This window comes from Streptomyces sp. V4I2 (genome assembly GCF_030817655.1).
Lineage (GTDB): Bacteria > Actinomycetota > Actinomycetes > Streptomycetales > Streptomycetaceae > Streptomyces > Streptomyces plumbiresistens.
Genome location: NZ_JAUSZM010000003.1, coordinates 3,489,041 through 3,719,726, shown reverse-complemented (window position 1 = coordinate 3,719,726; position 230,686 = coordinate 3,489,041). Strand labels below are relative to the sequence as shown.

At 70.2% G+C, this 230,686-nt stretch carries 188 protein-coding genes, 4 tRNA genes and 8 pseudogenes (2 of these 200 cut by a window edge); 97 read left to right on the top strand and 103 right to left on the bottom strand.

Annotated features, from left to right (window positions below; all coding sequences use genetic code 11):
- The 5 genes from QFZ76_RS17720 to QFZ76_RS17700 all read left to right on the top strand — a co-directional run.
- A protein-coding gene (locus tag QFZ76_RS17720; protein ID WP_307680045.1) for a sirohydrochlorin chelatase crosses the window boundary here: on the top strand, window positions 1-347 show its end. The gene continues 460 nt to the left of window position 1, outside the view; the window shows 347 of its 807 coding nt (coding positions 461-807); its start codon lies beyond the left edge, outside the window; the stop codon is at window positions 345-347.
- Between the two features lie 167 nt (window positions 348-514).
- Complete coding sequence (locus QFZ76_RS17715; RefSeq protein WP_307674653.1) at window positions 515-1,810, top strand: deoxyguanosinetriphosphate triphosphohydrolase; 1,296 nt, start codon at window positions 515-517, stop codon at window positions 1,808-1,810.
- Between the two features lie 135 nt (window positions 1,811-1,945).
- A complete protein-coding gene (locus QFZ76_RS17710; RefSeq protein WP_307674652.1) occupies window positions 1,946-3,211 on the top strand; it encodes an NAD(P)/FAD-dependent oxidoreductase in 1,266 nt (421 codons plus the stop codon).
- 152 nt (window positions 3,212-3,363) lie between these two features.
- Window positions 3,364-5,265 (top strand): DNA primase, encoded by a 1,902-nt coding sequence (gene dnaG / locus QFZ76_RS17705; protein ID WP_307674651.1) that lies wholly within the window; start codon window positions 3,364-3,366, stop codon window positions 5,263-5,265.
- Window positions 5,266-5,371: 106 nt separating this feature from the next.
- On the top strand, window positions 5,372-6,661 hold the full coding sequence (locus QFZ76_RS17700; RefSeq protein ID WP_307674650.1) for an RNA polymerase sigma factor: 1,290 nt from the start codon (window positions 5,372-5,374) through the stop codon (window positions 6,659-6,661).
- A 45-nt stretch (window positions 6,662-6,706) separates the two neighbouring features.
- Here the strand turns inward: QFZ76_RS17700 and QFZ76_RS17695 are convergent, their stop codons facing one another.
- The 4 genes from QFZ76_RS17695 to QFZ76_RS17680 all read right to left on the bottom strand — a co-directional run bounded on the left by QFZ76_RS17695 (window position 6,707) and on the right by QFZ76_RS17680 (window position 12,446).
- Window positions 6,707-8,635 carry an ABC transporter ATP-binding protein gene (locus tag QFZ76_RS17695; protein ID WP_307674649.1) on the bottom strand — a complete coding sequence of 643 codons (1,929 nt, stop codon included), beginning with the start codon at window positions 8,633-8,635 and terminating at the stop codon, window positions 6,707-6,709.
- Entirely contained in the window at window positions 8,635-10,368 is a 1,734-nt protein-coding gene (locus QFZ76_RS17690) for an ABC transporter ATP-binding protein (RefSeq protein WP_307674648.1), read from the bottom strand. The genes QFZ76_RS17695 and QFZ76_RS17690 overlap by 1 nt, the downstream gene beginning before the upstream one ends.
- 200 nt (window positions 10,369-10,568) lie before the next feature.
- Complete coding sequence (locus tag QFZ76_RS17685; RefSeq protein WP_266439866.1) at window positions 10,569-12,023, bottom strand: FGGY family carbohydrate kinase; 1,455 nt, start codon at window positions 12,021-12,023, stop codon at window positions 10,569-10,571.
- A 117-nt stretch (window positions 12,024-12,140) separates the two neighbouring features.
- Window positions 12,141-12,446, bottom strand: coding sequence for a YtxH domain-containing protein (locus tag QFZ76_RS17680; RefSeq protein ID WP_266439867.1), 306 nt, complete (start codon window positions 12,444-12,446; stop codon window positions 12,141-12,143).
- Between the two features lie 159 nt (window positions 12,447-12,605).
- Here QFZ76_RS17680 and QFZ76_RS17675 point away from each other — a divergent pair.
- From QFZ76_RS17675 to QFZ76_RS17660, 4 genes are all read left to right on the top strand, one after another.
- Window positions 12,606-12,678: transfer RNA gene (locus QFZ76_RS17675), tRNA-Asn, on the top strand.
- Window positions 12,679-12,684: 6 nt separating this feature from the next.
- Window positions 12,685-12,757 (top strand) — tRNA-Asn (locus QFZ76_RS17670).
- A gap of 178 nt (window positions 12,758-12,935) precedes the next feature.
- Window positions 12,936-13,009: transfer RNA gene (locus QFZ76_RS17665), tRNA-Ile, on the top strand.
- 755 nt (window positions 13,010-13,764) lie between these two features.
- Window positions 13,765-14,133, top strand: coding sequence for a hypothetical protein (locus QFZ76_RS17660; protein ID WP_307680044.1), 369 nt, complete (start codon window positions 13,765-13,767; stop codon window positions 14,131-14,133).
- A gap of 291 nt (window positions 14,134-14,424) precedes the next feature.
- Here the strand turns inward: QFZ76_RS17660 and QFZ76_RS17650 are convergent, their stop codons facing one another.
- Window positions 14,425-15,264 carry an alpha/beta fold hydrolase gene (locus QFZ76_RS17650; RefSeq protein ID WP_307674647.1) on the bottom strand — a complete coding sequence of 280 codons (840 nt, stop codon included), beginning with the start codon at window positions 15,262-15,264 and terminating at the stop codon, window positions 14,425-14,427.
- A gap of 137 nt (window positions 15,265-15,401) precedes the next feature.
- Here QFZ76_RS17650 and QFZ76_RS17645 point away from each other — a divergent pair, with 137 nt between their 5' ends.
- Together QFZ76_RS17645 and QFZ76_RS17640 are read left to right on the top strand one after the other, a co-directional pair.
- Window positions 15,402-15,773, top strand: coding sequence for a TetR family transcriptional regulator (locus QFZ76_RS17645; protein WP_307674646.1), 372 nt, complete (start codon window positions 15,402-15,404; stop codon window positions 15,771-15,773).
- 71 nt (window positions 15,774-15,844) lie between these two features.
- Window positions 15,845-16,003: a hypothetical protein gene (locus QFZ76_RS17640; protein WP_307674645.1), complete on the top strand. Its 159-nt coding sequence runs from the start codon at window positions 15,845-15,847 to the stop codon at window positions 16,001-16,003.
- A 1,255-nt stretch (window positions 16,004-17,258) separates the two neighbouring features.
- Here the strand turns inward: QFZ76_RS17640 and QFZ76_RS17635 are convergent.
- The 3 genes and pseudogenes from QFZ76_RS17635 to QFZ76_RS51760 all read right to left on the bottom strand — a co-directional run.
- Window positions 17,259-17,399, bottom strand: coding sequence for a hypothetical protein (locus tag QFZ76_RS17635; RefSeq protein ID WP_307674644.1), 141 nt, complete (start codon window positions 17,397-17,399; stop codon window positions 17,259-17,261).
- 18 nt (window positions 17,400-17,417) lie between these two features.
- On the bottom strand, window positions 17,418-20,129 hold the full coding sequence (locus tag QFZ76_RS51765) for an AAA family ATPase (RefSeq protein WP_373464521.1): 2,712 nt from the start codon (window positions 20,127-20,129) through the stop codon (window positions 17,418-17,420).
- 111 nt (window positions 20,130-20,240) lie between these two features.
- Window positions 20,241-20,984, bottom strand: a pseudogene (locus QFZ76_RS51760) (BTAD domain-containing putative transcriptional regulator); the annotation flags it as partial.
- Between QFZ76_RS51760 and QFZ76_RS51755 the strand changes: the two are divergent.
- The 9 genes from QFZ76_RS51755 to QFZ76_RS17585 all read left to right on the top strand — a co-directional run bounded on the left by QFZ76_RS51755 (window position 20,983) and on the right by QFZ76_RS17585 (window position 31,893).
- The gene (locus QFZ76_RS51755; protein WP_373464310.1) at window positions 20,983-21,873 is read left to right on the top strand and encodes a DUF2690 domain-containing protein; all 891 of its coding nucleotides are present in this window, start codon (window positions 20,983-20,985) and stop codon (window positions 21,871-21,873) included. The pseudogene QFZ76_RS51760 and the gene QFZ76_RS51755 overlap by 2 nt on opposite strands.
- A gap of 365 nt (window positions 21,874-22,238) precedes the next feature.
- Window positions 22,239-24,512 carry a glycoside hydrolase domain-containing protein gene (locus tag QFZ76_RS17620; RefSeq protein WP_307674643.1) on the top strand — a complete coding sequence of 758 codons (2,274 nt, stop codon included), beginning with the start codon at window positions 22,239-22,241 and terminating at the stop codon, window positions 24,510-24,512.
- 73 nt (window positions 24,513-24,585) lie between these two features.
- Window positions 24,586-25,296 carry a M15 family metallopeptidase gene (locus QFZ76_RS17615; protein ID WP_307674642.1) on the top strand — a complete coding sequence of 237 codons (711 nt, stop codon included), beginning with the start codon at window positions 24,586-24,588 and terminating at the stop codon, window positions 25,294-25,296.
- A 127-nt stretch (window positions 25,297-25,423) separates the two neighbouring features.
- On the top strand, window positions 25,424-25,645 hold the full coding sequence (locus tag QFZ76_RS17610; RefSeq protein ID WP_307674641.1) for a hypothetical protein: 222 nt from the start codon (window positions 25,424-25,426) through the stop codon (window positions 25,643-25,645).
- A 1,441-nt stretch (window positions 25,646-27,086) separates the two neighbouring features.
- Complete coding sequence (locus tag QFZ76_RS17605; RefSeq protein ID WP_175263413.1) at window positions 27,087-27,320, top strand: type II toxin-antitoxin system VapB family antitoxin; 234 nt, start codon at window positions 27,087-27,089, stop codon at window positions 27,318-27,320.
- Complete coding sequence (locus QFZ76_RS17600) at window positions 27,317-27,724, top strand: PIN domain nuclease (protein WP_307674640.1); 408 nt, start codon at window positions 27,317-27,319, stop codon at window positions 27,722-27,724. Before QFZ76_RS17605 ends, QFZ76_RS17600 begins: the two co-directional genes overlap by 4 nt.
- 691 nt (window positions 27,725-28,415) lie before the next feature.
- Window positions 28,416-30,560 carry a molybdopterin-dependent oxidoreductase gene (locus tag QFZ76_RS17595; RefSeq protein ID WP_307674639.1) on the top strand — a complete coding sequence of 715 codons (2,145 nt, stop codon included), beginning with the start codon at window positions 28,416-28,418 and terminating at the stop codon, window positions 30,558-30,560.
- A gap of 3 nt (window positions 30,561-30,563) precedes the next feature.
- A complete protein-coding gene (gene fdxA / locus QFZ76_RS17590) occupies window positions 30,564-30,890 on the top strand; it encodes a ferredoxin (protein ID WP_307674638.1) in 327 nt (108 codons plus the stop codon).
- The gene (locus tag QFZ76_RS17585; protein ID WP_307674637.1) at window positions 30,880-31,893 is read left to right on the top strand and encodes an NAD(P)/FAD-dependent oxidoreductase; all 1,014 of its coding nucleotides are present in this window, start codon (window positions 30,880-30,882) and stop codon (window positions 31,891-31,893) included. Before fdxA ends, QFZ76_RS17585 begins: the two co-directional genes overlap by 11 nt.
- Before the next feature lie 6 nt (window positions 31,894-31,899).
- On the opposite strand, the gene QFZ76_RS17580 is transcribed toward QFZ76_RS17585, so the two are convergent.
- Window positions 31,900-32,859 (bottom strand): helix-turn-helix domain-containing protein, encoded by a 960-nt coding sequence (locus QFZ76_RS17580; RefSeq protein WP_307674636.1) that lies wholly within the window; start codon window positions 32,857-32,859, stop codon window positions 31,900-31,902.
- Between the two features lie 306 nt (window positions 32,860-33,165).
- On the opposite strand from QFZ76_RS17580, the gene QFZ76_RS17575 reads away from it, so the two are divergent.
- From QFZ76_RS17575 to QFZ76_RS17545, 7 genes are all read left to right on the top strand, one after another.
- Window positions 33,166-33,660: a molybdenum cofactor biosynthesis protein MoaE gene (locus QFZ76_RS17575; protein ID WP_307674635.1), complete on the top strand. Its 495-nt coding sequence runs from the start codon at window positions 33,166-33,168 to the stop codon at window positions 33,658-33,660.
- Window positions 33,660-34,673: a GTP 3',8-cyclase MoaA gene (gene moaA, locus QFZ76_RS17570; RefSeq protein ID WP_307680042.1), complete on the top strand. Its 1,014-nt coding sequence runs from the start codon at window positions 33,660-33,662 to the stop codon at window positions 34,671-34,673. Before QFZ76_RS17575 ends, moaA begins: the two co-directional genes overlap by 1 nt.
- Window positions 34,674-34,696: 23 nt before the next feature.
- A complete protein-coding gene (locus tag QFZ76_RS17565; protein ID WP_307674634.1) occupies window positions 34,697-34,942 on the top strand; it encodes a MoaD/ThiS family protein in 246 nt (81 codons plus the stop codon).
- 301 nt (window positions 34,943-35,243) lie between these two features.
- A complete protein-coding gene (locus tag QFZ76_RS17560) occupies window positions 35,244-35,729 on the top strand; it encodes a hypothetical protein (RefSeq protein ID WP_307674633.1) in 486 nt (161 codons plus the stop codon).
- 1,152 nt (window positions 35,730-36,881) lie between these two features.
- Window positions 36,882-37,283 (top strand): hypothetical protein, encoded by a 402-nt coding sequence (locus QFZ76_RS17555; protein WP_307674632.1) that lies wholly within the window; start codon window positions 36,882-36,884, stop codon window positions 37,281-37,283.
- A 41-nt stretch (window positions 37,284-37,324) separates the two neighbouring features.
- Window positions 37,325-38,173 carry a hypothetical protein gene (locus QFZ76_RS17550; RefSeq protein WP_307674631.1) on the top strand — a complete coding sequence of 283 codons (849 nt, stop codon included), beginning with the start codon at window positions 37,325-37,327 and terminating at the stop codon, window positions 38,171-38,173.
- 110 nt (window positions 38,174-38,283) lie between these two features.
- Window positions 38,284-39,141 carry a hypothetical protein gene (locus QFZ76_RS17545; RefSeq protein ID WP_307674630.1) on the top strand — a complete coding sequence of 286 codons (858 nt, stop codon included), beginning with the start codon at window positions 38,284-38,286 and terminating at the stop codon, window positions 39,139-39,141.
- A 557-nt stretch (window positions 39,142-39,698) separates the two neighbouring features.
- On the opposite strand, the gene QFZ76_RS17540 is transcribed toward QFZ76_RS17545, so the two are convergent.
- Window positions 39,699-40,889: an MFS transporter gene (locus QFZ76_RS17540; protein WP_307674629.1), complete on the bottom strand. Its 1,191-nt coding sequence runs from the start codon at window positions 40,887-40,889 to the stop codon at window positions 39,699-39,701.
- 399 nt (window positions 40,890-41,288) lie between these two features.
- On the opposite strand from QFZ76_RS17540, the gene QFZ76_RS17535 reads away from it, so the two are divergent.
- The 3 genes from QFZ76_RS17535 to QFZ76_RS17525 all read left to right on the top strand — a co-directional run bounded on the left by QFZ76_RS17535 (window position 41,289) and on the right by QFZ76_RS17525 (window position 48,596).
- Complete coding sequence (locus QFZ76_RS17535) at window positions 41,289-44,468, top strand: bifunctional diguanylate cyclase/phosphodiesterase (protein WP_307674628.1); 3,180 nt, start codon at window positions 41,289-41,291, stop codon at window positions 44,466-44,468.
- 70 nt (window positions 44,469-44,538) lie between these two features.
- On the top strand, window positions 44,539-47,811 hold the full coding sequence (locus tag QFZ76_RS17530) for an amino acid adenylation domain-containing protein (RefSeq protein WP_307674627.1): 3,273 nt from the start codon (window positions 44,539-44,541) through the stop codon (window positions 47,809-47,811).
- Window positions 47,808-48,596: a leucyl/phenylalanyl-tRNA--protein transferase gene (locus QFZ76_RS17525; RefSeq protein WP_307674626.1), complete on the top strand. Its 789-nt coding sequence runs from the start codon at window positions 47,808-47,810 to the stop codon at window positions 48,594-48,596. The genes QFZ76_RS17530 and QFZ76_RS17525 overlap by 4 nt, the downstream gene beginning before the upstream one ends.
- A gap of 598 nt (window positions 48,597-49,194) precedes the next feature.
- On the opposite strand, the gene QFZ76_RS17520 is transcribed toward QFZ76_RS17525, so the two are convergent.
- The 6 genes and pseudogenes from QFZ76_RS17520 to QFZ76_RS17495 form a co-directional block, all read right to left on the bottom strand.
- Complete coding sequence (locus QFZ76_RS17520) at window positions 49,195-49,836, bottom strand: CoA transferase subunit B (protein ID WP_307674625.1); 642 nt, start codon at window positions 49,834-49,836, stop codon at window positions 49,195-49,197.
- Window positions 49,836-50,021: pseudogene (locus QFZ76_RS17515) on the bottom strand (CoA-transferase); the annotation flags it as partial. The pseudogene QFZ76_RS17515 and the gene QFZ76_RS17520, both read right to left, overlap by 1 nt.
- Before the next feature lie 39 nt (window positions 50,022-50,060).
- Window positions 50,061-50,762 (bottom strand): CoA-transferase, encoded by a 702-nt coding sequence (locus tag QFZ76_RS17510; RefSeq protein WP_307674624.1) that lies wholly within the window; start codon window positions 50,760-50,762, stop codon window positions 50,061-50,063.
- The gene (locus QFZ76_RS17505; protein ID WP_307674623.1) at window positions 50,759-51,703 is read right to left on the bottom strand and encodes a fumarylacetoacetate hydrolase family protein; all 945 of its coding nucleotides are present in this window, start codon (window positions 51,701-51,703) and stop codon (window positions 50,759-50,761) included. The genes QFZ76_RS17510 and QFZ76_RS17505 overlap by 4 nt, the downstream gene beginning before the upstream one ends.
- A gap of 103 nt (window positions 51,704-51,806) precedes the next feature.
- Entirely contained in the window at window positions 51,807-53,294 is a 1,488-nt protein-coding gene (locus QFZ76_RS17500) for an MFS transporter (RefSeq protein WP_307674622.1), read from the bottom strand.
- Between the two features lie 128 nt (window positions 53,295-53,422).
- The gene (locus tag QFZ76_RS17495; protein ID WP_307674621.1) at window positions 53,423-54,352 is read right to left on the bottom strand and encodes an MBL fold metallo-hydrolase; all 930 of its coding nucleotides are present in this window, start codon (window positions 54,350-54,352) and stop codon (window positions 53,423-53,425) included.
- A 145-nt stretch (window positions 54,353-54,497) separates the two neighbouring features.
- Between QFZ76_RS17495 and QFZ76_RS17490 the strand changes: the two genes are divergently transcribed.
- Window positions 54,498-55,136, top strand: a complete 639-nt coding sequence (locus QFZ76_RS17490; RefSeq protein WP_307674620.1) for a TetR/AcrR family transcriptional regulator — start codon at window positions 54,498-54,500, stop codon at window positions 55,134-55,136.
- Between the two features lie 1,035 nt (window positions 55,137-56,171).
- Here the strand turns inward: QFZ76_RS17490 and QFZ76_RS17485 are convergent.
- The 6 genes and pseudogenes from QFZ76_RS17485 to QFZ76_RS17460 form a co-directional block, all read right to left on the bottom strand.
- Window positions 56,172-56,585 carry a PIN domain nuclease gene (locus tag QFZ76_RS17485; RefSeq protein ID WP_307674619.1) on the bottom strand — a complete coding sequence of 138 codons (414 nt, stop codon included), beginning with the start codon at window positions 56,583-56,585 and terminating at the stop codon, window positions 56,172-56,174.
- Entirely contained in the window at window positions 56,582-56,845 is a 264-nt protein-coding gene (locus tag QFZ76_RS17480; protein WP_307674618.1) for a type II toxin-antitoxin system VapB family antitoxin, read from the bottom strand. The genes QFZ76_RS17485 and QFZ76_RS17480 overlap by 4 nt, the downstream gene beginning before the upstream one ends.
- A 292-nt stretch (window positions 56,846-57,137) precedes the next feature.
- Window positions 57,138-57,592, bottom strand: a pseudogene (locus QFZ76_RS17475) (winged helix-turn-helix domain-containing protein); the annotation flags it as partial.
- A 415-nt stretch (window positions 57,593-58,007) separates the two neighbouring features.
- A complete protein-coding gene (locus QFZ76_RS17470) occupies window positions 58,008-59,423 on the bottom strand; it encodes an NAD(P)/FAD-dependent oxidoreductase (RefSeq protein ID WP_307674617.1) in 1,416 nt (471 codons plus the stop codon).
- A gap of 46 nt (window positions 59,424-59,469) precedes the next feature.
- A complete protein-coding gene (locus tag QFZ76_RS17465) occupies window positions 59,470-61,281 on the bottom strand; it encodes a DUF3556 domain-containing protein (RefSeq protein WP_307674616.1) in 1,812 nt (603 codons plus the stop codon).
- A gap of 81 nt (window positions 61,282-61,362) precedes the next feature.
- A complete protein-coding gene (locus tag QFZ76_RS17460; RefSeq protein WP_307674615.1) occupies window positions 61,363-62,826 on the bottom strand; it encodes a class I adenylate-forming enzyme family protein in 1,464 nt (487 codons plus the stop codon).
- Window positions 62,827-63,033: 207 nt separating this feature from the next.
- On the opposite strand from QFZ76_RS17460, the gene QFZ76_RS17455 reads away from it, so the two are divergent.
- A complete protein-coding gene (locus QFZ76_RS17455; protein WP_307674614.1) occupies window positions 63,034-64,263 on the top strand; it encodes a helix-turn-helix domain-containing protein in 1,230 nt (409 codons plus the stop codon).
- 1,251 nt (window positions 64,264-65,514) lie between these two features.
- Window positions 65,515-66,111 (top strand): annotated as a pseudogene (locus QFZ76_RS17450) (VanW family protein); the annotation flags it as partial.
- Between the two features lie 323 nt (window positions 66,112-66,434).
- Here QFZ76_RS17450 and QFZ76_RS17445 read toward each other — a convergent pair.
- On the bottom strand, window positions 66,435-69,458 hold the full coding sequence (locus QFZ76_RS17445; protein ID WP_307674613.1) for an RICIN domain-containing protein: 3,024 nt from the start codon (window positions 69,456-69,458) through the stop codon (window positions 66,435-66,437).
- A gap of 415 nt (window positions 69,459-69,873) precedes the next feature.
- Here QFZ76_RS17445 and QFZ76_RS17440 point away from each other — a divergent pair.
- Window positions 69,874-70,041: pseudogene (locus QFZ76_RS17440) on the top strand (TetR family transcriptional regulator); the annotation flags it as partial.
- 91 nt (window positions 70,042-70,132) lie between these two features.
- Here the strand turns inward: QFZ76_RS17440 and QFZ76_RS17435 are convergent.
- Both QFZ76_RS17435 and QFZ76_RS17430 read right to left on the bottom strand, forming a co-directional pair.
- Window positions 70,133-70,828 (bottom strand): DUF4232 domain-containing protein, encoded by a 696-nt coding sequence (locus tag QFZ76_RS17435; protein WP_307674612.1) that lies wholly within the window; start codon window positions 70,826-70,828, stop codon window positions 70,133-70,135.
- 266 nt (window positions 70,829-71,094) lie between these two features.
- The gene (locus tag QFZ76_RS17430; RefSeq protein ID WP_307674611.1) at window positions 71,095-71,646 is read right to left on the bottom strand and encodes a peptidoglycan-binding protein; all 552 of its coding nucleotides are present in this window, start codon (window positions 71,644-71,646) and stop codon (window positions 71,095-71,097) included.
- Here QFZ76_RS17430 and QFZ76_RS17425 point away from each other — a divergent pair.
- Window positions 71,645-72,535: pseudogene (locus QFZ76_RS17425) on the top strand (BTAD domain-containing putative transcriptional regulator); the annotation flags it as partial. The gene QFZ76_RS17430 and the pseudogene QFZ76_RS17425 overlap by 2 nt on opposite strands.
- 165 nt (window positions 72,536-72,700) lie before the next feature.
- On the top strand, window positions 72,701-75,451 hold the full coding sequence (locus QFZ76_RS17420) for an AAA family ATPase (protein WP_307680041.1): 2,751 nt from the start codon (window positions 72,701-72,703) through the stop codon (window positions 75,449-75,451).
- A 142-nt stretch (window positions 75,452-75,593) separates the two neighbouring features.
- Here the strand turns inward: QFZ76_RS17420 and QFZ76_RS17415 are convergent, their stop codons facing one another.
- Entirely contained in the window at window positions 75,594-77,975 is a 2,382-nt protein-coding gene (locus QFZ76_RS17415) for a GMC oxidoreductase (RefSeq protein WP_307674610.1), read from the bottom strand.
- Window position 77,976: 1 nt separating this feature from the next.
- The gene (locus tag QFZ76_RS17410; protein WP_307674609.1) at window positions 77,977-79,089 is read right to left on the bottom strand and encodes an alpha/beta fold hydrolase; all 1,113 of its coding nucleotides are present in this window, start codon (window positions 79,087-79,089) and stop codon (window positions 77,977-77,979) included.
- Between the two features lie 358 nt (window positions 79,090-79,447).
- Between QFZ76_RS17410 and QFZ76_RS17405 the strand changes: the two genes are divergently transcribed.
- From QFZ76_RS17405 to QFZ76_RS17385, 5 genes are all read left to right on the top strand, one after another.
- Window positions 79,448-80,224 (top strand): aminoglycoside phosphotransferase family protein, encoded by a 777-nt coding sequence (locus tag QFZ76_RS17405; protein ID WP_307674608.1) that lies wholly within the window; start codon window positions 79,448-79,450, stop codon window positions 80,222-80,224.
- Between the two features lie 55 nt (window positions 80,225-80,279).
- Window positions 80,280-80,636, top strand: coding sequence for a hypothetical protein (locus QFZ76_RS17400; RefSeq protein WP_307674607.1), 357 nt, complete (start codon window positions 80,280-80,282; stop codon window positions 80,634-80,636).
- A 402-nt stretch (window positions 80,637-81,038) separates the two neighbouring features.
- Window positions 81,039-81,914, top strand: coding sequence for an enoyl-CoA hydratase/isomerase family protein (locus QFZ76_RS17395; protein WP_307674606.1), 876 nt, complete (start codon window positions 81,039-81,041; stop codon window positions 81,912-81,914).
- A gap of 331 nt (window positions 81,915-82,245) precedes the next feature.
- Window positions 82,246-83,064, top strand: coding sequence for an oxidoreductase (locus QFZ76_RS17390; protein ID WP_307674605.1), 819 nt, complete (start codon window positions 82,246-82,248; stop codon window positions 83,062-83,064).
- A gap of 850 nt (window positions 83,065-83,914) precedes the next feature.
- Window positions 83,915-85,399, top strand: coding sequence for a ricin-type beta-trefoil lectin domain protein (locus tag QFZ76_RS17385; protein WP_307674604.1), 1,485 nt, complete (start codon window positions 83,915-83,917; stop codon window positions 85,397-85,399).
- Window positions 85,400-85,534: 135 nt separating this feature from the next.
- Here the strand turns inward: QFZ76_RS17385 and QFZ76_RS17380 are convergent, their stop codons facing one another.
- Window positions 85,535-86,116, bottom strand: a complete 582-nt coding sequence (locus tag QFZ76_RS17380) for a hypothetical protein (RefSeq protein ID WP_307674603.1) — start codon at window positions 86,114-86,116, stop codon at window positions 85,535-85,537.
- 301 nt (window positions 86,117-86,417) lie between these two features.
- A complete protein-coding gene (locus tag QFZ76_RS17375; RefSeq protein WP_307674602.1) occupies window positions 86,418-86,804 on the bottom strand; it encodes a metalloregulator ArsR/SmtB family transcription factor in 387 nt (128 codons plus the stop codon).
- A 132-nt stretch (window positions 86,805-86,936) separates the two neighbouring features.
- Here QFZ76_RS17375 and QFZ76_RS17370 point away from each other — a divergent pair, with 132 nt between their 5' ends.
- Complete coding sequence (locus QFZ76_RS17370; RefSeq protein ID WP_307674601.1) at window positions 86,937-88,916, top strand: heavy metal translocating P-type ATPase; 1,980 nt, start codon at window positions 86,937-86,939, stop codon at window positions 88,914-88,916.
- A gap of 34 nt (window positions 88,917-88,950) precedes the next feature.
- On the opposite strand, the gene QFZ76_RS51750 is transcribed toward QFZ76_RS17370, so the two are convergent.
- Entirely contained in the window at window positions 88,951-89,337 is a 387-nt protein-coding gene (locus QFZ76_RS51750; RefSeq protein WP_373464309.1) for a hypothetical protein, read from the bottom strand.
- Window positions 89,338-89,483: 146 nt separating this feature from the next.
- On the opposite strand from QFZ76_RS51750, the gene QFZ76_RS17360 reads away from it, so the two are divergent.
- The 3 genes from QFZ76_RS17360 (at window position 89,484) to QFZ76_RS17350 (ending at window position 92,266) form a co-directional block, all read left to right on the top strand.
- A complete protein-coding gene (locus QFZ76_RS17360) occupies window positions 89,484-90,044 on the top strand; it encodes a hypothetical protein (protein WP_373464308.1) in 561 nt (186 codons plus the stop codon).
- A 160-nt stretch (window positions 90,045-90,204) separates the two neighbouring features.
- Entirely contained in the window at window positions 90,205-91,068 is an 864-nt protein-coding gene (locus QFZ76_RS17355; protein ID WP_307674600.1) for a DUF6424 family protein, read from the top strand.
- A gap of 13 nt (window positions 91,069-91,081) precedes the next feature.
- On the top strand, window positions 91,082-92,266 hold the full coding sequence (locus QFZ76_RS17350) for a DUF2235 domain-containing protein (RefSeq protein WP_307674599.1): 1,185 nt from the start codon (window positions 91,082-91,084) through the stop codon (window positions 92,264-92,266).
- Here QFZ76_RS17350 and QFZ76_RS17345 read toward each other — a convergent pair.
- Together QFZ76_RS17345 and QFZ76_RS17340 are read right to left on the bottom strand one after the other, a co-directional pair.
- A complete protein-coding gene (locus QFZ76_RS17345) occupies window positions 92,235-93,107 on the bottom strand; it encodes an LLM class flavin-dependent oxidoreductase (RefSeq protein ID WP_307674598.1) in 873 nt (290 codons plus the stop codon). The genes QFZ76_RS17350 and QFZ76_RS17345 overlap by 32 nt on opposite strands.
- Window positions 93,108-93,177: 70 nt before the next feature.
- Window positions 93,178-93,897 (bottom strand): ANTAR domain-containing protein, encoded by a 720-nt coding sequence (locus tag QFZ76_RS17340; protein WP_307674597.1) that lies wholly within the window; start codon window positions 93,895-93,897, stop codon window positions 93,178-93,180.
- Window positions 93,898-94,101: 204 nt separating this feature from the next.
- Here QFZ76_RS17340 and QFZ76_RS17335 point away from each other — a divergent pair, with 204 nt between their 5' ends.
- Window positions 94,102-94,449: an STAS domain-containing protein gene (locus QFZ76_RS17335; protein WP_373464520.1), complete on the top strand. Its 348-nt coding sequence runs from the start codon at window positions 94,102-94,104 to the stop codon at window positions 94,447-94,449.
- Entirely contained in the window at window positions 94,446-95,387 is a 942-nt protein-coding gene (locus QFZ76_RS17330; protein WP_307674595.1) for a sensor histidine kinase, read from the top strand. Before QFZ76_RS17335 ends, QFZ76_RS17330 begins: the two co-directional genes overlap by 4 nt.
- 115 nt (window positions 95,388-95,502) lie before the next feature.
- Here QFZ76_RS17330 and QFZ76_RS17325 read toward each other — a convergent pair whose 3' ends face one another.
- The 8 genes from QFZ76_RS17325 to QFZ76_RS17290 all read right to left on the bottom strand — a co-directional run bounded on the left by QFZ76_RS17325 (window position 95,503) and on the right by QFZ76_RS17290 (window position 108,558).
- Window positions 95,503-96,540 (bottom strand): rod shape-determining protein, encoded by a 1,038-nt coding sequence (locus QFZ76_RS17325; RefSeq protein ID WP_307674594.1) that lies wholly within the window; start codon window positions 96,538-96,540, stop codon window positions 95,503-95,505.
- A gap of 126 nt (window positions 96,541-96,666) precedes the next feature.
- A complete protein-coding gene (locus QFZ76_RS17320; protein WP_307674593.1) occupies window positions 96,667-101,091 on the bottom strand; it encodes an SAV_2336 N-terminal domain-related protein in 4,425 nt (1,474 codons plus the stop codon).
- Complete coding sequence (locus QFZ76_RS17315; protein ID WP_307674592.1) at window positions 101,081-102,103, bottom strand: MoxR family ATPase; 1,023 nt, start codon at window positions 102,101-102,103, stop codon at window positions 101,081-101,083. The genes QFZ76_RS17320 and QFZ76_RS17315 overlap by 11 nt, the downstream gene beginning before the upstream one ends.
- A gap of 49 nt (window positions 102,104-102,152) precedes the next feature.
- Entirely contained in the window at window positions 102,153-103,874 is a 1,722-nt protein-coding gene (locus QFZ76_RS17310; RefSeq protein ID WP_307674591.1) for a trypsin-like peptidase domain-containing protein, read from the bottom strand.
- Window positions 103,871-104,245 (bottom strand): CU044_2847 family protein, encoded by a 375-nt coding sequence (locus QFZ76_RS17305; RefSeq protein WP_307674590.1) that lies wholly within the window; start codon window positions 104,243-104,245, stop codon window positions 103,871-103,873. The genes QFZ76_RS17310 and QFZ76_RS17305 overlap by 4 nt, the downstream gene beginning before the upstream one ends.
- Window positions 104,246-104,329: 84 nt before the next feature.
- Complete coding sequence (locus QFZ76_RS17300; RefSeq protein WP_307674589.1) at window positions 104,330-105,682, bottom strand: carboxyl transferase domain-containing protein; 1,353 nt, start codon at window positions 105,680-105,682, stop codon at window positions 104,330-104,332.
- Window positions 105,675-107,132 (bottom strand): acyl-CoA synthetase, encoded by a 1,458-nt coding sequence (locus tag QFZ76_RS17295; protein ID WP_307674588.1) that lies wholly within the window; start codon window positions 107,130-107,132, stop codon window positions 105,675-105,677. Before QFZ76_RS17295 ends, QFZ76_RS17300 begins: the two co-directional genes overlap by 8 nt.
- A gap of 52 nt (window positions 107,133-107,184) precedes the next feature.
- On the bottom strand, window positions 107,185-108,558 hold the full coding sequence (locus QFZ76_RS17290; RefSeq protein WP_307674587.1) for an SLC13 family permease: 1,374 nt from the start codon (window positions 108,556-108,558) through the stop codon (window positions 107,185-107,187).
- A gap of 219 nt (window positions 108,559-108,777) precedes the next feature.
- Between QFZ76_RS17290 and QFZ76_RS17285 the strand changes: the two genes are divergently transcribed.
- A complete protein-coding gene (locus QFZ76_RS17285) occupies window positions 108,778-109,485 on the top strand; it encodes a FadR/GntR family transcriptional regulator (RefSeq protein ID WP_307680039.1) in 708 nt (235 codons plus the stop codon).
- Window positions 109,486-109,497: 12 nt separating this feature from the next.
- Here QFZ76_RS17285 and QFZ76_RS17280 read toward each other — a convergent pair whose 3' ends face one another.
- From QFZ76_RS17280 to QFZ76_RS17270, 3 genes are read right to left on the bottom strand one after another with little or no spacing between them, the layout of a single operon-like run.
- The gene (locus QFZ76_RS17280; RefSeq protein WP_307674586.1) at window positions 109,498-110,580 is read right to left on the bottom strand and encodes a serine hydrolase; all 1,083 of its coding nucleotides are present in this window, start codon (window positions 110,578-110,580) and stop codon (window positions 109,498-109,500) included.
- Window positions 110,581-110,583: 3 nt separating this feature from the next.
- The gene (locus QFZ76_RS17275; protein ID WP_307674585.1) at window positions 110,584-111,099 is read right to left on the bottom strand and encodes a helix-turn-helix transcriptional regulator; all 516 of its coding nucleotides are present in this window, start codon (window positions 111,097-111,099) and stop codon (window positions 110,584-110,586) included.
- A gap of 40 nt (window positions 111,100-111,139) precedes the next feature.
- Entirely contained in the window at window positions 111,140-112,219 is a 1,080-nt protein-coding gene (locus QFZ76_RS17270) for a MerR family transcriptional regulator (RefSeq protein ID WP_307680038.1), read from the bottom strand.
- Between the two features lie 150 nt (window positions 112,220-112,369).
- Between QFZ76_RS17270 and QFZ76_RS17265 the strand changes: the two genes are divergently transcribed.
- Window positions 112,370-113,248 carry a RimK family alpha-L-glutamate ligase gene (locus QFZ76_RS17265; RefSeq protein WP_307674584.1) on the top strand — a complete coding sequence of 293 codons (879 nt, stop codon included), beginning with the start codon at window positions 112,370-112,372 and terminating at the stop codon, window positions 113,246-113,248.
- Here QFZ76_RS17265 and QFZ76_RS17260 read toward each other — a convergent pair whose 3' ends face one another.
- The 5 genes from QFZ76_RS17260 to QFZ76_RS17240 all read right to left on the bottom strand — a co-directional run bounded on the left by QFZ76_RS17260 (window position 113,249) and on the right by QFZ76_RS17240 (window position 117,215).
- Window positions 113,249-114,154, bottom strand: coding sequence for a sugar kinase (locus QFZ76_RS17260; protein ID WP_307674583.1), 906 nt, complete (start codon window positions 114,152-114,154; stop codon window positions 113,249-113,251).
- A complete protein-coding gene (locus QFZ76_RS17255) occupies window positions 114,151-114,918 on the bottom strand; it encodes an amino acid ABC transporter ATP-binding protein (protein WP_307674582.1) in 768 nt (255 codons plus the stop codon). The genes QFZ76_RS17260 and QFZ76_RS17255 overlap by 4 nt, the downstream gene beginning before the upstream one ends.
- Window positions 114,915-115,565, bottom strand: a complete 651-nt coding sequence (locus tag QFZ76_RS17250; RefSeq protein ID WP_307674581.1) for an amino acid ABC transporter permease — start codon at window positions 115,563-115,565, stop codon at window positions 114,915-114,917. The genes QFZ76_RS17255 and QFZ76_RS17250 overlap by 4 nt, the downstream gene beginning before the upstream one ends.
- A complete protein-coding gene (locus tag QFZ76_RS17245) occupies window positions 115,565-116,311 on the bottom strand; it encodes an amino acid ABC transporter permease (RefSeq protein WP_307674580.1) in 747 nt (248 codons plus the stop codon). The genes QFZ76_RS17250 and QFZ76_RS17245 overlap by 1 nt, the downstream gene beginning before the upstream one ends.
- Window positions 116,312-116,378: 67 nt before the next feature.
- Window positions 116,379-117,215: a transporter substrate-binding domain-containing protein gene (locus tag QFZ76_RS17240; RefSeq protein ID WP_307674579.1), complete on the bottom strand. Its 837-nt coding sequence runs from the start codon at window positions 117,213-117,215 to the stop codon at window positions 116,379-116,381.
- Window positions 117,216-117,368: 153 nt separating this feature from the next.
- Here QFZ76_RS17240 and QFZ76_RS17235 point away from each other — a divergent pair, with 153 nt between their 5' ends.
- Window positions 117,369-118,187, top strand: a complete 819-nt coding sequence (locus tag QFZ76_RS17235; protein ID WP_307674578.1) for an IclR family transcriptional regulator — start codon at window positions 117,369-117,371, stop codon at window positions 118,185-118,187.
- Here QFZ76_RS17235 and QFZ76_RS17230 read toward each other — a convergent pair.
- The 10 genes and pseudogenes from QFZ76_RS17230 to QFZ76_RS17185 form a co-directional block, all read right to left on the bottom strand.
- Window positions 118,184-118,801 carry a hypothetical protein gene (locus QFZ76_RS17230; RefSeq protein WP_307674577.1) on the bottom strand — a complete coding sequence of 206 codons (618 nt, stop codon included), beginning with the start codon at window positions 118,799-118,801 and terminating at the stop codon, window positions 118,184-118,186. The two genes, QFZ76_RS17235 and QFZ76_RS17230, sit on opposite strands and share 4 nt — an antisense overlap.
- Window positions 118,767-119,619: pseudogene (locus tag QFZ76_RS17225) on the bottom strand (FkbM family methyltransferase). The gene QFZ76_RS17230 and the pseudogene QFZ76_RS17225 overlap by 35 nt, the downstream one beginning before the upstream one ends.
- A gap of 11 nt (window positions 119,620-119,630) precedes the next feature.
- Window positions 119,631-119,885, bottom strand: a complete 255-nt coding sequence (locus QFZ76_RS17220) for a Trm112 family protein (RefSeq protein ID WP_307674576.1) — start codon at window positions 119,883-119,885, stop codon at window positions 119,631-119,633.
- Window positions 119,882-120,787: a hypothetical protein gene (locus tag QFZ76_RS17215; RefSeq protein WP_307680037.1), complete on the bottom strand. Its 906-nt coding sequence runs from the start codon at window positions 120,785-120,787 to the stop codon at window positions 119,882-119,884. Before QFZ76_RS17215 ends, QFZ76_RS17220 begins: the two co-directional genes overlap by 4 nt.
- A gap of 15 nt (window positions 120,788-120,802) precedes the next feature.
- Window positions 120,803-121,531, bottom strand: coding sequence for a class I SAM-dependent methyltransferase (locus tag QFZ76_RS17210; protein ID WP_266439960.1), 729 nt, complete (start codon window positions 121,529-121,531; stop codon window positions 120,803-120,805).
- The gene (locus QFZ76_RS17205; RefSeq protein WP_307674575.1) at window positions 121,528-123,117 is read right to left on the bottom strand and encodes a condensation protein; all 1,590 of its coding nucleotides are present in this window, start codon (window positions 123,115-123,117) and stop codon (window positions 121,528-121,530) included. The genes QFZ76_RS17210 and QFZ76_RS17205 overlap by 4 nt, the downstream gene beginning before the upstream one ends.
- Window positions 123,114-127,322, bottom strand: coding sequence for a DUF3367 domain-containing protein (locus tag QFZ76_RS17200; protein WP_307680036.1), 4,209 nt, complete (start codon window positions 127,320-127,322; stop codon window positions 123,114-123,116). The genes QFZ76_RS17205 and QFZ76_RS17200 overlap by 4 nt, the downstream gene beginning before the upstream one ends.
- Window positions 127,319-128,044 carry a bifunctional 2-polyprenyl-6-hydroxyphenol methylase/3-demethylubiquinol 3-O-methyltransferase UbiG gene (locus tag QFZ76_RS17195; RefSeq protein ID WP_307674574.1) on the bottom strand — a complete coding sequence of 242 codons (726 nt, stop codon included), beginning with the start codon at window positions 128,042-128,044 and terminating at the stop codon, window positions 127,319-127,321. Before QFZ76_RS17195 ends, QFZ76_RS17200 begins: the two co-directional genes overlap by 4 nt.
- Window positions 128,045-128,172: 128 nt before the next feature.
- Window positions 128,173-129,324 carry a glycosyltransferase family 4 protein gene (locus QFZ76_RS17190; RefSeq protein ID WP_307674573.1) on the bottom strand — a complete coding sequence of 384 codons (1,152 nt, stop codon included), beginning with the start codon at window positions 129,322-129,324 and terminating at the stop codon, window positions 128,173-128,175.
- A gap of 200 nt (window positions 129,325-129,524) precedes the next feature.
- Window positions 129,525-130,511 (bottom strand): DUF3068 domain-containing protein, encoded by a 987-nt coding sequence (locus tag QFZ76_RS17185; protein ID WP_307674572.1) that lies wholly within the window; start codon window positions 130,509-130,511, stop codon window positions 129,525-129,527.
- Window positions 130,512-130,853: 342 nt separating this feature from the next.
- On the opposite strand from QFZ76_RS17185, the gene QFZ76_RS17180 reads away from it, so the two are divergent.
- The 4 genes from QFZ76_RS17180 to QFZ76_RS17165 all read left to right on the top strand — a co-directional run bounded on the left by QFZ76_RS17180 (window position 130,854) and on the right by QFZ76_RS17165 (window position 134,031).
- On the top strand, window positions 130,854-131,006 hold the full coding sequence (locus tag QFZ76_RS17180) for a hypothetical protein (protein ID WP_266439968.1): 153 nt from the start codon (window positions 130,854-130,856) through the stop codon (window positions 131,004-131,006).
- A 3-nt stretch (window positions 131,007-131,009) separates the two neighbouring features.
- A complete protein-coding gene (locus tag QFZ76_RS17175; protein ID WP_307674571.1) occupies window positions 131,010-132,260 on the top strand; it encodes a CdaR family transcriptional regulator in 1,251 nt (416 codons plus the stop codon).
- A gap of 146 nt (window positions 132,261-132,406) precedes the next feature.
- A complete protein-coding gene (locus QFZ76_RS17170; RefSeq protein WP_307674570.1) occupies window positions 132,407-133,180 on the top strand; it encodes an IclR family transcriptional regulator in 774 nt (257 codons plus the stop codon).
- Window positions 133,177-134,031, top strand: a complete 855-nt coding sequence (locus QFZ76_RS17165) for an SMP-30/gluconolactonase/LRE family protein (protein ID WP_307674569.1) — start codon at window positions 133,177-133,179, stop codon at window positions 134,029-134,031. Before QFZ76_RS17170 ends, QFZ76_RS17165 begins: the two co-directional genes overlap by 4 nt.
- A gap of 342 nt (window positions 134,032-134,373) precedes the next feature.
- On the opposite strand, the gene QFZ76_RS17160 is transcribed toward QFZ76_RS17165, so the two are convergent.
- The 3 genes from QFZ76_RS17160 to QFZ76_RS17150 are packed head-to-tail and all read right to left on the bottom strand — an operon-like array spanning window position 134,374 to window position 137,661.
- Window positions 134,374-135,777, bottom strand: a complete 1,404-nt coding sequence (locus QFZ76_RS17160; protein WP_307674568.1) for an NAD(P)/FAD-dependent oxidoreductase — start codon at window positions 135,775-135,777, stop codon at window positions 134,374-134,376.
- Complete coding sequence (locus tag QFZ76_RS17155; protein ID WP_307680035.1) at window positions 135,770-137,020, bottom strand: MAB_1171c family putative transporter; 1,251 nt, start codon at window positions 137,018-137,020, stop codon at window positions 135,770-135,772. The genes QFZ76_RS17160 and QFZ76_RS17155 overlap by 8 nt, the downstream gene beginning before the upstream one ends.
- Window positions 137,021-137,058: 38 nt before the next feature.
- Window positions 137,059-137,661: a toxin-antitoxin system, toxin component family protein gene (locus tag QFZ76_RS17150; protein ID WP_307674567.1), complete on the bottom strand. Its 603-nt coding sequence runs from the start codon at window positions 137,659-137,661 to the stop codon at window positions 137,059-137,061.
- Window positions 137,662-137,909: 248 nt separating this feature from the next.
- Between QFZ76_RS17150 and QFZ76_RS17145 the strand changes: the two genes are divergently transcribed.
- The 5 genes from QFZ76_RS17145 (at window position 137,910) to QFZ76_RS17125 (ending at window position 143,637) form a co-directional block, all read left to right on the top strand.
- Window positions 137,910-139,259, top strand: a complete 1,350-nt coding sequence (locus QFZ76_RS17145; RefSeq protein ID WP_307674566.1) for an extracellular solute-binding protein — start codon at window positions 137,910-137,912, stop codon at window positions 139,257-139,259.
- Window positions 139,256-140,194 carry a carbohydrate ABC transporter permease gene (locus QFZ76_RS17140; RefSeq protein WP_307674565.1) on the top strand — a complete coding sequence of 313 codons (939 nt, stop codon included), beginning with the start codon at window positions 139,256-139,258 and terminating at the stop codon, window positions 140,192-140,194. The genes QFZ76_RS17145 and QFZ76_RS17140 overlap by 4 nt, the downstream gene beginning before the upstream one ends.
- Window positions 140,191-141,051: a carbohydrate ABC transporter permease gene (locus tag QFZ76_RS17135; RefSeq protein WP_307674564.1), complete on the top strand. Its 861-nt coding sequence runs from the start codon at window positions 140,191-140,193 to the stop codon at window positions 141,049-141,051. The genes QFZ76_RS17140 and QFZ76_RS17135 overlap by 4 nt, the downstream gene beginning before the upstream one ends.
- A gap of 22 nt (window positions 141,052-141,073) precedes the next feature.
- Window positions 141,074-142,042, top strand: coding sequence for an arabinan endo-1,5-alpha-L-arabinosidase (locus QFZ76_RS17130; RefSeq protein ID WP_307674563.1), 969 nt, complete (start codon window positions 141,074-141,076; stop codon window positions 142,040-142,042).
- 80 nt (window positions 142,043-142,122) lie between these two features.
- Complete coding sequence (locus QFZ76_RS17125; protein ID WP_307674562.1) at window positions 142,123-143,637, top strand: alpha-N-arabinofuranosidase; 1,515 nt, start codon at window positions 142,123-142,125, stop codon at window positions 143,635-143,637.
- Between the two features lie 32 nt (window positions 143,638-143,669).
- On the opposite strand, the gene QFZ76_RS17120 is transcribed toward QFZ76_RS17125, so the two are convergent.
- On the bottom strand, window positions 143,670-146,669 hold the full coding sequence (locus QFZ76_RS17120; RefSeq protein ID WP_307674561.1) for a beta-galactosidase: 3,000 nt from the start codon (window positions 146,667-146,669) through the stop codon (window positions 143,670-143,672).
- An 83-nt stretch (window positions 146,670-146,752) separates the two neighbouring features.
- Here QFZ76_RS17120 and QFZ76_RS17115 point away from each other — a divergent pair, with 83 nt between their 5' ends.
- Window positions 146,753-147,211, top strand: coding sequence for an Rrf2 family transcriptional regulator (locus QFZ76_RS17115; protein ID WP_307674560.1), 459 nt, complete (start codon window positions 146,753-146,755; stop codon window positions 147,209-147,211).
- A 96-nt stretch (window positions 147,212-147,307) separates the two neighbouring features.
- Here QFZ76_RS17115 and QFZ76_RS17110 read toward each other — a convergent pair whose 3' ends face one another.
- A complete protein-coding gene (locus QFZ76_RS17110) occupies window positions 147,308-147,550 on the bottom strand; it encodes a DUF397 domain-containing protein (RefSeq protein ID WP_307674559.1) in 243 nt (80 codons plus the stop codon).
- On the bottom strand, window positions 147,547-148,386 hold the full coding sequence (locus QFZ76_RS17105; protein ID WP_307680034.1) for a helix-turn-helix transcriptional regulator: 840 nt from the start codon (window positions 148,384-148,386) through the stop codon (window positions 147,547-147,549). The genes QFZ76_RS17110 and QFZ76_RS17105 overlap by 4 nt, the downstream gene beginning before the upstream one ends.
- A gap of 130 nt (window positions 148,387-148,516) precedes the next feature.
- Between QFZ76_RS17105 and QFZ76_RS17100 the strand changes: the two genes are divergently transcribed.
- From QFZ76_RS17100 to QFZ76_RS17075, 6 genes are all read left to right on the top strand, one after another.
- Window positions 148,517-149,005, top strand: coding sequence for an ATP-binding protein (locus QFZ76_RS17100; RefSeq protein WP_307674558.1), 489 nt, complete (start codon window positions 148,517-148,519; stop codon window positions 149,003-149,005).
- 106 nt (window positions 149,006-149,111) lie between these two features.
- Complete coding sequence (locus QFZ76_RS17095) at window positions 149,112-149,486, top strand: VOC family protein (protein WP_307674557.1); 375 nt, start codon at window positions 149,112-149,114, stop codon at window positions 149,484-149,486.
- A gap of 176 nt (window positions 149,487-149,662) precedes the next feature.
- Window positions 149,663-150,205 carry a GNAT family N-acetyltransferase gene (locus QFZ76_RS17090; protein WP_307674556.1) on the top strand — a complete coding sequence of 181 codons (543 nt, stop codon included), beginning with the start codon at window positions 149,663-149,665 and terminating at the stop codon, window positions 150,203-150,205.
- Window positions 150,206-150,480: 275 nt separating this feature from the next.
- Window positions 150,481-150,777 carry a hypothetical protein gene (locus tag QFZ76_RS17085; RefSeq protein WP_307674555.1) on the top strand — a complete coding sequence of 99 codons (297 nt, stop codon included), beginning with the start codon at window positions 150,481-150,483 and terminating at the stop codon, window positions 150,775-150,777.
- 458 nt (window positions 150,778-151,235) lie between these two features.
- On the top strand, window positions 151,236-152,153 hold the full coding sequence (locus QFZ76_RS17080; protein ID WP_307680033.1) for an arabinan endo-1,5-alpha-L-arabinosidase: 918 nt from the start codon (window positions 151,236-151,238) through the stop codon (window positions 152,151-152,153).
- Window positions 152,135-153,571 (top strand): family 43 glycosylhydrolase, encoded by a 1,437-nt coding sequence (locus tag QFZ76_RS17075; RefSeq protein ID WP_307674554.1) that lies wholly within the window; start codon window positions 152,135-152,137, stop codon window positions 153,569-153,571. Before QFZ76_RS17080 ends, QFZ76_RS17075 begins: the two co-directional genes overlap by 19 nt.
- Window positions 153,572-153,803: 232 nt before the next feature.
- Here QFZ76_RS17075 and QFZ76_RS17070 read toward each other — a convergent pair whose 3' ends face one another.
- The 8 genes from QFZ76_RS17070 to QFZ76_RS17035 form a co-directional block, all read right to left on the bottom strand.
- Window positions 153,804-155,465, bottom strand: a complete 1,662-nt coding sequence (locus tag QFZ76_RS17070) for a histidinol-phosphate transaminase (protein WP_307674553.1) — start codon at window positions 155,463-155,465, stop codon at window positions 153,804-153,806.
- A 161-nt stretch (window positions 155,466-155,626) separates the two neighbouring features.
- Complete coding sequence (locus QFZ76_RS17065) at window positions 155,627-156,673, bottom strand: aldose epimerase family protein (protein WP_307674552.1); 1,047 nt, start codon at window positions 156,671-156,673, stop codon at window positions 155,627-155,629.
- A gap of 73 nt (window positions 156,674-156,746) precedes the next feature.
- Window positions 156,747-157,991, bottom strand: coding sequence for a multiple monosaccharide ABC transporter permease (gene mmsB / locus QFZ76_RS17060; RefSeq protein ID WP_307674551.1), 1,245 nt, complete (start codon window positions 157,989-157,991; stop codon window positions 156,747-156,749).
- Window positions 157,988-159,538: a multiple monosaccharide ABC transporter ATP-binding protein gene (gene mmsA, locus QFZ76_RS17055; protein WP_307674550.1), complete on the bottom strand. Its 1,551-nt coding sequence runs from the start codon at window positions 159,536-159,538 to the stop codon at window positions 157,988-157,990. The genes mmsB and mmsA overlap by 4 nt, the downstream gene beginning before the upstream one ends.
- 33 nt (window positions 159,539-159,571) lie before the next feature.
- Window positions 159,572-160,684 (bottom strand): multiple monosaccharide ABC transporter substrate-binding protein, encoded by a 1,113-nt coding sequence (chvE, locus tag QFZ76_RS17050; RefSeq protein ID WP_373464307.1) that lies wholly within the window; start codon window positions 160,682-160,684, stop codon window positions 159,572-159,574.
- A gap of 145 nt (window positions 160,685-160,829) precedes the next feature.
- The gene (locus QFZ76_RS17045) at window positions 160,830-161,798 is read right to left on the bottom strand and encodes a hypothetical protein (protein WP_307674548.1); all 969 of its coding nucleotides are present in this window, start codon (window positions 161,796-161,798) and stop codon (window positions 160,830-160,832) included.
- A 108-nt stretch (window positions 161,799-161,906) separates the two neighbouring features.
- Window positions 161,907-162,911, bottom strand: a complete 1,005-nt coding sequence (locus tag QFZ76_RS17040) for a zinc-binding dehydrogenase (RefSeq protein WP_307674547.1) — start codon at window positions 162,909-162,911, stop codon at window positions 161,907-161,909.
- Complete coding sequence (locus QFZ76_RS17035; RefSeq protein ID WP_307674546.1) at window positions 162,908-164,065, bottom strand: mandelate racemase/muconate lactonizing enzyme family protein; 1,158 nt, start codon at window positions 164,063-164,065, stop codon at window positions 162,908-162,910. The genes QFZ76_RS17040 and QFZ76_RS17035 overlap by 4 nt, the downstream gene beginning before the upstream one ends.
- Window positions 164,066-164,541: 476 nt before the next feature.
- Here QFZ76_RS17035 and QFZ76_RS17030 point away from each other — a divergent pair, with 476 nt between their 5' ends.
- The 6 genes from QFZ76_RS17030 (at window position 164,542) to QFZ76_RS17005 (ending at window position 171,885) form a co-directional block, all read left to right on the top strand.
- Window positions 164,542-165,588 (top strand): LacI family DNA-binding transcriptional regulator, encoded by a 1,047-nt coding sequence (locus QFZ76_RS17030; RefSeq protein WP_307674545.1) that lies wholly within the window; start codon window positions 164,542-164,544, stop codon window positions 165,586-165,588.
- 155 nt (window positions 165,589-165,743) lie between these two features.
- Window positions 165,744-166,748 carry an ABC transporter substrate-binding protein gene (locus QFZ76_RS17025; protein WP_307674544.1) on the top strand — a complete coding sequence of 335 codons (1,005 nt, stop codon included), beginning with the start codon at window positions 165,744-165,746 and terminating at the stop codon, window positions 166,746-166,748.
- Between the two features lie 170 nt (window positions 166,749-166,918).
- Window positions 166,919-168,457 (top strand): sugar ABC transporter ATP-binding protein, encoded by a 1,539-nt coding sequence (locus QFZ76_RS17020; protein ID WP_307674543.1) that lies wholly within the window; start codon window positions 166,919-166,921, stop codon window positions 168,455-168,457.
- Window positions 168,454-169,563 carry an ABC transporter permease gene (locus QFZ76_RS17015; protein WP_307674542.1) on the top strand — a complete coding sequence of 370 codons (1,110 nt, stop codon included), beginning with the start codon at window positions 168,454-168,456 and terminating at the stop codon, window positions 169,561-169,563. The genes QFZ76_RS17020 and QFZ76_RS17015 overlap by 4 nt, the downstream gene beginning before the upstream one ends.
- Window positions 169,563-170,591, top strand: coding sequence for a galactofuranose ABC transporter, permease protein YjfF (gene yjfF / locus QFZ76_RS17010; RefSeq protein WP_307674541.1), 1,029 nt, complete (start codon window positions 169,563-169,565; stop codon window positions 170,589-170,591). The genes QFZ76_RS17015 and yjfF overlap by 1 nt, the downstream gene beginning before the upstream one ends.
- Before the next feature lie 229 nt (window positions 170,592-170,820).
- Window positions 170,821-171,885, top strand: a complete 1,065-nt coding sequence (locus tag QFZ76_RS17005) for a hypothetical protein (protein WP_307674540.1) — start codon at window positions 170,821-170,823, stop codon at window positions 171,883-171,885.
- 76 nt (window positions 171,886-171,961) lie between these two features.
- Here QFZ76_RS17005 and QFZ76_RS17000 read toward each other — a convergent pair whose 3' ends face one another.
- A complete protein-coding gene (locus tag QFZ76_RS17000; protein ID WP_307674539.1) occupies window positions 171,962-172,405 on the bottom strand; it encodes a MarR family winged helix-turn-helix transcriptional regulator in 444 nt (147 codons plus the stop codon).
- A gap of 91 nt (window positions 172,406-172,496) precedes the next feature.
- On the opposite strand from QFZ76_RS17000, the gene QFZ76_RS16995 reads away from it, so the two are divergent.
- Window positions 172,497-173,519: an NADP-dependent oxidoreductase gene (locus tag QFZ76_RS16995; protein ID WP_307674538.1), complete on the top strand. Its 1,023-nt coding sequence runs from the start codon at window positions 172,497-172,499 to the stop codon at window positions 173,517-173,519.
- Window positions 173,520-173,599: 80 nt separating this feature from the next.
- Here QFZ76_RS16995 and QFZ76_RS16990 read toward each other — a convergent pair whose 3' ends face one another.
- Window positions 173,600-174,751: a serine hydrolase domain-containing protein gene (locus QFZ76_RS16990; protein ID WP_307674537.1), complete on the bottom strand. Its 1,152-nt coding sequence runs from the start codon at window positions 174,749-174,751 to the stop codon at window positions 173,600-173,602.
- Window positions 174,748-177,315 (bottom strand): M14 family zinc carboxypeptidase, encoded by a 2,568-nt coding sequence (locus tag QFZ76_RS16985; protein WP_307674536.1) that lies wholly within the window; start codon window positions 177,313-177,315, stop codon window positions 174,748-174,750. Before QFZ76_RS16985 ends, QFZ76_RS16990 begins: the two co-directional genes overlap by 4 nt.
- A 213-nt stretch (window positions 177,316-177,528) precedes the next feature.
- Between QFZ76_RS16985 and QFZ76_RS16980 the strand changes: the two genes are divergently transcribed.
- Window positions 177,529-178,392, top strand: a complete 864-nt coding sequence (locus QFZ76_RS16980; RefSeq protein WP_307674535.1) for a hypothetical protein — start codon at window positions 177,529-177,531, stop codon at window positions 178,390-178,392.
- Window positions 178,393-178,462: 70 nt separating this feature from the next.
- Window positions 178,463-179,257, top strand: a complete 795-nt coding sequence (locus QFZ76_RS16975; RefSeq protein WP_307674534.1) for an EI24 domain-containing protein — start codon at window positions 178,463-178,465, stop codon at window positions 179,255-179,257.
- Window positions 179,258-179,370: 113 nt separating this feature from the next.
- On the opposite strand, the gene QFZ76_RS16970 is transcribed toward QFZ76_RS16975, so the two are convergent.
- Window positions 179,371-180,624: a pyroglutamyl peptidase gene (locus QFZ76_RS16970; RefSeq protein WP_307674533.1), complete on the bottom strand. Its 1,254-nt coding sequence runs from the start codon at window positions 180,622-180,624 to the stop codon at window positions 179,371-179,373.
- Between the two features lie 321 nt (window positions 180,625-180,945).
- On the opposite strand from QFZ76_RS16970, the gene QFZ76_RS16965 reads away from it, so the two are divergent.
- Both QFZ76_RS16965 and QFZ76_RS16960 read left to right on the top strand, forming a co-directional pair.
- Entirely contained in the window at window positions 180,946-182,568 is a 1,623-nt protein-coding gene (locus QFZ76_RS16965; RefSeq protein ID WP_307674532.1) for a transposase, read from the top strand.
- 225 nt (window positions 182,569-182,793) lie between these two features.
- Window positions 182,794-183,861: an IS110 family transposase gene (locus QFZ76_RS16960; protein ID WP_307672140.1), complete on the top strand. Its 1,068-nt coding sequence runs from the start codon at window positions 182,794-182,796 to the stop codon at window positions 183,859-183,861.
- A gap of 206 nt (window positions 183,862-184,067) precedes the next feature.
- On the opposite strand, the gene QFZ76_RS16955 is transcribed toward QFZ76_RS16960, so the two are convergent.
- Entirely contained in the window at window positions 184,068-185,039 is a 972-nt protein-coding gene (locus QFZ76_RS16955) for an aldose epimerase family protein (RefSeq protein ID WP_307674531.1), read from the bottom strand.
- A gap of 29 nt (window positions 185,040-185,068) precedes the next feature.
- On the bottom strand, window positions 185,069-185,968 hold the full coding sequence (locus QFZ76_RS16950; RefSeq protein WP_307674530.1) for an SGNH/GDSL hydrolase family protein: 900 nt from the start codon (window positions 185,966-185,968) through the stop codon (window positions 185,069-185,071).
- A 254-nt stretch (window positions 185,969-186,222) separates the two neighbouring features.
- Here QFZ76_RS16950 and QFZ76_RS16945 point away from each other — a divergent pair, with 254 nt between their 5' ends.
- Window positions 186,223-186,717: a DUF3145 domain-containing protein gene (locus QFZ76_RS16945; protein ID WP_307674529.1), complete on the top strand. Its 495-nt coding sequence runs from the start codon at window positions 186,223-186,225 to the stop codon at window positions 186,715-186,717.
- A 155-nt stretch (window positions 186,718-186,872) separates the two neighbouring features.
- Here the strand turns inward: QFZ76_RS16945 and fabF are convergent, their stop codons facing one another.
- The 5 genes from fabF to QFZ76_RS16920 all read right to left on the bottom strand — a co-directional run bounded on the left by fabF (window position 186,873) and on the right by QFZ76_RS16920 (window position 191,855).
- Window positions 186,873-188,144, bottom strand: coding sequence for a beta-ketoacyl-ACP synthase II (fabF, locus tag QFZ76_RS16940; RefSeq protein WP_307674528.1), 1,272 nt, complete (start codon window positions 188,142-188,144; stop codon window positions 186,873-186,875).
- Window positions 188,145-188,221: 77 nt separating this feature from the next.
- A complete protein-coding gene (locus tag QFZ76_RS16935; protein ID WP_030796760.1) occupies window positions 188,222-188,470 on the bottom strand; it encodes an acyl carrier protein in 249 nt (82 codons plus the stop codon).
- 102 nt (window positions 188,471-188,572) lie between these two features.
- On the bottom strand, window positions 188,573-189,571 hold the full coding sequence (locus QFZ76_RS16930; protein WP_307674527.1) for a ketoacyl-ACP synthase III: 999 nt from the start codon (window positions 189,569-189,571) through the stop codon (window positions 188,573-188,575).
- 17 nt (window positions 189,572-189,588) lie between these two features.
- Window positions 189,589-190,560 (bottom strand): ACP S-malonyltransferase, encoded by a 972-nt coding sequence (locus QFZ76_RS16925; RefSeq protein WP_307674526.1) that lies wholly within the window; start codon window positions 190,558-190,560, stop codon window positions 189,589-189,591.
- An 89-nt stretch (window positions 190,561-190,649) separates the two neighbouring features.
- Complete coding sequence (locus QFZ76_RS16920) at window positions 190,650-191,855, bottom strand: CdaR family transcriptional regulator (RefSeq protein WP_307674525.1); 1,206 nt, start codon at window positions 191,853-191,855, stop codon at window positions 190,650-190,652.
- A gap of 72 nt (window positions 191,856-191,927) precedes the next feature.
- On the opposite strand from QFZ76_RS16920, the gene QFZ76_RS16915 reads away from it, so the two are divergent.
- Window positions 191,928-192,602 carry a pirin family protein gene (locus QFZ76_RS16915; protein ID WP_307680032.1) on the top strand — a complete coding sequence of 225 codons (675 nt, stop codon included), beginning with the start codon at window positions 191,928-191,930 and terminating at the stop codon, window positions 192,600-192,602.
- Between the two features lie 106 nt (window positions 192,603-192,708).
- Here the strand turns inward: QFZ76_RS16915 and QFZ76_RS16910 are convergent, their stop codons facing one another.
- Window positions 192,709-193,530: a serine hydrolase gene (locus QFZ76_RS16910; protein ID WP_307674524.1), complete on the bottom strand. Its 822-nt coding sequence runs from the start codon at window positions 193,528-193,530 to the stop codon at window positions 192,709-192,711.
- A gap of 19 nt (window positions 193,531-193,549) precedes the next feature.
- A complete protein-coding gene (locus QFZ76_RS16905; protein WP_307674523.1) occupies window positions 193,550-194,023 on the bottom strand; it encodes a GNAT family N-acetyltransferase in 474 nt (157 codons plus the stop codon).
- A 97-nt stretch (window positions 194,024-194,120) separates the two neighbouring features.
- Here QFZ76_RS16905 and QFZ76_RS16900 point away from each other — a divergent pair, with 97 nt between their 5' ends.
- Together QFZ76_RS16900 and QFZ76_RS16895 are read left to right on the top strand one after the other, a co-directional pair.
- Window positions 194,121-194,585, top strand: a complete 465-nt coding sequence (locus QFZ76_RS16900; protein ID WP_307674522.1) for a MerR family transcriptional regulator — start codon at window positions 194,121-194,123, stop codon at window positions 194,583-194,585.
- Complete coding sequence (locus tag QFZ76_RS16895; RefSeq protein ID WP_307674521.1) at window positions 194,585-195,601, top strand: aldo/keto reductase; 1,017 nt, start codon at window positions 194,585-194,587, stop codon at window positions 195,599-195,601. The genes QFZ76_RS16900 and QFZ76_RS16895 overlap by 1 nt, the downstream gene beginning before the upstream one ends.
- An 89-nt stretch (window positions 195,602-195,690) precedes the next feature.
- Here QFZ76_RS16895 and QFZ76_RS16890 read toward each other — a convergent pair whose 3' ends face one another.
- The 3 genes from QFZ76_RS16890 to QFZ76_RS16880 all read right to left on the bottom strand — a co-directional run bounded on the left by QFZ76_RS16890 (window position 195,691) and on the right by QFZ76_RS16880 (window position 198,571).
- Window positions 195,691-196,551: a DUF4429 domain-containing protein gene (locus QFZ76_RS16890; RefSeq protein WP_307680031.1), complete on the bottom strand. Its 861-nt coding sequence runs from the start codon at window positions 196,549-196,551 to the stop codon at window positions 195,691-195,693.
- 57 nt (window positions 196,552-196,608) lie between these two features.
- A complete protein-coding gene (locus tag QFZ76_RS16885) occupies window positions 196,609-197,829 on the bottom strand; it encodes an alpha/beta hydrolase (protein ID WP_307674520.1) in 1,221 nt (406 codons plus the stop codon).
- Window positions 197,830-197,929: 100 nt separating this feature from the next.
- Complete coding sequence (locus QFZ76_RS16880; RefSeq protein ID WP_307674519.1) at window positions 197,930-198,571, bottom strand: TetR family transcriptional regulator; 642 nt, start codon at window positions 198,569-198,571, stop codon at window positions 197,930-197,932.
- Window positions 198,572-198,667: 96 nt separating this feature from the next.
- Between QFZ76_RS16880 and QFZ76_RS16875 the strand changes: the two genes are divergently transcribed.
- Both QFZ76_RS16875 and QFZ76_RS16870 read left to right on the top strand, forming a co-directional pair.
- Window positions 198,668-200,287: an MFS transporter gene (locus QFZ76_RS16875; RefSeq protein ID WP_307674518.1), complete on the top strand. Its 1,620-nt coding sequence runs from the start codon at window positions 198,668-198,670 to the stop codon at window positions 200,285-200,287.
- Window positions 200,288-200,593: 306 nt separating this feature from the next.
- Window positions 200,594-200,902, top strand: a complete 309-nt coding sequence (locus QFZ76_RS16870; protein ID WP_307674517.1) for a small hydrophobic protein — start codon at window positions 200,594-200,596, stop codon at window positions 200,900-200,902.
- Between the two features lie 93 nt (window positions 200,903-200,995).
- On the opposite strand, the gene QFZ76_RS16865 is transcribed toward QFZ76_RS16870, so the two are convergent.
- Together QFZ76_RS16865 and aceE are read right to left on the bottom strand one after the other, a co-directional pair.
- Complete coding sequence (locus QFZ76_RS16865; RefSeq protein ID WP_307674516.1) at window positions 200,996-201,733, bottom strand: potassium channel family protein; 738 nt, start codon at window positions 201,731-201,733, stop codon at window positions 200,996-200,998.
- Between the two features lie 86 nt (window positions 201,734-201,819).
- Complete coding sequence (gene aceE / locus QFZ76_RS16860; protein ID WP_307674515.1) at window positions 201,820-204,552, bottom strand: pyruvate dehydrogenase (acetyl-transferring), homodimeric type; 2,733 nt, start codon at window positions 204,550-204,552, stop codon at window positions 201,820-201,822.
- 373 nt (window positions 204,553-204,925) lie between these two features.
- Between aceE and QFZ76_RS16855 the strand changes: the two genes are divergently transcribed.
- The 6 genes from QFZ76_RS16855 (at window position 204,926) to QFZ76_RS16830 (ending at window position 209,343) form a co-directional block, all read left to right on the top strand.
- Window positions 204,926-205,363, top strand: a complete 438-nt coding sequence (locus QFZ76_RS16855; protein ID WP_217240558.1) for a DUF3052 domain-containing protein — start codon at window positions 204,926-204,928, stop codon at window positions 205,361-205,363.
- A gap of 128 nt (window positions 205,364-205,491) precedes the next feature.
- Entirely contained in the window at window positions 205,492-205,950 is a 459-nt protein-coding gene (locus tag QFZ76_RS16850) for a peroxiredoxin (protein WP_307674514.1), read from the top strand.
- Between the two features lie 114 nt (window positions 205,951-206,064).
- Complete coding sequence (locus tag QFZ76_RS16845; protein WP_307674513.1) at window positions 206,065-206,640, top strand: TerD family protein; 576 nt, start codon at window positions 206,065-206,067, stop codon at window positions 206,638-206,640.
- Window positions 206,641-206,740: 100 nt separating this feature from the next.
- Entirely contained in the window at window positions 206,741-207,316 is a 576-nt protein-coding gene (locus QFZ76_RS16840) for a TerD family protein (protein WP_266440081.1), read from the top strand.
- A 49-nt stretch (window positions 207,317-207,365) separates the two neighbouring features.
- Entirely contained in the window at window positions 207,366-208,511 is a 1,146-nt protein-coding gene (locus QFZ76_RS16835) for a DUF475 domain-containing protein (RefSeq protein ID WP_307674512.1), read from the top strand.
- Between the two features lie 94 nt (window positions 208,512-208,605).
- A complete protein-coding gene (locus QFZ76_RS16830) occupies window positions 208,606-209,343 on the top strand; it encodes a Tellurium resistance (RefSeq protein WP_307674511.1) in 738 nt (245 codons plus the stop codon).
- Window positions 209,344-209,374: 31 nt separating this feature from the next.
- Here the strand turns inward: QFZ76_RS16830 and QFZ76_RS16825 are convergent, their stop codons facing one another.
- Complete coding sequence (locus tag QFZ76_RS16825) at window positions 209,375-210,196, bottom strand: TerD family protein (protein WP_307674510.1); 822 nt, start codon at window positions 210,194-210,196, stop codon at window positions 209,375-209,377.
- Between the two features lie 198 nt (window positions 210,197-210,394).
- Between QFZ76_RS16825 and QFZ76_RS16820 the strand changes: the two genes are divergently transcribed.
- Genes QFZ76_RS16820 through QFZ76_RS16810 form a run of 3 tightly spaced genes read left to right on the top strand, consistent with a single transcriptional unit; the run spans window position 210,395 to window position 214,886 of the window.
- On the top strand, window positions 210,395-211,561 hold the full coding sequence (locus tag QFZ76_RS16820; protein WP_307674509.1) for an HpcH/HpaI aldolase/citrate lyase family protein: 1,167 nt from the start codon (window positions 210,395-210,397) through the stop codon (window positions 211,559-211,561).
- 23 nt (window positions 211,562-211,584) lie between these two features.
- Window positions 211,585-214,077: a phosphoribosyltransferase gene (locus QFZ76_RS16815; RefSeq protein WP_307674508.1), complete on the top strand. Its 2,493-nt coding sequence runs from the start codon at window positions 211,585-211,587 to the stop codon at window positions 214,075-214,077.
- On the top strand, window positions 214,077-214,886 hold the full coding sequence (locus tag QFZ76_RS16810; protein ID WP_307674507.1) for an HAD family hydrolase: 810 nt from the start codon (window positions 214,077-214,079) through the stop codon (window positions 214,884-214,886). The genes QFZ76_RS16815 and QFZ76_RS16810 overlap by 1 nt, the downstream gene beginning before the upstream one ends.
- Window positions 214,887-214,890: 4 nt before the next feature.
- On the opposite strand, the gene QFZ76_RS16805 is transcribed toward QFZ76_RS16810, so the two are convergent.
- The 3 genes from QFZ76_RS16805 to QFZ76_RS16795 form a co-directional block, all read right to left on the bottom strand.
- Window positions 214,891-215,115, bottom strand: a complete 225-nt coding sequence (locus tag QFZ76_RS16805; protein ID WP_266440093.1) for a zinc ribbon domain-containing protein — start codon at window positions 215,113-215,115, stop codon at window positions 214,891-214,893.
- A gap of 43 nt (window positions 215,116-215,158) precedes the next feature.
- Window positions 215,159-216,550 (bottom strand): hypothetical protein, encoded by a 1,392-nt coding sequence (locus QFZ76_RS16800; RefSeq protein ID WP_307674506.1) that lies wholly within the window; start codon window positions 216,548-216,550, stop codon window positions 215,159-215,161.
- A 75-nt stretch (window positions 216,551-216,625) separates the two neighbouring features.
- A complete protein-coding gene (locus tag QFZ76_RS16795) occupies window positions 216,626-217,396 on the bottom strand; it encodes a DUF4097 family beta strand repeat-containing protein (RefSeq protein ID WP_307674505.1) in 771 nt (256 codons plus the stop codon).
- Window positions 217,397-217,630: 234 nt separating this feature from the next.
- On the opposite strand from QFZ76_RS16795, the gene QFZ76_RS16790 reads away from it, so the two are divergent.
- Window positions 217,631-217,702 (top strand) — tRNA-Val (locus tag QFZ76_RS16790).
- A gap of 181 nt (window positions 217,703-217,883) precedes the next feature.
- On the opposite strand, the gene QFZ76_RS16785 is transcribed toward QFZ76_RS16790, so the two are convergent.
- The 4 genes from QFZ76_RS16785 to QFZ76_RS16770 form a co-directional block, all read right to left on the bottom strand.
- Window positions 217,884-218,339 (bottom strand): hypothetical protein, encoded by a 456-nt coding sequence (locus QFZ76_RS16785; protein ID WP_307674504.1) that lies wholly within the window; start codon window positions 218,337-218,339, stop codon window positions 217,884-217,886.
- Window positions 218,340-218,429: 90 nt separating this feature from the next.
- Entirely contained in the window at window positions 218,430-218,783 is a 354-nt protein-coding gene (locus tag QFZ76_RS16780; RefSeq protein ID WP_307674503.1) for a hypothetical protein, read from the bottom strand.
- A 121-nt stretch (window positions 218,784-218,904) separates the two neighbouring features.
- Window positions 218,905-219,900, bottom strand: coding sequence for an alpha/beta fold hydrolase (locus QFZ76_RS16775; protein ID WP_307674502.1), 996 nt, complete (start codon window positions 219,898-219,900; stop codon window positions 218,905-218,907).
- Window positions 219,901-220,124: 224 nt separating this feature from the next.
- A complete protein-coding gene (locus QFZ76_RS16770) occupies window positions 220,125-221,027 on the bottom strand; it encodes a ketopantoate reductase family protein (RefSeq protein ID WP_307674501.1) in 903 nt (300 codons plus the stop codon).
- 143 nt (window positions 221,028-221,170) lie between these two features.
- On the opposite strand from QFZ76_RS16770, the gene QFZ76_RS16765 reads away from it, so the two are divergent.
- On the top strand, window positions 221,171-221,401 hold the full coding sequence (locus tag QFZ76_RS16765) for a DUF2277 domain-containing protein (protein ID WP_266440102.1): 231 nt from the start codon (window positions 221,171-221,173) through the stop codon (window positions 221,399-221,401).
- A gap of 257 nt (window positions 221,402-221,658) precedes the next feature.
- Here the strand turns inward: QFZ76_RS16765 and QFZ76_RS16760 are convergent, their stop codons facing one another.
- The 5 genes from QFZ76_RS16760 to QFZ76_RS16740 form a co-directional block, all read right to left on the bottom strand.
- The gene (locus QFZ76_RS16760; protein WP_307680030.1) at window positions 221,659-222,276 is read right to left on the bottom strand and encodes a DedA family protein; all 618 of its coding nucleotides are present in this window, start codon (window positions 222,274-222,276) and stop codon (window positions 221,659-221,661) included.
- 201 nt (window positions 222,277-222,477) lie between these two features.
- Complete coding sequence (locus QFZ76_RS16755) at window positions 222,478-222,930, bottom strand: DoxX family protein (protein ID WP_307674500.1); 453 nt, start codon at window positions 222,928-222,930, stop codon at window positions 222,478-222,480.
- An 88-nt stretch (window positions 222,931-223,018) separates the two neighbouring features.
- The gene (locus tag QFZ76_RS16750) at window positions 223,019-224,953 is read right to left on the bottom strand and encodes an FAD/NAD(P)-binding domain-containing protein (protein ID WP_307674499.1); all 1,935 of its coding nucleotides are present in this window, start codon (window positions 224,951-224,953) and stop codon (window positions 223,019-223,021) included.
- 187 nt (window positions 224,954-225,140) lie between these two features.
- Window positions 225,141-226,778, bottom strand: coding sequence for an alkaline phosphatase D family protein (locus tag QFZ76_RS16745; RefSeq protein WP_307674498.1), 1,638 nt, complete (start codon window positions 226,776-226,778; stop codon window positions 225,141-225,143).
- Between the two features lie 121 nt (window positions 226,779-226,899).
- Complete coding sequence (locus QFZ76_RS16740) at window positions 226,900-227,544, bottom strand: HNH endonuclease family protein (RefSeq protein ID WP_307674497.1); 645 nt, start codon at window positions 227,542-227,544, stop codon at window positions 226,900-226,902.
- 432 nt (window positions 227,545-227,976) lie between these two features.
- On the opposite strand from QFZ76_RS16740, the pseudogene QFZ76_RS16735 reads away from it, so the two are divergent.
- The 3 genes and pseudogenes from QFZ76_RS16735 to QFZ76_RS16725 form a co-directional block, all read left to right on the top strand.
- Window positions 227,977-229,196 (top strand): annotated as a pseudogene (locus QFZ76_RS16735) (RNA-guided endonuclease InsQ/TnpB family protein).
- Window positions 229,197-229,471: 275 nt separating this feature from the next.
- Window positions 229,472-230,059, top strand: coding sequence for a TMEM165/GDT1 family protein (locus QFZ76_RS16730; protein WP_307674496.1), 588 nt, complete (start codon window positions 229,472-229,474; stop codon window positions 230,057-230,059).
- 184 nt (window positions 230,060-230,243) lie between these two features.
- Window positions 230,244-230,686 carry the 5' portion of an HAD family hydrolase gene (locus QFZ76_RS16725; protein ID WP_307674495.1) on the top strand. 217 nt of this gene lie beyond the right edge of the window, so only the first 443 of its 660 coding nucleotides appear in the window; it begins with the start codon at window positions 230,244-230,246; the stop codon falls past the right edge of the window.

Sequence of the window (230,686 nt, the reverse complement as noted above, 5' to 3'; positions counted from 1 at the left end):
CCGCGGCCGGCTCCCGCGACCCGGAGGCGGCGATCGACACGGGCCGCACGGCCCACCTCCTCGCGAAGCGCCTGGGCGTACCGGTGCTCCCGGCCTACGCCTCCGCCGCCACCCCGACGGTCGACACGGCGATCCGCGCCCTCGCAGCCCGAGGCCGCGACCGAGTGGCGGTGGCCTCCTACTTCACGGCCCCGGGCCTCTTCGCCACCCAGTGCGCGGAAGCGGCCCCCTGGATAGCCGCAGCTCCCCTCGGTACTCACCCCGCGATGGCCCGTCTCGTCCTCCACCGCTACGACCAGTCCCTGGCAACGGCGATGACAACGGAACCGGCACTGGCCTCGGCTTAGGAACGCCGGCGAGGGCTGACGCCCCTAGGGGCGCGGGGCTGTGTCGATGTGCGGCTCCGCCGCGTGGGCGCGACCAGCCCAAGACAACCCGCACCCGCGACACAACAGACCCCGGCAGACGCACAGGCGCAGCCCCAATTGTCACCACCTGCCCTTACTGTCGAGACATGGAAGGCACCGACCCCGCACACAAGAACCACATCCCACCCCCCGGCTACGACCCGACGTCAGTCGACCGCTGGGCCACCGAACCGGACAAACGCCCAGGTCGCACCGCCTTCCAACGCGACCGAGCCCGCGTACTCCACTCCTCCGCGCTCAGAAGACTCGCCGGCAAGACCCAAGTGGTAACGCCCGGCACACGCAGCCAGGTCTGGGACGCCAGCCCTCGCACCCGCCTCACCCACTCCCTGGAGTGCGCCCAGGTGGGCCGCGAACTCGGCGCAGCCCTCGGGTGCGACCCCGACCTGGTGGAGGCCGCCTGCCTCTCCCACGACCTCGGCCACCCCCCGTTCGGCCACAACGGCGAAGTGGCACTGAACGAGTTCGCCGACGACTGCGGCGGCTTCGAGGGCAACGCCCAGTCGCTGAGGCTCCTGACCCGCATCGAGCCCAAGCGCTTCACCGCCGAAGGCTCCGTCGGCCTCAACCTCACCCGGGCCACGTTGGACGCCGCCACCAAGTACCCCTGGCCCCGAGGCGCCCACCCCGCCGACCCGAAGTCCCCGAAGTTCGGCGTCTACGATGACGACCGCCCCGTCTTCGACTGGGTCCGCAAGGGTGCCCCCGGCACCCGCACCACCTTCGAGGCCCAGGTCATGGACTGGTCCGACGACGTCGCGTACTCCGTGCACGACGTCGAGGACGGCCTGCACGCCGGCCACATCGACCCCAACTGCCTGCACGCCGAACCGGAACGCCGGGCGGTCTTCGCGGTCGCCATCGGCCGGTACGTCCCCGAGGACACCGACCCCGCCGAACTCGCCGAGGCCCTCGACCGCCTCCAGGACCAGGAGTGGTGGCCGCACGGCTACGACGGCTCGGCCGTCGCCCAGGCCCGCCTCAAGGACGCCACCAGCCAGCTCATCGGCCGCTTCTGCCTCGCCGCCGAGGCCGCCACACGGGCGGCGTACGGCACCGGGCGGCTCACCCGCTACACCGCCGAACTGGTCGTGCCCCACGAGATCCGCCTCGAGTGCGCGGTCCTCAAGGCGGTCGCCGACCGGTACGTCATGCAGCGCGCCGAGCAGGAGAGGCTCCGCGCCGACCAGCGGATCGTGGTCGCCGAGCTGGCCGAGGCGCTCACCGTCCGCGCGCCGGACGGCCTGGACCCCCAGTTCCGCGCCCTGTTCGACCGGGCGTCCGACGACCGCGCGCGCAAGCGGGTGATCGTCGACCAGATCGCGTCCCTGACCGACGCCTCGGCCCGTTCGCTTCACGCACACCTGACGGGGCACCTTTGAGACTGCCGAGGTAGGAGTGATGTGAAACAAGCCCGAACGTGACCCTCCGTGGCCTGAACGGGGCACTCCCTCTTCCCGCATCACGCTGCGTGCGGGACGCTCGCATGTGGCGGCACCCTTACGAGGAGGCATCAAGTGGTCGACGCGGATCAGACATTCGTCATCGTCGGTGGCGGTCTCGCCGGCGCGAAGGCGGCCGAGACGCTCCGAGCGGAGGGCTTCACCGGCCGCGTGATACTGATCTGCGACGAACGCGACCACCCGTACGAGCGCCCGCCCCTGTCCAAGGGCTACCTCCTCGGCAAAGAGGAGCGCGACAGCGTCTTCGTGCACGAACCGGCCTGGTACGCGCGCAACGACATCGAGCTGCACCTCGGCCAGACGGTGGACGCCGTCGACCGCACCGCGAAGACGGTCCGCTTCGGCGAGGACGGCACCGTCGTCCGCTACGACAAGCTGCTTCTGGCCACCGGCGCCGAGCCGCGCCGCCTGGACATCCCGGGTACCGGCCTCGCGGGCGTCCACCATCTGCGGCGCCTCGCCCACGCCGAGCGCCTCAAGGGCGTGCTGGCCGCCCTCGGCCGGGACAACGGCCACATCGTGATCGCCGGCGCCGGGTGGATCGGCCTGGAGGTCGCGGCGGCGGCCCGCGAGTACGGCGCCGAGGTCACCGTCGTCGAGCACAACCAGACTCCGCTGCACGCGGCCCTCGGCCCCGAGCTCGGCAACCTCTTCGCCGAGCTGCACCGCGAGCACGGCGTCCGCTTCCACTTCGGCGCCCGGCTGACCGAGATCGTCGGCCAGGACGGCGTGGTCCTCGCGGCCCGCACCGACGACGGCGAGGAGCACCCCGCGCACGACGTCCTCGCGGCGGTCGGAGCGGCCCCCCGCGTCGGTCTCGCGGAGGCGGCGGGCCTGCGGATCGCCGAGCGCGCGCACGGCGGCGGCGTGGTGGTCGACGAACAGCTGCGCACCTCCGACCCCGACATCTACGCGGCCGGCGACGTGGCCTCCTTCCACCACGCCCTCTACGGCGCCCGGCTGCGCGTCGAGCACTGGGCCAACGCCCTGAACGGCGGTCCGGCGGCGGCCCGCGCGATGCTCGGCCGCGAGCTCACCTACGACCGGGTGCCCTACTTCTTCTCCGACCAGTACGACATGGGGATGGAGTACAGCGGCTGGGCGCCCCCGGGGTCCTACGACGAAGTGGTGATCCGGGGAGACGCGGGAAAGCGTGAGTTCATCGCCTTCTGGGTGAAGGAGAACCGGGTGCTGGCCGGGATGAACGTGAACGTGTGGGACGTCACAGAGCCCATCCAGCAGCTGATTCGTACCAAGGCTCAGGTGGACACCGAGGCGCTCGCGGACCCGCACGTTCCGCTGGACAGCCTGGCCTCATGACCTGACGAGTGCGATCGACTGTCACACCGCACCCGTGCTGCAATTCCCGGGGGACGCTGTATCCCATAGCCGCTGCACGGCGGGCCGGACCCCCGGCCGGGGGTCGGTCACCGCGCCCCATGAGTGTCAGTTCTGCCCCGTAGACTCACCTCGTGGCAGGACGGATCAACGACGAGGACGTGAAGGCGGTACGGGACGCGGTCCCGATCGACGCCGTGGTGTCCGAGTACCTCCAGCTGCGGAACGCGGGCGGCGGCAACCTCAAAGGGCTGTGCCCCTTCCACGACGAGAAGTCGCCGTCCTTCCAGGTCAGCCCGAGCAAGGGGCTCTTCCACTGCTTCGGCTGCCAGGAGGGCGGCGACACCATCACGTTCGTGATGAAGGTCGACCACCTCTCCTTCTCCGAGGCGGTCGAGCGCCTCGCCGCCCAGGCCGGCATCACGCTGCGCTACGAGGAGGGCGGGTACAACCCCTCCCACCAGCGCGGCGAACGCATCCGCCTGGTCGAGGCCCACAAGGTCGCCGCCCAGTGGTACGTGGAGCAGCTGGCCACCAGCCCCGAGGCCGAGACCGGCCGCAAGTTCCTCGCCGAGCGCGGCTTCGACCAGTCCGCCGCCGAGCACTTCTCCGTCGGCTACAGCCCCCAGGGCTGGGACCACCTCACCCGCTACCTCCGCGGCAAGGGTTTCACCGACAAGGAGCTCCTCCTCTCCGGCCTCTCCCAGGAGGGCCGCCGCGGCCCCATCGACCGCTTCCGCGGCCGCCTGATGTGGCCCATCCGCGACATCGGCGGGGAAGTGGTCGGCTTCGGCGCCCGCAAGCTCTACGAGACGGACAACGGCCCCAAGTACCTCAACACCCCCGACACGGCGATCTACCGGAAGTCCCAGGTCCTCTACGGCATCGACCTGGCGAAGAAGGACATCGCCAAGTCGAGCCGCGCGGTCGTGGTCGAGGGCTACACGGACGTCATGGCCTGCCACCTGGCAGGAGTGACGACGGCGATCGCGACCTGCGGTACGGCCTTCGGCAGCGACCACATCAAGATCCTCCGCCGTCTGCTGATGGACAACGGCTCGGCCCGCGTGATCTTCACCTTCGACGGCGACGCGGCCGGCCAGAAGGCCGCCCTGCGCGCCTTCGAGGACGACCAGAAGTTCGCCGCCGAGACGTACATCGCGATCGCCCCCGACAACATGGACCCCTGCGACCTGCGCCTGGCCAAGGGCGACGAGGCGGTCGCCGACCTGGTCGAACCCCGCACCCCGCTCTTCGAGTTCGCGCTGCGCCAGATCGTCGTCCGCTACGACCTGGACACCCCGGCGGGCCGCGCGGCGGCGCTGGACGAGGCCGCCCCCATCGTCGCCCGCATCAAGAACACCGGCGCCCAGCACGAGGTCGCCGTGCAGCTCGCCGGCATGCTCGGCATCCTCGACACCCAGTTCGTCGTCAAGCGGGTCGCCCAGCTGGCCCGTTGGGCCCGCGACCGCGGCGGCCAGGGCCCGGCACCGCAGCGGGTCCGCGGGCAGCAGTACGACGCCCCGTCCCGGCCCGCCGTGTCAGGACCGGCCCTCAACCTCCGCAACCCCGTCTACGCCACCGAGCGCGAGCTCCTCAAGCTCGCCCTCCAGCGCCCCGAGCTGGTCTCCCCGGCCTTCGACGCGTACGGCATCGACGAGTTCACCGCCCCGCCCTACGCGGCCGTACGCCAGGCGATCATGGACGCGGGCGGCGCCGAGTACGGCGTCCAGGACTCGCAGGAGTACCTGGTCCGGGTCCGTGACGCGGCCCCGGACGACGCCGTGCGCGCGATGGTCACGGAACTCGCGGTCGAGGCGATCATGCGCAAGACGGTCGACGAGAACTACGCGGGCGAACAGCTGGTGACCGTGCGCCGCAGGGCGGTGGCCCGCCGTATCCCGGATCTCCAGAGCGCCCTGACCCGGCTCGGCCACAACGCGGACCCGGCCCAGGTCGCCGCCATCCAGAACGAGATGATGATCCTCACGCGGTACGACAGGGCACTCCAGGAACAGGGCCCCGCGGCACTCTGAGGCCGGGCGGCGATCGTCACGGTAACCACCCGGTCACGGACCGGACTCAAAAAGTCCCCGCACGCCCCTCGTGGCGGCGATGTGTCGTACTCCACACTGGGTTCCGGTGCCTGAGTCCTCGGAGCGCGGCCGATCCGTCCCCAACGGATCCCACACCCCCGCGGTTCCGCTCATCGCGTACGGGACGGACAGCGGCGAGGCCGTCGACTCCGCTCCCGAAGCAGCGCTGCCGCACACCTCAGCAGCGATCATCCTGGAGGTCGCCCCCGTGCAGACCCAGACCCTCGCCCAGACCGACACGCGTACCGACGGCACGGAACCGGACACGGAGACCGACACGCTCGTCGCGGTCCCGCCGCAGAACCGTGCCGTGCACCACCCCGAGGCGGAGCCCGAGGCCCCGCCGGCCGACGCGCTGGACAGCGCCGAGGCCCCCGAATCCGTCGAGGTTCCCGAGCCGCCCCGCGGCCGCGCCGACAACGGCGCCCCCTCCTCGGACCTGTTCCGCCAGTACCTGCGGGAGATCGGCCGCATCCCGCTGCTCACCGCGGCCGAGGAGGTCGAACTGGCCCGCCGGGTCGAGGCCGGCCTGTTCGCCGAGGAGAAGCTGAGCAACACCCCCGACGTCGAAAGCCAGTTGGCCCTCGACCTGGACAAGCTGATCGTGATGGGCCGCATGGCCAAGCGCCGCCTGATCGAGGCGAACCTGCGGCTGGTCGTGTCCGTCGCCAAGCGGTACGTGGGCCGCGGACTGACCATGCTCGACCTCGTCCAGGAGGGCAACCTGGGCCTGATCAGGGCCGTCGAGAAGTTCGACTACGCCCGCGGCTACAAGTTCTCCACCTACGCCACCTGGTGGATCCGCCAGGCCATGTCCCGCGCCCTCGCCGACCAGGCCCGCACCATCCGCGTCCCGGTCCACGTCGTCGAGCTGATCAACCGGGTCGTCCGCGTCCAGCGCCGCATGCTCCAGGAACGGGGCTACGAACCGACGCCGGAAGAGGTCGCCGCCCACCTGGACCTGGCCCCGGAGCGGGTCAGCGAGGTCCTGCGCCTGGCCCAGGAACCCGTCTCCCTGCACGCCCCCGTGGGCGAGGAGGACGACGTGGCCCTCGGCGACCTCATAGAGGACGGCGACGCCGCATCACCCGTCGAGTCCGCTGCGTTCCTGCTGCTCAGGGAGCACCTGGAAGCGGTGCTGTCGACCCTCGGGGAGCGGGAGCGGAAGGTCGTACAACTCCGCTACGGCCTCGCCGACGGCCGCCCGCGCACCCTGGAGGAGATAGGCCGCATCTTCGGCGTGACCCGGGAGAGGATCCGCCAGATCGAGTCGAAGACCCTGAACAAACTCCGTGACCACGCCTTCGCGGACCAGCTGAGGGGTTACCTGGACTGAGCGCGGGGTGCCGCCGCAGCGGCACCCCGACACCGGGCGACCCGCTCAGTCCACCTCGGCCACCGCCTGCGCGAACTGCGCCTTGTACAGCCGCGCGTACGCCCCGTCGGCCGCCAGCAGATCCGCGTGCGCGCCCTGCTCCACGATCGACCCGTTCTCCATCACCAGAATCGTGTCCGCGTCCCGGATCGTCGACAGCCGGTGCGCGATGACGAACGACGTACGCCCGTGCGCGAGCTTGGCCATCGCCTTCTGGATCAGCACCTCGGTCCGGGTGTCCACCGAACTCGTCGCCTCGTCGAGGACAAGGATCACCGGGTCGGACAGGAACGCCCGCGCGATGGTGATCAGCTGCTTCTCACCGGCGCTGACCCCGCTGCCCTCGTCGTCGATCACGGTGTCGTAGCCGTCGGGCAGCGTCCGCACGAACCGGTCCGCGTGGGCCGCGCGCGCCGCCTCCTCGATCTCCCCGCGCGTGACCTCGCGCGAGGCGCCGTACGCGATGTTCTCGGCGATCGTGCCGCCGAACAGCCAGGTGTCCTGGAGCACCATGCCGATCCCGGAGCGCAGTTCGTCCCGGGACATCTTCGCGATGTCGACGCCGTCGAGGCTGATCCGGCCGCCGGACACCTCGTAGAACCGCATGAGCAGGTTCACCAGGGTCGTCTTGCCGGCTCCCGTCGGCCCGACGATCGCGACCGTGTGGCCCGGCTCGACCTTCAGCGACAGATCCTCGATGAGCGGCTTGTCGGGGTCGTACCGGAACGACACGTGCTCCAGCGCCACCCGCCCGCGCAGCTCCTCGGGCTTCGCGCCCGGCATCGGGTCCGTGCCCTGCTCCTCCGCGTCCAGGATCTCGAAGACCCGCTCGGCCGAGGCGACCCCCGACTGCACCAGGTTCGCCATCGACGCGACCTGCGTCAGCGGCATCGAGAACTGCCGCGAGTACTGGATGAAGGCCTGCACATCGCCGATGGACAGCGCACCGGCCGCCACCCGCAGCCCGCCGATGACCGCGACCAGGACGTACGTCAGGTTCGACACGAACATCATCAGCGGCTGCATGATCCCGCTGTTGAACTGCGCCTTGAAGCCGGCCTCGTACAGCGCCTCGTTCTGCTCGGCGAACTGCTGCGCCGACTCCTCCTGACGGCCGAACACCTTCACCAGGGCGTGCCCGGTGTACATCTCCTCGACGTGCGCGTTGAGCTTGCCGGTGGTGCGCCACTGCTGCACGAAGTGCGGCTGCGACCGCTTGCCGACGCGGGTGGCGACGGCGTACGACAGCGGCACGGTGACGAGCGCGACCAGCGCCAGCAGCCAGGACACCCAGAACATCATCACGAGCACACCGATGATGGTGAGCAGGGAGTTGATGAGCTGGCCCATCGACTGCTGCAGGGTCTGCCCGATGTTGTCGATGTCGTTGGTGGCCCGGGACAGCACCTCACCGCGCTGCCGCTTGTCGAAGTACGACAGTGGCAGCCGCGACAGCTTGGTCTGCACGTCCTCGCGCATCCGGTACATCGTCCGGTTGACCGCCCGGTTCACCAGCCGGGTGGCCGCCAGCATCAGCACACCGGCCACCACGAACACGGCGAGCGCGAGCAGCAGCACCTGGCCGACGGCATCGAAGTCGATGCCCTTGCCCGGGGTGAAGTCGGTGCTGCGGAGCATGTCGGCGACGGAGCCCTCGCCCCGCTCGCGCATCGAGTCGAGCACTTCCTGCTTGCTCGACCCGGCGGGCATCTGCCGGCCGATGATTCCCGCGAAGACCAGGTCGGTGGCCCTGCCGAGGATCTTCGGCCCGACGACCGACAGAGCGACGCTCACCGTCACGCAGATCAGCAGCGCGTAGATGGTCAGCCGCTCGGGCTTGAACTGGGCCATGAGGCGTTTGCCCGACCCCTTGAAGTCCATCGAATGGTGGTCGGGGCCGGTCCCGGCCATCATCCGTCCTGCAGGCCCCGCCATCAGGCAGCCTCCGCTTCCGTCAGCTGGGAGAGCACGATCTCCCGATAGGTCTCGTTGTCCGCCATCAGCTCCTGGTGGCGTCCGGTACCGACGACCCGGCCCTCGTCGAGGACGACGATCCGGTCGGCGTCCCGGATGGTCGACACCCGCTGGGCGACGATCACGACGGTCGCCTCGGCGGTCTCCTGGGCCAGTGCCGCACGCAGGGCCGCGTCGGTCGCGTAGTCGAGGGCGGAGAAGGAGTCGTCGAAGAGGTAGATCTCCGGCCGCTGCACCAGGGTGCGGGCGATGGCGAGCCGCTGCCGCTGCCCGCCCGACACGTTCGTCCCGCCCTGTGCGATCGGCGCGTCGAGCCCTCCCTCCAGCCGCTCGACGAAGTCCTTGGCCTGCGCCACCTCCAGCGCGTGCCACAGTTCCTCGTCGGTCGCGTCCGGATTGCCGTAGCGCAGGTTGGTGGCGACCGTGCCCGCGAACAGGTAGGGCCGCTGCGGCACCATGCTGACGGTCTTCGCCAGCAGCACCGGGTCGATGGTCGCCACGTCCACGCCGTCGACGAGCACCTCGCCGTCGGTCGCGTCGAACAGCCGCGGCACCAGCCCCAGCAGCGTCGACTTGCCGCTGCCGGTCGACCCGATCACGGCGGTCGTCTCGCCCGGCCGGGCCACCAGGTCGATCGACTTCAGCACCGGCTCCTCGGCCCCCGGGTAGCGGAAGCCCGCCCCGCGGAGCTCCAGATGCCCGTGCCGGCGCAGCTCCAGCACCGGCGCCTTCGGCGGCACCACACTCGACGAGGTGCCGAGGACCTCCTCGATGCGCTCGGCGCAGACCTCCGCGCGCGGCACCATCATGAACATGAAGGTGGCCATCATCACGGACATCACGATCTGCATCAGATAGGCCAGGAACGCGGTCAGGTCGCCGATCTGCATCTCCCCGCCGTCGATGCGGTGCGCGCCGAACCACACCACCGCGATCGACGACAGGTTGACCACCGTCATGACCATCGGGAACATCAGCGCGAGCAGATTGCCGGAGGCCAGTGCGGTGTCGGTCAGATCGGCGTTGGCCTTGCGGAAGCGCTGCTGCTCGTACTCGTCCCGCACGAAGGCGCGGATGACGCGGTTGCCGGTGATCTGCTCGCGCAGCACCCGGTTCACCGTGTCCAGCTTCACCTGCATGGACCGGAACAGCGGCCGCAGAGCGCGCACGATGAGCGTCAAGCAGATACCCATCACCGGCACCACCGCGACGAGCACCCCGGACAGCGGCACGTCCAGTCCGAGCGCCAGCACGATGCCGCCCACGCACATGATCGGCGCCGACACCATCAGCGTGAACGTCATCAGGGCCAGCATCTGGATCTGCTGGACGTCATTGGTCGTCCGCGTGATCAGCGAGGGCGCGCCGAACTGGCCGACCTCGCGCGCCGAGAAGGACTGCACCTGGTCGAAGATGTCGGCCCGCAGGTCCCGGCCGATCGCCGAGGCGGTCTTCGCGCCGTAGTACACGGCACCGACGTTGCACACGACCTGCACCAGCGAGATGCCGATCATCACGGCGCCGAACGAGAGGATGTAGCCGGTGTCGCCCTGCACGACGCCGCTGTCGATGATGTCCGCGTTCAGCGTGGGCAGGTAGAGAGTGGCGCAGGTCTGCAGGAACTGCAGCAGCACCAGCAGGGTGATGGGTTTCTTGTAGGGCCTGAGATAGGTCCGCAGAAGTCGTATGAGCACGCTCGGTCTCTCGGAGTCGGCGGTGGGGGCGGGGTGGGTTGGTTGCCCCTGGCCCCTATCGTCGGACACTCCACCCGTGTTACCTCAACCGATTAAGCCGACAGCAGTGCTTCGTACGGCCTTCCGGGCCCGGCTCATACCGGAGTCTTACGTTCCTACGACGTCCCTACGACGTCCCTACGACCGACCTACGACCGTTCCTACGACCGGAACGCCCCCGGATGCGTCTGCTCCCGCACCGACACGAACTGCTGCCGCACGGCCTGCCCCACCGCCAGCTCGTCACCGGGATCCAGGACCTGCGCCGCCGCCCCCTGCCAGGCCGGCGGGGTACGAGGGTCCAGGGTCCCCTGCGACACCCCCAGCGCCCAGGCGGCCTGCCGGGCCGCGCCGATCGCCGCGTAGTCCGCCGGCTGCGGTACGACGACCTGCGCGCCGAACAGCGCGGGCGCCGAGGCCTGCACGGCGGACAGCTCGGCCGCCGCCCCCAGCAGGAAGACCCGCCGCACCTCCACACCCCGGCCGCGCATCACGTCGAGCGCGTCCGCGAGCCCGCACAGCATGCCCTCGAACGCGGCCCGCGCCAGATGCTCCGGCTTCATCGACTCGCGCCGCAGACCCGCCAGCGTCCCGGCGGTGTGCGGCAGATTCGGCGTCCGCTCACCCTCCAGATACGGCAGCAGCACCAGCCCGTGCGCCCCCGGCGTCGACTTCATCGCCAGGTCGGACAGGCTCTCCAGATCGGCGAGCCCCAGCATCTCGGCGGCCCCGCGCAGCGTCCGTACGGCGTTCAGCGTGGTGACGACCGGCAGGTGCATGCCGGTGGCGTCCGCCAACGACGTGATCATCCCGCTCTGGTCGACCAGCGCCTCGGGGTGCACGGCCATCACGGACCCGGAGGCCCCGAGCGACACCACCGCATCCCCCAGACCGAGCCCAAGACCGAAGGCGGCGGCCATCGTCTCGCCGGTCCCGGCGGAGATCAGCAGCCCCTCCGGAGTCGTACCGGCCGCGTCGGAGGGCCCGATCACCTCGGGCAGCATGACCTGGTGACCGAGCGCCAGCTCGACGAGATCGGGCCGGTAGGCGCCGGTGGCGGCCGACCAGTACCCGGTCCCGGAAGCCCCACCACGATCGGTGGTCCGTCTCACCGGGCGCCCGAGCAGCTGCCACACCAGCCAGTCGTGGGCCTGCAGCAGGACGGCGGTGCGCTGGGCGGCCTCGGGTTCGGTCCTGGCGAGCCAGCGCAGCTTGGCCACCGGCTGCGCGGCCTGCGGCACACTGCCGACCGCCTGCGCCCACGCCTCGCGCCCGCCGAGCGCGTCGACCAGATCGGCCGCCGCGACCTGCGCCCGCTTGTCCGCGCCGGCCATCGCCGGCCGCACCGTGTTGCCCTGGGAGTCCAGCGGCACCACCGCGTTCTGCTGCGCGGACACGCCGATGGCCTGCACGCCCTCCAGCAGCCCGCCGCCGGCGGCTTCACCGAGGGACAGCAGCCAGGCCTGCGGATCGACATCGGAAGGCCGCGAACCGCCGTCGGCGTTCTCCAACGGATGCGGTGCGTAGCCCTGCCTGAGCACGGCACCCGTGTCAGAGTCACAGACGACGATACGAGTGAAATCGGGCGAACTGTCCAACCCGGCGACTATCCCCATGGCCAAAATTCTGCCGTACCGCCGCACCTGCTGGGGCCATGGGCGCCGCAGGGTGCGTGCGGATGGTCGGGCGAGGGCGCGTTGTGGCTGGTCGCGCGCCCCCACACACTGGTGCGGTCAGGTGTTGCTCGTGCCCCAGTCGTCCTCTGCTGTGCCGTTGGTGTTGCGTTCGCGCAGGGAGCGGACCCGCTGGGCCACCGAGTCCGGGACCCGGTCGCCGACCCTCTCGCTCACCACGTGGTACGCCTTGCCCGCGTACTGACGGCCCTGCTGCGCCGCCGTCTCCGCGGTATTGCGGACGGCGGGGTTCTGCGCGACCTGGCGTGCGGACTTCTTCAGCTGCTCGTAGCGCTCGCGTCCGGCCTTCGTGCCCAGCACGTAACCCAGAGCGAGTCCGACGACGAACGTGAGCCGGTAGCGCATGACGGCCACCCTTCCCTCGTGTAGGTCTCCGGTGCGGCATCGGTGCCAGGGGGGAACCGATTGGCGGAGCACCCCCCTGCTTGCGCTAATGTATGTGTCGCAGCGACCGCCCGCTCCCTGGCGAATACCCAGGGAGGTACGTTCGATGCAACGAGGCAATCCTCCGTAGCTCAATTGGCAGAGCAGCCGGCTGTTAACCGGCAGGTTACTGGTTCGAGTCCAGTCGGGGGAGCTTCGATCTTCCGTAGCTCAATTGGCAGAGCAGCCGGCTGTTAACCGGCAGGTTACTGGTTCGAGTCCAGTCGGGAGAGCATGTTGAAAGAGGACCCCGTAGGGGTCCTTTTTCATGTCCCGGGGAACCGGGCATGGCGAGGCCGCAGTCCTCAAGCCCGTGGACGCCGTGCGAAGCCGACCATGCGAGGCAGGAGATCGTATGAGCGGCTATGCTGCGGCAGACGGCGCGCACACATGTACGCGACACGCCGCGATGGGGCGGTAGCTCAGCCGGTTAGAGCAGCGGACTCATAATCCGTCGGCCGTGGGTTCGAGTCCCACCCGCCCCACCTGCACAAGCCTCTGACCTGCGGAAACGTTCATTTTGTCCTGTCGGATCGTCAACTTTGCCTGAACGGACGGAATCCGCTGCTCGTAGGTTTGAGGTCCGGCAGCGTTCCGGGGAGATCCAACCCCTCTGACCTGCGGCGGAGTAGTTGTCTAAGGTTGCCGCTCTCGGTCCGTGCGACTGCGCTGCGGGTCGTCCCCAAGACCCAGGGGCCATACAGGGGCCGGGAGGGCGCGGCCGGGGTCAGGCCGAGAGTGTTTCCGGGCCGATTTCGTGGTCCCGTTTGCTGGTTCGGCGGCATGGAGCTGCCGTCCACCGTGCGGACGGTCGAGTGCCGGGCCGGCACTGGAGGCGGCGCGGATGCCGGTGCGTCTGGCAGACAGGCCCGAGGTCAGGGAAACGGCCCGAAGAGGAAACGGTCCCATGGACGGCGCACCGCGTTCATCAAGGCTGAGCCATGTGCGGTCAGCGCACCATCTGGCGCCGGTGAGGAAGATCGCGGCCGAGCTGGAGCGCAGCCCCTCGACGCCGTCGCCGCCGAACTCAACGGCCGACCACGCAAGACGCTCGGCTGGGAAACCCAGCCGAGCGCCTGCATACACTCCTCACGACCGCCTCACACTGACCACGTGTTGTGCCGGCCTCGACGGCGCCGCCAGCCGTGTCTCGAACCTGCTCGTCCTTGCCCGTGGTGCGGTCGCACTCCGAGGGCGTGGTTGCCTTGGCGGCCGTGGCGAGAAGGCATACCGCTTCGACATGGGTACGCATGGCGCCCGCTTCGACCGGGCCGGCGATGGCCCTCCTGCCGGCGTGGTCGGCCTCGACCAGGATGCCTTCGCCGGGGATGCCCTGGTCATGGGAGGTGGGCCGAGTCTGGATCGGAGCCGCGCGGCGCGACCTCGCGGTCATCGCCGGTACACCGGTGCCCGACTGGGTCGTACGTACGCCGAAGCGCCCGAGGAAGGCGACCTGGTCGCCGTGCACAGCCACTACATCGACACGCCGGGCGAGCGTGGCCGGTCGGTCATCGACCTCTTCCGGGTCCTCGATGCCAGGATCGTCGAGCACTGGAGTTCCGAACAGGCCGTGCCCGAGACCGCCGCCAACGACAACACGATGTTCTGACAGCCGCCGGGGGCGGGGCGAATCGTGTCCAGCCCCCACAAGAGCGACCGGCATTGGGCCATCAGCGCGGCGATCCCCGAACCGTCGATCCCGTCGCTCTTGAACCGACGCCCAGCCGTCTCGATGATCCGCCGCCGCGTCTCCTGCTTGCGCTCTCGCCCGTATCGGGCCCCGCGCCCTCCTTCACTCGTCCAGCCGGCCGCTGGCCGCCACCCCGGGCCCCACTCAAGTGGTTCTTCGGGGGTGGGGGACACGCCCAGGACGTGCCGTTCGCCTTTCGCGCGCGGCTGGTTACTCGTCGAGGAACTGAAGCGCGTGCTTCAGGAACCGCTCGGGGTACTGGAACTGCGCTCCATGCCCGGCATCGGGGTAGATCAGCAGTTGAGCGTTGGGGATGTTCTGGGCGAGGTGCCAGGAGTTGATCGAGGCGATCATCACGTCGTTCTCGCCGTTGAGGACCAGTGTCGGCTGGGTGATCGCGTTCAGGAAGGCGTAGGGGTTCTCGCCGGGCAGCGGTTCCGCATAGGCGATCACCGCTTCGACCTGCGCCTGCGCGACTGCGGGCGAGCTCGGCGGGTCCTGGTCGGCCCGCTGGTGACGCCGCTCCCAGAAGGCCCGGCCGGCTTCGATCGCGGCTTCCGAGCGGCCGAAGAACAGGAAGAGGAAGTTCTCCAGGACGTGGACCGGATTCAGCGCGTGGTCAGGCACCTGGGGGTCACTCGTCGGGTCCCCGCCTCGGAGGCCGGTGCCGAGCAGAAGGAGCTTGCGCACCAACTGCGGGTGGCGCAGCGCGACCTCCTGCACCTGCAAACCGCCGATGGAGAAGCCGAGCAGATCGACCTGCTCCAGCCCCAGCGCCCGGATGACCACGGCGATGTCGTCGGCCATGTCCTCCATCCGGTTGCGCGGGGTGCCGGATGAGGAGGCGATGCCGCGCCCGTTGAAAAGGATGACCTCTCGGCCTTCGGCCAGGCCGTCGGTGAGCAGGGGGTCCCAGTGGTCCATTCCCCCGCGGAAGTGCTGGACCAGGAAGATCGGGACGCCGGAGGGCTTGCCCCAGCGGCGGTAGGCGAACCGGTCGCCGTCGACCTCGATGTACTGAGTCGGTGCGGTGGCATGCGTATCGCTCATGGCCTGAGCCTTTCTGGTGGGGATGAGCAATACGATGACGTTCGTAATCTAAAAAGTCAAGCCTTTAGATGTCGATCGGCATCTATGTATGCTTGACCGTCGAGTATCGATCGTGGAAGGGGAGGCCGGCCATGCGAGTGACCAAGGCGCAGGCGGAGCAGAACCGTGCGCACATCGTCGCGACAGCCGCCAGGCTGTTCCGCGAGCGCGGCTATGACGGTGTCGGCGTGGCGGAACTCATGGCAGCCGCCGGGTTCACCCATGGCGGGTTCTACAAGCACTTCCGTTCCAAGGCCGACCTGATGGCCGAAGCGTCCGCGAGCAGGCTCTCGCAGATCGCGGCACGGGCAGAAGGCGTGGACCCGGCCGAGTTCGTCGAGAGCTACGTCTCCCGGGAGCATCGCGACGGGCGCGGCGGCGGGTGCACCATCGCGGCTCTCAGCGGCGATGCCGCACGTCAGCCGGCGGACATCAAAGCGGAGTTCGCCGCGGGATCGAGCAGTTGCTGACGGTCCTTCAGGCCCCAGGCGACACGCCGGCGGATGCGGACCAGTGTGGGGACCGCACCACTCTGATCGACATGCTCGCTCATTCGGTCGGCGCGGTCATGTTGTCGCGGGCATGCCCAGATGATTCTCCGCTGGCGGACGAAATCCTCGATGTCTGCCGCCAGGGGATTCTCGCCTCGCTGGCGCACGGCAGCAGCGATCAGCCGGCGGCACGGCGTCCGGAAGCCTGACCGCAGTCGACCGACACAGGGCCGACCACCCGAGGGTCAGACGTCCGCCCGATCCCGTCAGCTCGCTCTGGGAGAAGGCGACTGAGCTGGATAGGGTGACGAGGAAGCGTTTGGCCTGCGGAAATGGCCGCAGAGGCTCCGCCCGGAGTAGAGGGTCGGGGCCTCTGCGCGTTGGAAGGGAAATCCGCTGTGCGAAGGTTCTATCCCCTTGGTTGAACTGTGCGGACATGGCTGCTTCCGTGACGACCGTCGAACGCATCGACCTCCAGGGGCCGTTGAGGGGCCACAAGGACAGGAACAGACCGACAAGCACTGCAAAGGGCTGACACGGATCAGCACGTCTGACCTGCAAGAACGGTGTGAATCGGCATTGATCGGCAAGGACCGCCAAGATCCCCAATGGACTCATAATCCGTCGGCCGTGGGTTCGAGTCCCACCCGCCCCACTTGAAACGTGTCCTGACCTGCGGAAACGTTGCTCTTGAGGTGTTGGAGCGTCAACTTCGGTTTGGCGGATCGAAATCCGCTGCTCGCGAGTTTGGCGCAGTGCGGTCTGCATCGGCTGATGTGTACCTGACCTGCGCGGATGCGCCAGACATATCGGCTCGCGAAAGCTGCGCCGAGCGACCGCGCGGCGACAGAGCCGTCCGTTGAGGCCAACGTGAGGCCATCGGTCCCGGAAGATGTCCGCGAGGGGGCTGGCTCCGGCCTGCCGTCTGCATGTGGGTTGAGGAGTTCGACGTCGCGATCGTCTGGAATTGTGGCTGTAGGTGACCGCTGAGAGTGCGTCCTGGCGATGGCCGGTAGGCGCCATGGAAACCGCTCGTAGTGAAGACGGTCCTGAGGGGGACTCGGACCTCTCGTGAAGGGCCCTGCTCGTTGCTCAGGCGGTCGGGGCGGTCGCTGGAGGTCCCGTATCGTGGGCTGGCTGCGACCCCATCGCCGTTCGCGCGACCTGATGATCCATCCGACCATTGACCCCGACGTCATCACGGTCGGTGGGCCCGCCCGAGACGGGCGCACTGTTTCAGCGAGCGCGCAGCGAGACGGGCTACGGGGTCACCCAGGTCAGATCTACCTCCGCTGGCTCGGAGAGAGCCAGAGGATGCCCTGGGAATGAAGTCCGGCTGCGACCCACCTCCGCTGGCGTGTAGAGAGAACCACGGCATGGCGGCCGTTGTAGGGGTCGTGTCTCGCTGGGCGGCGTCCTCCGGCGGCGAGGGCAGGCGCACCAGCGACTTCGTCTTTGTCCCAGTCAAATCGGTCCTGCGGCCTCGAAGGATTGCAGGCCCGCAAGAGTGGTCTCCCGCGGAACGGCGACGGCACTCCCGACATCGCCGAGGCGGCCGCCGCGGTCGTCTAGGATGTCGTCTTCGGCGGCGAAGCCGTCATCCATGCAGGTGACCCGGCTCGACTAGGGTACGGGCGAGTCGGCGATGCGGCGGTACTCCGCTTCGGCCAACGCCGACAGTCCGTGAGCACCGCGCGTCCCGGACAGGGCTTGCGACTGTTCGAGCTGGGCCAGGGCATCGGTCCTGCGCTCAGGCGACGCGGCCAGCGCGACGCCAGCCTTGATGCGCGCGATTGCTTCGTAGAGCGGCATACGGCAGGCGCTGAAAACCTCAGCGGCCTCCTGTGCGAACCGCGCCGCGACAACCGCGGTGTCCTGCCGGGCGAGGTGAAGCTCGGCGCGGGAGAGCGCGATGAAGGCCCGCTGGTGGTGTGGTCCGTCAGGACTGACCGAGGCCGCCGCCCGGTCTGCCCACGAGCCGGCGGCGACGAGGTCACCCCTGGCCAGCTCCGCGCTGGTCAGCAGTCCGAACCACAGAGTGCGCGTTGAAGCTTCGAACCTGAGCAGGTCGGGGCCGCCGCCTGCGCGGGTGACCATGCGGACGCAGCCGTCCGGGTCACCGTTGAAGAGCATGGACTGACCGAGAATCCCGAGCGCGACCGACCTGACCTGTAGGGGCCCGGAATCATCGGCCGTGTGCAGGGAGGCCACCAGCTTCTCGAAGATGGAATTGGCCGTGGCGTAATCCCCTTGCCACAGGCGAGTCGCGGCGAGCACGGCGGAGGCGAACAAGGATGCCTCTTCGCTGCCGACGAACGATGCGGCTTCCAGCGCCTCCTCCGCGCATCTGCTCGCGTCGTCTAGGCGTCCGAGGAGCAGGTGGGCGTGCGCGGAGGCGGCGAACAGGTCACTGAGCAACAGGCTGTTGCCAGTACGGCGGGACAACTCGAGTCCCTGGTCGAGGTGTTGCAAGGCCGAGTCGTAGCGGCCCTGCAGCAGTTCCGTCCAGCCGATCACAGAAAGGGCGTCGATGTACTCCGGCTGCTCACTCTGCGCTGCGCCGAGCGTCTCGAGCAATTGGCTGAGGTGGGAGCGGGAGCGGGCGTGTTCGCCGACCGAAGCGTACGCAAGCGCCAGCAGCCCTCGGGCCAGGGCGAGCCGTGTCGGGTCGCCCGCTCTCTCTGCCGAAACAAGTGCCTGTTCGCTCCAGCGGACCGCTGTGGAGAACTCATCCGTGCGCTGTGAGATGGCGGCGAGCGCCATCTCCAGCTCCGCGATGTTGTGCTCCGACCGGCCGTCCCGATCCTCCAACTCCCGGAGCAGCAAGCGCATTGCCTGTTGGTACCCGCCGAGCATCCACTCCATCGTGGCCTGGGCGACAGCGACTCGGACCCGCATGTCCCCCGCCTGAGCAGGCAGCAGCGAGGCCGTGGCACGCAGCAGGTCACGACTTTCTCGCAGCCGTCCGGCCGCGCCGAGCGCGCTTGCCCTCTGGAACCACAGTTCCGGCCTCAGGCGGCCGTCGTCACCCAGCAGCCGGAGGGCTTCCCCTGTCCAATGCGCGGCAGTGGCCGGAGCGATGGTCAGTACGTCGCGGCCGGCCCGCGCCAGCAGATCCGCGGCCTTCTCGTCGCCCGGATGCGCCGATCGCTGTACGTGCGAGGCCCGGGCGGCCGACGAGGCCCCGCGCGCCGCCAGGCATTCCGCGGCGCGGCCGTGCGCGCTGATCAGCCAGCCGGCGCCCGCTCCTTCGTACACGGCGGCACGTACGAGCGGATGGCGGAACCTGAACTGGCCCGGGGCTCCCACGGGCCGTACCACGTCATGTGCGGTGAGTTCGTCGAGGGCTGCCAGAGTGCGCGCTTGATCGGACCCCGCGACGGCCGCGACCATCGTGGCCGCGAAGGAGTCGCCGAGCACCGCAGCCACACGAGCGGAGAGCCGCGCCGGATCCGACAGAGTCTGTAGCTCCGCCAGGAGCGAGTCCCGCACAGGTCGGGGCACGTCTCTCACGGAGGCTGACGGATCCAATGGAATGGCCGCCGCGAGCTGCTCGGAGGGCATCCGGGTCAGCGCCTCCAGGTAGAACGGATTGCCGCCGCTGACCTCGTACAGCTGCCGCCAGCGCCCTGGGCCCATGTCGCCTGCGAACAGTCGTGCTGCGTCCGTGGACGACAGGGGACCCAGCCCCACCTGGGACATCCGGCTGTCCGCCCTGGCCCGGGCCAAGGCTGCCGACAGACGAGGCGGAATCTGCCGAGGACGGTGGGCAAGCGCGAGCAGCACCGGTGCCTTCGGCGGATGCCGTATCAGGTGGTCGATCAACTCGGCGGTCGCGTCGTCCGCCCAGTGCAGATCGTCCAGGCTGAGTACGAGCCCCTGGCCCCCACCGCCCATGACTTCCAGTAACGACCGCACCGCCCGGTGGAGCCAGTACCGCTCAGCCCGCACAGGCCCCGCCGCCAGGCGGTCATCCCACAGCGCGGGGAAAACGGCACCGAGTTGGCGCAGGGCCGCCTTCGGCAATGCGTCCACAGGGTTGCCGCCCGGGACCATCGCGGAAGCGAGGTGGTCGTCCAGCGCGTCCACGAAGGCACCGTACGGAGCCTGGTCGAACTGCACGCTGCGCCCGGCCAACACGAGCAGCCCACGCTGCCGCGCCCGCTCGCCCAGCTCGGCGAGCAGGCGCGTCTTGCCGATACCCGGTTCACCGGCGAGTTCCACCACGTGCGCCCGGGTGCCGGGCTCACTGGTGGCCACATCCTTGAGGGCGCGGTCGAACATCGCCACCTCTTCGGCACGTCCCACCAGCAGGCCGCTCAGACGGCTACGCATCTCGGGAAGCGTCCCAACGGTGGCGGGCACCGCTGGGCGGCGGGTGCCGCCCGAGCCCTCGCCGCGGTCGGCCCGGCCGGGAGCGGTGTCCTCGCCGCGGAGGATCGCCTGATGCAGCCGCCGCACCTCGGGTCCCGGGTCGGTACCGAGTTCCTCGGCCAGCCGCTCCCGTAAGGCAGCGAAACAGGCAAGGGCTTCCGGACCGCGTCCGCCGATGTGCAGCGCCCTCATCAACGCTGCGGCGAGCGGCTCGACCAGCGGGTGCTCCGCGACCAGATCGGGCAGCCGACCGACCACCGCCGCATGGTTGCCCACTTCCAGCTCGCAGTCGGCCCAGGCGACCAGCGCGGCGATGTACTCCTGCTTTCAGCTTTCCCTGGCCCGGGCCACCCAGGGCCCAGGCAGCCCGCCCAAGGGTTCTCCCCGCCACAACGCACACGCCTGACGCAGCACAAGCGCGCGTTCCCCCTGCGTGCGGGCAGATCCGCGGGCCCGCTCGACCAGACGCCGGAACCGGTGCAAGTCCACTTGGTCCGGGGCCACGTCGAGCAGGTATCCGTCAGCGCGGCGCAGGACACGCGGTGGCGTGGTGAGGTCGCTGTACTCGGGAACCGGGGTGCCCGGCTTCGCCTCCAGGAGCCTACGGATCCGGGCGATGTGCGAATAGAGCGAGGCGCGGGCCTCGGCGGGCGGGCGCTCGCCCCACAGCCGGTCGATCAGCGTATCGACGGGGACCGGCCGGCCGGCCTCTGCCAGCAGGAAGGCAAGCACGGCCCGTCGCTGCGGCGGGCCGGGCTCCACGGCTCGGCCGGCCACCCGCAGCTCCAACGGGCCCAGCAGTCGAAAATCCGTCATGCCAACCCGTCTGATCCGTCCACTCCACCACCTTGGGTGCGGGTCCATAACAGCAGGCGCATGCGGGGTGGACAAGGTTTCGACAAGGTCGTCACCAGGTCGGGACGCCACCATCGACGCATACACCGCCGAGCGGCCGAGCAGGCCGGCACCCACGGGCACAGTCCAGAACGAGTCAAGGGTGTCGACGAAGGGGGCGAGGTCGTTCGGCGGTGGAAGACCGTCGGCGATCGGACACTCGCGCGGCGGTGCGACCGAGGCAGACAAGCACCGTGAGCCGCAGGGCGACCGATGTGCCGGCAGGAGTCGACCCCTACATCGACAGTCAGACCGAAGGAGAATACGCATGAGACGGAATTCACTGTCAGGTGACCAGAGGGCAGGAGGGGGCTTCCTGGCTGGATTTGTGATGCGTCTGGTTCTCGTGGTCCTGATGTGCGCGAGTGCCGGAGTGATCACGACGGTCCAAGCCACACCTGCGGCCGCGGCGGAGTGCTCGGGATCGAGTTGCAACGGCCAGGACCCGCAGGCGAAGGGATGTTCCAGCGGTGCATCCAGCGTGCAGGGAGCGGCTTTCTGGGAAGCCAGTTTCAGTGTCGAACTGCGTCACTCGCCGACCTGCAGCGCGCGCTGGACAAGACTGACGGTCGATGACTATTTGCCCACCTGCTGTTACGCGATTCGGATCAGCATAGACCGGGACCTTCGAACTACTTACGGATGGTACAGATTCGCCACGTATCAGAAGAAGGTCGCGTCAGGTCTGGAGGGAGCTTTCTGGACGCCGATGGTGCAGAACAGCTCGGACGACAGACATCGCTCGTGTTACCGCTTGGAGGCAATGGACGGCTCCTGGACGGGTTCTTGGAGGTGCACGGGCTGGTACTAGCCAGTTCCGTATCAGGCGGCGTTTGCCCTGTCGTGATGTGACGTGGCGGCCGACTTAAGGTCGGTCGCCGAACTGCCACAGCAGTCGCCGCGGCACCGCCAAGGACTCGAAGCTGCTGCTACGCCGTTCCGGCGGATTTGGTTACAACGGCAGCGGAACCCGCCGGCGCAGTTCGGTGTTTCAACCACGGCGGCGTGGTCACCGCCACCCCGGTCTGGATCGCGATGCTTCACGACTACAGGGGCCTTGATGTACAAGGCGTGGTCCGACCGGGTGGTGACCGGTCCCCCGAGTGTGGGCCTGCACCTCAAAGTATTGACTTCGGTCGCCCCGGCCTAATTGGTGCCTGAAGAGAAGTGGGTCAGATGGCTGACGACATGGTTCTGAAGTCCCAGCAATTCATCAACACGTATTACGGCGGCATCACCGGGATTCCCGTGGTCGCCGAGGACGGAAACACCGGCTGGGCAACGATGTACGCCCTGATCCGGTGCCTGCAGCACGAGCTGGGCATCACGTCGCTGTCGGACAACTTCGGGCCGACGACGCTGTCGCTGCTCACCGCGCAGTACCCGTCGATCGACCAGTCGACGTCACCCAATGGCCCACTGATGGTGATCAGGATCATGCAGGCAGCCATGTACTGCAAGGGTTACGACGGCGGTGAGTGGCAGAGCAACGCCCTGCCGTCGGGGGCGTTCAGCGATCGAGTCATCGCGGGCGTGCAGAAACTGAAATCGGACGCCGGCTTGAGCGGCGTCTATCCGGGCGCGGCCATGGTCCCGAAATTGTTCAAGGCGCTGCTGACGATGGACGCCTACGTGGTTGTCAGCGGCGGCAACTCAACCGTGCGATCCATCCAGCAATGGATGAACGCGAGTTACATTCAGCGCACGAACTTCTTCGTCATCCCGTGCGACGGCGTCTTCTCGCGGGACGTCCAGAAGGCGCTCATGCTGGCGATCCAGTTCCAGATCGGCATGAGTGACACTTCGGCGAACGGGGTCTTCGGGCCGGCCACCCAGGCCGGTCTGAAGGCAAATGAGCTCTCCGTCGGCTCCTCCGGCCGTTGGGTTCAGTTGTTCTCCGCAGCGATGGTTTTCAACCAGCGAAGTGGGGCCACCTTCACCGACACCTTCACCTCCGCCTTGTCCGATCTGGTCAGTACCTTCCAGTCGTTCGTCAAACTCCCGGTCAATGGCAAGGGGGACTTTCAGACCTGGGCCTCGCTGCTGGTCTCCACCGGTGATCCGACCCGGCGCGGGCAGGCGCTGGACTGCGTTACCGAGATCACCGCCGCCCGGGCCAAGACGCTGACCGCGGCCGGTTACCAGGTGGTTGGCCGCTATCTGTCCAACGTCGCGAACACGTCGCTGAACAAGAAGATCCAGTTCGGCGAACTGGCCACGATCGCCGAGAACGGCCTGCGGTGTTTTCCGATCTATCAGACCTACGGTGAGGACGCCGACTACTTCCGCTCTGACCAAGGTTACAGCGACGCTCTGAGTGCGATCGACCATGCCCGGTTCCACGGCTTCAAGACAGGTACCCGAATCTACTTCGCCGTCGACTTCGATGCCCTCGACGAGGAGGTGACGAACCGCATCATCCCTCATTTCCGAGGGATCAAAGAGGCGATGGACGAGCGCGGCAATCCTTATCGGATCGGAATTTATGGTCCACGCAACATTTGCTCGCGAGTGGGTTACGGCGGAGTGACAACCGCCAGCTTCGTCTCGGACATGTCCACCGGCTACTCCGGAAACCTCGGGTTTCCGTTGCCTCCGGACTGGGCGTTCGACCAGATCGCCACCATCACCCTCGGTTCCGGTGATGGCAAGATCGAGATCGACAACAACATCTTGTCCGGGCGCGACAACGGCCAGAACACCTTTGATCCGGGGGAGTACACCGAAAATCTGGACGTCGACTTCGACTCGTCCCTCAAGCCCGCCCTGCTGGCGGACCTACAGCAGTACCTGCAATCGCAAGGAATTCCCGAGCGTGGCGGAAACCCTATCGAGGATGCCGCCCAGATCCACTCCACGACCGAGGCCTTCAACGCCATGATGTCGTACGACCCGCTGATAACCGGGCTGGCCCGAGCGCTCAAGATGCGCAAGGCGCTGATCGCGGTGCCGATTTTCTGGGAGGTTCGAAAATACGCGGTGGACGACCCCTCCGCCGATGAAGGGGTCATGCTGTACTACGCCGGGCACCGAGACCCGCTTGACAAGTGGATCAAGCGGGACTCCAGCACCGGCCTGGGGCAGATCTTCAGCGTGACCGCGATCAAGGCGCGCAACTACGCGATCGGCCAGGGAATCATCTCCGGCGCGATCAAGGACCCGGACGTGGACAACGACGTGTGGGGGATCTGGCAAAAGCTGCACTACGACAATGCCTACAACATCAGCTCGGCCGCGTACGTGTTGATTCACTGCGCGACCGACATCCGGCGCAACGAAGCTGATGCCCCGATCACCATTCCGCAGCCCTCGCTGGATTACAGCGACGAGTACACCCGGCTGGTCCTGCGGCGGTATCAGGGTTGGGGTGACGGTCCGGAATCCGACAGTTATATCAAGCTCGGCGTCTACCGGGTGCTGGAGAAGTACTTCGGTCCGTTGCGCAACTGACCTTCCGGCCAGCTTTTTCGCGTCCATCATTCGATGACATCCGGGCTGATCCGGAGAGGAAGAGGCACTGAGCATGGTCACATCGCGACGTACCCTACTGCGGGCGGTAACGGGCACCACCGCCGTCATCGCCATCCAGACCGGACTGGCGCTGCCCGCCTGGTCCGCCGTGAGGGCGAAGCCGATACCCCGGCGGGCGAAGCCGGTCACGAATCGGATCTTTTCCGGGAGGAATTCACCGAACGGTTGGCCGATCAATACCAAGGCCGACGCGGGCGGCAGCGTGTGGGCACGACCGGTCGCCGGTGCGGGCACCACCGTGGAGGTGTCGATCGGGGACGTGGAGGTGATCCTGGTCCACGTCGTCCGGCGGTTCCACTACGAGATCGACACCCTCCGCCCGGGCGAAGTGATCGGCTTCCGGAAAGCGGCTGGGGTAAAGGGATATCAGCTGAACCACGCCTCCGGGACCGCAGTCGACATCCGTCCCGGGTCTTACCCGGTGGGGGTTGGCGGCGGTTTCTTCCCGGCTCAGCTGGAGGTGATTCGGGACATCCTGGCCGACTGCGAGGGGCTGGTGTCCTGGGGTGGCGACTTCACCACTCCGGACGAGGCGCATTTTCAGCTTGCCGTCCCCCCGAGCGATGCGCGGGTGGCCGCGCTCGCGGTCAAGCTGCGGGAGTGGACGGCGACGCCCGGCCTCGGTGCCGGCGTCATTCAGAACCCGCTGGCCCCGCATCGCCGCGATGCCGCCCTCCGCGTCCAGCGCCGCCAGCACCGCTGACCGGCCGTCAGGTGGGCCCGGCCGCTCCCCACAGCCCGACCAACGCGGCCATCTGAGATGTCGGACGGCCCGCAGGGAGTGTGCGGGACAGGCGTTGGCGCCGGCGTGAAGACGGTGCGCAAGTGGCGTGGAAAGTTCGCCGCTGAGCGACTGGCGGGGCGGGATCGAGGGCGTGTACGGCGACGTGCGGACGCTGCGTACCTCGGCGAACCGGCCGTCCGCCGTGCCGGCGGACGGCCTGGACGAGATCAGGGAAACCCGGCCGCCACCACGGCGGATGAGTTTGTCCGTGACGGATGAACCTGCGCCGCAGACGCAGCACTGGCCGGCACAGGAGGAGGCGAGGTGAAAGCCCTGAGGTCGCCCTAGAGTTCCCCGACCTGTCGGCTCCCGCCTCCGGCGAAGGGACCGTCTAGTGTCTTGAGCCGAAGATTCTTGGCAGTAAGCGGCGACCTTGTCGAAGATCTCCTCGGGGGTCTTCGTCCAGACGAACGGTCGTGAGTGGTCGCTGCAGTCGGCGAGCCAGGCCCCGGTGTCGCGTTCGAAGGCTTGAACGGAGCGAGACCGGCCGCCCCGCGTCACCACCGCCAGACCGAATACTCGCTCGGTCTGACGGCGGGCACCTTCCGGAAATGGGCCCGCCGTGGGTGAGCCCCGCCGCCCACCAGCAATTGCGGCGCCGAGTGCGGTTTGTGGTGGCGGACATCACTCACGCTGCACACTGCAAGACCGAGGAACGGCCTGGAGGTTCGGCCTGTCACCGGGTAAGGAGCCTCTGCGCGCGGGAAGGGCAATCCGCTGCGAGGCGGTTCGAGCCCCGTTCGCGAGCTGGCGCGATCGTCCCCCCGGCCTTCAGTCCGCCCTGAAGGGCCTCATTGAGGCCGCGTTGGGGCCACAAGAACAGGAACAGACCGACAAGGGCCGAGAAAGACTAACAGGGCTCACCCCATTTGACCTGCAAAAACGCCGTGGGTCGGCGTAGATTGACAAGGACCGCCAAGATCCTCAAAGGACTCATAATCCGTCGGCCGTGGGTTCGAGTCCCACCCGCCCCACCACTGAGTGGTGACGAAGAATCGTTCTGACCAGCAACTTCGCTGGCGGGTCAGGTGAGTTGAGGGGGCCTGGCGCCTCTGTCCGATCGTGATTCTTGACGTTGAGGCCGAAATTGAGGCCGACGGATTCCCTAAAACGGGCATGTCATGCTATTGACGCATTCATCCCGGACGGCACGTGTGCGCCGCGCATCAGCTTCGCGGCAGCGGCACGAGTTCTGCCGTCTGCCCAGCGTGATCCGCGTGCAGTGCTTCGGTGGTGGTCCTCTGTTGGTCGTCGAGTGGTCCGGTAGCTGCTACTGCACCGGGTGTCGCGCGCGTCCGTCGCGGCGGTGCCGGGCTTGCTCTGTATCGGGGCCGATGCGCCTCGCTCTGGTTGGTGGGGCAGCCGCGTTCTCCAAGAACGCAGCTGCTGCCATGGCACCGTCGTGTGCCGGCCTGAGGCCGGGTGACTGGTCCGGTGTCCGGCCTTGACGGCGCGCACGGGCTGCTGGGCGTTCTGCGGTGCTTCGGCAGGTTCTGTTCATGGTCTTGTCGTTGCCTAACCGGTCGAGATCATGTTCGAGGTGCTGCTGGCCGGAGAGTCGGTACGCGGTGGTCGGCTGTCGTGAGTGCTGGGCCGGAACGACCCGTACGGGGAACTGCCCAGACCTCGCCCCACTGCCCTGAGCGGTGGCCGTGCCAATGTTGGCGATGTACCTTGATGGCATACATCATGGATGCTGGAGGTGCTCGATGTCCGTCACGCAGATTGATCTCGATGACGAGGCACTCGCCGAGGCCATGCGGCTGATGGGTGCCACGACGAAGAAGGAGACGGTCAACGCGGCCCTGCGGGACTACGTGGCACGGATCAAGCGGCTCGATGCCGCCGAGAAGCTGGCCGCGCGCGGTGCGCGTGGCGAGTTCGAGCAGGCCGCGGCGGCGCATGACGCAGGCAAGCGTGCCCGACGCGAGGCCTTCGAGTGATCACGTACCTGCTCGACACCTCCGCCCTGTGGCACGTGTTTCGCACCCCCGGAGCACTAGCGCCCTGGGAGGGGCACATTGCCGCCGGGGTGTTTCACCTCTGCGAGCCGACACGCGCCGAATTTCTCTACTCGGCAACCAGCCCGTCCCACCGGGACGAGCTCGCGGAGGAGTTGGACGCACTCTGCCTGCTCTCTCCCGTTCCGAAGAATGCCTGGCGTTGGGTCGACACCGCCCAGTACAAACTGACCCAGCGGGGCCAGCATCGCGCGGCAGGAGCGATCGACCTGTTGGTGTGTGCGACCGCGGTCCACCACGGGCACACCGTCCTCCACGTGGACAACGACTTCGTGACGGTGGCTGGAGTACTCAAGGACGTTCAGCAGCGAGACGTACGAGCCTGATCTCCTGGGGCCGGTCCTCTGAGGGCAGCCGTCGAACCGTCCAGATCTGTGAGCCTTGTGGCAAGGGTGGCCTCAGCGAGCCGAGTTGGCAGTGCGGCGCTGAGCTTGAGGCCGTTCGGCGCACGCGCGTCCACTGCCGGGAAGGCACCGTTGATCGTCCGCCTCCGAAACGGCCTTCCTTCATTCCGTGGCCCGCCGCCAGGAGCATGTCCACCGGGACGATGATCTTGGGGCCGATCCGCGGGAGCAGGACGCTCGTGGAGGCGGTAGCACCGACCATGATTGACGGCGACCATCGGGATGAAGGCCAGACCGGTCTCGATCGCGGAGCAGCCGAGGCCGATGCAGGTCGTAGGTGAGGAAGAGGCGCACGCGGCTTCTGCCGTGCCGAAGCCGACCAGCCTGCGCACCGGACTCGAAACCGAGCTGATCGGCGCGGAAGAGGGTGCTGCGATCGGGCCTTTGCGGCGCGACGACGGCGACAAGGGCGGTCTCGGTCTCGGCAGGCCGGTAACTGGACACGTCGTGAACAGTGGCCGAGGTGTGGCGACGCTGCCCGCAGACAGACCATCAGTGCACACACACGTGACCCGGGTCTGTCGCGCTTGGTCAAAAGCCTGTCGCCTGGTGTCCATCCGCCGACCGCCGGATCTTCGACGATCGAGGCAGGAACGATCCGAGGAGAAGACCGATGAGCGCAACAGCGGCGACCGGTACTGTCCAGGTGCGGGGTGCGTGTCCGCACGACTGCCCCGATACCTGCGCGATGAGGATCACCGTCACGGACGGCAAGGCTGTGAGCGTGGCCGGTGACCGGGAGCATCCGTACACCAGCGGTGGCTTGTGTGTGAAGGTCGACAACTACCTGGACCGGGTGTACAGCCCGGACCGTGTGTTGTACCCGATGCGGCGGACGGGGCCCAAGGGCAGCGGACGGTTCGAGCGGATCACCTGGGACCAGGCGCTGGACGAGATCGCGGACCGGTTCCGGGCGATCTCCGCGGAGTTCGGGCCCGAGGCCATCATGCCGTGCAGCTACCTGGGCACCCAGGGAATCCTGAACGGGCTCAACGTCGGCGATCCGTTCTTCGCCAGGCTCGGCGCCACTGTCGCCGAACGCACCTACTGCGACTCCGGTGCGTGCACGGCCTACACGATGACGATCGGCGACTGCGCCGGAGTGGACCCGGAGAGCCTGGTCCACTCGAAGTTCATCCTGATCTGGGCCTGCAACGTGATGAGCACCAACCTGCACCTGTGGCCGTTCATCGCCGAAGCCCGCAAGCGGGGTGCCACCGTGGTCGTCGTGGACCCGGTGAAGACCCGTACCGCGAAGGCCGCCGACTGGCACATCCCGATCCGGCCGGGCACCGACGGCGCGCTGGCACTGGCGATGATGCACGTGATCATCAACGAGGGCCTCACCGATGACGACTACGTCGCCCGCTACACGGTCGGGTACGAGGAACTCGTCGACCGGGTGCAGCGGTACACCCCCGAATGGGCGGCGGAGGAGACCGGTGTCCCCGCCGAGGACATCCGGCGGCTCGCCCGCGGCTATGCCTCCGCGCAGCCGTCGGTCATCCGCATCGGGGTGGCGGTGGAGCGGCATGCAGGCGGTGGCCAGACCGTCCGGGCGCTGGCCTCCCTGCCCGCGCTGGTCGGCGCATGGCGCAACCCCGGCGGCGGGATTCTGCAGCTGCCGCTGTGGGCGTTCCCGGTCAACTGGGGCGCGATGATGCATCCGGAGATGCTTCAGCCCGGCAAACGGGTCGTGAATCAGTACCTCTTGGGGCAGGCCCTCACCGGCGGCCTCGGCCTCGACCCGCCCCTCAAGGCACTGATGGTCTACAACTCCAACCCCGTGGTCGTCTGCCCCGATCAGGACAAGCTGATCGAGGGCCTGAAGCGTGAGGACCTGTTCACCGTCGTCAGTGAGCAGTTCATGACCGACACCGCCCAGTTCGCCGACATCGTGCTGCCCGCCACCACCCAGCTGGAGCAGGACGACATCATGTTCTCCTGGGGCCACCTCTACGTCACCTACAACCACCGCTCGATCGCGCCGCTGGGCGAAGCCGTACCCAACACGGAGCTGTTCCGGCGGCTGGCGGCACGGATGGGCTTCACCGAGGCGGTGTTCCGGCGTACGGACGACGAGATGATCGCGGAGGCCTTCGACTGGTCGGCGCCCGCAATGCAGGGCATCACCGTCGAGTCGTTGAAGGAAAAGGGCTGGCAGCGGCTGACCGTGCCGCCCGCGGACCAGTACGCCCCGTACGCGGAGGGCGACTTCCCCACCCCGTCCGGCAAGGTGGAGTTCAAGTCCTCCATCGCGGAGACTGTCGGGAACTTCGTGGTGCCGCTGTTCCGGCAGGGCTCCAACGACCATCAGCCGGGCACCCCGGTCGATCCGCTGCCGCACTACATTTCGCCTCGCGAGTCGACGCGCACGAATCCCGAGCTGGCCGCGCGGCACCCGCTCAGCCTGATCACCCCGAAGTCGCACGCCTACCTGAACTCCAGCAGCGCCAACCTGCCGTTGCACCGGCGCGTGCAGGGGGACCCCACCGTCCTCATCCATCCCGACGACGCCGCCGACCGCTCCATCGCCACCGGCGACGACGTACGGGTGTTCAACGAGCGCGGCTCGTTCGTGGTGAAGGCGAAGGTGGACAAGTCCGTCCTGGCGGGCGTCGCCGTCTCGGCGTACGGCGGCTGGCGCATGCATACGACGTCGCTGTCCACGATGGCGTCCCTGAATCCCACCGTCTTCGCCGACCTGGGCAACGCACCCACGTTCTCCGACACACTCGTCCAGATAGAGAAGGCCTGACCCATGGCGTACGTCGTGACCGACGCCTGCGTGGACATCCTCGACCAGTCCTGCGTCGAGGAATGCCCGGTGGACTGCATCTACCAGGGCGACCGGATGATGTACATCCACCCCGACGAATGCGTCGACTGCGGGAAGTGCATGACCGTCTGCCCGAGCGACGCGATCCACTGGGAACACAAGATCCCCGTGGAGCTCGCCCCGTTCACCACAGCCGCCGTCGAGTTCTTCGAAGAGCACGAGGACGCTGCCGGCGGTGCGTCCTCGCGTGGACCGGTCGGCGTCGACCATCCCCTGCTGCGGGAAAGGCGTGGCACCGGTGAGGACTGAGCACGAGACCGGGTCCGGTTCCGGCGGCGACGCGTACGACAGCGACCTGCTGATCGTCGGCGCCGGGCCGGTCGGTCTCTACGCGGCCTACTATGCCGGGTTCCGGGGAATGTCGGTCACCGTGATCGACGCTCTCGACGAGCCCGGCGGCCAGATGGCGGCGCTGTATCCCGAGAAGAAGGTCTACGACATCGCCGGAATCCCCGCCGTGAAGGCGCAGGACGTCGTCAACGCCCTCGTCGAGCAGGCGTCGCAGGCGAAGCCCCGGTATCTGCTCGGCCACACCGCGCAGACACTGGAACACACGGCGGACGGCATCGCCGTCACCACCCACCAGGGCACGGTGGTCACGGCGAAAGCCGCACTGGTCACCGGCGGGATCGGCAGCTTCACGCCACGCCCGCTGCCTACGGGCTCCGAGTACGAGAACCGCGGGCTTCGCTACTTCGTGCCGAAGCCGGCCGAACTCACCGGCGCCGACGTGGTGGTCGTCGGCGGCGGGGACTCCGCGGTGGACTGGGCGCTCGCGCTCGAACCGCTCGCCCGCACGGTCTCGCTCGTCCACCGCCGGCCCCGGTTCCGGGCACACGAGCACAGCGTCCGGCAGCTGCGCGCGTCGTCCGTGCGGCTGTACACCCCGCACGAGGTGCACCGGATCAGCGGCGAGAACTGCGTCGAACAGGTGGAGTTGATGAGTCTCGAGACCGGGGCGACCGAGAACCTGCGGGCCGACGCGGTGGTCGCCGCCCTCGGCTTCGTCGCGAACCTCGGCCCGCTCGCGACGTGGGGGTTCGAGATGCGGGGCCGGCACATCGCGGTCGACCGGACCATGCGCACGAGCCGGCCGCGCGTGTACGCCGCGGGCGACATCGCCGACTACGACGGCAAGGTCGCGCTGATCTCGGTCGGTTTCGGCGAGGCCGCACTCGCGGTGAACAACCTCGCCCCGTTGGTCGATCCCGCGCTCGGCACAGTGCCAGGACACTCCAGCGACGGGCAGTGACGGCCCCTATGCCCGGGCCCGAGTGCGGTAGGCGGTGGGGGAGGTGCCGTAGGCCTCGCGGAACGCCCGGCTGAACACGGCGAGATCGGTGAACCCCCAGCGGACGCAGATCTCGGTGAGCGTGGCGTCGCCTCCCCGGCGGGTCAGCAGGTCACGTCGGCACCGCTCCAGCCGCTGACGCCGGATCACTTGGGACACCGTCTGTCCCCGGCGCGCGAACATCCGCTGGAGCTGGCGCGTCGAAACGAAGTGCGCCTGCGCGACGCGTTCCGGGGACAGGTCCGGATCACCGAGATGCTCTTCGATGTAGGCGTCGATCCGCCGCAGCAGGCTCGCGTGGCGGTCGGTGCCCTCGCCGAGCCCATGCGCCTCCGTCGCGATGGTCGCCACCAGGTCGCCGATCTCATCGGCGATCCGGAGGGCGCCGGCCTCGCTGACGGTCGGCTTCGCGACGAGTACGTCGGTCAGCATCCTGCTCAGCACCCCGGTGATGCCGCTGCCGCCGTCCAGCGTCCGGCAGGTGAGCGAGACGGACTCGCTGTCGCTGAGCTGGATGGTGTCGCGAGGCCAGGTGAAGACAGCGAGGTCCCAGTAGGGGGAGGCGGCACCCGAACGAAGCGCCCAGTGAAAGGGTCGTTCTGTCTCGTAGATGACGAAGTCGCCGGGGTGAAGGGTCGCTTCGTGCCCGTCCTGCGCGGCATGCGCCTCACCTCGGCGGACCAGGCAGACCTGGAAGTATCGCTCGCCATCGCGCCGCAGCAGTTCCTGCGTGCGGACGACGTCCTGGTCCACCGAGCGGACTCCCGACACCCGGAGGTGGCCGAGGAAGTCGCTGCGCACGGCGCCGTCGAACGTGCCACAGTCCCGTTCGACGTCCACGTCGAGGCTGACGAAATGGTCCCGAAGGAGGTCCCGCCAGACCTCCCGCCGACTGGTATTCGTCTCGTTCGACCCCGCTGCTGTCATGGCTCCACCTCGCTCGTATCCGGTGCCCACCCGGCGCTGGACGAGTGCTGGTGGGGGAGATTCTCGGCCATTTCCATAGGCGGATCGTTGTTGCAATGTAAAAAGCCGGAAAATCCCCGCTCAGTGACGCTTTCCGGTCGCCGCTGGTCAAAAGCCTGTCGCACGGAGTCCTGTGCGGGCGGCCTCGGCCGGTGAAGATGAACGCCAGTGCCGATCAAGAACCCGAGGGAACGCATCGTGATAGCCGTCGTGAATGATCAGATCCGCTGTCCGGAAGAACGGGAAGAATCGATCGAGGACATCCGAGTGGGTCTGACTCGGAACCGCGTCCCGGTCGCCGAGGCGATCGAGTGGGCGACCCTGCCGCGCTGTGGCGCGGTCGTCAAATTCACTGGCACGGTACGCGACAACAACGACGACTTGGCAGGGCACCATACCGGGATCGTCGCGATCGACTACGAGGCGTTCGACCGGCACGTCGAGCCGCGACTTCGCCAGATCGCCCTCGCCGCCCGAGACCGGTGGCCCGTCCTCGGGCGCGTGGCGTTGTTCCACCGCATCGGGCCGGTGCCGGTCACCGAGGCGAGCGTCCTGGTCGTGGTGTCCGCACCCCACCGCAGCGAGGCGTTCACCGCGGCCCGCTTCTGCATCGACGTCCTCAAGGAGTCCGTTCCGGTGTGGAAACGCGAACACAGCGGGGACGGCACGAGCGGCTGGGTGGCGACCGGGAATCAGATCGACAACGTGACCGCCTCAGCGCGCCGCTGGTGCCTCGCCCGTAACCCGGAGCCGGCGGCGTGATGATCCCGTCTGTCACCGACCGCCGGTCCCGTCCGCTTCGCGACCTGCGGATTTCTCTTACCGACCGGTGCAACCTCCGGTGCCGGTACTGCATGCCGCGCGAGCATTTCGGCCCGGGGCACCCTTACCTCGAGCCCGCCGACCAACTGACCTTCGACGAGATCACGCGCCTGGCTCGGGTGTTCGCCTCCCTCGGCGTGCGCAAGATCCGCCTCACCGGGGGCGAGCCGCTGCTGCGTCGGGGCGTCGCGGACCTCGTGGCGCTGCTCGCCGCGGTACCCGGGCTCGATCTCGCGATGACGACCAACGGGCTGTTGCTGCCGGCGATGGCGGAACGTCTGGCGAAAGCCGGGCTGCGCCGGGTGACGGTGAGCCTGGACTCGCTCGACGACACCGTGTTCCGGGCGCTCGCCGACACCCCGGTTCCGGTGCGCCGGGTCCTCGACGGCATCGACGCCGCCGCACGGGCCGGCCTCATCCCCGTCAAGGTGAACATGGTGGTGAAGCGGGGGGTCAACGACGGGTGCGTACTGCCGATGGTGGAGCGGTTCCGGGGCAGCGGCCACATCCTCCGTTTCATCGAGTACATGGACGTGGGGGCCACGAATGAGTGGCAACTCGGCGAGGTGCTGCCCGCCGCCGAGATCGTACGCCTGATCGACGACCGTTACCCGCTCGAACCGCTCGGCGCGACCGCCCCCGGTGAGGTGGCCACCCGCTACCGCTTCAGGGACGGCGCTGGGGAGATCGGTGTCATCGGCTCGGTGACGCGGCCGTTCTGCGGGGACTGCACGCGAGCCCGGTTGTCCGCCGACGGAAAGGTGCACACGTGCCTGTTCTCCTCCGGCGGGACCGACCTGCGGGCATTGCTGCGAGCGGGCGCCTCCGACAAGGAACTGCGAACGACCGTCGGCGCACTCTGGAGCGCCCGGGAGGACCGCTATTCGGAGTTGCGCGGGCGCCGCACACGAGCGCGCGGCGATCGGGTCGAGATGTCCTACATCGGCGGGTGACCTGAAGAAAGGTGGATCGCCTCATGCCCACAATGCTGCTGTTCGCGGCCGCGCGGGAGGCGGCAGGCCGAGCCTGCGACGTGATTCCCGGCAGCACGCTCGGCGAGGTTCTCGACGAGGCACGCCGGCGCTACGGCGGAGAGTTCGCCCAAGTGCTGGCGAACTCCCGGGTGTGGCTCAATGGAGAGACGCCGTACGACGACATGCGCGGCGCCCCATGCGAGGACTGCGACGAGATCGCCGTGCTGCCACCGATCAGCGGTGGATGACCGCACATGGTCCTGCTCTCCGCCGACGGTTACCGCGCCGCGCTGTCGGCGCTACCCGGCGGGCGACCCCCGGGTCGCCCGGCCGCCGGACCCGGTCCGTGGGACGTGGTCATGACCGAGGACGTGTCCGACGGGTTTGCAGCTGTCCGCGGTGGCTCCGTTCAACGTCCTGGCCGCTTCGACCAGTTCGTGCCCGCGCCCACACCGTTGCCGCAGGCGGGTCTACTGCTCCGAAGTCGCCGATTCTCCTCAATCAAGGCCCGTGAGGTGAGGAATCCAAAATGAAAGAAAGGTACCCGTAATGAGCAGTGTCCCGGGCAGATCCATGAGCAGTGAAGCCGCTGTACGGAATCGCGTTGCAGATGTAATGGTCACCTGTCCCAAGACCCTGGGACCGCTCTCCAGGGTGGACGACCTCCGAGCTCTTTTCAGCGACGACCACCTCCACATGGCCCTGGTCGTCGACCTGGACGGACGGCTCATAACGACGATCGAGCGACCGGATATCCCCGAAACCGCTTCGAATTCCGCGGCCGTCACGGGGTTCGGGACTCTTGTCGGCAGAACGGTGCAGGCGTCGTACCCACTTGAGGCTGCTACAACAGTGATGATATTCGAGGCGCGACGTCGGTTGGCGGTGGTCGACGATTCCGGTCGACTGCTCGGGCTGCTCTGTCTGAAGCGAGACGGAAGCGGCTACTGTTCGGATGAAGGGATCCGCGCCCGCGCTGACGAAAGGGAACGAGCGCACTCTCCGTCTCCCATGCCTGAGCAGTCTCAGCCGTAGGGTGGCATGGTTCGGGCGCTGTGTCTGGATTAATGCGGCTTCGGGGCAGGGGTGAGGCTCATACGGGGTGTAAGACCTGCCTGTCCAGGTCGCCACCACCAGCTCGCCTTTGTCCTGGCCCGGCACTGGCCGGGGCGAAGTCCGTGGCCGCAATCGCGGAATGGGCTGCTGACGCACCGCCCGCAAGGGCAACCACCCCACCCTGCGTCGGTGCTCAAGGCCGATGCAGACGTCTTGGCCGGCGACACCGGCCGCGAGGCTCTGCCCCGGTACTCGGGGACGCAGCCTCTGCGCGTTGGAAGGACATTCCGCTGCGGGTGAGTTCGAATCCCGTCTTTGAGCTGGCGCGAACGTCCTCTATGTCTTCAGCGCGATCCTGTCGGGACTCATTGAGGCCGAGTTGAGGCCGCAAGGATAGGAACGGACTGACAAGGACTGACTGGCGCCAACACGGATAACCTCATCTGACCTGCGAAAACGTCAAGGATGAGCGTAGATCGGCAAGGGCCGCCAAGATCCTCAAAGGACTCATAATCCGTCGGCCGTGGGTTCGAGTCCCACCCGCCCCACCTGTGCAGGCTTCTGACCTGCGGAAACGTTCTTTTTTGGGTGCCGGAGCGTCAGCTTTGCCTGGACGGACTGAATCCGCTGCTCGCGGGTTGGCGGTGCGGCGGTGCGGCGGTGCTCGGGGGCGATCCAACCCGTCTGACCCGCGGCTGAGTAGATGATCGAGGCTGTCGCTCGGGGTCCGGGCGGCTGCCCTGAGGTCGATGAAAAAACCAGGGGCCGTACAGGGGCCGGGACGGCGTAGCCGTGGCCAAGGCGACGGTGTCTCCAGGCTGGTTCGTGTTGTTCCAGCGGCAGGTTGCACCGCAAGGGCTGCTGTCCCCGACGCGGCAGTCGAGTACCGGGCGGGCATGCCGGCGCCTGGCCGCGTCCAGGGCGCGTCGACCGTGCGGTCGGCGGGGTTGGCCCGGCGCTCGCATCCTGGTCTCGCCAGTGGACCTCGTCGCCGAGAGCAGACAGAGTGTTTCCGCGCGCTGAAGCGAGGGCGGTCGAGATCGCGGCGGCCAGGCGGCGATGGCACATACGTACATGTAATACGTACTCCTACCGACGTGTGCCTGACACGTGTGCCGTTTTCTTGTGTTCATGACGACACTGAGCGTGAAAGCGCAGATGCCGAAGAGTGTCAGGCTGGCGTTGGTGGGGGTTTGGGTCCAGGCCGTGCTGAACCTGGCGGCGGGATTCCTGTTGCTGGCCTTGGTCAACGACGCGGCGGACCACGGTCAGGACGAAGGGGCCGGGCTGCTCCGGTTCCTGGCGGTGCTGTCGCTGCTGATCGCCGGGGCGCTTCTGCTATGCGGCGTTTTCGCGGGCAAGCGGTCGAACTGGATACGTGTCACGGTCATCGTCATCGAGGCGCTGAGCCTGCTGAGCGGTGTGGTGGGCCTGCTCCAGGGCGGCGTCTCGGTTCTCCTGGGCATCGCCTTCGCCCTCGTCGTCCTGCGGGGCTTCAGCACCATGGAAGCCAGGAACTGGTTCGACCGATGAGGTGCGTACCGAGGCGTATACCCGGGCGGAAAGACTCCGTCGTGCCTGCCGTCGCGGCCCTCGCCGTGGCCGTCCTGTTCACCGGGGGTTGTTCGAGCGCCCACGGCACCTCCCGTTCCGGGGATCCGTCCGAGAGCGCGACGGGGGTGTCCGAGTCGCCGAGCCCTTCGCCGACCCCGTCTCTCACTCCCCCGTATCCGACCGGGGCGTCCGGTTGCCACGACAACAAGGGGTGGACGGTCGAGGAATCAAGGGACTGGGTTCGGCTCGTCGTCAACACGCCCAAGGAGAACTACGGGGGCGACGAGGTGAAGGTTGTCAGCCTGCCGGGGTACAACGGACCGCTGTGCCGGAAGATCACCGTGCAGGTCGAGTTCTGGAAGCTGGTGTACGGAGTCGCGAACGGCGCCGACGGGGAGCGCCTCTCGGACGGGACACGACCCGCCTATTACTTCGACATCCGCCGGGTGAAACGCGTCGAACTCCATGCGGACGCGAGCGTCGAGCGGAAGATCGCCCTGCCTACGTCCCTCTACGCGACGGACCGCAGTCCCTGCGAGGGCGCCCTCCTCTCGATCACCCTGGGCAAGCCGCTGACGAGCAAGGAACTGCCCGAGGAGGTCGAGGTCGGCGGCGGCGGCGAGGCCGCCTGGGATCGCGCCCCGGTGGACTTCCGGTCGCAGCGGGTCGCCGACTACGAACTGTCCGAGCCCTCGGCACCGCAGGTGTGCAGCCCGGACGGCAAGCCCACCGCCGACCCGGCCGATGTACCCACACCGGGCTCCCAGCCGACGGACCTCTACCCGACAGACCTGTACCCGACGGACCTCTACCCGACGCCCGACAAAAGCTACGACATCGACGACGTCCTGCGCTCTCCCACGCCCTGAACCTCTTCCGCGGGGAGCCGGGCGCGCACCGGCCTCTTCACCACCACATCAACAGGCCCTGCCACGAGGACAGTTCGGCAGGGCCACCCGACCTCACCTTGGGGAATCACATGCGCATACGCGCTGCTGCCACCGTCCTTTCCGGCGCCGTCGTACTCTCGGCGCTCGTTGTTCCGGGTGTCGCCCAGGCGGCGGAGCATCCCGGGGCGGCGACGGATCTCCTGGGCTTCGCCTCGCAGAGCGTCCGGCCGAAGGACGCGCTGGGTGGCACCACCTTCACGGACGGGGTCGTCAACGCCGGCAAGGACATCGTTCTCGGCGTCACCGGCAAGAAGGCTGTTCCCGTCACGTTCACCGCCTTCGACGTGGAAGGCGTAGCCATCACCCAGGCGTTCCTGTGGCAGGGCACCGACAGTTCGAGCACGGACACCATCACCGGCGGCCTGGAGTCGGACGAATACCCCACCTGCACGGAGACGCCGGTCCAGAACGGCTACAGCTACAGCTGCAAGACGGTCTTCACCATCGACCCCGCGGTCGCCTTCAAGGACGGCAACGGCACCGCGGGGACCTGGAAACTCTTCCTGGGCGCCTACGACCTCTACGCGAACGCCAGTTACGACGACGACGTCACCAGAACCAAGATCAAGCGCGCAGCCAAGCTGACCGCCAACGCCTCCCCGGAGCCGGTGAAGAAGGGCAAGACCATCACGGTCACCGGCAAGCTGAGCCGCGCGAACTGGACCACGGGCAAGTACGCGGGATACGCGACCCAGCCGGTGCAGTTGCAGTTCCGCAAGAAGGGCAGCAGCACCTACACCACCCTCAAGACGGTCAAGACCAGCAGCACCGGCACCCTGAGCACCACCACCAAGGCCGGCTCCGACGGCTACTACCGCTTCGTCTTCGCCGGCACCACCACGACCGGCACCGCGAAGGCGACCGGCGACTTCGTCGACGTCAAGTAGGCCGCTTCCCGGCCGAGACCGCGGTGGCCGGTTCGCAGAGGCTCACCGATCACCGCCGAGGGGGCGCCCGGGCCAGGCTCAGTCCTGCTCCGCGCGGGCGTCCCCCAAACGGCTCCCGGTGCGGCGGGCGGGCCATCAGCGCGGCCAGGGCGGTACGCGAGGAGACCCCGGTCCTGCGGAAGGCGCGGGAGACATGGGTCTCGACGGTACGCCGGCTGGTTCGGTAGGCGGTAGTTGGCTCTTAAGCTGACCTGGGCGGCTGATTCGATCGACGTCTCGTGCCAGCGGCCCGCCCGACGGGCGAGCTCGGAATTCGGGACGCCGGCAGGACGCAAAGGGGCCTGCGCAGGTTCCGGCGCTCTGTCTGGGAGGGTGGGGCACGGGCGTGTGGAGGGGGCATGCCACCGGCGGCGCCGCACCCCCGGCGCTGTCGGCCTCTGAGGCGTGATCGTCGCCGCACGAGCAGGCACGGCCGGCCGATGCGTGCGTTGCGCTGGAAACTGCCCGTACTGAAAACGGTCCGGATGGAGCGCCGGCACGGCGGGGCCTGGCCGCGCTCACTGCGCGCCGGCGCGGATCAACCGTGGCAGGGCGAGGGAGACCGTCGAGGCGGCGAGCAGAGCCGTCGCGCACGACACCCGGTAGCCTGCCGCGGCCCCGGCCGCGTCGACCACCCACCCGGACATGGCATAGCCCAGCGCCACCCCGACGGAGAGACCTGAGACGATCCAGGTGATGCTCTCGGTGAGTTGAGAGGCCGACGCCAGGCAGCCCACCAGCCCCATCGTGGTGATCAGGATCGGCGCGATGGCCATGCCCGCCACAAAGAGCATCCCCGCCAGTGCCGCGAGACTCGGCGCGAACAACAGAGGTGCCATCGCCATCGCCATCGCCCAGACGCTGACCAGCAACCGCCGCGTGATCGCCCCCCGCGGCCTGATCGCGCCGAAGACCGCTCCCGCCAGGCCCGAGCCGAGCGCGTACACGCCCAGCAGCAGGCCGGAGAGCGCCTTGTGGTGGTGTGCGTCGGCGAACGCCACCGTCACGACCTCCACCGAACCGTAGGACGCGCCCACTGACGTCGCCGTCAGCGCCAACAGGCCGAGCCCCGGGACATGTAGCGCGCTGCCCCCGGCGTGTTGCGGCCCGGGACGCACCGGCGGTTCCGTACGCCGCTGGGCCGCGAACAGCGGGACGCCGACGGCGAGCAGGACCGCGGCCGTCAGCGGTCCGGTCTCGGCGCTGACCCTGGTCGACAGCGTGATCGCCAGGATCGGGCCGATGATGTAGACCACCTCGTCGAGCACCGACTCCAGCGAGTACGCGGTGTGCAGCAGCTGCGGTGACTCCCGGTGGATCTCCGCCCAGCGGGACCTGACGAGCGCGCCCATACTGGGCATGCAGCCCGCTGCCGCCGCCGCGACGTACAGCGTCCAGTCTGGGGCGGCGTACCGGGCACACAGCAGCAGCGCACAGATGGCGGCGACCGTCACGGCTGTCGCCGGGAGGACGACCCGGCGCTGGCCATGACGGTCGACCAGCTGGGAGATCTGCGGTCCGATCACCGCGGTGGCGAGCGCCTGCGTGGCGGAGACCGAGCCGGCGAGCCAGTACGCACCGCCGAGCTGCGACAGCATGATGACGATGCCGACGCCGATCATCGACTGCGGAAGGCGTGAAACGAAGCCCGCGGTGGAGAAGAGCAGACTGCCTGCAGGAGAGAAGATCCGGCGGTAATCGGAGAGCATGGACTCCACGCTCCGTCGGGAGCCGATCGTCGCTGGGCGGATCCGGTCCGGTTACTGCGTCCTCCTTGTGCCCATTTTCACGCATGGCGCGGTATGTCGCGACGCGACGCGCTATCTCGCCCTGCACATGCAGGAAACGGTGGGCCGAGTTAGCTTGATGAAGACACGTCGATGTCTCGGCGAGAAGGAGCCCGCATACCGGCCACCGTGTATACCGGCGACCGCGTATCGACCGCGACCGCGTATGGCGGCGATCGTGTTCACAGGTTACCGGGACCGAGTCTCGGGCCCCGGAGAATTCTCCTTTGTCAGCCCGATCCTACGGGTTTCTCCGCCGCTCGGTGCCGTTCGCCCAGCTCGCTCCACCCGACAAGTGGCCCTCCCAGGAGGTTAGTTGGGATGAACGCGCAATTGCGAAGCCAGGCCGCGATGGCTGCTGTCAGCGCATGCATCGTCGTGCTGACCGCGTTCTACTACATATTCCCGGAACAGCGGCTGATCTTCGTCGCCATTGGAGTGACCGGCGTCAGCGGTATTGTTCTGGGTATCCTTCTCAACCGCCCCGCTCATCGACTCCCCTGGCTGTTGCTCGCCGCGGGAAACTTCGCCTTCGCCGCGGGCCAGGCCACCCAGATCATCCTCATCGAGTTGCTCGAGGAGGAGATCCCGTTCCCATCGATCGCCGACGGCTTCTATCTCGCGGCATATCCGCTCTATGCGGCAGGGCTGCTGGGATTCATGCACTGGCGCACGAGTTGGCGCGACCGCGCGAGCCTCGTCGACGCGCTGACGCTGACAGTCGGCCTGGCGCTGCTGTCGTGGCTCTTCCTCATCGATCCGTACGCCCGCCTCGAGGGTCTCGCCTGGGTGCAGAAGGCGTTCGCCATCGCCTATCCGCTCGGCGACATACTCGTCCTGGCGATGCTGCTGCGCCTGCTCGTCGGCCGTGGCGGCAAGAGCCGCTCGCTCATGCTGCTCACCGCGGGCACCCTCGGCCTGCTCACCGCCGACGTGCTTTACGGCCTGATCCAGCTGAACGGGACGTGGCGCACGGGTAGCGCGGTCGAACTCGGCTGGGCCGTCCTGTACGGCGCCTGGGCGGCCGCCGCGCTCGATCCGTCCATGCGGTCGCTGACCCAGCCGTTGGTATGGCGCGCCGAGACCGGCACGGGCCGGCTGAGCCTGCTCACCCTGGCGTCGCTGATCGCGCCGGCCATCCTTCTGACTGAGGCGGTGCGCGGCGTTGAGTCCAACGGCGGCGTCATCGGGGTGTTCTCCGCGGTGCTCTTCCTCCTTGTGCTCTACCGCCTGGCGGGTGTGGTGGCGACCCACCAGCGGGCGGTCGGCCGGGAGAAGGTGCTGCGCAACGCGGTGTCGTCGCTGGGCGGAGCGGGCGATCTGCGGGATGTGGCCGCAGCCGTCCACTCCGCGGTGACGGAGCTGGTGTCGCACGGCCCGCCGCGTTGCGCGCTGCTCACCGTGCCGGACAACACGCTCTGGGTGAACGGGGCGCACGGCGGCGTACGCGGGCCGCTGTCCGCGCCGGCGACCGCAGCCGTAAGGGAACTGATCGCGTCCGGCGAGAACTGCCTGGTGGCCCTCGACGGTACGGCGCCCGATCTCGCCGCCCGCCTCACGGGCCCGGACGAGGAGCCGACCCGCGCCGGCCACGCGCTGGTCTGCCCGCTCACCTCGCAGGATCACCCCTCTGGCGATCCGCTGATCGGGGCACTGATCGTGGCCGGGGACGAGCACGACCTGCTCGTGTTCCGCGACACGCTGGCGACTCTCGCCGCGCAGACGGCACTTGCCGTGGCGAGGGTCGACCTCGCGGAGGAAGTCAACCAGCGCAACAGCGAGATGTACTTCCGCACGCTGGTGCAGAACGCCTCCGACGTCATCCTGATCCTCGACGACGACGACCGGGTCCGTTACGCCAGCCCCTCCGCCGACCAGGTGCTCGGCGTTCCGGACCTGGAGGGCACCCTGCTCGTCGATCTGGTGCCACCGCAGGACAGCCGCGCGGTGGTCGAGACGCTGGGCCGGATACGGAACCGCGAGTATCAGACCAGGCGCGAGCACTGGCGCATGGTCCGCACCGACCGGGCGACCATCGAGGTCGAGGTGAGGTGGAGCGACCTGCGCGAGGAGGCCACCGTCGGTGGGGTGGTGCTCACCCTGCGGGACGTGACCGAGCAGCGCAAGCTCGAACGCGAACTCACCCACCAGGCGTTCCATGACTCGCTCACCGGCCTGGCCAACCGCGTGCTCTTCCAGGAGCGGATCAACCACGCCCTGGTGCAGGCACAGCGCGAGGGCACGGTGGTCGGCGTGCTCTTCGTCGACGTGGACGACTTCAAGGTCATCAACGACATACACGGCCACGGTGTGGGCGACGAACTCCTGGTCGCGCTGTCACTCCGGCTGCAGACCACCGTCCGTGCCTCCGACACGGCCGCGCGCGTCGGCGGCGACGAGTTCGCACTGCTGGTGGAGGGCTCCGTCACGCCGGCGGGCGTGGAAAGGTTCACCGAACACGTGATGACCGTGTTCGCCGAGCCGTTCCGGCTCAGTGTGGGGCCGGTGAGCACGTACGCCAGTGTCGGCGTCGCGACGACGGAGGACAGCATCGACTCGGTCGAACTGATGTCACACGCCGATCTCGCGCTGTACGCGGCGAAGACGGCGGGCAAGCGCCAGTGGCGCCGCTACCACCCGGAGCTGCAGAGCGGCATGGCCGAGCGTGCCAAGTTGCAGGCGGGCCTGGACAGTTCGCCGATCGAGACGTCCTTCATGGTGCTTTACCAGCCCATCGTGGAGCTGACGAGTGGGCGGATCGCCGGCTTCGAGGCGCTCGTTCGCTGGCCCCACTCCACGCGCGGCATGGTGATGCCGGAGCAGTTCATCAGGCTGGCCGAGGAGAGCGGGCAGATCGTCCCGCTCGGCGCCTGGGTGCTTGATCAGGCCGCGGCCGAGGCTGTCCGGTGGGAGGACTCCGTGCTGCGCCACGGGTCGGCCGACCTCGACGCACCTTACGTCAGCGTGAACGTGTCGCCACGTCAGTTCCGGGACGACGAGTTCCACAACGTGGTCCGGCGCGCACTGCAACTCTCCGGCATCGAACCGTCGTCTCTCGTACTGGAACTGACCGAGAGTGTGCTGATGTACAACGACGAGCGCATCCTGGCCGAGATGAGTTCGCTCACCGACCTCGGGATCCGCTTCGCGATTGACGACTTCGGCACGGGCTACTCGTCGCTGAGCTATTTGCGCGAGTTCCCGATCTCCATACTCAAGATCGACAAGTCGTTCATCGACCAACTCGGGCACTCCACTGAGCAGTACGCCCTGGTCGAGGGCATCACGCATCTTGCCGACACACTCGGCCTCACGGTGATCGCCGAAGGAGTGGAGGACGTGAGGCAGCAGGAGTTGCTGATCTCCATGGGCTGCCGACTCGGCCAGGGATATCTCTTCGCCAAGCCGGTCAACGCCGAGGAGGCGGAGCGTCTCGTCCTCGCGCCGCCTCTCGGCCGCCTGGCCGGATTGCCCGGCGCGCCAGCGGAAAGGAAACGGTGAGGGGGCGGCCCTCTCCCGCGGGAGCGCAGGTCGTGTTCCGCGGGACGTCGCGCGAGGCAGGAGGCCCCAGATGACGGAACGTCATCACCCGCCGACGGAGTCGGCTGCGCGCGTCGTACTGCGCAATGACGAGGAGCAGTACGCCATCTGGCCCGCCGGTCGCCGGATTCCGGCCGGATGGCGTCGGATCGGCGGACCGGCGCCCGCCGCGTGGTGCGGACGCTTTGTCGACAGCACGTGGACCGACATGCGGCCCGCAAGCGCCCGCACCGGGCGGCGGCCCCCGGGTTCCGGGCCGAGCACCGTGCCCGAGCTGGTCCGGGAGCAGGCGCGGCGTGAGCCGTCCGCTCTCGCGGTGCTCTCGGACGAGGGCCGGCTCAGCTACGCCGAGCTGACCGGCCGCGCCGACCGGCTCGCCGACGAGCTGCGGGCGTCGGGCGTCGACGCGGAGTCCGTCGTCAGCGTGTGCCTTGACCGCGTGCCCGAGCTGGTCGTCGCGCTGCTGGCGGTGCTGAGCTCCGGCGGCGCGTTCCTGCCCCTCGACCCGGCGACTCCGCGGCAGCGGATGGTCGCACTGGTCGGGGAGACCGATTCACGCCTCATCGTCTCGAGCCGCGAGCACGCCCCGATGTTCGCCGGATGCGAGGCGCGGACCGTCTACGCCGGGGAACCGGCGATCCAGACGCCGCCTGCGGGGCCGCGGCCGGCCCGCGGCCCCCGGCCGGACGACCTCGCCTACGTGATCTACACCTCTGGATCCACCGGACCTCCCAAGGGTGTGATGATCACCCACCGGTCGCTGGCACACTCCCTCACCGCGGCGGCCCGGGCATACGAACTGAGGCCCGGCGACCGGGTGCTGCACGCCGCGGCGCTCGGCTTCGACACCTCACTGGAGCAGATCTTCGCCACGCTGATCAGCGGCGCAACACTCGTCCTCGCGGGAACACACACGTGGGCGCCCACCGACCTGCTGCACCGCCTACCGGAGCACGGGATCACCGTCGCCGACCTGACCCCCGCCTACTGGCAGCGGATCGTCTCCGTCCCGCATCGCGACGAGAGCCTCGCGTCACTGAGGCTAGTCATCGTCGGCGGCGAGATCGTCACCGCTAAGGACTGCCGCGCCATGCTGCGCCGGATCCCCGGCGCACGGCTCGTCAACGCCTACGGGCTCACCGAGACCACCATCACCTCCACGCTCTGCGACCTGAACGAGGAAGTGCTCGCCGCGCCGGACACCGCTGTCGCCTCGATCGGCAGGCCCCTGGAGGGGAATAACGTCCACGTGCTCGACGCCGAACTGCGCCCGGTGCCGCCGGGCGAGCGCGGCGAGATCTACATCGGCGGTCCGGGGCTGGCGCGCGGTATCTGGCGGCAACCTGCCCTGACCGCACAGCAGTTTCTGCCCGACCCGCACGGCTTGGCGCCGGGGGAGCGGATGTACCGCACCGGGGATCTGGGCCGTCGGCGCTCGGACGGCAACCTGGAAGTCCTGGGCCGGGTCGACGACCAGATGAAGATCCGCGGGTTCCGGGTCGACCCGGCCGAGGTCGAGGCCGCGCTCGTCTCCCACCCGGAGATCGGCCAGGCGATGGTGGTGGCCCGGACGCACGCCGGCGGCGACCGGGACCTCATCGCGTACTTCACGCCGACCTCGCCGCCGGGCGGCGGCGAGGCGGTGCTGCGCGCGCGGCTGCGGTCGGCACTCGCCGAGGTCCTGCCGGGCCACATGATCCCGGCAGCCTTCCACGCGGTGGAGCGGCTGCCCGTCACGCCCGGCGGAAAGCTCGACCGCATGGCCGTGCCGGAACCCGTGACCGCGGCGTCGACGGCAGGCGACGACGATCGTCCGGTGCCGCAGGGGATGGCCCAGTTGTGGGGCCAGATCCTGGATGTGGACTACGTCCGTCCGCACGACGACTTCTTCGAGCTGGGCGGCAACTCGCTGCTGGCCATGGAGATGCTCGCCCGGACCCGCGTCGTATTCGGCATCGGCATCACACAGATCCGCGACCTGACCCGTTCACTGCTGCGGTATCCGACGCTCGCCGCGTTCGCCGAGTCCGTACGCCAGGCACGGGCCGGCACACTGGCCCACCCGGACGGCGGGAGCGTCGACTTCGCCGCCGAGACCGACCGGCGCGTTCCGGCAGTGGGCCATGGCCTGCCGGCTCCGGATCCCCGGCGCCCCGGCGACGTCCTCCTCACCGGGGCGACGGGGTTCTGCGGCGCGTACATGATCGACGAGCTGCTGCGCAGGACGACGGGACGGATCCTCTGCCTGGTCAGGGCCTCCGGCGACGAGCACGGCATGGAGCGGATCCGCGCGAGCCACCAGCGGTACGTCCTCAGCGATCTGTCCAGCGAGCGTGTCCAGCCGGTCGTCGGCGACCTGGGCAAGCCCGGACTGGGGCTGTCCCCAAGCCGGTTCGAGGAACTGGGATCGACCATCGACGCCGTCTACCACTTCGGCGGCCAGGTCAACTTCATCTATCCGTACCACGAGTTGCGCGCGGCCAACGTCGACGGAACATACGAGATCATCCGCCTCGCCGCCGGCCGGGCCGTCCCCGTCCACTTCACCTCCAGCATGGCGGTGCTCGCCGGATTCGGGCCGGCCGGGGTGCGCGAGGTGACGGAGAGCACGCCGCTGCGCTTCCCGGAGTATCTGTCGGTGGGATACGTGGAGACCAAATGGGTCGGCGAGGCACTGCTGAAGAAGGCGTCCGACGCGGGCCTGCCGGTCGCCGTGTACCGCCTGATGGACGTCACGGGCCGCAACGGAACCGGCGTGATGAACACCAGCAGTGAGCTGGCCGCCCTCTTCGACTTCATCGCGCGGACCGGACTGTGCCCCGACGTCCGGCTGCCGCTGGACTTCCTGCCTGCCGACCACCTCGTCCGCGCCATCGGACACATCTCCACCCGCCATCCCGCTCGCGGGGAGGTCTACCACCTCACCAACCCCCGTCCCACGCTGCTGAATTCGCTCGCCGAGCGCCTGCGCCGGCGGGGTTACCCGGTCCAGGAGATCCCGTACTCCGAGTGGGTCGCCGCTCTGGTGAAGTACGCGGCCGGGCACCCCACCGACCCGATCACCCCGTTCGTCCCGCTCTTCGTCGACCGGTGCGCGCGCGCCGACATCACCGTGAGCGAGATGTACTTCCAGGGCGTTTTCACGGAGTTCACCCGCGGCAACGCGGAACGGGCGCTGGTGGACGCCGGGATCGCCATTCCGCCGGTGGACGCGGAGATGATGGACCGCTACATCGGATTCCTCCAACAAGCCGACGCCGTCCGGCCGGTGAAGAGCCAAGGGCAGGGAGCGGCACGGTGGTGAGCCGATGTCCTGGCTGGGAGGCGCTGGACGTGCTGGAAGCGGCGTCCGACGGTCCGGTGGCCTTCGGCGCCGACCTCAGTCCCGCCGGCCTCCTGGCGGCGTACCGCGCCGGGGCCTATCCGTTCCCGGCATCCGACGAGTACACCCGCGCCCTCAACGAGGTGGTCTTCGCCGATCAGGTCCAGGAGGGCCGCATCCGGCTCGTGGGGGAGGAATCGGCCGATCCCTACGCCGTCTCCTGGTGGTCGCCCGACCCCAGGCCGGTGCTGCCCGTCTCGGCCACGCGCCTCAGTCGGAGCCTCGCCCGGCGGCTACGCAACCGGCTGCCGTGGTCGACCAGCCTGGACCGGCGGTTCGAGCGGGTCGTCCGCGAATGCCGCGCCGGCCGCGTCCCGCTGTGGCTCACCGACGAACTGATCGCAAGCCTGGTCCGCCTGCACGATCTGGGTCATGCCCACAGCGTCGAGGTGTGGGAGGACGGCCATCTGGTCGGCGGCGTCTTCGGCCTCCAGGTCGGATCGGTGTTCAGTATGGACTCGATGTTCTTCCACCGTCCCGGTGCCTCGAAGGTCGCGGTGACCGACCTCGCGGAGCGCTTCGCGCAGGCCGGCGGCGAGTTGCTCGACGCGCAGCGGGACAGCCCGCACGTCCGCAGCCTGGGCGGCATTCTCGTACCGCGAGAGCAGTACGTGCGACACCTGCGCCGTACCGTGCGCGACAGCCTCCCGATGCCCACCGCCATCTTGCCCGCCAGCCGCATTGCCCAGCCGACGGGATCGCGCTGACCGCGTTCGTCGCGCTGCGTGCTCCCGTACTGTGCCGAGGTACGTGAACCGTCACCAAGACCGGTAGCGACCTGAGGTTCCGCACCGGCTCTCTGCTCGCAGACGCCCTGCCTGCGACAACGGACAGAGAGACTCCGCCCCCGAATGCGGGAGGAGCCTTTGCGCGTTGGAAGGTAGATCGGCTGCGGGCGGATTCAGACCCTTTCCCGAGCTGGCGGGTTTGGCCACGCGCCCTTGAGGCCGACCGTCCTGGGCCCGTTCAGGACGCGTTCGGGACACAAGAACAGGAACAGGCTGACAAGGGCTGAGGAGCCCAGACGCGACTCGCCCTGGAAGTGGCTGCCTTGGGCCGTCCTGTCGGCGCTGCGGATGTGCTTTCTGGTGCAGGCGGTGCGGTGTGACAGCAGGCGGCCAGGGCGTTGCCCGACCTCGGGTCTCGGGGCTGCCCCTGCGGCTGTGGACGCGCGGAACGATCCCCACGGCAGCCTCCTTTTCGACCTGCGGCTTCCGGTGCCGTAGGGGGAGGCGCCCACAGCTGCCTGGGGAGCCGACCCCTGACGGGGCGGCGGGCCGGCCACCGCTTACGCGGTCGAGGGGCTCAGGCCCAGGCAGGCACCAGCATCGGTGGCCCCGTACGCTCGCGGACGTCCGAGAGGGCCACTCCGGGGGCGAGTTCCACCAGCGACAGGCCGTCGGCCGTGATGTCGAGGACGGCCAGGTCGGTGATGATGCGGTGGACGCATGCCTGCCCGGTCAGCGGGAGGGTGCACCTGTCGACGATCTTCGGTGAGCCGTCCTTGGCGGTGTGCTCCATGAGGACGACGACCTTGCGGGCGCCGTGCACCAGGTCCATGGCACCTCCCATACCCTTGATCATCTTGCCGGGTACGGTCCAGTTGGCAAGGTCACCGGCCGCGGAAACCTGCATGCCGCCCAGCACGGCGACGTCGATGCGGCCGCCGCGGATCATCCCGAAGGACCGTGCGGAGTCGAAGAACGCGGCGCCGGGCAGGACGGTGACGGTCTCCTTGCCCGCGTTGATCAGGTCGGGGTCGATCTCGTCGTCGTACGGGTAGGGGCCGGTGCCCAGGATGCCGTTCTCCGAGTGCAGCACCACGTGCACGCCGGGCGGGAGGTGGCCCGGGATGAGGGTGGGCAGGCCGATGCCCAGGTTGGCGTAGGAGCCGTCGGGCAGTTCGCGTGCGGCGCGGGCGGCCATCTGGCCGCGGGTCCAGGCCATCAGTGCCGCTCCTCACGCGTGCGGACGGTGCGCTTCTCGATGCCCTTGTCGTCGGCTGGGACGGGGCCCACGACCCGGTCGACGTAGATGCCGGGCAGGTGAACGGCGTCGGGGTCGATGGTGCCGGGTTCGACGAGCTCCTCGACCTCGGCGATCGTGATCCGGCCCGCCATGGCCGCCAGGGGGTCGGTAGCTGCTCGCAGGCGGCGGTGTGGGAGGTCGAGTTAGCTCGATCGTGTGATGGTCGACTTCCGGCCCGCGAGGCCCTGGGCCGATCGGGTCAACGTGATCGTGCGATCTGGGACGCCGGGTACGGTGCCAGTGTGCGGGGCCCCCGCTCCACCGGAGAGATGGTTCGGGGCCTCCCCGTCGCCTCTGGCCGTACCCACATGGCCAGGTCGCGCAGGGAGCTGGCCTCCCGGGATCGGACCATGCACAGGATGCGTGTCGCCGCCCTGGGGTCGAGTACGCCGGGGACCAGTGCGCCCAAGACCGTTCGGGGCGTGCGGCTGATCAGACTCACTCCTGCTCAGTCTCCAGGAACGGTTGAAGTTGGCGGCGCTGCGGTGGAAGACGAGGTTGCCGTGTCGGTCGCCGCGGGCGGCCCGTACGAGGGAGAAGTCGGTGGTGACGGCTTCTTCCAGGAGGTACGTCCGGCTGCGGAACTCCCGCGTCTCCTTCGGCGGGGAGGCCACGGAGACGCTGCCGTCGGGGCCGTAGCGCCAGGGCAGTCCGCCGTCGGCGAACTGGGTGCCGACCCCGGCCGGGGTGTAGAAGGCGGGCTGTGCGGCATCCCCACCGTGCTCATCGGCGCCCTGCTCGTGCAGGGCGCCGACGGCCTGCGCGTGGTCTCCATGTTCAGAGGCGGAGGCTTCGGGCTGGGGAGAGCCGTAGCTCCGGCCCGATTCCAGTCGGTACGGGGTCACAGCCTGCGGCGGGCGGATGGCAGAGGCACCGGGGCAACGCCTTCAATGACGGTGTTGCTGATGGTGCCGATGCCCTCGACCGTCATGGTGACGATGTCGCCGGGGACAAGCGGCGGGGGTTCGAAGTTGCCGCCGCGGCCCCAGAGTTCGGCCAGGCAGCCGCCGTTGCCGCAGGTGCCGGAGCCCAGGACGTCGCCGGGGTGGATCCAGGTGCCGCGGGAGGCGTACGCCGCCATCTCCTCGAATGTCCAGGCCATATTGGTCAGCCGATCCTGACCGACGTCCTCGCCGTTGACCTGAACGGTCAGGGCGAGGTCGAGGAAGCCTTCCGGGTTGCGGTGGGGTTCCAGTTCGTCGGCGGTGACGAGCCAGGGGCCGAGGGTGGTTGAGGTGTCCTTGCCCTTGGCCGGGCCGAGTTTCACCTTCATCTCGCGGCCCTGCAGGTCGCGGGCGGACCAGTCGTTGAGGATCGTGTAGCCGAGGATGTGCTCGCGTGCCTGCTCGGGGGTCAGGTCCCGGCCGGCCTTGCCGATGACGGCAGCCACCTCGAGTTCGAAGTCGAAGCGGAGACAGCCCGGCGGCAGGGGCACGTCGTCGTGGGCGCCGATCATCGCGTACGGGTTGGTGAAGTAGAACGCGGGCGCGGCGTACCACTCTTCGGGGACGGTGTCGCCGTATCCCTGAGCAACGCCCGCCACATGGCTTTCGAAGGTCATGTAGTCGCGTACGGTCGGCGGTTGCAACGGTGGCAGCAGCCGTACGTCGGCCAGGGGCAGCGGCAGGGAGCCGGACAGGGCGCGTTCGCCCGCCCCGCGCAGGGACTGCTCGCCCTCCACGATCAGATCAAGCAGTTCGACCGGGTACTCGAACGGGTGGACCTGGTCGTCGGCGACGGCTCCCGGCTGCCGTTTCCCGTCGTGGACGAAGGTCGCGAACCTCATGCCGCGCTCCGCTCCGACTCGGCCGGCCGCGTGCCGCTGGGCCCGAAGCCGACGAAGACGGCGGCGATCACAGCGGCGGCCATGCAGGCGACGGCGGTGAGGATCAGCCCGTTGTTGTAGCCGTGGGCCAGGGCGTCCGTGGTGTAGGGGCGAGCTTGGCGCTGAGCGGACCGAGGTCCGCGCTGTGCAGGGCCAGCGGGCCGCCCTCGTGCAGGACGGCGGAGGCGATGCCGTGCTCCTTGGGAGTCAGGCCTGCGTCGGCGAGGCTGCCGGTGAGCTGACGCGCGGCCATGCCGAGGGCGACGGCGCCGACGACCGCCGGGCCGAGGGTCTGACCGAGGTCGCGGACCAGGCTGGTGGTGGCGCCCGCCATGCCGGTCAGGGTGGTCGGTACGACGTTGACGGCAGCGGCGGTGATGGCGGCGACGACCAGACCGAAGCCGACACCGTTGAGCACCAGCGGCCCGAGCAGGGGGATCAGGCCGCTTTCGTGGATCGGCACCGCCCGCAGCCACAGTTGGGCGCCGGCCAGCGAGACGAACCCGGTGATGAGCATGGGGCCGGGGCCCACGCGGTGCAGCAGCCGGACCAGCAGCGGCCAGATGAGCGGGGTGACGCCCTGGATGATCAGGAAGGGCACCGCGGCCCGGAAGGGGCTTTGGTGCTGGATGACGCCGAGGCGGATGCTCAGGTCGTACGCGCCGCCGAGGAAGCCGAACATGCCGATCACCGCCATCGCGGCCGACGCCGCGAAGGCCGGGATGCGGAACAGCTCCAGGCGCAGCATCGGGGCCGCGCTCCGGCTCTCCACCGTCACGAACGCGACGATGAACACGGCGAAGGCGACGAAGGACGCGACGACGGGTGTCGAGCTCCAGCCGTCGGAGGGGCCCTGGATGATGCCGTACAGCAGGGCGAGCATGGCCACGGCGATGGCGATCTGCCCCGGCCAGTCGAGCGAGCGGCCCTCGGGGGCGCTGGACTCGGCGGCCAGCAGCCAGGCACCCACCGCGGTGATCACGGCGAGCACGCCGGTCACGCCGAACGCCCACTGGAAGGAGGCGTGTTCGACGATCCCGCCGGACATCAGCGGGGCGAGGAAGGCGCCGAGCGACAGGGCCGTGGTCCAGGAGGCCAGCCCCTTGGCTCGCGAAGCCGGGGTGGTCGTGATCGCGGTGATCATGGACAAGGAGGCGGGGAAGAGCGCGGCGGCTCCGATGCCGGAGATCGCCTGGCCGGTGATCAGCTGGGCTGCCGAGTGGGAGGTGGCGGACACCAGGTAGCCGACGGCGGACAGCAGCGCCGCGCCCACCACCAGTTTCTTACGGCCGTACAGGTCGCCCAGGACGCCGAAGGTCAGCGCGAGGACGGCGGCGGGCACCAGGAAGGCGTCACTGATCCAGGTCAGTTCTCCGCCGGACGCATGGAGGGTGCGCTGCATGACGCCGTTGATCGCGGCGGGCAGGACCAGTCCGATCTGGGCCAGGCAGACGGCCAGACAGCCGGCGATGATCGTGCTGGTGTGGCGTGCCGTAGCGGCCGGTGCGGCATCGGACGACCGGGCGGCGGGTGGGGCGGGGGTGGAGACCATGTCTCCTCCTTGCTGGATTTGGCGGGACGTACGGCCCGAGGGGACGGCGGGGAGCCGGGTGCACCGGAAGGGGCGGTGCACCCGTCGGCGGAGGGCGGGGCCTCGTCAGGGCAAGCGGGGGAGTGTGGTCAGACGCGGGGGCAGAGCTCGGCCATGCAGCCGAACAGCCCGGGGCCGTCGAGAGGGGGCAGGGCGGGGTCGAGCTCCCGGTAGACGGTGTGCACGTTGACGGCGAGGCGTTCGTTCTCGTGCAGGTCTGCGAAGCGGCCGAGGCGGATGTCGCGGGCCGCGTCCATGGCCGGCATGCCGGCGGTGAACCGGGCGGTGGCCTGCTCATGGACGTATTCGAGGTAGTCGCGGATCTCGCGGATGGCCTGTTTGGTGGTGACAGGGCCGTGGCCGGGTACGACGATGTCCGCGTCGAGGCCGAGCAGCAGGTCGCAGGCGGCGAGCCAGCGGGTGAAGGGGCCGTGCCAGACGACCGGCGCCGCCCCGGCGAAGACGATGTCGCCGGTGTAGACGGTCCGGGCCTGCGGCACGTGCACGATCGTGTCCCCGGCGCTGTGCGCGGGGCCCACGTCGATGAGGCGGACCTCGGTGCCGCCGATGTCCAGGACGGTCTCGCCGTCGAAGATCCGGTTCGGGAAGGCGGGTTCGATGCCGGCGTAGTCGAAGCGGCCGAAGATCCGTCGCGCGAAGTGCCCGGCGGGGCTGTCCATGCCGGTCAGCGCCAGCATCTCGGCCGGACCCACCTGGCGCATGTCCGCCACGGACCCGCGGGCCGCGATGATCTCGGCGTGGGCCAGGAGCTGGTTGCCGAACCAGTGGTCGCCGTTGCCATGGGTGTTGACCACGGTGGCGATCGGCGCGGTGGCGGTCAGCGGCGTCAGCGCGTCGAGCATGATCTTGGTCAACCGCAGGTCGTAGAGGGTGTCGACGAGCAGGGACTCGCCCCGGCCGGTGATCAGCCCGGCGTTGCTCATGCCCCATCCGGCCTCGCCCGCGATCCAGGCGTGACAGCCGTGCCCGAGCTCGACACGGCCTGTCCGGGATGCCACGGAAGCCACGTTGCCTCCTGTCTCGTCCCGCACAGATAGCGAGACCTAAGTGCATGTCTGGACTGGAGTCCATCAATGGCCGACAATCTAAGAAGATGGTGTGGCGGCGTCAATACCCGTGCAGCCCTGTGCTGTACTGGAGGCCATGAAGATCCCGGAGGCAGGAGTCGACGTCGTGCCCGCAGTGCCGCCCGCCGGACGCCGGGAACGCAAGCGACAGCAGGTGCGCGATCTGCTCTACGCCGCGGCGCTGCACTTGTTCGTCGCTCAGGGGTACGAGGCGACGACCATGGACCAGATCGCCGAAACCGCCGACGTCGCTCGGGCCACCGTCTTCAACCACTTCTCACAGAAGGTCGGATTCCTCGAGGAATGGGGAGCCCGCCGCCGCGCCCGCGTCAACGAGATCCTCGGTTCCCAGCACGCCGAGGACCTGCCGGTCGGCGACCGGCTGCGCCGTTACCTGAAGGAGATGGCCGACCTCAACATCGCCTCCCGCGCAGAGACCGCCGTCCTGATGGACGCCTCCGCGCGGTACGGCCGCCTCCTCCAGGACCCGTCTCTGGAGACCGAACTTGCCAGGATCGTCGAACAGGGTCAGCAGGCCAGGGAGATCAGGGCGGACGTCGACTGCGACCAGGCCGGACAACTGCTTGCCGCCTGCTACTTCACGACAGTCCTGCGCTGGATCCGAGAGGAACCAGCCCCCTTCGACCTCCACCAGCGACTCGTCCGCGCGCTCGACATCATCCTGCTGGGCCTCCTCGTCCGCGAAGCGGCCTGACGCGGCACAGCACCCTCGCACCGCCGCACGCGCAGAGGCGAACCAACCTTTCGGTCGACCTGCGCCCTGGGCTTTCCGGTGGGCCGCTGGGGCACCGCCTTCTTCGCCCTGGCCGCCATCGTGCTCGCGGTGACCGGAGCTAGGCGCTCTACGTCGACGGTGGGCGCTTGGGCCGCCGGGTGATCACCCGCGCCTGGCTGCTCCTCGTCTTCCTCGCGTGCATCTTCGGCTTTCCATACCTCTAGTCGCCCGCCGGGGAGGCGCCGTTGCCTTCATGGCGCTGTGCGTCGGAAGGAGAATCCGCTGCGGGTGGGTCCGAGACCCATTTCGGGCGGGCGCGAACGGACCCACGTTGCTTGAGCCCGTCCATCTTGGACGCGTTCGGGACGCGTTCGGGACACAAGGACAGGAACAGAAAGGCTGAGCCAGAGAAGGACCGACCCGGCTCATGGCGTCTGGCCTGCTGAAACGTCATGGATGAGCGTAGATCGACAAGGGTCGCCAAGATCCTCAAAGGACTCGTAATCCGTCGGCCGTGGGTTCGAGTCCCACCCGCCCCACCATGCAGGCCTTTGACCTGCGGAAACGTCTCATCGGGCGTGCGGATTCAGGACTTTGGGCCAACGGACGGAATCCGCTGCTCGTGACTTCAACCCTGTTGCTTTCGGCGCTAGTTCGAACCGCTCCGACCTGCGCAGATGTGATGCTTCGGCGTTGGGGTAGGTCTCTGCGGGGTGTGTACGAGGCCTTGGACGCCTAATTCGGGACGCTGGCAGGACGCAAGGAAGTCAGAAGTGCTGTCTGGGGACCTTCGAGTGGGCGGCTCTTCCAGGACTGGAGCGTGGGCGCGGGGGGCCGCCTGAGTGGGCCGGGATCCGAGCCGGGTGCCGGGAAGCGGCCCGTAGTGGAAACGGCCCATCCGTGGGGCAGGTGCGCACGCATGGAATGAGGGCCGCTCGTCGGGGGCGTCGCCGCGACACCATCTTCAGGCGAGTGGTCGACGAGCGGCTTGGCGCCCGTTCGTGCGAGCGGGCTCTACTGTCTGACGTCGATCGTGCGGACCGGCTGCCCTGTCGTACGGGCGATGGTCTCGAAGTCGCGGTCGTAGTGGAGCAGGGTGAGTCCCGCTTCTTCCGCGGCGGCGGCCACCAGGAGATCGACGGGGCCTGCGCTGCGATGCTCCCCCTTGGCGGTCAGTTGCTCCTGGACGGTGCGGGAGCGGCGGTAGACGCCGTCCGGCATGGGGCACCATGTGTAGTGGGCGTCGAGTGCCGCCTTCAAGCGGGTGCGGTCTGCGGTCGAACGGGTCGAGTAGAGGACTTCCAGTTCGGTGAGGTCGCAGATCGCGACGAGGCCGGCGCCGATCCTGTCATCCCATTCGGCCGTGTTCTGGCGGAGTAGGACGCGGGCGAGGGCGGAGGTGTCGATGAGGTAGTCGGCGACGGTCACTCGTCCGCTCCGGTGCCGCGGTCGTCGGTTGCCGAGCCCGTGCTCATGGGGCGGTACGCGCGCTTGTCCAGCAGCAGATTCATGTCGAGAGCGCCGTCGGCCGCCAGTTCACGGGCTTCCTCGAGCGCGCGCAGACGCCGGTAGCGGGCCGTGACTTCTCGCAGTGCGGTGTTGATGGTGTCGCGCTTGGTGGCGGTGCCGAGTTCCTTGGCTGCTTCCTCCAGCGCTTCGTCGTCGAGATCGATGACCGTCCGACTCATGATGACCTCCTCCACAGGGCCGGGATGTATCAATTGGAGTGTATCAATATACAAGATCCTTTGTATATCTCCGGCCACACCCTGACCGTCCCGGAAACCTTCGATGCCAAGGCCCTGGCCGCGGCCGCCGTCCTCGCCCGGGATGGTGACCGGTTGCTGGCCAACGCCCTCAGCCGCGTCAGTGACGGCGGGCGGGTGGCCCAGGATCTGGCTGGCGCGCCCGAACTCCTCAACCGCTACGAGCGCGCCACCTCGGCCGTCAGAGCACTCCTGGAAGTGGCGATGGACGCGCGCCGCCTGGGCGTCGGTTCGCAGCACGGATCGCCGGCCAGGTCTCCTCCCGCCAGACGCGCACCGCCTCCGCGTTCTGCTCGACGGCCCGCTTGTCCGGGCGCTGGAACGACAGGCCCCAGCGGCGCAGGTACTTGCCCACGCCCTGCTCGGTCAGCCGCACCCGGTACAGCTTCACGATCAGGTCCCCTACTCCGGCGCGCGTCCACAGCTGCCCAGCCAGCCCCAGGTCACAGGGCCGGTGATCCAGCACGGCCTGCCAAACCGCCCGCTGCTCGACCGCATCGAGAACCTGGTGTTCCCGACCCGGCGCCCACGCGGCTGGGCCACGAGCGCCTCGCGCCCGCCGACCAGCCACTTCGCCCACCAGTTGTCCACGGCTTTGAGCGAGACCTGGAACACCGCCGCGACCTCCTCGCGAGTCCGGCCCGCCACCAACGCGGCCACCGCCCGCAGCCGAAGGGCCTCCTGCGCCGACGGCGACAACTGCCGCGCATCCCCTACCAGTTCACTCACGCAGGGATCAACGACCCAGAACGCCTACCGTTTCGGATCAATAGCAGCGGAAAAGCCGCCGCACGTGGCGTGTGCGAGTGGCTTGCTACTGAATTCGGGACGCTCGCAGGACGCAGGGAATCGGAAGTGGCCCTCGGGCCATCTTGTCGATGCTGCTCGAGTGCTGAGAGATGGCGTCGAAGCGGTGTGGCGGCAGGTGACCAGGCCGCGGCGCGACCTCTGGATCACGGGGCCGCCTCTGTAACTGGTCCCGGAGCGGTGGGAACGGCCCGTACCGGGAACGGCCCGTACCGGGAACGGCCCGTACCGGGAACGGGCCAGAGCTGTACTTCAGCTCGTGCGGCCTTCGGCGAGTTCACTCGCGCAGGTGGCGCAGGGCTCGTGCGGCGGCATGGGCACCGCACATTCCGTGAGCGCCGGGGCCGGGCGGCGTGGCCGCGGAGCACAGGTAGTGGCCGGGCCGCCCGGTGTCGTAGGGCTGCAGAGTCAGGCGCGGACCGGCGATCAGCTGGGGTATGTCCTTGGCGCCGGTCATGATGTTGCCGCCGACGTAGTTCGGGTTGTGCGCGGCGAATCCGGGCGTGGTACGCACGGCGGTACCGATGATCCGGTCCCGGAATCCCGGGGCGAACCGCTCGATCTGGGCGGTGATCGCCTCGGTGGCGTCGCCGGAGTAGCCGTTCGGCACGTGGGCGTACGTCCACACGGGGTGGACGGTGCCGACCGACCGCGACGGGTCGGCCAAATACTGCTGCCCGACCAGGACGAACGGCCGCTCGGGCATCCGTCCGGCATGGATCTCACGCTCGGTGGAGGCGATCTCGGCGAACGTGCCGCCGATGTGCACCGTGCCGGCCCGCCGCGCCGCGTCGGCGGTCCAGGGGACTCCGCCGTCGACCGCGAAGTCGACCTTGAACGCCCCCGGTCCGTAACGGAACCGCCGGTAGGCCCGCGCGACCCGCGGCGGCAGCAGGTCCCCCAGGATGTCCGCACAGGCCGTGGGCGTCACGTCCCAAATGGTCACGTCCGTGGGCGGCAGGTCCGACACCGTCCGGACCCGGACGCCGGTTTCGATCTTTCCGCCGAGGTCGAGCAGCAGCGCCGCCATGGCGTCGGTGATGCGGCGCGATCCTCCTTCCGCGACGGCCCAGCCGTGCCGATGCCCGGCGGTGAGGATGCCGAGCCCGATGCTGGCGCTGAGCGGACGGTGCAGGGGGTGGAAGGCGTGCGCGGCGACGCCGCCCCACAGGGCCCTGGCCTCCTCGGTCGCGAAGGTTTTCGCCAGCAGGGACGCGGGGGCCAGCGCGGGGACGCCGAAGCGGGTGAGGTGTACGGGATGCCGCGGGATGCGCAGCAGCGGCCCGAGAATGTCCTCACTCAGGAAGTCGTACGACGATGACGGGCCCTCGAACAGGCGCTGCCAGCGCCGGCCGTCGGCACCGAGACCCGCGGCGGTCTCGGTGACCGAGCGGTGCAACACCCCGGCAGTGCCACCGTCGAGCGGATGGACGCAGTCGATCTCCGGCAGCGTCCACTTCAGCCCGTAGCGGTCCAGACCGAGGCTCTGCAGGAACGGCGACCCGACGGCCATCGGGTGGATGGCCGAGCAGTGGTCGTGCAGCAGCCCGGGAAGGATCGCCTCACCCGAGCGCGTGCCGCCGCCGATCTCGTCGGCCGCCTCCAGCACCGTGACCTGTACGTCCGCCCGGGCCAGGGTGATGGCGGCGGCGAGGCCGTTGGGGCCGGCCCCAACCACGGTCGCTGTGCTCATGTCGTCCTGCTTTCCTGGGGAATCGGCCGCGGTTCCCGCGGTTGACCTACGGCGCCAGCTGTTCCTTCACGTCGGTCCGCACCGGCGACGCCGGGGCCGACTGCTCGCGGGTCCAGGTCACGTCGAGCGGGATCGGGCCGTTCGGCAGCCACGGCTGCTCCTTGACCGCGTCGGCGACCTTCCACGTGCCCCGCTCGATCACTCCGAGCGACGCGTCGATCACCTGGTAGTGCTGCGTTCCGCGGTGGATGGGCTGCGACTCCACCCATACGACGATCCACTCTCCGGGGGCGAATCCGACCTGCGCCTGCACGGCGTTGATCAGGTCGATGTTGTGCAGGTGGCCGTCGCCGAAGTTGAACCCGATCAGCGAGTTGCAGCCGAACTCCGCTTCCCGCACAGTGCGTCGGTCGAGGTCGGGAAGGTTCTTCAGCAGCACCGAGAACAGGCCGCGGCCCTGGCTGTGCATCGATCTCCAGGCGATCGTCTGCTGCATAGTGATCTCAGCGACCGCCGGCGGGTAGCCCATCGCCTGGAGCTGGTCGACCTGGTTCTTCGTCGGACGGTGCGGCAGTGAGTTCAGCTTCTCCTCCGCGCCCGGCGCGAAGACCCACAGCGCGGAGGCCCAGTTGCCCGCGTACTGCCGCATCGAGGGCAGGAACGACACCAGGTCCGGGCGCAGGTTTCCGAGGACCGGGAAGAACGCCAGTCCGGCGGCGACCCCGACGGTCAGCCACGGCGAGGACATGTCACCGATGCCATACCCGTCCCAGGCGGGGAAGCCGAGGAACAGGAAGACCGCGATGTAGGCGAACAGGAGGTTCCACTCCAGGGGCACGGCCAGCGGGAACGTGGAGGTGATGAACAGGTGGAAGACAACCATCAGCACCGCACCGGCGAGCGCGAGCCAGCGGTTCGTGGAGAACAGCAGCACCAGCGGGGTGACGATCTCGACGGTCGAGCCGCCGACGTGCGCGATGAAGGTCGCGACCTTCGACGGGCGGATGTCGCGGGGGAAGTCACGGTAGTGCAGCCGCTTGATCCGCCTGGACGGGACGCACGGGCTGTTGGAGATCATCGGAGGGACGACGCTGGTGAAGTGCAGCCCGAACTTCGACACCCCCGCGCCTATCCACACCATGCAGATCAGCAGCTTCGCCGCGAGGATCATGTCGGTGAACGGCAGGACGGCGAAGAACACCAACGCGGGCAGGTACTGCTCGCCACGGGCGGCCAGGAAGACCGTCTTGTCCCGCAGGCCGTTCAGCACGTAGAGGACGATCGGTGCAACCAGCAGGGCCGGGCGCACCAGCCCGGAGGTGTTGTCCGGCAGCGCCTCGGTGAGCGACGCGGTCGGCACACCGGGCAGGAGGACCGCCAGGAGCAGGGACACCAGGAAGGCCAGGTAGAGCAGTACGTCACCGGCCGTGCGGCGGTCCCCACCCGTGAACGGCACCCGCTTCCACGGCCGCAGCCGGATGGTGCCCGGCCGGGCCCAGAACAGGATCCCGCCGGTCATCGGCTTGAACTTGCCGGCGATCGGGCCCCACGACCCCGCCACCCCGAGCGTTTCCAGGAAGACCGTCCACAGCACCAGCTTCTGGTAGACGACCGGCTCGTTCCACCAGTTCATGACGTTCCAGAACGGGCCGACATCCGAGGTCCAGGTCGTCAGGGCCGCCCCTGCGAGCAAGTAGAGGAAGAGAACCTTGACCACGTAGGTCGTCGGAATCACCTTCGGTGTACCGAAGCCGTATTCCACCCAGTGCAGGGCCAGTACTCTCAGTCGTTCCTGAAGTGGCTTCTCCAGGAATTCCTCCTGCTCGACGGGTGGAAAGTTGCCTGTTTTGAACCCCATTGTTCTGGCCTTTCTTCTACTGTTTTTTGGCATGGCGGCCCGCACCCGAAAATCTCTGGGTCAATACCGAGAGTGAATCCTCTACGGGTTCACCGTGATCGAACGAAGAATCCGTTTATCGATCTTCCCCACCGGATTCCTCGGCAGGGAATCCGTAACAAATACCGTTACCGGTACCTTGGCCCGGGCCAGCGAGCCACGGCAGTGCTCGATGAGTTCACCGGCGGTGACCGCCACACCCGGCAGCGGCACGACGTGCGCGACCGGGAGCTCGCCGAGCACCGGATCGGGGGCGCCGACCACCGCCGCTTCCAGTACCGCCGGGTGGGTGTGCAGAACGTTCTCGATCTCCTTGGGGTAGATGTTCTCCCCGCCTCGGATGATCATGTCCTTGATCCTGTCGACCAGGACGAGATAGCCGTCGGCGTCGAAGCGCCCGACGTCGCCGGTGTGCAGCCAGCCGTCGATGACGGTGCTGGCCGTCTCGTCCGGCAGTCCGAGGTAGCCGCGCATGATGTTCGGACCCCGGACCACCACCTCGCCCGCCGACCCGTCGTCGAGCAGGTTGCCCTCGTCGTCCATCACGGCGACGGTCTGACCGGGCAGCGGGAGCCCGACCGTGCCGGGCTTGCGCGGCCCGGCGGGCGGGTTCAGCGTCGAGGCGCAGGTGCCCTCGGACAGGCCGTAGCCCTCGACGACCGGCACGCCGAACCGGTTCTCGAACCGGGCGATCAGCTCGGCGGGCATCGGTGCGGCCCCGCAGATCACCCGGCGCAGCGAAGAGGTGTCCGGCCGCACCTCGTCGGGCAGCGACATCAGCATCGCGTAGATCGCCGGCACCCCCGAGAAGTACGTCGGCCGGGCGCTTTCGACCGCGGTGAAGAACGTCGACGTGCTGAACCGGCCCCCGATCGTCGCCCGCGCTCCCGCCAGCAGCGGCGACAGCACGCTCACCACGATTCCGTTGACGTGGAACAACGGCAGGATCAACAAGCTGTGGTCGGTCTCGTCCAGACCGATGCCGTCGATGATCATCCGGCACATCGCGGCGACGTTGGCGTGGTCGAGCATCACGCCCTTCGGACGCCCCGTGGTGCCGCTCGTGTAGATGATCAGGGCGAGGGAGTCGGATGCACAGGCAATGGCGTAGGGGGCTGGGCCGTCATCCGCGAGCGGGGCGTCCGTCACGGCGGCCACGTCGAGCGTCCCGAAGGCGCGGGAACTGTCGTCGGCGATCACCACCTTTGCCGCGGAGTCCTCGATCTGATGCCGCGCCTCCGCATCGGCGAGCCCGGGATTCACGGGTGTGACCGCGGCGCCCAGCCGCCATGCCGCGAACATGATGACGACGAGTTCCAAGCGATTCGGCAGAATCACCGCGACCACGTCCCCAGCACCTATTCCGTGTGTGCGCAGGGCGGCCGCCGTGTTTCTGACACGCGCCAGGAAATCCCGGTTGTCCAGCTGCTCGTGGTCGTCCTCAATGCAGGGGCCCGTGGGGTTCCGGGCGGCCCGGACATCAGGCAATTCAGAGATGTGCAGCACGTTTCCTCATCATTGAGTCGTACCGTGACGAAGGTAGTGAGGAAAAGATAGGTTGGGCGCACGCGGCCGACTATGGGCTTGCATCCCAGTGCAGGGCCGGTGTTTTGTGTCGCCGACACAAAGCGAGAACAGAACGGTCGAACATGTGGGCGAGTTCGCCGCGCCGCCGGGTGCCTCCGTGCGGGAATTGTTGGGTATCGTCCCCGTGTGAGCACCCATGTCGACGTGGTCGTGCGGGATGTCGCCAGGAGCATCCAGGCCGATCTCGAGAACCTGACCGCGGGGATGACCTCGATGTTCGTCGACGTCATCCCCGAGTTCCGCCACGACGACGCCGTACGAAAACTGATGATCGCCAGCACCTCGTCGAACCTGACGGCCATCGTCGACATGCTGGCCTTGAACATCTCCCTCGACGACATCACCGTGCCGCCGGCCGCGGCCGAGTACGCCCGCCGTTTCGCCCAGCACGATCTGTCCCTGGAGGGGCTGCTGCGGGCCTACCGCCTCGGCGAGCACATGTTCGGGCAGTGGGCGATGGCCGCCCTTCGGCACCTCGACCTGTCCACAGACGAGGCGCTGACGGCAACGAGCAGAATCACGCTCCTGACGAACAGCTACATCGACCAGGTCGTCGAGGGTGTCATCGACATCTACGAGGACGAACGCAGACGTTGGGACGCACGCTCCGACGCGACTCGCGCCGCCCAGGTCCGCGCCGTGCTCGACACCGAGGGACTCGACCTCGCCTCGGCCGAGAAGATGCTGTCGACGTCTCTGCGCGGATGGCACCTCGCCGCGATCATCTGGACCGGGCCCGGATCGGCCGGCCATGTCTCGGCCCAGCTCCGCGCGGGCGCGGCGATGCTGGCCGCGGCCATCGGCAAGGTGCCACTGACGATCTCCGCCGACGAGGAGACCTGCTGGGCGTGGATCTCCTCCGTCGGCAAGCCGATCCTCGACGTTCATCGACTCGAAGGCGAGCTCCGCGAGTACCCCGCACTCCGTATCGCCGTCGGTGACGTGTCTTCGGGACTCGACGGATTCCGGCAGACGTTCCGGGACGCACAACGCACCCGCAGCGTAGCCGCCACCGGAGCGGTCCCCGACCGCGTACTCGTCCTCCACTCCCAGGTCGCACTGGCCGGCCTCCTCGTCGGCCACCTCGCCGATGTCAGAGCTTGGGCCGAACGCGTCCTCGGCGACCTCATGCGCGACGATGAGGCCACGGTCCGCCTGCGCCAGACCGTGCAAGTCTTCCTCGAGGCGCGAGGCAGCTTTACCGACGCCGCCGCACGCCTGCACGTCCACAAGAACACCGTCCACTACCGCGTACGCAAGGCCGAGGACATACTCGGCCACCCGCTCACCGAGAACAGACTGGACACCGAGGTGGCCCTGCTGGCCTGCGTGCAGCTAGGACTCAGGTGTTTGTAAGTGATTCTTCGGGCTTCAGTGCACGGACTCGAAGTGGCTCCGCGGGGTACGAATGGCTGCGACGTTGTTCAACGGTCCCAGCAGCGGCCCCAGCAGGACGCTTCCAGTGGCCCCTGAAGATCCCGTGTCTTCGGGACGTCTTCACATGGCGCCGGGGATTGGTCTGCGCCGGGACCACTTGAACGTCCATAGAGCCTCTGCCCCCGATGATCAGGGTGGAGCTTCTGTGCAGTGGAAGGAAAATCCGCTGCGCGCGAGTTCGAGAGCTCTTTCTGGGCTGGGGCAACGACTTGGTGCGGCCGGATCTCGTTGGCCAAGCGAGGGATTCGGGACGCGTTCAGGACGCAAGGATAGGAACAGACCGACAAAGACAAAGGAGCGCCGACCAGGCTCACCCCGTTTGAACTGCAAGAACGTCATGGATCGGCACGGATCGGCAAGAACCGCCAAGATCCTCAAAGGACTCATAATCCGTCGGCCGTGGGTTCGAGTCCCACCCGCCCCACCTGTGTAGGCTTCTGACCTGCGGAAACGTTCCTCGTTAGGTGTCGGAGCGTCAACTACCGCTCAACGGACTGAATCCGCTGCTCGCGACTTCGGAGCGGGGCGAGACCCTTGCTGCCCCGGCGAGCAGGCATTGCGTTGACCTGCGGTAATGCTGATGATCAGGGTTCGGGCCGACAAGTCGGCAGCATCTCCTCGGCTTTGTTTCGTGGTCCTGAGGACGCGCTGGGGACGCAAGGTTTCGGTGAGGTCCGCTGACCACCTTCCGCAGGATCTCTGTCCGGCCGCCCGAGAGGCTTCCGTGCGGGGACTGCTGACCGGGTTCAGCCTCACCTTTGAGGAGCCCGATCGCGTCGGCATCGGGGCGTGAGGGCTGGTGCGCGTCGGGCGGAAACTGCCCGAACTGAAAACGGCCCGGTTGTACCAACGAGTCGCTCGACTGCCGTGCCGCGTACACACCTGCGACCGGGAGCAGGGTGGTGACCGCAGCCTCCAGGGCGTGCGGCGCTGGGAGAAGGTTCTCTGCCCCTGCCGAACGGTTGCGTCATCGGGCATGCGCGTACCGAAGGTGCCACAGATCAGGTCTGTCGCCGCCCTGCCTGACACCAAGGAGGGCTGGCGTCAGCGCCTGCGGGGGCTGCACGCTTCCGGAGTCCGATACCCACGATCCCTGGTGCCTCTGCGTTACCCGGCGGTGGGAAACGACCAAGCTGTTTGCATAGCAGGTCCAGCGGCCGAAGCTGGCTTGCAGCGGATCTCATCAACGGCTCCGTCGTCATGCCCGACGAGACCTGGAGCTTCAACCGGACCGTGGGCGAGCGCACCGAGGCCAATGGCTTTGTCGAGGGCATCATGATCCTCGACGACCAGTTCACCAAGGCGCCCGGCGGTGGTGCCTCCGCCGTGGCCACGACCATGTTCAATGCGATGTTCTTCGCCGGGGTCAAGCCCGTGGAGTACGGCGCCCACTCCGTCTACATCGAGCGTTACCCGGAGGGCCGTGAGGCGACGGTCGCCTGGGGCAGCCTCGATCTCAGGTTCACCAACGACTCCGGCAACGCCATCTACATCCAGGCCGAGTCCACCGACACCTCGGTGACCGTCACCTTCCTCGGCACCAGGAATTACGACGAGATCAAGTCGGTCAAGGGACCACGGACCCATGTGAAACAGCCGGAGCAGAGGGTGAGTGCGGACAAGAAATGTGTGCCGCAGACCCCGCTCGAGGGCTTCGACGTCACCGTCGAGCGGGTCTTCTACAACGACGGCAACGAAGTGAAGCGGGAGCCGTTCCGCACGCATTACACCCCGCGTGACGAGATCATCTGCGAAGACCCCCACTGATCCGACAGGGCCGGCCTGGCCTGCGAGCCGGACGGCCGCGAGGGATCACTCGGACGTTCTGCTGCGGACCTGGCGAGGTCGACATCGACGGGCACTCGGGTCCCGGATGGCGGTCTCGGTGACCACGCGTCGCACCGAAACCGCTGAACATCCAGGGACGAACCTGTTTGCAGGCGAGGCCGTCCCGGCGCGTTCGGGACGTAAGGACAGCAGCGGACTCGGCACCGACCCGAAGTCACGGGGTATGCCCCCGCTGCGACAGCGCCGGCCGGGATCCGGAATTCCGGACCCCGGACGACGGCAGTACCGCGGCGGACGGTCGGTCAGGAGTTGAACGGTGTGGATCCGTCGGCCGTGGTGATGCGCCACAGGTGGTCGGCGGTGCCGTTGTCGTCCCACTGCAAGGCCTGGGCCCCGGCTGTGGTGGACATGTCCTGGATGCCCAGGGCCATGTCGCTGTTCTTGTTGATGATCTTGCAGTAGCCGCCGCCCGCGTCCACCACGGACCAGAGGTGGTCGGCGGTGAGCGTGTCACCCCACTGCAGTGCGGTGGCGCCGGGCGTCTTGGAGGCGTCCTTGATGCCGAGCACCTGGCCGCTGTTGGAGTTGAAGATCTTGTAGTAGCCGTTCTCGGCGGGAACGATCCTCCACTGGTGGTTGGCCGTGGCGTCGGCCGTCTGCTGCTGGGCGGCGCCTCCCGCGGCGATCGAGGAGCCGGAGATGCCGAGCTCCAGGTTGCTGTTCTTGTTGACGATCTTCACGGCCGGCGTCTCCGGGTACCAGGACTCCAGCTCGGTGACGCCGACGAACTTGCCGGCCTGCGGGGTGAAGACGACCCGGAACTGGGAGGTCGTGATCGTCGGGAAGGTCACCTCGTTGGCGTTGTTGGCGACCGGGGTGGCAGGGCTCCTGGTCTGGTTCGGGACGTTCACCCACGAGCCGTTGCTGAGGTACTGGACGGTGTAGCTCCCCGGGGCGCGGATGTTCGCGCCGTCGTCATAGGTGTAGAACTTCACCTCGTTGATCTTCCGGGGGGCGCCGAAGTCGACGCCGAGGTGGTCGGTGGCGTTCGGCGAGCCGGAGTTGGTCCACCGGTCGTCGGGAATCTTGTCGTAGCGGATCCAGCCGTCGGTGGCCCGCAGCGGGGCGTCGAAGGTGGTGGGCTTGCAGGTCTGCCCGCTGTGGCAGTGCGGACCGTTGGAGACGGTGTTGGTGTAGGAGGCGAAGGCCTTCGGGTAGGGCTGGGTGATGGTCCGGCCGAGCCAGTCCTGCTCGGCGGTCAGCGGGTTGGCGGCCACGTTCATCAGCCGCGTGGTCGGCGCCGGGGTGACGGGGGCGGCCACGTTCACGGTGGTGTTGCCGACCGTCGAGGACTGGTGGATGCGTACGCCGTCCTGGAAGACCTGCAGGCCGGTGCCCTTGCCGTAGTGCGTGCCGTCACGGTCCCAGCGGATCGAGAGGGTGTGCCCGTGGTAGGGCACGTTCTCCGCCGCGAAGTAGTCCCAGCCGGACGGGATCAGCGGCTTCAGTACCAGCGTGTTGCCCGCCTGGGGCTTGATGCCCAGCAGACCGGAGAGCACGAGGTCGTTGAAGCTGGAGTGGTTGTAGTTCTCGCTGAAGTTGAAGCCGTCGTAGATCCACGCGCCGGTGTCGCCGTCGGCGGCCTCGGCGATGTAGGGCTTGCCGTCCTTGTGCTGGAGGTCGGCGAACTGCGCCAGCATCGTCTGGTAGTCCGCCTTGGTGACGTAGCTCTGTGCCGGGTAGTCCTGCAGCAGGTTCGCCATGCCCGTCAGGACCTGGCTCGTCTGGTACGGCCAGCTCGGGCCGTTCCAGTGGCAGCAGTTGGCGTCGTCGCGCTTCTGTTCGGCGGGGATCGCCTCGTAGTTGAAGTACGGGTTCGCCGTGATCCGGTCGAGTTCGGCGTAGCTGGTGCCCTTGGCGAACTTCAGCGTGTTGGCGCCGGCCTTCATGGGGACCTGCACGGTGACGGCCTGCGACTCCGAGAACTTCTGCCAGGCCCCGGTGGGCGCGTAGCTGACCGTGATCGGGTTGGCGGTGTCGTCGTTCACGATGAGCTTGTGGGTCGACGTGCCGCTGGTGCCGTTGGCGTAGTGCACGGTCACCGGGTACGTCCCGGCGCCGGGCGCGTCCACGGTGAAGGTGACGTAGCTGTCGTCGAAGTCGATCTGCCCGACGTACTGCCCGTTGGAGGCGGTCGACGAGCTGAAGAGGTTGGCGTGGTTGCGGGTGGCCTGCTCGGCCTCGAAGTCGTGCGTCCGCTCCAGGGTGGTGGGCCCGAACGGCGCCTTGAACTTCTTGGCGTCGGTCAGGTACTTCCACGCCGACGAGTACTGCGCGTCGGGCAGGTTGAACGCCCAGGGGGCGTAGCCCATCAGCTCCCGCCAGGTCGTCCTGGTCTGCTTCAGGGTGCCGTTGGTGGTGTCCGTGTTGTAGACCTGCATGAAGAAGTTGCGCTGCGGGTCCCACAGCGAGTTCTGCACGGCCGACTTGAGCTGCGCGGCCTTGGCGTCGTAATCGTTCGCGGTCGCCGTGTCGCCGTTCAGCGTGGCGATCTTGCTGATGGCCTGGGCGGCGCTGAACATGTACGCGTTGATCGTGGGCCGGTAGCCGCGGCCGCCGCTGAACCAGTTGCTGCTGTGCATCGACGTCTCGGTGTACTCCGTGGCGTCGGACAGCGGGCTCTGGTGGTACAGGTCGCTGGTGGACTGCGTGCCGTTCACCGTGACGTCGGTGTTGAAGTTGGAGTCCCACCGCTTGTACAGCGCGATGAGGTGGGGGAGCGCGGACTTGATCTGAGCGGCGTCCCCGGTGACGAGATAACGCTGGTACGCGGCGCTCGTGATCCACTCGCTGAAGTTGCGGGCGCCCGAGTTGCCCGCCCCGCGCAGCCAGAAGTCCAGGTAGTCACCGGTGTAGTCCCGGTTGCGCAGCCAGCGCCCGTCCAGCAGGTGGTAACCGGTGGCGTCCGGGAGCGCGGTGTACGGGTTCCCGGCATAGCCGATCGGCACGTCGTACTCGGTCGACACGTAACCCGTGCCCGGCACGGTGTAGCGGAGCGCACGCTTGTAGGTGCTCCACCGGTAGTAGTAGACATCGTCGATGTCGTTGTCGGGGGTGTCCAGGAAAGGGATGTTGTCCTTGTACCACTGCCGCTCGTCCAGCTGGTTGGCGGCGAGGATCGCGTCCTTGTCGAGCGCGACCGCGTTCGGGTCGTCGGCCGCCTGGGCGGGGGTCGCCCCCGGACCCCCGGTCAACAGGGCCATGGACAGCGTCGAGCCGCACAGGGCGGCCACCAGGCGGGTGCTGGGTCTGAGGCGGTGACGCATAGAGGTGTCCTCCATTGGGCACTCATGCGAGACATGGCTGCTGTTCGAGATAACGAACATCGTTCGAAATTCTGCGAGACGGTAGTGACGGACGGGAGGACAAGTCAATAGATCCGGCAAAGCGAGTTGACAGCTCGGACAACTCGGGGACAACGCCGCATAGGTGCCAGTAGGTTCCGGGTGCCTGCCGTGTCGGCGCGGGTGCGTCGATACTGGCCAGTCGCCGTACGGGCCGGCGCTTCCAACGGCTCCGCGAGGGAAGGTGAGTTCGGCGAAGTCTCCCTCCGTGCCCAGTTGCCGGTAGCGGTCCGCTCGGCGAGCTGCGGACCGATGCTCCGTGCGAGCCAGGCGGCAGTCCGTGGCTGCCGCAGCTCGCCGGTCACCACCGCGCGCCTGCCGCAGCAGGGAGACAGGCATGGGCCGAGCGCTGCGGGCAGATGCCGAGCGCAGTGTGCGCGCGATTCTGGAGGCGGCCGAGCGCGTCCTCGCCCAGGATGCCGGCGCTTCCATGGAGCAGATCGCCGAGGCGGCGGGGCTGACAAGGATCACGGTGCACCGCCGGTTCGCGAACCGGCAGGCGCTGTCGTCTTCATGCCGGTTGAGGGGCCCCGGAATCTACGAGGCCCCTCGAGTGCGGTGGCAGACCGCGGGACAGCCGGCGTCCGGCGGCCCCGTCAGTGGGCGAACAGCGGCGACACGGCGGCCTCTGAACTGCTGTTCCAATACGTCACGCGGGCCTTGTCGTCCACGCGCACGCCGCCCTTCGGCATCTCCAGGAGTACACCCTCGCCCGTGTTGGTGTCGGGGCTCTGACCGTGCGGCGCGAGCGCCATATTCTTCACGAGGGTGCTGACGTCCTTGTTGCTCTGGCGCAAGAGCAGACCGGCGTACGCCTCCTTGCCGGGTGCGAGAGTCACCTCCGTCTGCGGCTTGGAGTTCTCGAAGACCGCGACGAGCCGGCCGTCGCCGTCATCCAGCCGGAGGACCGGATAGGTCCGCAGCTTGCACGGCTTGGTGCTGGTGTTGGTGACGGTCAGCAGGAGCTTCGAGTCGTCCTTCGTGGGTGGCACGGCCCACTCCACCTTGACGTCGGTGTAGTCGTCGGGGCAGTTGCCGTCGATGCCCGTGGGGTCGTCCGCGGCCTCGCCCGGACGGCCCGGCGTGGAAGTCTCGGCAGAGGACGGCGCGGAAGTCGAGGGGACAGCCGGCGCGGACGCGGAGACGGAAGGGGAGGTGGTGGATTTCGGCGGCGGGGTGACGCCGGCCTTGTCGTCGCTCGGCTCGCAGGCCGTGGCGGTCAGCAGTGCGGCGGCGGTGAGGCCAAGGGCGCCAAGCGTCCTGGCGCGGGTGGTCTTGCGGAAAGTGCGCATCGTGAGCCCCCGTGGCTGCTGACGTACTGGGATTGGTCTTGACAGGATGCTCACCCTGGCTTCGGATTCACGCCTCCCGCAAGGACTGTTACGGCTCTCGCACATGAGGGTGACGGTTCCGTCGTGCGGGACCCTCCGGAAAGCTGCGATATCGGCCTCGTCCAAGGGTGTGACGGCTCCTGGCATCATGTCGGTCGCGCCTACACCGGGTGTGCCCGTCCTCCCCGCAGGACGGGCACGTGCGCTCAGCCCTCAGGGTGCGGGGTTCAGCTGCAGGTCCGGTAGTTGTAGCCGGCGAGACGGGCGTTGCCGTCGCCGTCGTAGAAGTTGTACCGGCCCTCGCTGTCGCGGGTGACGTTGATGTCGTACCTGTCGCCGTGGTAGGTCTCAACGGCGCCGTCGCCGGTGTAGTCCCTCAGCCCCAACACCCCCGAATTTCCGAAGGTGTCCTTCCCGACGACCCCGTCACTCGGCAGGCCGTATTTGGCCTGATACCACTTGGTTGCGGTCTTGGTGTTCGCGCCGAAGACGCCGTCAATGTCCGCGGCGTCGAAGAGCGTGCCGTCCGATTCGATGGCGCCTTCCGCCCACAAGATCTTCTGCCACAGGCAGGTGGCGTTCGAAGACGTGTTGACGCTGGTCGACAGATCGCCCTCGTTGCTCCAGTCGTCGACGTAGGTACCGGCGCCGTAGACGTAGGCGAGACCGCTGTAGGTCCCGTTCGCGGAGGCTGGTGAGGCGCTCAGGGCGAGGGTGGCGGCGGTCAGCAGGCCGACCGCGCATGCGGCCGACCTGGTCCGCTTCCCAAGTGAGTTCATGGGTGTCCCCTTTGCGGTGGGTGTGGATGACGTGGGTGTGCGGTCGCGGCGGGATTCCAGAGGGCGTCGACTGCCGAGCTGCGTCTCCGAGTTGTGTGTCGCACCGTTCCTGTCCTGGACCAAGGTGCGCGGCCTACCGTCGGTGAAGCTTGGACAAACGTTGAATGGGCTGGTCGAAGGTGCTATGCCAGGGTGGGAACTGAGACTCGGGGGGCGTGCTGTGACGGTTGAGTTCGCTTTGCTCGGCAGCGTCGAGGCGCGTGTGGGCGGACGGATCGTCGATCTGGGTCACGCCCGGCAGCGGTGTGTGCTCGCAGTGCTGCTGGTGGACGCCAACCAGGTGGTTTCGGTGGACCAGCTTGTCGACCGCGTCTGGGCCGACCGTCATCCGCAGCGGGTCAGGAACACGCTCTACGGCTACCTCTCCCGTCTGCGGCAAGCTTTGGCCGTCGCCGAGGGGGCGGGTATCGTCCGGCGATCCGGTGGTTATGTCCTCGACGTCGAGGCGACGGCAGTGGATCTGCATCGTTTCCGTGACGTTGCCGCACGGGCCCGGGCGGCCGTGCGGAACGAGCAGGACGAGCAAGCGGCAACCCTGTTCGGGCAGGCACTCGGCCTCTGGCGGGGAAACGCTTTCGCGGGTCTGGACACCCCTTGGATCAACGCCCTCCGCGACGCGGTCGACCAAGAACGGATCGCGGCCGAACTGGACCACACCGACGTTCGGCTCCGCCGCGGTCACCACACCGGACTGTTGGCCGAATTGTCCGCCCGGGTGGAGATACACCCACTGGACGAACGGATGGCCGGTCAGTTCATCCTCGCCCTGTACCGCTGCGGCCGCCCGGCCGATGCCCTCAACCATTACCAGCAGATCCGGCTGCTGTTGGCCGAAGAACTCGGCTGTGACCCCAGCCTCCGGCTTCGGCAACTGCACCAGCAGATCCTCACCACCGACCCCGCACTGAACGTCCCAGCCGCCGTCCCAGCCGCCGGGCGTGGTCCGGGGTCCGCACCCGCTCTCGTGCCGCGCCCGTTACCCGTGCCCCCGCCGGTGCGCACCCCACGGGGCGGCGCCGACCTCCCCGGCCCGCCGACACCGCGGCGTCCCCGGACGGGGAGCCACCTGGTCGGGCGGGCAGCGGAGTTGACGGTCCTCGACGGCGCGATCGAGGATGCCCTGGCCGGTGCGCCAGGGGTGCTCGAGGTGGTCGGGGAACCGGGTATCGGAAAGACACGGCTGCTCGGGGAATTGGGCGAGCGCGCGAGCCAGCGCGGCTTCGTGTCCTTGGCCGGCCGCAGCGTGGAGTTCGACCGGGCTCCCTACGGTGCGTTCGTGGACGCCTTGGACGACCACCTCGGCCATGAGGACTTCCTCCGGCTCCGGCACGACGGGTTACCGCCCGGCGCGTTCGCCCTGCTGAGTACGGTCTTCCCCGCGCTCTGTGACCGGTTCCCGACCGGTCCGGAGCCGGTGAAGGTCGAACGGTACTGGTTCCACCGGGCGGTGCGAACGCTGCTGGAGACGCTGAGTGCCGACGGCGGGCTCGTGCTCAGCCTGGACGACCTGCAGTGGACGGATGACGGTACAGCCGAGCTGATCGACCATCTGGTACGGCATCCGCCGAGGACACCGCTGCTGCTCGCCCTCGCCTACCGTCCCCGGCAGGCCCCGTCGCGACTGGCCGCAGCGCTGGCCCGGGCAGGCACGGAGGGAAGAGTGGCCAGAGTCGAGTTGGGTCCGCTGTCTCCGGCCGAGGGAGCGGAGCTGTGCGGGGCCAGGACGGATCACTGGCGTTTCCAACGGCTGTACGAGGCCAGCGGCGGCAACCCGTTCTATCTGGAGGCGCTGGCCCGAAGCGCCGGGAACGAAAGCCCGCCGGCGGTGCCGGCCGCCTCGGCACCTGTCGTCGGCGATCTGCCGCAGTCGGTGCGGGCCGCGCTGCTGGAGGAGCTGGGAGGTCTGTCGGCCACTGCGAGGGTCTGTACACAGGCGGCCGCGGTGCTCGGCGACTCTTTTGAAGCCGGCATGGTGGCAGTCGTGGCCCGGACCGGTGAGGCACAGGCCCTTGCCGCCCTGGACGAGGTCGCGGAGCGGGACCTCGTACGCCAGGTCGGCTCCACGCGCCAGTTCCGGTTCCGCCATCCGCTGGTGCGGGCAGCGGTGTACCAGGGGGCGAGCGCCGGCTGGCGGATCGAGGCGCACACCCGGGCCGCGGACGGCCTGGCCCTGCACGGCGCACCGCTGACCGCCCAGGCGTCGCACGTTCAGCGTTCGGCGCGCGTAGGAGACGAACACGCCGTCGACGTACTGGTACGGGCCGCCCGTCAGGTGATGACGATCGCGCCGGCCACCGCCGCGCACTGGACACAGGAAGCCCTGCGGTTGCTCGGCGAGCAGAGTCGACTGCGGCCCGAACTGTGGCTCCAGCAGGCCGAAGCGCTGGGTATGGCCGGACGACTGCTGGAAAGCCGCGCCGTCCTGCGCAAGGCCGCCACCCTCCTGCCCGCGCGGGCCCGGGGCCGACGGGCCCAGGTGACTGCCCTACGAGCCACCATGGAGTGGGCGCTCGGCCGGTACGAAGAGGCCACGGCTCTGCTGCTGGGGGAGTTGGCGGACCACGAGGGCCAACTGCAGCCTGAGACCGCCACTTTGGAGTTGGGCGTCGCGGTGGTGGCCCTTCGTAAGAACGACTTCTCCACGGCGATCGACTGGGGCGAACGCGCGTTGCGGTCGGCGGAACGTATCGGCGACCCGCCGCAGACCACCGCGGTCCGCGCTCTCCTGGCCCTGGCGCATACCTTCGCGGGCGACGCCCGGGCGGCCGACTACCTCGGCCCCGTGGTGGAAGTGCTCGACGACACCGACGACCAGGAACTGGCCGGGCAGATGGACACGCTCGTCATGACGGGCTGGACGGAGATGCTCCACGGACGCTACGACCCCGCACTGCGCCATCTCCGTCGAGGCCTGGAAATGTCCCGCCGCACCGGCCAGAGCCTCGTGCTCGCCGATCTCTTCGCCGCCTCCGCCTACGCCTACCTGTGGCTCGGACGCCTGGACGAGGCGGCGGCCTACGCCGACGACGCCCTGGAGGCGGCGTCACTCGTCGGCAGCGGCGAGCCGCGCTCGTTGGCCGAGGTGGTGAGCGCGGCTGTCCTGATGTGGCGGGGAGACTTCGTCGGAGCACTGAAGATCTGTGAGGAGTCACTCTCTTCGGCCGGCCCCGCACCGGGCGCGCACCGGTCGGCGATGGTCGGGATGCTCGGCCAGACGCTGCTGCTCAACGGCGATCCGGAGGGCTGTGTCAGCAAGGTGCTCGAAGCGGGCGGCGGCCCGCACCTGCTCGGGTTCGAAGCCCCGGTCCGCCCGATGTGGTTCCGGCTGCTGGCTGTCGCGGAACTGGCCCTGGGTGACGTGACGGCTGCCGAGACGTGGGCCGACCGAGCAGCCGCTGCCGCGGGGCTCGACCTGTCGCCCGGCTGGCGCGGTTTCGCGTTGCTGGCCCGCGCCGAGGTACAACTCGCCCGGCAGAACCCGGCGGCGGGTTTCACCGCGTGCCAGGCCGCTGCCGAGTTCCGTGCGGCCCGGATGCCCCTCAACGAGGCCGTGGCCCGGCTGACCGCCGGTACCGCACTGTCCGCCTCCGGCCGCCAGGCCGAAGCACTCGCCGAGTTGGAACAGGTGAAAGCCCTGGCGGATACCTGCGGGACCCTCGCCCTGTCCGAATTGGCTGATCACGAACACCACCGAATCGCCGTCCGGCCCTCGCCTCCGACAGCTGGTACGACACCCGGCACATGAGGTTCCCGACAGCACAAGCTCTGCTGGAGTGAGTGCTCCGAGGGGCACGCTCGGGCTTTGTCCCGCTCAGCGTCGGGAGTTCAGCCGCTGGTCGACGGAGTCGGCCCGGAGGGCGGCGGCGACGTTGTGGGTTTCGAGCTTCTCAGGGGCGCCGCAGGGCGTAGGTGTTCCAGAGTTCGCCGGCGAAGAAGCGGCCGAAGCGAGTGAGTGCCGCGGTGCCGTGCGGGCCCGTTGTGCGGAACGTGGTGAGCAGGCGGGCGAGATCGGTGGCGCCGAGATTCACCGTCCCCGTGCCCAGTAGCTCGGCGTCGGTCCCGCCCGGTTCGTGGACGTGTCCGTTCAGGACGCGGAAGGCCAGCCTGGTCGTGTCGGTCCACAGGCGGGTCGGGGCGCCGGGCGCCAGGTCCTTGCGGCCGGCGAAGGTGCGGGGGTGACCGTCGGCGTCGGTGAAGTGGAGCAGGTAGCACATCGTGCCGCGGCCGTCCGTGAACAGGCGGACGCTGCCGTGCAGGACGGGGCGGCGCCCTCCGAAGGAGGGGCTGTCGATCCAGCCGTCCGCGCGCGCCTCGTGGTCCGGTTCCTCCAGGAAGGCGTCCACGTCGTCGGCCGTGACGGTGAGCCGGAACGCGAACGGTTCGGTACGGGACCCGTCCGCACCGTGTGCGTAGCGTCCGCGCAGTTCCTCCGTGAACTGGAGCGAGGTGCGGCGGGGGTACGTGCGGTGCGCGACCGCCTGTGGAGTGGCGGGCCGGTGCTCCAGCAGGCGGGTGCACATACGGTCGGCGAGGGCCGCGATGGTGAGGGCCGGGTTGGGGCCCACCGGGCCGGGCATCGCCGCCCCGTCCGCCACGTACAGGCCCGGGTGGCCGAAGACCTCGCCGTACGGATCGCAGACCCCGATGCCGGGGTGCCGGCCGATGGGGGCGCCGCCCAGCGGGTGCACCGTGAGGACGCGGTCCCGGTGCCAGAGTGGATGGTCGGCGTAACCGCCGCCGAGCGCGCCGGCGATCTGCCGCATGAGTGTGCGCGTCCGCTCGAACTGGGCCGCGCTGCCGCCCCGTACCGTCCAGCTGCTGTCCAACCGGCCGCCGCGCATGCGCAGTTCGCCGTCCGGCACATCTCGGCCCATCGCGAGCAGCGGCAGGGACGTACCGGTGAACGCGCCGTCGCCGAGGAGCTCGGCGAACGCGCCCGAGAGGCTGGGGTCCGGGGCGCGGGAGATCCGGTCGAGCAGCCTTCCGGCCAGGAAGCGGGCCGCCCGGGAGACTCCCTGCGGTGCGTGAGCGCCTTCGACGAGCCACTCCACGAAACCCGGGTATCCCGCGTCCTGGATGTACCCTCCGCGCCCCGCGCCCGGTACGCCGTCCAGTTCGTCGGGCAGCCGGATGGAGCTGGTGATGACCGGACCGCGGCTGGGACGCATCGGCCGGGGCTCGTCGCCCCGCCTGGCCCGGAGCACGAACGCGAGGTGGTCGCCGTTCGTCGAGAACCGGCTGCCGATCGCCGGGCTCAGACCGGGCAGGTTCCGGCGGGAACGCAGCAGCAGCGAGACCGTGTTGTAGGTGCCGGCGGCGAGGATCAGACGGTCGCAGCTGATGGTGCGGAGCGTTCGGGAGGTACGGGGTGATCCGGAGGTGTGGGGTGATCCGGACGCGACTCCTCCGTCCCCGCGGCGGCCGTCCGGATCACCCCTTTCCCCTCCCCCTTCGCCATCTGGTCCGTGTCTTCCGTGTCTGACGTAATCCACCGCGTAACCGCCTCGCGCGAGTGCCCGCACCGCGCGCACCTCGTGTCCGGTGCGCAGGTCGGCACCGTGGCGCCGGGCCGCCGACAGGTAGGTGTGGTCGAGGCTGTTCTTGGCGCCGTCGTTGCAGCCGAGGTTGCACTCACCGCACAGCCGGCAGGTACGGCGACCGACTCCGTGCAGGTTGCCGTGGTCGGTGTCGGCCATCGGCAGTCCGGGCTCGGGGTCGGCGCCCGGTTTCGGGGCGAAGCTGATCGCGAGCGGCGGCCGTTCCGCCGTCAGGCCCAGCCGTTCGGCCGCTTCACGCATCGCGTGCGCCCGGGGTGTGTCCGTGTAGCCGGGGCGGTCGAGCGGGTACGGGACCGGGCGGAGCATCCGCTCGACCTCGTCGTAGTGCGGGTCGAGTTCGGCGCGGCCGACGGGCCAGGCCTCGTAGCCGCCGCCGGGCAGCGGCTGTTCGTCGACGAACCAGCGTTCGTCCTTGCGCAGCAGCACGCTCGCGTAGATGAGCGATCCGCCGCCCAGTCCGCTGGCGACGACGGAGTCGAAGGCGCGGAAGCTCCACACGTCGAACAGGCCGTGCAGGCCTGCCCGCGGGTCCCAGAACGCACGGCCGAGTTCGGCCGGGGAACGGGCGAAGCTGCCGGGCGGGTAGGCGCGTCCGCGTTCCAGCAGGACCACCTGCTGTCCGGCCGCGGCCAGCCGGTACGCGGCCACGGAGCCGCCGAATCCCGAGCCGACGACGACGGTTTCGACGTGTTCGGCGTGCGACTCCGTCATCTCATACAGCCCTTCGGTGGAGGAAGTCGAGGAGGTGCGGGAACACGTCCCGGTGCGCGTCCCGGCCGATGATCGTGTCCACGTAGCCGTAGCCGGGGGCGACGAACAGTTCGTAGCGGTCGGGGTCAGCGGTATCCCGACACATCGCCTCGTGTTCCTGGACGACGGAGTCCCCGAAGACGCGGTTGTGCTCGCCGGTCAGGAACAGCACCGGTGGGCCGCCCTTGGCCGCCGCCGCGAGGTAGTCGTCCGGGAGGCGCGCGTGGCGCGGTTCGGCGGCGTCGTACTTCATGGCACGACCCGCTCGTACGATCCTGCCGATGTGCCGGTGGTAGCCCAGCCCGACAGGGCCGAGCAGGTCCGCGACGCGGTCGTGAGTGACGGGGTCGAGTTTGTCGTGGCTGTAGAGCGCGGGCCAGCCGGTGCCCCACATGAAGCTCACCATGTGGCAGGCCGGGTTGTCGCACTCCGGGTGCGCCAGTGACACCAGACGGGCAAACAACCCGCTCCGGCTGAACCAGGCCGCGTCGCCGCTCCGCGGGTCGAGCTGGGACAGTCCGAGCGCGCCCTCGACGAGCGCGGGGCCGTACGCCAGCTTCCAGCGAGACCAGGCCGGTACGCGCATCAGCAGGCCGACCGCGCTGGTGACGACGCTGGTGACGTCCCGTACGGCGCCGGCGTACAGGCTCATGAGGAAGGTCATCGACCCGAGACAGTGCGCCACGACGTGCACCCGCCGTTCGCCGACATGCCGGCGCAGTTCGGCGAGCGCGGCCGGGTAGTCGTACAGGGCGATGTCGTCGAGGGTGTGTGCGTGCGGTTCCGTGTTGTACGGGAAGCGGTTGCTCATCCGCATGTCGAGCGTCCATACGTCCGCGAAACCGTTGTCGAGGAGGCAGGTCGCCAGATTCCGGTGCTCGGGCATGATGAACAGGTCGCTGGACGCGGTCAGTCCATGTACGAGAAGTACGACGTCGTCGCACTCCGCCCGGCGGAAACGGGTCAGTTGGAGGCCGAGTCCGTCGTCCGTGGTGACGGGGTGGACGGTGACCTGGGCGTCGGGAACGCCGGTTGTGGTGTGACGGGGGACGGCGGCGCCCTTGTGGATCGGCATGATTGTCCCCCCTCAGTCGGTCGTCCGCCCCACGATGGCGTCGGCGGCCAGGCAGAGGTCATCGTGGCGCTCCCGGCTTCGGTGTACCTGCGGAAAACCTGAAATCGGCAGGTCACGGCGCTCGATTTCCTTGTTGTGTCGGCATGGGGCTGCCATCCACGGCGTGGCCAGTCGAGTACCGGGCCGGCAGCAGAGGCGGCGCAGATGCCGGAACCTCGCGCGCGCAGGCCGGGGTAGGGCGAGACATGGCTGCTGCCTGGGCTGTGGAGAGACTGTCGCGGGGAAGTGTCTGGCCGCTGATCGTTGCTCGCAGTTACCCATGTGCTGCGCCGTTCGCGACGTGGGTAGCGTCATGCGGGTGGCGAGCGAAGACGTTGTGCAAGATCACCCTCATCGGCAGATCGTGCGTATCGGTGACACGATCCGCAGGCCCGTTCAGCCATGGACTGCGACGGTTCATTCACTGCTGCGACATCTGGAAGCGGTGGGCTTTCCGTACGCGCCCCGAGCCCTGGGGTTCGACGAGCAGGGCCGCGAGGTCCTGAGTTATCTCGAAGGGGAGTCCGGGTCGGCGGGCTGGGCCAACGTGGTGAACGAGCAAGGTCTGTCTGCGTTTGCCCGGCTGCTGCGTGAATACCACGACGCGACCGTGGGCTTCTCCCCGCCGGAGGGAGCGGCCTGGGCCGTCGGCACGGGTGGCGGGCAGGTCGAAGGCGAGGCGATCTGCCACGGAGACTTCGGTCCGTGGAACGTCGTGTGGCAGGGCCACCGGCCCGTGGGGATCATCGACTGGGACTTTGCGCGCCCGGCTCCGCGATTGCACGATGTGGCCTACGCGCTCGAGTACGTTGCCCCCTTCCGCAGCGACGCCGAGTGCCTGAGGTGGCTGGGCTTCTCGGAACCGCCCGCCCGCCGCAGACGCCTGGAACTGTTCTGCACTGCCTACGGCCTTCCCGCGGCGTCCGGCATGGTTGATGCCGTCATCGCCAGGCAGCAGGAGAACCTCGAACTCGTCCGCCGTTTGGCGGGGCAAGGCCACGAACCCCAGGCGACCTGGGTCGCTGAGGGCTTGCTCCAGGAACTCGACGGCAGGGTGGTCTGGAGCCAGTCGAACCGAAGCCTGTTCGAGAACTGACCGTTCGGTGCGGGCGCCGCTGGTAGGCCTGCAGGTCGGCGACCACGCGCGGGGCGTGGCCCTCCAGCAGGTCGCGGGCTGTGGCCTGGACGAAGGCGGCGAGGGCGGGCTGGGCGGGGTGCAGGTCCTCGGCGGCCTTCCACAGGTGTTCGAGCACGTGCACGAAGTCGAAACGATGATGTCGATGTCCACGCCGCGTCCGGCGGCTTCTCTTTCCAGACACTCCAGCTGGTGGTTGGCGCCGTCGCCCAGCACGATCCAGCGGCGGCCGTGCGTCGGGTCGCGCTTTTCGGGCCTGGTCGAACAGCTTGGTGACCATGGCGGCTGTGGAGTGCTCCAGGGAGGCGTCGATCCAGAGGCCCGCGGCGCGCGGCCTGCTCCTGGCGCCCTCCGTAAAGGTCCCTTTGCTTGAAAGCTTCATGGCTGCTGTCGCCGGAGCGCTCGTGCTGCCTGCGTTCCGAACCTCGCCATCCCCGTGACCGATACGACGACAGATTCGCTTGCAGCTCGCTGTCCATAGAGTCGGGCCTGGTCAGCGCACTCGCGCGCACCGCGGGAGACGACATGGCGACCGCGATCATCGAAACCGGAAGCAAGGACAGGATCGCCGGGCCGGCACGCCCCCTGCGCACAGAATGCGTCGCCGTCTCAGGAGGAGCGTGACCCGCGCGAGCGCCGGAAACCGTCGACCACAGCCAATTCACCGGAGGACCGCATGGACACGTCGCGAAGTAGCTCGCAGCCCGCAGGACACATTGACGTCGAGGGCCACGCAGGGGTGCTTGTCGCTCGTCTCGACGGAGGCCCGCATGCGGTGTTCGATCCCGAGATGTCCAAGCAGCTGAAAGAGTTGGTCGATCGTGCAGACCGCGATCCGGACATCCGCGCGGTCGTCTTCACCGGTACGCATCCTGACCGCTTCTTGAGTCATTCTGATGTGCGCTGGCTACAAAAAGGTGGCACTGGATTCCCGCCGATCAACACGCGCGTGGCCAAGCTCGCAACGCGCACGGCGCGACTCATCAACCGAGTGCCGGTCGTCAGAACGCTCGCGGGGATGACCCGGCTCAAGACACTTCTGCAGCTCGACGGCTTCCATGCCACCTTCCTGAAGATGAATGCAAGCGGCACCATCTTCGTCGCGGCGCTCAACGGGTCGGCACTTGCCGTCGGCGCGGAACTGGCATTTGCCTGTGATCTGCGCATCATGGCAGACGGGGAGCATGCCATCGGCCTGACAGAAGTCCTGCTCGCACTGACACCGGGTGGCGGCGGCTCTCAGCGACTGCCTCGTCTGATCGGTACTCAGCAGGCGTTGCTCTCCATTCTCGAAGGCAGGCCGTTCACGCCTGCAGAGGCTCTCTCGCTCGGTGTGGTCGACGAAGTGGTGCCACAGGAAAAGGTCCTCGCACGGTCGATCGAGCGCGCAAAGTATCTGAGCCTGCGCTCGAAGAAGTCCCTCGGAGCCATCAAACGATCCATCTACTTCGGCAGCACCCTGTCGCTCGAGGACGGCTTGCAGTTCGAGCACGCCGAGTTCCTGGTCAGAGATCAATCGAAGGAAGCTCAGGGGCGGATGCTTGCATACATCGCCACCACGGACGCCACTGGCGAGCTCCCTCTGTTGAATCGTGAGACGTACACGCGAGCACTCGCCGCCGGGCGACTCGGAGGTAGCCCAAGCGAGTAGATCGGGTCGATTGTCGGGACGCATGCGGAACGGTGCGACGGGCCGAATGACTGACGGGTGTTTTGAGGCGGCGATGACAGCGAAGCCGTACGAAACGTGGAGCGCCGCCGCCGTTGACAGCAGGTTGTCTCCAGTGGAGGTGACGGTGGAGATGTCGACGGTTGTCAGTCCCGGCAGCTGTAGTTCTTGATGGTCCGCCCTGCACATCACGGTTGACCGAGCTGGGGCGCCTCCGGATCCCTTCACCGTCTGCGGTCCCAAGAGCACTTGCCAACCACTCGCTCTCCCGCTTAGTATTATGGTCATAATTCAATTGGCTCTGGAGGCCACAATGGCTACAGCAACCCGACCGGTGGCACTCGTGACAGGCGCGTCCACCGGTATCGGAAAGGCGGCCGCCCTCGCGCTCGTCGCAGCGGGTTTCGAGACGGTGGGAACGAGCCGGAAGACGTCGGGGGCCGACCGTCGTGACGGCGTGACGTTCCTCGCCCTCGACGTGGGCAGCGACGATTCGGTCGCTGCCGCGGTCGAGCAGGTGATCGAGCGGTTCGGGCGGATCGACGTCCTGGTCAACAACGCGGGCATCGGCTCCTCGGGCGCCGCCGAGGAGAACTCTCTCGCGCAGGCCCAGCGCCTCTTCAACATCAACGTCTTCGGTGTGATGCGCATGGCCAAGGCCGTTCTCCCGCACATGCGCGCCCAGGGAAGCGGGCGCATCATCAACATCTCGTCCGTCCTCGGGTTCCTCCCCGCGCCCTACATGGCCACCTACTCGGCGTCCAAGCATGCGCTCGAGGGGTACACCGAGTCCCTGGACCACGAGATACGCGAACACGGGGTCCGGGCCCTCATCGTCCAGCCGGGCGGTACCAAATCCTCGTTCGAGGCGAACACCGTCGAGCCCGACATGCCCATGGACATCTATGCGGAGCAGCGGCGCATCGCCGATCAGGTGGCGTTGGCGGTCAACGAGGAAGGCGACGATCCCGCCATCGTCGCGAAGGCGATCGTCGCGGCCGCCACCGGCTCCAAGCCGAAGGTGCGCTACACCGCCGGCCGGAGCGCCCGGCTCCTCAGCGCGGCGCACCGTATCCTTCCCGCCGGGGTCTTCGACGGACAGATCCGCAAGAGCAACAAGCTCGCCGGCTGAGATCCGCAGCCTGAAATGGCGGGGTGCGGAGTTCGTACTCCGCCGGGCCGAGCATGCCCGGCGCGGAGTGTCTGCGCCGGCGGTTGTGGAAGATTTCCAGGTACTCGAAGAGCGTGGTGGACAGCCCCAGCCGGGTCCGCCACGCAGTTCCGATCGAGCCCATCGAGGGCAGCAGCCCGGAGGCCCTCGCGCGCTGGGTGAATGCCCAGGACCCGAACTGCACTCCGTGGACACTCACTGTCGGAGTGGATGATGGTGCCGCCCGGCCGCGGGGAGCGGTTGCCGATGGCCATGGCCATGGCCATGGCCAGGGCGTTGGTGGTCAGTGCCGCGGTGGGCGAGGAGCGTGGTTACTGCCGAGAAGCGGGCTGCGGCAATGTGCCCCTCTGCGGTCGTGGGCTGCCGATGCCGAACTGCCCTCGCGTGCCTGAGTGAGTGCGGTCCTGGCGTGACCGGCGGATCGGGGACCAGTCGATGTACGCCTTGACACATCAGCGGTCGGTACGACTTGCGCGCCCATGACTACGACGGCTGCAGCGACCGCTGCACCGCCGTGGACCCGCTGCCGTCCTCGGATGGGCAGACTGCACCGATCCCCACGACTCCGCCCTCAACCGCCCCACCGTCCGCCCCACCGTCCTCAGTGGACCCAGACGCCCCGTCGTATTCGGAACCGTCACGGGTCTTGTCACCAGTGCAGGCGTCGTGCCAGTGTCCGGGCAATGGTTACGTAACCATTGCCGATTTACGCGGGTCCGAGTGTCTGTATCCGGACCCTGGTTCATCACTGCCTCGGCTCAGGTGGCGAACCCGCACTCCGCCCTCCGCGATTCCCGTCACTGGAGACGACATGACCAAGACCCCGACGCGGTCGAGAAGACTGGCCAGTGTGCTCATGGCCGGCTTCGGCGCGACACTCCTGTTCCTGACCACCCCCGCCCCCGCCCTCGCCCAGTCGGCAGCCGAGACGGCGGACGGCTCGTACGCGGCGGTGAAGACCGCGCCGAAGGGCGATACCAGTGACTTCCGCGGGGTGAACTGGGCAGACCCGCGAGACAATTACGCCAGTGACGCCGTGGTGCCCAGCGGGCTGTCGGTGACCGACGACTACCGCACCGTGTACCGCACCACGGGTCACATGGTGCGCGGCTTCAAGAAGAACCTGGGCGCCAACACGCTGCGACTACCGATCAACCCGGCCAGCGTGGGCACCACTTGGTGGAAGTCGTACCGGGCGACGATCGACGCGGCCACGGCCTACGGTGACAAGGTCATCGTCAGCTACTGGGAGGCCAACACCAGCAAGGACGGCCTGGTCGACGACACGGCCGCCTGGAAAACGATGTGGAACACCGTGGTGCGGGAGTACAAGAACAACCCGCGGGTCTACTTCGAGCCCATGAACGAACCGCACGGCTACACCCTGGACCAGTGGGTGTCCGTCACCAGTGGCTGGCTCGCCCAGCACAAGGACGTCCCGCGCGGCCGGGTCGTGATCAGCGGTACCGGCTACAACGACAACGTCACCGGTGTCGGCGCGGCACCCGAACTGCGGGGAACGCTGCTGTCGCTGCACTTCTACGGCTTCTGGGCCAGCTACACCCAGCAGGCGGACTGGACCGCCGACCTCGAAGCCCGCATCGGCAAGTACGCCGGCCGGACCATCATCGACGAGGCCGGCTCCCCGATGACCACCGGTCTGAACTACGGCGCGTGGAACGGCAACGTCTACACCTCGTATCTCGCGGCCGTGGCCAACACCGCCCGCAGCAAGGGGATGGGACTGGTCTACTGGCCGGGGCTGAGGTTCGACGACGCCTACTCGATCGAGTCGCTGGACGCCGAGGGCAACCTGGTGGACAACAGCGCCACCGGAGTCGCCCTGCTGCGCTGGGGCTACGGCTTCGGCACGACCCCGCCCGTCAACGACCTGCCGCCCGCGCCTCCCGGCGAGGTCCTGCGCGGAGTGGGCTCCAACCGCTGCGTCGACGTGCCCGGCTTCAGCACGACCAACGGCACCCAACTCGACCTCTGGGACTGCAACGACGGCGGCAACCAGTCCTGGAACTGGGACGCGGACAAACAACTCACCGTCTACGGCAACAAGTGCATGACGGTGGGAGGCACCGGAGCCACGGCGGGAGACCCCGTGGTCATCTCCGACTGCACCGGCGCGGCGGCACAACAGTGGAATCTGAACGCGGACCTCACCGTGACCAGCGTCGCGAACCCGGAGCTCTGCCTGGACGCGGCCGGAGCGGGCACCGGCAACGGCACGGCGGTCGATGTCTGGTACTGCAACGGAAGCAGTAACCAGCAGTGGACCAGAAGCTGATGCCGGTGTCTGTTCCCCTCGACCACTGATCCGAACCGCACGGGCCCGGCGAGTACCCTCGCCGGGCCCGTGCGGTTCCCGCGCGGACCACCAGCCGCTACGGCGTGGTGTACGTCGGCGGACAAGCGTGGTCGATCACTCGCAGCTCGGCGCCTGCGGAGCGTCCTTCGCGTGCCGTGTCAGATCGCAGACCGTTTGCAGCGCCACCTTCCAGGTGTCGTCCTGGAAGACGGCCGCTCCCGGGCCGCCGGTGTCCAGCCGACGGCCCTCGCGCGTGAGGGTGTAGCGGACGTCGGCACTGAGGGACGAGGTGTACGACACCGAGGTCACGTCGGCGCGGAGGCGACTGCCGAGCGGGTCCGCGAAGAGGTTCTCGGTCATCAGCGCGTTCTCGTAGCCGTCCTCGATGACGTCGCTTCGCTCGTCGACTGATGACTCCGGGGCGAAGAGGATCCGCCAGGCTTCCCTGATCTCCTTCTCGGCCTCCACCGGGTCCTCCGGTGCCGTGCCGGTCGGCGTGGGGGATCGGGACGCCGGCGGTGACGTGGCGGCCGTTGTCGGGTCGGGCGGGGCGGTGGCGGGCGTACGCGTCGAGGGGGCTGTGTCGTCGCCGTCGCCACCGCTGTCGCAGGCGCTGGTGAGGGCGAGGGCGAGGGCGAGGACAAGGGTGACGGCGGAAGCCGTCGCCCAGGCCCCGCGCCGTGTCGTGGCGGTCATGGGACTGCACCTCCGGGGTCGCCTGTGGCAGGACTACCCGAGGTGGGTGGAATCATCCGGACGGTTCCGAGAGCATGGCCGCCGAGAACTTCTGAGAAGGCGACGCGCCACGCCGGCTTCCGGCGGGTGCTATGGAGACGCGGCCGGACAACTGGTCCGGGCGGGCGGGCAGGCGGTGCGGGGTGGGCGGCGTCGGCCGGCGCCGGGCCGCTGTGTGCCGGGTCGGTGGCCTGGTTGCGCCGTGCCGGCAGCTGACGCCGAAGCCGGTGCCTGTACCCGGGTGAGCTGACCCGCTCGCGGTTCAGCGTGTCTCGGCCACGACCGCCGGGGCCGGGGCGGCGTCCCGCAGGCCCATGCGCAGGTGCTCGACGTGGTAAAGGGCCTGCTCCAGGAGTTCGGCGACGTGGTTGTCGTACAGGGCGTAGATGATCGAGCGGCCCCGGCGCTCGCCGGTCACCAGACCGAGGTTGCGCAGCAGACGCAACTGGTGCGAACAGGCGGACTGTTCCATGCCGACGGCGTCGGCGAGTTCGGTCGCCGCGCACGGACCCTCCTGGAGGCGCGCCAGGATCCGGAGCCGGGACGGGGTGGCGAGGGCCTGGAGCGTGGCGGCCACGTCGGCGGCGCCCACGGTCTCCAGGCGTTCGCGTGCGGTGGCGGTGGTCTTGGCGTCAGCTCCGTGGCCCATGCCCTCATCCTACGGAGAGACGCCCATGAACGTATGAATGGGTCTTCATGTGGTCCTGTACGGTGGAGTGAGCGGCGCCGGGTTTCCGGCTGCCGTTACTCCGTCATGCCGTCGTGAAGGACTTCCGCTCCGATGACCTCCACCCTCACCCCGCCCACGGCCGACCGGGCCGCGCCCTCGCGCGCAAGTGACGCGGTCCGGCGTCGTACCCGGGTCCTCGCCCTCCCCGAGGCGCGCTGGGCGACTGCCGCCACCGCCTTCTTCCTGCTGGCGCTGCCTCTCCAGCTGACCGGCGCTCCGGCCTGGGCGTGGGGCCCGCTGTACGCGCTGTCGTACGCGACCGGCGGCTGGGAGCCGGGCTGGGCCGGCCTTCAGGCGCTGAAGGAGAAGACCCTCGACGTCGACCTCCTGATGATCGTCGCCGCGCTGGGCGCGGCCTCGATCGGGCAGGTCATGGACGGCGCCCTGCTGATCGTGATCTTCGCGACCTCGGGCGCCCTGGAGGCGCTGGCCACCGCCCGCACCGCCGACTCGGTGCGCGGACTGCTCGACCTGGCACCCGAGACCGCCACCCGCGTCGCGGACGAGGGCAGCGAGGCGACCGTCGCCGTCGAGGACCTGTGCGTCGGCGACACGATCCTCGTACGCCCCGGTGAACGCATCGGCGCCGACGGCCGCGTGCTCGACGGGGCGAGCGACGTCGACCAGGCGACCATCACCGGTGAACCCCTTCCCGTGACGAAGGAGAAGGGCGACGAGGTCTTCGCCGGCACCCTCAATGGCACCGGCGCGCTTCGGGTACGGGTCGAGCGGGACGCCTCCGACACGGTGATCGCACGGATCGTGCGGATGGTGGAGGAGGCGTCCGAGACCAAGGCGCCGACCCAGTTGTTCATCGAGAAGGTCGAACAGCGTTACTCGCTGGGCATGGTGGCCGCGACCCTCGCCGTGTTCCTCGTGCCGCTCGCCTTCGGAGCGAACCTCACGGACTCGCTGCTGCGGGCGATGACCTTCATGATCGTGGCGTCGCCCTGCGCGGTCGTGCTGGCGACGATGCCGCCGCTGCTGTCGGCCATCGCCAACGCCGGCCGCCACGGTGTACTGGTCAAGTCGGCCGTGGTGATGGAGCGGCTCGGGCAGGTCGACGCGGTGGCGCTGGACAAGACGGGCACGCTCACCGAGGGCACCCCGCGGGTCACCGACATCCGGCCGTTCCCCGGATCCGGCCTGGACGAGGGCGAGTTGCTGGCCCTCGCGGCGGCGGCGGAGAACCCGAGCGAGCACCCCCTGGCCAGGGCGGTCGTCGCCGCGGCGCGCGAACGCGGGCTCGCGCTCGCCCCGGCGGAGGGCTTCGACTCGACGCCGGGCGTCGCGGTGACGGCCACCGTCGACGGGCGCGCGGTCATGGTCGGCGCCCCGGCCCGGCTGCTGAACGAGGCCACCGACGCCGCCTCCGCCCGCGCGGTGGTGCTCGCCGGTGAGCTGGAGGAGGGTGGCACGACCGCCGTGCTGATCACCCTGGACGGTGCTCCGGCCGGCGTGCTCGGCATCGCCGACCGGCTCCGACCGGACGCGCGGGAGACCGTGGCCTCGCTCGCCTCCCTCACCGGGACCGCACCCCTGCTCCTGACCGGCGACAATCCTCGCGCCGCCGCCCGCCTCGCCGCCGAGGTCGGCATCGAGGAGGTACGGGCCGGGCTGCTGCCGGAGCACAAGGTGCGGGCGGTCCGGGAGCTGGAGGACGGCGGCCGCAGGGTGATGGTCGTCGGCGACGGCGTCAACGACGCCCCGGCGCTCGCCGCCGCGCACACCGGTGTCGCCATGGGCCGGGCCGGCTCCGACCTGGCCCTGGAGACCGCCGACGCGGTGATCGTCCGCGACGAACTCGCCACCGTGCCCGCCGTGATCGCCCTGTCCCGCCGGGCCCGCAAGCTCGTCGTGCAGAACCTCGTCATCGCCGGGGTCTTCATCGCCGTCCTGGTCGTCTGGGACCTGGCCGGCCACCTGCCACTGCCGCTCGGCGTCGCCGGCCACGAGGGCTCCACCGTCATCGTCGGCCTCAACGGACTGCGGCTGCTGCGCGAGTCGGCCTGGCGGCGGGCCGCCGGGTGAGCCGCTGCAGGGCTCCCGCCCAGGCGGCGCACGGTCACCGTATGCCGGGCCGCCACTGCGGGACGCCGAGGGTCCCCGGCGTCGACCACGCCGCCCGGCTGCCCGGCTGAAGGCGGAGTCGGGATCCGCCGCCCAGGTCCGGGCGGTGAACTGCCCGGACGCGTGCGAGCAGGGTCGGCGTCATCGTCGTCAAGGCATGGCCCTTGCCCCCGAGGCGACTCGGAGTACAGGGGCCCGTGCGGCGAACGCCCGGCAACTGCCGGGTACTCGCGCTGGGCGTGCAGGAGCCGCACTGGAAGGAGTCCTGGTCGATGAACGCCTGCTGCAGGGCGCCCGGTTCATCGCCGTCGGCCAGGTCCAGCAGCGAGGTGCGATTGTCCACCGTCACCGTCCGCCGGGTCGCCAAGAAGGTGTCCGGCATCGTCGGCGGCACCCGTGGCAGGGAGATTTTCCGCCCCCGACGCCCCGCTCCCCCCAGGGCGTGAACAGCCCCCGGCGGTCACCCGTACCCCTTGTCGAACGCCCGGCCGCTGGTGCGGGCAGGGACAGCCGGATACGGAGAGGCACGTGTCACACGAGCTGGAGCAGGCAGAGCAGCCAGAGCAGCCAGCGCACGCAGCGCACGCAGCGCAGGCACAGCGAGGACGCACCGGACGTACGCCACCCGCTGCCCGTCTCGTACGCGGCGCCGCGCTGGCCGCGAGTCTGGCGTTTCTTCCCCTGGTCACGGCCTGCACCGGTGGGGATGCGGACGGCGCAACGGCGAGCGACAAGCCGTCGGAGATATCCGCGGCCCCCGCGGCCGGTGTCGTGGCCCCGGCGAAGGTCGAGGTGATCGCCAACCTGACCGGCTGCAAGCCCGAGATCCGCATCGACGCGGCCGAACTGCGCCAGGGCCTCTGCCACACGAAGGAGGTCGACTACCTCATCACCACCTTCCCCGAGGAGAAGTACAAACAGACCTGGCTGGATTCCGCCGCCGTCTACGGAGGCAAGTACCTGGTCGGCACGCGGTGGATCGTCAGTGCGAAGGAGCCGGAGATGCTGGAGCGGTTCCGTACCAAGCTCGGCGGGACCATTCAGCAACTGCGGGGCATCGGGCCGACTCCGGCGCCGAGCGCGTCGTAGTCGTAGCGGCTGTCATCCCGTCAAGTCGCGGTGACGGGCGTAGTTTCTGTGCGACGGAACGCCCACAAGTCGACGCCGTCGCCTGGGCGCTGCACGATGGAGGGAGCGGCGCTCGGGCGCGGTCATGGCGTGCGGGGCCGCCGACCGAAGGAGGCCGGCCATGGCTGACGCCGGTTCCGTGGCAGTACCGGGGGGTGCGGCGCCGGGGGCGGGTGCTCTCCTCGAGGTGGACCACACCCATGGGGAAACCCGCCCCTGGAAGATACGCATCGTCAGGCATCCGGAGCGCTCCGTGTCCGGCCACTTCCGCGCCGCCAAGAAGGTGGTCAAGAAGATCCTCGAGGAGCTGAGCGCCGCCGGGGCCGACGCGCCGTACGGGCCGGGGCCCCACGAGATGCACCACGGCGGCAGCCTCTGGGTCATGACGGGAAGCGGCTGGCGGATGTACCGGGCCCGGGTCGGCATCGAATGGAGCATGCAGTTCTGCGCCGACCCGGCGAAGATCGACCGGCTCCGCCAGGAGGCCGCCGACCTCGTGGCCGCCTTCCCGTTCACGCTTCCGGCGCTGGACGCCCTCGGCTACAAGCGCGCACGTGACCTCCTGAGCAGGCCCGTCACCGATGCCGACAGCGTCGAGGCCTGGACGGACTCGCTGTTCAACGCGTGCGTGCCGATGAGCAACCCGCACCACTCGGGGGTTCTGCCCAAGGCGGCCGGCGAACACCACTACCCCTGGCCGACCAAGTCCGCGGACTTCTTCAAGTTCGACGACTTCCAGCTGTGGGTCACGCTGCCCGACGGCACCCACGCCGGCGTCGCTCCGGTGGACCGCCGGGGTTCCGGTGACGGCCATGTGCGCATCGTCCACGCCCGGCACGGCACCCCGGCCGGGGACGTCCTGGCGGAGGCTCAGCGGCGCCGCATGATGGCGGTCGCCGCGCCGGACAGCCCGGTGGCCCTGGCGGCGTTCGAGCAGCAGATACCGCTCGGGGCGGACACCGCGTCCACCCCGCCCGTCGGTTAGGCGAGGAGCGATCATGCCGCGCAACATCGTCATCTGCCTCGACGGAACGGGCAACCAGGTCGGCGCCCGCAACCCCACCAACGTGGTCAAGCTGTACGAGATGCTCAGCACCGACGACCCCTCGCACCAGCTCCTCTACTACGACCCCGGCGTCGGCACCATGTCGTCGGCCGGCGCGCGCGGGCCGCTCGGCCACCGGCTCTCCCGGCTCAGCGGCCTCGCCTTCGGGACCGGGCTCAGGGCCAACCTCGCCGAGGCCTACACCTATCTGATGCGGCACTGGGAGCCGGGCGACCGCGTGTACGTCTTCGGATTCAGCCGCGGCGCCTACACGGCCCGCGCACTCGTCGGGATGCTCAACAAGCCGGGGCTCATGCGCCCCGGAGCCGAGAACCTCGTCCCGTACGCCGTGGCGAAGTACGCCTTCAACCACGACATCGACCGCAGCCAGCAGGAGGTCGCGCGGTTCTCGCGGGCCTTCTGCCGGCACACCCACACGGACCCGCTGTGGGAGACGGTCAAGCGCAACGACTCCAAGCAGGTCTCGCGCTACGCCGTGCCGGTCGCCTACCTGGGGCTCTGGGACACCGTGAAGGCGGCCGGCATCCTCCGCCTGGGCAATCTGCAGTGGCCCTACACCCGCTCCCTGCCCAACGCCGCCCGCATCCGGCACGCCGTGTCCCTCGACGAGCGGCGCCGTCCCTACCGCGAGTACCTCGTCAAACCCCGGCCGCAGCTGACCCGGGACACCCTCGAGGAGGTCTGGTTCGCCGGGGTGCACTCCGATGTCGGCGGCACCTTCGACCACGCGAAGGGCGACCCCCTGCTCTCCACCGTCACCCTCAAGTGGATCGTCGACGGCGTCCACGAGGACCTGCTCTTCCGGGCCGGTGCCTACGCCGAGGCGACGGCGCTGACCAAGGAGTTCGCCGGCGCCCCCGTCCACCGCAACGGCCCGCTCTGGTTCCTCGCAGGCAGGCGGTCGCGTGCCGTGCCCGAGGACGCGGTGTTCCACGCGAGCGTCCGGGTCCGGCAGCAGCAGGACCGGGGATACCGCCGCGGCCTCCCCGACCCGGACGACCTGGCCCGCTGGGCGGACCCGGGGTGGACGCAACCGGTGATCGGGCCGGGGGTGACGGAGGCGCTCAGCCGGGGTGACGCGGCGTTCAGCGTCCCAGTGCCCCCAGTACGGCCTTGAGCTGGTCCAGCGGCTCGGGGCCGATGACCCGGAGTACGACCGTGTCCGCCCCCGCCGCTGCCAGGTCCTGGACGTGGGCGGCGGCCTGGGCCGGTCGGCCGGAGACGGTGAACACCTCGTCCTGCGGGCGGCCGAGCCAGGCGCCCTGGCCCTCGGTGACCGGGTGTAAGGTCCGGGCCACCTGGTCGGGGTCCTCGCCGACGCAGCAGAAGGACAGCACGGTCAGCGTGTGGTCGGCGGCGGCTCCGCCCTTGGCGGTCAGCGCCCGGGTGTTCTCCAGGTCGCGCGGGCCGTGCCCCTCGGCGATCAGCGTGCCGTCCGCGACCCGGCCGGACAGCTCCAGCGAGCGGGAACGGACCACGCCCGCGACCACCGGCGGTACTTCGGCGGGCGGGTGCACCAGCTGGATGCCGTCCAGGCGCACCTCCCGGCCCGCCAGTTCGACGCGCTCCCCGCGCAGCAGCGCGCGCACGGAGGTGATCGTCTCCTCCAGCAGGGCCAGCGGTGAACCCGGCGCGACGCCCACCGAGACCATCCACCCCCGTACCCCGTGCCCGATCCCGGCCACCAGCCGTCCCGGGAACACCCGGGCCAGTGTCGCCAGCTCCATGGCCAGCAGGGCCGGGCTGCGCAACGGGGCGGGTGTGATGCCGATACCGACCCGGAGGCGCTCCGTCGCGCCCAGCGCCACGGCCGCCGCCGACACCCCGCCGTTCCAGCCGAGGTCCTCGACCACCCACAGGTCGTCCACACCGAGCGCCTCGGCCTGCCGTGCGAACCCGGGCAGCCCCTCCGGGGCCCAGTCGCGGTCGTACATCACACCGATCCGAAGGTTCGTCATGCGTCGGAACCTATGCCCCGGCCGAGGAACGGATCAACGCCGTATTCGTACGAGAGGATCAACGCCCGGATCAGGGCCGCCCCGAGCTGTCACCGGCCGCGCCGTGCCACCGCCGTGCCACCGCCGTGCGCAGGGCCGTGCGGAGCTCCTCCGGGGGTGGCGGGCCGTCGGTGCCGGTGCTGGCGGTGACCGCCGCGGCGACCGTGCGGAGCTTGGTGTTGGAGAGCTGGGAGGCCTCGCGGAGGATGGTCCAGGCCTCGTCGGACGTACAGGCATGGGTGGCCATGAGGATGCCGCGCGCCTGGTCGATCACCGGACGGGAGGCGATCGCCTGGCGGAGCTGGTCGACCTCCTGCTGGAGGTGCCGCAGTTGTTCCGCGCGTTCCACGGCCACCGCCGAGGAGGCGGGCGGGTGCGGTGGCTCGGGGGCGGATCCGCCGTCCGCGGGCCGCACCGGGTCCGCGGTGTCCAGGCCGACCAGCTCCAGGATCCGGCGCGGCTGGCCGTCCCAGTTCGCGGTCATGACCGGGATCCCGTGCCGGTGGCCGTAGTCGCCGAGGGTCTCCAGGAACTCCAGTCCCGCCGTGTCCATGAAGCGCACCTCGGTCATGTCCAGCTCCAGCCGGCCGATGCCGTCCGGCAGCTCGGCCAGTGCCTTCGCCAGGACGTCCGCCGATCCGTGGATGAGCTCCCCGCGCGGAACGAGCACCGCTCGGCCCGCGTCCACGCGGCTCTCGATCACCAGGGCCTTCATCCGCCCCGCGAGAGATGTGTGTGCCGCTGAGGTCATGTCCCCGCCTTGTAGATCACCGACAGCCTTCATGACGTTGCCTGCCCCCGTGCCCCCGTCCGCCCGGCCGGCCAGGTGGTGCCAGGCGGTGCTGACTGAGCGCCTGCCCGCCGTACGGCGTAGTACACACCGGCCGTGGGAATGGCCGGTCCGGTCCGGGGTATGTGCGATCGAGTCCGGGAAAAGTGGGGAGGCGGTGTGGGCATCCGATACCTGACCGTCTCCGGGACCGCGGGCGCGGTCCCGGAGCTGACGGTGTCCCCCCTGGTCGAGCGCAGCGGGCTGCGCGTGGCGGGGGAGGTCGGTCTGACGACGCACTCGGTGTGGGAACGCGCGCTGGAAAGGGCCGTGCGTGAGGACCAAGACGTCTACTACCTGGAGCTGTCGTCCGTGACCTTCGTCGACGTCGCCGGCGCCGGAGCGCTCGCCGCCGCAGCCCAGCAACTGGGCGACGGGCGGCGGATCGTGCTGGACCGGCCCCCGGACACCCTGCAACGGGTGCTGGAGATGTTCTGGCCCGACCTCTCGGCGATCGAGGTGTCGATGTCATGAGTGCCGCGGCCGAACTCTTCGATCCCTTCGTCCACCCCGCCCTCTTCTACGGCGACGAGCAGGAGTACCTCGCGGGCACGGTGTCCTTCGTGCGCGCCGGCCTCGCCGCCGGCGACCCCGTGGCGGTCGCCGTCCCCGGCGAGAACCTCCGGCTCATCCGGGACGGGCTCGGTGCCGACGCCGACGCCGTACGGCTCCTGGACATGCGGGAGGCCGGGCGCAACCCCGGCCGGATCATCCCCGGCGTGCTGCGCGCCTTCGCCGACGCCCAGCCGCCCGGCAAGCGGGTGCGGATCATCGGCGAGCCCATCTGGGCGGGCCGCTCGGAGACCGAGTACCCCGCCTGCGTCCAGCACGAGGCGCTGATCAACGCGGCCTTCCAGGGTCGCACGGTGAGCATCCTGTGTCCGTACGACGTCCGGCGCCTCGCACCGGAGGTCGTCGCCGACGCGTACGCCACCCACCCGACCGTCATCCAGGCGGGCGCGGGGCAGGAGCGGGACAGCGGGGCGTACGACCCCGACGACGTCGTGGACCGCTACAACGAGCCGCTGCCGCCCGTCGACGGCGTGCCGGCCTTCGCCTTCGACACGGAGTCCCTCTCGCAGGCCCGGCACGTCGCCACCGACGTGGCCGCGCGGCTCGGTCTGGCCGGCACCCGGCTGCAGGACCTGGCCCTCGTCACCGCCGAGCTGACCACCAACAGCGTGGTGCACGGCGGCGGTTCGGGCACCCTGCGGGTGTGGGCCGAGGACGAGCGCGTGGTCTGCGAGGTCCACGACAAGGGCCGCCTGGCGGACCCCCTGGCCGGCCGCCGGCCCGCCCCCCGCGATCAGCGCGGCGGACGGGGCCTGCTCATGGTCAACCTGCTCGCCGATCTGGTGCGGGTGCACACGGGGGTCGACGGGACGACCGTGCGGTGCTGGTTCGCGCGCTGACGTCAGCGGGGGTCGTATCTGCTCGGGCGGTGTCGCAGGTGTGCTCGAACGCGGCCGGCCGAGGCGGCCCGGCGGCGCGGTTCTCGGACCACTCCTGGTCGGTCAGCCGGTGGCCTCAGGTGGCCAGCGGGTCCAGGACCAGCGGCTCGATCTTGCCCTCCAGCATGTAGCCCAGGCCCTGGGCGGCGCACACGTCCGGCCGTTCGGCGATGTGCACCGGCATGCCGGTCGCGTGCCGCAGCATCTGGTCGAAGCCGGGCAGCAGCGCGCTGCCGCCGACCATCATGATCCCGCGGTCGGCGAGGTCGGCCACCAGGTCGGGCGGGCAGTTGCGCAGCACCCGGCCGATGCCGTCCAGTACGGCGGTCAGCGGGGTCTCGATCGCGTCCCGTACGGCGGCGGTGTCGACCTGGACGGACCGGGCGAGGCCGGTGGCCACGTCCCGCCCGTGGATCTCGGTGGAGGCCGGGCCCTGCGGGGTGAGGCCGTTGCCGGAGAGGGCGAGCTGCAGCGGCCGTACCGACTGGCTGGGCAGCATCAGCTCGTGCTCGTGACGCAGGTGCTGCACGATCGCGTGGTCCACGGCCTCGCCGCCCACCGGGATCCGCTCGGCGGTCACGATCGACCCGAGGGAGAGCACGGCCACCTGGGTCGCCGCCGCCCCGCACACCATGATCATGGTCGCCTCGGGCCGCTCGACGGGCAGCCCGCACCCCACGGCCGCGGCGATGAGCGTGTCGACGAGCTCCACGCGGCGCGCCCCGAGCCCGACGAGCGTCTCGATCGCGGCACGCTGGGCCAGCGGGTCGGCGTCGTGCGGGATGCAGGCGGCGGCCCGCAGCCGGGGCTTGCGGCGCAGGGCGCGGCGGACCTTGTCGCCGAGCAGGTGGCGCAGCATGCGCTGCGCCATCTCGATGTCGACGACCGTGCCGCCGGACACGGGCCTGACGACGCGGATGTAGTCGGGCGTACGGCCCGTCATCCTCTCCGCGAACTCGCCGACCGCGATCAGCGCGCCGGTACGGGTGTTCACGGCGGCGGCGGACGGCTGGTCGACGACGAGCCCGGCCCCCTTCACGTACACCCGCGTCCTCGCCGCACCCAGGTCTACGGCGAAGTGGCAGCGGCGCAGCTGCTCCAGGCTGGCGGTCATGGCAGGTCCTCCCGAGAGCACAGACCGTGAGCCGCCGGGTGGCGGCCTCATAGGCATCGTGCGGGGGCGGGGCAGGGGGCGCGTCTTGTGGTGGGCCGGGTGGGGTGCCGCTGAACGGGCGATGTGTCACAGGGAGCGGGCGGCCTCCAGTACCGGCGCGAGGGACGGGACGGTGATCTCGCAGCCGGCCTCGCGCAGACTCTGGTCGACGGTCGGGTTGCGGGCCAGGCCGATGAAGCGCAGTCCGACCTGCTGGGCGGCGGTGAGTTCGGCGACCGTGGAGCCGATCAGCACGCCCGTGGGAGCGGGTACGTCGGGGGAGCGCAGGGCGCGCAGCAGACAGTCGGGGTGCGGCATCAGCAGGCTGAGATCGTCGCTGCGGCCGTGGACGCCGGCCAGGGGGAGACGGTACGGCTCCAGGTAGCGGTGCACGGCCTGTTCGCAGACGTCCGTGACCACCAGGACCCGACGGTCGGCGGTGTGCAGTGCTCGCACCAGGGCGACGGAGTTGTGGGTCGTGGGCGCGTCCGGGACGGCCCGCAGTTCGATCTCGTCGAGGCGCCGGCGCAGGGTCGGTCCGAGGCGGTCGTGCGCGAAGGCGCGCAGCACGTCCAGGGGATGGACGAAGACCTCCCGTCCGGGGCCGTCGGCGGTGGGCAAGGGGTGCCGTCCCGCCAGTGCGTCCTCGGGGTCGCGGTGCTCGGCGACGACGGAGAGCAGGTCGAGCGCGGCCTCGCGGGCGGTCTGCGCCGAGTACAGACGGGTCACGGGACCGTCGAAACCGAGCAGCACGGTCTCGGCCTCGCCGAGGACGTCGGACAACGGGCGCCGCGCGGGCACCGCCCGCCCCGGCACGGGCAACGGCGCCCCCTCCGGCACCAGGTGCACCGAGAACGACACCGACAGCCCCGGCACCGGCCACGACGACGTGCGCAGCCCCGAGTTCACCGACCGCTGGGCCGCGCCCGCCCGGCGCAGTGGGTGACGCCGGGTGATCCGGCCGGCCGCGGTGAGCAGGTGCTCGAGCAGTACCTCGGAGACCCGCGGAACCTCGCCGTGCACGAACGCGACCGGGTCCTCCACCCGCCAGAACAGCTCCACGGCCGCGTGAAAGGCGCCCTTGCCGGAGCTGGGCAGGGACACCTGGTGGAAGGCCTGCTGGGTGGTGAGGTCGACCTCGTAGTACGTCGTCGCCCGCGGCGGCCCGGAGCCGTGCGGACGGGCCGGGTTGAGGAGCGTGAGCGGCCCCTCGGGCTGGGTGTGGACGATGGCGGTGCGGCCGGGGGCGGGGATGCCGAGGCTGTGCAGGTCGTGGGTGATCAGTGGGCCGTGCACCAGGTCGCGGTCGTCGGTCCGGGGCTGTGACGGGGCGAGCGGGCAGTACCAGGCGAGGGGCGGGGTGTCCGGTGCGGTGCTGCCGTACAGCGGCTGGAAGCGCTGGGTGCCGAGCGCGGCGGAGCTGGCCGCGAACTCCTCGTACAGGGCGGGCGGGACGACGACCTGGAGGTCGGAGGGGGTGCGGTCCTGGAGACTCTCCAACTCGGGCGGCAGGCCGGGCCGGTCCCAGAACGTCACCTGGAGACGCGGCGGGTCGGCCAGCCTCGCGAAGGCCTCGGGGAGCCCGCGCAGGACGGCCACGAGGAGGGGGAGCAGGTAGGCGTCGGGGTCGGCGAGCACGGCATAGCCGTTGTCGCGGACGCGCACCTCGTGCTGATGGGGGGCGAGGGTGCCGCGGGACAGGAACTCGTGCACCGCGTACTCGAGGGAGATACGGGCCTCGGGGAGGCCGCTCAGGTCGTCGGCCTCGAAGAGGATCGCGGAGCGCCGGGTGACCGTGGTCCTGTCCTCCAACTCCGCGAGTTCACGGGTGAGTTCGTCGCGGAGGGCGCGGAGGCGGGTGCGGGCGGCCCGGGCGGCGGGGCCGGGGACGCCGTCGAGGGGGTCGCCGTAGAAGAGGTCCAGGGCCTGGCGGAGTTGGGTGCGTCGGAGGTCGGGGGACTGGTCGGGGTCGCGGTGGCTGAGCTTTTCCAAGAGGTCCACGTCGATGTGGTGGTCCGCCGCGTGCAGCGCGTAGCCGCCGGAGAGGATGACGAGCGTGCAGGGGTCGACGAGCCGCCATACCTGCGCGGCCAGGTCGTCGATGATGCGCGCCGCCTCACCCGGCGCGGGCGGATCGTCCCACATGCCCTGGGCCAGCTCGGCGTAGGTCAGGCGCCGGCCGTGCCTGAGGAGCAGCATGCAGAGCAGGGTCTGGACATCGGGTGAGGGCGAGGCCACGGGGGAGTCCTGGTGGCTGATCCGCAGCTCGCCCAGCAGGGTGAACCGGCCCGACTCGGTGGGTTCGACGTTCGCGAATTCCTCGACCGCGATGCGGGTGGGTTCGCTCAGGTCGCCGCCGGCGATCCGGTCCAGCAGCCCCCGGTGCTCCGGTGGCGCCTTCGGTACCCGCCGGGCCAGGTCCTGGAGCATCCGGTCGAATTCTCGGTAGTCCGCGTCCGGGTTCTTGTCCAGGGATTCCTCGCCGAGAGCGAACCGGCAGATCAGGACGGCGCCCTCCGGCCGCAGCAGCAGCCCCAGCAGGCCGCGCTGCCCGCGCACCAGGCCACGTGCGTGCAGGGCCGCCAGCCCCGCCCCTCCCTGACGGGCCAGGCGCGCGAACATCGTGAAGGACAGCGGGTGACCGCCCTCCTCGGTCACCTCGCGCACGGTCACTCCATCCACGAACTCCGCGACCAGGTAAGGCTTTTCTCCGTCCACCCCGAAGTCGAGCACCCGCACCACGTACGGACTGTCGACCTCGGCCAGCGCGGCAGCCTCCCTGAGGAACCGTTCCCGATACCGCTCCGCCTGCTCCGGATACAGGTGTACGACCACCCGCTCCTCGGTCCGCACATCCACGGCCTCCCACATCCGCTGACCCGGGCCGCGCTCCCCGACGATCCGGTAACGCCCTCCGACCAGCCGCTCCGCCCCACCCCCGCCCAGCCGCCGTACCGTCTCCTCGCTCACCGTCGCGAACACCGACCCCGCGCCGCCGGACGCCCCGCCCGTCTCCGCCCGGAACTCGCCCGCCGCCAGCCCCGCCCGCTCGTCGATCAGCCCGCCCACCTGCGCCAGGAACTCGCGCGTCCGCCCCCGGGCGGTCCGCGGCAGCGACCGCAGGAGCAAGTCCCGTACACCCGGACGGAATTCATACCTCCCCGCCGGTCCGGGGACGGCCTGGAGCATGCCGCTGAGGATCACCTCGGCCAGGTGCTGCGGGCGTGGATCGCGGTCCACGGTGCGCTGGACGAGGCGCATCACCGGCACGGAGGGGACCGCCAGTGCGAGGTGGCCGGCGAGGCGGAAGGCCTCCGGGGAGGCGGTGGCGCGGAAGCGCAGCACCAAATCCTCCGGGCCCAACTCGGCTATGTCGGGGGCCTGTTCGGCAGGTGGCCGCGGAACGACCGGCAGCCAGGCCGCCGCTCCCGGCATCCGGCTGCCGCCCGGGTCGGCCAACAGCGCGGCCCAGTTGGCGAGCCAGGGCGCGCCGGGCTCCAGTACGGGGAGGGGGACGGCCGTGGCGGGTGGCGGTGGGGTCTCCGGGTCGTACGGCAGGAAGGTGAGCGCGGCGGACGGGGCCGCCGCGGCCGGAGGTGTCAGCAGGCCCGGTTCGGCGGGCAGTGCGGTGCCGGCCCACAGGTGTTCGGGGAGCGGCTGGACCACGGCCACCGGCATGCGGGCCGCCCAGTGACGCAGCGTGCCGTACCAGCGCGCGCCCGTCTCGCCCGGGCGCCACTGCGGGCCCATGCAGTCGCTGACGACCAGGGTGACCGTGCGGCCGTCGTCGAGGGCCGGGACCTGGCGGGCCCGGCCGTCGGGGCCGGCCGGGTGCAGGGTGACCGTGCGGAAGATGCCGGACTGGGCGAGGACGGTGTGCAGTTCGCGGACCAGGGGGCGCCACACGGGCATCGTGGGACCGGTGTCGTGCACGAGGTTGAGGCGCAGCCAGCGGTCGGGGGCGGGACGCAGTACGGGCACCCACACCGCGGGGTGTGCGCCCAGCCGGGCGATCCGGTCGGCCGTCGCCCGCTCGTCCAGGACGCGGGCGCGCGGTGACGGCACCTTGCGCTTGAGGGGACGCAGGGCCCGCTGCAACGCGAGGGGGCGGTGCAGCATCGGGGGTGCGGGGGCGAGGAAGCGGGTGCCGCCGCCGCTGTTCGGGCCGGGGACGCGGGGTGCCGGGGTGGGCAGGAGCAGGGGGACCCGGGCGTCGTGGTGCGGGGCGGGTGCCTGGTCCGGCGGGCGTGGGCGGTCGGCCTCGGGGCGGGGCGGTACCGCGACGGGGGCGTCCGGCGCGGGGGACGCGGTCCGGGGCTCCCGGCCCGCGGACGCCGCCGCCCCCTCCTCCGTACGCTCCAACTGCCCGGCCAGCCACAGCAGTTCCGCCAGCTCGCGCGGAGTCGGCCCGTCGGCCTCCGCCGCGGCCGCCAGGACCGCGGAGAGCCGGGCGACGGGCGAGGCGGAAGCGTCATCGGATCCCGTGCTCGAACCCGCCCGCTCAGATGCCATCGCCGTCCGCCGCCGCGCTCAGGTACGGCATCAGCTGCTCGGCCAGCTCGTCGCGGGAGGCGGCGTCGAGGCCGGCGACGCCGGTGAGGTAGATCGCGTTCAGGAGCTGGTCGGTGGCCAGCTCGCCGCTGCCCGCGCGCTCCAGGAAACGGGTGATCAGGGGCTCGGCCTCGCCGTCCGGGCTGCCGAGATGGGCGCGGACGATGTCGGTGAGGCGGCCCCGGTCGGGGCGGCGCAGCTTGAGACGGACGCAGCGGCGCAGGAAGGCGGGCGGGAACTCGCGCTCGCCGTTGCTGGTCAGGACGACGAAGGGGAAGGCGCGGCAGCGGACCAGGCCGCGGGTGATCGCCACCGGACCGTCCGTGCCGTCGGCGAGGACCTCGGCGCGGCCGTCGTCGGCCAAGTGGCGGGCCGCGCGGACGAGTTCGGGGATCTCGTACTGGCCCTCCTCGAGGACGTTGAGCAGGTCGTTCGGCAGGTCGAGGTCGCTCTTGTCGATCTCGTCGACGAGCAGGGCGCGCGGGCGCCCGTAGGGGAGCAGGGCGGTGCCGAGGGGGCCGAGGCGCAGGTGGTCCTCCACGCCGCCCCGGCCACCGCGGTCGCCTCCCGGGCCGGGCCGGGAGGCGTACAGCCGGGACAGCGGGTCGTACTGGTAGAGGCCGTCGGCGAGGGTGCTGCGGCTGGTGATGTTCCAGCGCAGGACCGGTCCGAGACGCAGTTCGCGGGCGACCGCGTACGCCAGGGAGGACTTGCCGGTGCCGGGCGGCCCGGTGACCAGCAGCGGGCGGCGCAGACAGAGCGCGGCGTTGACGAGCTGGACGGTCTCCGGCGAGGCGACGTACGTCTTCGCGCGGTGCATGCGGTCCGGGGAGACGGCGGCCTCGTCCTCCTCCTCGGCGGGCGGTGGCAGCGCGGGACCGCCGTCGAAGGCCCGCCACGGGGGCGGGGCGGGCAGCTCGTCGATGCCGTCGTGCGGCTCGCTCTTGCCGGTGTAGACGGACCAGTGCGCCATGAGGTGGTCTCCGGGCTCCTTCTTGCTGGGGTTCGTGCCGGGGGTGGGGTCACGCCACGGGTGAGCGGACGTGCGCGGTGGTGTCGTGCGGGTCGGTGAAGCAGCGCGGGTCGTCCCACAGCAGCTGGATGTCGCGGGCCCAGTGGCCCTCCTCCGCGTCGGCCTCCTCGCGCAGGGCCAGGATGTGCCGGGGGAGTTCGGCGGGCGGTACGTGGGCGACGTGGGCGTCGAGTTCGTCGAGGAAGGACTTGCCGGTGCAGGGGGCGGTCGTGTCTCCGCAGTCCGTTTCCTGGTCGGCCCGGCCGGCGCCGCAGCCGCTGCGCGACCAGACGATCACCGGGGCCGGAGCGGTGAGCGAGGTGTCGAAGTGCGGGCGGGTGCGGGCCGCGGCCGGCGCGGTGGCGAAGCCGGCCAGACAGGCGTCGGGCTTGCGCAGCCGCAACCGGAGCCGGCCGGGCTCCTCGGGGCCGGAGCACTCGACGCGGTGCACCCGCGCGCCCGGGGAGGAGTCGAGGCGGTTCCAGGCGCGGGTCAGGACGTGCCGGGTGCTGGTCTTGCGGCGGGCGTGGTCGGTGACGACGAGCGGGTAGAGGCAGCCGAGCGGAGTGGCGTCGTCGGGGGCGCTCTCCCAGCGGTCCACCGGCCAGTCCAGCCAGTCCCGGGGCAGCGCGAACGCGATCAACTCGTCGGCGCCCGGCGTGAGATGGCGGAACGCCGCCTCGATCCGGTCCTGCACGAAGGCGCGCAGCCGGTTCTGCGGAACCGTTCCCGAGTCGACCGGGTGGCGGTGCCCTCCGCTGTACGCGGACACCTCCACGCGCACCAGGTCGTCACCGGCGCCGCTGTGCGCCAGCTCGACGAGGATCGGCGACCAGTCGGGCGCCGCTTCCGGCTCGGCGGGCGCGGGCGCCCGGAACAGGGCGTGCAGCCGCGCCTCCAGGTGGTCGGCGAACCGGGTGACCGTGCCGGCGGCGCCGGGCCCGTCGAGTTCGCACAGCACGAACAGCGCCGCCGACCACAGCGAGGCGAAGCCCTCCTCGGGCGGCGGCGGGTCGAACCGGTCGGCGGCCGCGGTGTAGAGCCGTACCGGATCGCACTCCAGGCCTGTGCGGACCGCCCGCTCCACCAGCGCGCGCAGCCGCGCCCGGTCGGCGCTCGCATGGTCCGAGGTGGGCACCAGGCCCTCCAGGTCGGGCCAGTACCGGACCATGACCTCGGTGGGCATCATCCGCCCGTTGCGCACATCCGGGGCGCCCTCCGCCGTGACCATGCCGACGACCTCGCCGGTGTCGACGAGCGTGACCGCCGAGCCGCTGAACCCGGGGGCGAGCGGCTGGCCGCCCTGCTGCCAGGCCTCCAGCTGGATCCACTCCCGGTTGATCAACTGCGGTGCGGTGATGCGGTATTCGGCGAGGGTGCCCTCGTCGAAGCCGACCGGGAACCCGTACACGACCAGCTTGCGGGGCGCCGTCACGCCGTGTGCCGTGTCGACGGGCGCCAGCGCGGCCGGCACGATCGGCATGTCCCGCTCCAGCTCCAGGACCGCGAGGTCCCCCGGGTCGGTGTCACCGCCCGCCCAGCCGCCGTGGGCGACGACACGGGCCGGGACGGCGGGGGAGCCGGGACGTTCCGTGAACGTCACGGCCAGCCCCGCGTCCGCCCGCTTCACCACATGGGCGCAGGTCAGCACCTTGTTCGGGGACACGAGGAAGCCTGCTCCGGCCACCTCGCCCCCGCACTCGATCCGGGCGTGCCATTCGGCGCTGTTCATGACGGCGTGCTGGGCTCCGGGACGGACGCGGACGGGGGTACGTCGGCCTCTGTGGCCGCCCCCGGTGACCAGGTCAGCTTCACCACCAGGTGGCCCTCCGCCGTCCCCTTCGCGATGATCGCGCCGGTCTCCGCGGACAGCTTCACCCCGAACTCGATCTCGATCCCGTCGGGCCGCAGCGAGCCGTCACGGAAGACGCGGAGCGCCGAGGAGGCGGCGGCACGCACTCCTTCCAGGGCGCCCTCGAAGGTGCGGGCCGCCTGGACGGTGCCGTCCCCGCGGGACACCAGCCGGGAGCCGGACCGCTCCTCGAAGGCCTCGACCGACACCACGGCCCCGTCGGCGGTCTCGAACTCCACTAAGCGTTCCATGGTGCCCCCGTCGTCCCGTCAAGCGTTCTCGCACGCTCCAGCACTGCTCTCACACCGCTCTCGCAGCACTGAGCATCTCTATTGTTACGGACGGTACTTGAGGTTGTCGCGTGGGGCATGCCGGACCAGTCCCAGTTCGGCCAAGTCCTGCGGCCGGATCCGCAGGTGGTCCGCCGTCGCCTCGACCTCCTCGGCCGACCGCTTCAGGATCGCCGCCGCCTGCTCGGGTGCGATCACCGAGAAGTAACTGTCCGGCGTGGCCCAGGTGTTGCCGGGTGCCGCCAGGGCCAGCGCGCCGCCCGAGCCGCCCTCGCCGATCAGCAGCGTGGTGACGGGGGTGCGGGCGGCGGCCACGGTGAGGAACAGGTCCGCGATCGCGGCGCCCGCGCCCTGGCGTTCGGCCTCGGCGTCGTTGGCCGCGCCGGGGGTGTCCACCAGGGAGAGGACCGGGATGCCGAGGCGGTCCGCGAGGCGGATCAGACGGGCGGCGGTGCGGTAGCCGGCGGGGCGGGTCGCCGTGCCGGTCTGGGCGGCGTACGCGACCGTACGGCCCTCGTGCTCGCCGAAGCCGCACAGCATGCCGTCGGGGTCGGTGCCGCCGCAGCGGTCGCCGTTGATGGGGAGACGGTGCGTGAAGTAGGCGTCCAAGTAGCGTTCGGCGCGCGGACGTCGGGGAGAACGGGCACGCCGCACCGCGTCCCCTCCCGTGGCCGGCAGGTCGGTGGCGCCGAGAGGCGGCGGCACCGGCGCCTGCTGTGCCGGCGACGTCAGCAGCCGCAGCCACCGGCCCAGCGTCCCGCGCAGTTCCTCCGGTGGTACGACCGCGTCGGCCGCGCCCGCCGCCACCTGCGCCTCGGCCGTGTACGCCGCCGGGTCCGCGTCCGGCGGCCGGACCCGGGAACCCGCGAAGCCGACCTGAGCGCCGGGCAGGGCGAGGATCACGTCGGCGCCCGCGCCCAGCGTGGCCCAGCCGCCGCCGGTGGTCGGGTCCCGCAGGACCGCGACCTGCGGCAGCCCCGCCTCCCGCGTGAGTGCCGACTGCCGGGCCACGCGCTGGAGTTGGGTCAGCGCGAGCATGCCCTCCTGCATGCGGCTGCCGCCGGTGGCGATCAGCGGCACGACCGGGAGCCGGTGTTCGCGGGCATGGGTGTACGCCGCCTCCAGCCGGTCCCCGGTGCGCTCGCCGAGCGAACCGCCCAGGAAGCCGAACTCGAACGCGATCAGCACCGCCCGCGTGCCCTCCACCCGCGCGGTGCCGCAGACCACGGACTCCTGCTCGCCGGTGCGTTCGGCGGCGCGGGCGCGCGAGGCGTCGTAGCCCTGCCAGCCGATCGGGCCGTCCGGCTTGGATTCCCTTGCCGGGTACGGGAGTTCGGTGAAGGTGGAATCGTCGGTGACCGCGGCGACGGTCTCGCGTGCGGTCGGGCGGTCAGTCACGGGTCAGCGCCCGCTTCATGATCTTCCCCATGTCGTTGCGGGGGAGGGAGGCCAGGTGGTGGACCACCCGGGGACGCTTGTGCGGGGCGAGACGGTTCGCCACGTGATCCGCCAACTCCGCCACGGTGGGCGGAGATTCGGGATCGGCCGGGACGATCCACGCCACGATCCGCTCGCCCAGGTCGGCATCCGGCTCGCCGGTGACAGCGGCCTCCCGCACCCCCGGGTGTTCGAGGAGCGCGTTCTCGATCTCGCCCGCCCCGATCTTGTAACCCCCGCTCTTAATCAGGTCGGTGGCCTTGCGGCCGACGATGCGCACATAGCCGTCCGGGTCGCGCACCGCCATGTCCCCGGTGCGGAACCAGCCGTCGGCGGTGAAGGCGGCTGTGGCGTCCGGCCGGTTGAGGTACTCGGTGAACAGGTTGGGCCCGCGCACCTGGATCTCGCCCACGGTCTCGCTGTCGTACGACGTGATCGGCGACCCGTCCTCCTCCACGAGCCGCAGCTCGACTCCCGGCAGCGGCACGCCGACCGTGCCCGCGCGCGGCTCGCCGTCCGCCCGCACGCTCGTGTTCATCAGCGTCTCGGTCATGCCGTACCGCTCGATCACGCGGCGGCCGGTCGCGGCCGCGATGCGCTCGTGGTCGTGCACCGGCAGGGCGGCCGAACCGGAGACGAGCAGCCGGGCGCGGCCCAGCGCCTTCGCCAGCTCCGGGTCGTCGGGCAGGGTCTGGGCGATCCGGTGGTACATCGTCGGCACGCCGAACAGCATGGTCGCGCCGGCGTTCAGCTCGCGGGCCACGCCCTCCGTGGTGAACCGGCCCAGGTGGCGGACCGATCCGCCGCGCCGCAGCGGGCCCAGGATGCCCAGGACCAGGCCGTGGACGTGGAACAGGGGCAGCCCGTGCACGAGCACGTCGTCGCCGGTCCACTGCCAGGCGTCGGCGAGGGCGTCCAGGGTGGCGGCGACGGCCCGGCGGGGGATGACGGCGCCCTTGGGCGGGCCGGTGGTGCCGGAGGTGTAGACGACGAGGGCGGGGGCGTCGTCCACGGAGGCCTCGCCGTGGGGGACGGGTCCGGTGGCCCGCACGTCGACGTCGATGCGGGCCAGATCCCGCAGGGGAGGCGGGAGTTCGTCGCCGGGTGCGGCGAGGACCAGGGTGGGTGCGCTGTCGGCCAGGATGTGCCCGAGCTCCTTCTCCCCGGACTTCGGGTTGAGCGGCACGGCGGCGATCGAGGCCTCCAGCGCCGCCACCACCGCCACGGCCGTCTCAAGTGCCGGGGTCGCCCAGACGGCCACCCGGCCCGCCCCGCCGATCCGCGCCGCGAGGGCACCGGAGGCGGCGCCGAGCTCGCCGTACGTGAGGGACCGGTCGCCGAACCGGAGAGCGGGCCGGTCGGTGCGGCCGTCGGTCCGGCCCTCGGTCAGGGCCGGGAAGAGAGAGGACACGCGTCGTACTCCTTAACTGTTCACTGTCACTGCCTGCTGCCGTCTGTCCGTCCTACCCCCAGCCCGGCACGACCAGCACCAGCCACGCCACCGCGGGGACCACCGCCACCACGATCCCTCCGTAGATCATCAACTGCCGGAAGAAACGCTCGCGGTCGACGTCCGGCGCCGCGGCCAGCACCAGCGCGCCGTTCGTCGAGAACGGACTCACGTCCACCACCGTCGCCGACACCGCCAGCGCCGCCACCATGCCGATCGCCCCGATCTCGCCCTGCGCGAGGAACGGCACGGCGAGCGGGATCAGTGCGCCCATGATCCCCACGGAGGAGGCGAAGGCCGACACGATCGCGCCGATGTAGCAGAGCAGTACGGCGGCCAGCAGCGGGACGCCGATGCCGCTGACGCCCTCGCCGGCCCAGGTGATGGTGCCCATCTCGTCCAGGACACCGACGTACGTCAGGACACCGCAGATCAGCAGCACCGTCGACCAGGCGATCTGTCCGACCGCCTTGCGGCTGTCCTCCGGCCAGGCGGTGCTCAGGAGGACGGCGAGGGTGATCGCGGTCAGACCGGCGTCGAGGTCGAAGGCGAGGACGGCGACGACGAGGGCGACCAGGGCGGTGAGGGTGGCGATCCGGGCGGGGTTGAGGCGGGTGGTGTCCAGGGTGTCCGGCTGGGTTTCGACGAGGGTGGCGGTGCCGGAAGGGCTGGTGCTGGTGCTGGTGCTGGTGCCGGCGTCAGCTGTTGTACGGCGGGCACCCCCACCGCCCTCCGGCATCTCGCCCGCGCCGGAGCCGCCGTCCGGCGCGACCGCCCCCCGCGCCCACAGTTTCAGCCCGCCGAACAGGACGAACACGATCCCCGCGATGATCACGTTGGCGATCAGCGACGCGAGGAAGAGGGCGATCTCGTTGCCCGGGAGCTTCTCGCGCTCGACGATGCCGTTGACGATCGTGCCGTAGATGCTGATCGGCGAGAAGCCGCCGCCCTGGGCACCGTGCACGACCATCGCGCCCATCAGCAGCGGGCTGATCCCGTAGCGGGAGGCGAAGCTCAGCGCGATCGGCGCGACGATCGCCACCGCGGCCGGGCTGACCGCGCCGATCGCGGTGAGCGCGGCGGTGATCGCGAACATCACCCAGGGGATCAGCGCCACGCGCCCCCGGACGAGCCGGATGGACGCGTGCACCAGCCAGTCGGTCGTGCCGTTGGCCCGCGCGATGGCGAAGAGGTAGGTGACGCCGACGAGCACGACGAACAGGTCGCCGGGAAATCCGGCGAAGATGCCGTCCGCGTCGAGGTCGGCGACGAGCTCGCCGACCGCGAAGGCGGCGGCGAAGGCGAGCGCGCCCATGTTGACGGAACGGGTGGTGGCGATGACGAACACCACGACGAGGACGAGGATCGAGATGAGTTCGGGGGACATACGGGCTCCCGTCTTTGGGTCCCGGAGCGGTTGCGTGGGTACTTCGGGGGAGGGCGAGCGAGTGGTCGAGTGGCTGAGCCACTTAGGTCGGTTGGCTGGTTAGCGTGGGCGCGCGGCGGAGCCTCGTCAAGGGGTCGCGCAGAAATTGGCTCAGCCACTCGGCCACCCAAAGGCCCGGTGTTACGCTCCCGACGAGAGGGGGAGTCCATGACCGAGCACGTGACGGACGCCTTGCGCCCCATGACGAAACAGCGCCTGTACGAGCAGGTGCTCGACCGGCTGCGCCAGTACGTCGCCGAGGGCGGCCTCAAGGCCGGCGACCGCCTCCCGCCCGAGCGTGACCTGGCCCAGCGGCTGGGTGTCAGCCGGGCCTCGGTCAAGCAGGCGATCGTGGTCCTGGAGGTCCAGGGCCTGGTGGAGGCACGGCACGGCGGCGGGACGTACCTGGTCCGCGACAGCCTGGACGTCGAACCCGTCGAGAGGATGGTCGAGCGCCGAAGGCGCCTCCCGGACGTCCTGGACGCCCGCGAGGCCCTGGAGACGAAGCTCGCCGAACTGGCCGCCGAGCGCGGCACGGAGGACGACCTCGCGGCGATGCGGGCGGCACTCGCCCACATGGCCCAGGAGATCGAGGCGGGCGGTCACGGCATCGAGGGTGACCGGCTCTTCCACGCGGCGGTCACCGCGGCCGCCCACAGCAGCCTCCTCGCCGAGTTCATGCGCTCCATCGCCGACCAGATCGCCGAGAGCCGCACCGAGTCCCTGCGCCAACCGCACCGCCCGCACCGCTCCCTGACCCAGCATCAGGCGATCCTCGACGCCATCGCCGCCGGACAGCCGAAGCAGGCGGCCGCCGCGATGCGCCGCCATGTGCGTACGGTCGCGAAGGTCCGCCTGCTCGACTGGGAGCCGGACGAGGAGCGGTAGGGCCTGGGGCGGTCAGGTCAACGCTTCCAGTAGCCCGAAGGTCAGTTCGTCCACCGGGCGGAGGCTGTCGGTGGACTCCTGGCTGAACGTGTTCACCAGCATCACCACCGCCGTCCCGCTCCGTCTGTCGAACGCCGCGCAGGTGCTGAATCCGCCGGTGCCGCCGTTGTGCCAGGTCATGGTGCGGCCGTCGGGGAGCGTGCTGAGGTGCCAGCCGAGGCCGACGCGCAGGGTCCGGTCGACGGTGAAGCGGGGGCGCTGGGTCAGCTCGATCGCGTCGCGAAACGGTGAGCGGTCCGGGCGTAGGTGTGCGCCGAGGAAGCGGAGCATGTCGTCGGCGGTGCTGTACACGGACGTGCCCGCGCCGGTGAGGACGTGGTCGTGCCAGTCGGGGACGGCGTCTCCGGCGAGATGGCCGGTGGCCTTGCGCGGGGCCATGTCCGGTCGCAGGGTCGTCGTCGTGTCGCGCAGGCGCAGCGGGGCCGCCACGTCGCGCCACAGCATCGCGTCCACGTCGTCGAAGGCCAGCGCCTGGGCGAGCAGGCCGAACCCGAGGTTCGCGTAGAGGTAGGTGCTGCCCGGCTCGGTGTTCAGGGACGTCTCGGCCAGGCCGGCGGCCAGGTCGTCCAGTGTGTAGTGCGCGTAGGGGTCGTACGGGTCCGCCTCCGCGAGGAGGTTGGGCGGCAGGGAGGGCAGGCCGGAGGTATGGGTCGCCAGGTCGGCCAGGGTGATCCGCCGAGGGCCCTTGCGGGGGACCGGGAAGCCCGGGGGCAGGGCCAGTGGTGTGTCGAGGCGGACCCTCCCCCCGCTCACGGCGCGCGCGAGAGCCGTGGCGGTGAGTGTCTTGCCGATCGAGCCGAGCTGGAAGACCGTCCTGCCGTCCGGGGCCCTGCCGACCTGGGACGCGCCCGCCACGTGTTGGTGTGCGCCGCGGATGACTCCGCAGGCGACGCTCGGGCTGCCGGCGGCCAGCGCACGGTCCAGGTAGGGCCGCACCCGAGCGGCCAGGTCGTTCCCGGCCGCCGTGGCGTGTCCGGGTAACTGCGATATCCCGGCCGCGGCCGTCGCCGCGCCCAGGAAACTCCGTCGGTTCATGAACTACTCCTGCGTCGTCGTCGGGTTCGGTGCCGGCACCACCGCGGACAACAGCACGAGCAGCGGGACCACTTTGCCCGCGGGCACCTGGTAGTGGCCACGCCCCTCGGCCTGGAGCCAGCCGGTGGCGGTGAGCTGCTTGAGGTGGTGGTAGAGCTGCCCGGTGGTGTTCAGCCCGGCCGTCTCCTGCAACTCGGCCGCGGAGCGGGTGCCACGGAGCACCGCGCGCAGCAGGGTGAGCCGCACCGGGTGCCCCAGGGCGGCGTACGGCGCGGCGTGGTCCGCCCAGTCCGCTTCGAGCAGTCCCGCCGTCGCCGCACTCTGCTGCCATGCGTAGTGCTCGCCTGTGGGCAGGTCCACGACGCCGGTGAAGAGGACCTCACCGTCCCCGGTGAGCCGCTCGCGCAGCCCCTCGAGCGCCCAGAACACCTCGCTCTGCGGCGCCCGCGGTCTCGACTCCAGCCGCGCCACCCGTTCTTCGAGCGCGGCGACTCGCTCCTGCAAGGAGTCATCGGCCATGTTCCGACGTTACGTTATTCCGGAATAACGGAGCAACCCTTCAGGCCGTCGCCGTCTCCACCACGTCCGCCACCACACAGCTCACGTTGTCCGGCCCGCCGGCCGTGTTCGCCTCGGCGACCAGGGTGCGTACGGCCTCGTCCGGGGCCGGGGCGGCGCCGAGGAGGGTGCGGATGCGGTCGTCGGGGACGACGGTGGACAGGCCGTCGGAGCACAGGAGGTAGCGGTCGCCGGGGCGGGCGTCGTGCAGGCGGAGGTCCGGGGTCGCGGGGGCGGCGGAGGGCAGGGCCTTGAGGAGCAGGGAGCGTTGGGGGTGGGCGGTGGCCTCCTCGGGCGTGAGGCGCCCCTCGTCGATCAGCGACTGGACCATCGTGTGGTCGTCGGTGATGCGGAACAGGCCGCCGTCGCGCAGCAGATACGCGCGCGAGTCGCCGATGTGGACCAGGGCGAGGCGGGAGCCCGTCCACAGCAGGGCGGTCAGTGTGGTGCCCATGTCCTCCGCGCCCCGGGTGACGTCCTGGACCGCCTCCGTGGCGCTGCGTACCGCGTCCTCCAGGAGGTTGAGGACGTTGCCCGCCGGCACCTCCTCCGTGTCCAGGAACCGCAGCGCCTCCACGGCGGCGCTGCTCGCGGGCGCGCCCGCCGGGCCGAAGCCGTCCGCGACCGCGAGCAGCCGGGTGCCGGCGTACGCCGTGTCCTGGTTCTCGGGGCGGACCCGCCCCCGGTCCGAGTGGGCGAAGTAGCGCAGTTCCAGCATGGTGGTGTCCTTCCTCGGTTCCACTGTCAGTTGGTCCACGAGGAACGCGGCGAGATCCCGCCGCACGGCCGTCTCCGCCTCGACCCGCGCCCAGTAGGCACGGATCTCCCCGGCGGCGGCCTCGGAGTCGAGGGCGTACGTATCGCACACCTCACGGATCCGGGCCAGCGGCATCCCGAGCCGCCGCAGCCACGCCACCAGCCGCGCCTGCTCCAGCTGGTCGACCGCGTAGTACCGGTAACCCGTGTCGGGGTCGACCCGCGCCGGACGCAGCAGCTCCAGCTCGTCGTACAGCCGCAGCGCCTTGGGCGACAGCCGGGAGGCCTTCGCGAACGTGCCGATCGTCAGCAGGCCGTCGTCCATGGGCACCCCCGGATTCCTTCGTTCCTCGCCACCGATGCTGCGGCTTCACCGAAGGGGAAGGTCAAACGGGTTGCCGCGGTTGCGTGGGCGGCGGTTAGCCTGCCTGGTCGAGCCGTACGAGAGTCGAGCAGTACGAGAATGGAGCCCGCCGTGCCCCGAGTCGCCCTCGTCACCTACGATCCCCGGCCGGAGCCCAGCAGGGACGACGACCTGCCCGTGCTGCGGGACGCGCTGCGCGCGGCCGGGGCCGAGGCGGACGTCGTGTTCTGGGACGACGCCGGTGTCGACTGGGGCGCCTACGACCTCGCCGTCATCCGGTCCACCTGGGACTACAGCTGGCGGGCAGCCGAGTTCGTGGCGTGGGCGGAGCGCTGCGCCAAGGTCACGCGGCTGGCGAATCCGGCGGACGTGGTGCGGTGGAACACCGACAAGCGGTACCTCGGGGATCTGGCGGCGGCCGGGGTGCCCGTCGTCCCCACCCGGTACCTCGCGCCGGGTGACGCCGCCGACCTCCCCGACGACCACGAGTACGTCGTCAAGCCCACCTCCGGCGCCGGGGCCCGTTATGCCGCGCGCTACACGCCCGAGCAGCACGAGACGGCCGTACGACACCTCGCGCGCATGCACGAGGAGGGGCTCACCGCGATGGTGCAGCCGTACATGAAGGGCATAGACGCCGGTGGTGAGCGGGCGTTGCAGTTCTTCGGCGGGCGGCTGCTGCACGCCAGCCGCAAGCGGGCCGTTCTCGCCCCCGGTACGGCCTTCGACGCCGCCAAGGTCGCGCATCCCGGCCTGGAGCCCTGGACGCCGACCCCGGCCGAACTGTCCGTCGCCGAGCGCGCCCTGGCCGTCGTACCGGACGAGCACGAGGTGCTGTACGCCCGGGTCGACCTGGTGGACGGGGAAGACGGGGAGGACGGCGAGCCGCGGGTGATGGAGCTGGAGCTGGTGGAGCCGAATCTGTTCCTGTTCCTGCACCCGGAGTCGGTGCCCGCCGTCGTGGCGGCGATCCTGGCGGCGGCTCGCTGATCAGGCCGGGACGTCGTCCCTCGTGGCCAGTGCCGCCGCGGCCAGCTCGTGCCCGCGGCGCAGTCCCTCCTCGGGGCCGCGGCCTTCCAGCAGCGCCGCCGACAGGTAGCCCGCGGCGAAGGCGTCGCCGGCGCCGACCCGTTCGACGACCCGGGACGGGGGCGTGGGGACGAAGGTCTCCTCGCCGTCCTCGGTGTACGCCGTCGCTCCGTGCCCGGCGTCCTTGACCACGACGACGCGGGCGGGCCGGAGCAGGTCCCGTACGTCCGCCGCCTTGCCGGTGCCCCACAGGGTCTCGGCCTCGTCCCGGCCGACGAAGACGACGTCGGCGCCGCGGGCCAGCCGGAGCAGCACCCGCGCCGCGTCGGCGGGCCGGTGCCGCCACAGGGCGGGGCGGTGGTTGACGTCGAAGGAGATGAGCGGGCCCGGGGCGGTCCTTCCCGTGATCAGTACGTCCATCAGGGCGGCGCAGCTGTCCGACAGGGCCGGCGTGATGCCGGACAGGTGCAGCAGCCGGGCCTCGCGGAGCAGGGGGAGTCGGGCCAGGGAGGGGCTCATGCCCGACGCCGCCGAGCCGCGGCGGTAGTAGTAGGTGCGGGTCACGTCCGGGGCCGGGTCCTTGAAGTACACGCCGGTGGGGCGCTCGGGGTCGGTCTCCACGGCCAGGACGTCGACGCCGCGGGCCGTGAGGTCGTCCAGCACGCGGCGGCCGAGCGGGTCGGCGCCGACGCGGCCCATCCAGGCGACGCGGTGCCCGAGGGCGGCCAGCGAGCAGGCCACGTTGGACTCCGCGCCGCCCACGGTCAGCGCGAGGGTGCGCTGACGGGCGAGCGGCCCGGCGTCCGGCGGGCTGAGCACGGCCATGGTCTCGCCGAGGCACACGACGTCCGGGCCGGTGCCGCTCACGTGTCCAGGACCCGGTGCAGGAACTGCTGCGTGCGGAGTTCCGCCGGGTTGCCGAAGACCTGCGCCGGCGGGCCCTGTTCGAGGACGACCCCGCCGTCCATGAACACGACCCGGTCCGCGGTGTCCTTCGCGAAGCGCATCTCGTGGGTGACCACGACCATGGTCATGCCGTCCTCGGCGAGCGAGCGCATGACGCCGGTGACCTCGCCGACCAGCTCCGGGTCGAGCGCGGAGGTCGGCTCGTCGAAGAACATGATCGCCGGGTCCATGGCGAGGGCGCGGGCGATGGCGACCCGCTGCTGCTGGCCGCCGGAGAGCTGCGCCGGGTAGGAGTCGGCCTTCTCGGCGAGCCCGACCCGGGCCAGTGCGGCGCGTCCGCGCTCCTCGGCCTCGGCCCGCGACAGCTTCCTGACCTTGAGCAGGGCGAGGGTGACGTTGCCGAGCGCGGTCTTGTGCGGGAAGAGGTTGAACTGCTGGAAGACCATGCCCACTTGGCCGAAGATCTCCGGGGCGCGCTTGCGGTCGTGCAGCGGTACGCCGTTGACCCACACGTCACCGTCGTCCGCCCGCTCCAGGTCGCACATGATCCGCAGCAGGGTGCTCTTGCCGGAGCCGCTGGCGCCGATGAGGACGACGACCTCGCCCGGCTCGACGTCGATGTCGACGCCCTTGAGGACCTCCAGCGCGCCGAACCGCTTGTGCACGCCGGACAGGGAGATACGGGCGACCGTCTTCTCCACGGTCGTGGTGTCGGTGGTCGTCATGCGATGACAGCCTTTCGTTCCATCCGTCGCACGACGAGCGACAGCGGGTAGCAGATGACGAAGTACAGGGCGGCCACGGCGAGATAGGTGGTGGCCGGATCGCCCGCGCGGTCGATGACCGCCTGGCCCTGGCGCACGAGTTCGACGTAGCCGATGACGACGGCGATCGAGGTGTCCTTGACCAGGGAGAGGTACTGGCCCACCAGCGGCGGCAGCACGATCGCCCGGGTCTGCGGCAGGATCACGGTGGTGAAGGTCTGCGTCCGGCTGAGACCGAGGACCCGCGCGGCCTCCCACTGCCCCCGGGGCACGGCCTCGATGCCGGCCCGGAAGATCTCCGCGATGTACGCGCCCTGGTACAGGGTCAGCGCGAGCAGGGCCGCGCCGAAGACGGTGATGCCCGCGAGGTTCAGATAGGCCGCGCCGAAGTAGAGGAACAGCATCTGGATCAGCAGCGGGGTGCCGCGGAAGACCTCCAGATAGACCCGGGCGAGCTGGGCCACCAGGGGGATGCGGCTGGTGCGTACGGCCGCGACGAGGAGCCCGGTGAGCGTGCCGGTGGCGATGGCCGCGAGGGACAGCAGGACCGTGGCCCACAACCCGTCGGTGAACAGCTGACGGTTCGACCAGATGACCGACCAGTCCATCACGCCGCCTCCTTACGGACGTTGGGGACGGAGCGGGCGGGCAGCAGCCGTCGTACGGCGTCCAGCGGGCGCGGTCGTGCGGCCACGGCCAGTGGCGGTTTGAACGCCACTCGGCCGATCAGCCCGGCCGCGAGGACCACCAGGTTGGTGAGGACGAGGTAGAGCACCGCGGCGATGCCGAAGACCTGGACGGTCAGCAGGGTGCGGGAGTTGATGACCATCGACGTGCCGGTGAGTTCGGGCACCGAGATGGCGGACAGCAGCGACGAGCCCAGGATGATCTGTACGAGCTGGTTCACCACCGCCGGGTAGACGTTGCGCAGTGCCTGCGGGAGCACCACGTGCGCGAAGGCGCGGGCGGGGCTCAGGGCGAGGACGCGTGCCGCCTCGCGCTGGCCGGACGGGACGGCCTGGATGCCGGCCCGGAAGATCTCCGTCAGATACGCGCCCACGTTGACGCCGAGCGCGAGGACGCCCGCCTGGACGGGGCTCAGCCGGACACCGGCGGACGGCAGGGCGAAGTACGCGACGAACATCTGCAGCAGCACGGGGGTGTTGCGGATGACCTCGACGTACACGGCGGCCGGTGCGCGCAGCACGGCGTACCGGGATCTGCGGGCCAGGGCGCCGCCCAGGCCGAGGGCGAAGGCCAGCGCGAAGGCGGCGAGCGAGAGTCTCAGCGACAGCCAGGCCGCGCTCAGGTAGGTGGGCCAGTCCTGGAGGGCGTAGGACCAGTCGGTGAGCATGGGGGCTCCTCCACACGTTCACGGGGGGCGACGATCCGTCATTCGAGGGGCCGCCGCCCGCCGGAACTCAGTAGGACGGGGTGAGCGGGAAGACGCGGTCGACGCCGAACCACTTCTTGTAGAGGGCGGCCGACTCACCGGAGGTGTTGAACTCCCTGAGCCAGGTGTTCACCCACTGGAGCCAGGTGGAGTCGCCCAGCTGGACGCCGATGCCGTTGTACTCCAGCGGGACCACGGAGTCCTTGGTGACCTTGAGCGAAGGGTCCTGCTTCGCCTGGAAGTTGAGGAAGTTGGAGTCCTCGACCATGGCGTCGGCCTGGCCCTGCTTGACCGCGAGGACGGCGGCGGAGGAGGTGTCGTACTCCTGGATCCTGGCCGCGGGGTTGCCGGCCTTCACCGCGTCGCCGTTGGTGGAGCCCTTGGTGACGGCGACCGTCTTGCCGCTCAGGTCCTTGATCGTGGCGATGCCGCTGGACTTCTTCACCAGCAGGACCTCGCCCGCGACGATGTACGGGTCGCTGAAGGCGACCTGCTTGGCGCGCTCGGCGGTGGTGGTGAAGTTGCAGACCACCGCGTCGACCTTCTTGGTCTGCAGGTTGGGGATGCGGTTGGCGGAGGTCGTGTCGACGACCTTGACCTTGACGCCGAGCGCCTTGGCCATCGCGCCGGCGACGTCCACGTCGAAGCCCTGCGGCTTGTTGTCCTTGCTGAGCGAGCCGAACGGCGGGAACGTCAGACAGCTGGCGACGTTCAGCGTGCCGCGCTTGATGACCGTCTGGAGCGTCGAGGACTGGGCGGAGGAGGCGCTGGTACCGGAGGCGGAGCTGCAGGCGGTGAGGAGGGCGGCGCCGGTCACACCGGTGCACATCAGCATCAGGGGGCGGTTACGGTGACGAAGTCGCATCGCGGGATCCCTTCGGGGAGAGGTTGTTCTGCAATGCAAAACTTCGTTTCGCAGAACGTTGCGCCGAAGCTAGCCCCGGGCGTTCGCGACCGTCAATGGGGGATTTCAATATGTAACACGGAGTTTTGCTATGCAGCACGATAGGATGCGGACGTGACTGACGCACCCGACACGCCTCCGGCCCGCCGCAACGCCTCCTCCTCGCTGCGGCGCGCGCTCGGCATCCTGATGTACCTGGCCGAGGACAGGGGCCATCCGCACGGCGTCACCCTGACCGACCTCGCCGAGGGACTCGGGATGAGCAAGAGCACCGTGCTGCGCCTCGTCGCGCCGCTGCGGGACGTGCGGCTGGTCGACCAGGACCCCGAGTCGGGCCGCTACCGCCTGGGCCCGCAGAACGCGCTGCTCGGCCAGGCCTATCTGGAGCGGCGCGACACCCGGCAGATCACCTCGCCGGTGCTGCACCGGCTCGCCGAGGACAGCGGCGAGACCGTCCACCTCGTGACCTTCGACCCCCCGGAGATCGTCTACATCGACAAGGTCGAGAGCACCCAGGCGGTTCGTATGCACTCCCGGATCGGCAGCCGCCAGCCCGCCTACTGCACCGCCACCGGCAAGGTCTTCCTCGCCCACAGCGCCGACGACGTCGTCGACAAGGTGATCGCCGCCGGGCTGCCCGCCCGCACCCCGGCCACCCTCACCTCGCCCGAGCGGCTGCGCGAGGAGCTCGCGCTCATCCGGCAGCGCGGCTACGCCGTCGACGACGTGGAGAACGAACTCGACATCCGCTGCGTGGCCGCCCCGGTCCACGACCACAAGGGCGATGTCACCACGGCCGTGAGCGTCTCCGGCCCGGCCGCCCGCGTCACCCGCGACCGCGTCCCGGAACTCGGCGCCCTCCTCGTCGCCGCCACCGGCGCCATCACGGAGAGCCTCGGGGGAGTGGCCCCGGGCGTCGAGGACCTGGCCTAACCTCCGTCAGCGGCCCGGTCGTTGACCGCCACCCGCTGCAACAGCCCCCAGGTGAACTCGGCGGCACACTCCCACCGCCCGCCCTGACCGTCCGGTGCCGTGAAGGCCAGCCCCCATCGCGTCGGCGCCGACCCCTGGAGCGGCCGGGCCGGGGCGAAGGCGCGGGCCGCCTCGTCGACCGTGCAGGACCAGGGGGTGAGGTCGTCGAGGGTCCGCAGCGCGGGTGCCTCGGCTTCCGGGGCGCGGATCAGCCACTCGTTCCAGACGCCGCCGTTCGGGGCGAGAAGCACCTCGAAGCGCAGGTCGGGCCAGAGGGGGACGGGCCAGAGGCGGGCCTCGCACTCCAGGTCGCCGACCTTGCGGGTGAGCACCGATTCCGGCTCGCCGAGGATCGAGCGGTACCGGGAGGCGGCGGACCGGGAGCGCGGGGAGCGGACCATCGCCTGCCAGCGTCGGTTGGCCTCCCTCATGTCCGTGAGGGAGACGCCGAGGCGGTGGCGGGCCTCCTCCACCAGGTCGGGGTTGTGGTCGGCCATGCGGCGCAGCAGCACCAGCTGGAAGTCGAGCGGGGTGAAGGGACTAGCGGCGGGCTTTCCGGAGGGCATGCGAACCATCGTCCCCCACCTGAGGGGACCCCGGTCGACGCCCGTCCGGGAGGAACAGCACCGAGTTCACGTACCGGGGGCGCTTGCGGAACGGCAGGACCCGCCGCAGCAGGCCGTGCGCGACGACGTACGAGGCCACCGACTGATGGGCCTCCAGCGGGAACGCGGTCAGCGGCACCCAGTTGTCGCGGGGCAGCACCCAGCCGTCGTAGCCGAGCATGGCCAGATACGTCACCACCGGCGCGATCGGCTGGATACGGGATTCCAGCTCGACGAAGAGGGCCGGCCGGTCGCGGGCCAGCAGCCCCGTCGCCCCGCGCAGCACCGCCAGCTCGCTGCCGTCCACGTCGATCTTGATGAAGCCGACGTCCTTCAGGGCCAGTTCGTCCAGCGTGACGCAGGGTACCTCCAGCGCGCGGCCGTGGATGTCCCGGGCGGACCAGCGACGACACACCCCGGTCGCCCGCGTCGTCCGGCGGCAGCCACAGGCGGGCCGTGCCCGGGCGGTCCGCGGCGGCGGCCTGGACCACCCGGACGTTCGCCGGGGCCGCCGAGGTCAGCAGCCGTGCCAGATGGGGAACCGGCTCGACGGTCACCACCCGGCTCGCCCGTTCGGACAGCCGCCGCGTCCAGGGGCCGTACCAGCCGCCGACGTCCACGGCCGTGCCGCAGCCCTGAGGGCACAGGTCGGAGAGCCGCGCCAGCTCCGGCTCGAACCGCGGGTACACGGCTCTGGCGGCGGCGGCGACCAGGCGGGTGGGCAGGTGCGGGGCCACTCGGGCCGCCCAGGTGCGCGCGGGGCCCGCCTGATGCCCGGAGTCCGTCATCTCGGGGCCCGTCATGAGGTCATCCCGGGGGTCTGGGGGGAACCCCCAGAAAGGCGCAGCAGAAGTTCCTCGTGTTCGTCGTCCGAGACCTGCTCCCCGGAGGCCGGCAGCAGTTGCGGGATGCCGTCGACGATCGGGTAACGCCGGTGCAGACGAGGGTTGTAGAGGGCCTCGGTCCGCGCCGGGCCGTCCGGTACGACGAGGTGCAGCGGACCCTTGTCGAGCGGGCACGCCAGGATCTTCAACAGTGGGTCGTCGGGTTTCACGGGGGAGTCAACTCCTTGGCACCGAGGGAGGGCTGGGGCGCCCGGTCGTGCTTCGGCATGCTCAGCAGCACGGCGACGGCGAGCACGATGCCCGCGAGGCGCAGCGCGAGTCTGAGCGGGTCCTGGGGCAGCGCCTCGCCGAACGAGAGCGTGCCGAGCACCGCCGTGTACAGGCAGGTCACCGTCGTACACACGGGCACGATCAGCGAGGCGCGGCAGCGTTGCAGCGCCGCCTGTGACATGACGAGACCGAACGCGCCGGTGAACAGCAGCAGATACGGATACGGGGAGCGGAGCACGTCGACCACGGCCCCGCCCAGGCCGCTCGCGGTCAGGTAGCCCGACATGCCCTTGATGGCGAGCGAGCTGACGCCGTACAGCAGGCCCACCGCCACGCCGTACTCGACGCCCGTGGTCGGGGCGCGGTGGCGGTGCCGGGTGCGGCGCTCGGCGGAGTTGTACAGCCAGACGCCCCCCGCCAGCGAGGGCACGCACACCAGCAGGATCAGCGGGTACGGCGCCTCCTCGCTGACCGTGTCGGAGCTCTCGCTCAGCGACAGGACGACCATGAGCAGCGCGGCGAGGATCGCGCCCAGCGCGTACCGCTCGCGCCCGGTGGTCTCCTCGCCCAGCAGCCGGGCGGACAGCAGCACGAGCAGCACCAGGCCGGAGACGAAGATGCCCTGGGCGGCGGCGATCGGCAGCGTCCGGTACACGGCGAGCTGCGCGCCGAAACCGGCGGCGAGCGAGAGCGACCCCCCGATCCACAGCGGGCTGCGCAGCACGAGCCCCAGCAGCCGGGCCGGCTGCCGGATGCTGATCTCGGGCAGGGTGGCCAACGCCCTTTTCTCCAGGACGAATCCGGTGCTGTACAGGACGTTCGCCAGCAGCGCCGCGGCCACTCCCCACCACATCGCCTACGTCCTTCGGGCGTGGAGGAGGAGGATCGACGCGAGGGACGGTCTGGCACAGGCCAGCCGGTCCAGCGGCCGCAGCGGACGCGGTACGCCGTGGAAGGGAGCGCCTTCGACCCGTACGACCTCGAAGCCGGCCGCGCCGACGAACTCCCGCAGCGCGCGGGCGGTGTAGAGACGCAGGTGGCCGACGACCTCCGTGCCCGGCCGGCCGTGGATCGCCCGCAGGCTGACCTCGGAGAACACGGGCTGCACGCCGGCCAGCAGCAGGGCGCGGTTGTACCAGGCGGCCAGGTTCGGGGTGGACAGCATGAGGTGGCCTCCCGGGCGCAGGACGCGGCGGATCTCGTCGAGCGCGGCGTCCGGGTCGACGAGGTGCTCGATCACCTCGCTGAACAGGACGGCGTCCGCGGAACCGGTGCCGAACGGCAGGCCCTCGCCGGTGAGTTCGCCGCGGATCGCGTACGTCAGGTGGGCGCGGGCACGCTTCAGGGCGTCCTGGGACCAGTCGACGCCGACGATGCGGTGGCCCTTGAGGAGGGGGGCTGCGGTGGCCGCGGCGGTGCCGTCGCCGCAGCCGATGTCGAGGATCGTGTGCGCCTTCCCGGTGCCGAGGGCGGCTGCCAGCATGCGGGCCTGGCGCAGGGACCGGGAGGCGCCGGAGGCGACGGGTACGGCGGGATCCTCGTAGAAGTCCCGGAGTTCCTTGGGGAGTTGCGCGGTGGTGGTCATGCGCCGGCCTCCGTGGTGTGCAGGTAGTGCTCGAAGAGGTCCCGCAGATGGGCTCCGTCGCCGTGGCCGAGCAGGGATCGCGACCAGCGCAGGGCGAGGTGGAGGCGGCCCGCGGTGGAGGCGGTGGTGACGGTGAGGCCGCGGGGCATCCGGGCCGGCGCGGAGAACCACACGGCGTGCGCGCGGCCGGCCTCCTCGCCGAAGTCCAGGGGATACGGGATCCGGCCGATGTTGCTGAGCAGGGTCGTCGACGTCCACGGTGCGGCGGCCCTGCGCAGCCCCCTGGTGAGCGCGGCCCGCCACGCCACGGGGGTGACCGGGGCGGTCAGGAGGGAGGCGCCGTGGCCCAGTTGGGGGCGGGGGAGGGACTTGAGGGCACGGGTACGGGTCGCCGTGCGGCGCAGGAGGTCGGGCATCGGGGGGTGGTCCAACTCGTGCGGAGCGAACGGGACTTCGACGAGGCGGGTGCCGTTGCCTATGGGCATGGAGGTGTCGCGGGGGCGGTCGTCCACGGGCATGGTGATGCGGAGCGGGCGGGGGCGGGCGCCGTGTTCCCTGTTCCAGTGGGCGATGGTGAGCGCCGTGGTGACCATGAGCTGGTCGTTCACCGTGTAGGGCGAACCCTTGGGGCGGTGGGGGAGGGGGAGCTCGGTGACGAGGAGGCCGTTGCCGGGGGAGGGCTCGGGGGCGCCGGGGGCCACGCGGGCGGGTTTGGACCAGTTGGAGGGGGTGTCCGGGGGGCCCTGCGGGGGGTCGGGCGTGCGGACGGGTGGTGCGGCGGGGGCGTTGTCCTTGCCACCGTAGAGCTCCGCGGCGGTGGCGAGGACGCGGAGGCAGGCGGGGCCGTCGAGGGCGGTGTGGTTGATGGTGAGGAACAGCACCGTGCCAGGGGGGCGCGGGCCGGGGCTGCTGCCGGGCGGTGAGGGCGCTTGCCCGCGCTCGCGGGGTGCCTCCCCCACGCTCGGCTCCGCTCGAGCGGGGGGACCCCCACCGCCCACCCGTGCCGCCCCAGCGGCAGCGCCTGCCTGCATGCTGCTCGCCGAGGCCGGGGCAGGCGCCTGCCCGGCAGCGAGAATGCCCTCGGCTGTGGCGGCTGTGGCTGTCCGGGGGGCGCCGCCTGTCGCTGCCGGGAAGGGCGCCGACGCGGCGGCACGACTGCCCGCGGCTCCGGCGGATACGCCGACCCCATCGGTCGCCTCGCTGCCTTCGACCGGCCCCGCCCCCTCCACCACCTCCAGCCGCACCGGTGGCGAAGCCGAAAGTGACGGTGCCTCCACCAGGGCCCGGGTCCGCGCGTCCCGCAGGGCGTCCCTGCCCGGTGCCGGGAAGCTGACCACCTCCACGTCCGGTTCGGCCGTCAGTTCCCATTCGTAGCGGCGTCGGTACCACCGACCCGGCGCTTCCCGCATGAGGATGCGCGGGTGCCGGTGCAGGGCCTCCGTGAAGGCCTTCCGCAGGCGTACGGGGTCCAGCCGGCCGGGCAGGTGCACCTCGATGTGGACCGTCTCCGGCTCCTCCTCCTGGAGGCAGTGCCGGGCCACCTCGTCCACCACCGGGAACGGGATGCGCAGCGGTGTGCTGGTCATGCGGGCTCGCTCCTCCCCTTGGTCACTTCCACCGGCGGCAGTTGCTGCGTCGGCGCCTCGGACGCCACGGCCACAGGCGTCTCAGGCCGCTCCCACACACTCACCAGTCCCGCGAACAACCCGATCAACGCCAGCAGTTGGGCGGCAGGCCCGAACGCCCCCTCCTCCGCGCCCACCGGATTCCCGGCCCCCACGGCCGCCGCGATCCCGGCCCCCGCGAGGGCCACGAACGCGATCGGTACGAGGAGCGCGTGCCGTCGGTACGCGAGGAGCGCCAGCGCCGGGACCAGCAGCGCGAACCACCCGGCGATCACCGCGCCGACCAGCGTCAGCGCCACCGCGCCGAGCCACACGCCGGGCGCGGGCGGCAGCGGCTGCGGATCGTCCGGGTTGGGGGACCGGCGCCGCCAGAGCACGAGGCCCGCGAGCCCGACGATCGCCACCCCGCTGCCGATCAGCCCGGCGTCGTAGGTCGTCGAGGGCTCGTACGACAGCTTCACCGTGCCGCCGGCCCCCGCCGGGATCCGCCAGCCCTGCTGCCAGCCGTCCAGCCGTACCGGCGACAGTTCCCTGCCGTTCAGCGTGGCCTTCCAGCCGTCGTTGAAGTTCTCGTAGGTCGTGAAGTAGGACGCCGCGCCCGAGCCGACCGTGACCGCGCGCTGGTCGCCCAGCCAGTCCCGTATCCGCAGGTCACGGGCGACCGGCGTGGGTGCCGTGACCGTGCCGCGGGTCAGTGTCACGTCGGTCAGGGTGAGCGGTCCCGCGTCGCCGCCCTCGACCCGGTGCGAGCCCGCCGTCAGCTCCAACTCGCTGTCGGACCGGCCGGACTGACACAGGGTCACGTCCACGGGCCGGCGCTCGGTCAGGTCCCGTACCGTCCCCTTCACGCTGGTCTGGTACAGCTTCCCGTCCACCGCCAGGTCCGGTCCGGACCCGCACGGCAGCGAGAAGGTCCGTGAAGCCGCCGGCTGGGGCGTGCGGTAACGGTCGAGGGCCGGGATGTACGCCTCGGTGAGGCCGACCGGCAGTTGCAGGTCCTCGTCGGCGACCGGGTTGTGCAGGATCATCGGGGCCGTCTCGGTGATGGTGATGTCGAGGCGGTCCGTGGTGATCGGCGGGAAGCGGACCCAGCCGTTCTCGTCGACGCCGGCGATCACCGCGCCGTCGGGGGAGCTGATGTCCACCTCGGTGGGCCGGGCGGACAGGCCGCCCGCGCCGGGCAGGACGAGCTCGCCGACCGGCTGCTTGTCGGGCCAGCGCAGATGGATCGTGGGACGGTCGCCCGCGATCCACGCCGTCGTCAGATCGCCGTCGGTGAGGTTCCGCGCCGACAGGCCGGCGCCGAGCGCGGCCGTGGAGTCGGCGGTCGCCGTGATGCGGCCGGCCTGGTCGGGCGCGATCTCGTACAGCATCCGGTCGAATTCCTCGCCGGTGACCGGGACCGCGCTCGCCTTGACGTCGTACGTCCCCGCCGTCGCCGTCGAGAAGCGGCGGTGCAGGCCCGCCTCCGTGCCCGTCGGGGAGAACCCGGCCGGGTCGGCGGTGCGGTGCAGGGAGATGACCTCGGCGGAGGCGGCCGCGGTCTCGGCCTTCGCGGCGTCGGTGGGGAGCCGGAGCAGGCGGGTCACCTGGACGTCCGGCAGGTCGATCTCGGTGAAGCCCGCGCCCGCGAGCCCGGCCCGCCGGGCCACCGAGTCGGTGATCGTCAGTTTCATCCAGTCCGTCGCGCCCTTGGGCGCCTTGACGCTCTGCGTCGAGCCGTCCGGGCGGAGGAAGCTGGTCACCGACCCCTTCTCCGTCTCCACCCGCACCCGCGTCGGCGCCGACCGCACGCTCTCCTGCGGCAACGGCGTGACCTTGAACGACGACGGCATGTCGTAGTTCTCCGTGAAGCCGATCCGCAGCCACTGCCCGTTCGGCGAACCCACCACGCCCTCCGTCCACGCCGTGTCCGGGTTGCCGTCGAAGGCGTTCACCGGGTCGAACTGCGGGAGATGGAAGAGCCAGTTGCCGTACGAGGACGCCGTGACCTCGCGGGCGCCGCGCAGTTCGGCGACCGTCTGGTGGTCCTGGCCGGTGGTCGGCAGAATCTGATGCGGCTTGTCACCGGCGTCCTGGGCGGCGCCGGACGCGTTGCGTTCGTCGCGGGTGTACGTGTACGAGGTGTTCGCGTTGACCAGGCCGAAGCGGGTGTCCGCGCGGCGCAGCCCGTCGCCGACCACCTGGAGCGGCGGGGTGCCGAGCCCGGGATGGTTGTCGCCGGTCAGGACGGTCGCCCGGCCCCGCAGCTCGGTCGCCAGCGGCAGCAGCGACTCCGGGCCGCCGGAGACCACGGCCGTGTCGGCGACCGGTGTCAGCCCGGCCTGCCCGGGCCGTTGCACGTCCTCGCTCGCCGGACGGTAGATCTCCACCGCCCGCTGCCTCGGGTACAGGCCCTCCACCTGGAGCGGGGTGTCGGGCTGGATCTTGCCGCCGGTCATGAGCGGGCCGAGGCCCGTCACCCGCTGGTACCCGGACTGCTCCAGGGCCCGCTTCACCGTCGAGGTCGGCACGTTGCCGATCTGGTCGGGGTCGAGGTCGTTGCGGACGACGACGTAATAGACGCCCGCCCGGCTCAAGTAGTCGGCCAGGCCCGGGACTTCACTGCCCGTCAGCAGCGCCTCCTCCACCGCGTCCATGGCGCGCCGGTTGCCGGGGGTGCCGAAGGGGACGTAATCCCGTTGTGCCCAGCGGGACTCGGCGAGCACGTCGAGGGGCTGGTCGATGGGGGAGCCCCAGGTGTAGATGCCGTGCGCGGTCGCCGGGACGACCAGGGCACGCGAGTCGGGGGAGTACTTCTCCAGCCAGTCGGCCGTGGACTGCCAGTACTTGGGGAGCTCCTGGAAGGACCCCGGCTGGAGGATCGAGCCGTTGAGGTACGGCCACAGCAGACCCGGCAGGATCAGCACGGCCGCGATCAGCGGGGCGAAACGGCGGCCCCGCACCTGACGGGCGCCGCGCGGCTCGGCCGCCACGCCCACCAGATGGGCGAGGCCCAGCACCAGCGCGAGGGCCAGACCCACCTGGAACTTGTAGATGTTGCGGAAGGGCGCGAGGCCGCCGTTCAGCCAGTCCTGCACGGCCCCGTGGAAGGGGGTGCCGAACGGGCCGCCGTACCCGGCGAGCAGGACGAGTACGGCCGTCAGCGCGGTCAGCACCAGCCAGCGCCGCTCCGGCAGGTCCCGCCGGGCCAGCCCCGCGAGCCCCAGCCCGGCCGCGAACGCCGAGCAGAGGATCACCACGACCGAGGACGCGACCGTCCAGCCCGCCGGCAACCAGGCGTCCACCAGGTGCAGATAGGCGACCCAGTTGCCGGCGCCGCGCAGCGCCTCGGTCGCCGACATGGTCTCGGTCGTGGTCTGCGAACTCTCCACGTACGGAAGGAAGTTCTCGCCGTAGGTGCCGAGCAGCAGCAGCGGGATCCACCACCAGGCCGTCGCCAGGATCATGCCGGGCGTCCACCAGGCGATCAGCTTGCGCTGCCTCGGGCCGGGCGGGCGGGAGAGGAGGTAGAGGCCGACCGGGAGCAGGGCTGCCAGGGTCGAGGCCGCGTTGACGCCGCCCATGAAGGGGATGATCAACGCCGAGCGTAGGGCGGCGATCCGGGCGCTGTAGCGCTCGTCGGCGAGCGGGAGCAGGACCCAGGGCAGGAACGCGCCGGGCAGCGCGGCGGCCGACGTGGAGCCGACGACGATCGTGAACACCGGCCACAGCGCGTACGCCACGGCGGCGAGCAGCCGGGAGGCGCCGCTGCCGATGCGCAGCCGTTCGGCCAGCCGCAGCGCACCCCAGAAGGCGACCGACACGACCAGCGACAGCCACAGCCGTTCCACCAGCCACACCGGCAGCTGCACGGCGTGGCCGAGCCAGTAGAACGGCAGCATCGGCCACACATAGCCGACGTACTGGTCCTGGATCCCGCCGAACGAGCCCTGGTCGTGCCACAACTGGCCGAGGTCGGCGAGGAAGCGGCCCGGGTCGGTGGTGACGCCGAGCTTGGTGTCGAAGGTCTGGCGGCCCGGCTGCACCGCCAGGAACAGCACGAACACCACGGCCCAGAACCCCAGCAGCCAGCGTCGCGACCTCGGGCCCTCGGGAGGGCGCGACATGATCGCGGTGGTGGGAACGGCTGCCGGGGGAGGAGCCTGGACCGTGGACGTCGTCATGGTGGACACCGCCGGAGGATGAGGAGGAGGTTCCAGGTGGCGACCTCGCGGATCCCGGGAGCTCTGACCACGGTCTCCGCGAGGAACGGCCAGTAGCGGGAGCGCGCCGAGACGATCCTGACGTCGTCACGGGCGCGCACCTGCCGCAGGGTCGGGCCGATGTGCACGGCGAACAGGTTCTCGCCGAGGGTGTGCTTGGCGGCCCTTCCGGTACGGCGCCGGTAGCGGGCGCGGGCCCGCTCGGCACCCAGGTAGTGCCAGGGCGCCCACTCATGGCCGCCCCACGGGGACAGCCAGTTGGTGAACGACACATAGATCAGCCCGTCGGGGCGGGTCACCCGCACCAGCTCGCTGATGAAGGTCTGCGGGTCGGCCACGTGCTCAAGGACGTTGGACGAAAAAGTGACATCGGCGACCCCGTCGTACAGGGGCAGCAGATAGCCGTCGGCGATCACGGTCCCCTCGGGCGGCTTCTCGCCCAGCTCCCGTACGTCCGGTTCGAAGAGGTGGGCCTGGGCGCCACGTCTGCGGAACTCCTCGGTGAAGTGGCCGCTGCCACCGCCGACGTCCACGACCGTACGGCCGGCGACCGGACCGTCGTAGGCCTCCACCTGGTCGACGGCGTCCCGGGCGAGCAACGAGTAGCAGGACTCCGGGTCCTCCTGCTCGTGCAGGAAGGCCCGGAAGAGGGCGAGGGAGCGCCGAAAAGAGGGGTCCTTCATACTCGGGTGCCGCGCGGCACCCCGAAAGGGGCGCGGGGCTGTGACATCTGCGGCTCCGCCGCGTGGGCGCGACCAGCCACGCACGGCGAACACCCGTGAGACGGCCTTTCTGCCACGGCGCACAGGCGTCACCGCACCCATCCCCGCACCGCCTCCGCGGCCACGGCCCGGAACTGCCTCACCGTCCGGTCCCAGCGGTAGCTCGCCGCGCGGTCGCGTGCCGCCTTGCCCATCAGTTCCCGGCGGTGTCCCGACAGGGCCAACGTGCACCAGGCCGCCGCGAACGACGACTCGCCGTGGGCGAGGACGCCCGTCTCGCCGTCCACGACCGAGTCGCGCAGCCCCGGCACGTCGAAGGCGATCGACGGGGTCTGCCGGGCGGCGGCCTCCGTGACCACCAGGCCCCAGCCCTCCACCGCGGAGGGGTGCAGCAGCAGCCAGGCCTCGCACAGCAGACGGTGTTTCTCGGCTTCGGAGACATGCCCGGTGAACTCCACGCCGGGACCGGCGAGTTGCTCCAGGCGGTCCCGCTCCGGCCCGTCGCCGACGATCAGCAGCCGGCCGCCGGTGACCGGCCGCACCCGCTCCCACAGCCTCAGCAGCAGATCGATCCGTTTGTACTCGACGAGCCGGCCCACCGCGACGAACAGCGGGTCCGGGGAACGGTCGGCCCGGGGGCCGGGTTCCTCCACGCCGTTGTGCACGACCCGGATGCGGTCGCGTTCCACGCCGATCGCGCGCAGGGCGTGGGCCGTCGACGGGGAGACGGCGACCAGCAGATTCCGCTGCTGGGCACCGGACAGCGCCCAGTGTTCGAGTCTTCGGCCGATGCGCGCGGCCGGGGCCAGCGGCCCGCCGAAGCGCATCTTCCACAGGTCGGTGTGGACGTGGTTGACGAGGCACAGGGTGGGGCCGCGGTGCCAGAGGGGTGCCAGGTACGGCATGCCGTTGCAGACCTCGACCAGCAGGTCGCAGTCGCCGACCTGCCGGGCGAAGGCCGAGCGGGCGCGCAGGTAGTGGCCGAACTCGCCGCCCGCCGACACGACCCGGTAGTCCCGGTAGGAGGCGGGACCGCCGCACAACAGGGTCACCTCGTGACCCAGCCGGGTCAGACCGTCGGCGAGCCGGTCGACCAGCAGCTCGGAGCCGCCGGCGGCCGGGTTGTCCAGATCGCGATGGGCAAGGAAAACGATTCGGCGCGGCGGTGGGGGGAGCGCCGAAGAGTGCTGCGACACCCGCGGGAGCGGGGAGCGCAGCGCCGGTGGTACGTGCTGGGGCATGGGTGCTCCAACTCGTGTCAGGGTGCGGAACTCAGCGTGGGGGAAGAGGGTTTTCGGTTCCTGTGGGGGATCTGAGGGCCTCTTGCGAGGCGGGTGTGGACGGACTGTGTTCGGGGTGGGGTGGACAGTTTTCGCCCAGCCGTTCGCCACGGCTACTCACGGAAGTGACAATTTCCGGCTTTGTTGGAGCTGACGTCACGTCATATCGTGAGGGGGACCCTGGACGTATCGGGTGTTTCATCGGATTCGGGACGCCTGCGCCCCCGTACCACCAAAACGCCCCCCACGACCACCAGAACGAATCCGGCCACAGCAGCACCGATCGGCAACGTCACGCCCACCGTGCGCAGTTGCCCGCTGTCCTGCTTCGCCTGCCGCACCGCCTCCTTCTGCGTCGCGGTGGTGAAGGCGATCTTCCGGCTGTCCAGCAGGACCGCCGCGTCCTCGTCCGCGCCGGGTGCCCGCAGCGTCCGCTTCGGGCCCGTCTGCGCGTAGATCACGCGGCCGGTGGCCTGGTCGACGATCAGCTCGAAGCCGTGGTTGGAGTACCACTCCTCGGCCAGCACCTGCGGCCGGTCGGGCTGGTCGACGATCGCGCCCGGCACCAGCCGGCTGCCGACCTTCGTCGGCGGGACGGTTCCGGTGAACTTGTAACCCGTGTACCCCTGGACCTTCTCGGTACCCCGGTAGCTCAGCATGACCGTCCCGCCCAGGGTGTTGTCCCACCAGCGGTAGGAGCGCTTCTGCACGTCGAAGGGGAACTTCAGATAGGCCTCGCCCTCGATGTACGGGGTCTCCTTGCAGCAGTGCACCGGCTCGGTGGTCTTTCGGTCCATCACCCAGCGGTGCGGGACGAAGTCCAGCGCGTCGTGCGGATCGGCGGCCGGCAGCGACTTGTCCGTGTCGACCGTGGTCGTCACGTCCCACACTGCGTTGCCGCTGCGTTCGCTCTCCGCGACGTTGCCGCGCACCCGCTGGGTGACGGTGATCCGCTGGTCGGGCACGGTCTCGACGCGCTCGGTGTCGAAGACGCTGCCCGTGCCGCGGTAGACGGCGGTGGTGTCGATGTCGGTGGGGTTCACGGCGGCCCGCGGTTCCACGTACCAGGCCAACAGGGGTGCCAGCACCAGCAGAAACGTGCCGAGTCCCAGCAGAATCAAAGACAGAGGTGAGGCTGTACGGGGCATCCGGACACTCCTGAGGCGTGGGATGACGGAGTTCGGGCCGCTCCGGCCCTGTCGTCGGCTCCTGTCGTCCGCCCGGAGGGCGGGCCCCGCGGCGTCCGGTGCGTGCGACGGCAAGGTGGCGGAGGGAGTTGACGCGAAGCGTCGGTGAACTGCGACAACGCCGCAGATGCGCGTGCCGGACGCCGCGGGGCTGACGGGAGCGTGACGACAGGGCCCTTGGGCCGGGAACCGTAAGCCCCCCTTGACGGAGTGTCAATGCTTGTCGACACTGGGCCCGACAGGCAGGGCGGAACGCCGGGGTGGGACCTCCGGATCGTGCCGGACAGAGAGGCTGACCCTGCGATGTCCAGACTGCTTGCCGCCGCACTCGCCGTGGCGCTCGGTGCCGCCCTCGCCGTGGGCGCGGCCCTCGGCGTCGTCGCGCTCCTCGAAGCGACGCCCGACCAGCCCAACACCCCCTTGATCACGTACGAGCAAGCGGGCCAGGGGAGTTGACCCGTGACGTCCCGTCCGGCAACCCTCACCACTCGCTCGGCCTGGCACGACGTGCCCCGCCTCCAGGTCCGCCGGTTCGCGGCGATCGCCATGGCGGAGGCCCCCGCGCTCGCCGAGGAGATCCTGAGCGAGATCCGCCGCGAGTACCCGCATCTGCCCGAGGTCCTCGACGAGTCGGGCGAGCCGATGGCCCTGATCGGCATCCGCCGTGCCATCGAGGTCTTCGTCCAGCACCTGGAGCACTCCGACCACTCGGCGGGCCGCCCGACCGTACCGCCCGGCGTCTTCCAGGAGTTCGGCCGCGGCGAGGGCCTCGGCGGCCGCAGCCTCGACTCGCTCCAGGCGATCTACCGCATGGGCGTACGGCTGGCCTGGCGCCGTTTCGCCGAGATCGGCCAGCGCGTGGAGATCCCGCCGCCGGCGATGTACGAGCTGGTGGACGCGGGCTACGAGTACCTGGACGGACTGGTCGACCAGTCCGTACGGGGGTACGCCGAGGCGGCGGCACGGCAGGCCGGGGAGCGGCTCAGGCTCCAGCGCCGCCTGATGGAGCTGCTGCTGGCCGAACACCACCGCGGTGACCCCGCCGAGGCCCTCACCGAACGCGCCGCCCGCATCGGCTGGCCGCTGCCCGGGAAGGTCGCGGTGGGCGTACTGCTGCGCCCGGCGCGGGAGGCGGTGGCGCCGGCCGTGGGGCAGGGGGTGCTGCTCGACATGGAGTACGAGCAGCCCCGCATGGTCGTCCCGGAGCCGGACGCCGCCGGCCGCCCGGAACTGCTGCACCGGGCCCTGACCGGATGGGCCGGGGCGATCGGCCCGCCGGTCCCCCTGGCCGACGCGGCGAAGTCGCTGCGCTGGGCCGAGGCGGCCGTACGCCTGATGGAACGCGATCTGCTCCCGGCGGGCGGCGTCCTGTACTGCACCGAGCACACCGAGGCCCTCGTCCTCCTCCAGCCCGAGGAACTCATCGACGACCTCGCCCTGCGCTGCCTCGCCCCCCTGACCCACTGCGGCCCGACCCACCGCCGACGACTCGCCGAAACGTTACTGGCGTGGCTGGAGACCAGAGGTGGGGCACCGGAGGTCGCGGCACGGCTCGGCGTCCACCCGCAGACGGTCCGCTACCGGCTCCGTCAGATCCGCGAACTGTGGGGCGCCGGGATCGACGACCCGGACCGCCGCTTCGAGCTGGAACTGGTACTGCGGGCGCAGCGGCTGCGGGGGACCTTGGGGGAGCTGCGGGGGCGGCGCTGAGCAGCACGTCCGCGCGCGATCGGGGGCGTCCGATCACCCGCGCCCATTGCCCGGGCAAACGCATGTGACTAGCCTGTGTTCGTCATGCCGATCGTCTGTTGAAATTTCGAACACAGACTTCTTAGATACAAGGGAGGGGGCCGGTCATGGGACGTCTTGTACCTGCGGTGACCCGGGCTCTCGACATTCTTGAGCTCTTCCTCGACGGGGACGGGACGCTCTCCGCCCCCGACATAGTGCGCAGGCTCCAGCTGCCGCGCACCACCGTGCACGAACTGGTCACCACGCTCGCCGCCCGGGGGTACATCGTGCAGGTACCCGGCCAGCCCGGACGCTACCGGCTCGGGGTACGGCCGTACCAGCTGGGCAGCCGGTACGCCGAGCAGCTCGACCTCGCCGCCGAGGGCCAGCAGGTGGCCCGCTCGGTCGCCGAGACCTGCGACGAGACCGTGCACGTGGCGATCCTGGAGGGCACCGACGTCATCTACATCGCCAAGGTGGACTCCACGCACGCCGTGCGCATGGTCTCCGCGGCGGGCCGGCGCCTGCCCGCCCACTGCACCTCCGTCGGCAAGATGCTGCTGGCCTCCCTCCCCGAGCACGAGCTCAGCGCGCGGGTCCCGGACGACGCGGACCTCCTCGCGATGACACCCAACAGCATCACCGACCCGGACGCGCTGCGCGAGGCCCTCACCGCGATCCGGCAGCGCGGGATCGCGGTGGAGAGCCGTGAGTCCAACCCGGACGTCTCCTGCGTGGCCGCGCCGGTCCGCGACCGCACCGGCCGGGTCGTCGCCGCGCTGTCCATCTCGGTGCCGATGATCCGCTGGAGCGACGAGCGACGGATCGAGCTGGAGCAGCTCGCCGCGAAGGGCGCCGCCGAACTGTCCGAGCGGCTCGGCTACCGGAGCGTGGCATGACGGACGCGTACGAGGTGGCGGTCCGGGCGGAGGCGACCCTCGGCGAGGGCCCCACGTGGGACGCGGCGGGCGGCCGGCTCGTCTGGATCGACATCCTGGGCTCGCGGATCAACACGTACGACCCGGTCTCCGGCCGGCGTACGTCCCGCACCACCGAGCAGCACGTGGGCGCGGTCAAGCCGCGGGCGGGCGGCGGGTTCGTCCTCAACCTGCGCGACGGGGTGGGGCTGCTGGACCAGGACGACACCTTCCGCTGGCTGCACCACGACCCCGTCCCCGGCCGCCGCGCCAACGACGCCGCCGTCGCCCCCGACGGCTCCCTGTGGGCCGGCACCATGCGCTACGACGAGGCCGCGGGCGGCGGCACGCTCTCCCGTGTCACCGGTGACGGCACGGCCGAGGTCGTCCTCGACGACGTGGCGGTGAGCAACGGCACGGGGTGGAGTCCCGACGGGCGGCTGATGTACTACATCGACTCGCCGACCCGCCGTGTGGATGTCTTCGACGTCGACTCCGCGGACGGACGGCTCCTGAACAGGCGTCCGCTGGTGGAGATCGAGGAGGGCGCGGGCTTCCCCGACGGCCTCACGGTCGACGCCGACGGCTGTGTGTGGGTCGCGCTGTGGGACGGCGGGGCGGTACGCCGGTACACGCCGGACGGCGAGCTGGACCGCGTGATCGAACTGCCCACGCCGCGCGTGACGGCCTGCGCGTTCGGCGGCGCCGACCTGACCGACCTGTACATCACGACAGCCCGGGTCGGGTTGTCCGCGCCGCATCCGGTGGCGGGGTCGCTGCTGGTGGTGCGGGGCGCGGGGAAGGGACTGCGGCAGCCTGCGTTCGAGGGCTGAGGGGTGCCGGCGCGGGGCGGGGTGGGTCGCGCGGCCCGGCGCTGACGGGGTGCCGCGTCTCTTTGGGGTCGGGAGTCGCCGCGGCGGTACGACTGCCCGCAGGCCGGCGGCGTCGACTGTCCGCGGCACAGGGGCATCGATTGTCCGCGGGCCGGCGGGATGGTGGGCGCCGGGGGTGGGTCGCGCAGCCCGGCGCTTACGGGGTGCCGCGCCTCTTTGGGTCGGGAGCCGCCCCAGCGGCACGACTGCCCGCAGCTGGACGACTTCGGCTGTCCGTCGTGTCCGGCGGCTTTGGCTGTTCGGCGTCTCGGTGGGCCGATTGCCCGCGAGTCGACGGGCGTGTCACTCCAGCTCTGCCGCCTTTCGCTCCTCCGCGGTCAGTGGTGGTCCGTCCAGGGGTGGCTTGAGTGGGCCCAGGGTCGCTGCCAGCAGTACCGGCGGGGTCAGCAGGACCGCCGCGCCCCGTTCCAGGGACGTCACGTCGGTCACTCGGCGGGCGATGCGGCCGTTGCCCGTGGCCGTGTGCATGAGGCGGCCGACGTAGGCGGCCAGGAGGCGGTCCCTGAGGGTGGGGCCGGTTTCCGTGGCGCCGGGGTAGAAGACGTCCTGGCCTATGGCGAGGTCCCAGGCCGCGGCGGCGGGGCGGGCCACCGCCTTCTGGATACGGCGGGACAGTCCCGGCGTGCCCCAGCCCTGACGCCGGATCACGTTCCGCAGCAGCAGGGCGCTTTGGGCGCCGACCGCGAGGCCGTGGCCGTAGAGCGGGTTGAACGCGGCGAGGGCGTCGCCGAGGACGGTGAAGTTCTCGGGCCAGGCCCGCATCCGCTCGTAGAAGTAACGGCGGTTGAGTGTCGTGCGGCTGACGGACACGTCGGTCAACGGCTCGGCCCGCTCCAGCAGTTCGCCGATGACCGGGTGCCGCAGCTCCTCGCGGGCGAACCGCACGAAGTCGTCGTTGGCGGCGGAGGGTTCGCCGCCGCGGGTGCCGTTCAGGGTGACGATCCACCGGCCGTCCTCGATGGGCAGCAGGAAGCCCGCCCGGGCCGGGCCCTCGTCCCGCGGGTCGGGCTGCACGTTGACGACCGGATAGCCGTCCCGGGCCTGCTCGGGGGCGAGGTAGAGACGGCTGGCGTACACCAGCCCCGAGTCGACCTCGCGCCGCTCCGCCTCGGGCAGTCCGAGGGCCGTCAGCCAGCGGGAGGCCCCGGAGCCGCGCCCCGTGGCGTCGACGACCAGGCCCGCCTCGATGACCCGCTCGCCCTCGTCGCGCATCCGCACCCGCACGCCGGTGACCGCGGCCGCCGTACCTTCGAGCCCCAGCACCTCGGCCCCGTCGAGCAGTTCGATCCGCTCGTCGGCGAGGACCTGCGCGCGGATCGTCGCGTCCAGCAGGTCCCGGCCGGCCAGGATCACGTGGTGGGACTCGGGCCAGCGCCGGAACCAGCCCCGCGGACCCATGATGACCATGTCCGTGGTGACCGGCGCCCGGCGCGCTCCGGCGTCCCGCAGCACGTCGGTGACGCCCGGCAGCAGTTCCTCCACGGCGTGTACGCCGCCCGACCACAGCATGTGGGCGTGCCGCGCCTGCGGCAGGCCCTTGCGGGGCTCGGGGCCCTCGGGCAGTACGTCGCGTTCGACGACGACGACCCGGTCGGCGGACTCCGCCAGTGCGCGCGCCGCGAGCATGCCCGTGTGGGAGCCCCCCAGGACGACGGCGGTTCTGAGGGGGGCGGGCGGTTCAGTCATGCGCGGACACGCTCTCTGCCGGGGCGGCGGCGCGGGCGCGTACCGCCTTGATGTCGTCGGGGCGGCGAAGGGCTTCGGAGACGGCCTGGATCTCCCGCAGCAGATAGGTGGTGTCCGGTTCCGGGGACCGCTCTTCGGAGGTGGCCTCCGGGGCTTCCGCCGAGGACCGCTGTGGTCCGGCGGCGGCGTCCAGGATCGTCACGGCGGCGGCCAGGGCCTGTGCCCGGCCGCGCTCGAAGTCGAGGGCGACGGCGGCCTCGTAGGACCGTAGGCGCAGGTTCTCGTCGAGGTGCCGGGACAGGTGGAGCAGTCCGTCGCGGATGAACGTCTCGCGGCGGATCAGGCGCAGTTCGGCGGTGGCGCGCAGGGTGAACGGCTCGCGGCCGCCCGCCGCGGTCCGCATCAGCAGGTAGAGGGGCCGCAGGCGCCGGTGGCGGAGCCGGACGCGCCAGCGTTCCTGCAGGTACTGGCCGGCGTGCGGGACGATGAAGCCGATCGCGACCAGCGTGGCGGCGACACCGGCGGCCAATGGCGCCAGGTCGGTGGACAGCCAGTCCAGGTCGTGGCCGGTCCAGCGGGCGATGATGGCGGTGAGCTTGAACACGGCGAAGAACAGGTTCGTCGTGAAGCCGATGCCGAGGAGCCGGAGTCCCCAGCGCAGCCAGGCGTCGAGGCCGTCGGTGCGGATCCAGTTCCACACCAGCCGTGCGGTGACCGTGGAGGCCACCGTGTGCGCGGTCAGGTAGAGCAGGATCTCCTCGCGCATGAACGGCGTGTTGGCGTAGTACGTGTCCAGGTCCCGCAGCCGCTCCACGGGGGCGTCCGCGAACGCGAACAGCACCCACAGGGCGACGATCACCCCCGCGTAGACGGCGACGACCCACCGGGTGGCGCGGCGCGTGCGGTCCGTGCGGTCGGTGAGGCCGTTGCGCCAGGCGATGATCAGCAGCAGCCAGGACGCGCAGAGCGTGGTGAGCAGCGAGTACACCCAGGGCGAGGAGATGTTCGGGACGCCGGTGACCCGGTTGGTCCAGGCGATGGTGCCCGGGGCCGCGAAGACGAACACCGCGCAGGCGAAGAGCAGCAGGCCGCCGACGGCGCGCAGCAGCGGGTCCCGCCACATCTTGACGATGCTGGGCAGCTTGATCGCCAGGGCGGCGGTCAGGACCGCGGTCGGGACCCAGAAGGTGAGGTTCAGCTCGCCGAGGGACGTGTCCAGGGCCAGGGCCGCCGGACCCGCCACCAGGTGCAGCCCGCTGCCCACTGGTGCGAAGGCGGTGCTCACCGCGCCGTACCTCCGCGTCCGCGGTAGCCCAGGGACCGCTGCACCGGGTCGAGGCGGGTGTCCCGGCCCGAGGAGAGCAGGGGCCGGAAGGCTGCGGCCAGGCGGTGGCCGAAGTCGTCGGCCTCGGCCTCGTCGCGCTCGCGGGAGCCGTCGCGGGCGGCCACGGTCAGGGCCACGTCCTTCCAGCCGGGCTGGTCGGCCAGGGCGTGCGCCGCCGCCGTACCGGCCGCGTGGTGGTGGGTGTGCGCGGCGTGCAGGTGCCACAACTCGTGGCCGAGGATGACCAGTTGCTGCACGGCCTCGGCCCGCTCCTCGACGATGACGAGATCGAAGTCGTGGAACTCCACCCACAGGCCGGTGACTTCGAGCTCGTCGGGGAACCGTTCGAAGCGCAGCTCGAGGGGTCGTCCGCCGCGGCGGACGCTCATCTCCTCGCACAGCGCCGCGCACAACTCGCGGACGTCGGCCGGGGGACGGGGTCTGGCGCGCAGGGCGGTGGCGAGGTCGGCCGCCAGGCCCCGCATCGTGGCGCCGCGCCGCGGGATCCGCAGCGCCGCGGCGATCCGGGACGCAGTCCTCCGCGCGCCCGCGATGTCCATCGTTCCCCCTTCTCACCGCCGTTCGGCGGCTCGTCCGAGATTACGCGCCCACGACTGTCCGCGTCATGCGATCCCGCGACCGTTGTTCAATCAGGAACGATCACTTTTCGAAAGCCTTGCCGACTCTTTTCGGCCGGGTTTTCGGTGCCGCCCTGCTGCCCGCCCCATTGACGCGCAAGCGCTTCGAACCTACGGTCCCGTTCGAAGTTACGAGCGTGATCCGGAATATCGAACAGTTAGGGCAGGGAATGGGACTACCTGGCCTGAACCGCAGGCAACTCCTGGCCGCGGCGGGCGGTCTCACGGTCGCGGGCAGCTTCGGCTTCGCCGCCCTCGGGACCGGCGCCGACGCGCTCGCCAGCGGCTCACAGACCCGCGTGCGGTACTGGAACCTCTTCAGTGGCGGCGACGGCTACAACATGATCGCGATGCTGGACGCCTTCCGTGAGGAGAATCCCGGCATCGACGTGAAGCACTCCACCCTCCAGTGGGGCAGCCCCTTCTACACCAAACTGGCCATGGCGGCGGCTGGCAACCGCGCACCGGACCTCGGCGTCATGCACCTGGGCCGGGTCACCGGCTTCTCGCCCGGCCGCCTCCTGGACCCCTGGGACGTCGGCCTGCTCGCCAAGTACGGCGTGCGGGAAGCGGACTTCAACCCGGCGCTGTGGAAACGCGCGGTCATCGACGGCAAGCTCTACGCCCTCCCGCTCGACATCCACGTCCAGCTCTGCTTCTACCGCAAGGACGTGCTGAAGAAGGCGGGCCTGCTGGGCGACGACGGCCGGATGGTCCCGGTCACCTCGGCCGACGAGTGGTTCGACGTGCTCAAGGAGGCCAAGAAAGCCACCAGGAAAGGGCTGCAGACCCTCGGGCTGCACGCCAACGACCAGAACTTCATGTGGTGGTTCTTCGTCGCGTTCTACACCCAGCTCGGCGGCACCTACTTCAACGACGCCGACACCGAGGTCACCTTCGACACCGACAAGGCCACCGAGGTCCTGGAGTTCCTGCGTCGGCACGTCACCGACGGCTACTCCACCGCGGGCGCCGCCGACGGTGAGCAGTTCATCAACGGCGCCCCGTTCACCTGGGAGGGCAACTGGTCGGTGCCGGTCTTCTCCGGCGCCAAGCTCGACTACGGCGCCACCCCGCTGCCACCCGTCTTCGGCAGACAGGCCACCCACGCCGAGTCGCACTCCTTCGTCCTGCCGCACCAGTCCGAGCGCGGCGGCGCCACGAACGAGGCCGCCCACCAGCTCGCCGCCTACGTCGTCCAGCACGCCCAGCAGTGGGCGGCGGGCGGTCACATCCCCGCCTACACGCCGACGTTGTCCACGGCCGCGTACAAGAAGCTGAGCCCGCAGAACGAGTACGCCTCGGCGATGGACCACCAGGCCACCGAGCCGAAGGTGTGGTTCGCGGGCTCCACCGGCATCCTCGCCCAGCGCGTCGGCCCGATCGTCGTCTCCTCGACGATGGGCTCCGCCAAGCCGGAGGCCGCCGCCCGCCGGATGAAGAGCACGCTCACCGAGCTGCTCGCCATGAAGAACCCCATGGACGGCAAGACCGCCGCGCAGGGAGGTGCGGTCGCATGACGACCAGCGCACAGACCGTCCTCGCCCCGGCCCGCGCGAGGACCGCCGCGGCCGGCGCCACCCTCCGCCGCAAGCAGGGCTTCCAGCACGGCGGCTGGTTCGTCGCCCCGTTCCTCGTCCTGTTCGTGCTCTTCGTGATCTGGCCGCTGCTGCGCGGCGTCTACCTCAGCCTCACCGACGCCAACATCTCCGGCGACGGCGCGAACTTCGTCGGCCTCGACAACTACCGCGAGGCCCTGAAGGACCCCCTGATGTGGGACGCGCTCGGCCACAGCGCCTACTTCACGCTCCTGGTCGTGCCCTGCATCACCGTCCTCGCCTTCCTCCTCGCGATGCTGGCCCACCACATCGAGCACGCCAAGTGGCTGTGGCGGCTGTGCTTCTTCGCGCCGTTCCTGCTGCCCTCGACCGTCGCGGGCAACCTCTGGCAGTGGCTGTTCAACCCCGGCACGGGCATGGTCAACCACGTCTTCGGCATCGAGACGCCCTGGCTGACCGACAAGGCGTACGCCATGCTCGCCGTCGTCATCACGACCCTGTGGTGGACCGTCGGCTTCAGCTTCCTGCTCTACCTCGCCGCCCTCCAGGGCATCCCCGCGCACCTCTACGAGGCCGCCAAGCTGGACGGCGCGAACGCCTGGCACCGCATGGTCCACATCACGCTGCCCATGCTGCGCAACATCACCGGCCTCGTCGTCGCCCTCCAGATCCTCGCCTCGCTCCAGGTCTTCGACCAGGCCGTCGTGATGATGGACTTCACCCCCGGCCCCGAGGAATCGACCCGCACCTTCGTGCAGTACACCCTCGAACAGGGCTTCACCAGCTACCGCGTGGGCTACGCCTCCGCGATCTCCATCATCTTCTTCGTGATCATCGCGGCCGTCGCCCTCGCCCGGATGTGGCTGCTGCGCAACCGTGAGGAGGGCGGCCGATGACCACCGCCGCACCGATACGCGTCAAGCCCCGCAAGGTCTGGACGCCCAGCCAGATCGTGCTCACCCTCCTCGGCGCCGCCGTCTCCGCGGTGTTCCTCGCGCCGCTCGTCTGGGCCCTGTTCACGTCCCTCAAGTCCGAGACCGAGGCCGTCGAGGTGCCGCCGCACTGGCTGCCGAAGGTGTGGACCGTCCAGGCATGGAAGGCCATCTTCGAGACCGGCAACATCACCAACTGGTTCGTGAACTCGCTGGTCGTCTCGGTCTGCGTGACGGCCGTCGTGCTGCTCGTGAGCGCGCTCGCCGGATACGGCTTCGCCCGCACCGAGTTCCGCGGCAAGGGCGCCCTGATGGGCCTCGTGATGACCGGCCTGATGGTCTCGCCCGCGGTCCTCGGCGTCCCCCTCTTCACGACCGTCCAGCAGATGGGGATGGTCGACACCTACTGGGGCATGATCCTGCCGCAGTGCGCGCCCGCCGCGATGGTCTACATCCTCTACAAGTTCTTCCAGGGCATCCCGCGCGAGCTGGAGGAGGCCGCGTTCATCGACGGCGCCGGCCGCTGGCGCGTCTTCTTCACCATCGTCCTGCCCCTGTCCCGCCCCTCCCTCGCGGCGGTCGGCATCTTCACCTTCATCGCCTCCTGGAACAACTTCCTGTGGCCGTACATGGTGACCAACAACCCCGACCTGATGACCATGCCGAACGGCATCGCCACCGTCATGAACTCCTACGGCATCCAGTGGGCCCAGCTCATGGCCGGCGGCCTCATGGCGGGCCTGCCGCTGATCATCGTCTTCGTCTTCTTCCAGCGCCAGATCGTGGCGGGTGTCGCGCACACCGGCCTCGCGGGCCAGTAACTCCCCCGAAGGAGCTGCGCAGTTGAAGCGCCTCAGACTCGCCGCGGTCGTCGCCGCGGCCCTCCTCGCCCTGCTGCCCACCACGGCCACGGCGGACGTCACCTACCCCGACCCCCAGCCGATCACCGGCCAGCAGATCATCCACGACCCCACCGTCATCCGCCTCAAGTCCGGTGCCTACGTGGCCTATTCGACCGGCGGAGTGATCGGCGCCCGCACCTCGAAGGACCGCGTCCACTGGGACGACGCGGGCAACGCCTTCGCCGAGCCGCCGAGTTGGTGGTACGAGTACAACGACACCGGCGACCCGTGGGCCCCCGACATCTCCTACCGCGCCGGCACGTACTGGCTCTACTACGCGGTCTCCTCCTGGGGCACCAACCACTCCGCGATCGGCGTGGCCACCTCCCCGACCGGCCTGCCCGGCACCTGGACCGACCGCGGCAAGGTCTTCACCTCCGAACGAACCGACACCTGGAACGCCATCGACCCGGCGATCGTCCAGGCGGACGGCCGGTTGTGGATGTCGTTCGGCTCGTACTGGACGGGCATCCGGATGGTGGAGCTGGACGAGCGGACGGGAAAGGCGGTGCCGGGAGCGACGGTCCACCACCTGGCGACGCGCCCCGACGCGCCGTACGCGGTGGAGGGCCCGTACATCGTGAAGCACGGCCGCCACTACTACCTCTTCGCGTCGTACGACGCCTGTTGCTCCGGCGTGAACTCGACGTACAAGATCAGGGTGGCCAGATCGACGAAGGTGACGGGCCCCTACGTGGACAGCACGGGTACGCCGATGCTGGAGGGCGGCGGAGACTTGTTGCTGGCCGGCCACGGCAGGTACATCGGCACGGGAGGCCAGTCGGTGTTCAACGACCGGGGCCAGGACTGGCTGGCGTACCACTACTACGACGCGGAGGACCAGGGCACGCCGAAGCTAGGGCTCAACAGGCTGAGCTGGAAAAAGAGCGGCTGGCCAAAGGTTCCTTAGGGGCGCGGGGAACTGCGCGACCAGCCCCCACGCACCCGCAGCCGCCAACGAATCAGAACCCCGTACCCCGAAAGGCGCACATGCACACCGCCCGCTTCACCCTCGACCCCGCCTTCACCATCGGCGAAGTGAACCCCCGCCTCTTCGGATCCTTCGTCGAACACCTCGGCCGCTGCGTCTACACCGGCATCTTCGAACCCGGCCACCCCACCGCGGACGAAGACGGCATCCGGACCGACGTCCTGGACCTGGTCCGCGAACTCGGCGCGACAGCCATCCGCTACCCCGGCGGCAACTTCGTCTCCGGCTACAAGTGGGAGGACTCGACAGGCCCCGCCGAAGACCGCCCCCGCCGCCTCGACCTCGCCTGGCACTCGACCGAAACGAACCGCTTCGGCCTCTCCGAGTACATCGCGTTCCTCCGCAAGGTCGGCCCCCAGGCCGAGCCCATGATGGCCGTGAACCTCGGCACCCGAGGCGTCGCCGAGGCCCTGGAGCTCCAGGAGTACGCCAACCACACCTCCGGCACCGCACTCGCCGAGAAGCGCATCGCCCACGGCGACAAGGACCCCTTCGGCATCAAGCTGTGGTGTCTCGGCAACGAGATGGACGGCCCCTGGCAGACGGGCCACAAGACGGCCGAGGAGTACGGCCGGGTCGCCGCCGAGACGGCCCGGGCGATGCGCCAGCTCGACCCGACCGTCGAACTGGTCGCCTGCGGTTCCTCCAGCCAGAGCATGCCGACGTTCGCCGAGTGGGAGGCGACGGTCCTCAAGGAGACGTACGACCTCGTCGACTACATCTCGCTGCATGCCTACTACTGGCCGGAGAACGGCGACGTCGACTCCTTCCTCGCCTCCGCCGTCGACATGGAGTCCTTCATCGACAACGTCGTCGCGACCGCGGACCACGTGGGCGCGAGGCTCAAGTCGAAGAAGAAGATCAACCTCTCCTTCGACGAGTGGAACGTCTGGTACCTGCCGGACTGGGAGGAGCACGCCAAGTCGTTCGGGCAGGACGACTGGCCCGAGGCCCCCCGCCTCCTGGAGGACAACTACAGCGTCATGGACGCGGTCGTCTTCGGCTCGCTGCTCATCGCGCTGCTGCGGCACGCCGACCGCGTGACCGTCGCCTGCCTCGCGCAGCTCGTCAACGTCATCGCGCCGATCATGACCGAGCCGGGCGGCCCGGCCTGGCGCCAGACGACGTTCTTCCCGTTCGCGCAGGCCTCGAAGTACGGCCGCGGCCAGGTCCTCGACGTCCGCGTCGACTCACCGACGTACGAGACGAAGAAGTACGGCGAGACCGACCTGCTGCACGCCACCGCCGTACGCGCCGAGGACGGCACGGTCACCGTCTTCGCGGTCAACCGCAGCCGGTCCGACGCGCTGCCCCTCGAGGTCGCCCTGAACGGACTCGACCTCACCTCGGTCGTCGAGCACAGCGCCCTCGCGGACGCCGACCCGGACGCCCGCAACACCCTCGACGAGCCCGGGCGGGTCGCCCCGCACCCGGTCGAGGGCACGGCCCTGACGGACGGCACCCTGACCGCCGTACTGGAGCCGCTGTCCTGGAACGTGATCCGGCTGGCGTAGCAGCGGCTCAGCAGTGGCGTAGACGTCGTTGATCAGCGGCCGGGGGAGTCCACCGGTGTCACCGGTACTCCTCCGGCCGCCACGCCCAGCAGCGTCAGCCGTACGTCCCGCAGGCCCGATGGTGTGGTCCCGTCGGACAGAACCGCCAGGGCCAGTGTGTTGGTGCCACGTGTGCGCAGGATCCCGTTCGGCAGGACGAAGGTGTGCTGCGGGCCCACGTCGTTGATGTACTGGCCCATGTTCCAGCCGTTGAGGAAGATCTGGACGCGGTAGGCGCGGGCCGGGTCGTCGTCCAGGACGAGCCCGATCGAGGCGTCGGTCCCGGCGTCGACGGCCAGCCGGAAGGTCTTCCGGTACCAGGTGACGCCCTGGCCCCGGTCGGCGTGCGGAAGGTCCACCGTCCGCCACTCGCCGTCCGCGAACCCCGGCAGGTGCCAGCCCTCCCGCTCCCCGAACAGCCCGCCGTTGTTCAGCGGCCCGCGCACGGGATCGGGCTCGGCCGCGCCCTGCACCCGCCACCTCACCTTCGGCTGGGACGAGGCCCCCTTGAAGGTGACCGCCGTCAGCCCGCGGGCCACCTTGTGCGCGTCGTCCGCCCCGCCGTCCTGGTCGTGCTGCATCGGCCGGACGAGGACGGACAGGACGTGTGCGTCACCGGCCCCCTGAGGGAGCGCCTCAGGCAGGTCGAAGGTGACGGTGCGGGCCCAACTGCCCTTCCCCACCGTGTCCTTGTCCGGCACCGGCATCCGGTGCGTGCCCAGCGGAGTCCCGTCCAGCCACGCCATCAGCAGGCCCTGCGTGCCCGTGCTGTAGGAGAGGGCAACCGATTCAGCGCCTGCTGCCTCCGTGAAGCGCCCCCGGTACCAGACGTCGCCGTAGTGGAAGCCGTAGTCGTCCGCGAAGAGAACGGGCTGCCCCTCGGGCACGGGCGTGATGCTGAACGACGTCTTCTTGTCGGCGACGGTCCACGCGGAGTCGTCGAAGTCCGGCTCGGATTCCGGGTCCTCCGTCCGCCGCCGCCAGCCCGAGTCCAGCGCGGGCAGCGTCACCGGGTCCACGCCGGGCAGCAGCGGCTCGGCCAGCAGACTGCCGGTGGCGCTGATCCTGGTGCGCACCGGGCGCCGGTTCCAGGTGACGCGACCGACGCCCCGCGGAGCCCACACCTCGAGCCCGGTCGCGCTGTACGTGTCGCCGGTCAGGTTCACCGTGTCGCCGCGCACGGTCACCTCGCGCACCAGCGGCGGGCCGTACACCAGCACCGTGCCCGACGGGGTGTCGAACGGCCACAGCCGCAGCGAGGTCGCGTCGTCGGCGAAGAGCAGCAGCAGCGGCCGCTCGGACCCGGCGGCCTCGACCCTGACCCGGGTCAGCCCGCCCACGCCGAGCGGGGCGTTCACGCGCAGCAGACCGCGGTCGTAGATCCACGCCCCCTCGGGGTCCAGCCGCGTCGCCTCCACGTCCTGTTCGCTCTCCAGCGCGATCTGCGCCATGTCGCCGTACCGCCCCGCGAAGAGGGCGATGTCCTGCCGCCCCGCCGTGACGCAGAACATGGGCGGCACGGTGGCGTACTTCAGCTTCCGCCGCCCGAGGGCCAGATCGGCGGTCAGCAGCAGCGCGTCCTGGGCCGGGACGGTGAACGGCACCGAGAAACCGGCGTCCGGCATGGTCGAGGAGATGTCCTCGTCGGTGTCGTTGCGCACGACGTAGACGTGGAAGCCGGTGTCGGGATTGGTGAGGTGGTACACCTTCAGCCGGTCGTCCGTCGCCCGTACCGCCGCCGTCCGGTCCAGCTTCGCGAAGTCCGGCACGCGTTGCAGCAGATGCCCGAGCTGGTGCATCGGCGCCAGCTTGGCGGTGGCGGCCTTGCGTCCCTCGTCGAAGGCCGCCCCGTAGTCGTACGACGTGTAGACGGCCGGCGCGGGCAGCCAGCCCCACGAGGTGCCGCCGAAGGTCATGTAGACGTTGGTCAGCGTGATGCCGTTGGCCAGGTTGGTGAGGTGGAAGCGCCGCTCGTACGCCGCGTCCCGGGTCCGCCGGGCCTCCGCGTACCCCTTGCCCTGGAACGTCGCCCCGCCCCACCCGTCGAACCGGCCCCCGCCGAACTCGGGCAGGAACCCGGGCGTCCGCGGACTGGCCGTGGCCCCGCCGGTCCGGCCGCCGACCCCGAGGTGCCCCCAGTCCGGCGGCACCTGGGCCGGATCGGGATACGCGTCGAAGCCGTACAGCCAACGCCCCTTCTCGCCCCCGGTGTCGAACGACCCGGGGATCCAGCGGCCGTTGTGGCCCTTGTCGTTGTGGAACAGCGGTACGTCGATCCCGTCGGCCCGCACCTTCTTGTACAGGTGGGACATGTAGTCCTGTGCGGTCGCGCCGAGGCCGTCGCCACCGCCGGAGGGGTCGTACTCGTTCTCGATCTGGTAGAGCAGGACGGTGCCCGTGCCCTTGGTGAACTGGTGCCGGGCGGCGATCGCGTTCACCTGGGTCAGCCACTCGTCGACGTGCTTCAGATAGGCCGGGTCGGCGGTGCGGGCCCGGCCCTCGGTCGCCGTGAGCCAGCCGGGGAAGCCGCCGGCGTCGACCTCCGCGTTGATGTACGGACCCGGGCGCAGGATGACGTACAGGCCGGTCTCGGCGGCCGTGCGCAGGAACAGGCCGAGGTCGCGGACGCCCGTGAAGTCGTACGCGCCGGGCGCGGGGGAGTGGTAGTTCCAGGCGACGTACACGCTGACCGCGTTGTGGCCGTGCGCGCGCATCTTCTGCAGGACGTCCCGCCACAGCGACGGGCTCGGCAGCCGGAAGGGGTGCATCTCGCCCGACCACAGGACCAGCCGCCGGCCGTCGACGATCAGCGAGTACCGGTCGAAGCCGACCGAGTGCCGGCGGCCGTCGGCGGTGGGCGGGCTCGGCGGAGGGCCCGTGGGCACGCTGCGGGACGTGCGGGCGTTCGTCGCAAGGCCGCCGCTGCCGGTCAGCGCGAGGCCGAGCGCCGTGGTGCCGGCGAGGGCGCTGAAAGTACGTCTGCTGAGCCCCAAGGGAGCGCCTCCTGTTGTGCCTGGTCGTCCGCGACCGTGGGTGCTGGGTCATTCTGTACGGTCGGACGCCGCACAATTGTCGTATGAGGATCTCTGCGCGGGCGGACTACGCGGTACGGGCGGTGCTGGAGCTCGCCGTACGACAGGACGACGGGCCGGTGAAGGCGGAGACCGTCGCAGCCGTCCAGGGCATCCCGCACAAGTTCCTGGAGGGCATTCTCGGCGATCTGCGGCGCGGCGGGATCGTCGACAGCCGGCGCGGCGGGGGCGGCGGCTACCGGCTCGCCCGCGAGGCCACCGCGATCACGGTGGCCGACATCATCCGCGCAGTCGACGGGCCCATCGTGTCGGTGCGCGGCGAGCGCCCAACCGGCCTCGCGTACACCGGATCGGCCCAGCCCCTGCTGCCGCTGTGGATCGCGCTGCGCGCCAACGTCCGCAGGATCCTGGAGGGCGTCACCGTCGCCGACATCGCGGCGGACGCCCTGCCCGAGCCGGTACGGCAGCTGGCGGCGGAACCGGCGGCCTGGGAGAACCCCTGAGCCTGTGAGTGCTCCTCAGGCGGGTCTCGGATTCCACCCAGAATGACGACCTGGGTTCACGGCCCGTTCATGACGATGGACTCGACGGTGAAGCGGTCAGTTCGTGAAGTGCGTGAGGAAGTCGGCCCAGGCGTCGGGGGAGACCGCGAGCTCGGCGCCCTGCCTGTCCTTGGAGTCGCGGACGTGGATGGTGGCGGGGCAGGTGGCTACCTCGACGCAGTCGCCGTCGCCGCTGCTGCTGTAGCTGGACTTGCGCCAGGAGAGGGCGACTTCTACGCAGTCCCCGTCGCCGCCGCTGCTGTAGCTGCTCTTGAACCAGGCCAGTGCGGTGCCGCTCATAGGTCCCCTCGCATTCGCTGCAACAGGCTCAGGGAGTCTTTCAGAGGAAGAGCCTGTGACCGCATCCTCGCATAGCGCTGTTGGAGGACGCTGACCTCCTTGGGGTCGGAGATGAGCAGGCCGCCTCGCTGCCCCTCGCAGTAGGCGAACCACTTGTTGTCGGGAGTCTCCAGCAATTGGATGGGGCCGGCGAGACCCGCGTGCGACTCCCGTTCCGTGGGCATTACCTGGATCTCGATGTTGCGCAGCTCGGCGAGTTCCAGCACGTGATCGAGCAGTTCCCGAGTGACGTCCACCCCGCCCGTGCGCCGCCGGAACAGGTGCTCCTCCAGAATGAAGCCGAACGCCGTGTTGGGCCGGTTCCGCAGCAGCTTCTTCCGTTCGGCACGCGCCGCCCACTGCACCTCGATCTGCTGGTCGTCCAGCGGCGGCAGCTGCTCGGTGAACAGGGTCCGCGCGTACGCCTCCGTCTGCAACAGACCCGGAATCAACCGGCATTCGTACGTGTACAGCGTGATCGCCGCCGCCTCCAACCGAGCCCACTGCCGAAACCACGCCGCCAACCCCGGCTGCCGAGCCAGACATCCCGCCGCCTTCCGCAACGCCCCCGTGTTCCCCAGCGCCTCCTCCGCCCGCTCCACGAACGCCGGATCCGGCATGCGCCTGCCCAACTCCACGGACGCCACTGTGTGCTTGGAGAACCGCACGACATCCGCGAACTCCTCCCGGCTCAGCCCCGCATGCTCGCGCAACGCCTGCGTGACCGCCCCGAACGTCCGCAGACTGTCGGACGACTCCGGCTCGCCCCCACCCGGACCCACCGCTCCATCGACCACCACCGGTCACCTCCCGCAGACATGGTCACGGCCAGTAACCAGTACTGTCCAGCCCGTGACCGCGTACGCTGCCGCAGCGTACGCGCCGCCGACCTGGTGAAGTGGCCCTCGGGCCCGCCAGATTGGGCGCATGACCACACCCCCCACCTCCAAAGGCCCCGTCACCGTACGTATGTTCACCCAGCGCCTCAGCTCCACGCCCCGCGGCGCACGCCTCGCCCGGCACCTCGCCCTGAACCAACTCGACGCCTGGGGCATCCCGCACGGCAGCGACCCCTCCGACGCCGTGGCCGTGATCGTCGCGGAGCTGGCCGCGAACGCGGTGACGCACGGACGCGTCCCGGGCCGGGACTTCGAGCTGCGGCTCGCGCTCGTCACCGGCAGCGTGCGCGTCGAGGTCAGCGACACCGGCACGCGACCACGCCCGCCCGTCCCCGGCGACGTACGGCCACCGAGACCTCTCGACGAGGACGGTCGCGGCCTTCTCCTCGTCGACGCGCTCGCCGACCGGTGGGAGGTGGCCGACCGGGAGCCGCCGCCCGGCAAGACCGTGCGGGCCGAGGTCGACCTGCCGGGGTGGCTGTCCCTGGCGAAGGGCAGAGCGGACGGCGCCGGGTGACCGTACGCGTCCGGTGTACCGTCGCGCATGCCCGCCGTCGCGGCGGGTACGACCCCTCCCGTACGCAGGCGTCGTGGAAGCGGCCGAAGAGCGAGGGGGTTCGGAAGTGATTCGAAAGCTGCAGGCGGTCGCGCTGGACTGTGCCGATCCGGTACGGCTCGCGGAGTTCTACGCGGAACTGCTCGGCGGCCGGGTGGTAGCGGATCCGGGGGATGCCGACTGGGTCGAGGTGCACGGGTTCGAGGGGACGCCGCTGGCCTGCCAGCGGGTGGACGGCTATCGACCGCCCGAATGGCCCGGCCAGGAGCGCCCGCAGCAGCTCCACCTGGACTTCGACGTGGACGACCTCGACGGCGAGGAGAAACGGGCGCTCGCCCTTGGCGCGACCGTGCTGGAGCGGACGGACCAGCTTCGCCCGGGGGCCAACTGGCGCATTTACGCGGACCCGGCCGGCCATCCGTTCTGCCTCTGCCTCCACTGAGCCCCAGGGCCACCGCGGTCACTGAGGCGCGGCGGTCAGGATCGGCCGCCCGGGCCGCCACCGCCGGCTGGTCAAAGCGCACCGTGTCCGGGCTCAATGGCTGCCGCCGCTACACCGGCTGACGCGACCTCTTATTGGATTGCCGCCGGCCGGCCCGGTCGGATAGGAAGCTTTGCATGCTAAAGGGCAGCAAAGTCGGGCTCAGGGCCCGGCACGAGGACGACATCCCGATCCTGCGGGCCGAGCTCTACGACGACGTGGTCAACGCCTCGCGGGCCGAAGGCCGGCCGTGGCGGCCGATCACGCCCGGCTCGAAGGACGCACGGCTGGTGGTGGACGACACGGAGCAGCAGCACGTCCCGTTCTCCGTGGTGGAGCTGGAGGGCGGCACTCTGGTCGGCACCGCGACGCTGTGGGGCATCGACACCCACAACCGGTCCGCGCACATCGGCCTTGGACTGCTGCCGTCCTCGCGCGGCAAGGGCTATGGCACCGACGTGGTCGCGGTGCTGTGCCACTACGGTTTCGTCGTGCGCGGCCTGCACCGGCTGCAGATAGAGACGCTGTCGGACAACGCCGCGATGTTGCGCTCCGCCGAGCGCAACGGCTTCGTCCGCGAGGGCGTGCTGCGCTCCTCGGCCTGGGTGATGGGCGAGTTCCTGGACGAGGTGCTGCTCGGGCTCCTCGCCCAGGACTGGAAGCCGGACTCGAAGGGCTAGACCACCGCCCGACGGTCACGGGCGGGCCGCGGAGCCGACACGGATGGCCGCACGCCCGTCTGACGGGCTGCTTCTGTTCTGCTGCCCAGACGGTTTATGTCATGGGCATGGCGGCGTGGAAGCGGATCCTGTCAGTCGGTCGGCGGTCGGGTAAAGCGACGATCCGTCAAGTCCTGGCGAGACAGCCCGTCGGGCGGGTCGAGGCGAGGTAGCGTAGCGCCCTAAAGGGACAAAAAGGGTCAAAAGTTTCGAAGGGCTGGCGCATGGGAGTACGAATGAGGCTGACCGGACGCGTCGAACAGCGCATCGCCAAGGACTTCCCCGGCCGTGACGGCCAGGTCGTGGGCGAACTCCTCGCCGAACTCGTCAACCACCTCACCGAGCGCGGCGACAGCGAGGACAAGGAACGCATCGCCGCCGCGACCCTCCTGTGCAGTCATGGCCGCATGGACCGCCTCCTCGACGCCCTCCAGCTGGCCAAGGAGGACTGGCGCGATGTGCTGGTGGGGGCAGGACTGGCGGACGCGGCCTGGAGGGAACGGCTGGAGGCGGACTTCGGGCCGGGGGTGTGAGGGGATGCCCGACCCCGAGCCGCTGAAGTGACCGTTGGGCCGGGGGCCGACTGGGGCGGTCCCTTGCCGGTGCCTGGGAATGGGAGGATTTGGGCCAGGCTCGCGCGCCTCAGGCCTGCTCCACCTGCGTGTTTGCGGGCTGCGCCTGGCCCAAATCCTCCCATTGGGTGCTACGCGAAGAAAAAGCACGGGGAACGGCGATAACGATCGTGGCGATTGTCCACTGAGGCTGCGCGGACCATTGACGCGCAAGGGGTTCGATTCTACGGTCCGTCCGAAGTTCTGATCGGTGATCGAAATACCGAACGGACCGATCGTTCCCCCCCCACGCAAGGAGGGCCCGCGTGAGCCGCACCTCCCGTACCTCCGGTACTTCCCGAGCTTCCGGTACGTCCCGCACATCCCGCACCTCCCGCACCTCCCGCCGAACCGCACTCCTCGCCCTCCCCGCCGCCGTCCTGCTCGCCCTGATACCGAGCACCGCGTCCGCGTACCCCAACCCCGGCCGGGTCACCGGCGACGTCGTCGTCCACGACCCGACGATGATCCGCAACTCGGCCGGCCGCTACCTCCTCTACGGCACCGGCGGCGGCCTCGGCTACAAGACCTCCACCGACCGCGTCGCCTTCACCAACGGCGGTGACGCCTTCTCGGCCAAGCCGGGTTGGTGGTCGTCGTACGCCACCGAGGCGTGGGCGCCGGACATCTCGTACCAGGGCGGCAAATACCTGATGTACTACGCCGTCTCGACCTTCGGGTCGAACAAGTCGGCCATCGGGCTCGCCACTTCGAGCACCGGGCTGCCGGGGTCGTGGAGCGATCAGGGAATCGTCTACACCTCCACCACCTCCAGCGACTACAACGCCATCGACCCGAACCTCTTCGTCGACGGCGACGGCAAGTGGTGGCTCTCCTTCGGCAGTTGGTGGACCGGCCTGAAGATGATCCAGATCAACCCGTCCACCGGCAAGCAGCTCTCCACGAACACCACCCGCTACTCGATCGCCTCCCGCCCGACCGGCACCAAGGCCGTCGAGGCGCCCTCCATCGTGAAGCGGGGCGGCTACTACTACCTCTTCGCCTCGTACGACACCTGCTGCGCCGGTACGAGTTCGACGTACAAGGTCAAGGTCGGCCGCGCCACGAGCGTCACCGGGCCGTACTACGACAAGAACGGCGTCTCGATGACGAACAACGGCGGGACGCCCGTGCTGGAGACCCACGGGAGCGTCATCGGCCCCGGCGGACAGTCGGTCATGAGCGACTCCGACGGGGACCTGATCGTCTACCACTACTACGACGGCAACGACAACGGCACGCCCAAGCTGGGCGTCAACCTTCTGAACTGGAGCACCGGATGGCCCGTCGCATACTGACCCTGCTGGCAGCGCTGCTGCTGGCCCTGTCGCTCGGGCAGTCGTCCGCGAGCGCGGCGTCATTCACCAACGCGATCAAGACGCAGAAGGGCGCCGACCCCTGGATCTCGTTCTACAACGGCAACTACTACATGGTGACGACGAGTTGGACCGACGTCATCACCATGCGCAAGTCCGCCACCCTCGCCGGCCTGGCCACCGCGCCCAGCGTCCAGGTGTGGAAGGGCGACGCCGCCTCCCCGGGCTTCAACACCTGGGCGCCCGAGCTCCACTTCCTCAACGGCCGCTGGTACCTGTACTACGTCGCCGGGCAGAACGTCTCCGACTACAACCCGACACAGCGCACCCACGTCCTGGAGAGCGCGGGCTCGGATCCGATGGGCCCGTACACGTACAAGAACCAGCTCAACTCCGCCTGGATGCTGGATCCGACGGTCGCCACCATCAACGGGCAGCTGTACCTGTTCGGCAGCGCGACCGGAGGAGGCACACAGAACCTCGTCGCGGCGCGGATGTCCAACCCGTACACCCTCGCCACCGGCTTCTCCACCATCTCCACGCCGACCAACTCCTGGGAGAGGTCCGGCGGTACGGTCAACGAGGGGCCGGAGATCCTCCAGCGCGGCGGCAAGACCTTCCTGATCTACTCGGCGAGCGGCTGCTGGACCCCCGACTACAAGCTCGGCCAGCTCACCCTCACCGGGTCCGATCCGCTGTCCGCGTCCTCCTGGACGAAGAAGTCCACGCCGGTGTTCCAGCGGAACGACGCGGCCGGGGTCTACGGGCCCGGGCACAACGGGTTCTTCACCTCGCCCGACGGCACCGAGAACTGGATCGTCTACCACGCCAACGACTCCGCCTCGGACGGCTGCGACAACGGGCGTACGACGCGGGCGCAGAAGTTCACCTGGAACGCGGACGGCACGCCGAACCTCGGTACGCCGGTCGCGCTCGGGGCGAGCATGACCGGGCCGTCCGGTGAGCCGTCCGCCGCCTCGACGACGTACACCATCAGCAACCGCAACAGCGGCAAGTGCCTGGACGTCGCAGGGAGTTCGACGGCCGACGGTGCCAATGTCCAGCAGTACGCGTGCAGCGGCGGCAACAACCAGAAGTGGCGGATCCAGGATCAGGGCGACGACACCAGCCGGCTGGTGAACGTGGCGAGCGGCAAGGTGCTCGACACGGCCGAATGCTCCGCCGCCGACGGGGCCGACCTGCGCCAGTGGTCCTGGCTGAACAACACCTGCCAGCGGTTCCGGTTCCTCGCCACCGACGGCGGCTACGTCAGGATCGTGAACCAGGCCACCGGCAAGGTCGCCGACGTCGAGAACTGCTCCACCGCGGACTCGGCCGACGTACGCCAGTGGTCGTGGCTGAACAACACCTGCCAGCAGTGGAGGCTCAACCCGGTTTAGGACAGCCCACCAGGGGCGGATTCTCGCCCCCGCCGCCCCTTCCCGTCCCGTCCCTGGGGGCTGCGCCCCCAGACCCCCCTTCGGCCCTGAACGGGCCTCGTCCTCAAACTCCCCCAGAGGGGGACCCCCAGACGGGCTGATTTCAGCCCCTCCGGCGTTTGAGGAGCGGGGGTTTGGGGGCGGAGCCCCAGAAGGTCGGGAACGGGAAGGGGCGGCGGGGGCGAGACCGGTCTCAGCCGGCCTGGCCCATCCCCGCCGCGTTCGGCCAGCTCTGGGCGTTGGGCCAGCCGGTCGCCGGGGCCGCCGTCAGGTCCTGGGCGGAGGAGCTCGGGGCGGTCATGCCGCGGACCTGGGCGGCGGTGAGGCCGCCGCGGGCCGGGACGCCCGGCGGGGTCTGCCCCATCGCGGCGGCGGGTGCGGCGGCCGCCGCGGGCATCGGAGCGGGCATGGGCGCGGGCATCGGAGCGGGAGTGGGCATCTGCGGCGGTACCGGAGTCGGGGCCGGGTAGCCGACCGGCTGCGGGGCTGCCTGGGCCACCGCCGGCATCGGCATCCCGGCCCCGAACGGCTGACCCGGCTGAGCGGTCTGCGCCGCGGCGGGCATCGGCATGCCGGCGCCGACGGACGGGGCGGACGAGAACCCCGGCGCGGCGGCCATGGCCTGAGCGGCGAGGCCCTGCATGCCGGCGCCGTTGGTGGCACCGACCAACCGGTCAACTGCCGCCGTACCCGAGCTGTAGCTGGTCCCTGTAGCCAGCTCGGGCACGGCGGCTCCCCTCCTGGTCCCGTAGAGCACCTGTTCCAGGCCGGACACCAGGCGACGCACGTCCACCTGGGGGCGCACCACGAGTCGCAGGAAGCGGCTTGAGGAGCCGATCTTGTTGCCGCACTCGCGGACGAGGATCCGGTGCTCGGTGAGCATCCGGTCCCGGACCACGGTGCCTTCGGCGCCCACCGGCAGGCGTACGAAGAGGAAGTTCCCCTGGGAGGGGTAGACGGTCAGGCCGGGCAGGTTCGCGAGCTGGCCGGCCATGTCCAGCCGGTCGCGGCGGACCTGCTGGAGGCTCTGCGCGTACTCGGCGCCGTGCTCCTTCAGGATGAACACCACGTGCTCGGCGAAGGAATTGAGGTTCCACTTGGGGAGCATCGAGCGGATCCGGCCCGCCAGGGCCGGGTTGGCGACCAGGTAGCCGAACCGTATGCCGTGCAGGCCGAAGTTCTTGCCGAGGCTGCGCAGGACGACCACGTTGGGCCGCAGCATGGCCTCGTGGACGACGCTCGGCTCGACCTCCGCGTCCGCGAACTCCAGGAACGACTCGTCGATCACGACCAGGTCCAGGTCGGCCATGGCGTCCATGAACTGCACGACCGCGTGCTTGTGCAGGAAGCCGCCGTCGGGGTTGTTCGGGTTGCAGATGACGGCCACCCGGGTGCCGCGGGCGCGGATGAACTCGGCGTACTGGGCGAGGTCCAGGGCGAAGCCGCTGGACTCCTGGAGCGGGAACATGTCGACCCGCTTGCCGGTCTCCATCGGCTGGTCGGTCCAGCGGCCGAAGGTGGGGACGGGGATGGCGAGGGACTCGCGCACCATCAGGTGGTCGATCCAGGTGATGAGTTCGGTGGAACCGTTGCCCATCGCCACGCACTGCGGCGGGAGTTGGAGCAGACTGCACAGCTCGGCCGTGATGGTGTCGGCGCTGCTCGGGTAGTACGTGATGATGTCCCGCAACCGGGCCGCCATGTCGTCGAACATGGCGGGAGTGGGGAAGTAGGGGTTGCAGGGGATACAGAAGTCGACCGGGCCGGCCCCTTCGCCGCCCTCACGGGTCAGCGCCGCCATCGACGGGCTGTGCGCCGCGGTGCTGCGGAACAGCGAGGTGACGTTGTCAGCCAAGGGAGCCTCCGTATGGGGCGGGCCCGGTGGGGACGACCGGGCCCGTCGTCTTGGGTGGCCCGCGCGGGGGAGCACGGGCCGCCCTTACATACGGAGGCTGGGGTGGCACTGTTCAACCGCTGAGAAACGGGTAAGAACTTGTGCGCCACCTGTGAAGAGGGTCATGCGTGGAACGAGTGCACTGTCGTCGTCCGGTACGTCTGCCCAGGTCGCAGCATCGTAGAGGGGAATGACGGCTGGTTCGGCGAGTCCGGGAAGTGCTGGGTCTCCAGGCAGAGGGCGTCGCCCTGGCGGTAGACGGTGCCGCCGCTGCCCACGAGGGTGCCGTCGAGGAAGTTGCCGGAGTAGAACTGCAGGCCCGGCTCGGTCGTCGCGATCCTCATGGTCCGCCCGGAGGACGGGTCCTTCAGCGTCGCGATGTGCTCCGGCTCGCTCGTGATCCCCTTGTCGAGGACGTAGTTGTGGTCGATGCCCTTGCTGTACAGCAGCTGCGGGTGGGCGGCCCGGAGGTCCTCGCCGACCGTCTTGGGGCGCCGGAAGTCGAAGGGGGTGCCCGCCACGTCCGCCATCTCCCCGGTGGGGATCAGCCCCGAGTCGACCGGCGTGTAGCGGGAGGCCGCGATCTCCAGCTCGTGGTCGTAGATGCTGCCGCTGCTCTCGCCGGCCAGGTTCCAGTAGACGTGGCTCGTGAGGTTGACGACCGTGGGCTTGTCGGTGGTCGCCTCGTAGTCGATGCGCCAGTCGCCCTGCCCGGTGAGGGTGTACGTCACCTTCGTCGCGAGAGTGCCGGGGTAGCCCATCTCGCCGTCGGCGCTCGTGAGGTACAGGTACAGGCCGACGTCGGAGCCCGCGGTGAACGGCTCGACGTCCCACACCCGCTTGTCGAAGCCCTGGGCGCCGCCGTGCAGGCTGTTGGCGCCGTCGTTGACGTCCACCTGGTGGCTCTCGCCGTCCAGGGTGAACCGGCCCTCGGCGATGCGGTTGCCGTAGCGGCCGATCAGCGCGCCGAAGTACGGGCTCCCCGCGACGTAGTCCTCGATGGTGTCGAAGCCCAGGGAGACGTTGGCGTACCGGCCCTCGCGGTCCGGGATCTCCAGGGACTGGACGACGCCGCCCCAGGAGAGGACCTTCAGGCGGGTGCCGCCGTTCTCCAGGGTCCAGCTGTGGACCTCCGTGCCGTCGGCGAGCTTGCCGAAGAGCGACTTCACCGGCTTCCTGCCTCCCGTGGAAGTGGAAAGGGCCCCGCCTGCCGGCGGGGCCCCTGGGCTCTGGCCCGGTCGTTTACGAACCGACCTTGCGCTTGTTCCAGACGTCGAATCCGACCGCCGCCAGCAGTACCAGGCCCTTGATGACCTGCTGCCAGTCGGTGCCGATGCCGACCAGGTTCATGCCGTTGTTCAGCACGCCCAGGACCACACCACCGATGATCGCGCCGAGGACGGTACCCACACCGCCGCTCATCGACGCGCCGCCGATGAAGGAGGCCGCGATGGCCTCCAGCTCGAAGTTGAGGCCGGCCTTGGGCGAGGCCGCGTTGAAGCGGGCGGCGAAGACCAGACCCGCCAGGGCCGCGAGCATGCCCATGTTGAGGAAGACGAGGAAGGTGACCTTCTTGTCCTTGACGCCCGACAGCTTGGCGGCGGGCAGGTTGCCGCCGATCGCGTAGATGTGCCGGCCGATGATCGCGTTGCGCATGATGTAGCCGAAGCCGACGACCAGGATGCCGAGGATCAGCAGCACGATCGGGGCGCCCTTGTAGCTGGCGAGCAGCATCGTGACGGTGAGCACCGCGGCCACCAGCGCGACGAGCTTGAGCGCGAAGAGCTTGGCGGGCGGCACCTCGAGGGCGAACTCCTGCTGCCGCTTGCGGTCGCGGAGCTCCTGGAGCACCACGAACACGATCACCGCGAGACCGAGCAGCAGGGTGAGGTTGTGGTAGTTGGTGTCCGGGCCGACCTCGGGCAGGAAGCTGTTGGCGACCTTCTGCAGGCCCTCCGGGAACGGGCCGATGGTCTGGCCCTCCAGGAAGATCTCCGTGAGCCCGCGGAAGGTCAGCATGCCCGCCAGTGTCACGATGAACGACGGGATGCCGAGATACGCGATGAGGAACCCTTGCGCGGCACCGGCCGCCGCTCCGATGGCCAGACACATCACCAGGGCGATGGGCCAGGGGATGTCGTGGTTGACCATCAGCACGGCTCCCACCGCGCCCACGAACGCCGTCAGCGAGCCGACCGACAGGTCGATGTGGCCCGCGATGATGACGAGCATCATGCCGATCGCGAGGATCAGGATGTAGCTGTTCTGCAGGACCAGGTTGGAGACGTTGCGCGGCAGCAGCAGGTCACCGTTGGTCCATACGGCGAACAGCACCACGATCAGACCGAGGGCGAACAGCATGCCGTACTGCCGCATGTTGCGGCGCATGCCGTCCAGCATCAGGTGCAGCAGGCTGTCACCGGTTGCCGAACCGCCCTTGCCGGGCGGCGCGGGGGCCGGCGTCTTGGCGGTCAGGTCCGTGCTCATCGGGTTACCTCTTTGTCCTTTGTCATCTGGCGCATCAGTGATTCCTGCGAGGCCTCGGCCCGCGAGAACTCACCGGTCAGCCGCCCCGCGGCCATCGTGTAGATGCGGTCACACATGCCCAGCAGCTCCGGCAGCTCCGAGGAGATGAAGACGACCGCCTTGCCCTGGGCGGCCAGCTGGTCGATGACCGTGTAGATCTCGTACTTGGCGCCGACGTCGATACCGCGCGTCGGCTCGTCCAGGATCAGTACGTCGGGACCCGCGAAGATCCACTTGCTGAGGACGACCTTCTGCTGGTTGCCGCCGGACAGCTTGCCCACCGGCTCGAAGACGGTCGGTGCCTTGATGTTCATGGACTTGCGGAAGCCCTCGGCGACCTGCCGTTCCTCGTGCTCGTCGACCACACCGCGCTTGGCGACCTTGCCCAGCGCGCTGAGCGAGATGTTCCGCCCGATGGTGTCGATGAGGTTGAGGCCGTAGTGCTTGCGGTCCTCGGTGACGTACGCGATGCCGTGCTTGACCGCCTCCGGGACGGACTTCGTACGGATCTCCGTGCCGTCCTTGAGGACCGTGCCGCCCGCGTACCGGCCGTAGGAGCGCCCGAAGACGCTCATCGCGAGTTCGGTGCGGCCGGCGCCCATGAGGCCCGCGATGCCGACGATCTCCCCGCGGCGCACCTGGAGCGACACGTCGTCGACCACCTTGCGCTGCTGGTCGATCGGGTGGTGCACGGTCCAGTTGCGGACCTCCAGGGCGGGCGCCTGGTCTTCCTCCGGCTCGTGCGGGGAGCGCTCCGGGAAGCGGTTCTCCAGGTCGCGGCCGACCATCCCGCTGATGATCCTGTCCTCGGTCGTCTCCGCCGCCTTCACGTCGAGCGTCTCGATGGTGCGCCCGTCCCGCAGGATCGTCACCGAGTCGGCGACCTTGCGGATCTCGTTCAGCTTGTGGGAGATGATGATCGCGGTGATGCCCTGCTTCTTCAACTCCAGGATGAGATCCAGGAGTTTGCCGCTGTCCTCGTCGTTCAGAGCCGCGGTCGGCTCGTCGAGGATGAGCAGCTTCACCTTCTTGGACAGCGCCTTGGCGATCTCCACGAGCTGCTGCTTGCCCACGCCGATGTCGGCGACGCGGGTCTCCGGGTGGTCGGAGAGACCGACCCGGCGCAGCAGCTCGCTGGCGTGCTTGAGGGTGTCGTTCCAGTTGATGAACCCGCGCGCGGCGTGCTCGTTGCCGAGGAAGATGTTCTCCGCGAGGGAGAGGTAGGGCACCAGGGCCAGCTCCTGGTGAATGATCACGATGCCGTGATGCTCACTGGCCCGGATGTCCTTGAACTCGCAGACGTCACCCTCGAAAAGGATCTCGCCCTCGTACGTGCCGTGCGGGTGGACGCCGGAGAGGACCTTCATCAAGGTCGACTTGCCGGCGCCGTTCTCCCCGCAGATGGCATGGACCTCGCCCTGCTGGACGGTCAGTGTGACGTCCGACAGCGCTTTTACGCCGGGAAAGGTCTTGACGATCGAGCGCATTTCCAGGACGGGTCCCGCCATGGTCGTGCCTTCCAATCACTAGGGGGGTGGCGGTTACTTCAGGTCGCTTGCCTTGATGTAGCCGGAGTCGACGACGACCTTCTGGTAGTTGGCCTTGTCGACGGCGACCGGCTCCAGCAGGTAGGCCGGGACGACCTTCGAGCCGTTGTCGTACGTCTTGGTGTCGTTCGTCTCGGGCTTCTTGTCGTTCAGCAGCGCGTCGACCATGTTCGAGGACACCTTGGCGAGCTCGCGGGTGTCCTTGTAGACGGTCATCGACTGCTGGCCCGCGATGATCGACTTTACCGAGGCGACCTCGGCGTCCTGGCCGGTGACGACCGGCAGCGGCTTGCTCTTGGAGCCGTAGTCGTCCGACTTCAGCGCGGAGAGGATGCCGATGGAGATGCCGTCGTAGGGCGACAGGACCGCGTCGACCCGCTCGCTCTTGTAGGCCGAGGTCAGGATGTCGTCCATGCGCTTCTGGGCGACTCCGCCGTCCCAGCGCAGGGTGCTGACCTGGGTCAGCTTGGTCTGGCCGGACCGGACGACGAGCTGCTTCTTGTCGATGTAGGGCTGCAGGACGTTCATCGCGCCCTGGAAGAAGTAGCGGGTGTTGTTGTCGTCGTTCGAGCCGGCGAAGAGCTCGATGTTGAACGGGCCCTTCTTGCTGCCGTCCTTCAGGCCGAGCTTCTCGACGATGTAGTTGCCCTGGAGCTCGCCGACCTTCTCGTTGTCGAAGGAGGCGTAGTAGTCGACGTTCTCGGTGCCGAGGATAAGGCGGTCGTAGGAGATCACCGGGATGTCGGCGTCCTTGGCCTGCTGCAGGACGTTGTTCATCGACTTGTTGTCGATGGCCGCGATGATCAGCGCCTTGACTCCCTGCGTGATCAGGTTCTCGACCTGGGAGACCTGCTGGTCCGGGTCGTCCTCGCCGTAGACCAGCTTGGTCTTGTAGCCCTTGGACTCCAGGTTCTTGACGACGTTGTTGCCGTCGGCGATCCAGCGCTCGGAGGACTTGGTGGGCATCGCGATGCCGATGGTGGCGCCCTCGGAGCTGCCGGAGCCCTCCTCGCTGCCGCCCTCGCCGCTCTGGCCGCAGGCGGACAGGGTCAGGGCGAGGGAGGCAGCGCCGGCTATGGCGGCGAGTGAGGCTCGGCGAGTACGCATGATCATCATCCTTGATGTGTGGGGCTGGCTCGGTCTGGCGATGCGGGGACGCTGCCTGGCGCGGTGCGAGGTGCTGACCGAAGAAGGGGTGTGTGGGATTGTGTGCGGCTGCGTGGTCTTTTGTGAAGGGGCGTTGTCCGGAACGTTATGAGGGCGTTTCGAATCGATGCAGATCACCGGGCAGCCGCGAGCCCAGCGGAGCCATGTCGCCGTCCGCTCCGTGCCGCGCCAGCAGGTCCAGCGCGAGCCGGCCGCGCCGCACCCGTTCCCGGGCACTGTTCAAGGTCACGTCGCGCATGTGATGGCCGTACGGGTAGATCCCCGGGGCCTTCGACAGGCCGAACTTCAGATAGATCGGTGCGCCGCGCCGGATCAGCTCGGCGACCTCGTACATCCGCACATAGCCGCCGAGGTCGTCGGGAGCCTCGATGTACATGTCCATGGGAGCGGCGGAAACCCGCCGGATCTCGGTGAGGTGATCGAGCGTCAGATCGCTCGGCACGTTGATCGAGTCGCCGCCGAGGTTCTCGTACACCGCGTACGCGGCCGGGTTCACGGGCCCAATGAGGGCGCTCACCTTGAGAGTTGTGTCGGCCGGGATGATCCCGGCCAGCCGCGCCCGGTGCAGCGTCCACAGCACGCCCTCGTCGGCGACCAGCAGACACTTGACGCCCAACTCGGTTGCCCGGACGGCGTCTTCGACGCATCCGGCGACCGCGTCGTGGCCGCGGGCACGCAGGCCGCCGCCGCGCGAGTCGGTCCGGGTCGAGCCGCCGATGTCCCAGGTGCCGCGCGGGCCGGTGAACAGACAGAGCTCGATGTCACGCTCGCCGGTGGACTCGACCATCTCGGTGATCTCCGAGTCGGTCAGCATCCACACGCCGCTGCCCTGGCTGATCCGGTGGATCGGCACGTCGAGGCGGGAGGCCTCCTTCAGGACGACGGCCAGCGCTTCGGGACCCTCGCAGGAGGGAACTTCGGTGCGCCAGCTGCCGCCGCTGGGGAAGGTGTGCGGTGAGGCGTCCGCGGGGTCGAGGGCGGGCGCGCCCAGGCCGAGGGTGGTGAGTGCCTGCTCACCGGGCCTGCGGGCCGCCGTGGTGGAAGCGTCGGTCACTGTCTGTCCTTCTGTTCGGTATTTCGGACGAAGTTCGCGGCTCAAGGCGTGGGGGCTGGGTGTACGCCGGTACGGAAGCCGTCAGGTCGCCCCCGTACCGGCGTACGTCTAGGGGCGGAGCAGGACCTTGCCCACCTTCGGATCGCCGGATCCCACCAGCTCGATGGCCTCGGGGAACCCGTCGAGCGGCAGCTCGTGCGTGACCAGCGGCAGCGGATCGAGCAGTCCCGCCCCGAAGACCCGCACCGTGTGTGCCCAGGCGTCCGGCGGCGCACCGAAGACGGTGTGCACCTCCAGCTGCCGTACGACCAGGTCGGTCGGGTCCAGGCCCTCGGCGCCCGGCGCCGGGATGCCCGTCAGGACCAGGCGTCCGCCGCGCCTGAGCAGGGAGGCGGCGGTGCGCGCGGCGGACGCGGACCCGGCGGTCTCGATGACGACGTCGAAGTCGTCCGGGAGCGGCTGGTCCTTCGTACGGAAGTCGCTGGCGCCGAACTGCCTCGACAGGGCCTCGCGGTCGGTGCGTGTGCCGACGACCAGCAGCTCCGCCGGGGAGCCCGCCTTCAGGAACTGCACGGCGAACATGCCGAGGGTGCCGGTGCCGACGACGGCCACCCGCTCACCCGGCCGCGCGTTCGCCTTGATCGCGGCGGCCGCGATGCACGCGGCCGGCTCCAGCAGGGCCGCCGCCGTCAGGTCGGCGTCGTCCGGCAGGGCGTGCAGCAGCCGGGCGGGCAGGGTGAGGGTGGTGGCCATCGCCCCGGGCTGGGTGAACCCGGTCTCCTCGTATCCCGCCGTGCACAGGGTGGTCTCGCCCGCGTGGCAGCGGTCGCAGACCTGGCAGTTGCGGAAACCCTCCCCGACGACCTTCCGGCCGACGAGCGCCTCGGGGACCCCGGCGCCGACCGCTTCGACCGTGCCGGACCACTCGTGGCCCGGGGTCAGCGGGTAGCGGACGTACCCCTCGGGCCGGTTGCCCTGGTACACCTCGCGGTCGCTGCCGCAGATGCCGACGGCGTGGACGCGCACCAGCGCCTCGCCCGCGCCCGGCTCGCGGGGCGCGTGCGGGGCGAGGCGGTGCTCGCCGGGCGCCTCGACGACGACGGCCGTGCTCACTTGGCGCCCTTCGGCTTCCGCTGCTCCCAGCCGTCGGCCCACAGGTCGAACCGGGCCTGCTGCTGCGGGAACTCTGCGGCGGCGTCGACGTCCAGCTCGACACCCAGACCGGGGGCGTCGGAGAGGTGGAAGTACCCGTCGATCACCTCGGGCGCCCCCTTGACGACCTTCTTGATCTCCGCGTCCGCGAAGTCGTTGAAGTGCTCCAGGATCTTGAAGTTCGGCGAGGTGAAGCCGACCTGGAGGGAGGCGGCGGTGAGGACCGGGCCACCGACGTTGTGCGGAGCGACCAGCACGTAGTGCGTCTCGGCCGTCGCGGCCAGCTTCCGGGTCTCCCAGATACCGCCGATGTGACCGACATCTGGCTGGATGATGTCGACGGCCTGGCTCTCGAAGAGCTCGCGGAACTCGATGCGGTCGTGGATCCGCTCACCGGTGGCGACCGGGATGTCCACCTTGGCGGCGACCTTCTCCAGCGCCTTGAGGTTCTCCGGCGGTACGGGCTCTTCCAGCCACGCGGGCTTGAAGGGCGCGAGGTCCTTCGCCAGCCGGATGGCCGTGGCGGGGGAGAAGCGGCCGTGCATCTCCAGCATCAGCTCGGCGTCCGGCCCGATGGCGTCGCGCACGGCCTCGATGAGGGAGACGGCGTACAGGCTCTGCTGGTGGTCCAGCTCGAAGTGCCCGGTGCCGAAGGGGTCGATCTTGAGCGCCCTGTACCCGCGCTCCATGACTCCCTTGGCGGCCTTGTGGTACGCCTCCGGGGTCCGCTCGGTGGTGTACCAGCCGTTGGCGTAGGCCTTGACCTTGTCGGTGACCTTGCCGCCCAGGAGCTGCCACACCGGCACCCCGAGGGCCTTGCCCTTGATGTCCCAGCAGGCCATCTCGATGACGGCGATGCCGGACATCACGATCTCGCCGGCCCGGCCGTAGTCGCCGTACTTCATGCGCTTGACCAGATCCTCGACAGCGAACGGGTCCGACCCGAGAATGTGGTTCTGCTCCGCCTCGCGCAGATAGCCGAGCAGCGCGTCGGTGTGGCCCAGCATGCGGGTCTCGCCGACGCCGGTGAGTCCCTCGTCGGTGTGCACCTGGACATAGGTCAGGTTCCGCCACGGCGTCCCGACCACGTGCGTGCTGATTCCCGTGATGCGCACGGTACTCCCTAAATCCTGGCTTGTTCGAGATATCGTCGCTTGTTCGAAATGCTGTCGCGACAGTAAAGACGACCCGGTCGGAGTGTCAATGGTTCGAACCCACAACGGTTCCGGTGCGCCGACCGGGGCGGCCGGCGACGGTCCGGTCGTCCCGGCTTTCACGCCCGCACCCAGGGACGTTACCGGTCACCCGCCGGTCGGGGTGGCCGCTCGGCGCGTTATCCAACCGTGACGACCACCCTGACGCAGACCTCTTGACCCACGGGAATTGTTAGCGCTCACAATGACCTCCGCATTCACCAGTCGTCGTCCCATGGCATCCAAGGAGGTGTGAGCGTCGTGTCGGCAGTGCCTCAACCCGCCTTCCCGCCCGGTGTCCTGGGGCTCTCCGGAACCCCGGCGTGAAGCAGACGGCACAGAACCACCCGCCCGGCCCGCAGGACCCACCGGCAGCCGACCACCAAGGAGGTGCGGCCGTGAACCACACTCAGCTCCGGCCGCCCACCATGGCCGACGTGGCACGCCTGGCCGGTGTGTCCCACCAGACCGTGTCCCGCGTACTGGGGGATCACCCCAACGTGCGGGACGAGACACGGGCCCGGGTGCAGCGTGCGATCGAGGAGATGGGCTACCGCCGCAACTCCTCCGCACGGGCCCTGGTGACCCGGCGCACCCGCACCCTGGGTGTCGTCGCCTCCAACACCACGCTCTACGGACCGGCCAGCACGCTGTTCGCGCTGGAGGAGGCGGCGCGCACCGAGGGCTATGTCGTCTCGACGGTCAGTCTGCGCAGACTGACCGTGGAGACACTGTCCGAGGCCCTGGACCACCTCAGCCAGGGTGGGGTGGAGGGAGTGATCGCCCTCGCCCCGCAGCGGTCGGCGGTCGAGGCCCTCGCCGAACTGCGCCAGCCCTTCCCGGTGGTGGCCGTGGGAACCGGGACCGGCGTGGAGATCCCCAGCGTCAACGTGGACCAGCGCCTGGGCGCGCGGCTGGCCACCGGTCATCTGCTGGCCTCCGGTCACCGTACGGTCTGGCATCTCGCCGGACCCGAGGACTGGCAGGAGGCGGTGGACCGGGTCGACGGCTGGCGGGCGACCCTCGAAGAGGCGGGTGTCGAACCACCGCTGCCGCTGGGGGGTGACTGGAGCCCGCTGTCCGGCTACCGTGCGGGCCAGGAACTGGCCGGCTGGGTGGGCCGTGGCCTGACCGCCGTCTTCGTCGCCAACGACCAGATGGCACTGGGGGTGTTGCGGGCTCTGCGTGAGGCGGGAGTGCGCACCCCCCAGGACGTCGCGGTGGTCGGCTTCGACGACATCCCGGAGTCGGAGTTCTTCGCTCCGCCGCTCACCACCGTCCGGCAGGACTTCGCGACGGTGGGCAAACGGAGCATCGCCCTGCTGCTGGACCTCATCGAGGGCCGGCCCCCCTCCGGGACGTCCCGCGTCGCCATCGAACCTCAACTCGTCGTCCGCGCCAGCACTTTCCCGTACGTCCCGCAACCGGGGAACGCTCCGGGCTGACGCGGCACTACCGCACCAACCGCACCAACTGATCGACTCCCACCACCGGTGCGGACGAAATCTCGAACAATGATCGACAGGCTGGACGCAGTGCGGCCGGTCCCATCGAGTACCAGTGGTCCATCCCCGGACCGGCTCTTCAAAGGAGAAGACCCATGCTCAACAGAAGGAACTTCCTCACCGCGGCGGTCGGCGTGGCGGCTGCGACGGGCCTGGCGGCCTGCGCCAAGGAGGACGACAGCCCCGCGGGCTCCACCTCCGGCGGCAGCAAGGCGCTCGTCCTCGGCTTCTCCCAGGTCGGCTCGGAGAGCGGCTGGCGCAGCGCCAACACCGACTCGGTCAAGTCGGCGGCCAAGGAGGCGGGTTACACCCTCAAGTTCTCCGACGCGCAGCAGAAGCAGGAGAACCAGATCTCCGCGATCCGCAGCTACATCACCCAGGGCGTGGACGTCATAGCCTTCTCGCCGGTGGTCGTCACCGGCTGGGACGCGGTGCTGAAGGAGGCCAAGGCCAAGAAGATCCCGGTGGTCCTCACCGACCGCTCCGTCGAGACCTCCGACGAGTCCCTGTTCGTCACCCTCGTCGGCTCCGACTTCACGGACGAGGGCCGGCGCGCCGCCAAGATCCTGGAGAAGGTCCTGGAGAAGGCCGGCCACAAGGGCGCCGTCAAGATCGCCCAGCTGGAGGGCACCACCGGTGCCGCCCCGGCGATCGAGCGTGCCAAGGGCTTCAAGGAGGTCATGGAAGCCGACCACGCCGACGACTGGAAGATCGTCGTCAGCCAGACCGGTGACTTCACCCGCGCCGGCGGCAAGCAGGTCATGGCCGCCTTCCTCCAGTCCAACCCGGACATCAACGTGCTCTTCGCGCACAACGACGACATGGGCATCGGCGCCATCCAGGCCATCGAGGCGGCCGGCAAGAAGCCCGGCAAGGACATCCTGATCGTCACGATCGACGGCGTGAAGGACGGCTTCGTGGCCATGTCCGAGGGCAAGATCAACGCCATCGTCGAGTGCAACCCGCTGCTCGGCCCCCAGCTGATGGAGGTCGTGCAGAAGGTCAAGGACGGCGAGACGGTCGAGCGCTGGATCAAGACCAAGGAGGGCGACTTCATGCAGGACCAGGCCAAGGCCGCCCTCCCCACCCGCAAGTACTGACCGACCGCACCCACCGGCAGGAGCCTCCGGCCGACCGAAGCCTCGGTCGGCCGGGCCCTCTTGCGGTCCAGCCCGAACCGACCCCTTCCGGGGGCGAAACGAACGTAATACAGGCCAGGTAAGTGAATGTCCCCACTGGGCAAAGCCGGTGGTCCCGCGCTAGGAGAGTTATGGCAGAGCCGAAGCCCGTCCTGGAGATGACGGGCATAGTCAAGGAGTTTCCGGGGGTACGGGCTCTGTCGGGTGTCGACTTCCGGCTCTTCCCCGGCGAGATCCACGCCCTGATGGGCGAGAACGGCGCCGGAAAATCCACCCTGATCAAGGTGCTGACCGGCGTCTACTCGCTGGACAGCGGCACGGTCACCCTCGACGGCAAGTCCGTGCGGATCGGCAGCCCGCTGCAGGCGCAGCAGGCCGGCATCAGCACGGTGTACCAGGAGGTGAACCTCTGCCCCAACCTGTCGGTGGCGGAGAACATCTTCATCGGACGTGAACCCACCCGCTTCGGCCGCATCCAGTGGAAGCGCATGCGCCAGGAGGCCGCGGAGCTGGTCGACCGGCTCGGCCTCGACATCGACGTCACCGCGCCCCTGTCCTCGTACCCGCTGGCCGTGCAGCAACTGGTCGCGATCGTACGGTCGGTCGGCACCGGCGACAGCGACGGCTCGGGAACCGGCACCAAGGTGCTGGTCCTGGACGAGCCGACGTCCAGCCTCGACCGCGACGAGGTCCTCGAACTGTTCCGCCTGATGCGGCAGCTGAGGGACGAAGGCGTCGCGATCCTGTTCGTCTCGCACTTCCTCGACCAGATCTACGAGATCTGCGACCGGATGACCGTCCTGCGCAACGGCGCCCTGGTCGGCGAGCACCTGGTCAGCGAGCTCGACCAGGTCGGACTGATCCAGCTCATGATCGGCAAGGCCATGGACCAGCTGGAGGAGCTCCACGAGCACCAGCTGCACGCCGACGTCGGCGAGACGCTGCTCAAGGCGGACGGCCTCGGCAGGGTGGGCGGCGTCGCCCCCTTCGACCTGGAGATCAAGAAGGGCGAGGTCCTCGGCCTGGCCGGCCTGCTCGGCTCCGGCCGCACCGAACTCGCCCGGCTGCTCTTCGGCGCCGATCAGCCCGACAGCGGCAAGGTCACCATCGGCGGCAAGCAGGTCTCGATGAGCGCCCCGAACGACGCGATCTCCGCGGGCGTCGCGTTCTGTTCGGAGAACCGCAAGACCGAGGGCCTGGTACCCGAGCTGACGGTGCGGGAGAACATCATCCTCGCGCTCCAGGCGGCGCGCGGCTGGACCCGGCCCATCCCGGCCGCCCAGCGCGACGAACTCGTCGCCAAGTACATCAAGGCGCTGGACATCCGCCCCGCCAACCCCGAGGCCCGCGTCGGCCGGCTCAGCGGCGGCAACCAGCAGAAGGTGCTGCTCGCCCGCTGGCTCATCACCCAGCCGAAGCTGCTGATCCTGGACGAACCGACGCGCGGCATCGACGTCGGCGCGAAGGCGGAGATCCAGAAACTCGTGGTCTCGCTCTCCGAGGAAGGCATGGCAGTGCTGTACATCGCGGCCGAGCTGGAAGAGGTGCTCCGGCTCAGCCACACCATCGGCGTTCTGCGCGACCGCAAGCTCGTCGCACAGCTCGCCAACGGGCCCGAGATCACCCCCACCCGGATCCTGGAGACCATCGCGAGCGGAGAGCACCAGTGACCACCACTCCCCGATGGCGAGCGCTGACGCAGCATCACCTGTTCTGGCCGGTGGCCGTGCTGGTCGTCCTGCTGCTGATCAACGTTCCCTTCACCCCCGACTTCTTCTCGATCAAGATGACGGACGGCCACCTCTACGGCAGTCTCGTCTCGATCGTGCTGTTCGGCTCGCCGCTGATCCTGGTGGCGGTCGGTATGACCCTGGTCATCGCCACCGGCGGCATCGACCTCTCGGTCGGCGCCGTGGTCGCCATCACCGGAGCCCTGACCTGCTCGTACATCAGCGACCGGTCCGACCAGGACGCCCTGTCCGGAGTGTTCCTGGCCATGGGCATCGGCCTGGTGGCCGCGGTGGTCTGCGGGCTGTGGAACGGCTTCCTGGTGGCCCGGATGGGCATCCAGCCCATCATCGCGACCCTCATCATCATGGTCGCCGGACGAGGCGTGGCCCAGCTGATCACCGACGGCCAGATCATCACCATCAACAGCGAGCCGTACAAGCTGATCGGCGGCGGCTACTGGCTGACCCTGCCCTTCTCCATCTTCGTGGTGGCCGCGGTCGTGGCCGTCACCGTGGCACTGACCCGCCGTACGGCCCTCGGCCTGTTGGTCGAGTCGGTCGGCGGCAACGCCGAGGCCAGCCGCCTGGTCGGTATCAGGTCCCGCCGCATCAAGATCATGGTGTACGTGTTCTGCGCGCTGTGCGCCGGCATCGCGGGCCTGATGATCAGCTCCAACACCTCGGCCGCGGACGGCAACAACGCCGGTCTGTGGATCGAGCTCGACGCGATCCTCGCCGTGGTGATCGGCGGCACCTCGCTCCTGGGCGGCCGGTTCTCCATCGGCGGCACGGTGGTGGGCGCCCTCGTCATCCAGACCCTGACCACCACGATCTACACCATCGGCGTGCCGACCCAGACCAACCTGGTCTTCAAGGCCGCCGTCGTCATCGTCGTCTGCCTGCTCCAGTCCCCGAAGTTCCGCGCCAAGGTGTTCGGCGCCAGGTTCGGCTCCGGACCGGGCGCGAACGGAAGCGGCACGTCGGCCGCCACCCCGGCGGACACCACCCCGACCACCGCGGCAGCCCCCAAGATGGAGGTGTCGTGATGAGCGCGACCACCCAGACCCCCAAGGCCAAGGCCCCGGACAGTCGTACGACGTCCAGGGGCGCCCAGCTGCTCGGCGACCGGCGCCTGCCCGTCCTGGTGACCGCCACGCTCTTCATAGCGATGTACATCGGGGGCCTGAGCCGCTACGCGAACTACGGTTTCGGCGAACCGCAGGTCTTCCTCAACCTCTTCATCGACAACGGCTACCTGCTGGTCGCCGCCGTCGGCGCCACCTTCGTCATCCTGTCCGGCGGTATCGACCTGTCCGTCGGCTCCGTGATCGGCTTCACGACCATGCTCACCGCGTGGCTCGTGGAGAAGCAGGGCCTGCCCATCCTGGTCGTCATCCCCATCGCGCTGGGCGTGGGAGCCTTCGGCGGCTTCCTGATGGGCTATGTGATCCACAACTTCGAGATCCAGCCCTTCATCGTGACCCTCGCCGGCCTCTTCCTCTTCCGGGGCCTGTGCCTGGTCATCAGCAAGGAGTCGATCGCCATCGACGACTCCTCGGTGAGCAGCATGGCCCAGGCACAGGCGTCGCTGGGGATGGGCTTCCTGTCGGTCGGCGCCATCGTCGCGCTCGTCGTCCTCGCCGTGGCGTTCTACGTCCTGCACTACACGCGCTTCGGACGGCGGGTGTACGCCATCGGCGGCAACGAGCAGTCGGCCATGCTGATGGGCCTGCCGCAGGGCGGCACCAAGATCGCCGTGTACACGGTGAGCGGCTTCTGCTCGGCCCTGGCCGGCCTCCTCTTCACCCTGTACATCCAGTCCGGTGACCCGCTGCACGCGACCGGCATGGAACTCGACGCGATCGCCGCGGTCGTCATCGGCGGCACGCTGCTGACGGGCGGCTCCGGCTACGTCCTGGGCACCCTCTTCGGCGTCCTCGTCCTGGGCCTGATCAAGAGCATCATCCAGTTCGAGGGCACGCTCAGCTCCTGGTGGACGAAGATCGCCACCGGTGTGCTGCTGTGCGCGTTCATCCTGATCCAGCGCGCCATGACGACCCGTAGGAAAACCTGAGCCGAGGGCGCCGAAAGGACGGCCGAAAGGACGGCCGAAAGGGACGCTGTCACGCCGGAGCGGTCCGACGCACGTACGCCGTGCGCCGGACCGCTCCGGTGTGTCGGAAGATAGCGGGGAATGGCGGGGCTTGCCCTCAACTGGGCAAACTCGACTCGCCAGTTCCGCACGGAACCTTCACAGAGATCTCTAGGAGCGCTCCCTGTGCGGAACCTAATATTCCCGCGTCATGGACTACTGCCTCCCGTGCCGACGGCACCTCAACGGCGCCCTCGCCTGCCCGGGGTGCGGCACCTCAGCCGAATCCGTCCGCGCGTACGCGACGCAGCAGCCCGCGCCGGCCGAGGCCGTGGCACCGGGCGGAGCCGGGGCGTACCAGGCGTACGGGGCCGACGGGACGTACGGCGGCGGATACGCGGACGGGTACCCGAGCGGGGGCGCGGGCGCGGCGTACGAAGGCGGCCACGCGGCTGAGGCGTACGGGGGTGGCGGCCAGGCTGTCGGCCCCTACGGGGACGCTCAGGGGACGGCTGCGGGGAACGGAGACGCCTCCTCCGGGGTCGCGAGCGCGAGTGGCGACGGTGCTGACGGCGACGACACCGGCACGGCCGGGACCGAGGCGGCCGCTCACCGGTCCGAGGCGGTGGCGGAACCCTCGGGCGGGCGGGCGGCCCGAAGACGCGCGCGAGGACGTGGCGGCCGGGGCGCGGTAGTCCCCGAGGACGCCGAAGAGTACGACGACCACGACGAAGACGCCGACGACGACACCCGGGACGACGGCCCCGCGGGCGGTGCGAGCCGACGCGACCGAAAGGCCGCCGCGCACCGGCGCCGCCGCCGCCGGACCCTCCTGATCGCCGCCGGCTTCGTGCTGGCGGCCGGCGGGCTGAGCCTCGCGGAACTCGGCATGGACGCCCCGGGCTCCAGCCCGAAGCCCGCGGCGGCCGGCGGCGAGTCCGCGGACGGCGCGGCGACGGAGGTGAGCGAGTCGGCCAAGGCGCGGGACGGCGAGGCAGGCACCGGAGCGAGCGCGTCGGACTCGGCCTCCCCGACCGCGTCGGCCTCCCCCTCCGCCTCGGAGTCCGCGAAGGACGACGACACGAAGAAGGACGAGGACGACTCCGACAAGGACGCCCAGTCGCCCACCAGGGACCCGGGCACGTCCCCCACCACCGCGGACCCCGCGCCCCCGGCACAGTCCCCGACTCCCACGACGGACCCCACGACATCGGAACCGACCGCGAACCCGTCACCGTCGGAAACGTGCAACCGCTTCTTGTGGTGGTGCACCTAGGGCTCAGGGCCTGTCCGACGGGCCCAGCGGCCTTCCGGGCGCCTCCGGCGCCCTGCAAGCGGGGTGTGGTGCGCGACTAAGACCCCTGCTCCAGCATCCGCCGCAGCAAATCCCGCAAAGACTGCCGTTCCTCGTCGGACAGTCCGGCCATGGGCTCCCGCGCGAAGCGCAGCCCTTCCCGCAGCTCCCGGGCGACCCGCCGCCCCTCATCCGTCGCGGCCGCCACCTTCACCCGGCGGTCCGCCGGGGCCGCCCGGCGCTCGACGAGTCCGCGGGCCTCCAGTCGGTCGACGATGCCCGTCACGTTGGACGGCTCGCACTTCAGCTTCTGGGCCAGCTTCCGCATCGGCAGGGGCTCCAGCGACAGCAGGCTCAGCAGCCGCGCCTGCGCTCCGGTCAGCGCGTGCTCCGCGGCCGCCTCCTCGTAGTCCTCGTAGAAACGCGCCACGACGTCACCGATCAGCTCGACCACCTCCATGGTCAACGCGTCGGGCCGGCGGGTTTTCTCGGGTGTGGCCATGGGATCCAGGGTACCCCGTTACTTGACATCCTGAAATGTTCAGGAGCATGGTTGTTTCAGGCACTGAAGTATTTTGAGGAAGGCCGGTTCCATGTCCGACACCCGCACACTCCCCGCCGCAAGCCGCGAATGGCGTCTGCTCAGCCGCCCCGTCGGCTGGCCCAAGCCCGAGGACTTCGAGCTGGCCGAGGCGGAGATCCGGCAGCCCGGTCCCGGCCAGGTGCTCGTACGCAACGCGTACCTCTCCGTCGACCCGTACATGCGTGGCCGGATGAGCGACGCCAAGTCCTATGTGGCCCCCTTCGAGCTGGGCAAGGCCATGCAGGGCGGTGCGGTCGGCGAGGTCGTCGCCTCGCAGGCCGAGGGCATCGCCGTCGGCGACCACGTGCTGCACTTCGGCGGCTGGCGCGAGTACGCCACCTTCGACGCCCAGCAGGCGGTCAAGGTGGACCCCGAGGCCGCCCCGCTCTCCACGTACCTCGGCGTCCTCGGCATGACCGGCCTCACCGCCTACGCGGGCCTGCTGCGCACCGCCGCCTTCAAGGAGGGCGACTCGGTGTTCGTCTCCGGCGCGGCCGGTGCCGTCGGCAGCCAGGTCGGCCAGATCGCCAGGCTCAAGGGTGCCTCCCGGGTCATCGGCTCGGCCGGTTCCGACGAGAAGGTCAAGCTCCTCGTCGAGGAGTACGGCTTCGACGCGGCGTTCAACTACAAGAACGGCTCGGTCGCCCAGCAGCTCCGCGAGGCCGCCCCGGACGGCGTCGACGTCTACTTCGACAACGTCGGCGGCGACCACCTGGAAGCCGCCATCGGGCAGCTCAACCGCGACGGCCGGATCGCGGTCTGCGGAATGATCTCGGTCTACAACAACACCGAGCCCGCCCCCGGCCCGCGGAACCTCGCCCGCCTCATCCAGACCCGCGGCCGCATCGAGGGCTTCCTCGTCAACGACCACGCGGACCTCCAGCCGCAGTTCGTCCAGGAGGTCGGCCCCTGGGTCGCCTCCGGCGCGCTCAAGTACCGCGAGACGGTCGTCGAGGGCATCGAGAACAACCTGGAGGCGTTCCTCGGCGTCCTGCGCGGCGACAACACCGGGAAGATGATCGTCAAGCTCTGATCTACGGGCACGTCTGCCGGACGTTCGTTGCGGCGCAGGCCGCACCCCTGGACATGGGGTGCGGCCTCCGTCGTACCGCGTCAGGCCGCCAGCGCCGCTGAGTGCACGGACCTCACGAACCGTTCGTTCTCCGGTGCCGCCCCGCCCGGGAAGGCCATCCGGCGGCGGGTGTAGCCGTACGCCAGCCCGCTGCGCGGATCGGCGAAGGCCTGTGAACCGCCCGCGCCGCTGTGCCCGAACGTCCCGGCACCCAGGAACGGATGCCACATGTCGGCCGTCGCCTGGAAGCCGAGCCCGTACGACTTGTGCGCCCGGGCCACCAGGTCGTACCCGGCCGAGTGGATCTGCCCCACCTCGGCCACGGTGTCCGGCTTCAGCAGCGGCGGCCGCCCGTCCACCTCGCTGATCGCCGCCGCGTACATCCCGGCGAGCCCGCGCGCGGCGGCGACCCCGCCCGCCGAGGCCGGTCCCTTGGCGCGTACGGCACGGGAGTTGGCGTAGTCCACCAGGTCACCCGCGTTCGGCACGTGCTGGTTGAAGGCGATCGAGGACAGCGTGTGCGGACCGGTCTGCACCGAGTCCAGCAGCGCCTGTTGCGTCGCCGTCGGGGTCATCGGCTGGACCGGGCGGTAGCGGGGTTCCAGTGCCTCGGGCAGCCCCAGGAAGAAGTCGAGCCCGTACGGGACGCGGATCCGCTCCTCGTACACCTCCTGGAGCGTACGGCCGGTGGCGCGCCGTACGACCTCTCCGGCGAGCGCGCCGATGACGAGCGCGTGGTAGCCGAACGCCGTGCCCGGCCGCCAGAACGGCCGCTGGTCGGCGAGCCGTTCGGCGACCAGCCGGTCGTCGGCCAGCTCCTGCGCGGTGAACCCGGCGTCGAGCCCGACCACGCCCGCGCGGTGCGAGACCAGCTCGCGCAGGGTCAGCGCGCCCTTGCCCTCGGCGCTGAACTCCGGCCAGTAGTACGTCACCTTGCGGTCCAGCTCGAGCGTGCCGTCCTGCACGAGGAGCGCGACCACGAGGTGGGCGGCACCCTTGGTCGAGGAGTACACGCCGTAGAGGGACCCGGCGTCGGCGCCGTCGCCCGTCCACAGGTCGACGACTCTGCGGCCGTGCACGTATGCGCACAACTGCCCCTCGTAGTCCGGTCGTTCCCCCGCCGCGAAGGCGGCGAACTCCTCGCGCACCGCCTCGAATCCGTCCGCGACGGTGCCGTGGATCTCGTGTGTCATCCGCTCTCCTCACCTGTACCGCCACGCGCCTGCGCCACTGTGAACAGCGCGCGTGCCACCTGCGCGAACTCCCCCTTCGGATGGTCCCGGAAGAGGGGCTCGGTGCCGAACAGAACGGCCCCCGAGCCACTGACGACCGAGGCCTGCCCCGCCGCCTGGGCGGGACCGCCGGAGCCGTCCTCCAGCGCTCGCCAGTGCCCGGAGACGAGCGGGTTACCGGTCCCGTAGGTCTGCTCCACCCGGACCCCGGGGCCGAGGTCGGTGAACCAGACGGGCGCGTACACGAACCCGTGCTCCGGCGCACCTGCCGTCACCGGTCCCGAATTCACCACCCGCACCACACCGTTGGCGTCCCCGTTGCCCTCGACCGGCTTCGCCGCCAGCAGCCCGGCGGCGGTGCTCAGCTCGGCTCCGGTGACCCCGCGCCCGACGAGCCCGTGCCCGCTGTCGAGGAAGGCGTCGAGGGCGGTACGGGCGGTCGTGTTCAGGGCGCCGTGGTCCAGCCCCGCCGACACGAACAGCACGTCCGCCGCCGACCAGTCGAAGCCCGCGTTCAGCACGGCCGTGGAGACCGGCGTGACCTCGAAGTTCATCTCCCGCAGCGCGAACAGTTCACCGGGCGTGACGGCCGCGGCCACCCGCAGCCGGTGCAGCTCGGTCGTGCCGGTCACCTTGGTCGCGTCGAAGGCGACGTCGTACGTCCGCGCCGCCGCGGCTGCCTTCGTCCGCGCCGACGCCGGCACGATCGCACTGCCGTCCGCGGACCGCCGTACCGGAACGCCCTGCTGGAGAAGGGAGTTGACTGCCGCGATCTCCTGCGGGTCGTCGAGCCGCAGCCGCAGGTCGCCGCGCGGGGCGACGTGACCGACCGGCGCGGCCTCGTCCACGGTCCGCAGCGGCAGGCCCGTCAGGCCGCCGGAGGTCACCGGCTCGACCGTGGCGCCCCACAGGCGGCCCAGGCTCCAGCCCGAGATGTCGTACATCACCGAGACCTTGTCGCTGATGTCCGTCCCGTCGGCGAGCAGCACGTTGGCGAGCCCTCGCTTGGGCTGGTGCATGTCGACGACGTAGGAGCCCTTCGTGTACGACCGTCCCGCGAGCCGGAAGTCGCGGGCGGCGCGGGTCACCCGGACGTCGTTGGCGAGGAGATGGTCGACGAGCCGGGCGGCGGCGGCGGACCCTCCGGGGATGACATACGCCCGCGGGAAGTCGGTGGTGTACACGTCCTCCGGACCGATGCCCGGAACGCCCGGCACGGTCTCCTCCGAAACCGGCACCTGGGCCGCGCCCGCCGCCCCGCGCCGGAAGACCTCGATCTGGTCGGCGACCAGCGACGCGCGGTTCGTCCGGACGAAGTCGAGAGTGGCCCGGATGGCGGCACCGGCCACGTCCACGTTGATCGCGGACCGGCGGCGCAGTTCGCTCTCCGGCAGGCTGGTGTAGGCGGCGTTGTTCACCGCCAGCGGGATCTCCACGGTGTGCGCGGCGACCGTGCCGTGGAAGGCCGCGTACTGCGGGGTGAAGATCGGCGGCCAGTCGTCCCAGCCCTCCTCCTGGTCCCGGAAGGGGATCTGCGCGGGCCGCACGCCGTCCTTCGCGGGCGTGTAGCCGAGGCCGTTGACGGCGGACTCCATGCGGAGGGCGTTGGCGTAGGTGTTCTTCAGGAACAGGTCGTACTCGTAGTTCTCGCCGTGCGGGGGAGTGGTGGGCTCGATGAGCGTGCCGTTGACGTAGCCGTGCAGGTCGAGCATGACGGCCGGCTGCTTGTCGATCTCGATCTGCCGCATCGCCCGCACCTCGGGCTGCGAGGCGGTGACGAAGTCCCGGTTCATGTCGAAGCCGTTGGCGTTGGCGCGGGTGCCGGCGATACGGCCGTCCGGGTTGGCCGTGATGTTGAAGTACAGGCGGCTGTGCGCGAGGAGGTCCTTCGTCTTCGCGTCGTTCGCGGTCGCGAGCTGCTCGACGATCCTCAGGGAGGCGTCGGTGCCCTCCCACTCGTTGCCGTGGATGTTGTTGTTGAAGAAGACGGGAGTCTTGTAACCCGCCTTGACCGCCGGGTCCTTGGCGGCCCTGCCCGGCACGCTCTCGATCAGCTCGCGCATCCGCTCCTGGGCGCGGGCCTGCCGGGCGCTCTCCGGGGCGGTCACGGTCACGAGGTAGAGCCGGTGCCCGCCGGCCGAACGGCCCGCGACCTCGACGCTCACGCGGTCGCCGAGCCGTTGCAGGGCGTTCAGCTTCGGGGCGATCCCGTGGTACGGGGTGAGGCCGAGCTTGATGGACCTGTCGGCGGGGTTCTCCGGGTCGGGGGTCAGAACCTGTTCGCGGGGATAGCCGCGCCCGGTGCCGGTGGTCGGGCTGCCCTGACCGGTGAGGGCCCGTTCGGCGGCGCTCTCGGGGGCACGGGCGGCGCGGTTGTCGACGGCGGGGCCCTCGCGGGTGACGGGGGGCTCGGGCTCGGGCCTCGCGACGGCGGTGTGGGGGGTGAGCAGGAGTGAGCCCGCCGTGGTGACGGCGAGGGCGGTGATCAGAACAGGTCTCGCAGGAACGGTTCTCGTGGTGCGCACGCGTACCTCCTGTGGGGCTTCCTGTGATCGGTACGGCGAGGTGTACCTGTTCGACTCAACCGCAACAAGAGGGAGTCGGAGTCGCTGACACCCCGGACGGCTCGTCACCGGTGGTCGGCCGGGGGCGCATTGGGGGTGCGGAGTGGGCATGCTGAGGGCGGAACACCCCGGAGTTCGGCGCCGGCCCAGGCGTGTGAGACGAGGAGAGAGCTCGTGGCCACGATCCCTTCGCTCCCCAGCAGGGACGACGTACTGCGCATGGCCCGCAACACCACCGACATCACCGGCCAACTCCTCGACACGGCCGGGAACATCACCAGAATCGCCATCAACACCTTCGACCCGCGCGACGGTTCGGGCAGCGAGGCGCTGCGCGTCCTGCGCGAGACCACCGCGGAACTGGCCGAGGCGAGCGAGTCTCCGCAGGCCCAGGAGGCGTTCTACCGGATCGTCGACACGCTGATGCGGCTGGGCACCTCCGGGGCGCCGCTGGCCGTGCACCCCGTGAGCGAACCGGCCCAGGCGCTGCTCGCGGCCCTGGGCGACAGCCTGCTGCCCGTCCTGGACGCCGTGGAGCCGGCCGTGGAGGAGTTCGCGGCGGCGCTCGGCGACCTGGTCGAGGCGGCCTCGCCCCTGCTGCCGGCGGCGGCTGGACTGGCCGCCGGTGCGCTCCTCGCCCTCACCCCGGTGATCCGGGCGGCGGCGGACGTACTGGAGGAGTCGAACCCCGAACTCCGCCGCATCGCCGATGCGCTGACGACCGCGCTGGCCCCGCTGTTGCCGCTCCAAGTCGCCCTCGCGGAACGCGCGGCCGCCGCCGGTGCCAACGTGGTCCGCACGACGCTCGCCCCGCTGGCCGACCTCACGGAGGCGGCAGCGGCGACGACGAAGGCGGCCCGCCCGGTCCTGATCGCCGGCGAGGAACTCCTCGTCTCCGGCCTCGAACACCTCCAGCCGCTCCTCCTGACGAGCGCGTCCCGAGCGGGGCGCTTCGCGCGGGCGGCGGCGGTACGGGTGTCGGCGGCGGTGTCTCCGGCGGCGGAGCGGGGGGTCGTGGTGGCGGTGACTCCTGTGTGACCCGGCGCCGGGGCGCCATCCGGCTCGGCTGGTCAAAAGGTGACCGACAACCTCCCGATAGAGTTCCCCCATGCGCGATCTCGGGGCGGGATTCAAGTACCTCATGGAAGGCCAGCGTTGGGTGGCCCGGCACGGCAAGCAGTTCGGCTTCGGCCTGCTCCCCGGCCTGATCACGCTGGTCCTCTACGCGGCGGCCCTGGTCGCCCTGGCCCTCTGGGGCGAGGACTTCGTGACGTGGGCGACCCCGTTCGCGGACGACTGGTCGAGCCCGTGGCCCGGCCTCTTCCGCGGCTTCCTGACCGCCGTCCTGTTCGCCCTGGCCCTCCTCCTCTCCGTCATCACCTTCACCGCGGTCACCCTCCTGATCGGCCAGCCCTTCTACGAGAACCTCTCCGAGAAGGTCGACCGGGACGTCTCGCCGGACGGCACCGCCCCCGAGTCCGGCCTCCCGCTCTGGCGCGAGCTGTGGATCTCGGCCCGCGACAGCCTCCGCATCCTCGTGCGGGCCCTGCTGTGGGGCGTCCTCCTCTTCGGGCTCGGCTTCATCCCGGTCGTCGGCCAGACGGTCGTCCCGGTGATCGGCTTCCTTGTCACCGGCTTCTTCCTCACCCAGGAACTCACCTCCGTCGCCCTCCAACGCCGCCGCGTCGAACTCCGCGACCGACTCGCCCTCCTCCGCACCCGCAAAACCCTGGTCTGGGGCTTCGGCACCCCCCTCGCCGTGTCCTTCCTGATCCCCTTCGTCGCGGTCTTCCTGATGCCGGGCGCGGTAGCGGGCGCGACACTGATGGCCCGGGACCTACTGGCCGAGGAGACGCCTCCTGTCAGCCCGTCCGAAGGCTCTGTCAGCCCGTCCGGCGTTTGAGGACGAGGCCTTCGGGCCGAAAGCGGGGGTCTGGGGGCGCAGCCCCCAGGGACGGGACGGGAAGGGGCGGAGGGGGCGAAAACACCCCGACGCCCGCCCCCATGACCGGACACCTACACAGCCGATGTCTCTTCCACAGCCACCCGCACAATCCCCGTCACCTGCGCGATGATGTCCACCCGGTTCCGCACGAACTCCGCATCCGTCACCGCCCCGCCGGCCGGATCCGTGTTCCCCGCCCCGAACTGCAGCACAGGCGTATGCACATGCCCACCCGGCAACACCTCGTGCAACCCCAGCCGGTCCCGCAACAGCGTGGCCCGATAGGCGATCTCGTTGGACAGATAGTTCCCGCCGCCCCCGGCCCGCGCGGTAGACCCCGGCGTCGGCCCGTCCGCCCGCACCACGGCCTCCGTACCGCCCGCCGGAATCTCGGTCACACTCGTGTTGTCGTACACAGGAAACCGCCCGGTCTCAGCTCCCACGATCGTCGCGTACGGCAGCGTCGTAGAGGTCCACTGCGGCTGCGAGGCCGGATCGCGGACCGGCACGGTCTCGGTCCTGCCGATGTTGTCGTTGTCGGGGAACCCGCCCCGCCAGGCCCCGTTGGTCCGCTCGACGTCGAACCGCCCCACGCGCCCCTGACTCACGGTGGCGAAGAGATCCACCTGCCGCAGGTACGGCCGCAGCGTCCGTTCCACCGTGCCGTCCGCGAAGTCCTGCCAGCGCACCGGGAAGACGACGGTCTCGACCCGTGCCGGCCCCTCCGCGGTCTCGATCACCGTGCCGTCGAGCGCCAGCGCGGTCGCTCCCGACGGGTTGGAGATCCGGATGTCCCGGTCCAGCGTGAACGGATCGAAGCCGGTGACAAGGACCCGCTTGATCCCGTCGCCCCGCGGATACCGCACAGCGGTCTGCCCGCGTGACGTCCGCTCCAACTCACCGAGCAGGGCGCTGCGTCGGTCGTCCGTCAGCCCGAACCGCGGCTCCCACGTCCGCACGTCCCGCGTCATCCCCAGCCGCGCCCAGTACAGCGGCCGGTCGTCGTCCCGACTGAGGTCACCGCCCACCGGCCCCCGCCCCTGCGCCCGCCCGACGGCCCGCCGCCACAGCGCCGACCCCTCCCGTACGACGACCCGCCGCGCCTCGGCGTAGGAGCGCGCCGCGGCGAGCTCCCGGGCGAACTCCGCGGTCACGGCGTCGAATCCGGAACGCCGGAGGATCTCCTGCGGTACGGCCCGGTCGAGCCGCTGCTCCTCGACAGTGGGTGGGAGAGCGGTCTCGGCGGCGGACGCCTGGGTGGGGGCCGCCAGCCCGGCCACCAGGGCCAGTCCGAGTACGCCGATCCGAACACGTATGGAATTCAAGGAAGTTCAGGTCCTTCCGTCGCTGTGGGGCGCATGGGGTGCGAACGGCCGCAGTATCGCGTGACGGAAGTGGTCCACGCCATGGGGTCAGGAACTGCTGCCCGTTTCATGAGCATGAGTGCCTTCTGGTGAGCGTGAGTGAGTGCCCGTGCTGAACGCGGTTGTTCCGCTGTGTGTCAAGGGGCTCCTGCGGCCTGGGGTGTGTTGTGGACCTTCGCTCTTGGGAGGGGAACGGGAGTTCTTGGGTCGAATGGGTGACCTTTGCGGAGGCTGCTCGTTGACTGCCGTGACGGGGCTCTTCGGCCGGACGGGGGTGAACGGGTGAGCGCACTACGGAAGTTGGCGGCGTCGTTCGTGGTGCCCGGCCCGGCCGGGGTGGCGATCCGGGACCGGCTGCGGGTGAGCGAGTCGGACGCGGCGGTCCTCGCCGAGGTGGGCATGTTTCTGGGGTCGCTGGCGGCGGGTGATCTCGCGGAGCGCTCCCGGCAGGGGCTGGCGCATGACGCGGCCGCGTGGGCGGTGCGCAAGCGGGCGCTGACGGGGAGGTCGTCGGCGCGGTGGGCGGGCAGCATCACCAAGGCTACCCATGACCAGTGGGCGCTGGCCCGGCGCGGCCAGGCCGCCCACCTGGCCTGGCTGCACAAGCAGATCGCCTCCATCGAGGCGCGGCTGGCCCGGCCGCTGGGCGCCAAGGCTGACAAACACGAAGGCCTGGCGCGCGGCTATGCCACGCGTGGTGAGTGGCATGCCAAGTCCCGCCGCCTGCACACCCTCAAGGACCGGCTGGCTTTGGTGGAGGCGGACTGGGCGGCGGGCCGGGTGCACGTGGTGCGCGGCGGCAAGCGCCTCGCGAACACCCGCCACCACCTTGAGGCGGCCGGACTGAGCGAACAGGCATGGCGGGAACGGTGGCGGGAGGAGCGGATGTTCCTGACCGCCGACGGCGAGTCCGGCAAGCGCTTCGGCAACGAGACCCTCCGCGTAACCGACACCGGACAGATCTCGGTCAAGCTCCCGGCCCCGCTGGCCCACCTGGCCAACGCACCGCACGGCCGCTACCTCCTCGACGCCACCGTACGGTTCCAGCACCGGGGCACGGAGTGGCTGGACCGGATCACCGCGAACCGGGCGGTGGCCTACCGCATCCACCACGACACCGCGCGCGGCCGCTGGTACATCACCGCGTCCTGGCAGCGCGCCGCCGCCCCCGTCCTGCCGCTCAACGCGGCGCTGGCGCGGGGGGTGGTGGGGGTCGACATGAACGATGACCACTTGGCCGCCTGGCAGTTGGATGTGCACGGCAACCCGGTCGGCGAACCACAACGGTTCTTCTACGACCTCACCGGCACTGCCGAGCACCGGGACGCACAGATCCGGCACGCCCTGACCCGGCTGCTGCACCACACCCGGCGCTGCGGGGCCGCCGCGATCGCCATCGAGGACCTCGACTTCACCGACGGCACCAGCCGGGAGAAGCACGGCCGCAACAAACGCTTCCGCCGCCTGCTGTCCCGCTTCCCCACCGCCAAGCTCAGGGCCCGGCTGGTGTCGATGGCAGCCGAACAGAACCTGGCCGTCGTGGCGGTTGACCCGGCCTACACCAGCCGGTGGGGTGTCCAGCACTGGCAGAAACCGCTGACCACCCCGCGACGCAAGATGTCCCGGCACGATGCGGCGAGCATCGCGGTCGGGCGACGCGCCCTCGGACACCCGATCCGGCGACGGACGGCACCGCCCCACCCCGACCAGAGTGATCGTGGTGGGCATCGGACCGCCCAGGCCCGACCGGACACCCGCAGGCGTGAGGAAACCCGCCCCCACATTCCCGGACCGCGCACCGGATGCGTGCCGCCCGGTGGTGGAGCGAAAGCGGGCGACCAGGGTGCCCAACACCGTTCGGAGCACCCGGCTGAGCAGCAGTCCTGGCAACAGGACTCACAGTGATGATTGCGGTGGCACCGCTCGGAGGTCTGACTCAAGGACTCACTGGCGCTTCGGCTGTCTGTCGGGAGAACCGTCGGCCTGTCGGGCGGTGCCACCGCGCGCGTGCCGGTCAGGCGTTCGTGACCTCATAGGAGCCCGGCCAAAGGTCCCATCACTGTCTTGTCCGTCCGCCCGACCGGCGCGTGCCCTCCCTGATGCGTCGTACGGAAGGACAGCACGTCCAGCATGGCAGCAGATGAGATAGCGGTCATTGGCGGGATCGACACCCACACCGACCTGCACCAGGCGGCCGCGATCGACACCGTGGGCCGGCACCTGGCCACCGAGCCGTTCCCGACCGGTCCCGCCGGCTATGAGCAGCTGCTCCACTGGCTGCGTTCGCACGGCGAGGTTCTGGCGGTAGGCATCGAGGGCACCGGCGCCTACGGGGCCGAGATCGCCCGTTTCCTGACCACAAAGGGTGTCACCGTCATCGAGGTCGACCGACCCGACCGCAAGGCCAGGCGGGACAATGGCAAGTCCGACCCGGTTGACGCCTACGCCGCCGCGACCGCCGTGCTGTCCGGCCGGGCCTCGGGCATTCCGAAGACCCGCAACGGGATCGTGGAGGCCATCCGCACCCTGCGGGTGGCCCGCAGTTCGGCCGTCAAGGCCCGCACCCAGACCATCAACCAGATCCGCACGCTCATCATCACCGCACCGGCCGCGGTGCGCGAGAGGCTGCGCGGCCTGGCCACCGGCGAGCTGATAGACGCCCTGGCCCGGTCCCGGCCCGTGGGCGACCTGGCGGATCCGGACTGCGCGGTCAGGATCACGCTGCGACGGCTCGCCCGCCGCTGCCAGCGGCTGGAGGAGGAAATCGCCGAAGCCGACGCGGACCTGGGCCCGCTGGTCACCCGGGCCGCACCACGGCTGATCGCTCTGCCCGGCGTCGGCCCCGAGAGCGCGGGCCAGCTGCTGACCACCGTCGGCGACAACCCGGACCGCCTGCGCTCGGAAGCATCCTTCGCCCACCTGTGCGGTGCCGCCCCGCTGCCGGCCTCCTCCGGCCGCACCAACCGGCACCGCCTCAACCGGGGCGGAGACCGCCAAGCCAACCGGGCCCTGCACACGATCGTGCTGGTCCGCATGCGCCACGACCAGCGCACCCGCGAGTACGTCGCCAGACGCACCGCCGAAGGCATGACCAAGAAGGACATCATGCGCTGCTTGAAACGGTTCGTCGCCCGCGAGGTCTACCAGCATCTACCCCGCCCTCACATCACCGCCGAACAGCTCAAACAAGCCGCTTGACGGTCTATAGGAGCTTCTCCCACTCAGTCTTCAGGAACGGTTCGTACGAAATCCAGGTGAGCCGCTCCATCACGGACCGTAGGCTCACCGCGACGATTACAGTAACGTCTGATCCGGGACACGTTTCTCCCATGAACCAGCCCCGGCCCGGGACCTGACCTCTGGGCCGGGGCTCATCACGTCCGACAGGCGGAAAAGCCCGGCGTCTATCGAGTGGAAAACCCGTACACCGTCTCCGAGCGGTACACCTCGCCCGGCCGCAGCACCGTGCTCGGGAACTCCGGGCGGTTCGGGGAGTCGGGGAAGTGCTGGGTCTCCAGCGCGATGCCGTCGCAGGGCGCGAAGGGCTCGCCGAGGTGGTCCGCGGTGTACAGCTGGAGGCCGGGCTCGGTGGTCGCCACGGTCAGCACCCGGCCGGACGCCGGGTCGTACAGCTCGGCGACCTCCACGGGCCCGTCCGTCACCCCCTTGTCGAGCACGAAGTTGTGGTCGTACCCGGAACCCACCTTCCGCGCCTCCCGGAAGTCGAAGCGCGTGTCCGCCACCTCGTCCAGGACGCCGGTCGGGATCAGGTCCGCGTCGACCGGGGTGAACCGGGAGGCGGCGATCCGCAGTTCGTGCCCACCGGCGTTCCCCGACCCGCCGAGGTTGAAGTAGCTGTGGTTGGTCAGGTTCACGACGGTCGGCGCGTCCGTGACCGCCTCGTACGCGATCCGCAGCGCACCGGCCTCGTCCAGCGAGTACGTCGTCGAGACCTCCAGACGCCCCGGGAAGCCCTCCTCGCCATGGGCGCTCACCCGCGTCAGACGCACCCCGTGCTCGACCGGCGTCACGTCCCACACCCGCTTGTCGAAGCCGCGCTCGCCGCCGTGCAGGGAATTGGGCGGGTTGTTGAGCGCGAGCGCGTACGTCCGGCCGTCGAGCGGGAAGCGGCCGCCCGCGATCCGGTTCGCGTACCGCCCGACCAGGGCGCCGAAGTACGGGTCCGGGTGCGTCACATAGCCGTCGAGCTCCGGGAACCCGAGCACCACGTCCGCGGCGTGCCCCTCCCGGTCCGGGACCTCCACCGACTGCACGATCCCGCCGTACGACAGGATCCGCACGCGGACGCCGGCCCGCTCCAGGGTCCAGCGGTGAACAGGCGTGCCGTCGGAAAGTGTGCCGAAGAGTTCGTTCATGTGCGGAACTTTAAGTCACGACCTGTGCGTCACGCCTTCTTGCCCGTCACCGTGCGATAGGCGATCTCCGCGAGCCGCGCCTGGCCGTTCACACTCGGATGGAACCAGTCCCAGTGGCTGAGCTGGTCGGTCCCGAACCGGAAGTCGTACACCGCGCCCTCGTCGAAGCGGCAGTGGCGGTCCTTGGCGCAGACCTCCTCCAACACCTCGTTGTACTCCTCCACCCGCTGCTGCACGGTGTCCCGCCGCTCGGTCGCCGCGGCGTCCAACACGTTCGGGTCCGCCAGCATCGACGGGCAGATGCCCAGCTGCCACACCCGCGTGCCCATCGGGTTCGTACGACCCTGGGACCACAGCCGCTTCAGGTTCGGCACGCTCGCCACGTACACCTGTGTCTTGGGCGAGGCCGTGCGCAGCGTGCTCAGCGCGTCCTCGAAGTCGGCCCGGAAGTCGGCCACGGACGTCATCGCCGAGACGCTGGCCCGGCAGGCGTCGTTCGCCCCCGTCATCACCGCCACCAGCGCCGGCTTCTGCACAGCCGCCCGCGTCATCTGACCGGGCAGGTCCGCCATCCGCGCCCCGGTCACCGCGTAGTTCCAACTCCGCTCGGCCGCCTTCGCCCTTCCCAGCAGCCGTACGGCGAGACTGTCGACCTTGGCACTGCTGCCGGTCGCCCACGACACCTCGGGGCAGTCCGACAGCACCGAGCACGCGTCGAAACCGCGCGTGATGGAGTCCCCCACGGCGGCGATCGATGCCGGGCTGCTGTCCCAGTCCGGCGTCGGCTTCGGGGACGGCTTCGCCTTCTGCGCCCCGGTGCCGCTCGGCCCCGGCGAGTCGCCACCGACGGCGTCACAGCCGGTGACGCCCAGAACGGCCGCCGCCAGGACGGCGAGAACGGCGCGCGAGCGGTGGCTCTGCTTCCGCATCCGGTGGTGATCCCCTCGGTCGTGAAAAAGCTCGTCCTCCCATAACAACGCGCGAGAGTTCCCGACGCCCACCGCGCAACGGTTCGCACCCGTACTGGCGTCCTGCCGAGTGAATGGCGGGGGTTTCACGGCACTGGGACCGACGGTACGTCACACTCCTTGCGCCGCCGCACGGTAGCCTCGCCATCAACGTGGCTGCCCGGCCACTGCCGTCAGCCAGTTCGCAAGATGTCCCGCTCTGCCCGGAGGTCCCGGTGACGACACGTGGAGTTCTGTACGTGCACTCCGCGCCGCGCGCGCTGTGCCCGCACGTCGAGTGGGCCGTCGCCGGGGTGCTCGGCGCACGCGTCAACCTCGACTGGATCCGGCAGCCCGCCGCGCCCGGCACCTGGCGCTCCGAGTTCTCCTGGCAGGGCCAGGTCGGCACCGCCTCCAAACTGGCCTCCGCGCTGCGAGGCTGGCACCTCCTCCGTTTCGAGGTCACCGCCGAGCCCTGCGCCACCGCCGAGGGCGAGCGCTACAGCTGCACCCCCGAACTCGGCATCTTCCACGCCGTCACCGGCATCCACGGCGACATCCTGATCCCGGAGGACCGCCTGCGGGCGGCCCTGCTCCGCTCCCAGCGCGGCGAGACGGACCTGGAGGCGGAACTGTCCAAGCTCCTGGGCAAGCCCTGGGACGACGAGTTGGAGCCGTTCAGGTACGCCGGTGAGGGAGCCCCGGTCCGCTGGCTGCACCAGGTGGTGTGAGGCTTTCAGGGGCGCGGGGCTGTATCGATATGCGGCTCCGCCGCGTGGGCGCGACCAGCCCAAGACGGCCCGCACCCGACCACGAACAGACACCAGAACGGCGAGTGGCCCGCCCCCAACCCGGGGTGCGGGCCACACGCCGTTCACGGCAAGGCTCAAACAGTCCTGAACGCCAGCACCACGTTGTGCCCACCAAACCCGAACGAGTCGTTCAGCGCGGCAATCCGCCCCTCGACCGGCAGCTTCCGAGCCTCACCGCGCACGATGTCCGCGTTGGCCTCGGCCTCGGGGTCGAGGTTCTCGATGTTGATGGTCGGCGGAGCCACCCGGTGGTACAGCGCGAGCACCGTCGCCACGGTCTCGACACCGCCCGCGCCACCGAGCAGGTGACCGGTCATCGACTTGGTCGCGGAGACCGCCATGTGGTCGGCGTCGTCGCCGAACACCTTGCGCAGCGCCTTCAGCTCCGCCACGTCACCGGCCGGCGTCGAGGTCGCATGCGCGTTGACGTGCATGATCTCGGCGGGGTCCAGGTCGGTGCGGTCCAGCAGGTTCTGCAGGGCGTGCGAGATGCCCCGCCCCTCCGGCTCCGGCTGCACGATGTCGTGGCCGTCGGCGGAGATGCCCTGTCCGACCGCCTCGGCGTACACCCGCGCCCCGCGCTTGGCGGCGTGCTCGGCGGACTCCAGGACGATCACGCCGGCGCCCTCGCCGAGGACGAAGCCGTCGCGGGCGAGATCGTAGGGACGTGAGGCGCCCTGGGGGTCGTCGTTGTTCTTGGACATCGCCATCATGTTGCCGAACGCGGCGATCGGCAGCGGATGGATGGCCGCTTCCGTGCCACCCGCGACGACGATGTCGGCGCGGCCGGAGCGGATCATCTCGATGGCGTAGCCGATGGCCTCGGCGCCGGAGGCGCACGCGGAGACCGGCGTGTGCACGCCCGCACGGGCGCCCACGAGCAGACCCACGTTGGCGGAGGGACCGTTCGGCATCAGCATGGGGACGGTGTGCGGGGAGACGCGGCGGACGCCCTTCTCCTTGAGCACGTCGTACTGGTCGAGGAGGGTCGTCACGCCACCGATGCCGGAGGCGATCACCGCACCGAGCCGGTCGGGGTCGACAGTGGTGTCTTCCCCGGCCCTGGCTTCGAAACCGGCGTCCTTCCACGCCTCCTGGGCCGCGATCAGCGCGAACTGCGCCGAACGGTCCAGTCGGCGGGCCTGCGGCCGCGGAATGACCTCGGTCGGTTCCACGGCCACCGGCGCGGCGATGCGGACCGCCTGCTCGGCGGCCCACTCCTGCTCCAGGGCCTTGACACCGGAACGTCCGGCGACCAGGCCCTCCCAGGTAGAAGCTGCGTCGCCACCCAGCGGTGTGGTTGCGCCGATACCGGTGACGACCACGGTGCGATTGGTCGAGCTCACGGGAATTCTTTCTCCAACGGATACGAGGATTAAGCGGCGCCACCGCCGGGTGGCGGGGCCAGGATCCGGGGCTGGGATCAGCCCTGGTTCTTGAGGATGTACTCGGTCGCGTCGCCGACCGTCTTGAGGTTCTTGACGTCCTCGTCGGGAATCTTGACGTCGAAGCGCTCCTCGGCGGCGACGACGACCTCGACCATGGACAGCGAGTCGACGTCCAGGTCGTCGGTGAAGGACTTGTCCAGCTGGACGTCCTCAACCGGGATGCCGGCGATCTCGTTCACGATGTCGGCGAGACCGGCGACGATCTCTTCCTGAGTGGCGGCCATGTCAGGCGCTCCTTCGTAGTGATCCAGAGGGTGTGGCTCCCGCCGCGTGAGCGGCAGGTGGTGCATTTCCCGCACCGGACCGCATGATCCGGCACGGAGTGCCTAGGGGAGGGTAACGACCGTCGCGGCGTACACGAGACCCGCCCCGAAACCGATGACGAGCGCGGTGTCGCCGCTCTTCGCCTCGCCGGTCGCCAGAAGCCGCTCCATCGCGAGCGGAATCGAGGCGGCCGAGGTGTTGCCGGTGGTGCGCACGTCACGCGCGACCGTGACGTGCTCCGGCAGCTTGAGAGTCTTCACCATCGAGTCGATGATCCGCTCGTTGGCCTGGTGGGGAATGAAGACGTCCAGGTCGGCCGGGCTGATCCCGGCCGCGTCCAGCGCCTGCTGGGCGACCTTCGCCATCTCGAACACGGCCCAGCGGAAGACCGCCTGGCCCTCCTGCGTGATCGCCGGGAACTTGTCCTTGGAGCTGTCGTACTCGGTCCAGGCCACCGTCTGCTTGATGGTGTCGGACTTGTCACCCTCCGAGCCCCAGACCGTGGGTCCGATCGCGGGCTCCGGTGAGGGACCCACCACGACCGCGCCCGCGCCGTCCCCGAACAGGAAGGCCGTGGCCCGGTCCTCCAGGTCGGTCAGGTCGGACAGCCGCTCCACGCCGATGACGAGTACGTACTCCGCCGAGCCCTCGACGATCATGCCCTTGGCGAGGGTGAGGCCGTAGCCGAAGCCCGCGCAGCCGGCCGAGATGTCGAAGGCGGCGGCCTTGTTCGTGCCCAGTTTGTCGGCGATCTCGGTGGCGACGGCCGGAGTCTGCTTGAAGTGCGACACGGTCGAGACGATCACGCCGCCGATCTGCTCGGCGGAGATCCCGGCGTCGGCGATCGCCTTGCCGGACGCCTCGATCGACATGGCGGCGACGGTCTCCTCGTCGTTCGCCCAGTGCCGGGTCTCGATGCCGGAGCGCGAGCGGATCCACTCGTCGGACGAGTCGATCGTCTCGAGGATCACCTCGTTCGGCACGACCCGGGTAGGACGGTAGCCGCCCACACCGAGGATCCGCGCGTACGGGGCGCCCTTGCTGGGCTTGATCTTCGACATGCTCTCCAGGCTCCTTGTCAGGCACCCGCCGCGTCAGCGGCAGATGTAACCGTCTCGGCGATGAGCTCGCGAGCAGCGTCGAGGTCGTCGGGGGTCTTGAGCGCCAGGGTCTTCACACCTGGCAGCGCGCGCTTGGCGAGGCCGGTCAGCGTGCCGCCGGGGCACACCTCGATCAGGGCGGTCACGCCGAGCGCCTTGAAGGTCTCCATGCACAGGTCCCAGCGGACCGGGTTGGCGACCTGGCCGACCAGCCGCGCGACGATCTCCGCGCCCGTGGCGACGGCCCGGCCGTCCTTGTTCGAGACGTAGGCGACCTTCGGGTCGGCGGGCGTCAGGGCCTCGGCGGCCTTCGCCAGCACGTCGACCGCGGACGCCATGTGGTGCGTGTGGAAGGCGCCGGCCACCTTGAGCGGGACGACCTTGCGGACGCCCTCGGGCTTGTTCTCGTTCAGCACCGCGAGCTGCTCCAGCGTGCCCGCGGCCACGATCTGGCCGGCCCCGTTGACGTTCGCCGGGGTCAGACCGAGCTTCTCCAGATGCGCGACGCTCACCTCGGGGTCGCCGCCGAGCAGCGCCGACATCCCGGTCTCGGTGACGGCGGCGGCCTCGGCCATCGCCAGACCGCGCTTGCGTACGAGGGTCAGCGCCGCGGTGTCGTCGAGCACACCCGCGAAGACGGCGGCGGTGATCTCGCCGACGCTGTGGCCCGCGACGGCGCCGGGCACGATGGCGGCGCCCGCCGCGTCAGCGGCTGATGTGGCAGTACCGAGTGCCGCGGCCGACAGGATTCCGGCCGCGACAAGGAGCGGCTGGGCGACAGCCGTGTCCCGGATCTCGTCCGCGTCGGCATGCGTGCCGTAACGGGCGAGGTCCAGTCCGATGGCGTCGGACCACGCGGCGACGCGGTCCGCGGCACCGGGGAGTTCGAGCCAGGGGGTCAGGAAGCCGGGCGTCTGGGCGCCCTGGCCGGGAGCGACGAGTACGAGCACTCTCACACTCTCTCTTGTGGACGGCCACGACCGCCCGTGGGGACAAGGACGAAGAACACGAGGGGGTTTTGTGGACCCCCGACAAAAGACTAGAGCTGGAGATCCCCGTCGGCCAGACGCCCCAGGATCAGCGCGATGCGCAGCGTGAACGCCGACCGTACATCGGAGGGCGACCAGCCGGTGACGTCAGTCACACGTCGGAGCCGGTAGCGCACGGTGTTGGGATGGACGAAGAGCATACGGGCGGCGCCTTCGAGGCTGCTCGCCTGTTCCAGATAGACGGCGAGCGTCTCCAGGAGCGCCGAGCCGGCCTCCTCCAGCGGTCTGTAGATCTCCTCCACCAACTGGTCGCGGGCCGCGGGGTCACCGGCCATCGCGCGCTCCGGAAGCAGATCGTCCGCCAGGACCGGGCGCGGGGCGTCCTGCCAGGCAGAACACGCCTTCAGGCCGGCCGCGGCGGCCTGCGCGGACCGGGTCGCGGCCTGCAGATCGGGGACGATGGGCCCCGCCACCACCGGCCCGGCGGCGAACGGCCCGATCAGCGACTTGGCGACGGCGAGCGGGTTGTCGCTGCCACCGGCGATGACCACGAGCCGGGACCCGAGCACCCCGGTCAGCACCTGGAGCTTGGCGTGCCGGGCGGCCCGCCGGATGGCCTCGACGGTCAACTCACTGTCACCGTCGGGAGCGTTGCCCAACACCACGCACACATGCTCGGGCGAGTTCCAGCCAAGGGCGGCGGCCCGGCTGACGGCGCCCTCGTCGGCCTCCCCGCTCAGCACGGCGTTCACGACGAGCGACTCCAGGCGCGCGTCCCAGGCGCCGCGTGCCTCGGCGGCCTGGGCGTACACCTGGGCGGTGGCGAAGGCGATCTCGCGGGCGTACACGAGCAGGGCCTCGCGCAGCACGTTCTCGTCGCCCGGGGCCGCCACCTCGTCGATGGCCGACTCCATGACCTCGATCGTGGTGCGCACCATCTCGACGGTCTGCCGCAGGGTGATCGCCCTGGTCAGCTCGCGGGGCGCGGTTCCGAAGACGTCGGTGGAGATGGCCTGCGGGGCGTCCGGGCGCCGGAACCACTCGGTGAAGGCGGCGATACCGGCCTGTGCGACGAGCCCGATCCAGGAACGGTTCTCCGGGGGCATGGCCCGGTACCACGGCAGCGTCTCGTCCATACGCTGGATGGCCTGCGCGGCGAGACGCCCGGACGACTTCTCCAGTCGCTTCAGCGTCGCGGGGTGCGGATGGACATCGGGCGCGGCCGCATTGCCGGCGTGGGATTCGGGTTCGGGCACGGGACAAGACTGCCTTATCCGGACGGGAGTACGCGTGCCCGGGTACCGGTGAGGACTACGGTGGGGTCCGTGATGGACGTACGGCGCGCCGCGGAGCGCTACCGAGGCGGTGACCCGGGGACCGGAATCCAGTCCCTGCACGCCTTCTCCTTCGGCCCGCACTACGACCCCGACAACCTCCGCTTCGGCGCGCTGATCGCCTGCAACGAGGAGCGGCTGGCCCCCGGCGCCGGCTTCGACGAGCACCCGCACAGCCACACCGAGATCGTGACCTGGGTCGTCGAGGGCGAACTGACCCACCGCGACTCGACGGGCCACGAGACGGTCGTCCGCCCCGGCGACGTCCAGCACCTCAGCTCGGCGGCCGGCGTCAGCCACATCGAGCGCAACGACGGTCCGACCCCCCTGACCTTCGTCCAGATGTGGCTGGCCCCACTGGAACCCGGCGGCGACCCCTCCTACGACATCGTCCACGGCATCGCGGACTCCACCCCGTACGCCGTCCCCGAGGCGGGCGCCATGCTCCACGTACGGCGCCTGGCGGCGGGGGAGCGCACGGCGGTACCGGACGGGGCATACGCGTACGTCCAGGTCGTACGGGGCGAAGTAGCCCTGGACGGCGAAGAGCTGGCCCCGGGCGACGCGGCACGCATCACGGACGCGAAGGATCTGGAGGCGGTGGGGGTGACGGGGGCGGAGCTGCTGATCTGGGAGATGACGGGACTTTCCAGCCCGTCCGGCGTTTGAGGACGAGGCCCTTCGGGCCGAAGCGGGGGTTTGGGGGCGGCAGCCCCCGGGACGGGAAGGGTAGGGGCGGAGGGGGCGAAAAACCCCCGCAGCACCCCAGCCGACGTCAGCCCCGCAACTCCGCCAGCACCGCGTCCGTGAACACCGGCCACGCCTCGACAGCCCAGGGCCCGAACGCCCGGTCCGTCAGTGCCACGCACGCCACCCCCGCATCCGGGTCGATCCAGAGGAACGTACCGGACTGCCCGAAATGCCCGAAGGTGCGCGGCGAGGACGAAGACCCCGTCCAGTGCGGGGACTTGGAGTCCCGGATCTCGAAGCCCAGCCCCCAGTCGTTCGGGTTCTGGTGGCCGTACCCCGGCAGCACACCCTTCGTCCCCGGGTACTGCACCGTCATCGCCTCGGCGACCGTACGGGGATCCAGCAGCCGCGGCGCCTGGACCTCCGCCGCGAACCGCGCGAGGTCGTCCACGGTGGACACGCCGTCCTTGGCCGGAGAACCCTCCAGCGTCGTCGAGGTCATCCCCAGCGGCTCCAGCACCGCCTGCCGCAGATACTCCGCGAACGGGATCTCCGCCGCCTTGGCGATGTGGTCCCCGAGCTGCTCGAACCCGGCGTTGGAGTACAGCCGCCGCTCCCCGGGCGAGGCCGTCACCCTGTGCTCGTCGAAGGCCAGGCCCGAAGTGTGCGCGAGCAGATGACGGACCGTCGACCCGGGCGGCCCGGCCGGCTCGTCGAGCTCGATCGCCCCCTCCTCGTACGCGACGAGGGCGGCATACGCGGCGAGCGGCTTGGTGACCGAGGCCAGCGGGAAGCGTTGCCCGACCGGGCCGCGGGCACCCAGCAGGGTCCCGTCCGCCCGTACGACGGCCGCCGCGGCGGTGGGAACCGGCCAGTTCTCGATCAAGACGAGGCTCTGCAAGGACATGCCGTCGAGCCTAAGCCGCTCAGAGCCTCATCCCCATCGCGGGGTCCGGCTTGCGGACGAAGCCGAGGGCGGCGTACAGCGGCTCGGCCTCCTTGGACGCGGTCAGCAGGACCTGGCCGGCGCCCCGCTCGCGGAACCAGGCGAGGAGTTCCTCCATGCACGCCCGCGCGTAGCCGCGGCGGCGGGCGTCCGGGTCGGTGGCGACGCTGAAGACGTATCCGGCGAGCCCGCGCGGATTGCCCGCCTTGCCGATCCGGTAGTCGATGGTGCCGACCACCAGCGCAGCCAGCGCCCCCGGCCGCTCCGGGTGGTCGACGACGAAGGCCGCGAAGTCCCCGTCCGGCTCGGCCAGCCGGGCACGCAGGGCGGGCAGGCCCTCCGCGTGCCACTGCGTGTCCCCGGCGTCCGGACCGGACTGCGAATCGATCATCACCTGGCGCAGACGCAGAACTTCCTCCGCGTCCTCGGTCGTGGCACGGCGTACAAGACTCATGCCCCGCACGCTAGCCAGCCGACCTGTGCGGCGTCCTGCCGATTTCTTACCGGTGGCGCTTGCTTCGAGTGCACTCCAAGGCCCTAGCGTTGAGGCCATGACGGTGATGGAAACCACGGGTACCAGTACCGACAGCTGTGCCGCCCCGGAGCATCGACCCGGTCGACGCCCGGACGGCCAGGACAGCTACACGATCAGCGAGGTGGTCGCGATCACCGGCCTGACCGCGCACACCCTGCGCTGGTACGAGCGCATCGGCCTGATGCCGCACATCGACCGCTCGCACACCGGCCAGCGTCGCTACTGCAACCGCGACCTCGACTGGCTCGACCTCGTCGGCAAGCTCCGGCTGACCGGTATGCCGGTGGCGGACATGGTGCGGTACGCGGAACTGGTACGCGAGGGCGACCACACGTACACGGACCGCTTCGAGCTGCTGAAGGAGACCCGCGAGGACGTCCTCGCGCGGATCGCCGAACTCCAGGACACGCTCGCGGTTCTCGACCGGAAGATCAATTTCTACGCGGACGCCGGGCAGGCCCTGGCGTCGGAGAGGTCCTGATGACGGACGGCAAGATCCCCACGGTGCGACTCGGCGACGACGGCCCCGAGGTCGGTGTACAGGGCCTCGGCTGCATGGGCATGAGCTTCGGGTACGGCCCCGCGGACGCCGACGAGTCGAGGGCCACGCTGGAGCGGGCCCTGGAACTCGGCGTCACCCTGTACGACACGGCGGATGCGTACGGCGCGGGGGAGAACGAGAAGTTCCTCTCCCCGTTCTTCAAGGCGCACCGCGACGAGGTGGTCATCGCCACCAAGTTCGCCCTGGCGATCCCCCCGGACGACCCGACCCGGCGCATCATCCGCAACGACCGGCCCTACATCCGCCAGGCCGTCGAGGCGAGCCTCAAGCGCCTCGACGTCGACGTCATCGACCTCTACTACATGCACCGGCGTGACGTGAACGTGCCGATCGAGGACACCGTCGCCGCCATGGCGGAGCTGGTGCGCGAGGGCAAGGTCAAGCAGCTGGGCCTGAGCGAGGTCACGGCCGACGAGCTGCGCACCGCGCAGTCCGTCCACCCGATCGCCGCCGTGCAGTCGGAGTGGTCGCTGTTCAGCCGGGACATCGAGGCGAACGTGGTGCCGACGGCCCGCGAACTGGGCGTGACCCTGGTGCCGTACTCCCCGCTCGGCCGCGGCTTCCTCACCGGCTCCTTCGCCAACGCCGACAAGGACCTGACGGCCGACGACTTCCGCCGCCAGCAGCCCCGCTTCACCGGCGAGAACGCGTCCGCCAACGTGGCCCTCCTGGACCCGATCCGCACGGTGGCCGAGGCGCACGGGGCCTCGCTCGGGCAGATCGCCCTGGCGTGGGTCCAGCAGCAGGCCTCGGTGCACGGCCTCCCGCTCGTCCCGATCCCCGGCACTCGCAAGGTCAGCCGCATCGAGGAGAACACGGCGGCGACGAGGATCGAGCTGACGAAGGGTGAGCTGGAGCTCCTGGAGCCCATCGCGGCGAAGGTGGCGGGCGACCGCTACGCGGACATGACGTTCACTTCTGCCGGGCGCGAGTAGACGTAGTCAAGGGCGCGGGGCTGTGTCGATATGCGGCTCCGCCGCGAGGGCGCGAGCAACCACGTACGACCTGCAGACGACGACGCACCTCAGAGCTCCGCCAGCAACTCCGCCTTCTTCACCGAGAACTCCTCATCCGTCACCAGCCCGGCCTGATGCAGCTCCCCGAGGTGACGGATGCGCTCGGCGATGTCGGCGGGGTCGCGGCGGGGGGCCGTCGTGGCCACGGCCGCGACCGGCCCGCGTTCGCGGACGGCGGCCAGCACGGCCGCCGCGAACGGCAACGACTCGTGCACCGGCCCATACCCCAACCCGAACACCACAGCCGCCGGGTCCTGGTCCGCCTGGGCCGGCGGCGCCCCCGCGTCCCGCCGTACCAACCGCAGATGTCCCTCGAACACCTCCGGCGACCGCCACTCCACGCCGGTCAGCTCGGAGACCGCGAAACTCTGGTCGCCGGCCTTCCACTTCGCCGACGACGCCCCGGTCCAGAACCACCGGAAGCGCACGGTTTTGCCGTCGAAGGACGCCTTCCCGTCGTACGCCTTGAACTGCAGCGGCACTTCGGGAGCCGGCACCAGAAACCTTTCGGCCGGCCCGTCGTCCTGCTTCAGCCGCGCACGCAACTCGTCGGCGTAGTACTCGGCGAGCGTCTCCTTGTCGGCCGGCAGCACCAGCCGGTACGGATCGCACCCTTCCTTGAGCTGCTCCTCGGCCGCCTCCATCAAAGGATCGGCGCCGGGGCGCGGTTGGGCACGCAGGACCACCGTCCCGCGTCTGCCGGGGGTGAGTGTCACCCCGGCGAGCGCGTCGAGGGGGATGCGGCGTTCCCCTAGCGCCTGGAACAGCTTGGGTGTTCGAATCCCCCGTTCGTAGCGGATGAGCACGGAGTCGGAGTCGAACTCCCAGGCGGCATGAAATCCGGCCAGTACGTCACCCATGCGGCTCATCGTATGTGGCACGAGCTCCTTCGTCCCCTCCTCGCGCATCCGTGGATTTCTCCTTCTCTACGCGCGTCCGGCCGACGCCGCCCCGGACAAACCCGCCCGGCAGGCTTCGGTATCTCCCGCGCAGTGCACCGAGCGGTATGCGCCAGTGCCGATGTCGGCGAAGTTCGACAGGCTCTCGGTGCCCGGTTGGAAGTAGCCGCTGTGTCCGTCCGCGCCGTGCGAGGACAGCACGCGCGCGCCGAACGCGGCGGACATCGGGTCCGCCCCGTGGCCGAGCCCTCCGACCTCCAGGTACGGCACGTCCTGCACCCAGTCGTCGGCGTCCCGCATCGCCCACACATGCGCGGAGGTGTGCAGGTGGGACGCGTTCGCCACCCGCATCCCGGGGCTGCCGGCCACCGCGATGTCGGCCACCCGGTCCGGCAGCGTCCGCGCGGCGAGGCCGCACACCACCGAGCCGTAGCTGTGGCAGAACAGGGAGACCCGGGTGCCACCGGGCAGGGCCCGCACCAGCGCGTTCAGCCGGACCGCCCCGTCCGCCGCGCGCATCGCGGTGGCCGAGTCGATGCCGAGCCCGCTGGGGGCGGTGTAGTCGGCCCAGGCGATGACGGCCGTACGCGTCGACGGGCTCGCCGCGCGCTCGGCCCGGTACAGGGCCTTGGCCATGCCGACCGGCGCGGAGTACTGGCGGGAGGTGCGCTGGAAGGTGAGCAGGTCGGTGTCGACACCGGGGACGACGACCGAGACCCGTTCCGCCTTGCGCAGGCTGCCGAAGACCTCGGCGACCCGGCCCGAGCCGTCGGGGTCGAAGGCGAGGATGTGGCGGCCCTTGGTCATCAGCGCGACGTAGCGGTGCATGCGCCGCCCGGCCTCCTGCTGCCCGTCAGGGGTGAGCCGTGCGTCGTGCATGCGTTTCAGCTCGACCTTGCGGGCCTGGTCGAGCGCGATGTGGTTGGCGCGGTAGCGCAGCTCGACGGGGGCGCCGTTCATGTTGCCGACGGCGAGCGGATAGCGCCTCACGAGGCTGCCGCGCTGCTGCGCGGTGAGTGCGGCGAAGAACCGGGCGAGACGGTGGGGGGTCGTCTCCTGCGGGTCAGGCAGCCGGTGCCCGGCGATGCTGCCGTGCTCCCAGTCCGAGAGCGATGCCTGGATCGCGGTACTGCTCGGCTGACTGCGCAGTGCCGTCCAGCCGGTGGTGGCCAGCATCACGAACACCACGGCCAACGCGAGCAGTGCGCGCCAGACGTTCAGTTGCGGGGAGGTGTCGAAGGAAGTCACTGAAAGGACACACTAGGAGAACGAGAGGGTCTCGCGTTAACCAAGTGGCGTGAATCACGTTTGGACAAAGTGGGGTCTTCGGTGCATAGTGCGGTCGCCTTCAGGCCGTTCGCCAGTTTCCGGTCAACGCCGGTCCCACCTGTTCGAGGTACCTGACCGTCAGGGCGCGGATCGCGTCGAGGCTGAAGTCCTCGCCGGTGCTCCACTGACGTTCCGTCACCCGTATCACCCCGCTGAACACGGCCACCGTCAGCCGGGGGCGCGGGTCGGTGTCCACGTCGAGGCCCTCGCGCTCGGCGAGCACCCGGGCGATGATCTCCTCGATCTCCGCGGAGCGGCGCAGATGGGCGGCGAGCAGGACGGGCGTCGACTCGATCACCCGGGACATGCGCAGATGCAGCTCCACCGGTACGACGGATTCGACGATCTCGTTGAGCGTGTCCCAGCCCTCCAGGACCGCCTGTCGCAGCGCCTCCATCGGCGCCTCGTGCGCCGGGCGCTGGCGCACCGACTCGACGAAGCGCTCCACCGTCATCTCCTGGACGGCGAGCGCGGCCTCCTCCTTGTTGGCGAAGTAGCGGAAGAAGGTGCGCTGCGAGACGTCGACCGCCTCGGCGATGTCGTCGACGGTCGTCTGCTCGTACCCCCGGCCGACGAACAGTTCGAGGGCGGCCCTGATCAGCGCGTCACGGGTGCGCTGCCTCTTGCGCTCGCGCAGTCCCGGCCGTGCCGCGGTGTCCATGGGCATCTCCCTGCTAAATAACAATCACTGTCGTGACAGTTACCGACTTGTGAATTGGTTTGTCAATTGTCAGCGGCTGTCATTAGCCTCGAACGCATGACTAGTCAGACCACCATCGACAAGACGGGGCCGGGGGACAAGGCACCATCAGCCCCGTCCGGCGGGTCGCCTGCCTCCGGGCTGCGCGGCCACCCCTGGTTCACGCTCATAACCGTCGCGGTCGGGGTCATGATGGTGGCCCTGGACGGCACCATCGTGGCCATCGCCAACCCGGCCATCCAGTCGGACCTGAAGGCGAGCTTCGCCGACGTCCAGTGGATCACCAACGGCTACTTCCTCGCCCTCGCGGTCTCCCTGATCACCGCGGGCAAGCTCGGTGACCGCTTCGGCCACCGGCAGACCTTCCTGATCGGCGTGGTCGGCTTCGCCGCCGCCTCCGGTGCCATCGGAATGTCCGACAGTATCGCGCTGGTCGTCACCTTCCGGGTCCTGCAGGGCCTGTTCGGCGCGCTGCTGATGCCGGCCGCGCTCGGCCTGCTGCGCGCGACCTTCCCGGCCGAGAAGCTCAACATGGCCATCGGTATCTGGGGCATGGTCATCGGCGCCTCCACCGCGGGCGGCCCGATCCTCGGCGGCGTCCTGGTCGAGCACGTCAACTGGCAGTCGGTGTTCTTCATCAACGTGCCGGTCGGCATCCTCGCCGTCGCCCTCGGCGTGTTCATCCTGCTCGACCACCGCGCCGAGAACGCCCCGCGCTCCTTCGACATCCTGGGCATCGCCCTGCTGTCGGCCGCCATGTTCTGCCTGGTGTGGGCGCTCATCAAGGCCCCGGAATGGGGCTGGGGCTCCGGCACGACCTGGACCTTCCTCCTTGTGTCCGTCGTCGGCTTCGCGCTCTTCGCCTTCTGGGAGACGAAGGTCAAGGAGCCGCTGATCCCGCTGGCGCTGTTCCGCTCGGTCCCGCTGTCGGCGGGTGTCGTCCTCATGGTCCTCATGGCGATCGCCTTCATGGGCGGCCTGTTCTTCGTCACCTTCTATCTGCAGAACGTGCACGGTATGGGCCCGATCGACGCCGGTCTGCACCTCCTCCCGCTCACCGGGATGATGATCGTGGGCTCCCCGCTCGCGGGCGCGATGATCACCAAGCTGGGCCCGCGCGTTCCGCTGGCCGGAGGCATGGCCGCCGTCGCCATCGCCATGTTCGGGATGTCCACCCTGGACGCGGGCACCGGCAGCGGTCTCATGTCGCTCTGGTTCGCCCTGCTGGGTCTCGGCCTCGCGCCCGTCATGGTCGGCGCCACCGAGGTGATCGTCGGCAACGCCCCGATGGAGCTCTCCGGTGTCGCCGGCGGACTCCAGCAGGCCGCGATGCAGATCGGCGGCAGCCTCGGTACGGCCGTCCTGGGCGCCGTGATGGCCTCCAAGGTGGACAGCGACCTCGCGGGCAACTGGAAGGACGCGGGACTCCCGGACCTGGCGCCGACCCAGCTGGACCAGGCCAAGGAGGCGGTCCAGGTCGGCGCGGCACCGGTCGCGCCGGGCACGCCGGAGGCGGTCGCCGCGAAGATCACCGACGTCGCGCACGACACCTTCGTCTCCGGCATGAGCCTGGCGTCCCTGGTCGCCGCCGGGGTCGCCGTCCTCGCCGTCCTGGTCGCGATGCTCACCAAGCGCGGCGAGAACGCCGAGGCGGGCGCGGGCGTCGGGCACATCTGACCCCAATACACCCCGTCCTTCTCCAACCCCGGGAGGAATAGGCGGAGTTCCCCTATCAGGGTGACAACGCTAAAGATTCCTCGCACCCGGTACGCGCCGCAGGTCACAGTGGTCAAGCCCTCCGGTGCGGCATGTTCCCCAGGCAAGTTCGGGACGTTCGTACGACGAATGAGGGCGACCGGATCTGCGGCGCGCCGCCGGAGGGGGGCGGCGCGCCGCAAGGCCGGAGGATTAGGCACCGCATCGGGGGTACTCGCATCGTCGAACCCGAAACGAACCCAACCAACCGAGGGGTTCAGGGAGTTGATGATGGCGGGCTTCGGACACGGAACGCGCAGGTACCCCCGCTCACGTAGCCGGACGTGGTCACGGAGCGGGCCGGATCGCGCGACGCTCGGAATCATCGGAGTCATCTGTGCGATCGCCGGATTCTTTGTGCTGGGGATCATCCTCGGCCCCGTCGCGATCGTCTGCGGCTGGCTCGCCATGGGCCGCAGCTGGGCGGGCACCCGCCCCGTCCCGGCCCTGGTCGCCCTGGTACTGGGCGCCATCGACACGCTCCTGGCGGTCATCTGGATCGCCGGAGCGGCAACCCCGGGCACGGGCATGTTCTGACCCGGGGGCGTGAGGGAAGGGCCCCCGGTGGGACGCCGGGGGCCCACCCGCGAGCGCAGGTTCGCGACACCCAACCCAGCGGCGCAACGCCGGTCACCTGTTGACGGACGTCTCCCGCAACGCCGCGACCTCCGCCCGCAACGCCCGCACCTCATCGGTCAGCAGCCGGATCGCCTCCGTCTGCCGCCGCTCCTCCACGTCGTCCTTCTCGAACCGGGCGATGAACCACGCGGCGATGTTCGCGGTCACCACACCCAGCAGCGCGATCCCGGACAGCATCAGCCCCACGGCGATGATCCGCCCGAGGCCGGTGGTCGGCGCGTGGTCCCCGTAGCCCACGGTCGTCATCGTCGTGAACGACCACCACACCGCGTCACCCAGCGTCCTGATGTTCCCGTCCGCCGACTCCCGCTCCACCGACAGCACGGCCAGCGACCCGAACATCAGCAGCCCGACCACCGCCCCCGCGACATACGTCGTCAGCCGGATCTGCGAGGCCATCCGCGCCCGCCGCTGCACCAGCACCAGCGTCGACACCAGCCGCAGCAGCCTGAGCGGCTGGATCAGCGGCAGCGCCACCGCGCACAGGTCCAGCCAGTGCGTCCGTACGAACCGCCGGCGATCCTCCGAGAGGACCAGCCGCACCAGGTAGTCGACGGCGAAGGCCCCCCACACCGCCCACTCGACGGTCGTGCAGGCGAGGGTCAGTGACCGGCTCGCCGGGCTGACCACGATGGGCACGGCGTAGGCGACGGCGAACAGCACGGCGAGCGCCAGCAAAGGCCGTTGGGTGCGCCGCTCCCAACGCACCTGCGGCGTCTGTTCCTTCATGCCCGCATCGTAAAGAAGTGGTGAAGCAGTGAGGGCGGTGGGGCCACAGGCTGCCCCACCGCCCTCACTCAGTCATGCGCTCCGCGCTACGCGTCGCCGCCCGCGGCCCCCGGGTCCGCCGCCGACACGTCGAGCAGCTGGTAGCGGTCGATGGCCTGCTTCAGCGCCGACCGGTCGACCTTGCCCTCCTTCGCCAGCTCGGTCAGCACGCCCACCACGATCGACTGCGCGTCGATGTGGAAGTAGCGGCGCGCCGCCCCACGGGTGTCGGCGAAGCCGAAGCCGTCGGCGCCCAGCGACTGGTACGTCCCCGGCACCCACCGCGCGATCTGGTCCGGAACCGACCGCATCCAGTCGGACACGGCCACGAACGGTCCCTCCGCGCCGGACAGCCTCCGCGTCACGTACGGCACCCGCTGCTCCTCCTCGGGGTGCAGCAGGTTGTGCTCCTCGCAGGCCACGGCCTCGCGCCGCAGCTCGTTCCAGGAGGTCGCCGACCAGACGTCGGCCTTCACGTTCCACTCCTCGGCCAGGATCTTCTGCGCCTCGACCGCCCACGGCACCGCGACACCGGACGCCATGATCTGCGCCGGGATCGACCCCGACGTGCCCTGAGCGAAGCGGTGGATGCCCTTGACGATGCCCTCGGCGTCCACGTTCGCCGGCTCGGCCGGGTGCTGGATCGGCTCGTTGTAGACGGTGAGGTAGTAGAAGACGTCCTCGCTGTCGGGGCCGTACATCCGGCGCAGCCCGTCCTGCACGATGTGCGCGATCTCGAAGCCGTAGGCCGGGTCGTACGCCACACAGCCCGGGTTGGTCGAGGCGAGCAGCTGCGAGTGGCCGTCCGCGTGCTGGAGGCCCTCACCGGTCAGGGTCGTACGGCCCGCGGTCGCACCCAGCACGAAGCCGCGCGCCAGCTGGTCGGACATCTGCCAGAACTGGTCGCCGGTGCGCTGGAAACCGAACATCGAGTAGAAGACGTACACCGGGATGAGCGGCTCGCCGTGCGTGGCGTACGACGAACCGGCGGCGATCAGCGAGGCGGTGCAGCCCGCCTCGGAGATGCCGTCGTGCAGCATCTGCCCGGTCGGCGACTCCTTGTACGCGAGGAGCAGGTCCCGGTCCACGGCCTCGTACTGCTGGCCGAGCGGGTTGTAGATCTTCGCGCTCGGGAAGAAGGAGTCCATGCCGAAGGTGCGGTACTCGTCCGGCGCGATCAGCACGAACCGCTTGCCGATCTCCTTGTCCCGCATGAGGTCCTTCAGGAGCCGGACGAAGGCCATGGTCGTCGCGATGGACTGCTGGCCCGAGCCCTTCTTCACGGTCGCGTACGTCTTCTCGTCCGGCAGCGGGAGCGGCTGCGAGCGCACCACGCGCGTCGGGACGTAACCGCCGAGCGAGTTGCGGCGGTCGTGCATGTACTGGATCTCCTCCGAGTCCCGGCCCGGGTGGTAGTAGGGCGGCGCGCCCGACTCCAACTCCTTGTCGGAGATCGGCAGGTGCAGCCGGTCGCGGAAGCCCTTGAGGTCGGCGACCGTCAGCTTCTTCATCTGGTGCGTGGCGTTGCGGCCCTCGAAGTTCGGCCCCAGCGTCCAGCCCTTGATCGTCTTGGCGAGGATCACGGTCGGCTGGCCCTTGTGCTCCGCGGCCGCCTTGTACGCCGCGAAGATCTTCCGGTGGTCGTGACCGCCGCGCCCCAGGTGCAGGATCTGGTCGTCGGTCATGCCCTCGACCATCGCGCGCAGCCGGTGGTCGTCGCCGAAGAAGTGGTCGCGGATGTACGCGCCGGTCTCGGTGGCGTACGTCTGGAACTGCCCGTCCGGCGTGGTGTTCATCCTGTTGACCAGCACGCCGTCGCGGTCCTGCGCCAGCAGCGGGTCCCAGGTGCGGTCCCACACCAGCTTGATGACGTTCCAGCCGGCGCCCCGGAAGATCGACTCCAGCTCCTGGATGATCTTGCCGTTGCCGCGCACCGGGCCGTCGAGCCGCTGCAGGTTGCAGTTGACCACGAAGGTGAGGTTGTCCAGGCCCTCACGGGCGGCGATGGACAGCTGGCCGAGCGACTCGGGCTCGTCCATCTCGCCGTCGCCGAGGAACGCCCACACCTGCGACTTGGAGGTGTCCGCGATCCCGCGCGCGTGGAGATAGCGGTTCATCCGGGCCTGGTAGATCGCGCCGATCGGACCGAGGCCCATCGACACGGTCGGGAACTCCCAGAAGTCCGGCATCAGCCGCGGATGCGGGTAGCTGGACAGGCCGTACGGCGCCTTCGACTTCTCCTGGCGGAACGCGTCCAGGTTCTGCTCGCTGAGGCGGTCGAGGAGGAATGCGCGGGCGTAGATGCCCGGGGAGGCATGCCCCTGGAAGAAGACCTGGTCGCCGCCGTCGCCCTCGTCCTTGCCGCGGAAGAAGTGGTTGAAGCCGACGTCGTAGAGGGAGGCCGAGGAGGCGAAGGTGGCGATGTGGCCGCCGACGCCGATGCCGGGCCGCTGGGCGCGCGAGACCATGACCGCGGCGTTCCACCGGGTCGCGTTCAGGATCCGGCGCTCGATCTCCTCGTTGCCCGGGAAGAACGGCTCAGCCCTGGTGGGGATGGTGTTGACGTAGTCCGTGCTGCGCATCTCCGGCACGGCCACGCGCTTCTCGCGGGCGCGCTCGATGAGCCGCAGCATCAGGTAGCGGGCCCGTTCCCGGCCGCGCTCGTCCACAGCGGCGTCGAGGGAGTCGAGCCACTCCTGGGTCTCTTCGGGATCGAAGTCAGGAACCTGACTCGGAAGGCCGCCAATGATGATCGGATTGCGATCGGATCCGGAAGCCACGCTGTTCCTTACCTGTCAGAGGGCTGCTTTGCGAGGGTTTCCTCGGGGTTTTCGTATGCCTGCACCGTTCCCCATCGTGTACCTCGGCGTCGCAAACGTCATCTCTACTGTGAGGTAATCAGAGCCTGGTACGCACGGGCGCCCCCAAGTGGGGTTCCCAAACGTACAAACAGGGCACATGGGTGTGGGCTGCATCACCTCGGACTGGGGCGGTGTGCCGTAGGTTGCGGCGACACGGCCGGTATCGTCACCGTTTCGGCGGTCCGAACGGCCGGGTACTTGCGCGATCGGTCCCGCCCGTGTGGACTACGGCCATTGCTTCGCGCACGCGCGTGGCTGAGACATTCACCAAGACATGATCAGGAGGCAACCCGTGAGCGCGACCGCGGACCACGCGGAGGAGCGGACGAACCCTGCCGTCAGGCTGGGGTTCCAGCCCGAGCAGGTGGTCCAGGAGATCGGCTACGACGACGACGTAGACCAGGAACTCCGCGAGGCCATTGAGGAAGTCATCGGCACAGACCTCGTGGATGAGGAATACGACGACGTCGCCGACGCCGTTGTGCTGTGGTTCCGCGACGAGGACGGCGACCTGACCGACGTACTGGTGGATGCCATCACGTACATCGAAGAGGGCGGTTCGATCCTGCTGCTGACGCCGAAGACCGGCCGGGACGGCTACGTGGAGCCGAGCGACATCTCTGAAGCCGCGACCACGGCAGGGCTGTCCGCGTCCAAGAGTGTCAGCGTCGGCAAGGACTGGAGCGGCAGCCGGCTGGTGACGCCGAAGGCCGCGAAGTCCAAGAAGTAGCCCGCAGCGCCGGACGGGCTGGTCAGCACTCGGCAGTGGCCGAGACCCCCAGCCCGTCCGAAGCCCCTCGGTGATCGCTGCGTAGGGTGGTTCTCACCCGAACAGCCCACGAAGGGACATCCGAGGCGATGGCGATCCAGGTCGGCGAGAAGGCCCCCGACTTCGAGCTCAAGGACAACCACGGCGCGACCGTGAAGCTGTCCGACTTCCGCGGCAGCAAGAACGTCGTACTGATCTTCTACCCCTTCGCCTTCACGGGCGTGTGCACCGGCGAGCTGTGCGAGCTGCGCGACCACCTGCCGCAGTTCTCCGACCGCGACACCCAGCTGCTCGCCGTCTCGAACGACTCCATCCACACCCTGCGCGTCTTCGCCGAGCAGGAGGGTCTGGAATACCCGCTGCTCAGCGACTTCTGGCCGCACGGCGAGGTCAGTCGCGCGTACGGCGTCTTCGCCGAGGACAAGGGCTGCGCGGTGCGCGGCACCTTCGTCATCGACAAGGAGGGCGTCGTGCGCTGGACCGTCGTCAACGCCCTGCCGGACGCGCGTGACCTGAACGAGTACGTCAAGGCGCTCGACACCCTGTGATTCTTCGGTTCCACGCCATGCGTGGTGCGGGAACCCGTCACTAGGATCGACTCGTTGATCCGACATCGAACGCACGGCGGGGCCTCCCAGCCCCCGGACACCAATGGAGGACTCGTGGGAGTCAGCCTCAGCAAGGGCGGCAACGTATCGCTGACCAAGGAGGCCCCGGGCCTGACCGCGGTCATCGTCGGTCTGGGGTGGGACATCCGCACCACCACCGGCACGGACTTCGACCTGGACGCCAGCGCGCTGCTGCTGGACGCGTCCGGCAAGGTCACCAGTGACGCCAACTTCATCTTCTTCAACAACCTCAAGAGCCCGGACGGCTCGGTCGAGCACACCGGCGACAACCTCACCGGTGAGGGCGAGGGCGACGACGAGCAGATCAAGGTCAACCTCGCCGCCGTCCCGGCCGACGTCGACAAGATCACCTTCCCGGTGTCGATCTATGACGCCGAGAACCGCCAGCAGTCCTTCGGCCAGGTGCGCAACGCGTTCATCCGCGTCGTGAACCAGGCCGGCGGCGCCGAGATCGCGCGGTACGACCTCTCCGAGGACGCCTCCACCGAGACCGCCATGGTCTTCGGCGAGCTCTACCGCAACGGCCCGGAGTGGAAGTTCCGTGCCATCGGCCAGGGCTACGCCTCGGGCCTGCGCGGCATCGCCCAGGACTTCGGCGTGAACGTCTGAGCCCACGGCAGGTCTCACCGTCCGGCGCCGCACGGTTTGCGTGCGGCGCCGGACGTGCAGGACAAGCAGAGAAGGACTGTCTCGGGGAGGGACCAGCATCATGGGCGTCACGCTCGCCAAGGGAGGCAATGTCTCCCTGTCCAAGGCCGCACCCAACCTCACCCAGGTGACGGTCGGGCTCGGCTGGGACGCGCGCTCCACCACCGGCGCGCCCTTCGATCTCGACGCCAGCGCGCTGATGTGCAACAACGGCCGGGTGCTGGGGGACGAGTGGTTCGTCTTCTACAACCAGCTCAAGAGCCCGGACGGCTCGGTCGAGCACACCGGCGACAACCTCACCGGTGAGGGCGAGGGCGACGACGAGTCGCTGCTGATCGACCTCTCCAAGGTGCCGCCGCAGTGCGACAAGATCGTCTTTCCCGTCTCCATCCACCAGGCCGACGAGCGCGGCCAGAGCTTCGGCCAGGTGAGCAACGCCTTCATCCGCGTGGTCAACCAGGCCGACGGCCAGGAACTCGCTCGCTACGACCTCAGCGAGGACGCCTCCACAGAGACCGCGATGATCTTCGGCGAGGTCTATCGCTACCAGGGGGAATGGAAGTTCAGGGCCGTGGGGCAGGGGTACGCGTCGGGGCTGCGGGGCATCGCTCTAGACTTCGGAGTCAATGTTTCGTAAAGCCGAGTACGGCGCGATAGAAATCCGTACTTACAGGATTGGGTAGCCAGTGGTTCTGAAAACCTTCGGCTGGTCGTTCGCGGTCACCGCGCTCGGCCTCGTCGCGGCGGTCTTCTACGGGGGGTGGACCGGCTTCGGTATCGTGGCGATCCTCTCCGTTCTCGAGATCTCGCTGTCCTTCGACAACGCAGTGGTCAACGCCGGAATCCTGAAGAAGATGTCTGCCTTCTGGCAGAAGATCTTCCTCACCGTCGGCGTGCTCATCGCCGTGTTCGGCATGCGACTGGTCTTCCCCGTCGTCATCGTCGCCGTCAGTGCCTCGATGGGTCCGATCGAGGCCGTCGACCTCGCCCTCACCGACAAGGACCGCTACGAGCAGCTGGTGACCGACGCTCACCCGTCGATCGCCGCCTTCGGTGGCATGTTCCTGCTGATGATCTTCCTCGACTTCATCTTCGAGGACCGGGACATCAAGTGGCTGGGCTGGCTCGAGCGGCCGCTCGCCAAGCTCGGCAAGGTCGACATGCTCTCGGTCTGCATCGCCCTGGTCGTGCTGCTGATCTCCGCGTTGACCTTCGCGACCCACGCCCACCAGCACGGCGGCACCCACGTCGACAAGGCGGAGACGGTCCTGCTCTCCGGTGTCGGCGGCCTCATCACCTACATGATCGTCGGCGGTCTCTCCGGCTTCTTCGAGGACAGGCTCGAAGAACAGGAGGAGCGCGAGCACGAGGAGGAGGAAGCCGCCGAACGCCAGGGCAAGCCCCGCTCGGCGGTCGTCATGGCCGGCAAGGCCGCGTTCTTCATGTTCCTCTACCTCGAGGTCCTGGACGCGTCCTTCTCCTTCGACGGCGTGATCGGCGCCTTCGCCATCACCAACGACATCGTCCTGATGGCGCTGGGCCTGGGCATCGGCGCGATGTACGTCCGGTCGCTGACCGTGTACCTCGTCCGCCAGGGCACCCTCGACGACTACGTCTACCTGGAGCACGGCGCGCACTACGCGATCGGTGCCCTCGCCGCGATCCTCCTGGTCACCATCCAGTACCAGATCAGCGAGCTCATCACCGGATTCATCGGTGTGTTCCTGATCGGCTGGTCCTTCTGGTCCTCCGTGCGCCGCAACAAGGCACTGGCAGCGGCCGAGGGAAAAGCGGGCTCGGACGACAAGACTGAGGTGTCGTCCGGGGTGTGACACCCCTCGGGGTGAGGAACGCTCTGTGCGGGGCGGCGTCGAGGCGAGTCCTCGGCGCCGCCCCGCCGGTCTTTGACGTGAAGGTGGGGCGGGAATGGGTTTCTTCGACGGGCTCCGGCGCGGGCAGGAGTCCGACTTCGACTCGGGCAACGCGGCGACCAACTCCATCGAGCTGACCAAACGGCACGCCCAGGTGTCGCTCACCAAGCAGGGCGCCGCCACCGGGCATCTGCGCATCAACCTGGCCTGGCGCATGCGGACGTCCGACTTCGGCGGCTCCCAGCGGGAGAGTCTGCTGCGGCACCCCTTCAGGGCGCTCAAGCCGCCGGAGGTCCTCGGGCACAGCCAGAGCATGGTCAACGTCGACCTCGACCTGGGGTGCCTGTACGAGCTCCAGGACGGCACCAAGGGCGTCGTGCAGCCGCTCGGGGGCTACCTCGGGGAGATCAACGGGGCGCCGTACGTGAAGCTCAGCGGGGACGACCGGTTCGGGTCGGCGTCCGGGGAGACGATCTACGTCAACCTCGACCATCGGGACGCGATCAAGCGGCTGCTGGTGTTCGTGTACATCTACGACCAGACGCCGGCGTTCGACCGTACGCACGCGATCGTCACGCTGTACCCCAGCAACGGGCCGCGGATCGAGATAGGCCTCGACGAGCGGCATCCCCAGGCTCGGTCATGCGCGGTGGTGATGATCGAGAACGTGAAGGGAGAGATGATCGTCCGGCGTGAGGTGAAGTTCGTCTACGGGTTCCAGGCGGAGCTGGACCGGTTGTACGGGTGGGGATTGCAGTGGGGGCGGGGCTACAAGGCGAAGGCTGAGCGGTGAGCGCTCGCCCACGTCACAGCCCCGCGCCCCTTCACCGTCCGATGAACTGAGGTCCCTGAGGAGGCAGCCGGAACTCCTGCGCCGGTGCCGCCGTCACCGGCTGCGGGTAGCCGTAGCCGCCCGGGGCTCCCGTCGTCGCCGCGGCCGGGGTCTGGGGGTAGCCGTACGCCGGCTGGACCGTGGGGGCGGGCTGCTGGGGGTAGCCGTAGTCCGGCTGGGCCGGGACCATCGTGGGCTGTTCCGGGGGGAGGGGCTGGGAGGTCTCCGGGGGCGACTGGGCCGCGGGCTCGTCCGGGGTCTGCTGCTCCTCCGACTCGTCCACCGCGATGCCGAAGTCGGTGGCGAGGCCCTGAAGGCCGTTGGAGTAGCCCTCGCCCAGGGCGCGGAACTTCCAGCCCTCGCCGCGGCGGTACAGCTCGCCGCAGATCAGGGCGGTCTCCTCGCCGGTCTCCGGCTTGATGTCGAAGTGCGCCAGCGGCTCGCCGTCGGCCACGGCGGCGTCGTACAGCAGGATGTGCAGCCCCTGGACGTGGTCGAAGGTGACGTCGTCCGCGGAGGCGACCAGCAGAATCCGGCTGACATCGGACTCGACACCGGCGAGATCTGTCTGGATCGTGTCCGTGGGCCCCTCGGCGACCCGCTTCTTGCCGAGCAACCAGACCTTTCCGGAGGGGTGGCGGGGCTGGTTGTAGAAGACGAAGTCCTCGTCGGATCGCACACGACCGTCGGGGCCGAGGAGCAGCGCCGAGGCGTCGACGACAGGGCTCCCCGGCACGGGCGCCCAGCGCAGCACGGCGCGTACCGTGGTGGCTTCGAGCGGGACGTTCGACCCCTTCAGCATCGCGTGCGTCATGCGGTCATCCTGCCCTCTCGGTCCTGCTCACGACAACGCGGGGTCGCAGATCCGTGTGTTTGGCTGTGCATGGGTGTGTGTGTCCGCGTTACCTGAAATTCATGCCCTGCGGGAACCCAGGACATGGATCCCTACGTACTATTACCGGCCACCTGTGGACAACCCGCAGGAGTCCATCAGCGTCCACGGGGGAGTTCTATGCGTCATTTCGGGCACATCGCCCCTGAGGTGCGGCAGCGCCTCTTCCACCTGGAGCCGTGCGAGTTCACCGCGGACTCCTCGGCCCGGCTGCTCGCCGTGGCCCTGGGCGCCACGCTCTACAGTCCGGCCACCCGGCCACGGCTCGCCGACGACATCGTCAAGCAGACCGGACGCGGTGTGGTCTCGATGGTGCTGTGCCTGGAGGACTCGATCGGCGACGAGGAGGTCGCGGACGCCGAGGAGAACCTCGTCCGGCAGTTCAAGGACCTCGCCGGCCGCGACGGCATGGACCTGCCGCTGCTGTTCATCCGGGTCCGCACGCCCGAGCAGATCCCCGACCTCGTGGAGCGTCTCGGTGCCGCCGCCCGGCTGCTGTCCGGGTTCGTGATGCCGAAGTTCACCGAGGAGCGCGGCATCCCCTTCCTGGAGGCGCTGGCGAGCGCCGAGACGTCGAGCGGGCGGCGGCTCTTCGCGATGCCCGTGCTGGAGTCGCCCGAGCTGCTGTACCGGGAGTCGCGGGTGGAGACCCTGGAGGGCATCTCCCGCGCGGTCGACAAGTACCGCGAGCGCGTCCTGGCGCTGCGCCTCGGCGTGACCGACTTCTGCTCCTCGTACGGCCTGCGCAGAGCGCCCGACATGACCGCCTACGACGTCCAGGTCGTCGCCTCCGTGATCGCCGACGTGGTGAACATGATGGGCCGGGCCGACGGCACCGGGTTCACGGTGACCGGGCCGGTGTGGGAGTACTTCCGCGTCCAGGAGCGCATGTTCAAGCCGCAGCTGCGCCGCAGCCCCTTCCTGGAGGGCAAGGCCGAGGAGCTGCGCGAGGCGCTCATCGAGCACGCCATGGACGGCCTGCTGCGCGAGATCACCCTCGACCAGGCCAACGGCCTGCAGGGCAAGACCTGCATCCACCCCTCCCACGTGCTGCCCGTGCACGCACTCTCCGTGGTCAGCCACGAGGAGTACAGCGACGCCCAGGACATCCTGCGGTCCGAGCGGGGCGGCGGCGGCGTGCTCAGGTCGGCGTACACGAACAAAATGAATGAAGTGAAGCCGCATCGCGCCTGGGCCGAGCGGACCCTGCTGCGCGCCGAGGTGTTCGGTGTGGCGAACGAGGACATCGGCTTCGTGGAGCTGCTCGCGGCCGGAATCCCCGATTGAGACCGCTGACCACCAAGGGACGTATGAACCACGCAGTGAACAAAGCCGTCTGGTCCGGCAGCTGGGTCGCGGAGCGACTCGGCGTCGAACTGGTGGGCGACGACGGGCTGACCGAGCTGCTGGGGCTGGCGCTGCGCCGCAACCCCAAGCGGGCGCACCTGCTGGTGTCGAACGTGCTCGGCAAGCACGTCCCGCAGTCGCCGTCCGTCGTCTACGGCCACGGCTTCGCCCTCGGCCGCCGGGTCCGCGACCTGCTCGGCGCCGACGAGGCCCGCCGGGCGGTCGTCCTCGGCTACGCGGAGACCGCCACCGGCCTCGGCCACTGTGTCGCCGACGGCGTGGGCCTCGCGCCCTACCTGCACTCCACCAGGCGCCCGGTCCCGGGCGTCGCCACGGCCGGCGGTTTCGAGGAGTCCCACTCGCACGCCACCTCCCACCTGCTGCTGCCGGAGGATCCTGCGCTGCTGGTCGGCGACGGGCCGCTGGTCCTGGTCGACGACGAGTTCTCCACCGGCAACACGATCCTCAACACCATCCGTGACCTGCACGAACGCTATCCGCGCGGACGGTATGTGGTGGTCGCCCTCGTCGACATGCGCTCGGCGGCCGACGCCGGCCGCCTGGACGAGTTCGCGCGGGAGATCGGCGCCCGGGTGGACCTGGTGGCGGCCGCCTCGGGGACCGTACGGCTGCCGGAGGGGGTGCTGGAGAAGGGGCAGGAGCTGGTGGCCCGGCACGAAGCCGCGGCCGTCCCCGCCCCGCCGTCGTACGGCCGGATCGCCCGCGTCGACCTGCGCTGGCCCCGCGGCCTGCCCGACGGCGGGCGGCACGGGTTCACGCCGCAGCACCGAATACGCCTGGAGAGGGCACTGCCCGCCATGGCCGCCCGGCTCGCCGAGGCGCTGCCCCCGAAGGCCCGGCGCGTGCTCGTCCTCGGCTTCGAGGAGCTGATGTACGCGCCGCTCAGGCTGGCCCGCGAGCTGGAGCAGCTCGTAGACACTGCCGACACCGCCGACACCGCCGACACCGCCGACACCGCCGGCGCCGAGGTGCGCTACTCCACCACCACCCGCTCACCCGTCCTCGCGGTCGACGACCCCGGTTACGCGATCCGCAGCCGTCTCGTCTTCCCCGCCCACGACGACCCGGCCGACGGCCCCGGCGAGCGGTACGCCTACAACGTGGCGGGCGGCGGCTTCGACGCCGTCATCGCCGTCGTCGACTCGGCCGCCGACACTCCCGAACTGCACGCGTCCGACGGCCTGTTGGCCCGGCTGGCCGCGCACACCCCGCACGTGGTCCTCGCGGTCGTACCGTCGTACGTCCCCGAGCCGCTGTACGTCCCCGAAAGGCCCGCAATGCTGCCCGAGCCCCTCCGCGGCCCCGCCTTCTCCTCGTACCCGCCCGAGGAGGTCGGCTGGCTGCTCCAGGACCTCTCGGACGTGACGCTGGAGGCGCCGACCGAGGAGCGCGAGGAGGCCATCCAGAGCGGCGGCGCGCACTACGCGGAGTCGCTGCCGGTGGAGTACCAGCCCAGCGAGCAGTACCAGGAGCTGTTCCACACGGCGCTGGAGGCGTCCGCGGGGCGGCTGGCGCTGGCGGTGGGCGCGGTCACCGAGCTCGTGCTCGCCGAGCGCTCTCCCCGGCCGGTGCTCGTCTCGCTGGCCCGTGCGGGCACGCCGATCGGTGTGCTGATGCGCCGCTGGGCCCAGTTCCGGCACGGTCTCGACCTGCCGCACTACGCCGTCTCCATCGTGCGCGGCCGCGGCATCGACGCCAACGCGCTGCGCTGGCTGGCCGCCCACCACGACCCGGCCGACGTCGTCTTCGTCGACGGCTGGACCGGCAAGGGCGCCATCACCCGCGAACTCGCCGACGCCGTCAAGGAGTTCGAGGCCAGGGGCGGTGCGGTGGGCTTCGACCCGGAGATCGCGGTGCTGGCCGACCCGGGCTCGTGCGTGCGGACGTACGGCACCCGCGAGGACTTCCTCATCCCGTCCGCGTGCCTCAACTCGACCGTCTCCGGCCTGATTTCGCGAACCGTCCTGCGCGCGGACCTGGTCGGCCCCAACGACTTCCACGGCGCCAAGTTCTACCGCGAACTCGCCGGCGCCGATGTGTCGGTGGCCTTCCTGGACGCGGTCGCCGCCCGCTTCCCCGAGGTCGGGGAAGCGGTGGACGCGCAGGCCAAGGAACTGCTGTCCGGCGACCGCGCCCCGACCTGGGAGGGCTGGGCGGCCGTCGAGCGCATCAGCGAGGAGTACGGCATCCACGACGTGAACCTCGTCAAGCCCGGCGTCGGCGAGACCACCCGGGTGCTGCTGCGCCGGGTGCCCTGGAAGATCCTCGCCCGGGCCGGGGCGGGCGCCGACCTCGACCATGTGCGTCTGCTGGCCGAACAGAGAGGTGTCCCGGTGGAAGAGGTCGCCGAACTCCCGTACACCTGCGTGGGGTTGATCCACCCCAAGTACACGCGGGGCGCCACGGGTGCCGACGGCAAGGCGGTGACGGTCTGATGCCGGTGCTGGTGGCGAGCGACCTCGACCGTACGCTCATCTACTCCGCCGCGGCCCTCGCGCTGACCATGCCGGACGCGCGGGCGCCCCGGCTGCTGTGCGTCGAGGTGCACGAGAGCAGGCCGCTGTCGTTCATGACGGAGACCTCGGCGGCCCTGCTCACCGAACTCGGCGACGCGGCGGTCTTCGTTCCGACGACGACCCGGACCCGCAAGCAGTACCAGCGCATCAACCTCCCCGGCCCCACGCCCACGTACGCGATCTGCGCGAACGGCGGGCACCTTCTGGTGGACGGCGTCTCCGACCCTGACTGGCACGCGCGCGTGACGGCCCGCCTCGCTGACGAGTGCGCCCCGCTGGACGAGGTCCGCGAGTACCTGATGACGACGGCCGACCCGCTCTGGGTGCGCAAGCACCGCGACGCCGAGGGCCTCTTCGCCTACCTGGTCGTCGAGCGCGAACTGCTCCCCGAGGAATGGGTGAAGGAACTCGCCGTCTGGGCGGAGAACCGCGGCTGGACGGTGTCCCTCCAGGGCCGCAAGATCTACGCCGTCCCGAAGCCGCTCACCAAGAGCGCGGCCATGCACGAGGTCGCCCGCCGCACCGGCGCCGAGCTCACCCTCGCCGCCGGCGACTCCCTCCTGGACGCCGACCTGCTCCTGGCGGCGGACCGGGGCTGGCGCCCGGGCCACGGCGAACTCGCCGACGCCGACTGGAGCGCCCCGACGATCAGCGCGCTGCCGGAGCGGGGCGTGCTGGCGGGGGAGCGGATCCTGCGGGAGTTCCTGCGGGGGGCGCGGCAAGCCTGACCCGTCAGCCGCAGCAGCCCCCGCCGCAGCAGCCGCCCCCGCCGCCACCGCCCGACCCGGGCGCGGGGGCGGGCGCGGAGGCCGAGCCGCCGACCGCCACGGTCGACAGGAGCTTGACCGTGTCGTCGTGGCCCGCGGGGCAGTCGGCGGGGGCGGAGGACTCCGCCATCGGACGGCTCAGTTCGAAGGTGTCGCCGCAGGTCCGGCAGCGGTACTCATAGCGAGGCATGCGCACAGGTTAACCGGCGTACGGTCGCCGTCGTAGGGGCACGTCAGTGCCCGGACCCGCGCTCCTCCCGGATCTGGTTCACGACCCGCGCCACCGACTGCCGTACCGCCTCCGTCTCGGTCAGGAAGTGCCAGTAGTCCGGATGGCGGCCCTCCAGCGTGCCGATCGCGCGCTCGAGGCGGGCGACCGCGTCGTCCAGGGGGCGGGCGTGATGCGGGTCGGGGGTGTGGCGGCCGGCCATGGCGAGGCGCTGGGCGTCGCGGATGGCGAAGCGGGTGCGGTCGATCTCCTGCTGCGGGTCCTTCTGCACGGCGTTCAGCCGGCGCAGCCGGTCCCCGGCGGCCGAGACGGACTCGTCGGTCGTGTTCAGCAGCGCCCGGACCGTCGACAGCAGGGCGGTCGCGTCGGGCCAGCGCTGCTCGTCGCGGGCGGCGCGGGCCTCGCGCAGCTTCAGCTCGGCCTGCGCCACGTTCTCCGCGGCCTGGTCCGGCACGTGCTGGAGGTCCTGCCAGCAGGCGGCCACGAAGCGGCGCCGCAGCTCGCTCAGGATCGGGTCGAGCTGCTCCGCGCGGGTGGTGAGGGCCTGGGCGCGGGTGCGCAGGGAGACCAGCCGGTGGTCGATCTCGGCGGCCCGCTCCGGCAGCCGCTCGGCCTCCACCCGGACCGACTCGGCCTCCCGCGCCACGCGCTCGGCGCGCTCCAGGGTCTGGGGGACGCCGTGCGCTCCCGCGCCCTGGTTCAGCTTGGTCAGCTCGGGCCCGAGGGCGGCGAGCCGGGCGGCCAGGTCGTCCGCCTTCAGCCCCGATCCCCGTACGGCGTCGAGCGCGTTGGACGCGGCCAGCAGGCCCTGCCGGGCCCGCTCGACGGCGGGGGCGAGGCGGGCCAGCTGGGTCTCGGCCTTGCCGATCAGCGGTTCGAGCCCGGCCGTGAACCGGTCCAGGTCCTGCTTGACCCGGCCCAGTTCGTCCTTGGCCCGGCCGAGCGCGGTGCGGGCCTGCGCGGCGGCCGAGGTCTCCAGGTCGTCCCGGTCGAGGTCGTGTGCGTCGACGGCGTTGATGTACTGGTGACTGGCCTCGTCGATGCGGTTGCTGATCGCCTGGAAGTCGGCGACCGCGCGCCGGGCGGCCGGGGAGTCGTCGACGGCCGTGATGGTCTCTATCGAGATCCGCAGGTCACGCTGGGCGGTGTCCAGCTCGTAGAACGCGGCCGCGGCGGCGTCCTTCGCGGCCTGCGCCTCGGCCCGCTGGCTCTCGGCGCGCCCGCCGAACCAGCGCCGGGTTCCGCTGCCGCCACCGCTCGCGAAGGCGGCGGGCAGGGCGATCGCGACGACGAGCGGCAGTCCGAGCAGGGTGAGGGTGTCCCGCAGCACGTGACGCACAGGGTGGTGTGCGCGCGGCACCAACGGCGAGTACGACTGCGAAGGTGTCGCCGTCACATCCCTCTCCCGTGCTGTGGTTCGTCCTTGCCCGCTGTCATTCTCCCACCGGTTAAGGACGAACACACGGGCCGGTCAGTTCGCCGTCCGGACCGTTACTTTGCCGTCGCCGGTCTGCGCGGACACCACATGCGAGCTGGAGTCGTCCCGAGGTACCGATATGTCCTCGGCTCCGTCGCCCGTCCTGGACGTCACCCGGTACGTGGCGTCGGGCAGCGCGATCGTCACGGACCCGTCGCCGGTGCGGGACTCCACCAGGTCGGGTACGGCGCCCAGTTCGAGGTGGACGGAGCCGTCACCGGTCCGGGCGCGTACCTCGCGCGAGGAGACCTCCGCGCGCACCGAGCCGTCGCCGGTACGCAGCTCCAGCGGGCCGCTGGAGTCGGTGACGCGCACGGAGCCGTCGCCGGTACGGATGTTCAGCGCGTCCTCGAAGCCCCGCGCGCGCACGCTGCCGTCCCCGTCCACGACGTTCACCGCGACCCCGCGCGGCACCTCGATCCGGTGCTTGGCCGCGCAGTCGGCGACCACGCCGGAGCACGTCAGCCGCAGCTTCAGCCGGTCGTCCTTCATGGACCAGGTCACCTTGGGGTCCTTGCCCATGGCGACCGTGCCCTGGAACCAGCGGGTGACGTCGACCGTGCCCGCCTTGTGCGCGTCGGCGGCGACGATCTCCAGCGCGGAGTCGTCGGAGTCGATCGTGAGCGTGTCGCCCCGCAGCGCGAAGGACCGCTGGTCGGGGTCCTTGTCGTCGCCGGCGGAGGCGCCACACGCGGTGGCACCGGCGACGAGGGCCGCGACGACACCGGCGACGGCGAGGGCACGGACGGGAACGGTACGGGCCATGACGGTCTCCCCCTGGGACGAGCGCCGAAGCCTGTGCTACGACGCTCTTCGACCGTACGGATCCCGGGCGGGCGGGGGCATCCGGGCCGCTCCCGGATTCCGGGTGGGGATAACCCCCGGAGACCCCCGGAGGTTCCACGGAGGTGGCCCTTACACACAGCTCGGCCGCACACAGCTCCGCGATACGGGTTTGCGGGGCAGTGCCCCGGGCAATGTAGGCTGTCGACTCGTCTCGGGTGCGTAGCTCAGGGGTAGAGCGCCTGCCTTACAAGCAGGATGTCGGCGGTTCGAAACCGTCCGCGCCCACCGACCGTTCAGGTCCGGCTCAGCAGAGCTTCGGCGGCCCCTCGGAGAGATCTCCGGGGGGCCGTTCTCATGAGCGGAGTCCACCTGGAGTCCGCCTCGCCGCCGCTCCGAGGGATGACGGGATGACGTACGAGGGCCTCGCCGCGGAGATGCCTGTGACGGGGCCCGCAGGGGTGCAGGGTCAGCAGGCGTCGTACTTCCAGTCGCCGCCCTCCCTCGCCCACGGCTGCGACTCCTGGTCGAACTTCGGCAGGCCCTCCACCTTGTAGGAGACGCGGGCCAGATCCCCGGACACCTCCGCCTGCACGTCCGTCGCCGGGTGCCCGTCGCCGTGGTCGGCCGCAGCCTGCTCGATCACAGCCGTATACGCCTCGGGCGTGATCTTGCCCTGGCAGCGCTCCGACAGGGCTTCGTACGCGGTGTCGTCGTCACCGTCGAAGTACGCCGTGGTGTAGTCCTCCACGGCCTGCTGGAGGGCGCCGTCGTCGCCCGGCGCGCTGCTCTCCTCGGCGGCCGGACTGCTCGCGCTGCTGCTGTCGGCAGCCGCGTCGTCGCCGTTGTCCTCGCTGGACGAGCAGGCGGTGAGCGCGGTGACGAGCAAGGCGGTGGCGGTGAGCGTGGTGGCGCGGGTGCGCATGTGTCCCCCCATGGACGGTGCGGTCTGAGGGGGCATGGTGCCACAGAGGTACGACAGACCCCGGCCGATCACGGCCGGGGTCTTCGTGGTTCAGGCTCCCTCTTTCTCCGGCTGCTCCGGAGTCTCGCGCGCGTGCTTCAGCTTCATGCGGGCGTCCACCCGTTCCGCCGCCGCGACCTCCGCCCAGAAGCGGTGGCAGCTCACGAAGACCGCGAGTTCGTGCTCCCGCCGGCGGAGCTTCTCCACCGCGGCCTGTTCGTCGGCTGTCCAACCGGGGGAGGCGGGGCGCTCCACCTTGCGCCAGCCGCCCGCGTCGCTGAAGCCGTCCAGAGGCTCGACCGACCAGGGAAGCCGCTTGAGCAGGGCCGACAGCTCGGCCCGGACCTGATGCAGCTCCTCCTGACCGGCGAGGAGGTCACTCGGAAAGTCATAGGTCGTAGCCACGGCACAATGCTACGCCTGTTCGAATTTGGGTGGCGAGTTCCTTCGCGTGGTTCATGCGAACGGGTGTGCCGGAGTGCGTATGCCGTTCGGTGGTCGGCGTGGGCGGCGGACCCGGTAGGGCTCAGGCCGTGGGCAGGGCGGCCAGCCAGGCGGTCAGGAGGCGGTTGACCTCGTCCGGGCGCTCCTGCTGGATCCAGTGGCCGCAGCCTTCGAGGAGGTGGGAGGAGCGCAGGCCGGGGAGGGTGACGGGAAAGGCCTCGATCGCGTCCGACAGCCAGGTCGTCGAGGCGTCCAGGGTGCCGCCGAGGAAGAGCGACGGCTGGGGGATCGGGGCGCCGGTGAGGTCGGCGAGGTCCTTCCAGTCCTCGTCCATCGCGCGGCAGCGGTTCAGGGCGCCGGTCAGGCCGGTGCGCTCGAACTCGCCCGCGTAGACGTCGAGTTCCGCCTCGCCGAGCCAAGCGGGCAGACGGTCGGCCGGGAAACGGTCACGGAGGGTGTTGCCGGGGCTCACGAAGTGCGGGTCGGGGGCGCCGGGTCCGGGCATGGTGTCCGCGGAGAGCGCGGCGTAGAAACCGGCGAGCCAGCCGCGTACGTCCGGTTCGATCTCGCGCTCGGCCCGGCCCGGTTCCTGGAAGTAGGAGACGTAGAACTCCTCCTTCCCGCCGCCCAGTTGCGCGAAGATCTCGCTCGGCCGCGGGCCGCCGGGCGGGGTGTACGGCACGCTCAGCAGGCCCACCGCGTGGAAGACGTCGGGCCGCAGCAGGGCGGAGTGCGCGGCGATGGTCGCGCCCCAGTCGTGTCCGACGACCACCGCGGACCGCTCGCCGAGCGCCTCGACCACGGCCGCGTTGTCCGCCACCAGGTCGCGCATCCGGTACGCCGCCACCGCGTCCGGCCGCGAGGAGCGCCCGTATCCGCGCACGTCCACGGCGACCGCCCGGTATCCGGCGGCGGCCAGGGCCGGCAGCTGGTGACGCCAGGAGTACCAGGACTCCGGGAAGCCGTGCAGCAGCAGGACCAGCGGTCCCTCGCCGAGTTCCGCGGCGTGGACGCGGCCGGCGGGGGCGGGGAGGAGGCGGTGGGTGACGTCTTCGAGCTGGGGGGCCGGATGGGGCATGAGTCCTCCGTACGTGCGTCGGGTGCAGCGGCACGCACACGGGCGGCGGCGCTGCGGCTCGTACGTCGATCCTGCGGTTCGGCGGCGGCCGGGCGCGACGGTTGTTGCCGGTTCGGCAAATCGGTACCAGGTGGGGAGGAGGCGTTCACCGGGGCGGCGCGAACCCGGCGCCCCGGTGTCGCTCAGCCATCCCCATCCGGCCGCGGCCCTGGGAGGACCCCGCGTCAGTACCCGGCGTCCCTCAACTCCCCTACCAGACGGGCCGTTACGGGCATCTCCACCCCGTGACGCTCGGCCGCGCGCAGCAACGCCCCGCCGATCGCGTCCAGTTCGAGCGGGCGGCCCGCCTCGGCGTCGCGCTGCATCGACGACTTCATCCCGTGCGGGAAGCTGTCGTAGCGGGCGAGTGCCTGGGCGGGGTCCGCCGGGCCGCCGCAGGCGGCGCTGACCTTGGCGGTCTCCTCCACCAGGGCCGTCAACTCCTCGCGGTACTTGGTGCGGACGTCGCCGAGGGAGAGTCCGTGGCGGGTCGTCAGGAGCGCGAAGGGGGCCAGGAACGACATCTTCGCCCAGAGCGCCGCCGACTCGTCCGGCAGCACGCGGGTGGTCGGGCCGGCGGCCGTGAGGGCCTCCGCCAGCGCGTCGAGGCGTTCGCGGGGGACGCCTTCGCCGGTGAGGTCGAGCTCGGCGAAGGGGCTGCCGTGCTCGATCACGCCCGGCGCCACGCGGGTCGACTCCACGCGGATGACGGCGGGGGCGACGCGGTCGGGGCGGTAGCGGGTGCGGAGGGCCGCGGAGTGTTCGACGCCGTTCAGGAGCGGTACGACCAGACCGTCGCCGAGCGTCGCGGGCGGGACGCGGTCGAGGGCGGCGTCGAGGGTCGTGTGCTTGACCGCGACGAGGCAGGCGTCGACCGGTTCGCGCAGGGTCGTGTCCGCCTCGACGTGGGCCGTGAAGTCGCCGAACGTCTCGCTGTGGACGCGGATTCCGGCCGTACGGAGGGTGTCCGCCGTCTCGTCGCCGGCCAGGCAGATCACGCGGTGGCCGGCGCGGGACAGGAGGGCGGCGAGCAGGCCGCCGGTGCCGCCGGGGCCCAGGACGGCCACGGTCAGTTCTTCGTACGCCATGATGCGGGGTTCCTCTCCTCGGTCGACCCCGGGACGGTGGCCGCCTCGGAACGATCATCGCAGGCGGCGCTGTCGCGGTGGCCTGGTTGGTGGAATCCGGCGGAGGCCCGGCGATATTCCCCGGCGGGGGCGAGACTGGAGGCATGTGCCGCAGCATCAAGACGCTTCGTCCGCCCGTACTGCCCGAGGAGGCGACCGAGGAGGAGATCCGGGCCGCCGCCCTGCAGTACGTCCGCAAGGTCTCCGGGTTCCGCGCGCCCGCCGCGCACAACCAGGAGGTGTTCGACCGGGCCGTGGAGGTGATCGCCGAGGCCACGGCGGAGTTGTTGGCCGGGTTGGAGGTACGGGGGTCCGCTGCGCAGAGGGCGGGGTAGAGCGGGCCGGGGTTTGGTGGGTGGGCCGGCGTTGCTGCCGGGATGTTTGCCGTGCGGGTCGGCGTTGCTGCCCGGGGGTGGGTCGCGCGGCCCGGCGCTGCGGGGTGCCGCTGCGCCCACCCGTGCCGCCCCAGCGGCACGACTGCCCGCAGCTGCGGTGCGAAGCGTGCCTGGGGTGCTGCCTGTGTCGGCCCTGCGGCATGACTGCCCGCAGTTGCGGTGTCCGGGGCGCCGGGCTTCCGGTGCAGTGCCCGTCGTTACGGTGCCTCCGCCGGCTCCGGGCGGCGGCGCATGACGAAGGCCGCGCCTGCGCCCGCTCCGAACAGGGCCAGTAGCGACACCCCCGTCGCCAGCCAGGTCGTGCCCAGCCACTGGGCGCCGTAGTAGCCGAGGGCGACGCTGTAGGCGGCCCAGGAGAGGCCGCCGAGGGCGGACCAGGGGAGGAAGTCGCGGGCGCGGCGGTGGGCGGCGCCGGCGCCGAGGGAGACGACGGAGCGGCCGGCCGGGGCGAAGCGGGCGAGGACGACCAGGGTGCCGCCGCCGCTGGCGAGGGCCGAGCCGAGACGTTCCTGCGCGACCGTCAGCCGACGGGAGCGGGCGATGGCGCGGTCCAGGCGGGCCCCGCCGCGCCAGGCCAGGCGGTAGGCCACCAGGTCGCCCAGTACGGACGCGGTCGTGGCGCAGAGGATGAGGGCGAGGATGTCGGGCACCTCGTGCGCAGCGACCTGGCCGGTCGCCGCGCCGGCGGCGGCCGTGGCGGCCGTGATGACGAGGACGCCGCTCGGCAGGACCGGCAGGAACACGTCCAGGACGACGGACGCGGCGATCACCGCGTAGATCCATGGGCCGCCGGTCAGCAGCCCCACACTCTCCATGCTTTCCAGCACCCGAACTCCCCGTGATCCCCCGTGTTAACAGCCATACAGCGTACGCCCGGGGTCTGGCAGGACATTCACCGGGGGCTCGTGTGTTCGGCACGACATGTTCACCCGGCTGCCCCTCTCGCGGGAACGGCGCCCGCCCCGCGTGAGCCGCGGGAACGGGCGCCGTCGTGCATGCAACGCAGTTGCCGAGGATCAGGCCGCCACCGGCGTGTGCTCGGTGGCCGGCTTCTGCGCCGCCGTGGAGCGCTTGGCGAACAGCCGGTCCAGGCCGAAGGCGCCGGAGCCGGTGAAGACCAGCAGGAAGAAGGCCCAGCAGAACATCGCCGCACCCTCGCCGCTGTTCTCCATCGGCCACAGGGCGTTGGGCTGGTGGACCTTGAAGTACGCGTACGCCATCGCGCCCGAGGAGATGAACGCGGCGGCGCGTGTGCCGAGGCCGATCAGTACGAGCGAGCCGCCGACCAACTCGATCACGGCCGCGTACCAGTTGGGCCAGGCGCCGGTCTCGACCGTGCCGCCGCTGCCGTCGGTGCCGCCGAGGACGCCGAAGAGCGAGGAGGCGCCGTGGCAGGCGAAGAGCAGGCCGACGACGATGCGGAAGAGGCCGAGGGCGTACGGCTGGGCGCTGTTGAGCCGTGCCGTCATGTGGGGGTACTCCTTCGGTCGGGCCGGTCCGTGGGGAGAGGACCGGTCTGGGGGACGGAACCGAGTGAGTGACCCAGGTTAGGTCGGCCTAATCGATGGTTGCAAGTTCAACATTTGGCCATCGGTTTGCCTCTGCTTTCCCTTCCGTCTCGGCCGAGGCCGCACGTAGGGCCGCTCTCGCCACCGCGTCCGCGTCCGAAAGCGTGACCGAATCCACACCAGGACGGGCGCCCGCCGCGGTCACCCAGTGCACGCCCTCCGTGGGTACCCCGAAGGCCAGCCGCCGTGCGTGCGCCCGGCCCTGGCGGTCCAGCAGACGGTACGGCCGCGGTGTCACGTCCAACCCCCCGGTCTCGTAACCGTCCACGGTGTGGGGCCGGCACTGTCCGGTCTTCAGCAGCCGGGCCAGCAGCTCGTCGGCCGTGCGTCGCAGATCCGGTTCCGGCAGCCGCGCCTCTATGAGCGTGGTGACGCGTACGGCGGACCCCGGCACCTCCGGGGAGTGCGCCACCCACGCCCCGTCCTCCTCGCGGACCTCAAGGTGCGGCCCGAGCACCTCCACCACGCCCGCCTCCACCAGCGCGACCAGTTCCTCGATGCGGCGCCGGGGCGGGCCGATGGACAGGAAGGCGTTGAGCGGGGTGTACCAGCGGTCCAGGTGGTCCCGGCGGGAGGCGCCCGCGAGCCCGCCGTGGTCGACGATCTGCCGCAGCTCGTTGCGCAGGTCGCGCAGCACGTCCTGGGCGGCCTTCAGCGGGCCGGCGACATTGCCGAGGGCGGCCTGGGCGGCGTCCTCGCGGAGGTGTGCGAGCAGCCAGTCCCGCCAGGCACCGGGGCCGGCGAAGGCGCGTCCCGCGTACGGGCGGGACATCCGGTCCCAGGACCAGCGGTCGGCCGGCGCCACCCCGAACTCCTCGAGTACGGCGGCCTCTTGGGGACTGCCGTGCGCGGTGGCCAGGAAACGGTCCCGGAAGTCCGAGGCCGCGTACCCCGTGGCGGCGAACTCCGTGATGCCGAACTCCATGGCCCCGACCAGCGCTTCGTAGTAGACCGTCTCCACCTCCTTCGCCACCAGCGGCCATATCTCGGCGAGGAAGTCCGGCGCCTCGCCGGAGTCGGCGCGCTTGCGCAACCCGGCGATCACCTCGTCGGTGAGGACCAGCGGGCGATGACGGCCGTAGGGGCCCTTCGCGTTGTCGCCCCGGGCCTGGTACGGGATGCCGCGCCGCGAACCGGCGTACAGGCGCGGCTCGCGGCCGGAGGGCAGGTACCGCAGTCCGTGCGGACCGGGTACGAAGCGGCCGCCGCGGCCGGTCGTCAACAGGGCCGTGTGGTCGAAGAAGTTGAGGCCCAGACCGCGCAACAGCACCGGTTCGCCGGGGGAGACGGGCGCGAGGTCGACGTCGGCCGGGTTGGCGGGCGGTATGTGGCACAGGCCGTGCTGCTCGGCGTAGGCCGCCGGCCGCCGTACGGCGGTGTCCGCGGCCACCGGCAGATGGCCCTGGGCCAGGACGACGGCGGACAGGCCGGACAGGGCGCGGCCGTCGTCGAGGGTGAGGGTCTGGAGGCCGTCGGGGGCGTCGTCGAGGCGTACCGCGCGGGCCGCGTGCGTCTCGACCCGTACCCCGGGCGGTGCCTCGCGCACCGTCCGTGCGAACACCCACTCCAGGTAACGCCCGTACTGGGCCCGGGTCGGATACGCGTCGGGCCCGAGCGTGCCGCCCGCCCACTCGTGCAGGCTCGGGCCCGGCCGGATCGGTCCCGAGCAGTCCACGCTCTCGTCGGTGAACAGGGTCACCTGCGAGGCCACCGTGTTCATCAGCAGCTCGGGCGACTGCGCGGTCCGCCAGACGCGGCCCGGGCCGGGCGGCGCCGGGTCGACGACGTGCACCGTCAGCCGGGCGCCGGGGGGGAGGAGTTCCGGCGCCGAGGCGCAGAGGCGTTCCAGGACGCTGGTGCCGCGCGGTCCGGCGCCGACCAGGGCGACGGAGACGGGCACGTGGTCCTCGGTCGGTGCGGGCAAGAGGGGGACTCCCGGGCGTGTGGGGCGCGTCGAGGCGACCACTGGAAGCGGACGGTCCGCCTCATCATGCCGTCGGGAGCCGAGCGAGCCGAGACCAGGGTGCACGGACTGTGGGATGCATCACGAGCATCACGGGCATCACGGGCATCACGGGCCACGGGCACAACAAACGGTCGTAACGGGTTGATCAGCGGGCGAGTTCGGACTCCGTGACCGTCGCCAACTGCGGCCTCCCGCCCCGTACCTCCCGCGCCTGCTCCAGCCGCAGCCGGGCCGAACGGCCGCGCAGGGTCAGGGTCATGAGCTGGTTGCCGAACCACGGGCCGCCCTTCTTGCGCCAGCTGACCGGCGGGACGGGAGTGCCGGCGTGCCAGGCGAAGCGGCGGCCGAGGGCGCGGGCCAGGGCGCTCCAGCCGAAGCGGAAGCCGAGCCTTATGGACAGGGGAATGGAGTTGTGGACCGGGGAGCAGGTCAGCTGGAGGATCCGGGCGTCGGGGGACTCGGCACGCCAGTGCGGCTCGGCCACGTACGCGTGGTGCACGTCCCCGGACAGGACGAGGATCGTCGCCGGCGCCTGGGGCCCCGAACCGGCCTCGGCGAGCAGCTCCGTCAGTGCGGTGAAGGACGCCGGGAAGGCCGCCCAGTGCTCCAGGTCGGCCCGGCGCCGCAGGTCCTCGCCGAAGCGGGCCCAGCGGGCACCCTTCTCGCCCCGGCACAGCGCCGCGTTCCACGCCTCGGCGTCGTGCACCAGGTGCGGCAGCAGCCAGGGCAGGGAGGTGCCGACGAGGAGATGGTCGTACGAACCCGGCGCGTCCAGCGCCTGTTCGCGCACCCACTCCGCCTCGCCCGGGTCGAGCATCGCGCGGTGCTCCTCGTCGAGGACGCGGGCCGCCCGGGTGTCCACCATCAGCAGGCGGACGCGGCCGAAGTCGCGGCGGTAGCTCCAGCGCACCGAGGCCGCGTCGGCGTCGGCCTCGGCGGCGAAGGCGCGCAGCACGTCGGTGCCGTCGGGGGTTTCGCGCACCGCCGCGTACAGCGGGTCGGCGGCCAGTTCGGCCGGGGACAGGTTCCCCAGGTGCTGGTGCACCCAGTACGACATCAGGCCGCTCAGCAGCCGCTCCTGCCACCAGCCGGTGGCCCGCATGTCCTCGAGCCAGGCGGCGGAGGTGTTCCAGTCGTCGATGACGTCGTGGTCGTCGAAGATCATGCAGCTGGGCACGGTGGACAGCAGCCAGCGCACCTCGGGGTCCAGCCAGGACTCGTAATAGAGGTGGGTGTACTCCTCGTAGTCCGCCACCTCGTTGCCCGGCGGGTCGCTCAGGTCGCGGCGGGCGGCCAGCCAGCGGCGGGTCGCGCCGGAGGTCTCGTCGGCGTACACCTGGTCGCCCAACAGCAGCAGCACGTCCGGACGTTCGCCCTCGGGACTGCTCGCCATCCGGGCCGAGAGGGTGTCCAGGGCGTCCGGGCCGAAGGGGTCCTTCTCGCCGGCCGGGGGCGCGGCCCAGCGGCAGGAGCCGAAGGCGACACGGACGGCCTCGTCCTCGGTGGAGGTGCGGATGACCGAGGGCGGGAACGGGGAGTCGGGCAACGGCCACACGCGCGTGCCGTCGAGGAACACCTCGTACGCGCGTGTCGTGCCGGGGGTGAGGCCGCTCACCGGGACGAGGGCGTAGTGATGGCCCTCGACCTGGAAGGTGCGGGCCTCGCCGCGGGCGCCGTCGGCGCAGCGCACCTCGGCGGTGCACGGGCGGCTCGCCTCGACCCAGACGGTCGCGCACGAGCCGTCGGCATACCTCAGCAGTGGCCCAAGGCGCAGTCCCGCCACGTGATCACCCTCCTCCGTCGCCCCGTACGGTACGGAACGACGGAGGGGAACGGGGAGGTTCCGCAGATCACGGTTTGTCGACCCTTTGGCGATCCTCGCGGACCACTTGGGATCGGGGGGATCAGCAGCCCGAGAGGTAGTTCGTGAGCGCGGTCTTCTCGGCCGAGTCGACGGAGAGGCCGTAGTAGTACTTCACCTGGACCCAGGCGCGGACGTAGGTGCAGCGGTAGGCCGTGCGCGAGGGCATCCAGGTGGCGGGGTCCTGGTCGCCCTTGGACTGGTTGACGTTGTCCGTGACCGCGATGAGCTGCGGGCGGGTCAGGTCGTTGGCGAAGGACTGGCGGCGGGCGGTGGTCCAGCTGTCGGCGCCGGAGTCCCAGGCCTCGGCGAGCGGGACGAGGTGGTCGATGTCGAGGTCGGAGGCGGCGGTCCAGGTGGCGCCGTCGTAGACGGAGTACCAGCTGCCGCTGGTGGCGGCGCAGGCGGAGTCCTGGACGACGTTCGTGCCGTCGCGCTTCAGGACGGCCTCACGGGTGTTGCAGGTGCCGGACTGGGTGATCCAGTGCGGGAACAGGTCGCGGTTGTACCCGGTGCGGTCCTCCGTCGCCACGGTGAGCGAGGCGAGGTAGGTGCGGGCGGTGGCGCCGCTGACCGGGGTGGGGAGGGCGGCGGAGGCGGTCGGGCCGTTGAAAAGCCCGACCGAGGCTATGAGGCCGGTGAGCGCGGCGAGTATGCTGACGCGTCGACGCGCGTAGAACTTCGACATACGAACTCCCATGGGGTGTGGGGCCGTTGAGGTGCGAGCGAGGGAATGCTCGCGGGGCCGTGTTGCCGGGGGATGTGCGTCGGGTAAGAAGCTAGTGACATGCACATGACACGTCTATGCTCGCGACGGGACTTTCGGCCCTGGGGGTCGGTTCAGGGTTCACCTGTTTCTTGCGAGGAGGCCCCGGCGTTCACGCCGGGGAGGAATCGCATCCGGGGGTCGCGACGCGGAGCGTCGCCGTGTCCGGGTCAGGGCGCGGAGTGCCCGTACCGCTGTCGTATCGCCGAGGTGATGCGAACGCCTGTGCCTGTGGTCGCTGGTCGGGGTGGTGGTTGTGGGATCGGGGGGCGTGTGTGCGGCTGTCGTACGTATGGTCCTTCGGAGGGTTCGGGACGGCGCAGTGTCCGGCCCGGGGCACTGTGAGGGGGCGAGATGGGGCAGGTGGGGGTGGCTGCGGAGGGCGGGCATGCCCGGTACACCTACCGGCTGCGCGTGCCGTCCGCTGCCCGCACCGCCCTGGCGGCGGAGTGGGGCCGGTGTCGTTGGGTGTGGAACGAATGCGTCGCCAAGTCCAGGGCCGTGCACCTGCACAACAAGGCCGCCGGCCGGAAGGCCACGTGCGGCCGGCTCAGCTCGACCGGATGCTGACCGAGGCCCGCGCCCGTACGCCGTGGCTGCGTGCGGGCTCATCGGTTCCCCAGCAGCAGGTCATCCGCGACTTCGGCCGCTCCCGCGCCAAGGCGCACAAGGACATCGAAGCGCGCCTGCCCATGACGCGCCGGGCCGGGATGCCCACGTACAAGACGAAGCGCGAGGCACTGCCGAGCCTCAACTACACCCGGCGCGGGTTCCGGTTGAAGGACGGCCGGCTGCACCTGGCGGGCGGCATCGTCCTCACCGTGGTGTGGTCGCGGGCCCTTCCGGCTGAGCCGTCCTCGGTGCGCGTGTACCAGGACAGCCTCGGGCACTGGTACTGCTCGTTCGTCGTCCCTGCCCAGGTGCAGCCGCTGCCCGCCACCGGCCAGGCACTCGGTGTCGACTGGGGCGTGAAGGAGACCGCCACCACCACGTCCGACGCGCACGACCTGCCGCACCCAGAGCACGGCAGGAAGGCCCAGGAGAAGCTGAGCCGGTACGACCGGATGATGGCCCGTCGCAAGCCGAAGACGGGACAACCGGCATCGAAGGGCTACCGCGAGGCGAGGAAACTGCGGGCGAAGGCATACAAGAAGGTCGCCAGGCAGCGTGAGGACACCGGCCGCAAGTGGGCCAAGAAGGTGGTCCGTGACCACGACGCCATCGCTGTCGAGGACTTCCGCCCGAAGTTCCTGGCCAGGACCACCATGGCCCGCAAGGCCGCTGACGCCGCGATCGGTGCCACCAAGGCCGCTCTGGTCGAGATGGGCCGCAAGCACGGGCGGGACATCCGCCTCGTACACCCTGCGCACACCACGATGGACTGCGCGCACTGCGATGCGAGAGCCAAGCACGCACTGCCGTTGGGTGAGTGCACCTACACCTGCACCGCGTGCGGAGCCTCCTCTCCGAGGGACAAGAACTCCGCACGCGTGATGCTCGTCCGGGCTGGTCTCAACCCGGCTGGTGCTGATGGCGGAAGACCTCCTGGAGCGCTGCTCCAGGAGGCGGCCTGAGCCAGGAATCCCCTTCCCTTCAGGGAGGGGAGGATTCAAGTACTATGGACGGCGCAGAAGGGGAGTAGCTCTTCGCCGGACCGTCGACATACTGCTCAGCTCGTCTGAGCCGGCGCCCGGAGGCGGATCCCTTGGTGGATCGGCCAGCGAGACCTTCGGCAAGCAGTGCACATCCGTGCCGTACGGCACGGATGACGTGTGCGCTGCCGTGCCGAGGTGTCCCGTCCGACGGATGCAGTGCTCTCGGTGGGGCAGCCCCGACCGATTGAGGACCCTTGATCAGCTTCACCGTGACGGCGCTCGTCTTCGGCGTCGTCTTCCTCGCCGAGCTGCCGGACAAGACCGCGCTCGCCGGCCTCGTCCTCGGCACCCGCTACCGCGCCTCCTACGTCTTCGCGGGCGCCGCCGCCGCCTTCGCGCTGCATGTCGCGCTCGCCGTCGCGGCCGGCAGCGTGCTGACGCTCCTGCCGCAGCAGCTCGTGCACGCCCTGACCGGTGTGCTCTTCCTCGGCGGCGCGGCTGTGCTGCTGATGACGAGGGACGGGGCCGATGGTGGCGCGGAGGTCCGCAAGCCGGAGAACCAGTCCTTCTGGAAGGTCTCGGGCGCCGGGTTCATGCTCATCCTGGTCGCCGAGTTCGGCGATCTGACCCAGATCATGACGGCGAACCTCGCGGCCCGTTACGACGACCCCCTCTCCGTCGGCCTCGGCGCGGTGCTCGCGCTGTGGGCGGTGGCCGGACTCGGCATCGTCGGCGGAAAAGCCCTGATGAAGCGGGTTCCGCTGCGGCTGATCACCAAGGTCGCGGCGCTGCTGATGCTGGGCCTCGGGGTGTGGTCGCTGTGGGAGGCCGTGGCCGGGTGAACGCGCCGCGTGAGCTGAACCGTGAGTGAACTGTTGCGTCAGACGGTGGCGGGAAGCCGGTTCTGTTTTGTACCGTGGAGGAACAAAGTGGCTCCCGCCCGTTTTCCCTGACCGGCGGGCGGGGCCGCCTTGTTCCCCCGGGGCTCACCCACCCGCCCCGCTGCCCCGCGTCTTGGAGCTGCCGATGACGGCCACCGCCGTGCTCACCGCCCGCGCCCTCCTGCTGGACATGGACGGCACCCTGGTCAATTCCGACGCCGTGGTCGAACGCATCTGGCGGCGCTGGGCCGACCGGCACGCGCTGGACGGGGACGAGGTCATGAAGGTCGTCCACGGCCGCCAGGGGCACGCCTCGATGGCGCTGCTGCTGCCCGGCCGCCCCATGGAGCAGAACCACGCCGACAACGCGCGCATGCTCGCCGAGGAGACCGCCGACATGGACGGCGTCGTCGCCATCCCGGGCGCCGCCGAGTTCCTCGCCTCGCTGCACGGGCTGCCGCACGCCCTGGTCACCTCCGCCGACGTCCCGCTGTCCACCGCGCGGATGACCGCCGCGGGCCTCGGCCTGCCCGACGTCCGGATCACCGCCGAGTCCGTCGGCGCGAGCAAGCCCGACCCCGAGGGGTT

Coding starts and splice junctions, on each gene's coding strand:
- QFZ76_RS16760 (WP_307680030.1), bottom strand. CDS start 222,276: ATGGAGAGTGTGGGGCTGCTGACCGGCGGCCCATGGATCTACGCGGTG.
- QFZ76_RS17650 (WP_307674647.1), bottom strand. CDS start 15,264: ATGAGCGATACGCATGCCACCGCACCGACTCAGTACATCGAGGTCGAC.
- QFZ76_RS17415 (WP_307674610.1), bottom strand. CDS start 77,975: ATGACGGAGTCGCACGCCGAACACGTCGAAACCGTCGTCGTCGGCTCG.
- yjfF (WP_307674541.1), top strand. CDS start 169,563: ATGAGCGCGACCACCCAGACCCCCAAGGCCAAGGCCCCGGACAGTCGT.
- QFZ76_RS16905 (WP_307674523.1), bottom strand. CDS start 194,023: ATGAGTCTTGTACGCCGTGCCACGACCGAGGACGCGGAGGAAGTTCTG.
- QFZ76_RS17390 (WP_307674605.1), top strand. CDS start 82,246: ATGGCTACAGCAACCCGACCGGTGGCACTCGTGACAGGCGCGTCCACC.
- QFZ76_RS16900 (WP_307674522.1), top strand. CDS start 194,121: ATGACGGTGATGGAAACCACGGGTACCAGTACCGACAGCTGTGCCGCC.
- QFZ76_RS17715 (WP_307674653.1), top strand. CDS start 515: ATGGAAGGCACCGACCCCGCACACAAGAACCACATCCCACCCCCCGGC.
- QFZ76_RS17325 (WP_307674594.1), bottom strand. CDS start 96,540: ATGACCGCCAGCCTGGAGCAGCTGCGCCGCTGCCACTTCGCCGTAGAC.
- QFZ76_RS17375 (WP_307674602.1), bottom strand. CDS start 86,804: ATGGGCCACGGAGCTGACGCCAAGACCACCGCCACCGCACGCGAACGC.
- QFZ76_RS51750 (WP_373464309.1), bottom strand. CDS start 89,337: ATGCCGGACACCTTCTTGGCGACCCGGCGGACGGTGACGGTGGACAAT.
- QFZ76_RS17560 (WP_307674633.1), top strand. CDS start 35,244: ATGAGCAGTGTCCCGGGCAGATCCATGAGCAGTGAAGCCGCTGTACGG.
- QFZ76_RS17345 (WP_307674598.1), bottom strand. CDS start 93,107: ATGACGAACCTTCGGATCGGTGTGATGTACGACCGCGACTGGGCCCCG.
- QFZ76_RS16770 (WP_307674501.1), bottom strand. CDS start 221,027: ATGGCGTACGAAGAACTGACCGTGGCCGTCCTGGGCCCCGGCGGCACC.
- QFZ76_RS17635 (WP_307674644.1), bottom strand. CDS start 17,399: ATGGATGACGGCTTCGCCGCCGAAGACGACATCCTAGACGACCGCGGC.
- QFZ76_RS17125 (WP_307674562.1), top strand. CDS start 142,123: ATGCACACCGCCCGCTTCACCCTCGACCCCGCCTTCACCATCGGCGAA.
- QFZ76_RS17255 (WP_307674582.1), bottom strand. CDS start 114,918: ATGACGACCACCGACACCACGACCGTGGAGAAGACGGTCGCCCGTATC.
- QFZ76_RS16865 (WP_307674516.1), bottom strand. CDS start 201,733: ATGAAGGAACAGACGCCGCAGGTGCGTTGGGAGCGGCGCACCCAACGG.
- QFZ76_RS17520 (WP_307674625.1), bottom strand. CDS start 49,836: ATGGCCTGGACCCGCGGCCAGATGGCCGCCCGCGCCGCACGCGAACTG.
- QFZ76_RS17545 (WP_307674630.1), top strand. CDS start 38,284: ATGCGCATACGCGCTGCTGCCACCGTCCTTTCCGGCGCCGTCGTACTC.
- QFZ76_RS17090 (WP_307674556.1), top strand. CDS start 149,663: ATGCTAAAGGGCAGCAAAGTCGGGCTCAGGGCCCGGCACGAGGACGAC.
- QFZ76_RS16935 (WP_030796760.1), bottom strand. CDS start 188,470: ATGGCCGCCACTCAGGAAGAGATCGTCGCCGGTCTCGCCGACATCGTG.
- mmsB (WP_307674551.1), bottom strand. CDS start 157,991: ATGAGCACGGACCTGACCGCCAAGACGCCGGCCCCCGCGCCGCCCGGC.
- QFZ76_RS17170 (WP_307674570.1), top strand. CDS start 132,407: ATGGGACGTCTTGTACCTGCGGTGACCCGGGCTCTCGACATTCTTGAG.
- QFZ76_RS17110 (WP_307674559.1), bottom strand. CDS start 147,550: ATGAGCGGCACCGCACTGGCCTGGTTCAAGAGCAGCTACAGCAGCGGC.
- QFZ76_RS17205 (WP_307674575.1), bottom strand. CDS start 123,117: ATGACCAGCACACCGCTGCGCATCCCGTTCCCGGTGGTGGACGAGGTG.
- QFZ76_RS17210 (WP_266439960.1), bottom strand. CDS start 121,531: ATGACCACCACCGCGCAACTCCCCAAGGAACTCCGGGACTTCTACGAG.
- QFZ76_RS16930 (WP_307674527.1), bottom strand. CDS start 189,571: ATGTCGAAGATCAAGCCCAGCAAGGGCGCCCCGTACGCGCGGATCCTC.
- QFZ76_RS17530 (WP_307674627.1), top strand. CDS start 44,539: ATGACGGAACGTCATCACCCGCCGACGGAGTCGGCTGCGCGCGTCGTA.
- QFZ76_RS17540 (WP_307674629.1), bottom strand. CDS start 40,889: ATGCTCTCCGATTACCGCCGGATCTTCTCTCCTGCAGGCAGTCTGCTC.
- QFZ76_RS16765 (WP_266440102.1), top strand. CDS start 221,171: ATGTGCCGCAGCATCAAGACGCTTCGTCCGCCCGTACTGCCCGAGGAG.
- QFZ76_RS16755 (WP_307674500.1), bottom strand. CDS start 222,930: ATGACGGCACGGCTCAACAGCGCCCAGCCGTACGCCCTCGGCCTCTTC.
- QFZ76_RS16960 (WP_307672140.1), top strand. CDS start 182,794: ATGGCAGCAGATGAGATAGCGGTCATTGGCGGGATCGACACCCACACC.
- QFZ76_RS17685 (WP_266439866.1), bottom strand. CDS start 12,023: ATGGGGATAGTCGCCGGGTTGGACAGTTCGCCCGATTTCACTCGTATC.
- QFZ76_RS17185 (WP_307674572.1), bottom strand. CDS start 130,511: ATGCCCCGTACAGCCTCACCTCTGTCTTTGATTCTGCTGGGACTCGGC.
- QFZ76_RS16910 (WP_307674524.1), bottom strand. CDS start 193,530: ATGTCCTTGCAGAGCCTCGTCTTGATCGAGAACTGGCCGGTTCCCACC.
- QFZ76_RS17135 (WP_307674564.1), top strand. CDS start 140,191: ATGACCACCGCCGCACCGATACGCGTCAAGCCCCGCAAGGTCTGGACG.
- QFZ76_RS17100 (WP_307674558.1), top strand. CDS start 148,517: ATGACCACACCCCCCACCTCCAAAGGCCCCGTCACCGTACGTATGTTC.
- QFZ76_RS17385 (WP_307674604.1), top strand. CDS start 83,915: ATGACCAAGACCCCGACGCGGTCGAGAAGACTGGCCAGTGTGCTCATG.
- QFZ76_RS16805 (WP_266440093.1), bottom strand. CDS start 215,115: ATGCCTCGCTATGAGTACCGCTGCCGGACCTGCGGCGACACCTTCGAA.
- QFZ76_RS17250 (WP_307674581.1), bottom strand. CDS start 115,565: ATGGACTGGTCGGTCATCTGGTCGAACCGTCAGCTGTTCACCGACGGG.
- QFZ76_RS17435 (WP_307674612.1), bottom strand. CDS start 70,828: ATGCGCACTTTCCGCAAGACCACCCGCGCCAGGACGCTTGGCGCCCTT.
- QFZ76_RS17480 (WP_307674618.1), bottom strand. CDS start 56,845: ATGAGTCGGACGGTCATCGATCTCGACGACGAAGCGCTGGAGGAAGCA.
- QFZ76_RS17370 (WP_307674601.1), top strand. CDS start 86,937: ATGACCTCCACCCTCACCCCGCCCACGGCCGACCGGGCCGCGCCCTCG.
- QFZ76_RS17430 (WP_307674611.1), bottom strand. CDS start 71,646: ATGAACTCACTTGGGAAGCGGACCAGGTCGGCCGCATGCGCGGTCGGC.
- QFZ76_RS17180 (WP_266439968.1), top strand. CDS start 130,854: ATGTCCAGACTGCTTGCCGCCGCACTCGCCGTGGCGCTCGGTGCCGCC.
- QFZ76_RS16875 (WP_307674518.1), top strand. CDS start 198,668: ATGACTAGTCAGACCACCATCGACAAGACGGGGCCGGGGGACAAGGCA.
- QFZ76_RS17190 (WP_307674573.1), bottom strand. CDS start 129,324: ATGCCCCAGCACGTACCACCGGCGCTGCGCTCCCCGCTCCCGCGGGTG.
- QFZ76_RS17465 (WP_307674616.1), bottom strand. CDS start 61,281: ATGGGGTTCAAAACAGGCAACTTTCCACCCGTCGAGCAGGAGGAATTC.
- QFZ76_RS17470 (WP_307674617.1), bottom strand. CDS start 59,423: ATGAGCACAGCGACCGTGGTTGGGGCCGGCCCCAACGGCCTCGCCGCC.
- QFZ76_RS17660 (WP_307680044.1), top strand. CDS start 13,765: ATGGGTACGCATGGCGCCCGCTTCGACCGGGCCGGCGATGGCCCTCCT.
- QFZ76_RS17140 (WP_307674565.1), top strand. CDS start 139,256: ATGACGACCAGCGCACAGACCGTCCTCGCCCCGGCCCGCGCGAGGACC.
- QFZ76_RS17380 (WP_307674603.1), bottom strand. CDS start 86,116: ATGACCGCCACGACACGGCGCGGGGCCTGGGCGACGGCTTCCGCCGTC.
- QFZ76_RS17490 (WP_307674620.1), top strand. CDS start 54,498: ATGAAGATCCCGGAGGCAGGAGTCGACGTCGTGCCCGCAGTGCCGCCC.
- QFZ76_RS16825 (WP_307674510.1), bottom strand. CDS start 210,196: ATGACGCACGCGATGCTGAAGGGGTCGAACGTCCCGCTCGAAGCCACC.
- QFZ76_RS17275 (WP_307674585.1), bottom strand. CDS start 111,099: ATGGCCGATGACTCCTTGCAGGAGCGAGTCGCCGCGCTCGAAGAACGG.
- QFZ76_RS17615 (WP_307674642.1), top strand. CDS start 24,586: ATGGTCACATCGCGACGTACCCTACTGCGGGCGGTAACGGGCACCACC.
- QFZ76_RS17355 (WP_307674600.1), top strand. CDS start 90,205: ATGGCTGACGCCGGTTCCGTGGCAGTACCGGGGGGTGCGGCGCCGGGG.
- QFZ76_RS16950 (WP_307674530.1), bottom strand. CDS start 185,968: ATGCGGAAGCAGAGCCACCGCTCGCGCGCCGTTCTCGCCGTCCTGGCG.
- QFZ76_RS17290 (WP_307674587.1), bottom strand. CDS start 108,558: ATGTCCCCCGAACTCATCTCGATCCTCGTCCTCGTCGTGGTGTTCGTC.
- QFZ76_RS16830 (WP_307674511.1), top strand. CDS start 208,606: ATGGGTTTCTTCGACGGGCTCCGGCGCGGGCAGGAGTCCGACTTCGAC.
- fdxA (WP_307674638.1), top strand. CDS start 30,564: ATGGCGTACGTCGTGACCGACGCCTGCGTGGACATCCTCGACCAGTCC.
- QFZ76_RS17640 (WP_307674645.1), top strand. CDS start 15,845: ATGCTCGCTCATTCGGTCGGCGCGGTCATGTTGTCGCGGGCATGCCCA.
- QFZ76_RS16870 (WP_307674517.1), top strand. CDS start 200,594: ATGATGGCGGGCTTCGGACACGGAACGCGCAGGTACCCCCGCTCACGT.
- QFZ76_RS17565 (WP_307674634.1), top strand. CDS start 34,697: ATGCCCACAATGCTGCTGTTCGCGGCCGCGCGGGAGGCGGCAGGCCGA.
- QFZ76_RS17160 (WP_307674568.1), bottom strand. CDS start 135,777: ATGACTGAACCGCCCGCCCCCCTCAGAACCGCCGTCGTCCTGGGGGGC.
- QFZ76_RS17320 (WP_307674593.1), bottom strand. CDS start 101,091: ATGGCATCTGAGCGGGCGGGTTCGAGCACGGGATCCGATGACGCTTCC.
- QFZ76_RS16785 (WP_307674504.1), bottom strand. CDS start 218,339: ATGCGCACCCGCGCCACCACGCTCACCGCCACCGCCTTGCTCGTCACC.
- QFZ76_RS17005 (WP_307674540.1), top strand. CDS start 170,821: ATGGACTACTGCCTCCCGTGCCGACGGCACCTCAACGGCGCCCTCGCC.
- QFZ76_RS16850 (WP_307674514.1), top strand. CDS start 205,492: ATGGCGATCCAGGTCGGCGAGAAGGCCCCCGACTTCGAGCTCAAGGAC.
- QFZ76_RS16890 (WP_307680031.1), bottom strand. CDS start 196,551: ATGAGCCGCATGGGTGACGTACTGGCCGGATTTCATGCCGCCTGGGAG.
- QFZ76_RS17115 (WP_307674560.1), top strand. CDS start 146,753: ATGAGGATCTCTGCGCGGGCGGACTACGCGGTACGGGCGGTGCTGGAG.
- QFZ76_RS16990 (WP_307674537.1), bottom strand. CDS start 174,751: ATGACACACGAGATCCACGGCACCGTCGCGGACGGATTCGAGGCGGTG.
- QFZ76_RS17240 (WP_307674579.1), bottom strand. CDS start 117,215: ATGCGACTTCGTCACCGTAACCGCCCCCTGATGCTGATGTGCACCGGT.
- QFZ76_RS17075 (WP_307674554.1), top strand. CDS start 152,135: ATGGCCCGTCGCATACTGACCCTGCTGGCAGCGCTGCTGCTGGCCCTG.
- QFZ76_RS17595 (WP_307674639.1), top strand. CDS start 28,416: ATGAGCGCAACAGCGGCGACCGGTACTGTCCAGGTGCGGGGTGCGTGT.
- QFZ76_RS16775 (WP_307674502.1), bottom strand. CDS start 219,900: ATGCCCCATCCGGCCCCCCAGCTCGAAGACGTCACCCACCGCCTCCTC.
- QFZ76_RS16820 (WP_307674509.1), top strand. CDS start 210,395: ATGCGTCATTTCGGGCACATCGCCCCTGAGGTGCGGCAGCGCCTCTTC.
- QFZ76_RS17085 (WP_307674555.1), top strand. CDS start 150,481: ATGAGGCTGACCGGACGCGTCGAACAGCGCATCGCCAAGGACTTCCCC.
- QFZ76_RS17020 (WP_307674543.1), top strand. CDS start 166,919: ATGGCAGAGCCGAAGCCCGTCCTGGAGATGACGGGCATAGTCAAGGAG.
- QFZ76_RS17340 (WP_307674597.1), bottom strand. CDS start 93,897: ATGACCTCAGCGGCACACACATCTCTCGCGGGGCGGATGAAGGCCCTG.
- QFZ76_RS17330 (WP_307674595.1), top strand. CDS start 94,446: ATGAGTGCCGCGGCCGAACTCTTCGATCCCTTCGTCCACCCCGCCCTC.
- QFZ76_RS17150 (WP_307674567.1), bottom strand. CDS start 137,661: ATGGACATCGCGGGCGCGCGGAGGACTGCGTCCCGGATCGCCGCGGCG.
- QFZ76_RS17410 (WP_307674609.1), bottom strand. CDS start 79,089: ATGCCGATCCACAAGGGCGCCGCCGTCCCCCGTCACACCACAACCGGC.
- QFZ76_RS17165 (WP_307674569.1), top strand. CDS start 133,177: ATGACGGACGCGTACGAGGTGGCGGTCCGGGCGGAGGCGACCCTCGGC.
- QFZ76_RS17500 (WP_307674622.1), bottom strand. CDS start 53,294: ATGGTCTCCACCCCCGCCCCACCCGCCGCCCGGTCGTCCGATGCCGCA.
- QFZ76_RS17195 (WP_307674574.1), bottom strand. CDS start 128,044: ATGAAGGACCCCTCTTTTCGGCGCTCCCTCGCCCTCTTCCGGGCCTTC.
- QFZ76_RS51755 (WP_373464310.1), top strand. CDS start 20,983: ATGCCAACCCGTCTGATCCGTCCACTCCACCACCTTGGGTGCGGGTCC.
- QFZ76_RS16955 (WP_307674531.1), bottom strand. CDS start 185,039: ATGAACGAACTCTTCGGCACACTTTCCGACGGCACGCCTGTTCACCGC.
- QFZ76_RS17145 (WP_307674566.1), top strand. CDS start 137,910: ATGGGACTACCTGGCCTGAACCGCAGGCAACTCCTGGCCGCGGCGGGC.
- QFZ76_RS16815 (WP_307674508.1), top strand. CDS start 211,585: ATGAACCACGCAGTGAACAAAGCCGTCTGGTCCGGCAGCTGGGTCGCG.
- QFZ76_RS17025 (WP_307674544.1), top strand. CDS start 165,744: ATGCTCAACAGAAGGAACTTCCTCACCGCGGCGGTCGGCGTGGCGGCT.
- QFZ76_RS16975 (WP_307674534.1), top strand. CDS start 178,463: ATGCGCGATCTCGGGGCGGGATTCAAGTACCTCATGGAAGGCCAGCGT.
- QFZ76_RS17580 (WP_307674636.1), bottom strand. CDS start 32,859: ATGACAGCAGCGGGGTCGAACGAGACGAATACCAGTCGGCGGGAGGTC.
- QFZ76_RS17350 (WP_307674599.1), top strand. CDS start 91,082: ATGCCGCGCAACATCGTCATCTGCCTCGACGGAACGGGCAACCAGGTC.
- QFZ76_RS17535 (WP_307674628.1), top strand. CDS start 41,289: ATGAACGCGCAATTGCGAAGCCAGGCCGCGATGGCTGCTGTCAGCGCA.
- QFZ76_RS16995 (WP_307674538.1), top strand. CDS start 172,497: ATGTCCGACACCCGCACACTCCCCGCCGCAAGCCGCGAATGGCGTCTG.
- moaA (WP_307680042.1), top strand. CDS start 33,660: ATGATCCCGTCTGTCACCGACCGCCGGTCCCGTCCGCTTCGCGACCTG.
- QFZ76_RS16810 (WP_307674507.1), top strand. CDS start 214,077: ATGCCGGTGCTGGTGGCGAGCGACCTCGACCGTACGCTCATCTACTCC.
- chvE (WP_373464307.1), bottom strand. CDS start 160,684: ATGCGTACTCGCCGAGCCTCACTCGCCGCCATAGCCGGCGCTGCCTCC.
- QFZ76_RS17200 (WP_307680036.1), bottom strand. CDS start 127,322: ATGACGACGTCCACGGTCCAGGCTCCTCCCCCGGCAGCCGTTCCCACC.
- QFZ76_RS17280 (WP_307674586.1), bottom strand. CDS start 110,580: ATGAACCGACGGAGTTTCCTGGGCGCGGCGACGGCCGCGGCCGGGATA.
- QFZ76_RS16895 (WP_307674521.1), top strand. CDS start 194,585: ATGACGGACGGCAAGATCCCCACGGTGCGACTCGGCGACGACGGCCCC.
- QFZ76_RS17505 (WP_307674623.1), bottom strand. CDS start 51,703: ATGAGGTTCGCGACCTTCGTCCACGACGGGAAACGGCAGCCGGGAGCC.
- QFZ76_RS17695 (WP_307674649.1), bottom strand. CDS start 8,635: ATGGCGGGGCCTGCAGGACGGATGATGGCCGGGACCGGCCCCGACCAC.
- QFZ76_RS17620 (WP_307674643.1), top strand. CDS start 22,239: ATGGCTGACGACATGGTTCTGAAGTCCCAGCAATTCATCAACACGTAT.
- QFZ76_RS17605 (WP_175263413.1), top strand. CDS start 27,087: ATGTCCGTCACGCAGATTGATCTCGATGACGAGGCACTCGCCGAGGCC.
- QFZ76_RS17315 (WP_307674592.1), bottom strand. CDS start 102,103: ATGGCGCACTGGTCCGTCTACACCGGCAAGAGCGAGCCGCACGACGGC.
- QFZ76_RS17270 (WP_307680038.1), bottom strand. CDS start 112,219: ATGGACGACGGCCTGCTGACGATCGGCACGTTCGCGAAGGCCTCCCGG.
- QFZ76_RS17230 (WP_307674577.1), bottom strand. CDS start 118,801: ATGGTTCGCATGCCCTCCGGAAAGCCCGCCGCTAGTCCCTTCACCCCG.
- QFZ76_RS17310 (WP_307674591.1), bottom strand. CDS start 103,874: ATGAACAGCGCCGAATGGCACGCCCGGATCGAGTGCGGGGGCGAGGTG.
- QFZ76_RS17245 (WP_307674580.1), bottom strand. CDS start 116,311: ATGCTCACCGACTGGTCCTACGCCCTCCAGGACTGGCCCACCTACCTG.
- QFZ76_RS16740 (WP_307674497.1), bottom strand. CDS start 227,544: ATGTCGAAGTTCTACGCGCGTCGACGCGTCAGCATACTCGCCGCGCTC.
- QFZ76_RS16795 (WP_307674505.1), bottom strand. CDS start 217,396: ATGGCCCGTACCGTTCCCGTCCGTGCCCTCGCCGTCGCCGGTGTCGTC.
- QFZ76_RS17305 (WP_307674590.1), bottom strand. CDS start 104,245: ATGGAACGCTTAGTGGAGTTCGAGACCGCCGACGGGGCCGTGGTGTCG.
- QFZ76_RS17000 (WP_307674539.1), bottom strand. CDS start 172,405: ATGGCCACACCCGAGAAAACCCGCCGGCCCGACGCGTTGACCATGGAG.
- QFZ76_RS16840 (WP_266440081.1), top strand. CDS start 206,741: ATGGGCGTCACGCTCGCCAAGGGAGGCAATGTCTCCCTGTCCAAGGCC.
- QFZ76_RS16880 (WP_307674519.1), bottom strand. CDS start 198,571: ATGGACACCGCGGCACGGCCGGGACTGCGCGAGCGCAAGAGGCAGCGC.
- QFZ76_RS16915 (WP_307680032.1), top strand. CDS start 191,928: ATGGACGTACGGCGCGCCGCGGAGCGCTACCGAGGCGGTGACCCGGGG.
- QFZ76_RS17555 (WP_307674632.1), top strand. CDS start 36,882: ATGACGACACTGAGCGTGAAAGCGCAGATGCCGAAGAGTGTCAGGCTG.
- QFZ76_RS51765 (WP_373464521.1), bottom strand. CDS start 20,129: ATGCGTAGCCGTCTGAGCGGCCTGCTGGTGGGACGTGCCGAAGAGGTG.
- QFZ76_RS17445 (WP_307674613.1), bottom strand. CDS start 69,458: ATGCGTCACCGCCTCAGACCCAGCACCCGCCTGGTGGCCGCCCTGTGC.
- QFZ76_RS17680 (WP_266439867.1), bottom strand. CDS start 12,446: ATGCGCTACCGGCTCACGTTCGTCGTCGGACTCGCTCTGGGTTACGTG.
- mmsA (WP_307674550.1), bottom strand. CDS start 159,538: ATGGCGGGACCCGTCCTGGAAATGCGCTCGATCGTCAAGACCTTTCCC.